Raw genomic sequence first — 171702 nt, 5'->3', positions numbered from 1 at the left:
TCCAGGCGTGGAACGGATCGTCCTGGTCGCCCTTCTCCGACGCCGACCTGGTGCCGTGCACAACTTTGGGCACGCCGATTATGGGTAAGTCTGCAGCTTCGGTTTCGAGCATGGTTTCTTTGTACAACTCTACTGGACATACTTATCCGACTATTTATGCCTCGAAGGGTGCAGCAACTATTAATGACTTTTGCCAGATAGTATTAGAGGAAGCGAATGCTGAAGGTGTTAAGGCGGAAATCCTGTTTGCCCAAGCAATGCACGAAACTGGCTGGCTTCAGTTTGGTGGTAGCGTAAAAGCGGAACAATGCAACTTCGGTGGAATCGGCGCCGTGAATGCCACCGCGGGTGGTGCGTCATTTGGGGATGTGCGATCTGGTCTCCGCGCACAGGTTCAACATTTAAAGGCTTACGCTTCGAAAGAGCCATTAAATAATCTTTGCATCGACCCCCGTTTTGAAAAAGTAGAGCGCGGCGTTGCGCCATGCGTCGAGGATTTAAATGGTCGCTGGGCAGTACCCGGCGAAGGGTATGGGCAGCGTATCGCCCATATCGCAACGCAGAGTATTTAATCAGATTGCTAACGTTGTTGAGGTCTAGTATATGAAGCTGCTGCTCCTATTTTTAATGATGTTTGCCGGGTTATGGTTCTTCGCAGAGCTTGTGATGAAAATGGGGCTTATCTCCAAGTGTAGGGATAAAACCAATCGGTTTTATTGGGCATTGCTATTCCTATGCACAACGCTTGTTGTGCTGTTTGTTTACCGCAAGTTCATTTTTGGCGATATCGTCTATGCATTCAACGACATTGGGAGCGATACCACCCAGCAGTACATCCCGTTGTATCTAGATTTGATTCATGATTTTCAAAGAGGGAACGTATCTGTATGGAACCAGAATTACGGACTTGGATGCAGTAGACTTGTTTACCAGTCTCTATACTTCGACCCTTTTAATTTGATACTAATTCCATCGTGTGTATATTTGGGCGATTGGTTTTTACCATATGCGCTGATTTCTATCCAGATTGCTAAGGTTTATATTGCCTCGATAGGTTTCTATATCTTCCTTAGTTTTTATGGCTTTAAGGAGCCAGCTAAAATTGTATCGTCTCTTGTGTATTCGATTAATGGATACCTAGTTCTTTGGGGAAATCACTATTTTCTTGGTAATGCATGCCTCTTTGTTCTTTTAATTCTGGTTGGCATCGAACTGTATTTCGATAATCGATCTCGTCTTGGACGATTGCTTCTTTCGGCTGGCGTGGCGCTCGTCACCCTTCTCAGTGTATATATTTCGTTTATGACATTGGTGCCCTGTGCAATTTATGCATTATTGCGAGGGGTCTATCTGAATGAAAGCTGGTCAAAGGGCTTCAAATCGTTTTCCGATTTTATATTGCCAGTTGTAGGGGGATTGCTCGTTTCAGCAGTCGTTTCAGTTCCCGTCGCATATTTGTTGCTGTTCGATTCCAGCCGAATATCTGGCGGACCGTCTCTTCAGTCAAAGGTGCTGACCGCACTCTCTTCCAATGTTGGATTGGGAGACTTGCGTTTATTTTTACTTCGAGTAATGGGTAATAATTATGCTGGAACCTGGTCTTCAGACTTTGGTTCTTCGAATTACTATGAGCTTCCTCAGATTGGATGCTCTGGCGTTATTTATTCATTTATATTTCTATATCTCGTTTGGCTGCTCTCTTCCAAAAGATCTAGAACGCGCAACATCGTTCTCGGCATTGCCCTTGTGTTGCCCTGCCTATATCTGATTAATACTTTTTTCCCTGCATTTTTAAATGTATTTTCTGAGGTCAAGTATCGGTCATCCTTTTTCATTCCGGTTTGCTGCTGCTTGGTGATAGCAGTTGTGTTTGATCAGCTCCAGAGTGCTCACTTTTATTCAAAACCGAGTATTCTCGTTGCTTTTTTAATTAGCTTGGTAATTAGCGTTCTATGTTGTATTGGCAACGAGGGCGACGCAAAGGCGCTTTCGTTATTTTTGATGCTTGTCTGTATTGCGCTTATTGCATGTTTGTTGCTATCGGTAAAGTCCCTTGTTCGATTTGTCTTCATCTTGTCAATATCTGCCGTCTCGCTTTCTATGGCTGATGCTTATGTTTCCGTCACTTGTCGCACGCACTTGAAAAAGGACTCATTTCCTACTTATCAACTCGTCGAGTCTGGAATCTCGGCAAATGCTCTTAATTACGTTATGGATAATGATTCAAGTGTTTACAGGATGGACAAGACATTTTCTGAATGGTCAGTCTTTCAAGATGGCTTAATCCAAAATTATGATGGAGTTACTTCCTATAATTCCACCCGGCCAAAAGAGGAGATTTCTCTACTGGATGCTTTTTGGCAGGGCAATACTGATGGGACCCCTTCACATGTTTATTCCGCATTCTTTTTTGATCAAAACGAAGGGGATGCAGCTGGTTTATTTGGAGTCAAGTACGTTTTATCTGGTGATGAATTAAGCTATGACTGGCTTGATTTGGTTGAAGTAATTGATCATATATACATTTACAAAAATCGTCATTACTCGTTTGGAACGTTTTATTCTAATGTGAGAAAGGAAAATGACTGCATCAATGAAAATCATAATTCCTTATGGGATTGTCTGAATAGCGGCGAGGCCATAGTTGATGACGATAGCTATGCCAAGCTCGACCGAACCTTAAACAACGATCATGATTCCAAGGTGTCGTCAGTCAATGTCACTGAGGTTGATGAAGGACGTTACGATGTATCCGTTTCTTCAGACAACGATGGGCTCGTGATGGTGCCGGTGCTCTCCAGCCCTGGTTGGCGTGCATTTGTTGACGGTTCAGAGGCGGAGTGTATAACAGTAAATTACGGGTTTATTTCTACCGCTGTCTCCAAGGGCGAGCATCACGTTGAATTTGTATACATACCGTATGGTTTAATGTTAGGTATCTTCTTAAGTCTCTTAGGTCTGTTTATTGTTTGTGTGGTTGTCGCTACGCCTTTTCGGCGTGGCTAATGTGTAGGTGATTGTAATGAAGCTAGTGGCTGCTGTCCGCGGCTGCGGAACTGTATATTTCGCTCTTGATGGTGAACTTCCTGCCTCTTATGCTGTCGATGTGGTTTCTAAGTCTGGTAATTTGATCCCGTATTCAAGTCACTTAATTGACTCATTGCTTGTAATCGCAATTCCTTTGCTTGAGGGTGAAGATTTCAATCTATCTGTGTTTTCTAGTAATCAAAAATTGAATCGGTTATTTAGTAAGAACTTCGGATGGGATGAAATTAAGTGGATTTCACGATTCAATTATCGATTTAAGTCATCGTTGTCTTATTTAATTCGCGACTCAGATCGTCAGGTATATTCAAATCAAATTCATGTGAGACCCACTATTCTCTTGAAATCAGCAGATGGCTCTGAGTTAATATGCAAAGGAGTTATTTGTTATCCCCATAGTGAGATTTTAGCTCGACTCGACGTTATTGATTCAGATGGCAGGGCGTTAGCGTATAAACCGGATTTTGGAAGAACCAATACCATTGATATGGGTGGGCTTAAGAGGAAAGAGACCTCTTTTAGCCTTCGTTTGTCGGTCGGTCCGAAGAGCTATTGCCTAGTCGCTAATGTTGAATCAAAGTCCGTCCAGACCGGTTTTCTGTGCTTTGATCCTGCATCTGTTGAGTTTTATTCAGATGTCTGTTCTCCACACTTTTATAAGGCGTCTTCGCCGGGTTTGTATTCTGAATTTTGTGCAAAGCGGCATGACTATTTGGCAATGCTTGATTCGTGTGACTTTGATACGAGTTGTTCGCTGAAATTCAGTATCGTTGTGCCACTGTATAAGACCCCTCTTAAGTTTCTTCATGAGATGATTGATTCCGTTCTCAATCAGATTTATCTAAATTGGGAGCTTATTTTGATTAACTCAACACCTGATTGTGTTGAGCTGTGTTCAGCTTTGGATCAATTGAAAGATGAGCGCATTAAGGTCGTTACTCTAGATTCGAATAAGGGTATTTCGGGGAACACTAACTTTGGCATTGCTGAAGCAAAGGGCGATTATGTCGTGTTTTTCGATCACGACGATACACTCGATCCATTTGCTCTTTATAGATACGCAGAGCGAATTCAGGACTGTCCTGATACTGATGCACTGTATTGCGATGAGGACTTCTTAAATGAGGACGGTGAGTATGTGGCCCCTCATTTCAAGTCTGATTTCAATCTGGATTTGCTTCGCGTTCATAACTACATAACTCATCTGCTTTGCGTTCGTGCTTCGTTCGCTAAAGAACTCATGCTACGGAAAAAGTTCGATGGAGCTCAAGACTATGATTTTCTGTTGCGTTTAGTAGAGAGAACTCAGAATATCTATCATGTCCCCGAGGTTCTCTATCATTGGAGAATTAGCGATACGTCAACTGCGAAGAGCGCGGGAAATAAGAACTATGCCGACGATGCTGGCAGAAGGGCACTGCAAGAGCATTTGGATCGTTGCGGTCTGAACGGTACTGCGGAGTTAACTGATTCTGCCTGTTTCTATCACATTGCCTACGCTCTTAATGAAGAACCCTTGGTCAGTATCGTTATCCCCAATAAAGATAGCGTTGAGGTCTTACGCCGCTGCATTGACTCTATTGAGGAAAAAACTGATTACCGCAACTTCGAGATTCTGGTTGTTGAGAATAACAGTACGGAGGACGCGACATTTGAGTATTACCGCACCGTTCCCGAGCAATATGAGAACGTTCGCATTGCAACATGGGATGGTCCGTTTAATTACTCCGCTATCAATAATTATGGCGTTGGACTGACATCCGGCAAATACCTGCTGTTCTTGAATAATGACACTGAGGTTATTGAGGGCTGCTGGCTTTCTTCAATGCTGTCTTTCTGTCAGCGTGAGGACGTTGGGGCCGTCGGTGCAAAATTGCTATATCCGGATGATACGGTACAACATGCGGGCGTAATGATGATTTGCTGTAAAAATGAAGGTGAAATGGGTGGGCCCGTTCACGTATTCAACAACCTTGACCGGGATGATCCAGGTTACATGCGCCGCGCTGTTATTTCACAAGACTTAAGCGCCGTTACTGCTGCCTGCATGATGACAAAGCGCTCTGTATTTGAAGAGCTTAATGGGTTTAATGAAGACTTCGAAGTCGCGTTTAATGACGTTGATTTCTGCCTGAGGGTACGTTCACTCGATAAGTTAGTTGTTTTCGATGCAGATGCGCTTCTGTATCATTATGAATCCTTTAGTCGCGGCTATGAGACCGGTGAGAAGAAAATTCGATTTATGCGCGAGCAGGGTAAATTGCGCACTGCTTGGGCGGAGTACTATGTCAATGGTGACCCGTACCACGGTCCGATGAGCACTATGTAGATTGAAGTAAAGCTCTGGCGACACAATAAGTCGCCAGAGCTTTACTTATGAAATAGTTTTCCGAATATACTGGTCTGCCTTTTATTGATTTGATTGCAGATGCTTATAACATCCAAAAGGTCCAGTTTATTTGCTATGAAGTGGATACTTTTTGCCCCTGATAAGTGATACTGCGGATCGAATGTCAAAAACGTCTCTTGCGCTGTATTTGAGGAAAAACAGTTATTCGAAATGGGCTTGCAATTGCTAATAGTGCACTTGCACGGCTTATTATCGGGATCGAATCTAATGATAATAAGCCCGCTTCTCATTTGCTCTGGGAGGTCTATTTCGACTTCAGTTGAGTACCTATATTTAAACCGATAGCTATTGCACTGCTGGGCTTGTGGGTTGGATTCAGATTCTTTGTCATAAAAGAGCTCGCCTTGGCCAATGCAAGCGTTTTCGTAGCTTGTTGAATAATTCATCGCCTTAAGCCTGTAGAGTTCTTTTGCTTCATCAGAAATTTCATTCTGCACGTGTGGCTTTTTGTCTTTATTAACATTTATAAAGCTCATGACTTGTTCGAATAGATTTTCTAGTTGGAATCTGTTTATGCATAAATCCTTTATCTGGCTTTGCATCCTTTGGGCTTCTGCATAGCTATTGACTAAATCATTTTAGAGTTGTTGCGCTGAGCTCTTTCGTTTCTCTGGTCGTCCAGAAAAATTGAAAAGGGCATTATGTTCGATGTTATTAGGAGTGATATAGCCAGGTCCCCCGAAGTGGTCATAGCAATAGAAGGGTATTCCCATGGGCATACATTCCTGTGCGGTTCTTCCGATGGAAGCTACAGCATCATATTGAGAAAGTAATTCCGGCGTCACTTTGATACTTTGAGATTGATAGCCAAAGACATCGGCCCTTATTCGTCTTTTTTTAATAAATCAAATGCTTCGAGGCATTCTGGAGCGGGATGATTAGATATGCAGCAGATGCTTTTCAGTTCATTATTTCCCTGGTAGTTATAATCGTAAAAAGATTTCGTGCAGTAGTTTGGAAAGACGTGAACGGGGGGCTGAATATTATGCGCCTGAGCACTGTTTTCTATATGACCTTTAACTTCATGGCTGACGGCGATGATTCCGTCTGACAGATTTGTGAAAAAGGGCAAGCCTTCATGTTCATCTGAGAGCCCGAGTACTGAAAAAATGGATGAGAACGTAATTCTTTGAAGTGAATATATGTATTCACTTACTACTCGGTGTTGTGCAATAAATAAATCATACTGATTCTCGAGTTTGGTCTCGTCTCCTAGGGTCAATACTTCGATGCCTTCTTTTTCAAATTCTTTAAGTAAAGGGTAAGCGGCGCATAAGCAAAAGCAGGTGACAACGTAGCCTCTATTTTGCAGTTGTTTGGCGAACTCAAGAGTGTGAAGCTCTGAGCCAGTACGGGAGTTGATGTTCAGGTTGGTAAGCAGAGCCGTTGGCATGTGTTGATCCTCTTCCGAAAGGATTAATGGCAGTCAAATTAATATAGAATTACTTTAGCCTTCTCCACTTTTGTTTTTTCCTTAGAAGGAGTTTTTGATATGAAAGGCATCATCCTCGCCGGCGGGTCCGGCACGCGCCTGTACCCGCTCACGCTCGTGACCTCCAAGCAGCTGCTGCCGGTCTACGACAAGCCCATGATCTACTACCCGCTCAGCACCCTCATGCTGGCGGGCATCCGGGACATCCTGGTCATCTCCACGCCGACGGACCTCCCCAACTTCGAGCGCCTGCTCGGGGACGGCTCTCGCTACGGCGTGAACCTCTCCTACGCCGAGCAGCCGAGCCCCGACGGCCTGGCGCAGGCCTTCACCATCGGCGAGGACTTCATCGCCGGCGAGCCGTGCGCGCTGGTGCTCGGCGACAACATCTTCTACGGCAACGGCCTGTCGCGCCACCTGACGCGCGCCGTGCAGAACGCCGAGTCGGGCCGCGCCACGGTCTTCGGCTACCACGTGGACGACCCCGAGCGCTTCGGCGTCGTCGAGTTCGACCGCGAGGGCAGGGCCGTCTCCATCGAGGAGAAGCCCGCCGAGCCCAAGAGCTCCTACGCCGTCACCGGCCTGTACTTCTACCCGGGCGACGTCGCCGCCAAGGCGCACAGGGTGGAGCCGTCCGCGCGCGGCGAGCTGGAGATCACCACGCTCAACCAGATGTACCTGGAGGAGGGGACGCTGTCCGTGGTGACCCTCGGACGCGGCTACGCGTGGCTGGACACCGGCACCATGGAGAGCCTGCACGAGGCCGCGGAGTTCGTCCGCGCCGTGGAGCACTCGCAGGACCTGCCCGTGTCCGTCCCCGAGGAGATCGCCTGGGAGAACGGCTGGATCACGACCGCCGAGCTGGAGGAGGCCGCGAAGGCCTACGGCAAGTCGGTCTACGGTCAGCACTTGAAGAAGGTCGCCGCCGGCGAGATCGTCAACAGCCCGCGCGAGTATTAGCGCCTTCTTGCTTTCTTTTAGGGGCCACCGTTATTTGGTGGCCCCTTTCGTTATGATTACGGTGACCATATAGCCAAAATGATTGGGGGTGGATGTGTTAAGCGTCTACTTTGGCGATATGCCAGAAGCGATTTACAACACAGCGACATATTTCAAAAACTCTTACCGGTCTTCTTGGATTACGGATCCCTATGCAGTTTCGATAATTAAAGATGTCGATCGATCGGATGTTGTCTCCGAAAACGTCATCGAAAGCCCTGTGCTTGGATCCATCTCCCCACTCCAGCTTTCTGGTGGCGTGAAAACGCTGCTGCTTATGAGATTTGATCGTAAGCATATTTTTAACGCCTCTACCTGTGGTGACAACTGTGTCAAGTGGATTCTTGACATGGCGAAAGACCGCAAGCTCGTTGTGAATCTCTATCATGTGATGGACTTTGGTCGCGAGGATTTTAAAATTAAAGTCGTGAATAGCGGCCGAATCGTTCACAACATGGCCGAATTGATTCACGAGTCAATTCCGTATCTGTAGGTGCTGCTTATGAACGGTTCGCATCTTGTTAAGATTTCCCGCCGCAGGGGAACCAAGTACACATTTACCATCAAGCGAAACATCACTATTGTGCGTGGCGATAGCGGCACGGGCAAGACGACACTGTTTGATATGGTCGCAGACTACATGCGAACGGGTGAGCAGTCGGGTGTTTCCTTGCAATGCGATTGTCCCTGTGTCGCCCTGACCGATTATGATTGGCGAAACCAGCTTTCGTCCGTTCATGACTCGATTGTATTTGTCGATGAGGGCTTAAAAGAGATTCATTCTGATGAGTTTGCCCATCATGTGCTGTATTCCTCGAATTATTTCGTGCTGATCTCAAGGGCTGATTTCCCTAATCTTCCGTATAGCGTGGATGAGATTTACAAGATTAAGACGAGCGGAAAATACCATTCTTTCGTCCCTGTTTATCAAGATCGTGGGAATCATCGTTATGCTATTTCCCGGTCGGCGCCAAAACAGGACTTTTCTATCCTTCTATGCGAGGACAGTAAGTCTGGTTTCCAGTTCTTTGAACGGCATTTCGCTGACAGTGAGCTTTCCTGTGCTTCTGCCATGACGAACAGCGCGATTTTGGGCTGGTTGGATCAGCATCTCGACGATCGCGTGTTTGTTGTTGCGGACGGAGCGGCATTTGGGTGCTATGCGGACCGTGTCCTTAAGCTGCAAGACATTCACCGCGATGCTGTTACGGTTTGTCTTCCCGAGTCGTTTGAGTGGCTTCTGCTGAGCTCCGGCGTAATTTCAGGGTTAGATGCCAAAGCGGTTTTGCAAGAGCCGGAAGCGTTTGCAGACAGTGAGAAGTTTAAAAGCTGGGAGGACTTCTTCTATAAGTACTTACGCGATAAAACTGGGAATTCGGTCTTCCGGTATGACAAAGACAGCATTCCGGAAGCTTTTTGTGGGGGAAGTAATTCTGCGAAGGTTATGGCTCTTATCGCATGCCGAAATGTCCGATAGTTTTGTTGAATAGTGTCGCGGCGTCACTTCCTGCGGCATACTAAAGAAGCTGTACTTGCTTCAGATTGGATTTTCATGTCTGAGATTTTTGAACCTAAGAACATCATCGTCACGGGCGGCTGCGGCTTCATCGGCAGCAACTTCGTGCACTACGTGGTGAAGAACCACCCCGAGGTACACGTCACCGTCCTGGACAAGCTGACCTACGCCGGCAACCCCGAGAACATCGCCGGGCTGCCCGCGGACCGCGTGGAGCTCGTCGTGGGCGACATCTGCGACGCCGAGCTTTTGGACCGCATCGTCCCAGGCCACGACGCCATCGTGCACTACGCCGCGGAGTCCCACAACGACAACTCCATCGCCGACCCCGAGCCGTTCCTGCGCACCAACGTGGAGGGCACCTTCCGCCTGCTGGAGGCCGTGAGGAAGTACGGCATCCGCTACCACCACGTCTCCACCGACGAGGTCTACGGCGACCTCGCGCTCGACGACCCGGCGAAGTTCACCGAGGAGACGCCGTACCACCCGTCCTCGCCGTACTCGAGCACCAAGGCTTCCTCCGACATGCTCGTGCGCGCCTGGGCCCGCACCTACGGGCTTCGCACCACGATCTCCAACTGCTCCAACAACTACGGCCCCTACCAGCACGTGGAGAAGTTCATCCCGCGTCAGATCACCAACATAATCGACGGCGTGCGCCCCAAGCTCTACGGGAAGGGCGAGAACGTCCGCGACTGGATCCACACGGAGGACCACTCCAGCGCCGTCTGGGACATCCTCACGAAGGGCGAGATGGGGGAGACCTACCTCATCGGCGCCGACGGCGAGAAGAACAACATCACGGTCCTGCGCATGATCCTGGAGGCGATGGGACGCGACCCCGAGGACTTCGACTGGGTCGCCGACCGCCCCGGCCACGACCGCCGCTACGCCATCGACTCCACCAAGCTCCAGCGCGAGCTCGGCTGGAGGCCGGCGCACACCGACTTCGCCGAGGGCCTCAAGCAGACCATCGACTGGTACGTGGAGAACGAGTCCTGGTGGCGCCCGGCCAAGGAGGCCACCGAGGCCCGCTACAGGGCGCAGGGGCAGTAGGCCCGGATTCCCGGACGTTTACCTTTTCGAGCGCCCCTCGCGGTGCCGCAGGGCATGGGGATGATCCTGCGGCACCGCGAGGGGCGCCCGCAACACGATTGGAATTAACCACATGGCTGACATCTCATTCGAGAAGGAACTTGCCGTCGCCGAGACCGGCATAGAGGGCCTCAAGGTCGTCGACCTCGCCGTCCACGGCGACTCGCGCGGCTGGTTCAAGGAGAACTGGCAGCGCGCCAAGATGACCGAACTCGGCATCCCGGACCTCCGCGTCGTCCAGAACAACGTCTCCTACAACGACAGCCGCGGCGTCACCCGCGGCATCCACGCGGAGCCCTGGGACAAGTTCATCTCGGTCGCCCGCGGCTCGGTCTTCGGCGCCTGGGTCGACCTGCGCGAGGGCAGCGCCACCTACGGCAAGGTGTTCACCTGCACCCTGGACCCGAGCAAGGCCATCTACGTCCCGCGCGGCGTGGGCAACTCCTTCCAGGCGCTCGAGGACGGCACCGCCTACACCTACCTGGTGGATGCCCATTGGTCCCTTGAATTGAAGAAGACCTACACCTTCGTGAACCTCGCCGACCCGGAACTCGCCATCGAGTGGCCGATCCCGCTGGACCAGGCCACCGTCTCCGAGGCCGACCTCAACCACCCGTACCTCAGGGACGTCGTCCCCATGGCGCCGAAGCGCACCCTCGTAACCGGCTGCGACGGCCAGCTGGGCCATGCGGTGCGCGCGCTCGCCGAGGAGCGCGGCGTGGCGAAGGACTTCGACTTCTGCGACATCGACACCTTCGACATGTCCGACCCGGAGGCCTATTCGCAGTACGACTGGTCGCTCTACGGCACTGTGATCAACTGCGGCGCATACACGGCTGTCGATAAGGCCGAGACCCCCGAGGGCCGCGCCATAGCCTGGAAGGCCAACGCGACGGGGCCGGCGCTGCTCGCCCGCACCTGCGCCGAGCACGGGATAACCCTGGTCCACGTGTCCTCCGACTACGTCTTCGACGGCGCCGCGGAGGTCCACACCGAGGACGAGCCGTTCTCCCCGCTGTCTGTCTACGGCCAGACCAAGGCCGCCGGCGACATCGCCGTGGCCGGGTGCCCGCGCCACTACATCATGCGCTCCAGCTGGGTCATCGGCGAGGGGCACAACTTCGTCAAGACCATGAAGGGCCTCTCCGACCGCGTCGCCGACCCCGAGGACAAGCTGGACAAGGTCACCGTCGTGGACGACCAGCTGGGACGCCTGACCTTCACGCGCGACATGGCCGAGGCGATCTTCCACGTGCTGGACGCGAAGGCCCCCTACGGCACCTACGACTGCACCGGCTCCGGCACCGTGAAGAGCTGGGCCGATATCGCCCGCGCCGTCTTCGAGGCCGCCAACGGCAACGGGGAGAAGGTCGTGCCGGTATCGACCGCCGACTACTACGCGAGCGCCGAAGGCCCCGTCGCCCCGCGTCCGGTCCACTCCGCGCTCGACCTGTCCAAGCTCGAGTCGGTCGGGTTCCACATGCCCGACTGGGAGGAAGAGCTGGGGGAGTACATCAAGACGCTCTAGCCGCTATTAACTTTTCGAGAGTAAAAGCCGCCGCTTGTTAACGGCGGCTTTTCTTATGCCTGGTGAATAGCCCCGCTGCAACAAGGGCGGAGGTCGCCAGACTCACTGCAAGCCCCGCAAGGGCGCCCGGAGTCTTGTAGGTCATCACGATTCTATTCGCGCCTTTCTGCATGTTCAGGGATGACAAGCCCTTATCGGCGGCGGGCGTTAGTTCTGCGGCGGTTCCGTTTACCGTTACGTTCCAGCCCTCATCGTACGGAACGCTCAGCAGCAGGTTGCCGTCGTCCTTGGCGGTATACTCGCCTTCGATTCTTCCGTCCTCAAAAACCGTCGGAATAAACTCGCTCGTCTTAAGCTCGCTAATAATCTGCTCGAAAACGTCCAGATTGAGGGCGTAAAAGACCGGCTCATTGTCTTGGGGCATGTCTGTATAGCCCTCTGCGACTCCGATTGACACCGTATGCTGGCTCGGGGCGTCCGATGCATCCGCAATCTGGCGGATATTATTGTCGAATCTCCAGGCCTCGTTTGTGATCGTTCGCTGGTCGATGGTAAGGGTGACTGGCCAATAACTGCCGGCGGTCGCATCTTTGTTAATGTAGAGGTATCCGATGGAGCTTGCCGGTACAGTAACGCTCCATTGCTTTATGCTATCGCTATTCTCAGTGCTCGTGGCCTCGATCTTGGTATAGAGATTGACCTCGCGGCCTAGGATTTTGCTGTAGAGTTCGTTTTGCTTTTCGAAGGGGTTCTCGCTCTTCAGCGTGCTGTTTTGGATATCGCTTGAGGCTGCGACGCCAATGCTGAGCGCATAGGGGTTCTCGTACACTGCGCTTGTGGAGTCGGCCTGATTCATCTTGGCTAAAACGTATCCCGCAGGCGCGTTCTCGGGAATGGCATACTTGACTCCCAGTAGGGCATCGACGGCGAGAATGGGTTCGGCATAACGGGTCGAGAATTCGCCGACGCTGCTGTATCCAAGGGAGTTGAGCAGTGCGATGGCCTGCGGGTTGTTGGCAGACGAATACGAAGACAACTGGTTGTACCCAAGCGACAGGCCTTCGTTGAGGGAGGCGCTGTCGACGCGTGCGGTCGTGCGGTCAATGCGATAGAACGACGCCGAAGTCTGGTCTTGAATGGCCGTGATCGTGTCGGTTGCGGTGGCGACATAGGTGCTGTTGGCTTCTTCGGAATAGCCTACGTACAGCTGATTCCAAATGACATGGGCGTTGGCAAACAACTCAATGGCGGTTAGTGCCAGGAGTGGCAAGATGACGGCGGGGCGATAGGCTTGGCGCAATTTAGGTTGATCCTTGAGGATCTGCAGGGTATAGCCCGCAGCCCACAGCGCAAAGAAGCTCAGCAAAAAAGCCGTGCGCGAGTAGAAGCCGTTGGGAACGCGCATGCCGCACCAGATGTACTCGAGCGGGCTCAAAACGGAGCTTGCAACCAGGATTATCGTGACGACGAGTGTTGCGATGCGCGTCTTGATTGAAACCGTGCGGTTAACCAGCAGGCTCACCGCAAGCAGCATCATGATGATGCCGCAATAGAACTGCGGTGTGCTTTCGTTGCTTACCCACATGCAGGGAAGAAAGCCCCTGATGACCGACTTGAGGCTGGTTTTAAGTAGGGGGCCGAGTGCTAGAACGGGACCGCCCTTGGACATGGCAAGGATGGTCGGCAAAAAGGTCCAGGCGGACAGAAGCAGTCCAAGCGCGATGGCCCCGGCGAATCGCAGGGCCCGATCGAGCATGAGCTTCCAGCTAAATCCTTTTTCTGCAACATAATCGACAAATTCGATCAATACGAAGATGCAGAGGAACAGGATGCTGATGTAGGCCGTATACCAGCAGAACATGACATTGAGCGCGGTTGCGATGACGAGGCGGATCATGCGCCGCTTGCGGATGAGCTCGTGGCATCCGTAGGCGCAGATGGGCAGCAGGATGAGGCAATCGATCCAGAGAGGGTTGCGCAGGTTGCTGATGGTCCAGCTGCAAAACGTGAACGAGAGGGAAAGCAGGAATGCGGCGGGCTTGGACAGGTCAAAGCGCTTTTGCACATACCAAGCGCTGCTGATGTGGATGCAGCCCAGTTTGAGCGCGGTTATGGCAAATATGAAGAGCGTCAGCTTGTCTGCGGGAAACAGCGCGCAGAGCAGGTTGAAGGGGCTGGCGAGGTAGTAGCTATAGAGCCCCCATGTGTTCATGCCGAGTCCTTGCGAGAAGGAATAGCGAAGGTTTGCCTCTCCTAAAAGGACGCGGCGAAACCACGCGAAGAAGTCGATGTATTGGTATTTGAGATCGTTGGTGAGAAACGAGTTGTCGCCAAAGGGGTAGACATGCCCTGCCGCTGCAAGTGCGACAAAGAGTGCGACGGAAAACGTGAAGCAGGCGGCGTAGAACGCCACATTCTTGAGCGTGCTGTTATTGGGCCGTGTCATCAGATTCCTCGTTGGACTCTCGGATGATATAGATGGGGCGGCGCTTGGCCTCCAAGTAGGCTTTTGCCAGGTACTCGCCAATGATTCCCAGGCACAGGAGCTGCATGCCGCCAAACAGCGTTATGAGGCAGGCGAGCGACGGCCATCCGCCGACGGGGTCGCCCCAAACAAGCGTCTTTACTAGGATGACGACGAATCCCAGAATAGCGATGAGGCAGAAGACGATACCCGTGAGGGCAGCGAGGGAGAGCGGCGCCGTGGAAAACGCGACGATGCCGTCGATGGAATAGAGGAGCAGCGACCAAAAGTTCCATTTGGTCTCGCCGGCCACGCGGTTGACGTTTACGTAGGGGAGCCATTTGGTCTTGAAGCCGACCCAGCCGTAAATGCCCTTGGAGAATCGGTTGTATTCGCCCATGGAGATGATGGCGTTGACCATAGGTCGCTTCATAAGCCTAAAATCGCGTGCTCCGTCAACGATGTCGGCCTTGGAAATGCGGTTGATGATCTTGTAGAACATACGGGCACAGAACGACCTGATGGGAGGCTCGCCTTTGCGGGTGGTCCTGCGTGTGGCGACGTTGTCGTAGTCTTCGGTTTGCAGAATCTCGTACATTTGCGGCAAGAGCGAGGGCGGGTCCTGCATGTCAGCGTCCATGGTGGCAACATAGTCGCCCTTTGCGTGCTGGAGTCCGGCGAGTAGTGCCGCCTCCTTGCCAAAGTTGCGCGAGAAAGAGTGCCAGCGGATGGCGTATGGGTGCGCCGCCTCGGCCTCCGCCTTCATGACAGTGAGCGTTTTGTCCGCCGAGCCATCGTCGATGAGGACGGCTTCAAAGGAGATGCCGGGGTTTTGCTGGGTCATGATGCGAACGACGCCATCGAGCTCTTTGAGAAAGATTGGAAGTGATTCCTGCTCGTTGTAGCACGGCACGACGATGGAGATGAGCGGCATGGTGGTTTACCTCTCGCTTGGCTTGGAAGTAGGGTGGCAGGGCTGGTCGTCGTAGGCGTACTTGCTGTACACGTTGACCTCCCACTGCTTTTTTTCGACCTTTGCCACGGAATCCAGGATGAATCCGGTCGCAAGGCTCAGACCGCACAGGAACATAAACGACGCGGCGAGTATGGCGGTGGGGAAGCGCGGGACCAGACCGGTCTGGAAATACTCGACAACGATGGGCATGCCCAGGGCAAGGCCGATTACCGCAAACAGAAGCGCGACGAGGCTGAAGAACTTCAGCGGGCGGTAGTCCTTGAACAGCGTGCCGATCATCGCGACGACTTTAATGCCGTCGCTCACGGTATTGAGCTTGGACTCGGAGCCTTCCGGACGGTCGCGGTACTCGATGGGCACATCTTTGATGCGCCAACGGTGGTCGACGGCGTGGATCGAGAGCTCGGTTTCGATTTGGAAGCCCTCGGAAAGCACAGGGAAGGTTTTAACGAACGGGCGGCTCATGGCGCGGTAGCCGGTCATGACGTCATCGAAGCTGTAACCATAGATCCACTTGATCATGGCGCGGACCAGATTGTTGCCAAAGCCGTGGAATGCGCGCTTGTTCTCCTCGGCGTAGGTGCCGTTGGAAAGGCGGTCGCCTACGGTCATATCGGCCGTGCCGTTAAGGATGGGCTCGCAGAGGGCTTTGGCCGCCTCGGCGGGGTAGGTGTCGTCTCCGTCGACCATCAGGTAGCAATCGGCGTCGATGTCGCGAAACATCTGGCGGCACACGTTGCCCTTTCCCTGACGGGGTTCAAAGCGGACCGTGGCGCCGTGCTCGGTGGCGATGCGTGAGGTATCGTCCGACGAGTTGTTGTCATAGACATAGACCGTCGCTTGCGGAAGCTCGCGGTGAAAGTCGTCGATGACCTTACCAATCGTGAGCGCTTCGTTGTAGCAAGGGATGATGACGGCGATGGATTTAGAATTCACTCAATGCTCCTTATACAATCAATCCTTGAAAGTATAGCCGTTTGGGCTTGTCATCCTAAGATGTGGGTTAGTTCTCCAGTTTTGTTGCGCGAATCGTTTGCATGGCCGTCGGGTCTATACTGTTCGTTTGTCAACGATTACGAGTAAAGGAGTTGCATCCGTGTCGGATCAGACAAAGCAACAAGAAGCTCGCAGTCTGCCTGCGACGTTTGCTAAGAACGAATTTGAGAAGGACGCGTTTATCCTTCGTCAGCTGGTTACCAAGGATTTTAAGATCAAGTATCGTCGTAGCGTTCTGGGCGTCGCATGGTCGGTGCTCAACCCGCTTCTGATGATGATCGTCATGGCCATCGTGTTCTCGACGATTTTTGCCCAGGGCCGCAATGGCTCGATTACGCCCGAGATGTACCCGCTGTACTTGATCGTGGGTAACGTTACCTTTGCCGTCATGTCCGAGTCTACGAACCAGGCCCTGACGTCGATCGTGGGTGCTGCCCCGCTGCTCAAGAAGGTTAAGGTGCACCGTTGGGTCTTCCCAGTACAGAAGGTGCTCTTCTCGCTGGTTAACTTTGCCTTCTCGCTGGTCGCCGTTGCCATCGTCATGCTGTGGTTCCATGTTATGCCTTCTTGGCACCTGATTCTGCTGCCGGTCTGCCTGCTGCTGCTTATGTGCTTCTGCATGGGCTTGGGCATGATGCTCTCGGCCCTCACGGTCTTTTTCCGCGACGTTATGCATCTGTGGAGTGTTGTCATCACGGCTTGGACCTATATCACGCCTATTTTCTGGACGACCGACTTTGTTGCTCAGATGCCGCATATCGTTCGGATCTTGGTGTATGCGAACCCCATGTACAACTACCTGCAGTTTATGCGTGATATCTTCCTGTTCCAGACTACGCCCTCGCTTTTGACGTTTGGTATGTGCGTCGCTTGGGCGGTCCTTGCGCTTGTTATTGGCTACACCGTGTTCCATAAGTCCGAGCGCAAGTTCATCCTCTACATCTAAGGAGTGCTGTGATGACTGAATCTGTTGTTGATTACAGCGAGCAGCCTCTGGCTGTCGAGGTCGACGACGTCACCATGATCTTTAACATGGCGTCCGAGTCGCTGACCAACCTCAAGGAGTACTTCATCAAGCTTGCCAAGCACGAGCTGTTCTTTGAGGAGTTTAGGGCGCTTAAGCACATCTCGTTCGATATTCATCGTGGCGAGGTCGTGGGTCTGGTCGGCACCAATGGCTCCGGCAAGTCTACGATGCTCAAGATTATCGCTGGCGTGCTTGAGCCTAGCGAGGGCAGTGTTAAGGTGCACGGTAACATCGCGCCGCTGATTGAGCTTGGTGCCGGCTTTGACCCCGAGCTGACTGCCCGCGAGAACATCTATCTGAACGGTGCCCTGCTCGGCTATACCAAGGAGTTCATCGACGCCAACTTTGACGGCATTATCGAGTTCGCTGAGCTGCAGAACTTTGTCGATATGCCGCTTAAGAACTTCTCCTCGGGCATGGTGGCGCGTATCGCCTTTGCAATCGCGACGATTACCGAGCCCGATATTCTAATCGTTGACGAGACGCTGTCCGTCGGTGATGTGTTCTTCCAGCAGAAGTGCGAGGCCCGCATCCAGCACTTTATCCAGAGCGGTGACGTGACGGTTCTGTTCGTTTCGCACTCTATGGAGCAGGTTGAGCGCATCTGCCAGCGTGCCGTTTGGATTGAGAAGGGTGACCTTCGCATGGACGGTCCGGTCGATGAGGTCTGCAAGGCGTACCGCGAGCAGTTCAACTAGGTTATAATTACTTGCGCCTGACAGGCTTGTGCTTGTTTGGGCGTGCGGTTATTTGCTCCATTAGCTCAGTTGGATAGAGCAGGGGACTTCTAATCCCAAGGTCGACGGTTCGAATCCGCCATGGAGCACCATCGTTTATTAAGCCCGGACCGCTAGGTGGTCTGGGCTTTTTTCATCTTGTGTGCTGCGGTTTTGAAGGGTTCGCAATGGGAAGCAAAAGGCTCGACTGGATTGATATTGCAAAGGGGATCGCAATTATTCTGGTCATTGTGGGGCACACCGTTCCAAATCCCTCTCCCTTGCGACACGCGATCTTCTCGTTTCACATGCCGTTGTTCTTTATTCTTGCCGGGTATACGTTTAGGCCGAAGCCGTGGCGTGAGCTGCTGAGTGGTTCGGTGTCACGCCTGCTGGTGCCGTATGTGGTTCTTGCACTGGCGTGGCAGGTGCCGACGTTCTTGATGAGCGGTGTTCCTTTGACGAACGGTACGCTGGTTGCGGGGTTTAAGATGCTTGTGTTTGCTTCGGGCGTTGATGTCCCTGGGCTTGGTGTCGCTGCCGTTGGCATGGCATGGTTTTTGGCGGCGCTGTTTACGTCGCGCCTGCTGTTTAATGCGCTTGTGCGGCTGTTTGATCGCGGCGGGATTGGGGTTGTTTGGCAGGGCGTTGTCTGTGCCTCGATTGCCTTTTGCGGTTTGAGCGTGTCTCGCTATTTTGGTGCTTACCTGCCGCTCGATTTGGATTTGAGCTGCTATATCGTCTTGCTGATGTGGATTGGTTATATGGCGCGCCAAAGGGGGCTGGAGCCGAGCGTGAGCAAGCCTCTGCTGTTTATTGGAGCCGGTGTTGCTTGGCTCGTCCTTGCCGCGCTGAGTGGGCTTGAGCTTTCGAGCCGCCGCGTGGATGGATTTGTTGTTGCGACGGTTGCTGCTGTTGCGGGTAGCTACTGCGTCTGTTGGGTTTCGATGGCGTTGGAGAAGTTGAAAGACGTGCCGGTTTTGGGGTCCTTTGAGCGAGGACTCGTGTTTTGCGGACAAGCCAGTCTGGCAATCTTTGCAATCCACGCGGTCGATTGGTTTATCCCTTGGCAGACGATGCCTCTACTTATGACGCTGCCAACATCGTGGCTCTTTGCATCAATCGTACGTTGCGCCTGCGATATCGGCCTGGCATACGTGATCAGGAAGGCGTAATTAAAAGTGGGGAGGACCAAGTTGGTCCTCCCCACTTTTAATTACGCCTTCAGACACTCGGGCAAGACGCTTGCAACTGCATCCATCGCCTGCGGCTTTAGGTACTGCTCGTTGAGCCGTGCCTTTCTGTAGACGTAGCGAGTGTCTGCCGAGTACTTGATCAATACGTCGGTGAAGAACCGCTCCCAGCTCAGGTAGTCGCGGCTTTCGATATAGCTTGAGGGATCCTCGAGGATTTTTAAGATATCGTTACTGGGAATGAGGCCAGATTGCAGGAGTGTCCACTCGAATGATTCGGGGAGGAACAAGCGTACGTTCTTGTAAACGCGCTGTCCGAGCACTTTTTCGATGTAGGGACCAAACGCTGCGCCGTCTCCTATGGCAAGAACGTTTTGCTCGGGGCATTCGTGAATCGTACGTTTTAGATTCGCAACGCCGGTGGCCGTATAGCAGGGGATTCCGAGCCGTTTGCAAAGAGCGTTGTAAAACTGATAACCAGACTTGCTGTCCTCCACAACCACGGCATCGGGTATTTCGAATCCAACATTTAGGTCCTGATATAGCATGCTTGCCGTGTGGCTGTATATCGGTTTTGTTACCGAGTAGAAGCGTTTATCGCTCTTTCGGCCATTGATTGTTTTACTCGTGGTGTTTACCAGCTTTAGGATTTCGTTGACACTGTAGGGGAGTTCGCTGGCGTCTCGACGAGATATCAGGACAAAATAGTTGGATGAGCCGTTTACGGCTTTGGCGAAGTCCTTTGAGTAGATAAACTCGTTGCCCTCATCTAGAAAGACGATTGAATCTTCGATGATCGACAGCTCGCGCTCCCAGCGTCTGCCGGAAAGCGTTTCGCAAGGCACGTCGGAGCTAAGTGCAACGCCGCTTTCCGGTCCTCGGTCGTTGTAGTCGCGAATCATCGAGATGAGCGTCGTTTTGCCCGTGCCGCTGTTGCCACGGATGAAGGAAATATTGCGTTTAAAGGTGAGCGTGTATTTGACTTTTGCGCGCTCCACGACAACAGTGTGTGTTCCCTTCATTACTCATCAACATCCAAAAAGTCATTCGTGGCGCCGACAAACTCCTGCATGTTTCTAACGATGCGGCCATCGTTATTAATGCGAATCTCAAAATGCTTCCAGGGGAATTTCATGATGTGGTAAAGGGTTACCAGCACATCCTGTTCTTTGCCAATTTTGAGCAGCCAGCGGGCGCAGTTATCTCCGCAAGTGGATGCATTGAACACCATGTTTGGGAGATTGCGCACCAGAAGTAGCGTTTTAACGCCGCCGGAAAGCTCGAGGGGCGTAATCGAACCGAGCTGTTTGCTGATGATGTTGTGGGGGCCGATGAGCTCTGAACCGTCAACGCCTTTAATCATCTGCGCTGCCATAGGGTCCTCGAACCAGGAATCCAGGTATGAGTTCCTAAAATAGGTTTCGGTATCGTAGATGGAACGGGGGTAATCTCCCAGATGGATGCTTAACATGAGCGTCTCCAGACGTTTTGTGACTGCAACGATTATATGCCAGTAATAAAGTGCCGCCAGTAGTGAGGTTGCTGCTGGCGGCACTGGCATTATTGGCGTGCGAATCGCGTTGATGGATTTGCTCGCGAGGCTACTTTTCGAGACGCTCTTTCAGCAGCTCTAACGCGTGAGCGTAGCCTTGGAGGCCTTCGCCGGTGATGGTGGCGAAGCAGGCCAGGCGGGCGTAGCTCACCTGACGGAAGTCCTCGCGGGTCTCGACGGCGCTGATGTGGACCTCGACGGCAGGGATGGCGACGGCCTTGAGGGCGTCGAGGATCGCGACGCTCGTGTGCGTGTATGCCGCCGGGTTGATGACGATGCCGTCGACCTTCCCGTAAGCCTCCTGAATCTTGTCGACGATGCTGCCCTCGTGGTTGGACTGGAAGACCTCGACCTCGTCGAAGCCCTGTGCGGCGCCCGCTTCCTGGCAGATCTGCACTAAACGGTCGTAGTTGTCGCTGCCATAGATGCCCGGCTCGCGAATGCCGAGCATGTTGAGGTTGGGGCCGTTGATGACGAGTGCTTTCATGGTTGCTTCCTTTGCGATTGGAAAACCACCACAAAGTTGCCTGTCCCCTTTGTGGTGGTTTTGATTAGAGAGCGGGTGGGAGGGTGTCGAGGAGGGTTTGGGCGGTGTTGGCGGCGCAGTCGCGCGAGTCGATGATGTAGTCGGCCCAGGCGCGGTAGCGCGGCATGCGCTGCTCGGCCAGCTTGTCGATACCATCGCGGGCGGTGATGGGGCGTCCCTTGTGGGCGAGTTCGTCGAGCTTGCGGTTGAGCATCACGATCTGGCTGTTCTGGTGCAGTAGCGGGTAGTTCTCGTCGCGCGTGACCACGCCGCCGCCCGTGGAAAGCACCAGGCCGCTGCACTTGGAGATGCCGGCCAGCACCGCCGTCTCCTGCTCGCGGAAGGCCGCCTCGCCGCTCTCGACGATAAAGTCGGCGCAGGGCCTGCCCAGGCGCTCCTCGAGGGCGCGGTCCAGGTCGATGTGCTCTCGCCCCGTGAGCAGGGCAATCTGCTCGCCCACACGGGTCTTGCCCGAGCCCGGCATGCCTATCAGCGCGATGTTCTGCTCGCGGCGTGACAGGCGCTCCGTTACGTCCAGAATGCGCTCGCGCGGAGTGACCTGGCCGGTGTAGCGCTCAACGGCTTGCGCCGCCTGGGCCACGAGCATGAGCAGACCGCCGATGTAGGGGATGCCGCGGCGCTCGGCCTCGAGCATGAGTCCCGTGCGAGCGGGGTTGTAGACAATGTCGATGACGCCCTCGAGCGCATCGAGCCCCTCGAGCGTACAAGGCGCGTCGGGGCAATGGGGGAACATGCCGGCGGGCGTGCAGTTGACGAGCAGGGCGGCATCGGACTGCTGCGCGATGTTGTCGTAGTTGACTTCGCTCGTACGGCCGACCGGCACGACGATGGCGCCCAGGTCGCCGAGCACCATGCTGGCAGTGGTGCCGGCGCCACCGGTGGCACCGAGCACGAGGGCCTTCTTGCCGGCAACCTGGGCGCCCAGCTCTTCAACCAAGCACTGGAAACCGAAGTAGTCGGTGTTGTCGCCGCGCAGGCGGCCGTCGGGCAGGCGCGTGATGGTGTTGACGTTTCCCATGCGCTCGGCGAGTGGGCTCAGCTCGTCCAGGTAGTCCATGACGGCGCGCTTGTAGGGGATGGTCACGTTGGTGCCCTCCCATTCGTCGCCTGTCATAAAGGCCTCAAGATCCTCGGGCTCGCGCTCAAATCGTACGTACTCGAGCCCCGCGAGCTCCTTGTAGATGGTCGGGGTGTAGCTGTGGCCCAGCACGCGGCCCAGCACGCCGTAGGGGCGGGTTGCGGCGGTATCGGTCATCTAGAGCACCTCCGTGTAGCTGCCAAAGTAGGTGAAGCTCTCGCACACGTCATCGATGGAGTCGAGCAAGTCGTCGAGGGCCTTGCTACCAAAGGGGCAGTCCAGGTCAAAGTAGAACATAAACTCAAAGTCATGCCCGGGGATGGGACGGCTCTCGAGCTTGATGAGGTTGATATTGAGCGCGTAGAAACGCTCGAGTACGCGATAGAGCGCGCCCGGCTCGTTGGCCGTGGTAATCATAAGCGAGGTGCGGTTGGCACCGGGGTAGACGCGTGGCTCGCGGCTGATGACGACAAAGCGCGTGTAGTTGTTGTCCGAGTCCTGGATGTTGGGCTCCAGCACCTCCAGACCGTAGAGTGCGGCGCAGCTGCGCGATGCGATGGCGGCAACATCGGTGCGCTCGGAGCTGGCGACCATCTCGGCCGACATGGCGGTGTTGGGGTACTTGGTGGCGTGCAGGCCGTGCGCCTCGATAAAGCTAGCGCACTGCGCGATGGCCTGACCGTGGCTGTAGACCTCGCGTATGCCCGCGAGCTTGGTGCCGGGCTTGACGAGCAAGTTGTGGTCGATCTTGAGGCGCAGCGAGCGCACGATGTGGAAGTCGAACTGGGCGAGCAGGTCGTAGACGGCGTTGACTGAGCCGGCGGTGGAGTTCTCGATGGGCAGCACGCCAAACTCGCAGAAGCCGTCGCGCACGGCGCGCATAACGCCCTCGAAGGTCTCGAAAAACGCGATGTCGGGCACGTCGAAGAGTTTGCACGCGGCGATTTGACTGTAAGCGCCCTCAACACCCTGGCAGGCGACGGTGGCCGTTTGAGGGAAGGGCGTGTCGGAGGCTGCAGCCGTGGCATGGGCCTTTTGCGACACCGTGATGCCCTTGAGCTCGTTGATGTAGCGCTGCTGCTCGGCCTTGCTCATGCTCATGAGGAGACGGAACAGGGTGATGGTCTGCGCCTCGTAGCGCTCGGGGGCGCGGCTGGCGAGGTTGTTGAGCTTGGAGCGCTCACGGGCGGGGTCGAAGACGGCCTTGTCCATCTCGATTTTTGACTTGGCGACCTCGGTGGCAATGTCCATGCGCTCGACAAAGCTGTTGAGGAGCGTGGTGTCGATGCCATCGATGGCCTGGCGGATGTCAGCAAGGTCCATGGAGACCCCTTTCACGTGTCGGGGGATGTTGAGGGGTGGGTAGTTAGCGCTGGGCGGCGTCTTCGAGGAGGGCGTCCCAGATGGCAAGGGCGGCGGCTGCCTCGGCTACGGGGACAGCTCGGGGGACGATGCAGGGATCGTGGCGGCCGTGGACCGAGAGCTCGGCATTTTCCATAGCGTCCATGTCCACCGTCTGCTGCTCGCGGCCAATGGAGGGCGTCGGCTTTACGGCCATGCGCCACATGACGGGCGCGCCGGTCGAAATACCGCCCAGGATGCCGCCGGCGTTGTTGGACTCGACCTCGATCTCGCCGGTCTCGGCATCGATGCGATACGGATCATTGTTCTCGCTGCCGCGCATGGCGGCCACGGCAAAGCCCATGCCAAACTCCACGCCCTTTACGGCGGGAATGCCAAACGCGATCTGCGCGATGCGGTTCTCGATGCCGTCGAACATGGGGTCGCCGATGCCTGCGGGAAGCCCGTAAATGCCGCACTCCACGATGCCGCCGATGCTGTCGAGTTCGTCGCGCGCGGCTAGGATCTCCTCACGCATGCGGCCGGCTGTGGCGGCGTCAATGCAAGGAAGATCGTTCGTTAGGATCGCCTTGCGGTCGGCCTCGCGATAGACCATATCGTCCATCGGCAGGTCGGAGATGCCGCCGATCTGCGCGACGTGCGCCATCACGTTAATGCCGCGGGCCTCGAGTGCCTGCAGCGCAATGCCGCCGGCGATACACAGGGGTGCCGTCAGGCGGCCGGAGAAATGCCCGCCACCAGCGACATCGTGCATGTTGTGATACTTCACGCGCGCCGGAAAATCCGCGTGTCCGGGGCGGGGCTTGCGGCGCAGCTCGGAATAGTCCTTTGAACGCGTGTTGGTGTTCTCGATAATCGCGGCGATGGGTGCTCCCGTGGTATGTCCATCGACCACACCGGCGATGATGTGGGCGGCGTCGGCCTCGCGGCGTTTGGTCGCGGTCTCGTCGCGACCGGGGGCACGACGGTCAAGGAAGGCCTGCAGCCGCTCCTGGTCAACAGCGATGCCCGCCGGGATGCCATCGAGGGAGCAGCCGATGGCGGGGGAGTGCGACTGGCCGAAGATGCTTAAGTGCAAGACGTTGCCAAAGGTCGAGGACATGCTATTCCTCCTCGAGTGTGACCTTGCCGCCCAGCAGGCGGTAGTGGTCGAAGAAATCGGGATAGGACTTGTTGACGGCATCGGCACCGTGGATCACGACCTCGCCGGTGGCGCGGCTCGCGGCGATAGCGGCCATCATGGCGATGCGATGGTCGTTGTGCGAATCGACCTCGCCGCCGGTAAAGGCGTCGACGCCCTTGATGATGAGGTCGTCGCCGGCAATGCGCACCTGCGCGCCCAGCGCGGTGAGCTCGCGGGTGGTGGTGACCAAGCGGTCGGATTCCTTGATGCGCAGACGGGCACAATCGCGGATAAAGGTGCGGCCCTGTGCCAGCGAGGCCACGGCCGAGATGACGGGCACCAGGTCCGGAATGTCGTGGGCACTCATCTCAAAGCCGGCGAGCTTGTCGGACTGCACGGTGGCGGCGTTGGTGGAGCGCACGATGCGGGCGCCAAAGCGCGAAAGCGCGGCAAGCACGTTACGGTCGCCCTGTGCGGAGCTTAGCGACACGCCCTCGACGGTGATTGGGTCGGTACCGATGGCGCCGGCGCACAGCCAAAAGGCGGCGTTGGACCAGTCGCCCTCGACGGCCACGCTGCCGGGCGTGCGGTACGAGCCACTGCTCACGCGGAAGTTCGTGACCTCGGGCTGGCCGTCCTTGGCCGGAATGCGCTCGACGTTGACCTCGACGCCAAAGGCCTTCATGGCCTGTATCGTCAGGTTGATGTAGGGGCGGCTCTCGATGAGGCCGGTTACCTGCACGCAGGAGGGCTGGGCCAGCAGCGGGGCTGCCAGCAGCAGGCCCGAGATGTACTGCGAGCTCACGTTGCCCGGAAGCACAAAGGTGCCCGGGCGCATGCGGCCGCTCGTCTTGAGCGGAAAACCGCCCAGACCCTGTAGGTCGCAGCCGGCGGCGATGATCTCGTCCGAGAGCGGGGAGAGCGGGCGGGCGCCCAGGCGGCCCTGGCCTACGAAGGTGGCATCCGCACCCAGCGCGCAGGCGACAGGCAGCATAAAGCGCAGCGTGGAGCCACTTTCACCGCAGTCAAGCGTGCCGCCGGCAAGGGCCTTGAGCAGGCCAAACTCAACACTCTTCATGGTGGGGTGGACCTGGAAGCCGTCCTCGACGGTCTCGATGCGAGCACCCAGTGCCGTAAGGCAGCGCACCGTGGCCTCGATGTCGGCGCAGGTGGTGTTGCAGGTGACGTGCGTCTCGCCGTTGGCAAGCGCAGCGCAGATGATGAGGCGATGCGCCATCGATTTGGACGCGATGGCGGGAACGGTGCCCTTAAGCGGGGACGGGGTGATGCGGGCTAGCATGCGGATGCGTCTCCCTTCTGGCCGAGGCCCTCGGCAATGAGTTCGTGGAAAGTGGAAAGTGGCGTGCGGTCGATGCTGCAGCGGCCAATGCCGTGCGGAATCACCAGGTCGATGGTGTCGCCCGCGCGCTTCTTGTCGTGGAGCGCCTCGGCAAAGACGGCATCGGCATCTAGGTCGCAGCGGGTCTTGAGGCCATGGCGGGCGCAGAGTTCCTCAATACGACCGGGCAGTGCGGCATCGCAAACGCCGTGCAGGGCCGCGGCGCGCGTGATGATGCCCATGCCGATCGACACACAGTTGCCGTGTCCGAGCTCAAAGTGCTCGCAGGCCTCGACGGCGTGTCCGGCGCTGTGTCCAAAGTTGAGGAGCTTGCGCTGGTTGGTTTCGCGCTCGTCGGCGACGACCACGGCGCGCTTGATGTCGATATTGCGGGCGATGATAAGCGCTACGCGGGCCACATCGCGGTTGAGCAGCTCCAGCGTGAGCGGGGTCTTCTCCAGCTCGGCGAAAAGCTCCGGGTCGGCGATCACGGCGTGCTTGACGACCTCGCCGCAGCCGTCGGCGAACTGCTCGGGCGTGAGGGTGGCCAGGCACCCCACGTCGGCAATAACCACGCTCGGCTGCCAAAAGGCGCCGGCCAGGTTCTTGCCGGCAGCCAGGTCTATGGCGGTCTTGCCGCCCACCGACGAATCCACCATGGCGAGCAGGCTCGTGGGGATCTGCACAAACTTGCAGCCGCGCATGTAGGTGGCGGCCACAAAGCCCGCCACGTCGCCCACGACGCCGCCGCCGAGTGCCACGATCACGTCGGAGCGCGAAAGCTCGTGCTCGGCCACAAACTCCAAAATGGCAACGTAGGTCTCGGCGCGCTTATGGGCCTCGCCGGCCTCGAAGGTGCAGATGCTCACCTCGTAGCCTGACGCCTCCAGGCTCTGCTTAACGGGCATCTGGTAGAGCGGGCCCACGTTGGTGTCCGTCACGATGACGGCCTTGGTGCCGCCGGCGGTGGCGCGCACGAGCGGCCCCGCCTGCTCCAGCAAAAACGTGCCAACATGCACCTGGTAGGGGCGTGCAGTGTCGATATCGATGGTAATCGCCATAAGCTTCGGTCCTTTCGACCTGGCGTGATGGGTTGTCTAGTGGGAGGCCTCGTCGTCGAGTGCGCGCTTAATGCGGTCGCCCTCGGCAAGGAGATTCTCTAGATAGCGCTGGTCGCGGTCCTTGAGCGCGCGGCTGTAGGCGCCAAGCGATTCGATCAGATGGTCGATCTCGAAGGCGAGCGCGTCGGCGTCGTCGATCATGAGCTCGGACCACATTTGCGGGTTGAGGTGCGCCACGCGGGTGAGATCGCGGTAGCTACCGGCCGAAAAGCCGTGGTGGACCTGGGCAGTGGGGCTTTTGACGTAGGCGTTGGATACCACGTGCGCAAGCTGGCTCGTGAAGGCGATGACACGGTCGTGCTCGGCGGCGCTGGTCACGCTGAACTTGCCAAAGCCCAAGGGGCGCACCATCTCGCGCACCTGGCCCAAAAGCTCCAGCTTGAGCGCATCGTCCACCGCGGGCGGTACGAGCACCAGCGGGGCGCCCTGGAACAGGTCGGCGCGGGAGTGTGCATAGCCCGAGTACTGCGTGCCCGCCATGGGGTGCGCGCCCACAAAGTAAAAGCCGTGCTCGCGGGCAAGCTCAAAGGCGCGCTCGCACACGATACCCTTGACGCCCACCGTGTCAATTACCACGGGGCCCATGATGGCCTCGGTATCGGTGGCGTCGGCGAGTGCCTGGGCGTGTGCCTCGAGCCACTCGATGCAGGCTTCGGGGTAGCAAGCCAGGACGATGATGTCGCATTCGCCGAGCGTCTCGTCGTTGAGCTCGCCGGCGACAGTGCCCATGCTGGCGGCCGTCATGACATCGTCATCGGGATCCCAGGCCAGCACGCGGACGCCCGCCTGCGCATAGCCGCGGGCAAAGCTGCCGCCGATGAGGCCAAGGCCGACGATGCCGGCGCACTTGGGGCCGCCCTGGTTAACGCGCGCGTTTCTCACTGTACCCATGGGCTACTCCATGGTCTCTTGGCAGACGACCTCGCGGATGGCTCGGATGCGGCGCATGGTGTCGTCGAACTGATCGGGGGTGAGGGCCTGGGCGCCGTCGGACCAGGCGCGGCTCGGCTCGTCGTGGACCTCGATCTCCAGGCCGTTGGCGCCGCAGGCGGTCGCGGCAAGCGCCATGGGCTCAACGTAGCGGGTGTAGCCGGTGGCGTGGCTGGGGTCGGCGACGACGGGCAGGTGCGACAGGTGGTGCAGCACCGGCACGGCGTTGAGGTCGAATGTGTTGCGAGTGCGGGTCTCGAAGGTGCGGATGCCGCGCTCGCACAGGATGACGTTGTCGTTGCCCTCGCTCATGATGTACTCGGCGGCCATGAGCAGCTCATCGATCGTGCCGGACATGCCGCGCTTGAGCAGGACCGGGGTCTTGGTCTTGCCGACCTCTTTGAGCAGAGGGAAGTTCTGGGCGTTGCGGGCGCCAATCTGCATGACGTCGATCTTCTTGTCCAGGAAGACCTGCACGTCGCGCGGGTCCATGATCTCGGTGACGATCGGCATGCCGAGCTCGGCGGATGCCTCGCACAGCAGGTCCAGGCCAGCGGGGCCCATGCCCTGGTAGGCGTACGGGGACGTGCGGGGCTTGTAGGCGCCGCCGCGCAGCATCGTGGCGCCGGCGGCCTTCACGCGGCGGGCGATGCGGATGAGGTTCTCGCCCTCGACGGAGCACGGGCCGGCGATGACCTGGAACTGGTCGCCGCCTACATGTACGCCGTAGCCGCAGTCGATGACGGAGTCCTCGGGGTGGAACTTGCGGTTGGCGCGCTTGAACGGCTCGGAGACGCGCTGCACACGCTCGACGACGTCCATGGACTCGAGCAGGAACGGGTCGATCTTGGTCGTGTCGCCCACCAGGCCGATGATGGTCTCGTTCTCGCCGCGCGAGACGTCGGTCTTGAGTCCCTTTTTCTCGATCCAGCTGACGATGTGGCTGACGGCCTCGTCGCTGGCGCTCTGCTTTAAAATTGCAATCATGGTGTGCCTCTCACCTCGATGGATAGTCCTTGCAAAAACGGCCCGCATCGCGAGCCGTGTATATATGGTGCATGAGAGTTTATACTATCTGATTCGCTTTTGCCTTCTAAAGTGAGCCGTTGTGCCGCGTCTTCCTCGGAATTGCAAAGCTTTTTCTTTTATTTTGATAGCCCGTGGTGCACTTGGGTATAATGCCAAACGTTGGCCCTATTAGCTCAGGGGATTAGAGCGTCTGCCTCCGGAGCAGAAGGCCGTTGGTTCGAATCCAACATGGGGCACCATCGAACGTAAGGCCGTCCGAACCTCGCATGGTCCGGGCGGTTTTTCTTATACCGACGCGACGTGATGGGATGTGGTATGGCAGCAACGGATATCGAGCGCGGACTCTCGACCGCCGAGGTCGAGGAGCGCATCGCCGCCGGTAAGATCAACCGCAACATGGAGCTCAAGACCAAGTCGGTCAAAGAGCTCATCATCGAGAACCTCTGCACGCTGTTCAATTTGATCAACGTGATCTTGGCGTTCCTGGTCATTTTGACCGGTTCGTTTAAGAATCTGACGTTCCTGTTCGTGGTGTTCCTCAATACTGCTATTGGCGTCATTCAATCCATGCGTTCCAAGAAGATGGTCGATAAGCTCACACTGCTGACCTCCAAGAAGGCCATCGCGGTGCGCGACGGCGCCGAGGTGGAGCTCGACCTGGACCAGATCGTGCTCGATGACATCATCCGCTTGGGGCGCGGCGACCAGATCCCCGCTGACGCCGTGGTGGTTTCGGGCGAGGCGCTCGTGAATGAGAGCCTGCTGACGGGCGAGAGCGATCTTATTAAGAAACAGCCCGGTTCCGAGCTCATGAGCGGCAGCTTTATCGACTCGGGCCTGCTGCGCGCCCGCGTGATCCATGTCGGCGCCGACAACTACGTAGCCAAAATTAATAACGAGGCCAAGTACGTCAAAAAGGTCAATTCCGAGATCATGAACGCGCTTAACGCCATCGTGCGGTTTGCGAGCATCATCATGATCCCGCTCGGTTTGGCGTTGTTTTCCTCGAGTGTGAGCGAGCTGTGGGATGCCGCGGGAACCCCGGGCGATAGCGCGCTTTCGTGGTGCTTCTCCGAGCTGCTGGCCGGCCGCGTGCCCTCGTCGGCGCTGCTGTCCACGGTGGGCGCCCTGCTGGGCATGATCCCGCAAGGCCTGGTGCTGCTGACCTCGTCGGTGCTCGCCATCGCCACGGTGCGCCTGGCCCGCCGCAAGGTGCTGGCGCAGCAGCTCTACTGCATCGAGACGCTCGCGCGCGTCGACGTGCTGTGCCTGGACAAGACGGGCACCATCACGTCGGGTCGCATGGAGGTCGAGGGCACGTATCCGCTGCCGGTCGAGGGTATGGGTGCGGGGGAGAGCGACGCCGCCGTCCCCGTCGATACCACGGTGCTCGATTTTGCGCTGGCTAACGTGGCGCGTGCGACTTCGGCCGATGCCAACGAGACCTGCCAGGCGCTGCTCAACTATTACGCCGATCGCCCGGTCGAGGTGTCTGAGCCGCTGTCGGTCATTCCGTTCTCGTCCTCCAAAAAGTGGAGTGGCGCTTCGTTTGCGCAGGGCTCCTATGTGATGGGCGCTGCGCAGTTTGTGCTTTCGGAGCGTGCGTTTTCGCAGGTCGAGAACCGTGTCGCCGAGCTTGCCGATACCTGCCGCGTGCTCGTGGTGGCGCGCGTGGACGGCTTTACGCCCGATGGCGATATGGTGGGCGAGGCCGAGCCCGTGGGCTTTGTGACCATCCGCGACGAGATTCGTACCTCGGCGGCCGAGACCATCGGCTACTTTAACGAGCAGGGCGTGACCCTCAACGTGATCAGTGGTGACGACCCGCGTACGGTGTCGTCGATCGCGCGCGTGGTGGGCGTGCCGGGGGCGGACGCTTATGTGGACGCCACGACGCTCGATACGCCGGCAAAGCTCGATGCCGCAGTGGACCGCTACCATGTCTTTGGTCGTGTGACCCCGCAGCAGAAGCGCGAGCTCGTGCAGGCGCTCAAGCGCCGCCAGCACACCGTGGCCATGACGGGCGACGGCGTCAACGACGTGCTGGCGCTCAAGGAGGCCGACTGCTCCGTCGCCATGGCGGCTGGCTCCGATGCCGCGCGTAACGTGGCCGAGATCGTACTCGTCGACAACGACTTTGCCTCGATGCCCGCCGTGGTGGCCGAGGGCCGTCGCTCCATCAACAACCTGCAGCGGTCGGCCTCGCTGTTCCTGACCAAGACGCTGTTCTCGATGGGCCTGGCGGCGCTGTGCATCGCGCTGCCGCCGTACCCCTTCGAGCCCATCCAGATGACGCTCATTAACTTCTTCTGTATTGGCGCGCCGGGCTTTGTGTTGGGCCTGGAGCCCAACAATGCTCGCGTGAAGGGGTCGTTTTTGACGAACGTGCTCAAGCGGGCACTGCCGGCGTCGATTGCGGTCATTTTGGCTGCGGCGCTCGATATCTTTGTGGCGCGCGTGTTTGGCTTTAGCCAGCTCACGCTGTCTACGATGTGTCTGCTTACGTCGTGCGCGGCGAGCGTCAGCCTGATCTGGCGCATCTCGCAGCCTCTCACGCCCTTACGTGTGGTGCTCTTTGTGTTTGTAGTCGCCGGCATCCTGGTGGGCGTTATCGGATTTCCGGAGCTGCTGTCTATTGCCAACCTGTCGATGGGCCAGATGGTAATCTTGGCTGTCATCGTGGTCTTTACCTGCTCGGTGTTCTTTAAGCTCGCCACGATGATGGATTCGCTCAAGCCGCGTCGTCGTCATGCCGCAACTGGTTTTGGCCGCGGTGTGCGCGTCCACCTGGGTCGCGGTGGCGGCAAGGTGAGCTCGACGGGTTCGACGGCCGAGCGTTTTGCCAAGCGCGTCGCCGCCGACATGGCGCAGCGCCGCGAAGATCGCACCGCTCGCGAGGCCGAGGCCCGCGCACTCGAGGGCGTGGCCCAGGCCCAGCCCAAGAAAAAGAAGGGTAGCGGAGCCAAGCGCTCTCGCGTAACCAAGTCCGCCCAAGGCATCAAAGTCTCGATGCCCAAGAAAAAGAAGTAGTCCGCGGCCTTCAGGGATGATTCTTCTGGGACGGGGATTAAAAGATCATCCCCCAAAAGACTGTCCTGCGATGTTGAATTGGTGCCTTGCTCCAGTGGAGCCGTGGCGATGTTATGCTCTAACCTCGATTGTTTGAATTTCTTCGAAAAGAGGATGCCGTGATCTGCCCGCATTGCCTTAAGACTATCGAGGACGGCGCCTCGTTCTGCCCCTACTGCAACGCCTATGTGGGTCCGGGCGATGGTCCGGAGCACACCGAGTTCGTGTTCTGTGAGGGCTGCGGTGCCCGTCTTTCTCCGCATGATCGTACGTGCCCCAAATGCGGACGCCCCGCTCCGGGTATCCTCTCCGAGGACGCGGCCGCATCCGACCTGGCAGCGGGCCGCACGGCGGGCTTTCCGCGCCTAACGCAAGAGCAGATCGATACCGAGGTGCCGCATGCGCCGGCCTCTGCCGCTGCGGTGCTTTCGGACGCCGCCGACCCCAATGAGACCTGCGTGCTGCCGGCTTTCGATAAGGATTTCGCTATCCCCAAGGTCGATATTCCCACGCCCGTTTCCCTGCATGACGATGCTCAAAAACCCAAGCGCAAAGTGCACCCCGACGAGGATGCCTATCACAAGCACAAGCGTCATATTCCCAAGCCGCTTATCGTCATCGCGGTCCTTGCCGTCGTGTGCGGCGGTGCCTATTGGTTCGTGACGACCGATCCCATGGGTGTCATGCCTGGCTTCTACGACCAGTTTGGCCAGGCCGCGCAGACGACCTTCCCCACGCGCCAAAAGGGCGAGGCCACTGAGGACGATACCAAGCAGGACGATTCTGCCGAGGTGGTCCAGGAAGAAACCGTGCTCACCGATGATCAACTCTATACCAGGCTCGACGGTCTGTATCAGACCATCGTGTCCTACGCTGACGAGGACCAGATCGGCGAGGTCATCGATTCCTTTAACAACGGTTATCTCCGAACGCCGCTGTCCACCCGTCAGGAGCTGTCGCAGAGTGCCTACGCCCTGCGCGACCAGATCAAAAAGACGCAAGATGAGCTCAACAACCTGAAAGTACAGGACGATACGGTCTATGCGGACGACATCGTCCACTTAAAGCAGCTTGCCGAGTGGATGTATGAGCGCGTCGACGTGATCTGCCAGAGCTGGGATATCTCGCTGGCCATTCCCGATGGCGAGTCGATGAGTTCCCACCAAAGCGAGATCCTGGCGCCCATCGCGCAGGGCGGCAACAGCGCGCTGAACCAGTACGATGCCAATGTGGGTTCCTGGAAGCCGCAGCAGCGTTCCTAAAATTAGTTCGCCATAGTCGGCATAACCTACGTGCGCAATTGATGTAAACCCGTGCTTATTGCTACAATTCGTACAAATATGCTTTAAACGCACGAGGAAGGAACCACATGTTTGGTTTTAAGAAAGAGCTCTACACGCCCGAGTATCAGCTTGTCGGCGACGAGTGCGCCGTAATCGAGACGTCGAAGGGTACCATCAAGGTCAAGTTTGACGGCGAGGGCGCTCCCATTCATGTCGCGAACTTCTGCGAGCTTTCCACGATGGGCTTCTATGATGGCCTTAAGTTCCATCGCTATGTGCCCGGTTTTGTTATCCAGGGCGGCGACCCCAATACCCGCGACATGTCCGGCGCCGACGTCGCTGCCGGTCTTGAAGGCCCCGACGGTATGCCCGGTACCGGTGGCCCCGGCTACTGCATCAAGGGCGAGTTTGCCACCAATCCGCGCAACAGCCATGTCGATGGCGCCCTTGCCATGGCACGCTCCATGGACCCCGATTCCGCGGGTTCGCAGTTCTACTTCTGCCTGGGTGCCCAGCATAACCTCGATTCCGGTTACACCGTCTTTGGTACCACGGTCGAGGGTCTCGATGTGATTTCGCAGCTGCGTGCCGGCGACGAGATCGTCCATGTCGAGATCGTTCACGAGTAAAGGGGACTTCCTTGAATAGCCAGCTGATCCAACAGGGCCGCGCCGCTTACCGCGCGGGTGATTTTTCCGCTGCAGCCCAGATGCTTGGGGCGGCAAAGACTCCCGATGAGATTATGGGCGAGGCCGATCACCTTCGTGGCAACGCCTTGATGCACCTGGGCATGTATGCCGAGGCCGCCGAGGCCTATGCCGCCGCCCTCAACGACGGCACCTACGGCAAGCGCGGCGCGCTGCTCACCAACCGCGGCAAGGCGCTTGCCGCCGTGGGCGACTACACGACGGCCGCTCAGGCGTTCTCTGCTGCTACGCAGGATGCTTCCTATGCCACGCCGTTCAAGGCCTATCTGGGCCTGGGCAATGCGCTGTTCCAGTCGGGCGACTATGCCAACGCGGGAACCGCCTTCCGTCAGGCTGCCATCGACGGCGCCAATCCGGCTCCTGCCGCCGCGCTCGGCGAGCTCGGTCGTTGCTTCATTAAGCTCGGCCGTCCGGCGGATGCCGTGGAGACTTACCGCACGGCTATCGACTTTGCCGGCCCCCGCGACGACACGCGTGCGCTCAACGCCGGCATGGGTCAGGCGCTTTCTGCCGCCGGCCGCCCCTCCGACGCACTCGATGCCTTTAACGCCGCTACTGCCGATGGCATCTACCAGCTCACCTCCGAGCAGGCCGATGAGCTTGCCCGCGTGCACGATTCGCTTGCCGCGCTGTCTGCCCAGACGGCTATGGCCACGGCTCCGGCGCCCGCGATGGACGCTCCTGCCGTCGATCCTCTCGATCCTACGGGCGCGACCGGTCAGTTTATGCCCGATCCCTCGGACACCGGCTTCTTTACGCTGTCCGAGTCCGAGATGGTCCAGCAGGACCGTCAGGATCGTAAGCAGGCCAAGGTCCGTCGTCGCCATCGCCATACGGGTCTTAAAGTCTTCATCGTTCTGCTTCTGCTTATTTTGATCGCCGCGGGCGGTCTGGGCTTTGCCTACACGCGCGGCTTTGGCTTCCCGTCTCAGGAGTCTGTCGTTACCGATCTGTTCCAGGCTGCCGGCGACGGTGACGCCGCAAAGGCCGAGTCTTGCCTGGCCTCGAGCCTGTCCGAGGACGCTAAGTCGATGATCATCTCCTCGATTCCGCAGGGTGCCACCGTGTCCGTCGAGGGCATGGATCAGTCCATGACCGAGACGACCGCCAAGGTGAAGGCATCGCTGTCCAAGGGCGGCGAGCAGGAGTACACCGTCAAATTCGTGCGCTCCGACAACCATATCGGCTGGGCCGTTTCTTCGCTTGATATGGATTTCTCGGCTGCTGACAACCAGTAGTGACCTTATGGGATTTAGCTTTGCCCGGCGCTTCACCGCAAGTGAGGCGCCGGGCTTGCGCTAGTATGATGAGCTAGTAGTTTTCCAGCAATCATCCAACACATCAGGAGTTGCGTTGTTTTCTTTGATGGATATGTTCTTCGGTAGCTATGCGGGCGATCTTGCCATCGACCTCGGCACCGCCAATACGCTTGTCTCCGTGCGCGGCAAGGGCATCGTCATTCGCGAGCCCTCTGTTGTCGCCATCGACAAGAACGACGAGCGCATCTTGGCGGTCGGTATCGAGGCAAAGCGCATGCTCGGCCGTACGCCCGGCAACATCGTGGCCGTTCGTCCCCTGAAGGACGGCGTCATCGCCGACTTTGATGTTACCGAGGCCATGCTTCGCTACTTTATCGACAAGGCGTCCGAGAAGCGCTATCCGTGGACTCCGCGTCCGCGTGTTGTCGTCTGCGTTCCCTCCGGTGTCACGTCGGTCGAGAAGCGCGCTGTCTTTGAGGCCACGATCCAGGCCGGTGCCCGCCAGGCCTATCTGATCGAAGAGCCCATGGCGGCTGCCATCGGCGCCGACCTGCCCGTCGAGGAACCCACCGGCTCCATGGTCATCGACATCGGTGGCGGTACCACCGAGGTTGCCGTTATCGCTATGGGCGGCATCGTCGTCTCGCAGTCCATCCGTATTGCCGGCGACGAGTTCGATCAGGCCATCCTCACGCACGTTCGTGATGCCTACAACCTGGCCATCGGCGAGCGTACGGCAGAGGACATCAAGATCAAGGTCGGCTCCGCCGTGCCGCTCAAGGATGAGCTCGACGTCGAGGTCAACGGCCGCGACGTGATCACCGGTCTGCCCAAGACCGTGCGCATCGAGAGCGAGGAGATTCGTCGCGCACTCAACAAGCCGCTCGACGAGATGGCCAAGGCCGTCAAGGACGCACTCGACGCTACGCCTCCCGATCTTGCCTCGGACCTTATGTACTATGGCATTTTGCTGACCGGTGGCGGCGCGCTGCTGCGCGGTCTCGATGTGCGCCTGCGCGATGAGACCGGCGTTTCGGTCAACGTCAGCCCCACGGCGCTCGATAACGTTGTTAACGGCTGTGCCCGCGTGCTCGAGGCCAATGCGTTTGATGGCGGCTTCGTCCAGACCAATGCTTAATTTCCAAAAGGTGGATTCCATTTGGCACGATCTTCGGGTTTCTCCACAAATCTGAATACCAAGCGACAATCAACGGGTATGCGCCCGTTGATTGTTTTCAGCCTGATTTCGGTGTTGCTGCTCACGTTTTACATCCGCGAGGGCGAGGCAGGACCGATTCATGCCGTGCGCTCGGGCGTGACGACGATTACCTCGCCGGTGCGCTTTGTGGGCTCGGCTGTGGCGGCTCCCTTCAATGCGATCGGTAACGTGTTCTCTAACCTTACGGCGTCGCAGGACACGCTTGACGAGCTTAAGAAGCAAAACGAGGAACTGACCTCTAAGGTTGCCGAGCTCTCCGAGGCTCAAAAGACCGCCGAGCGACTGGAGGGGCTGGTCGGCCTGCAGTCGACCTACAACCTCAAATCAACCGCAGCTCGTATCGTCGGCGCTTCGGGCGATGCCTGGACCTCGACCGTCACCATCGATAAGGGTTCTGCCGACGGTCTTACCATCAACATGCCTGTGACGAGTTCTGCCGGTGTCATAGGCCAGATTATCGAGGTCTCGGCCAAGACGTCCACCGTGCGCCTGATTGGCGATGAGAACTCGGGCGTGTCCGCTATGGTGCAGGACACGCGCGCCCAGGGCATGCTGCAGGGTCAGGCTGACGGCACGCTGCGTCTTGAGTACGTGAGCGTCGATTCCGACGTTAAGGTTGGCGACATCATCGTGACCTCGGGCATTGGCGGTGTGTTCCCCAAGGGTCTACCGCTCGGCACCGTCTCGTCTGTTGAGAAATCGGCTAACGACGTGTACTACACCATTGTGGTGCGCGCCCAGACGACGGCCGAGAACAACGAGGAAGTGCTGGTCATTACCTCGCTGACCGACGAACAGTCGGCCTCGGATGAGGACGTGAACACGGCCAACAGCACGCCGCAGGGAACGTCGCGCGATGCTGCGACCAAGACGAAGGACGAGAGCCCGGATGACAGTTCCGACACGTCCGAGACGACCGATTCCGGCTCGAGCGAATAGGGGGCATGTCCATGGATCTACACGAGCAGGGGATGAGCTCCCGCACGTTTGTAATCGCCGCCATTGTGTGCGTGCTGCTGCAGGCAGGCCTGGCACCGCAGATCTCCATTGCGGGCGGTCGCGTCAACTTTATGATTATCCTGGTGTGCCTAAGCGTGTTCTCGGGCGACCCGACCCGTGCCGTCGTGTGCGGTTTTTGCAGCGGCTTGTTCTATGACCTTTCCGCTGCCGTGCCGGTGGGCGTTATGTCGCTCCTGCTGACCGTGGGTTCTTTTGCCCTGGTGCATAGCGCTGCCGGTCAGACGGGCGGTGCCCCGAGTGCGCGCGGCATCACGGTGGGCGCCTTCGCGTTCGTCATTAATGTGATCTACAGCATCATCTTGCTGTTTATGGGTTTGGAGACGAGCTTTGTCGTGGCGATCTTCGGCCATGCGCTGCCGTCTTCGATCCTGACGGGTCTGGTTGCCATTCCGTTTTTGATGTCCGGCGTCGTGCCGCAGTCCGGTTATGGATTCTCCGCACGTGGCGGACGCCAGACGGGCATGCGCTTTAAGCCCAAGACCCGTAAGCTCAAATAGGGGAGGCTCGTAGATGTCTTCCCAGATGACGGTTATTATCGCCGGTATCGTGCTGGTTGTGGCCATCGTGGTCGCACTGGTCATTATGCGTCGCGGCGATTCTCGTTTTACCTACGATACGCAGCATGGGACGGCCCCGCGCGCCACCGAGGGCGAGGGCAATACCGCGGCGACCGCCTTTAAGGGCCGCTTCTCCATCCTCACCACGGGTGTGGGCGCGATGTTCGCGGCGCTTGCCGTCAAGCTGTGGGGCATGCAGATGGTCTCGTCGGACTATTACGAAAAGCAGGCTAATAGCAATCAGACGCGCACCGTTACCACACCCGCTGTGCGCGGCCGCATCCTCGACCGCAATGGCGTGGCGCTTGTCCAGAACCGTCCCTCACTTGCTGTCGTGGCCTACCGCGACCTTGCCGAGGATGAGGTTCTGGTTCGCCATCTTGCCAACGTGCTCGGTATGCCCTACGTGGTGGTGCTGCGCAATATTCAGGACAATTCCGAGGGCGCTCAGAGCCTGCATACCATCGCGACGGACGTCCGTCGCTCCACGGTTGCCTATATTCAGGAGCACGCCGGCGAGTTCCCGGGCGTCAAGATTGCCGAGCGTACCGAGCGCCAGTATCCATATGGCGAGACGGCATGCCATATCTTGGGCTATACCGGCACCATTACCTCCGAGCAGCTCGAGGCCCAGAATAAGAAAACCTCTGGTGATGATGATGCTTCTGCTGGCCGGATTACGTACCAGTCGGGCGATATCGTGGGCCAGGCGGGTGTTGAGAGCTACTACGAAAACCTGCTGCAGGGTATTCGTGGCGAGCAGACCGTCAAGGTCGATGCCTCGGGCAATGTGACCGGTCAGGCCGGCGCCGTGCCCGCCAAGGCCGGCTCCGACATTAAGCTCACGCTCGATCTTAAGATCCAACAGGCCTGTGAGACGGCGCTGGCGAGCGCCATCGAGCTTGCCAAGACCACTGGCTACAGCAATGCCGGCAACGGCGCTGTGGTGTGTCTCGATCCCAACAATGGCGAGATCCTGGGCATGGCGAGCGAGCCCAAGTTCGATCCGTCCGTCTTTATCGGCGGCGTCTCAAATGACGTGTGGACCGAGCTCAATGATGACAAGGGTTCGCACCCGCTGCTCAACCGCGCCATTAGCGGACAGTACATGTCGGCCTCGACCATCAAGCCGCTCTCGGCACTGGCCGGTCTTGAGTTTGGAACCTACACTTCAACGCAGACAACCAACTGCACGGGCTATTGGACGGGCCTGGGCAAGGCTTGGGGCAAGCGCTGCTGGCTGACGTCTGGCCACGGCACCATGACGCTGCAGTCGGGTATCGCCAACTCGTGCGACCCCGTCTTCTACGACATGGGCAAGGCCTTCTTTTATGACGAGCAACATTCCGAGGGCCTGCAGGAGGTCTTTCGTCGCTGGGGGCTAGGCAAGACCTGCGGTATCGATCTGCCGAGTGAGGGCGCGGGCCGTATTCCCGATGCCGAGTGGAAAGAGTCGTACTTTACCGACGCCTCTGCCGAGGACCGCAAGTGGAATGCCGGCGATATGACCAACATTGCCATCGGCCAGGGCGACATCCTGGTGACGCCCCTGCAGATGGCGTGCGCCTATATGGGTCTTGCCAACGGCGGCAAACAGTACGTGCCTCACGTGTTTTTGTCTGCCGTGTCGCGCGATGGCGACGGCGATGCCTATAAGTACAACGGCAAGGGCAAGAAGAAGCGCCTGGAGGCCAAGATCAACAGCGATTCGGATTTGGCTCTTGTTCGCAACGGCATGCACGACGTGATTTACACGGCATCGACGTCCCTGGCGGCTCACTTTGGCACCCTGACGCCGCAGGTATACGGCAAGTCGGGCACGGGCGAGAAAAGCGGCGAGGACGAATACGCGTGGTTTTGCGCCTATGCACCGGCCGATGATCCCAAGTATGTCATCGCTACTGTCCTGGAGCAGGGCGGCGGTGGCTCAGATACCGCGATGCATGTCGTGCGCGACGTGCTCGGCGTGATTTATGACGAGCCCGATACCTCTTCGGCCTCGGGCGATTCTTCGGTTCGATAGGAGGTTGCGATGGATTTTTCTCCGGCGGATCTGTTCCGTTCAACCAAGACCGGCTCTCGCAGCAGCCTGGACCGCGTCAACAAGCAACTTTCGGCCTCGCGCGGCACGTTTCGCCAAAAGGTGCATATCGGTGTGCTCGTGGCTACAGTGGCGCTCGTCGCCTACGGTGCCATCATTATCTGGTCGGCTTCGCAGTTTAAGGCCGATGCCTCGTTCTCACGTCATCTTCTGGGAATTGGCATCGGGGCGGTGCTGGCGGTGCTGGTCTGGCGTACCGACCTGCGCGGTATTTCCAATTTCTCGACGGCGTTGCTCGTCATCGACCTGATCGTTATCTTCTCGCCCAAGATTCCGGGTCTGTCCTATACAGGCGGTCTGGGCATGACGGGCTGGATCAAGATTCCCGGTATCGGCCTGACCTTCCAACCCGTTGAGCTCGCCAAGCTCATCACCATCTTCTTTATCGCCACGCTTGGCTCGCAATACAACGGCCGCATCGATACCGTTCGCGACTACGTCAAGCTCTGCGGTATACTGTCCATCCCGTTTTTGGCCGTCGTCGCCATGGGCGACTTGGGCTCGGGCCTGGTCGTGCTGGTCTCGGGTGCCATTGTCATCTGCATGAGCGGTGCACGCCGCGAATGGGTACTGTCGACCTTGGCCCTGCTGGTTGGTTTGATTGCGCTCATCTTGGCACTCGATTCGGTCTTTGATTCGTTGCTCGGCCACGATGTGCTCATCAAGCAGTATCAGATGAACCGTCTGACGGTCTTCATCGACCCCGACAATGCCAATTCGGATGATGCCTACAACCTTCAGCAGTCGCTCATTGCCGTCGGCTCGGGTGGCTTCTTTGGTAAGGGCCTGGGCCACGCGACGCAGTCGGCCGGCGGCTTTCTACCCGAGTTCCACACCGACTTCGTCTTCGCCTTCCTGTCCGAGACGTTCGGCTTCTGCGGTTCCTTTTTGCTCCTGTGCCTCTACGTGCTGCTGATCTTCTCGACGATCCGCGTTGCCTTTAAGTGCGAGTCGCTGTTCTTGCGCCTATCGTGCGTGGGTATCGTCGGCATGTGGGCGTTCCAGACCTTCGAGAACATTGGCATGTGCATTGGCATGATGCCGATTACCGGTATTCCGCTGCCGTTTATTAGTTTTGGTTCGTCGTCGATGATGATTCAGTTGCTGACGGTGGGTATCGTACAATCCGTATGGCGGCATCGTTCGGGCGCCGCGTAACCGCTGGAGGGGTTTGCCATGAAGATTCCCGTAGATAAGTTGACCAGCGCTTTTAAGATGGGCGCGTCTGTTAAGAAGGATTCCGATACACCGGTGCGTGTCTCGGTTTACCTTGATTCGACTGCGTCTCGCTTTTTGGTCGAGACGGTGCGCGATGCCTTTGTGCCGCAGACGACTTCGGGCATTGTGCGTGTTGATCGCCTGGGGGAGGACCGTATCGTTCCCAAGGCCGATACCGACGTGGTGTTGGTCCTCTCGTGCGGATCCGACCGCCTGGAGGGCGCTGTGCAGGAGCTCGTGATTGCCGGCGCGCCCGTGTGCGTGCTTGCCGAGTCCGCTGTTGAGGTGCCGTTCGTTGAGGAATCTACGCCCATGCACGGCGTGGTGGCGGCGACCGATAAGACCTATCTGCTCGAGACGCTTGCCCGCTGGATTCTCGATCGTACGGACAAGGAGACGGCTTTTGCCGCCAACTTTGCCTTTATGCGCATCGCGGCGGCAAATCGCATCATTACCTCGTGCGCGCTTACTAACATGGCGACGGGCGCCCTGGTGTTTTTGCCGGGTGCCGACTATCCCGTGATGGCGCTGGCGCAGGTGGGTATGCTCTTTGAGCTCGCGGCCATCTTTGGGCGCGGCATAAAGCCCGAGCGCGGCTACGAGGTCGCAGGCGTGCTCGCCGGCGGTCTGGTGATTCGCGCCGTCACCCGCGCATTGGTGAAGCAGACGCCGCACATCGGCTTTGTCGTTAAGGCGCTTACCGCCGCCGCGGGTACCTATGGCATGGGCCGCGCGCTCGTGTCGCTCTACGAGCGCGATGTGGACTACAGCCGTGCCAACGAGGTCGCTGCCGCCACGTTCTCGCGCGTTCGCGACCTGGTGACCACGGTCGCCGGTGCCACCCGTCCTATGGCGTCCTACCAAGATGCATCCGATCTCGCTGCTTAGGGGTTTCTTTTGCGCGTTCCGTACCAAGATTGTTTTCATCTGATTGAGCCGTTGCTCGCCAAGGTCGAAAAGCCGAGTCGCTATATCGACCACGAGTGGGGCACGCTCTCAAAGGCCGATGCCGACTATCGCTGCTGCATGATCTATCCGGACGTGTATGAGGTCGGTCTGCCCAACCAGGGCATCGCCATTCTCTACAACATCCTTAATCAGGCCGAGGGCATTTCCTGCGAGCGAGGCTACGTGCCGTGGCCCGATATGGGCGATGCCATGCGCGAGGCGGGGATTCCGCTGCTGTCGCTCGAGGGTGCAGCGCCCGTGGCCTCGTTCGACATCGTCGGCATGCACGTGCCGCACGAGATGGCCGTGACGAACTTCCTCGAAGCGCTCGATCTCGCTGGCATTCCGCTGTTGGCTGCTGACCGTACCGAGGACGATCCCATCATCGTCGCCGGTGGTCCCTCGGTGTATAACCCCGAGCCGTACGCGGCATTCTTCGATGCCATCCTCATTGGCGAGGGCGAGGAGTCGCTGCTCGAGATCTGCCAGCTGCATCGCCGCTTGCGCGACGAGGGCGTCTCGCGCGCTCAGATTGTCGAGCAGCTCGCGACGGTCGCCGGCACCTATGTGCCATCCCTGTATGAGGTACGTCATGACGAGCCCTGCTCGCCGCATGGCTACACCGTGCCGCGCGAGGGTAAGGACGTCCCGCCGGTAGTCTACAAGCGCGTCGTCGAGGACTTTGGTGCCACCAATCCGCTTTCTCAGTCGTGCGTGCCGTATGCGCAGCTCGTCCACGATCGCCTGTCTATCGAGATCTTGCGTGGCTGCGCCCGCGGCTGTCGTTTTTGCCAGGCAGGCATGACGTATCGTCCGGTACGCGAGCGCTCGGCCGACCAGATCGTGTCATCGGTAATCCAGGGCTTGGAAAAGACTGGCTATGACGAGGTGTCGCTCACCTCGCTTTCGACGACCGACCACTCCTGCATCCGCGATGTGCTCGGTCGCCTTAACCGCCGTCTGGAAGACACGGGCATTCGCGTGTCCATTCCCTCGCAGCGCCTGGATTCGTTTGGCGTGGATATGGCCGAGTCGGTCGCCGGCGAAAAGAAGGGCGGCCTGACGTTCGCGCCCGAGGCGGGCAGCCAGCGTATGCGCGACATCATCAACAAGAACGTGACCGAGGAGGACTTGGATCGCGCGGCCAAGGCAGCCTTCGAGGCCGGCTGGAACCGCATGAAGCTCTACTTCATGATGGGCCTTCCCGGCGAGCGCGACGAGGACATCGTGGCTATCGCCAGCCTGGCCGATCACGTGTTGGAGCTCGGCCGCTCCGTGGTGCCCAAGGCGCGCCGCGGGTCTATCTCGGTGTCTATCTCGGTTTCGGTCTTTATCCCCAAGGCTGCTACGCCGTTCCAGTGGTGCCCGCAGCTCGACTACGACGACGTCAAGCGTCGCCAGAAGCTGCTTATCACGAGCGTTCGCAACCGTGCCGTCCGCGTGCATTACCACGATGCCGAGACCTCGCTCATCGAGGCCGCGCTCTCCCGTGCCGGTCGCGATATGACGCCGGTCATCATCGATGCCTGGCGTGCGGGCTCGCGCTTCGACGCCTGGGTGGAGCACTTCTCGCTCGACAACTGGAAGGAGGCCGCTGCCAAAAACGGCATCGACCTCAACGAGCTGGTGCACCTGCCCTATGAGCTGGACTGGCGTCTGCCCTGGGAGCACGTGAGCCCCGGCTGCTCGCGCGGTTTCCTCGAGCGCGAGTATCGCCGTTCGCTCGAGGGCGTCACGACGCCCGATTGCACCCGCACGTCGTGCACCGGCTGCGGAATCTGTCCCACGCTCCACGCCAAGAATGTATTGATGGGTGATCGCGCATGAGTGAGCGCTTGACCGACAATCCCACGCTCTTTAGGCTGCGCGTTCGCTACGGCAAGCGTGATCGCCTTAAGTACCTGGGCCACCTGGAACTAATTCATACCATTGAGCGCATCGTGCGCCGTGCGGGCCTGCCCTATGCCGTGACGCAGGGTTTCTCGCCGCATATGCGCGTGGGCTTTTCGTCGGCGCTGCCCGTGGGCACGTCGTCGACCTGCGAGTGGTATGACCTGTTTATGACCGAGTTCGTCGCGCTCGACGAGGCCTTTGAACGCCTGGCCGCTGCATCGCCTGCCGATCTGGCGCCCATCGAGGCTGCCTACATCGACGTGCGCACGCCGGCGCTGACGGCTCAGCTTACGCGTCTGTCATACCGCATCGACTTGCATCTGGACCCAGAGGCTCCCGTGAGCGCCGACGAGGTGCGAGCTGCGATCGACACGCTGCGCGCGGGTCATGGCATTGACTATGCACGCGGCAAAAAGAGCAAGCGACTTGATCTGGACCATACGCTCGTTGGCTATGAGCTCACGGCGGGGGAGTGTGAGGACCATCTGGTGCTCATGCTCGACACCCATGCCGACAACGAGGGCTCCATGCGTCCGGAGATTTTGCTTTCTGCTGCTGATGTTTTGTTGCAGGGCTTGACCCCGGGCGTCGATGCACCTATTGTTTCCACCGGTATGCAAGACCTCGTGACCATCTGCTCCTACGATGTCGAGCGTCAGAATCAAGCATGCGAGGACGACGAGGGCCGACTCGTCAGCCCCATACCTGTGCGAACTTGTGGATTTGCTCCACATACTCGTTGACGGGGGTATTATCGCCTGCTACTATATTCGGCTGTTGCACTAACTGATGCATGAAGGGCAAGTAAACATGTACGCAATCGTTAACACGGGCGGCAAGCAGTACAAGGTCGCCACCGACGATGTCATCACCGTCGAGAAGATCGAGGGCAATGAGGGCGACAAGGTCACCCTGCCGGTCATCTTCCTCAACGATGGTAAGAAGATCGTCACCGATCCCGACAAGCTGGCCAAGGCCAAGGTTACCGCTCAGATCGTTGAGCAGTTCAAGGGCGAGAAGCAGCTGGTCTTCAAGTTCCACAAGCGTAAGCGCTATCGTCGTCTGAAGGGTCACCGTCAGCAGCTCACCAAGCTGAAGATCGTGAAGGTCCAGGCTACGTCCCGCGCCAAGAAGGCTGTCAAGGCAGAGGCCGAGGCTGTTGCCGAGGCTCCCGTCGCCGAGTAGATTACACTCGTAACGAAAGAGTAGGTATACACAATGGCACACAAAAAAGGACTCGGTTCCTCCCGTAATGGCCGTGACTCCCGCGGTCAGCGCCTTGGCACGAAGCGCTATGCCGGCCAGACGGTAACCACGGGCACGATTCTCGTCCGTCAGCACGGCACGCACATCCACCCGGGTGAGAACGTTGGCCGTGGCAAGGACGACACGCTGTTCGCGCTGGTCGACGGTACCGTTGAGTTCCACAAGGGTATCAAGCACAGGGTCAGCGTACGCCCGCTCGCGAACGCGTAATTCACCCTTCATAGAGCACATATGTGGGAGGCACTTGAGTTTTAGGATTCAAGGGTCTCCCTCTTTTTGTAGGAGGCGATTCTGTTGTCACAGTTCACCGATATCAGCCGCATTAACGTGTGCGGCGGCGACGGCGGTGCCGGATGCATGTCGTTTAGGCGCGAGGCCTTTGTCCCCAAGGGTGGCCCCGATGGCGGCGACGGCGGTCGTGGCGGCAATGTCGTCATCCAGGCCGATGCTCAGCTGTCTTCACTGATCGATTACCGCTTTAAGCATCATTTTCGTGCCGAGCGCGGAACGCACGGTCAGGGCGCCCGCCGCAACGGAAAGAGCGGCGAGGACCTTATCTTGAAGGTTCCCATGGGCACCGTGGTGCGCGAGCTCGACCCCGAGACGCAGACCCCGATGTTCGAGATTGCCGACTTGGTTCACGACGGTGAGCGCGTCGTCGTAGCACCCGGCGGCGCCGGCGGTCTGGGGAATACGCACTTTGTGACGTCGGTGCGCCGCGCGCCCGCGTTCGCCCAGCTTGGTGAGCCGGCCGAGGAGCACTGGATTGAGCTCGAGATGAAGCTCATGGCCGATGCCGCGCTCGTTGGCTTCCCCTCGGTGGGTAAGTCCTCGCTTATCGCGCGCATGAGTGCCGCTCGACCCAAGATCGCCGACTATCCGTTTACCACGCTCGTGCCCAACCTGGGTATGGTGCGTGCCGGCGAGTACTCCTATGTCGTTGCCGACGTCCCCGGCCTCATTGAGGGTGCGAGCGAAGGCAAGGGTCTGGGCCATCAGTTCCTGCGCCACATCGAGCGCACGGCACTCATCATGCATGTCGTCGATATGACGGGCGGTTTTGAGGATCGCGATCCGGTCGAGGACTATCGCATCATCAACCGCGAGCTCGAGCAGTATGGCGCCGAGCTTTCGGAGCGCCCGCAGATCGTCGTCGCCAACAAGTGCGACGCGCCGGGCACGGCTGACAAGATTGCCGACCTCAAACGCGCTGCGCTCGACGATGGGCATATGTTCTTTGCTGTGTCCGCCGTGACGGGCGCTGGCCTCAACACGCTGATGCTTGCCGTGGGCGAGCAGGTGGCTAAGCTGCGTGCCGAGTTGGCTGTCTCCGATGAGCCGGTTGATCTGCGCGACGATGAGTGGGAGCGCCGTCGCCTGCAGCGTGAGAAGCGTTTCCGCATTGTTCAAGAAGAGCCCCATGCCTTCCGCGTGGTCGGTCGCGCCATCGAGCGCATGGTCATCCAGACTGACTGGGAAAACGAGGAAGCTGTCATCTACCTGCAGCATAAGTTTGCGCGCATGGGTGTTGACGACGCGCTCGAGAAGGCCGGCTGCCGTGCGGGCGACGAGGTCCGCATTTGCCAGCGCGCCTTTGACTTTGAGGGCGCCGAGGACTTCTCGGAGTACGAGGAGGGGCTTGAGGACGAAGGCGAGGGCGTTTCCGTTGAGGTCTTTGACGTAGCCGATGGTGCGGACGAGGGCGTCGAGGTTGTCGATGCGGCGGACGTCGCGGACGATGTCGAGACCCCGGAGGGCGAGTAAGCTATGTCGCTGCGCGGTGGAATTGGTCTGCCTGAGCTGCCTATCAAGGATGGGCAGGAGTTTCGGCTTGGCATTATGGGTGGCACCTTCGACCCGATTCATTACGGGCACTTGGTTACCGCCGAGCAGGCGCGCGAGTCGCTCGACTTGGACGCCGTGCTCTTTATGCCGGCCGGCTCTCCCGCCTTTAAGCTCGACAAACCGGTGACGCCTGCCGAGGATCGTTATGCCATGACGGTCCTCGCCACCGCTGCGAATCCGGCTTTTTTGGCGAGCCGATTCGAGATCGACCGTCCGGGCGTGACCTATACGGCCGATACGCTTCATGCCCTTCGCGACTTTTACCCGCCTCAGGTAAAGCTCTACTTTATTACGGGCGCCGACGCGATTATCGATATTGTGACCTGGCATGATGCCGACCGAATCGCCGAGCTTGCCACGTTTATTGCGGCGACGCGACCGGGCTTTGATATCGATACTGCTCGCGCGCGAATCAAAGAGTCGGGCCTGCCGTTTGACGTGCGTTATATCCAGATTCCGGCGCTGGCGATTAGCTCGACCAACATTCGCAAGCGAGTTGCCCGTGGCATGAGCGTGCGCTATCTTACGAGCGAGTCCGTGCTCGGCTATATTCGCAAACGCGGGCTGTATACCGATCTGGGTCAAGAAGATTTTGAGTGATGGGGGTCTACGTTGTCGGTAGAGGATCAGTTTGAAGGCGATGAGCGCGCGCTGCTCAAGCGCATTCAAGAGCTGCTCGATGTTCGAATGAAGGATAAGCGCAAGCGCTATGTGCATTCGCTGGGTGTTGCCGAGACCGCACTTCATCTGGCCGAGGTCTACGGCGTTGACCGCTTTGATGCCGCTGCTGCCGGTCTGATCCACGACTGGGACAAAGTGCTCTCCGACGACGAGCTGGTTACGCGCGCTCTGCATTACGGCATTAAGATTGCCGGCTCTCCTTCCGCCGCGACGCCGCTTTTGCATGGTCCTGTTGCCGCCTATGAGCTTCCGCAGCTTTTCCCCGAGTTGTCGCCTGCTGTTTTCCAGGCTGTCGACCGTCACACCGTTGGCGCCTGCGACATGACGCCGCTCGATATGGTGGTCTTTGTGGCCGATGCCATCGAGCCCAACCGCCATGGTGATTATGCCATCGCGCTGCGCAAGATGGTGGGGGAGTCGACGCTTGACGAGTTGTTCTTCTCCTGTTTTGCGCAGGGTCTGGTCTACGTGATCCAGTCCGGGCGCTATCTTTATCCCACGGCTATTACGATTTACAACCATTACGCCCAGCTGCGCTAGCTCGGGTGTGTCTAGAAAGAGGTATTCCATGGCCGATGAGACCATGACCGACGAGCAGATTCTTGAAGGTGTGGAGCACAAGAGCTTCGTTGCCACGTCCGACCGCACCGCTGCCTCGCTGTCCGCGAGCGGTGTCGCCGCCGAGGATGTCGCCCGCGCCGCCGCGCAGGCCGCCTACGACAAGAAGGGCGAGGACGTGCAGGTGCTCGATCTGACCGAGCTCTCCGACGTGTGCGATTACTTTGTGATCGCCACCGGTACCAACAACCGTCAGGTCGATTCTATCGTCGACGAGATCGAGGAGAAGGTTGCCGAGGCCTGCGGTGAGCACCCGTTCTCCATCGAGGGCCGCGAGCAGAAGACCTGGATGCTCATGGATTACGGCTCGGTTGTCGTCCACGTCTTCACCCCTGAGGCCCGCGACTACTACCGCCTCGAGAAGCTCTGGGGCGACGCTCCCCAGCTCCCCCTCAATCTCCTTTAGGACCTTATTTGGGCAGGGCTTCTCTAGAGCCACCCTCTACCGTTCGCCGGGCAGTTGCACTACCTGCAGCTGCCCGGCTTTCTTTTTGCCCAAAACGCAAATCATTGGGGGGAGAAGCGGGATTGGCGGCCGAAGGATAGGGCGGTGTCGCCGAATTTGTCCCGGACGGCGTCGATAGCGACGGAGAGGTCGCGGCGGTCGCTGGATTGCGCTCCGCGGTCATCGATCTTGCAGAACAGGTCGGTTTGGATACCGCCTTGGTGGTTGAAATCGCTCATGCCGATACCCGCCAGACGCACGTGCATGCCTTCTTGCCAGATATTGTCGAGCAGCTCGAGCGCTACGGCCACAAAGATATTCTCGTCGTCGGTGGGGTGGGGCAAGCGGCGCTGTGCCGTGCGTCCGCTGCCATAGGAATACTTGAGCTTGAGCGTTACGGTTCCGCCTGTCAGCCCCTGACGGCGCAGGCGCCGCCCAACCGACTCGCCGAGCAGCGCGATCGCCGCCTCGATATCCCCACGCTCAGTCAAATCCTTCGCAAAGGTGCGCTCATTGCTCACTGATTTAACTTCACGTTCCTCTTCCAGGCTGGTGACCTCGGATACTTCGAGCCCCAAAGCACGTTGACGCATGCGCTCGCCATTCACGCCAAAGATTGCAGCCAGGGTGGACTCTGGCGCGCGTGAAAGCTCGCCGAGCGTATAGACGCGCATGCGACGCAGTCGCTCCTCGGCTGAACGCCCGATTCCGCTCATGGCAGATACCGGCAGCGCGGCCAAAAAGCGCTGCTCGGTTCCGGGGCGCACGATGGTCAGCCCAAACGGCTTGTCCCGTTCGCTTGCGATCTTTGCGACCGTCTTGTTGCAGCCCACGCCAATGGAGCAGGTCACTCCCAGCGCTGCCACGCGGTCGCTTATACGCCGCGCAACCAGTAGCGGGTCTTCGGGCGCAAAGCGGCCCGGCGTGATATCGATAAAGGCCTCGTCGATGGATACGCGCTCAACGCGCGGGGTCTCGTCGGCGAGAATCGCCATGACCTGCGCGCTGACCTCGTGGTAGCGATCGAAATGCCCATGCGTCCAAATGGCCTGTGGGCACAGACGCCGCGCCTCGGCCGAGGCCATGGCAGAATGCACACCAAAGCGACGTGCCTCGTACGAGCACGTGGACACGACGCCGCGTGATTCGGCGTCTCCGCCCACGATGAGCGGTTTGCCGCGCCATTCGGGATGATCGAGCATCTCCACGCTCGCAAAAAATGCATCGAGGTCCATCAGGCCCACCGCCGGACCCGTCCAGGGCGGCGGCGTGACGCCCGCAGCATCCTCATAACCGTATGTATGTTCGCGTCTTTCCATGTCATGAGTATACCGCGCAGCTCATGTGGGGTGCGTGTATGTGCTTGCAAATCGCGAATTCTTGTCTAAGATATGGATTTGCCCTCGACTACACCGAAGAAGTTGGTCTCACGGACTTCACCTGCCCGCGTCGATGGCGTATTATGTTCAACTGTTTGTTTGTAGTTGCAGCCTAAAGCTGCTTGGTTGGAGGAGTTTCCTTTGGCAGTCAAGATTCGCCTTGCTCGTCACGGCGCTAAGAAGCGTCCGTACTACCGTGTCGTCGTCGCCGATTCCCGCGCCCCGCGTGACGGTCGTATCATCGAGGAGGTTGGCCGCTACAACCCGATGACCGCCCCCAAGACCATCAACCTCGACCTCGAGAAGATTGCTGACTGGCAGTCCAAGGGCGCTCAGCTCACCGACGCCGTCGCCGCTCTGGTCAAGGCCGCTAACGAGGGCGAGAAGACCGAGACCGTCGTCAAGAAGTCCAAGAAGCAGCTCGCCAAAGAGGCCGAGGCCGCTAAGGCTGCCGCTGAGGCCGCTGAGGGCGCCGAGGAGTAAATCGTGCCTGAGGTTGACGCTGCACAGCTCGAGGGTGAGGCAATGCTCTCAGATCGCATCGCCGATCTCGTCGAATATCTCGTTGTTCAGATCGTCGACGACCCGGATTCCGTGAGCCTCGAGGTCATCGATGGTGACGACGCCTCTACGATTGAGGTTTCGGTTGCCGAGGATGACGTCGCTAAGGTCATCGGCCGTCGTGGCCGTACCATCAAGGCCATTCGCACGCTCGCCCGTGCACTGGCCGCTCGCCTCGACACAGCTGTCGAGGTAGAGGTTCTGGGCTAGGACCTTGAGGTCCCAGTACAAAAACATCGCCCGTGTGGTCAAGCCGCACGGAAGGAAGGGGGAGGTCCTCGCGCAGCCGCTGCGGGGGCTTCCTTCTGTATTGGAGCCGGGTATGCGTGTCGCCTTGACGCCGCCGGCGCTCAAGCGCGACCGTTTTTGCACGGTCGTGTCCGTCACCGATACGGGCGATGGCGATCTGGTCTCGTTTGAGGGCATAGATGACTTGACGGCCGCTGAGGGCATCACCGGATGCTATGTGCTGGCCAATCGTGACGACTTCGAGCTCGATTCGCTCGACGCCGCCTATACCGACCTTATGGGTCGCGAGGTGGTCGATGAGCGCTTTGGCTCGCTCGGTACGATTGTCGAGATCATGTCGACGCCCGCCAACGATGTTTGGGTTGTCGAGGGCGATCGGTACGGCGAGGTGCTGATTCCCGTGATCGAGCAGGTTGTGCTCGATTTTCCCGACACAGGAACAATTTTCGTCCACGTTATGGACGGCTTGATCGATATGGACAAGTAGGGAGGACAGCATGCTGATAGAGACCCTTTCGGTCTTTCCCGAGATGTTTGAGCCCGTCATGTCCACGTCGATTTTGGGCCGCGCCCGCAAGGCCGGCCTTTTTGATTTTAAGGCGTATAACCTGCGTGACTGGACGCACGATCGCCATCGCACTGTCGATGACGAGCCGTATGGCGGCGGGCAGGGCATGCTCATGAAGGTCGAGCCCATTGCCGAGGCAATCGAGGCCATCAGCTCCGAGGGTCCCAAGCCCACCGTGGTGTTCTTCACCCCCTGCGGGGAGCCCTTTACGCAGCATGTGGCCGAGCGCCTGCTCAAAAGCGAGCGCCTGCTGTTTGTGTGCAGCCGTTACGAGGGCGTCGACGAGCGCGCATATGCGTATGCCGATGAGCGTCTGTCGATCGGCGACTACGTGCTCACAGGCGGCGAGCTGCCCGCTATGGTCGTGGCCGATGCCGTCGTACGGCTCATTCCCGGAGCCTTGGGCGACGAGATGAGCAACGTGGACGAGTCTTTCTCGACCGCCGAGGACGGTGGCCTGCTCGAGTACGCGCAGTACACCCGCCCCGCCGAGTTCAATGGCGAGGGCGTGCCTCCAGTGCTCGTAAGCGGCGACCATGCCAAGGTCGATGCCTGGCGTCGCAAAAACGCCATCGAGCGTACCTGTCGTTGGCGTCCCGATCTTATCGAGACGGCACGACTTACGGTAGAGGAGCGCGCGTACGCGCAGGAGATCCTGGACGCTTCGTATTCACAGAGCGAGGAGTGAGAATGGTTCCATCGCAGCATTCCGTGCTAAAGGGTGCGTTTGAGTGGATCGTGGTCGTCGCGATCGCACTGGTCGCCACCTTTTTGATTCGCTCGTTTGTGGTCGAACCCTTTGTGGTGCCTACCGGTTCCATGGAGTCCACGATCGAGATTGGCGACCAGATCCTGGCGCAGAAGGTGACGCTCGAGCTTGGGCAGCCCGTCAAGCAAGGCGATATCGTGGTGTTCCACAACCCCGATGCCACGTCCGAGCATGACGTGCTGGTAAAGCGCGTCATCGCTACGGCCGGTCAGACGGTCGACCTGCAGGACGGCAAGGTTGTCGTCGACGGCCAGGCGCTCGACGAAGACTATACGACCGGCATGAGCTGGCCGCTTTCGGTCCAAGCCCCCGGCGCTCAGGTGAGCTATCCCTACACCGTCCCTGACGACTGTGTGTGGGTGATGGGCGACAACCGCGAGAACTCTGCCGACTCCCGCTACTTTGGCCCGGTCGACCGCTCCGACTTGATAGCCGTTGCACTTGTGCGCTATTGGCCGCTCAACCGTATCGGCGCTATCGACTAAAAACCGCTATAGTACAGTACCTAACCGTGTAATCGTTTCGACGAGGGGATATTAGAGGCATGAACGCTTCATCGCTTTCCTTCCAAGACATCATCCTGCGCCTCCAGCAGTACTGGGGCGAGCAGGGCTGCGTCATTATGCAGCCCTATGACTCCGAGGTCGGTGCCGGTACCTTCCATACCGCGACCACGCTGCGCTCGCTCGGTCCCGCCGAGTGGCGCACCTGCTATGCGCAGCCCTGCCGCCGTCCCGCCGACGGCCGCTACGGCGAGAACCCCAACCGCATGCAGCACTACTATCAGTTCCAGGTGCTCATCAAGCCCTCGCCGGTCAACGCCCAGGAGCTCTACCTGGGTTCGCTGGCCGCCATTGGCCTGGACCCCAACGACCATGACGTCCGCTTTGTCGAGGACGACTGGGAGAGCCCGACGCTCGGTGCCTGGGGCCTTGGCTGGGAGGTCTGGCTCAACGGCATGGAGGTCACGCAGTTTACGTACTTCCAGCAGGTGGGCGGCATCGAGGTCGACCCCGTGCCCGTCGAGATCACCTATGGCCTGGAGCGTATCGCCATGTACGCCCAGGGCGTCAACTCGGTCTACGACCTGGTGTGGAGCTACCTGCCCGACGGCACGCCCATGACCTACGGCGACGTGTTCCTGGAGAACGAGCGCGAGTTCAGCGCTTACAACTTTGAGGTCGCCAACGTCGAGATGATGCGTCAGAAGTTTGACGACTACGAGGCCGAGTGCCACTCCTGCCTTGAGCGCAAGCTGCCGCTGCCCGCATACGACTGCGTCATGAAGTGCAGCCATGCCTTCAATCTGCTCGATGCCCGCGGCGCGCTGTCCGCGGTCGAGCGTGCCAACTACATCCTGCGCGTCCGCGCCGTCGCCAAGGCGTGCTGCGAGGCCTATATGGCCGAGGTCGCCGGAGTCAACGAGAATGCCGACCAGGAAGGCGAGGTGGCGTAAGCCATGGCAGACGCTAAGGATTTCCTGTTTGAAATCGGTACGGAGGAAATGCCCTCCGCACCGCTGAATAATGCCGTCAAGCAGCTCGGCACAATGATTGCCAAGGGCCTCGACGAGGCCGGTCTGGCCCATGGCGAGGTCCGCGTGATCTCGAGCCCGCGTCGTCTGGCTGCGCTCGTGGCCAACGTCGCCACTGCGACCGATGAGGTCCATGAGGTCAAGCGTGGCCCCGCGGCCAACATCGCCTTCGATGCTGACGGTAACGCCACCAAGGCCGCCCAGGGCTTCGCCCACAAGTGCGGTGTGGCTGCCGAGGACCTGGTCCGTCGCGAGGACACCGACGGCCGTGAGTACGTCTTTGCCGAGAAGAACATTCCTTCCGCTCCGGCCACCCCGATCCTGACGGCCCTGTGCGAGAAGACCGTCGCCGGCCTGCAGTGGCCCAACTACCGTTCTCAGCGCTGGGGCCACGAGCACGCCACGTTCGTGCGTCCGGTCCGCTGGATCTGCTGCCTTTTGGGCGAGGACGTCGTGCCCGTGTCGTTTGCCGACGTGACGAGCGGCAACACCACGCGCGGCCATCGCGTCCTGGGCCCCGGTGACCATGTGGTCGCCAGCCCCGCTGTTTACGAGCAGGTGCTCGAGGACGCCGGCGTGCTTTCTGCCGAGCGCCGTCGCGAGGCCATCCTTGCCGGTATTGCCGAGGTCGAGGCTGCGCGCCCCGGCTGCCACGTCGATACGCCCAAGAAGGTCTTTGAGGAGGTCATCAACCTCTGCGAGTGGCCGACGGTGCTCGTCGGTACCTTCGATGAGGAGTTCCTCAAGGTCCCGCACGAGATCATCTGCGAGTCTATGCTCACCAACCAGCGCTACTTCCCGATTTATGACGGCGAGGGCAAGCTGACGCGTGAGTTCGTAATCGTCTCCAACAGCAAGCCCGAGAATGCCGAGCGCGTGATTGACGGCAACGAGCGCGTCGTGCGCGCCCGTCTGGACGACGCCAAGTTCTTCTACGAGGAGGATCTGAAGATTTCCCTCGACGAGTTCCGTGAGCGCCTGGCCAAGGTCGCCTTCCAGGAGAAGCTCGGCAGCGTGCTTGCCAAGTCCGAGCGTATTGAGCAGCTCGCGCTCGCTATTGCCCGCGAGGCTCACCTGGGTGCCCATCTGGCCGCTGATGCCGGCCGCGCCGCACATCTGTGCAAGGCCGACCTGGTGTCCAACGCCGTCGTCGAGTTCACGAGCCAGCAGGGCGTGATGGGCGGTTATTATGCCTCCGCGATGGGGGAGAACGACGAGGTCGCCCACGCCATTCGCGATCACTATCGTCCCCGCTTTGCCGGCGACGAGCTGCCCGAGGGCACCGCTGGCTGCATCGTGGCCTGCGCCGACAAACTCGATACCATTGCCGGTATTTTTTCCATCGGCGAGCCCCCGACCGGCTCTTCCGACCCGTACGCGCTGCGTCGCGCCGCCATCGGCATCATCAACATCCTGCGCGATCGTCTGCCGATCGACCCCACGTCGCTCATCGACTTTGCACTCGAGCTCTACAGCGAGCAGGGCATTGAGTTCGACGCCGCCGCGGTCGCCCAGCAGGTTCGCGACTTCTTCCACGGCCGTCTGGTGAGCATGGCCCGCGACGAGAAGACCCCGGCCGATACCGTCGCCGCCGTATCCGCGGTGCACATCATTGCCCCGTCGGTCTTCTTCGCCCGCTGCGCCGCCCTCGACGAGGCCCGCAAGAACGACGCCGAGACCTTCGACAACCTGGCGACTGCCTACGCCCGAGCCGCGCATATCTCCAAGCCCGAGCTGGGTGTGGAGTACGACCGCAGCCTGATGGGCGAGGTCGAGCTTGCGCTTGCCGACGCCTCCGAGTCCGCTCAGACCGCTGTCGAAGCCGCCCTTGCTGCCGAGGATTACCCTGCCGCGTTTGCCGCTCTGGCCGCCCTGCGTGCCCCCATCGACCGTTTCTTTGACGAGGTTATGGTCATGGACAAGGACGAACAGCTTCGCGATAATCGCCTTAAGCTGCTCAACCGCTTCGAGGCCGTTTTCTCCGGCATTGCCAACATTGGTGAGCTTGCCCGCAAAAAGTAAGCTAGCCTGCGCATAAGCGTAAAAGGAGCCCCGCATGGATTGCCCGGTCACCGCTCGTCCCACCGTTATCGTTATCTCCGACTCGCTCGGTGATACCGCTTGTGAGGTGGTGCTTGCGGCGTCCGGGCAATTTGATGAAGGGGCTTTTCGTGTTTTACGTCTGCCTAAGGTGACCTCGGTGGAGCAGGTCAAGTCGTTTGTGGGCCCGCGAGTCGATGCCGACCATCGCGATGTCGCCGTGTTCCATACCATCGTCGACCCGGGGCTTCGTGCTCGCGTGCTCGACTACTTGGGCATGCTGCATATTCGCTCGGTCGACCTGATCGGGCCGTCGCTCGCGGTGCTGTCGTCCCTCATCGGTATGCCGCCCAAGGGCGTTGCGGGCGTGATTCACAAGACCGACGATCGCTATTTCCACCGTATCGAGGCCATGGAGTACTTTGTCGAGCACGATGACGGACGTGGCTGCGACGATCTGTCGGGTGCCGATATTGTGCTGCTGGGCGTGTCGCGCACATCCAAGACGCCGCTGTCGATGTATTTGGCCTATCAGGGCTATAAGGTCGCCAATGTTCCGCTGGCGCACGGTATGGAGCCGCCCAAGTCGATTTACGAGGTCGATCCGATGCGTCTTTTCGGTCTGATTTCGACCGTCGATGTGATTTCCGAGATTCGCGATAGCCGCCTGGGCGACGACTATGCCCGTGCCGTTGCGGGCTCCTATGCCGAGCCCGAGAGTGTACGCAGTGAGCTCGAGGAGGCTCGCGCCCTCATGAAACGTCTGGGTTGCTTTGTGGTTCGCACCGACGGCAAGGCGATCGAGGAGAGTGCCTCCGAGATCATCGCTCACCTCGAAGAGATTCAAGAGGCAAGAGCCCGCCGTGCCGCCCGCCGCGCTCAACAGCAGTAGTCCTTTCTGGGATGATTTTTCTGGGACGGTGATTAAAATGCCCCGTCTCAAATTGACTGGTTTTGGTAAAGCGATTTAGCAAGAAACCTACATTTGACCTGCTAATTTATTGTAGTGGTATCTTCATAAGGCAACCACCTTTACCTACCGTTTACCGCAGGTTTTAGCACGTTTACCAAACCGCGCATCCTCTGCTCAAGCCCGTTCAAATCCCGCCGTATAGTTCCCTCACGGCCCGCATCCGGCGGGTCGATTCGTTACCACGGTCGTGCGCGAGAGCGCATGGAAGGGGAATTATCGTGAGCGATTGCAAGAGGGTTTACCGTTTTGGAACCGATGCCCAGGGCACTTGTGTCACCGAGGGCGACAAGTCCATGAACTTCGTGCTTGGCGGCAAAGGCGCGAACCTTGCCGAGATGAGCCGTATCGGCCTGCCGGTTCCCGGTGGCTTTACCATTACCTGCCAGACCTGCGTTGAGTACTCTGGTGCCGGCAACGTGTGGCCGGAGGGCGCGCTCGATGAGATCGTTGCCGCCGAGGTCGACCTCGAGGCCCGCTGCGGCAAGAAGCTTGGCGACGCCCGTGACCCACTGCTCGTCTCGGTACGCTCGGGTGCTCCGTTCTCCATGCCCGGCATGATGGACACAGTCCTCAACCTGGGCCTCAACGACGATTCCGTCCAGGGCCTTATCGCCCAGACGCAGAACCCGCACTTTGCCTGGGACAGCTATCGTCGCTTTATCCAGATGTTCTCCAACGTCGTCATGGGTGTTGACGCCGACCTGTTCGAGAACGCCCTGACCCAGGCACGCCTGGTCGCCGGCGTTCGCGTCGACTCCGAGCTTTCGGCCGAGGATCTGCAGGAGCTCGTCGAGACGTTCAAGGGCATTTTCTCCGACAACGTCGAGGCCGCCCTGTACCCCGACCTCGAGGTCGCAGACGGCAAACCCGTCTTCCCACACGATCCGGAGCTCCAGCTGCGCCTCGCTATCCAGGCCGTCTTTGGCAGTTGGATGAACGAGCGCGCCTGCATCTACCGCAGACAGCACGGCATTTCCGATGACCTTGGCACCGCCGTCAACGTCCAGGCTATGGCCTTTGGCAATAAGGGCGAGACCTCGGCGACCGGTGTTGCCTTTACGCGCAATCCGGCCGACGGCACCAAGGAGTTCTACGGTGACTTTCTGGTCAACGCTCAGGGCGAGGACGTCGTCGCCGGTATCCGTAACACCGAGCCCATCGCCGACCTCAAGACCACCCCGGGCCTCGAGTCCGCGGGTGAGGAGCTTGAGCGTGTCTTCCTGACGCTCGAGGATCACTACCGCGACATGTGCGATATCGAGTTCACCATCGAACAGGGTAAGCTCTGGATGCTCCAGACCCGCGTGGGCAAGCGTACCGCAACCGCCGCCCTGCGCATCGCTATCGAGATGGTCGGAGAAGGCCTCATCACCCGTGAGGAGGCCGTGAGCCGCATCGACCCCGCGCAGCTCGACCAGCTCCTGCACCCGCAGTTCGACTCCTCCAAGAAGTACGAGGCGCTCGCATGTGGCCTTAACGCCAGTCCCGGTGCCGCTGTGGGCGAGGTCGTGTTCTCGAGTGACGACGCCGTCGCACGTTCCTCCGAGGGTCACAAGGTCATTCTGGTCCGCTGGGAGACCAACCCCGACGACCTGAAGGGTATGGTCGCCGCCGAGGGTATCTTGACGAGCCACGGTGGTAAGACGAGCCATGCCGCCGTTATCGCCCGTGGCATGGGTACCCCCTGCGTCTGCGGTGTCGAGCGTTTCCATATCGACTCGGCCGAGAAGGTCGTGCGTATCGAGGGCAGCGATCGCGTGCTGCACGAGGGCGACATCATCTCCATCGACGGAACCCAAGGCATTGTCGTTGATGGCGCTGTCGATTTGGTTTCCGCTGAGCTCACCGGCGACCTGGACACCATCCTGTCTTGGGCCGACGAGATCCGCCTGGACGAGACTGACGGCCACGCCAACCACGTGCGCGTCAACGCCGACAACCCCGAGGATGCCGAGCTCGCGCTCGAGTTTGGCGCCGAGGCCATCGGCCTGTGCCGCACCGAGCACATGTTCCTGGGCGATCGCAAGAACATCATCCAGAGCTTTATCCTTTCTGACGATGAGGCCGTGAAGCAGCAGGCCCTGGCCGATCTGCTCAAGGTTCAGACCGAGGACTTCTTGGCGATGTTCAAGACCATGTCCGGTCGCGATGTGGTCGTTCGCCTGCTCGATCCGCCGCTGCACGAGTTCCTGGATAATCCGCGTGAGCTTGAGGTTGCCATCACCAAGAAGGAAGCCGCTGGCGCCAGCGAGGAAGAGCTTGCCGCCCTGCGTGCCCGCCTGCGCCGTATCGACGGCATAGTCGAGTCGAACCCCATGCTCGGCCTGCGCGGTGTGCGCCTGTCCGTCGTCTTTAGCGATCTGCCGCTCATGCAGGTTCGCGCCGTGGCCACGGCTGCTGCTCGACTTATCAAGGAGGGCGTCGACCCGCGCCCCGAGATCATGGTTCCGCTCGTTTCCATTACGGCCGAGCACGTTCAGACTCGTGAAGTCATCGAGCGCGTGATCGCCGAGGTTTCCGCCGAGGAGGGCGTCGAGCTCAATATTCCCGTGGGCACGATGCTCGAGCTGCCGCGTGCCTGCATGGTTGCCGACGAGATCGCGCAGCACGCCGACTTCTTCTGCTTTGGCACCAACGACCTCACGCAGACGACCTTCGGCTTCTCTCGAGACGATGCGGAGGCCAAGTTCATCCCGCTGTACATGCACAAGAAGATTCTGAAGGATAACCCCTTCGAGACCATCGATACGGCGGTGCTGGAGCTCGTGCGCATGGCTGTCGAGAAGGGTCGGGCCACCAACCCCGACATGCACTTTGGCGTGTGCGGCGAGCACGGCGGCGACCCCAAGTCCATCAAGGGCCTGTTTAACGTGGCCGATGTGGACTATGTGTCCTGCTCGCCCTATCGCGTACCCCTCGCGCGCCTGGCTGCCGCTCAGGCCAAGCTCGAGGCGAAGCGTTCCGCTTAACCGAGTCGCGTTCCATTTGCGCCTTTTTCGCCCCCCTTCGCGCCGTCGCGACCCCTGTGGACGCGGCGGCGTTTTACGTTGATTCAATACATTGTCAACTGACGGGAGGACTGCGATGAAAAACCTCACCAGGTATTTGCAACGAGCGCGTCGGGGAGCACAGATGACCCTGTGCTGGGTGGTCGTTGCGGTCACGGCGCTTTGCGGGATGCCGACAGCCGGTTTCGCCCTTCAGGATGATTCGCGCGACGAGCTCTATGGCGATGTGGTCAACCCGCTCACCATTACAGTCAACGATCGCGACTGCACGTTTGTAGATATCGATGACGGCAAGCTCGAGGGCCGTACCTCGATGTACGACAACGTCTCGTTCTACACGGCCGCCGTCAAAAAGGTGCTGCCCAACTGGGCATCGCTAGCCTATAACATCCTTGGCTATGGTGGAGGCGACGACTCCGGGGACTTTTTGTACTGGGACCACGCCGGCAAGGGCTTTGAGAAGGATTTCGGTAAGGGTCACTACATCTATCTCTATGATGCGCTTTCGGGCGGCAACGGTGAGCATTCCGATGGTGCCGACAAATCGAAGCAGAGTGGTCTGACATCTGCAAAAAGCCTCAATGCGGTCTACGAGCGCTTGACCGACGATATCGCCGGCTGTATCGGTCACAAGCTGGAGGGCTCCGATTTCCGTAAATACGTGCCGCTCGACGGACTGTCGAAAGACACGACTGAGCAGGACGTCATCTATGCCACCATCGCGTGCGTGGACAAGCTCGGCGGCACCTACCAGTACGATTTCAATGGCTTTGGCATCGCGTTCTATAACTTTAGAGTTCAGCAGCTCAACAGCGTGAACAAGCTTAACTGTGCGCCCGAGGACGCGCCGGGCTATTCCTTTGTCGATTCTAAGACTGAGCAGGATCTCGTTACCTCGGCTCTTAACGTCGGCTATGAGGACGCCTCGCAGAGCATCACGCTCGCCCGCGGTACCGAGGAGACGGTCGGCACGAGCACTTCTGAATCCGCATCGTATTCCAAAGGCGGCTCGTGGGGCGCATCGGTGAGCCTCAAGGAGTCACTGGGCGTGCCCGCAACAGCGAGCGAGGAGATCGAGACTTCGTTTTCGGCCGAAACCACGATGTCCCAGTTGTGGGAGGCGAGCAAGACCGAGGAACAGTCGATTACCACAACGGACAACCAGTCTGTCACCGTCAATATGACGATCCCGGCGCACACGCAGGTCAATAGCAAGCAAACGAGTTCTACCACGACGCTGTCCGAGGACTATGACCAGCCGGTGGGCGTGACGTTCGACGTGATCATCTTTAATATGAACGGCGAGTGCTACGATGACAACGCCGCCGTGCAGGAGTTCCATACCGCCGGTTATGACCAGCGCTCGTTCTACACCACCTTTGGCGATCAGTCGACCGACGCCGTGCAGAACCTGTTCCTGCGCTCAATCGCCCATCGTGGCGACGACGGGTACGATACCACCGCCGGAAACGTGACGAGTTGGTCGTATCGCACCAACAACCACATGGTGCGCGCCATCGATTGGAATTCGGTCCTGGCCGATCGCGAGGTGCCCTCGCGCAACGGCGGCGCCCCGCGCACGTGCAACGTGCTCAATGACATGGCCGCGACCTATCCCATGTCCATTACGGGTTCCAATCTGTCGTTTGAGTCGGTGACGGTCGATACGCAGTTGGGCACGCCGCAGCCCATTAAGCCCATCTCCAAGATTCTCGTGTCGCTGCAGACCGATAAGACCCGAAGGCTTACGGTTGGAGACGAAGACCCCATCTCTTCCTATCGCGTGCGTGCAAGGGACGAGGACGATGTTGATTACTACGGCTTTGTGAAGTCGTCGGGCGACTGGCGCGTGGTCGATAAAAAGGGCAAGGAATGCAAGTCCGACGTCATCGAGATCCAGACCGACCCTGTCACCCACGAGCAGGTCGTGGTGGGTAAAAAGGCCGGCACCGCCTACGTAAAGTACTTTATCCCCGAGGACGCCTACGTGGATGTGAACGGGCACGTCTCGACCAATGACGAGATCGACGCCGCGGCCTACAAATATAAGGTAAGTGACGTGGCGCCCGAGTCGTTTAACGGCAGCATCAAGCTCGAGGGCTCGGCGCAGACCGTCGTCGGCGTCGAGGAGAACCTTAACGGCATCGAAGGCCTGACGGCTACGGTCTATGACACGACGGGCAAGGAAGTCGATAGAGTCTGCAGCTGGGAGGCTCAGGAGCTCGAGAGCAAGGGCATTTCGGTCGCGACAGACGGCACGATGACCATCTCGCAACCGGACACCTTCCATGTTCGCGCCTTTATTGACGGCGTGTATTCCGATTGGGCCGAGGTCATCGCCGCACCCGCACCGGTCGACCCGATGACGACCGTGGTCGAGACGCCGGTGAGCGTTACGTCCGCCTCCACGGGGGATTCTTCGGCAACGACGGATAGTACGGCTCCTGCCCAGGGAGAGCAGGCCGCTTCTGATACAAACGCGGTTGAGTCTGCTCCCGCGAGCGACAATGCCGCTGCAGCGACTGACGACACCGCGCCCACTGCCGCGAAGGATGCCTCGCCGATTCCTACGGGCCTCGTTACCGTTTTGACCGATATCTGCCGCTACGGCATCGATCACGGCCTCATCAGCACATCAAACAAGGAAGAGATGACCAAGAAGGACTTCGACATCTTAGGCATCCTGTACCTGATGGCGGACAGCCAGGATCTGGTGCCCCAAGACGCCGAGGACGCGATGAATGAATGGGTCCATGACAACTATAATGACGAGGAGCTTGCCACCTGGAAGCAGCATGCGCTTTCAGTGCTGCTCGAATACGGCTACATCGCGCCCGGAACGACCGTGACGACCCCGACGACTGATGCTGCGGACGGCGCATAAGTGCAGAAAGGGTGCGTGTTTTTGTCTTTTTGCGCACGGGCAAAATAGTTCTTGCAGCCAAGGTCGTGGCGTGTATACTCGAATACGTTTGTTCAACTACGTGCCGGCCAAGGTGGTACGGCACCTCTAGAAGAGTAAGGAATTGCACATGGATTACATCCGCGCAATCGAGCGTCAGCAGATCCGCGAGGACATCCCGCAGGTCCGCGTCGCCGACAACGTCAAGGTTCACTACCGCATTAAGGAAGGCGACCGCGAGCGCATCCAGGTCTTCCAGGGTGACGTCATCCGCATGGCCGGCGCCGGTGCCCGTGAGACCTTCACCGTCCGCAAGATTTCCTTCGGTGTCGGTGTTGAGCGTACCTTCCCGCTTCACAGCCCCAAGATCGCCAAGCTCGAGGTCGTCCGTCATGGTCGCGTCCGTCGCGCCAAGCTGTACTACCTCCGCGACAAGGTGGGCAAGGCTGCTCGCATCCCTGAGAAGCGCTAAGAAGATCGCAGCGTCTGTCCACTCGTTTGGACAAAAGGGTCACCTTCGGGTGGCCCTTCTTTTTATTTGATTTGCATACAAGGAGGCCCCGATATGGCCAACATGACGAGCTCGGTTTCGGCATCGCAGGTTGCCGGCGAGCTGGCGAGCGCCACGTTTGAGGAGATCCCCGCCCTCGTGGAGCATTATCGCGAGGATCCGCGCCAGCAAGTGATCAAGGCTTGCGAGCGCGCCCTTAAGCGCCATGCCAAGGAACTTGCCGAGCGCGAGCGCGTCAACGGTATGTACGAGCTGATGCACGAGCTCGGTGGGGATGGCGTGGTCGTGGGTGTCGACGAGGTGGGTCGCGGCTCGGTGGCCGGTCCTTTGACGGTGTGCGCCGTGTGCCTTCCCATGGAGCCGCGCGTCTGGGGCATCAACGATTCCAAAAAGCTCACGCCGGCGCGCCGCGAGCTGCTCTCGGTGAAGATTGCCGAGGTCGCGACGGCGATTGGTTTTTGCCATATCGCGCCTGCCGATATCGACGATATGGGCATGGCCCGCGCCATCCGCGCTGCCGTCGCGGGCGCCGTGGCCGATACGGGGCTCGAGCCCGATTGCGTGCTTATGGACGGTAACCCCTTGGGCGCCGTTCCCAACGAGCGCGACGTGGTGAAGGGCGATGCCAAAATCGCCTGTATCGCTGCGGCGTCCATCATGGCCAAGGTCACGCGTGACGAGATGATGGTCGAGTACGACGCCGAGTACCCCGAGTATCATTTGGCCGAGTCGAAGGGCTACGCAAGTCCCGAGCACATCGAGGCGATTCGCAAACATGGACTTTGTCCGCTGCATCGTGTGAGCTTTTGCGGAAACTTTCTGCAGACTGAGCGCCTTTTCTAGGCCAATTGTGGAGACAGGGACCTCTGGCGTTTTATAAACCTGCTGGTAGCGGGCCGTGTGCAACGTGATAGTTGCGTACGGCCCGTTTTTTGTCGGTATTTGGTCAGCTTTTGGTTTGTTTCCGGTACTTACCCGCATGAAAGGCGCCCTCATCATCGGGGCAATGCAGTGTGCGGGAAAGGAGACCCCATGTGTGCCGCAAGCAAAAAGAGCAAGACGCAGCAACTCAAGGAGCGCTGGGAAGATGGCGAGCTCGACTGCGGGGCGATTACGCCCGAGTTTATCAAGGGGCTCAGTCCCCGCGAGCTCGGCATGCTGGGCGAGCTGATCACCATCGATTACTTTAACGAGCGTGGATACACCTTGTTGGAGCAGGGCTATCGTTGCATTGAGGGCGAAGCCGATCTGGTGCTGCTCGATGAGCTCGATGATGTCGTGGTGATGGCCGAGGTCAAGACGAGACGCGTCGCCCTGGATTGCACCACGCGGGTCTTTCCCGAGGAGGCCGTGGACGCCCAAAAGCAGCGTCGGTATCGCCGTATCGCAAGTTGCTATCTCATGGAGCACTATCCGCTCAGGTCGATTCGCTTCGATGCCGTGGGCGTCACCATCCGCGGCGGGCATATCGCCGAGATTGAGCACCAGTACAATGCGTTCGATTGGCAGGTGTCGTGATGGCGTTTGAGACGTTTGCCGTACACGCGGCCTGTATCCGCGGCGTCGAGGCAATTCCCGTCACCGTCGAGGTTTCGCTTGCCGGTGGCGTTCCGGGCATCCAGATGCTCGGCATTCCGAGTATGGAGGTGATGGAGTCGCGCGGGCGTATCCGGTGCGCTATGCGCTCGGCAGGCTTCGAGATCCCGCGCTCTGGCATTACCGTCAACCTGGCACCCGGCGATATCCGTAAAACTGGCAGCGGTTTTGACCTGCCGATTGCCGTCGCGGTTCTGGCGGCCGATGGGCAGATTCCCCGTGACAACCTCGATCGCTGCCTTATCGCAGGTGAGCTTGGTCTGGATGGCACCGTGCTGCCCGTCAAAGGCGAGGTGGCGTTTCAGCTGTTGGCGCGCGATATGGGGCTTTCCTTTATCGCCGGCAGGTCCGATCAGCATGTCCCGCTTGCGGGCGTTGACTGCGGGTTTATCGACCATCTATCTCAGCTTGCCCACGGCATGGGGGATGCTGCACGGCATTATTTGGATTCTGAAGTGCTCGAGGCGACCTTTGATCCCGAGCTCGATTATGCCGACGTGCTGGGTCAGGAGGTCGCCAAACGTGGCATGGCGCTTGCGGCCGCCGGAGAGCTCGGCCTGCTCATGATCGGCTCGCCCGGTTCGGGCAAGACCATGCTTGCGCGGCGCATGACGGGCATTTTGCCCGAGCTATCTCTCGAGGACCAGCAAGAGGCGCTTTGCATCCATTCGGTCTTGGGCGAGAACATCGATGGACTGCTTGCGGGGCATCGGCCCTTCCGCAGCCCGCATCACAGCATTTCGACCGCGGGACTCATCGGCGGCGGGCGTCCGGTGCATCCGGGCGAAATTAGCCTTGCTCATGGCGGCGTACTCTTTTTGGACGAGCTTGCCGAGTTTCCCACCGGCGTGCTGCAGACGCTGCGCCAGCCCATCGAGCGTGGGTACGTGAGGATCGTGCGTGTTGACGGGGCCTTTACGTTCCCGTCGCGCTTTCAGCTGCTAGCCGCGAGTAATCCCTGCCCCTGCGGGTTTTTGGGCGATCGCGAAGTGCCGTGTCGCTGTTCCGCTTCGATGGTCGAGCGCTATCGGGGCAAGTTGCGCGGTCCTTTGGCTGATCGTATCGACATGATGATCGATGTGACCCGCCCCGATCCTCAGGTGATCATTGAGGGCGCTGAGGGTATGTCATCGGCCGATCTGCGCGATTACGTCGTGCGTGGGCGCGCCTTTCGCGCCTGGCGTGAATCCCGTATGGACGATGCGGACTCCGAGGCCGAGGAAGATGAGTCGCGGTCCATTGACGGTGTCGTTTCGACCTTTGGGCTTGATGAGGCCGCCGAGAAATGCGTGCTTGGCTTGTCGAAGCGCACACATCTCACGGGTCGCGGCATCGTGCGCCTGGTACGCATCGCGCGCACGATCGCCGATGTTGCCGAAAGCGAACGGGTGTCGCAAGATCACGTGCTCGAGGCGGCGATGTACCAGGGAAGGAGGGACCAATGATGGCCGAGGGGACCTTCGAGCTGCATCCAGGTGATGCGTTGTATCCCGAGACCGTTTTGGAGCTTTCTGATGTACCCCAGACGCTCTATGTGCGCGGCAACGCCGAGGTGCTTTCGACGCCTGCGCTATCCATCATCGGTGCACGTAAGGCATCGCCGTATGGTCTCGCTGTGGCGGAGCTTGCGGCCAAGGTAGCGGTTGAGGCGGGAGTGACGGTGGTCTCGGGCGGCGCGGTCGGTTGTGACCAGGCCTCGGGTTGGGCTGCGGTCAACGCCGGGGGCAAACACGTCGTGGTGCTGGGGACGGGCGCCGACGTGGTCTACCCGCGTTCGAGCGCGGGGCTTATTACGCGCACACTCGATACGGGCGGCGCGGTCGTTTCGATTTCGCCGTGGGGTATGGGACCGCGTAAGTTCGCCTTTCCGCGGCGCAATCGCGTTATCGCCGCTTTGTCGCAAGCACTCTTTGTTTCCGAGGCTGGCATGCCCTCGGGTACGTTCTCCACGGCGGAGGCTGCTATGGACTTGGGTCGAGAGCTCCTTGCAGTGCCGGGCTCCATCCTTTCGCCCGAGTCGCGCGGGACCAACTACCTCATCGCTAACGGCGCCTGCTGCATCATCGACGAGGAATCAATCGAGATGGCCATTTCGCGCATCTACGGCACGCTGCGCTACTCGCGTCCCGATTCACCCGGTATTGCCGATCTCGACCCCACGCAGCAGGCCGTGATGCACGCGCTTATCGCCTCGCCGCTCAAGGTCGATGACATTGCCGCGCTCGTCTCGCTTGATGCTGTCGGCGTGCTCAAGCTCTTGGGCTCGCTCGAGCTTGAGGGCCTTATCGAACGCATGATGGATGGAAGGTATGCGCCCTCAAAGTTTGCGCTTCACGCCCAGACGCCCTTCGGTCACAATGGAAAGCGTGTCAATTAGAAAGGTGTTTGCAGATGCAGTTCGATCAGGTGACGGTTATCGGTGGCGGTCTGGCGGGTTCGGAATGCGCGATCCAGCTGGCAGATCGCGGGTTTGCCGTAAAGCTGTGCGAGATGCGCCCCCAGGTGAGCTCTCCGGCCCACCATACCGATCACTTGGCCGAGCTCGTCTGCTCAAATTCGTTTAAGTCAACCCGTCCGGATTCTGCTGCTGGCCTGCTGAAGGCCGAGCTCGAGCGTATGGGTTCGGTGCTGCTCGATTGCGCCCATCGTGCGGCCGTTCCCGCTGGCGGTGCCCTGGCGGTCGACCGCGTCAAGTTTTCCGAGCTTGTCGAGGCCGAGGTTGCCGCCCGACCCAGTATTGAGGTCGTGCACGGCGAGGTCACGCAGATTCCCGAGGGCCACGTGGTCATTGCCGCGGGTCCGCTGTGCTCGCCGGCATTGAGCGAAGAGGTCATGAAGCTCGTCGGTGGCGACGCCATGGCGTTCTTTGACGCTGCCGCGCCAATCGTCGATGCCTCCACGCTCGATATGGACGTGCTGTTCTCGCAGTCGCGCTACGAGGAGCAGGGGAGCGGCGACTATCTCAACGCTCCGCTCAACAAGGAGGAGTACGAGGCCTTTATCGAGGCACTCACCACCGCCGACCGCGTGGTGCTCAAGGACTTTGAGGGCGGCGACCTCTTCCAGGCCTGTCAGCCCGCCGAGGAGGTCGCCCGTACCGGCAAGGACGCTATCCGCTTTGGCGCCATGAAACCTGTCGGCCTCACCGACCCGCGAACCGGTCGTCGTCCCTGGGCGGCGATTCAGCTGCGTGCCGAGAACAAGGAAAAGACCGCCTATAACCTGGTGGGCTTCCAGACTAATCTGACCTTTGGCGAGCAAAAGCGCGTCTTTCATATGGTTCCCGGCTTGGAGAATGCCGAGTTCTTCCGTTATGGCGTCATGCACCGCAATACCTTTGTCGATGCGCCACACGTTCTTGACGGCACCTTTGCCGTGCCTGGCACGGGTGTGCGCCTCGCCGGTCAGATCACCGGCACCGAGGGGTACATGGAAGCGGTGGCGACCGGTCTGCTTGCTGCGCTTAACACCTATGCCGAGGCTATCGGTGCGGCTTCTGTGGAGCTTCCTCGCGTGGGCGCCCTGGGTGCGCTCGTGGGCTATGCGACCGATCCGGCAACCGTGGGCTACCAGCCCATGCATGTCAATTTTGGCCTGGTGCCGCCGCTCGAGGACGGCAAGCGCCGCAGTAAGCGCGACCGCTACCAGGCTTATGCGGATCGCGCCCTCGAGGCTCTCGATGCCTACTTGGCCACACGCTCCGACTTGTTTGGAGGCGACCGGTCATAGCCTTTGACCTGTACGATATCGTCGACTCGTTTATCGCCTACATCGCCCGCGTCGAGGGGCTCTCTCCCAATACGGTGACTGCCTATGGATCGCGGTTGGAGCGCTTTGCTGCCTGGTGCGAGCGTACGGGTGTCGATGCGCGTATGGCCGACGTGCGTACCGTCCGCGCGTATTTGGCCGAGCTTTCGCGCGAGCAGGTGGCGCCTCGCACCCTTGCGGCACATTTGTCGGCTATCCGATCGCTCTATCGATGGATGGCTGCCGAGGGGATCGTGGAGGGTGATGCGGTCTCGGCGATTTCCTCGCCCAAGCTGCCGCGCGACCTGCCCGGTGTGCTGACGACCCAGCAGGTCGAGGCACTGCTCCACGCCCCCGACACCGCAACGCCCGCCGGATTACGCGATGCGACGATGCTCGAGCTTCTTTATGCATCCGGTGCGCGCATCTCAGAGCTTGCGGCGCTCAATGTGGAATCCATCTCATGGTCCGAGCGCACGCTGCGGCTATGGGGCAAGGGGAGCAAGGAGCGTATCGTTCCTCTGTATCGTCGCGCACTCGAGGCGACACGCACCTATGTCGAGGAGGGGAGACCGGCGCTGCTCACGCAGGCAAAGCGCTGCGAAGCCGCAGCCGGCCTGCATCCGCTGTTTATTTCTGCTCGCGGCAATCGCATGAGTGCCGCTATGCTCAGACGACGGTTCCATATGCTGGCGACGCTCGCCGGTATCCCTGCCGACATTGCCCCGCATGCGATGCGCCACACCTTTGCGACCGATCTGCTTGAGGGCGGCGCGGACCTTCGTTCGGTTCAAGAGCTGCTGGGACATGCGAGCTTGTCAACGACGCAGATCTACACGCATCTCACGCCCGACCGGCTTAAGCGCGCCGTGACCCAAGCCCACCCCCGGGGCGAGTAAGCTGTGTGGCTCACGTTGTGCTTAGGTGTGTGGTTTTGATTGCGGGTTGGCAGGAAGAGGTAATCCTGCTATCATTCATCAGGTTGCTTCACGGCAACATGTTTTTATCACGCACGCGCGGCTACTTCATACCGTGGTGCCCGGGCTTTGGTAGCACATGTCCGGGTTGGTTTTGGAGGATGACCCCGCGCGGAGGCAAACCACAGGAGGTTTAACATGGCTACCAAGATTAATATCCGCACCCTGCTCGAGGCCGGCTGCCACTTCGGTCACCAGACCCGTCGCTGGAACCCCAAGATGAAGCCGTTCATCTTCGGTGAGCGCAACGGCATCTACATCCTCGACCTCAAGCAGACCATCCTCGACGCCGATCAGGCCTACACCTTCGTCAAGAACGTCGCCAAGGGTGGCAACGTGCTGTTCGTCGGCACCAAGAAGCAGGCTCAGGAGGCCGTCAAGAACGCTGCTGAGCGCGCCAACATGCCCTACATCAACCAGCGTTGGCTCGGCGGCATGCTGACCAACTTCGTCACCATCCGCTCTCGCATCAACCGCATGGAGGAGCTCGAGGCCATGGTCGAGGACGGCCGCATGGCTGTTCTGCCCAAGAAGGAGCAGGCTGTTCTCGGTAAGGAGCTCACCAAGCTCCAGACCAACCTCGGTGGCGCCCGCGACATGAAGGGCCTGCCTCAGGCTCTCTTCGTCATCGACACCAAGCGCGAGGAGAACGCCATCAAGGAGGCCCAGCGCCTGAACATCCCCGTCGTCGCTCTGATCGACACCAACTCCGATCCCGACGAGGTCGAGTACGGCATCCCCTGCAACGATGACGCTATCTCCGCTGTCACCCTTATGTGCGAGCTCATGGCTGACGCCTGCCTCGCTGGCTCCGGCAAGGAGCAGGTCTCCGAGGCCGAGATGGCCGCTGAGCCCAAGGCCGAGTAAATCAGTCTTAGTTAATTCTTTTTCATCTCTTTGAAAGGAACCACAATGGCCCAGATTACCGCCGCTATGGTCAAGCAGCTCCGCGAGATGACCGACTCCCCGATGATGGAGTGCAAGAAGGCTCTCGTCGAGGCAGACGGCGACATGGACGCTGCTGTCGACGTTCTGCGTAAGAACGGCCTTGCCAAGGCTGCCAAGAAGGCTGGCCGTGAGACCAACGAGGGCGCTGTCGCCGCGTTCGTCTCCGAGGATGGCAAGACCGGCGCTCTGCTCGAGCTTTCCTGCGAGACCGACTTCGTTGGCTCCAACGCCAAGTTCACCGGCTTTGCTTCCATGGTCGCCGAGGTTGTCGCTACCACCGAGCCTGCTGACGTCGACGCCCTGCTCGAGAAGCCGATGGGCGAGGAGACCGTTTCCTCCGAGCTCACCGAGATGATTCACATCATGGGCGAGAACATGAAGATTTCCCGTTTCGCCGCCCGCAAGGCCGAGAACGGCGCGCTCGCTTCTTACATCCACATGGGTGGTAAGATCGGCGTCCTCGTCGAGTTCGCCTTCGAGAAGGCCGAGACCGCTCAGGCTGAGTCCTTCAAGACCTTCGCTCACGACGTTGCCCTTCAGGTTGCCGCCGTTGCCCCGATCTGCGCCACCCGCGATCAGGTTCCGGCCGAGACCGTCGAGCACGAGAAGCAGATCTACATGGCTCAGGCTGCCGAGTCCGGCAAGCCCGAGGCTATCCAGGAGAAGATGGCTGTCGGCCGTCTGGAGAAGTTCTACAAGCAGTCCGTGCTCACCGAGCAGGAGTTCATCAAGGACAGCTCCCTCACCATCAAGAAGTACGCTGAGCAGGTCTCCAAGGAGCTCGGCGACACCATTACCGTCGTTGCCTTTGACCGTCTGGTCCGTGGCGAGTAAATAAGCTCTTGTAGCTGGTAATGAGCAGGCTGTGGGTTTTACTCACAGCCTGCTTTTTCATGGCTCTTCTTAGAGCCTTTGATAGAATGTTGAGAGTTCAATCTAAAGGAGGATCGCTTTGTCCGACATCCGATATAAACGCGTGCTTCTGAAGCTTTCTGGCGAAGCACTGATGGGCGACGGCCACTATGGCATCGACCCCAAGGTTACCGACCATCTTGCCAAACAGGTCAAGGAGCTGCTCGCCGTTGGCCATGAGGTCGGCGTCGTTGTCGGCGGCGGCAATATTTTCCGCGGCATGGCCGGCGCTGCCGGTGGCATGGAGCGTGCTCAGGCCGACTACATGGGCATGCTGGCAACCGTTATGAACGCGCTTGCCCTGCAGGATGCCTTCGAGCATAACGATGTTCCCTGCCGCGTGATGAGCGCTATCCAGATGAACGAGATCTGCGAGCCCTATATTCGTCGCCGCGCTATCAACCATCTGTCCAAGGGCAACGTCGTCATCTTCGCTGCCGGTTCGGGCAATCCGTACTTTACGACCGACACCGCCGCGGCTCTTCGTGCGTGCGAGATTGGCGCCGAGATTCTGATTAAAGCCACCAAGGTTGACGGCATCTACGACAAGGATCCCGTCAAGTGCGCCGATGCCGTCCGTTTTGACAAGATTACCTATCACGAGGTTCTCGTCCGCGGTCTGCAGGTTATGGATTCCACGGCTACGGCACTGTGTCAGGATAACCGTATGCCGATTTTGGTCCTCAACATCGATGGCGAGGACACCGTCAAGCGCGCGCTTTCGGGTGAGCCCGTCGGCACGCTCGTCTATCAGGAGGATTAAGCATGGCAGAGAACATCACCGCCCATATGGACAAGTCGCTCGAGTCCCTCAAGCACAACTTCTCCAAGGTTCGTACCGGCCGCGCCAACGCCAACATTCTGTCCGACATCACCGTTGATTATTACGGTGTCCCCACGCCGGTCACGCAGGTTGCCGCCGTCAAGACCCCCGAGGCTCACATGCTGCTCATCGAGCCGTGGGACAAGGCGCTCATCAACGCTATCGTCAAGGCCATCGGCGCTTCCGATCTGGGCATTACCCCCAACTCCGATGGCACCGTCGTTCGTCTGCCGTTCCCGGCCCCCACTGAGGAGCGCCGTCGCGAGCTCGTCAAGGAGTGCCGCGAGTACGCCGAGCAGGCCAAGGTGTCTATCCGTAACATCCGTCGCGACTTCAACAATAAGCTCGAGCGCGATGAGGAGCTCACCGAGGACGATGTCCGTCGCGAGCAGGCCAAGGTCCAGAAGCACACCGATGAGTATGTCGCCAAGGTGGAGGAGCTTCTGAAGGAAAAAGAAGCCGAGGTCATGGAGATCTAAGGTGCAATACGACGAGCATAAACTGGTCGAGTACTTTGCCGACGCCCCTGCGGGCGTCGGTTTTTCCGACCTTGACCTCAATAAGATTCCGCACCATATCTCGTGCATCATGGACGGCAACGGTCGTTGGGCTACGTCGCGCGGTCTTGCGCGCACCGAGGGTCATAAGGCGGGTATCGTCTCGCTGCGCGAGATCATTACCGCCTGCGTGCGCCTAGGCGTCGACGTGCTTTCTGCCTATGCGTTTTCTACCGAAAACTGGAACCGTCCGCAGCATGAGGTCAACGTTTTGATGCATCTGTTTGCCAAGACGTTTATCGACGAGCTGCCGCTTCTGAAGCGCGAAAACGTGCGTGTTGTCTTTTTGGGTGACATTTCCGCGCTGCCCAAGAAGACCCGCGACGTTTTTGAACGCGGTCTTGCCGAGTGCGCCGATCATACCGGTATGACGCTGGCGCTTGCCGTCAACTACGGCGCGCGTGCCGAGATTACCCGCGCTGTCCGTCAGATTGCACTCGACGCTGCCGCCGGTAAGATCGATCCTGCCGCAATTGATGACGACATGGTGGCTTCCCACCTCTATACCGCCGGTCTTCCCGATCCTGAGCTTGTGATTCGCACCTCTGGTGAGCTGCGCCTTTCGAACTATCTGCTGTGGCAGGTGGCTTATTCCGAGTTCTACGTCACCGATACCTATTGGCCCGACTTTGATCGTTGGGGCCTTGTCGACGCCATTTTGGCCTATCAGGGCCGTGACCGTAGGTTTGGTGGACTGAGCAAGACCGAGGAGGCTTAATCGTGTCCGATCGTCCCAAGGCATCTGCTCCCAAGACGCCTGCGCGCAAAGCTGCCGCTGCGGGAGCGCCTGCAGCGAAGAACGGTACCGGTTCGTGGCTGGCGGGCTTTATTACCCGTGCCGCCGCCGGTATCGTCTACGCCGTTGTCTTTATCCTGTGCTTGGTTTTGGGTATCGTGCCCACGGCCATCTTTGTTTCTGTCATGAGCGGTCTGTGCTGCTATGAGTTTTTCCGTATGACAAGGCTCGATGGCAAGATGGCTAACGAGCGCATGGGTATCGCTGCCGCCGTACTCTTTCCGCTGTCGGCGTTGGGCGATTCGATGTTGCTGAATGCCCTGCTTTTTGCCCTGATGCTCGCTGTGGGCATTTGGTATGTCTGGTCGCCGCGTACCCGCATCTCTGATGTGGCCGTGACGCTCATGGGTCCCATCTACACTGGCTTTATGCTGTCGGCTATCGTGCTGCTGCGCGATGCCGTGCCCGGTTTTGCCGGCGCCCTGCTTTCAGTGGGCGTTTGCGCGTCCCTTTGGGTCTCCGATTCGTTTGCCTACATCGTGGGCAGCCGTATCGGCAAGCACAAGATGGTTCCCAAGATTTCTCCCAAAAAGAGCTGGGAGGGGTTTGTCGGCGGCATCTTGGGCTCGGTTTTGATTTGGCTCATCCTGTGGGCGACGCACTTCTACAAGCTCAGCCTGCCCTATGCGCTGCTGTGCGGCGTGGTGGTGTCCATTCTGGGCGTTATCGGCGACCTTATCGAGTCGCGTATCAAGCGCGGTGTGGGCGTCAAGGATTCCGGCAACCTTATCCCGGGCCACGGCGGCATGCTCGATCGTAGCGATTCGCTTATCTTCGGCTGCATCACCGCGCAGCTGTTGCTGATGATCGGAGGCGTGCTGTAATGTCCTTCCAGACGACGTATGGCTCCGATGGACGTCTCCGTGTTGCCATCCTGGGCTGTACAGGCTCTATCGGCACCCAGGCGCTCGATGTGTGCCGCCAGCATGCCGATCGCCTGCAGGTGACGGCGCTGTCCGTTAACTCCAGTACCTCTGAGCTCGTTGCCGCTGCCCGTGAGTTCTCGGTTCCGGCGGTTGCCGTAGCCGATGTCGATCATGGCGATGACGCCGTGCTGCAGGAGTTGCCCGAGGGAACGAAGCTCGGCGTTGGCGCGCAGGCGGTTTGCGAGCTCGCGCATCGCGACGATGTCGACTGCGTGCTTGTCGCTATTGTGGGCGCCGCCGGTCTCGAGGCGAGCCATGCGGCCTTGACCTCGAATAAGCGCCTTGCCCTTGCCAACAAGGAGTCCCTCGTCGTCGGTGGCGACTTGCTTATGCCGTTGGCACAACCGGGCCAGCTTATTCCGGTCGACTCTGAGCATTCCGCCATCTACCAGTGCTATCTGGGGGAGAACCCGCGCGAGGCCCACTGCATTTGGCTCACCTGCTCGGGCGGTCCGTTCTTTGGCCGCACGCGCGACGAGCTCGATCGCGTGACGCGTGCCGATGCCCTCGCGCATCCCACGTGGGCCATGGGTGCCAAGATTACCATTGACTCCGCCACCCTCATGAACAAGGGCCTGGAGCGCATTGAGGCCATGCATCTGTTTAACTGCGACCTCGATTTCATTAACGTGGTCGTGCAGCGTCAGTCCAAGATTCACTCTATGGTCGAGTTCGCCGACGGCTCCGTGATGGCGCATCTCGGTGCATCCGACATGCGTATTCCCATCCAGTTCGCGTTCTCGTATCCCGAGCGTTGGGATACTCCGGCGCCTCGTATCGATTTCCGCGAGCTGGGGCAGCTCACGTTTGATGCTGCCGACATGGATACCTTCCGCTGTCTGGCACTGGCCGAGCGTGCCGGCAAGACGGGTGGCACCATGCCGTGCGTGCTCAATGCCGCCAACGAGGTCGCCGTCGATGCCTTCCTGCACGATGGCTGCAGCTTTACCGATATCGATCGCATTGTGGAATCCTGCATGTACGCCCACGATATGCAGGTGGTCGATTCGTTTGAGCAGCTTCGCGACACCGATGCGTGGGCGCGTGAAAAGGCTGCGCAGGTGCTCGCCGCAACCCGTTCCTAACCCATAAGGATTGCTTTTTCGTTTTATGGATACTGTTCTGAGCGTTCTCTCATCGGTCTTTTGGGGCCTGCTGATGCTTTCCGTCCTCGTGTTTTTGCACGAGGGCGGCCACTTTTTGGCGGCGCGCGCCTGCGGCGTCCGTGTGACCGAGTTCTTTTTGGGTCTGCCGTGCCGCTTTGACATCCATTACACGTCGCGTCGCATTGGAACCAAGTTTGGCGTGACCCCGCTGCTGCTGGGTGGCTACGCTGCCATCTGCGGTATGGATCCGACCGATGTTTCGTGCGCCGACCGCGTGCTCGCGGCTATCTATCGTCATGGTCGCGTGACCGTGGCCGACCTTGCTGTCGAGCTCGAGCTTTCCGAGGAGGATGTGCTCGAGGCATGCGCCCTTTTGCTGGGCTGGGGCTCCATCGCGCCCTGGTATGAGGAAGGGGAGAAGCCCTCGCCGAGCTACTATCCCACCAAATATCAGACGTTGCCGCGAGACAAGGCAGGCTATACCACCTTTGATGGTCGCCGTTTCGATCGCGAACATGCGACTGCCGAGGGCGATGTGTGGGAGCTGCCGTGCGGCGAGGCCGAGTTCCTTGCGCAAGAGCGCTCGCACACCTATCTTGGCCAAGGCTTTCTCAAGCGCGCCTTTATGCTGCTCGCGGGCATTATCGTCAATATCCTGACGGGTTTTTTGCTCCTTATGAGCATCTATTCCATTGCGGGTGTCACCGTGCCGATGGATACCAACGTGATCGGTCAGGTTGACGAGGGGTCTATTGCCGCCAAGGCGGGTATCGAGGGCGGTGACGCGATCCTTTCGGTTGACGGTGTCTCATGTTCCACTTGGATGGATGTCTACGATGCCATCGGCAAGGCTGCCGGTAAGGACGATATCGCCATCGAGTACGAGCGTGACGGCAAGCAGCATTCGACCACGGTTGCGCTCAAAGAGGACGAGCGCCTAGGTGTGTATGCCTCTACGCAGGTGGTCCGTTTAGACCCCATCACGTCGGCTCGCCTGTCGTTCTCCTATGTCGTGCAGACAGCGGATGGCGTGATGCGCCTGCTCCAGCCGCAGCATACGATGGAGATTCTCGATCAGTCTTCTTCGATCGTGGGTATTAGCGTTATGTCCTCACAGGCCGCTGCTGCCGGCCCTGCCACGTTCCTTTCCTTTGCCGCCCTCATTTCGTTCTCGCTTGGCTTTATGAACCTGCTGCCCATCCCACCTCTCGATGGCGGCAAGCTGGTCATCGAGATCATTCAAAAGATTGCGGGCCGCGAGCTGCCGCTCAAAGTGCAGACAATCGTCAGCTATGTCGGCATCGCGCTCTTTGCACTGCTGTTTGTCTATATGCTTCGTTCCGACATCCTTCGATTTATTCTGTAGGGGAGTGTTTGGATTGTCTTTATCCCATCCTTTGCCTCGCGAGTTGACGCGCCCCGTGCATGTGGGCGGCGTGCAGATCGGTGGTGGCGCTCCGGTCGTGGTTCAGTCTATGACCTGCACCGATACCGCTGATGCCCAGGCAACGCTTGCGCAAGTGTGCGCGTTGGCGCAGGCTGGCTGCGATATCGTGCGCGTGAGCGTGCCTACCGAGGCCGCGCTTGAGGGTTTCCGCACCATCTGTGCCGAGTCTCCGGTGCCGATTGTCGCTGATATCCACTTTAACCATAAGCTCGCCATTGGTGCCGTTGAGGCCGGTGCCGCCAAGCTCCGCATCAATCCCGGCAACATTGGCGATTGGGCCAAGGTCGATGCCGTGATCGATGCCGCGGGCGCTGCTGGGTGCGCGATTCGCATTGGCGTGAACGCGGGCTCGCTTGAGCAGGATATCGCCGAGCGCGAAGACCTCACGCAGCCCGAGAAGCTCGTGATGTCTAGCGAGCGCTTTGTGCGGCACTTTGAGGACCGCGGCTTTAAGAACATTGTGCTTTCGGCCAAGGCCCATAGCGTGCAGACGACGCTCGATACCTATCGAGCCCTGTCGCGTGAGATTCCCCACGTTCCGCTTCACCTGGGCGTAACTGAGGCAGGTACCAAGCTGCAGGGCACCATCAAGAGCTCAGTGGGTCTTGGTATCCTGCTGTCTGAGGGTATCGGTGACACCATGCGCGTCTCGCTCACGGCCGATCCGGTTGAGGAGCCGCCGGTCGCCTGGGGAATTTTGCAGTCGTTGGGCCTGCGTCGCCGCGGCCCCGAGATTGTCTCGTGCCCCACGTGCGCCCGCTGTCAGGTTAACCTGATTCCTATCGCCGAGGAAGTAACCGAGCGGCTTAAGAACTATACCGCGCCGCTCTCGATTGCCGTCATGGGATGTGCCGTTAATGGCCCCGGTGAGGCTTCTGATGCCGACCTGGGCGTTGCTTGCGGACGTGGTCAGGCCTTGCTCTTTTCGCATGGCCAGATCATTGGTAAAGTAGCTGAGGACCAAATTGTCGATGCGCTTATGGCCGAGGTCGACAAGCTTATTGAGGAGAAATAAATGACTCGAGCAATGTATATGTCTAAGCTGTATGCTCCGACGCTCAAAGAGGATCCGGCCGACGCCGAACTTGCGAGCCATCGCCTGCTGCTCCGTGCCGGCATGATCCGCAAGGAGGCCGCCGGTCTCTATTCCTATCTGCCGCTCGCGTGGCGCTCGATTCGCAAGATCGAGAACATCGTGCGCGACGAGATGGACACTGCCGGCGCCCAGGAGCTCATGATGCCCATCATGGTCGATGCCGAGCTGTGGCGTGAGTCCGGCCGTATCGATGCCTATGGCAAGGAGCTTGTGCGCTTTGATGACCGCCACGGCCGCGAGTTTGTGCTCGGACCCACGCATGAGGAAACCGTCACGGCCCTGGTGCGCAATGAGTTGCGTTCCTACAAGCAGCTGCCAGTGAACCTCTATCACATCCAGGATAAGTTCCGCGACGAGTTCCGTCCCCGTTTTGGCCTGATGCGCGGTCGCGAGTTCATCATGAAGGACGCCTACAGCTTCTCCGCCACGCAGGAGAGCCTGCAGGAGGAGTACGACAAGATGAAGCAGGCCTACGCTAACATTTGCGAGCGCTGCTACATCAAGGCTCTGCCCGTCGTCGCCGATTCCGGCGAGATCGGTGGCGACACCTCCGTCGAGTACATGGCGCTGGCCGAGGCCGGCGAGGCTTCGCTGGTCTACTGTGATGATTGCGGCTTTGCTGCCGATGACGAGGCGGCAAGCACCAAGGTCGTCGTGACCGAGGGCCCCGGCGACGGTACGCTCACCAAGGTCGAGACTCCGGGTATGGGCACCATCGAGGCTGTTGCCAAGTTCTTTGGGTTCCCCGAGAACGGCACGCGCAAGTCCCTGGCGCTCATCGATGCCGAGGGTAAGCCTGTTGTGGCTATCGTTCCGGGCGATCACGAGCTCAACGACTGCAAGGCCGAGCACGTCTTTGGCAAGGGCTATCGCATGATGACCGACGAGGAGCTCCAGACCTACGGTCTGCATAAGGGCTTTATCGGACCGGTTAACCTGCCCGTGGGTATTCGTCTGGTCTGCGATGAGAGCCTGCGTGAGTCCAAGCAGTGGGCCTGCGGTGCCAACGAGGTCGACTATCACTTTACCGGTGCCTGCCCCGAGCGCGATTTTTCCGTCGACGAGTGGGCCGACCTTGTCACTGTCGTTGCCGGCGACCCCTGCCCGCACTGCGGCAAGCCGCTTTCCGCTGCCCGCGGTATCGAGGTCTCTCAGGTCTTCCAGTTGGGCACCAAGTACTCCGAGGCCATGGGTGCCACTTTTATGGACGAGGATGGCAAGGAGAAGCCGCTCATCATGGGTTGCTACGGCGTGGGCGTGTCTCGCTCGCTCGCTGCCGTCGTGGAGCAGCATAACGACGAGCACGGTATCGTCTGGCCGGTCTCCGTTGCCCCGTACGAGGTCGCGGTGATTCCGCTCGACCCCAAGAAGGAGGAGTGCGCTTCTGTCTGCGACCAAATCGTCGAGGGTCTGTGCGCCGAGGGTATCGAGGTCGTCGTCGACGATCGCGATGAGCGTCCTGGCTTTAAGTTTGCCGACAACGACCTTATGGGCTTCCCGTATCAGGTGATTCTGGGTAAGCGCGGCCTTAAGAACGGTACCGTTGAGCTCAAGGACCGTGCTACGGGCGAGCGCGAGGATGTGGCGATTGATGAGGTCGTCGCCAAGGTCGCCGAGCTTGTGAAGGCAGCACGCCGTTAATCGACATTTCTGCTAGTAGATGTAATTGCGGGACTGCCCCGTATCTCTCTTAGGATGAGATGCGGGGCAGTCCTTTTTGTTGCGTGAATTAGCTCGACGGGTAAAAGAAAACCCCACAGCCCATATTGAACTGCGCCCCAATTCTTGGACGGGCTAATAAGCGGCCTACGCCGCACATAGGGACTGATTCCGGAATTCCTCCGGGGTCAGTCCCTTCAGTTTAACCTGCCTCCTTCTCGTGTTCCAATGGATGATGTATTCGTCCAGGTCTCTCTTGAAGTCTTCGAAGCAAGGCCATTTTCTTCCGCGAAAGAACTCGTCCTTCATATGGCCGAACACCTGCTCCGTCGCGCCGTTGTCGATGCAGTTGCCCTTCCGGGACATGCTCTGCACCACGCCGGCCTCCTCCAACCGCTTGCACCACCCGGCCTGCTGGTACTGCCAGCCCATGTCCGAGTGCAGGACCGGCCTGGAGCCCTCGGGCATCTTGGACACGAGCTGGTCGAGCAGCTCGTGCTGCTGGGCCATGTTGGGATGCAGCGACGTGGACCAGGCGACGATCTCCTTGCTGCCGAAATCGTAGACCGGCGCGAAGTAGGCCTTGCCCCAGGGCTGCTTGAACTCGGTGACGTCGGTGCCCATCTTTTCCCACGGCCCGTCGGCGGCGAAGTCCCTGCCGATGACGTTCTCGAAGGTCTTTCCGACCTTGCCCCTGTACGAGTTGTACCTGTGGTAGTCGGTCTCGCGGCGGATCCCGCAGCTGATGCCCATCTCGCGCATCATCTTCAGCGTCGTCTTGTCGGCTATGCGCACGCCCCGCTCGGCGCGCAGGCACATGGCGATCTGCCTGTGGCCGCACCCGTTGGCGGTGCGCGAGAATATCTCGGCGGCGGCCTCCCAGAGCTCGGGCCTGGTGGGAGCCTTCGGGTGCGACAGCGCGTAGTAGTAGCTCGACCTCGCCAGGCCGGCGAGGGGGTATTGCCCTGAAAGCCCGCTCACGACCGCGGCCTTCTCGCCGTTCGAGAGCGTTTCTCCGCCTTCAGGGCGATCGATTTTTTTAGGTAGGCGTTCTCCGCCTCGAGCCTCTTGATCCTGCGCTCGAGCTCTTGCTCGCGCGTCGTCTCCCCGGACGGGGAGCCGGACCCCCTCGGCCTCCCCCTGGGCTTTGGCCTGAGCGCCTCCGGGCCCTCCTCCCTGTAGGCCTTCAGCCATTTCTTGAAAGGGCTTGGCGAGGCTATCCCGAACTTCTCCATGGCCTCGGGCTTCGTCATGCCCTCGTCGACGACCGCCCTGACGGCGGCCAGCTTCGTCTCGAACGAATAGGCGGTGTGTTTCTTTCCCATCATGGCCAGAACCTCGATACCAGCAGACCTGTAGGTGCACAGCCATTCTCTCACGGTTTCCTCCGGCATCCCGAGAAGGGCCGCGATCGCCGCGCGGCCGTGCCCCTCGTCGTGCAGCTCTGCCGCTCGCAGCCTCATCCCGACGTCGTACAAAGCGTTTCCAGCCATAAAAAAGCCTCCCATTTCTTGTGTCCAAGAAATGGGAGGCAGTTCATAATGAGCTGCGGGGTTTTCTTGTGCCTCCGATGCGAAATAAATCGCTCAGATATTACTGATAATCGACGACGTCGATCCAGTTCTTCAGGAACTCATCGTTCACGTTGCGCTTACGAGCGAGCTCGGAAGCGGCGACGATGCTCGTCCACTGACGCACGACCTGCATGGGCATGTCAGCGCGGTCGCAGTAGAGCTCCAGGTAGGCCTCAGCCTGATCCTTGCTGTTGAGGGCGAAGAGCAGGTAGGTGGTGGCAACGTCGGCAGCAGGGGAGCCCTGGGTGGCGTGTGCCCAGTCGCACACATAGAGCTGGCCGTCGTCGCCGACGATGACGTTGGAGGGGTTGAAGTCGCCGTGGCAGACCTTGAACTCCTTGGTCATGCCGTCCAGACGCTCCTGAAGGTTGTAGCGCGTGGTGGCATTGAGCTGATCAAGGCTGTCGATCATGCGGGCGAACTTGTCGCGCTGACGGTTGAGCAGCGGGGAGGTGTAGCCGTGGATCTCGATCTGGAGGTCGACGAACATCTCGAGATACTCACCAAAGCGCTGGGGCTCGGCAGTCATCTTCTCGGCAAGGGTGGTGCCCGGAACCTTCTCGGTCACGAGCGCCCAGCCGTTGGCGTTCTCGAGCTGGGAAACCTCGAGAGCCTTGGGGCTGCGGATGCCGCACTCATTGATGCGGGCAAGATTCAAAGCCTCGTTGAACACGTCGGAGACAGGCTTGGTCTCGTTAAAGACCTTGACGATCTTGTCGCCCAGGTCGTAAACGACCTTGTTGCCACGGCGGACGAGCTCGGTCTTGGAATCGGGTAGCAGCATGGTTGCATCCTTTCAACGATGCGATAGAAGCGACGGCGGGGGTGTGTGAAACACCCGTGCACCCCCGCCGTTAAAAACCGTGCTAAAACTAGCAGACGGCGTAGTCCTGAGGCTCGCGGCCGTAGTAGGCGTCCAGGTAGAGCTCCTTGATCTCGCTCATGAGCGGGTAGCGCGGGTTGGCGCCGGTGCACTGGTCGTTGAATGCCTGCTCTGTCATCTCGTCGAGGGTGTCGAGGAAGTACTGCTCGTCAACACCGTAGTCGGCGATGGTCTTCTTGACGCCGATGAAGTCCTTGAGCTCCTCGAGCTTCGTGATGAAGTTCTCGAAGACCTCCTTGTCGTCCTTGCCCTCGATGCCGCAGTACTTGGCCATCTCGGCGTAGTTGTGCAGCGCGTTGGGGTAAGGATACTGGGAGAAGGTACCCATCTTGACGGGAGCCTCGGCGGCGTTGTAGCGCATAACGCGGGTCAGGATGACGGCGTTGGCGAGGCCGTGGGGCAGGTGATGGAAGGCGCCGAGCTTGTGAGCCATGGAGTGGTTGAGGCCCAGGAAGGCGTTGGCGAAGGCCATACCGGCCATGCAAGAGGCGTTGTGCATCTCCTCGCGGGCATGCAGGTCCTTGGCGCCGTTCGTGAAGCTGGAGGGCAGGTTCTCGAAGACGAGCTTAGCAGCGCGCTCGGAGAGGCCCTTGGTGTAGTCGGAAGCCATGATGGAGACGTAGGACTCGATGGCGTGGGTCATGACGTCGATGCCGGAGGCAGCGGTCAGGCCGCGCGGGGCGGTCATGCAGTTGTCGGCGTCGACGATAGCCATGTTGGGGAGCAGCGCGTAGTCGGCGAGCGGCCACTTGATGCCGGTCTCCTTGTCGGTGATGATGGCGAACGGCGTGCACTCGGAGCCGGTACCCGAAGAGGTCGGGACGGCGACGAAGTAGGCCTTCTTGCCCATCTCGGGGAAAGTGAAGATACGCTTGCGGATGTCCATGAAGTCCATGGCCATGTCCTCAAACTTGCACTCGGGGTGCTCGTACATCATCCACATGATCTTGCCGGCGTCCATAGCGGAGCCACCGCCGACGGCGATGATCACGTCAGGCTCAAAGAGAGCCATCTGCTTGGCGCCGCGACGTGCGCACTGCAGCGACGGATCGGGCTCGACGTCGTAGAAGCAGTCGTGGGCGATGCCCATCTCGTCGAGCTTGGCCTCGATGGCGCGGGTGTTGCCATTCTTGAAGAGGAACTGGTCGGTGACGATGAAGGCGCGCTTCTTGCCCATGACGGTACCGAGCTCGTCGAGGGCGACGGGCGTGGAACCCTTCTTGAAGTAGACCTTCTCGGGAGCGCGGAACCACAGCATGTTCTCACGGCGCTCGGCCACAGTCTTAACGTTGATCAAGTGCTTCACCCCAACGTTCTCGGAGACGGAGTTGCCGCCCCAGGAGCCGCAGCCCAGGGTCAGAGACGGCTTCATGCCAAAGTTGTACAGGTCACCGATGCCGCCGTGCGAGGACGGGGTATTGATGACGATACGACAGGCCTTCATGACGTGCTCGAACAGGCTGATCTTCTCGGCCTGAGCGGGGTGCACGTACAGAGAGGCGGTGTGGCCCGGGCCACCGGCGAGCACCAGGTGCTCGGCCTTGTCGACTGCCTCCTGGAAGTCCTTGGCGTGATACATGGCCAGGACCGGGGAAAGCTTCTCGTGGGAGAACTCTTCCTTGGCGGGGTCGGTGGAGGTGACCTCGGCGATCAGGATCTTGGTCTTGGCGGGAACCTCGATGCCGGCGAGCTCGGCGATCTTGGCGGCAGCCATGCCGGGAATGCGGTGATCGAGGGCGCCGTTCTTGAACATGGCGGCACGCAGGGCCTCCATCTCGGCACCCTGCTTGACGAAGTAGCAGCCGCGCTTCTGGAACTCGGCCTTAACCTGGTCATAGATGGTGTCGATGACGGTCACGGACTGCTCGGAAGCGCAGATCATGCCGTTGTCGAAGGTCTTGGAGTGGATGATGGAGTTGACGGCGAGCAGCACGTCGGCGGTGTCGTCGATGACGACCGGGGTGTTACCGGCGCCAACGCCCAAGGCGGGCTTGCCCGAGGAGTAGGCGGCCTTGACCATGCCCGGGCCACCGGTGGCGAGGATGATGTCGACGTCGCGCATGACCATGTTGGTCAGCTCGATGGAGGGGACATCGACCCAGCCGATGATGCCCTCGGGGGCACCGGCCTTGACGGCGGCGTCAAGCACGAGCTTAGCGGCGGCGATGGTGCACTTGGCGGCAGCCGGGTGCGGGGAGATGATGATGGCGTTGCGGGTCTTCAGGCTGATCAGCGTCTTGAAGATCGCAGTGGAGGTGGGGTTGGTCGTCGGGATGACGGCGCCCACGATGCCGATGGGCTCGGCGATCTTGGTGATGCCGTAGGCCTCGTCGCGCTCCAGGACACCACAGGTCTTGGTGTTCTTGTAAGCGTTGTAGATGTACTCTGCGGCGTAGTGGTTCTTGATGACCTTGTCCTCAAGAACGCCGCGGCCGGTCTCCTCGATGGCCATCTTCGCCAACGGGATACGAGCCTTGTTGGCGGCCATGGCGGCCTCATAGAAGATCTTGTCGACCTGCTCCTGCGTGTACGTAGCAAAAAGCGCCTGGGCCTCTCGCATCTGAGCGAGCTTAGCCTCAAGCGCCTCTACGTTGTCCACAATTGCGGGAGTAGTGTTTTCCGGTGACTTTTTCACCATTTGTGTCTCCTTGCGATCGGAGATTTACCCTACGTCTTGCATGATAGCAATAAATAATTCGGTGAGTGGTAAGATTCCTGTAAAAGGCACACTAAAACGCTTCAATAAACTGAAGCGTTTTAACTATTTAACTAAAAGCCGAACGTCTTCTCCGGGCGAATTCCTAGTTTCCCCATGGCTATGGTGTGGAGTTTGTTCATTGTTTGTTCATTAGGTCTTAGGAAATTAATGCACATCGATCAATTCTGGCTGGTCGTGACACTAATTTTTGGTCGTTTCTATTTCATGGCAATAAACGCGTTCTCTTGTCAGACAAAACACTGGTATTAAACTAAAACCAATGTGCCAGACAGTACATTCAGTAAGAGTGAAATATATGCCTTTGCCTCTGGGTATTTTGTCGCCCTTTACCGGTTCATGTCAGTTGAGTAGAAAGGGCGGTTTGTGAGATTGCCACGCTGCAGGCGAGCTCTCGTTTGGCTCGTCTCTTTTTTGTTCGTGTTTAATACGATTCCTACGAGCGTATTTGCTGACGTAATAGTGAATAATGACCCTCAGCAAAACACGACTTCGGAGAATCTGTCTAATGAATCTGCTGATAGTGATTCTGGGTCAAGGGGGGGGGCGGTCGAGGCTTCGTCTAACGACAATACGGTTTCAAGTGATGATCAAAAACCTGAATCTGATGTCTCGGATAAGCAGTCAAACGATGTGAATGTGAATGAAACATCTGATGAATCGAATTCTGATGCAGCAGAATCTGGTGTTTATCAAGTTAATGATCAATCAACATTTGAGGATGCGCTGAATAAAATCGCCTCCGATAATTTATCGGAGATCAGACTTGTCCTAAAAGGCGGCTCGTCTTTTGTGGTGCCGACCCAAGATTACGTTTCGACTTTCGGCGTTGCTAACAAGAAGATTACCGTGACGAGTGACGGTGATAATCGCGCAACCTTGCACTTCTCCAACCGTGCCATGCTTTCCGGATCTTGTACTTTTGACAACGTCGAAGTGGTTGGTTCAGGAAAATTCTATTGCAATGGTTTCGATACCGTTTTCACTCGTAACTGCGAGCTCAACCTCTCTGAAACACTTTATGGCGGTGGCTATAGGTCGACTGTCGATCACACACATGTGGTGATAGCCGCGTCTGGATATATCAATCCTGGTAGTGGCGCTGGCCTTCATGACGTCATCGGTGGTTCATATCAAGGGTCCGTCGAGCATGACACCTATCTTGAGATCAGCGGTAACCTTCGCATGGCTAGCGGTAATCACGTTAATCCCGGTTGCATGCGCGGCGATGGGTCGAGCGGCGATGGAAACGGCTTTCCTGCTGTTTATGTAGGTGGTAACGCCACGCTTGTTTACGACAATGCCAACTCCGAAGTTTCTCCTGCTATCGAAGGCACTTACGGTTGCGAGATGCGCGGCAACGTGACGCTTGATGTTCGCTCGGGTCGGGTAAATGAAATTTGCGGTCATTTTGGTGACCCTGCGCCTATTAAAGGCAACATTCATATTATTGCGGGCAGCAGTACTTATGAAAACACCGACAAAATGCTTCGTCTTAATAGCAATTGGCCAATAATTGGCGCAGGACAAATGCTCCCAGATGGAGTTTATGAGGTCGATGGCGATGTCGTTATCGATGCTTACGAGAATGTTTGGGGCTGGGATAAAGGTGGATCGATACCCAATGATGTCCCTTTTATTGAAGGTTCGAAGAAAGCGAACGTTGGCGGATCTATTACCGTTAATGTCCACGGCTCCCATGTTGGCTCTATTTATGGAGCAGAGTGGAGTGCTGTAAACGGTGATATCGCCGTGAACGCTTCTGGTGTTGAGCTGAGGGATGAAGCGGGCGATTCTCATGGGTATGTTTTCTGCGAGAACGACCTGACCAATTCGTCGGATGAGGGATCGAGCGTAAAGGCTAGAGGAAAGCTATCTATCAGTCTGAATAGCGGCAGTGTTGGCTACGTTTCGTTGACTTCGAACAAGAATGTATCGATTTCTGACGGTTCCTTCATTAATATTGCTGGACGACCGGAAATAGCTACGGGCGTTACGGGTGTGTACTATGGGCTTCCCAAGGGGTCTTCTTCTCCCACAATCAATATTGCAGGGACTGTGGCTGAGATTCCTTATATTAAGTACGCATCTGCATTGAATGTTACTGATAACTCCGAAATTACGGCCGGTACGATTTCTTCTGTAAATAAGATCGCTATTACTGGTCAATCGAATACAAATGTAACGACCAAATTTGGTTGCAACAATGCTTCTAGCTATGAATTAATTGAAGACAATGGCCTTCGGGTAGATGAGGGCAGCGTTTTGACGACAGCTGGCTCTCAAGCCTACGTATATGGTTATGTCGATATCAATGGTACTTGGGAGCAACAATACAATACTGCGAAAAACTATAACGATATTTTCGTTAAGGGAACCACCTCTATTGGCAGTAAGGGCATTCTCATCGATCACGGTTCAAGTAATTTGAAAGGTGCCGTTATTAATAAGGGCACACTTGCCTTAATGGCACCCGCATTATTCCAAGGAAATTACCGTGGCGATGACGCTGAAATTAGACTGCCAGCTGTCACTAATAACTATGATGGCACGGATGATGGCGGCGACATTCCCCTTATTGTAAAAGGGGAATCGTCAGGGAAGACTACTGTTAATACGGTGGATCCGAACAATTGGCAGAATTTGAAACTGCCGTCACTCGGAGATAACTACGTACTCTCCAAAGCTAGTGGTGATGCACCTAAGCAAAGCACTTTTATTCTTGGCAACGAGGATGCGGTTGGTGAGGGCTATTACCTTAAGCGCTTCAGGGATGCCGACGGTACTGATGATTTTCACATGTGGCAGGTCGCAGCAAAGTTATCGCTGACTTTTGATGATAATGGCGCATACGATCCTGCTTATCCTCAAAAGTTTTTGCAAGATAAGACTGCAGATAAGGACAGTTACACCTTCGCGCTGCCCAAGACCGCCCCGACCCGCAAGGGCTGGGCGTTCGACGGCTGGAACACCGAGAGGGACGGCTCGGGCGATCAGTTCACCGACAAGACCGAGGTCTCCAGGTCCACGACCGTCTACGCCCAGTGGAAGTGGGTGCCCCGCGACGTCACCGTGACCTTCGACGAGAACGGCGGCGAGACCAAGGCCGACCCCGCCTCCCAGACCAAGACCACCGAGCCGGGCAAGACCTCGTTCACCTTCGCGCTGCCCAAGACCGCCCCGACCCGCAAGGGCTGGGCGTTCGACGGCTGGAACACCGAGAGGGACGGCTCGGGCGATCAGTTCACCGACAAGACCGAGGTCTCCAGGTCCACGACCGTCTACGCCCAGTGGAAGTGGGTGCCCCGCGACGTCACCGTGACCTTCGACGAGAACGGCGGCGAGACCAAGGCCGACCCCGCCTCCCAGACCAAGACCACCGAGCCGGGCAAGACCTCGTTCACCTTCGCGCTGCCCAAGACCGCCCCGACCCGCAAGGGCTGGGCGTTCGACGGCTGGAACACCGAGAGGGACGGCTCGGGCGATCAGTTCACCGACAAGACCGAGGTCTCCAGGTCCACGACCGTCTACGCCCAGTGGAAGTGGGTGCCCCGCGACGTCACCGTGACCTTCGACGAGAACGGCGGCGAGACCAAGGCCGACCCCGCCTCCCAGACCAAGACCACCGAGCCGGGCAAGACCTCGTTCACCTTCGCGCTGCCCAAGACCGCCCCGACCCGCAAGGGCTGGGCGTTCGACGGCTGGAACACCGAGAGGGACGGCTCGGGCGATCAGTTCACCGACAAGACCGAGGTCTCCAGGTCCACGACCGTCTACGCCCAGTGGAAGTGGGTGCCCCGCGACGTCACCGTGACCTTCGACGAGAACGGCGGCGAGACCAAGGCCGACCCCGCCTCCCAGACCAAGACCACCGAGCCGGGTGCCCTGGCTTCGACAGGGGAGAGACTGCTGCCGGTTCTTCCGCTGGCAGTTGCCGGATCTGCTTTGACTTCTTTAGGTTTGCTGCTCGAATACAACCGCAAGAAGAGGCGGAACGATAAATAAGTAATGGCCTGCCATGGCTTTGAATGAACTGCCTCCCATTTCTTGGACATGAGAAATGGGAGGCTTTCTTTATGCGCGTTGATTTGAGAGTGAAGCATGATATCGAGGCCAGGAAGTCGGCCATAGGGCTCTTCGAGCTCGGGCACGGGTATAAATCTGCCGCGATCGCCCTTTCGCTTCCCGCGGAAGCCGTGAGAAGATGGCAGGAGATATACCGCGCATTCGGGAGCGAGGTGCTGCTGCGCATGGACGGATAGCAGGGCAGGTACACATACGAGCAGAAGGCCGCCGGCGGTCGCCGAGATCTTCTCGCGCACTGCCAACGGCTGCGGGCACCGGCAGATAGCGATGTGCCTCAGGGCGGAAGAGGGGGCCGTGATAGCCGACAAGACCGTGCTCGAGATGATGCGCGAGATGTGGATTCGCTGCGGTATCAGACGCGAGACGGCCTACCACAGGTACAACTCGTACAGGGGCGTCGTCGGCAGGACGTTCGAGAACGTGATCGCAAGGGATTTCGACGCCGGGGCCCCGTGGCGGAAGCTGGGAACGGACGTCACCGAGTTCAAGGTGGCGGGCGGCAAGGCCTACTGGGCCCCGACGCTGGACTTCTGCACCAAGGAGATTGTGGCGAGCGACATATCGACCACGCCCGACATGGCCCAGCAGGTCAGGATGCTCGACGAGCTGCTGTCCAAGATCCCCGAGGGCGCCGCCCCGACCATGCACTCGGACCGGGGCTGGCAGTACCAGCACGCCTCGTACACATCCAGGCTCGAGGCCGCAGGCATCGTCCAGAGCATGTCCAGGAAGGCGAACTGCATCGACAACGCCGCCACCGAGCAGCTCTTCGGCCACGTCAAGGACGAGTTCTACCGGGGCCGCGAGTGGGAGACGTTCGAGGATTTCAAACGCGACCTGGAGGAATACATAGTCCACTGGAACACGAGCCGGAGGCAGGTAAGATTGAAGGGCCTGACCCCGGAGGAGTTCCGGAATCAGGCCCTCGCGGCCTAGTCGCTATTTAGGGCGTCCAAGATTTGGGACGCATTTCATTTTTCGCTCTGGTTTTGCATTCCTGGATAGATAGAAAAAGAAACCGCCTCCTCAAAAGAAAGCGGTTTCTTATAGTTCTATGTGAACGCGAGGTCTTTGACCCGGAGAGTCCGAGGTACTTGTTGGTAAGACCTTATTTAGGAGCGCGCAACCTTGCCGGACTTGAGGCAGGTGGAGCAAACGTTCATCTTGCGACGGTGACCATCGACGACGACGTAGACGCGCTGGATGTTGGGGCGGAACTTACGGTTGGTGACGCGGTGAGAGTGGCTGATGGAGCGACCGGCAACGGGGTGCTTACCGCAAACTTCGCAAACTTTGGACATAACTGACCCTCCTTGGGCGACAAACGAACATGTCGCGTTAACAAACAAGCCTGAACTATAGCACAGAAGTCGCTCCCTGTGCGCAATCTACACAGAGATATTCCTCTTTTGGCGATAGTGCTCACGCTACGGCCCTGGACGTAGATCCGATTTGCGTGCAGCAGAGGGGATTATGCCAGCTCGTGCGTGCGTTTTCAAGCTCGTCCCACAAATATATATAGGTTTATGGAGCGCCTGCGCCCGTTTACGGATTGCTCTGTATTTATGCTCGCAATTAAGCTCGAGGTTGGCTACACTATCCCTTGACCATTAAAGGGGTACGAGATACCCACATGGAATTACATTGCTGCCAAAGAGCAGCCCTTCCTGTGGGTGTCTGGTCCGCTTTGAGCGGTCGGGCATCTATTTTTTTGACTGTGTCAGCAGTCAAGACATGTGAGGAAGGAGATCGATGGGCACGACTTCCCCCAAGGCGGTCATCATGGACGAGACCGCCGTCAACCGAGCGATGACCCGCATCGCGCACGAGATCCTCGAGCGCAACGAGGGCTGTGAAGACCTCGCTCTGGTCGGTATCGTCACGCGCGGCGACCTTCTGGCAAAGAAGCTCGCCGAGGAGATCAAGGAGATCGAGGGCGTCGACGTTCCGCTCGGCAGCCTCGACATCAGCTTCTACCGCGATGACTATGCGACCAATTTCGCTCCCGCGATCCACGCTACCAACATTCCCTTCAGCGTCGACGGCAAGCGCGTCGTGCTGGTGGACGACATCCTGTACACGGGTCGCACCATCCGCGCCGCTCTGGACGCCGTTATGGACCTGGGCCGTCCGAGCCGAGTCGAGCTGGCAGTTCTCGTTGACCGCGGTCACCGCGAGCTCCCTATCTCGCCGGACTTTGTCGGCAAGAACGTTCCCTCGTCGCACGAGGAGAACGTGCACCTATATATGAAGGAAGTCGACGGCCGTACCGCTGTCGAGATCAACGACGTCGCGCCGGGTTCCCACGTGGGCTCCGCGCCGCTGGGAGGTGAGTAGTACCGTGGCGTTCAATCATAAGCACCTGATCGACATTACCGAGTACTCCGAAGAGGACATCAAGCTCATCCTCGAGACCGCCAAGGCGTTCTCCGAGGTCAACGAGCGTGCCATCAAGAAGGTCCCCACGCTCAAGGGTAAGACCATCGTCAACATGTTCAACGAGCCCTCGACGCGTACCCGCAGCTCCTTCGAGCTCGCCGAGAAGCGTCTTTCGGCCGACAGCCTCAACTTCGGCGGCTCCTCGACCTCCACGGTCAAGGGCGAGAGCCTCGTCGATACCGTCGAGACCCTCAACGCCTATAAGATCGACTGCATTGTCGTGCGCGATAAGCACGCCGGCGCTCCCTACATCGTCACGCAGAACTCGCCCGCGAGCGTCATCTGCGCCGGTGACGGTAAGCATAACCACCCCACGCAGGCCCTGCTCGACCTGTACACCATCTGGGAGCACAAGGGTGACTTCCACGGTCTGAAGGTCGCCGTCGTCGGCGATATCGCGCACTCCCGCGTCTGCGGCTCGCTGATCCCCGCTCTTAAGATCATGGGCTGCGAGACCTACGCTGTCGCCCCCGGCACGCTGCTGCCGCCGGCGCCCGAGGTCTTGGGCTGCGACCACGTGACGAGCGACCTCGATTCCGTCCTGCCCGAGCTGGACGTCGTCTACATGCTTCGCGTGCAGCAGGAGCGCCTCGAGGGTGCACCGTTCCCGACCATTCGCGAGTACCACAAGCTCTTCGGTCTGACCAAGGACCGCGAGAAGCTCATGAAGCCCGATGCGATCATCTGTCACCCGGGCCCCATCAACCGCGGCGTCGAGTTCGACTCCTATATGGCCGACCACCCGCAACGCTCCGTCATCCTGGAGCAGGTCTACGCCGGTATCTGCGTGCGTATGGCTATCCTGTATCTGCTGCTTGGAGGTGCCGATAATGGCCTTGCTTCTTAAGAATGCCCACGTCGTCGACCCGTCCGTCGAGCTTGACGGTGTCGTTGACGTCCTGATTGACGGCGACAAGATCGCCGAGGTCGGCGAGAATCTCGCCGTCGAGGGAGCCGAGGTCCGCGACCTTTCCGGCAAGTACCTCGTCCCCGGCCTGGTTGATATGCACGTTCACCTTCGCGAGCCCGGCTACGAGGTCAAAGAGGACATCGAGAGCGGTACCCGCGCAGCTGCCAAGGGCGGCTTTACCGGCGTGTGCTCCATGCCCAACACCGATCCCGTCACCGATAACGGCACCGTCGTGGAGTTCGTCAAGTCCCGTGCTGCCGAGGTCGGTCACTGCCGCGTCTATCCGTCGGGCGCCATGACCCGCGGTCTTAAGGGCGAGGCTATGTCCGAGATGGGCGATATGGTCGCCCACGGCGCCGTCGCCTTCACCGACGACGGTCGCGGCGTGCAGGGCGCGGGCATGCTCCGTCGCTGCATGGACTACGGCAAGATATTCGGCAAGGTCTTCATGAGCCATTGCCAGGACGAGGACCTGGTCGGTCACGGCCAGATCAACGAGGGCAGGGTCTCGACCCGTCTGGCCCTCGAGGGTTGGCCGGCTGCCGGCGAGGAGCTTCAGATCGCCCGCGACATCGAGATCGCCAAGCTGACCGGCGCCAAACTACACATCCAGCATATCTCCACCGCCCATGGCCTGGAGCTCGTGCGTGCCGGCAAGGCCGCTGGCGTTCAGGTTACCTGCGAGGCCACGCCGCATCACATGTTCCTGACCGAGAACGACCTGGACGAGACCTACAACACCTCGCTCAAGGTCAACCCGCCGCTGCGTACCGAGGCGGACGCCGAGGCCATTCGCCAGGGCGTCATCGACGGTACCGTCGACGCTATCGTCACCGATCACGCTCCCCACACCCCGTGGGAGAAGGCCCGCGAGTTCGAGCTTGCGCCCTTCGGCATGATCGGCCTCGAGACTTCGCTGTCGCTCGTGCTCACCGAGCTGGTCAACACGGGCAAGATGAGCATGGGTCGCATGGTCGAGCTCATGGCCATCAAGCCTCGTGAGATCCTGGGCCTCGACCAGGTTCAGGTCAAGGCGGGCTCCGTTGCCGACCTGACCGTGTTCGATCCCGCTGCTACCTGGACGGTCGGCGAGGACGGTTACGAGTCGCGTGCCGAGAACTCCGGTTTTGCCGGCCGCACGCTCACCGGTCGTGCCACCGATGTGTTTGTCGGCGGCAAGCAGACGCTCGCCGACGGCTGCATCTGCTAGCATAGCCTTATCGCTTTTGTGCGCGGTGCCCTTGCGGTGCCGCGCTTTCTGTTCGCCTGAACCATGCAACCGCATGGGGGATTGGAGCGTCTATGCCCACACCTTCCACTGCACGCATGCACGACTTCGAGGTCGTCTCGAACCAGGAGATCGCCGACGGTATCTTCTCGCTCGTTATCTCGGCCCCCAAGCTTGCAAGTGCGCTCAAGCCCGGCCAGTTTGTGAACATTGCCGTGCCCGGCGATGCGTCCTCGCTGCTTCGCGTGCCCCTGAGCTTCTATCGCGCCGACGCCCAGACCGGCACCGTCGAGCTGTGGTACGCCGTCGTGGGCGATGACACCCGTCGTCTGTCGCAGATGGCCCCCGGTTCCACCTCTAATCTGCTGGGCCCTGGCGGCCGCGGCTGGCTTGTGCCCGAGGGCACCAGGAAGGCGCTGCTCGTTGCGGGCGGCATCGGTGTTCCGCCCGTGCTGTGCCTTGCCGGCATGCTCGTCGAGCAGGGTGTGGCCGTCGACGTGTGCCTGGGTTTTGGCACCGCGTCCAAGGCCGTGGGAGTCGATGAGTTCCGCGCGCTGTGCGATACGGTCAACGTGTGCACCGACGACGGCTCGCTCGGCACGCACGGTTTTTGCACCGATCCTGCCGCTGAGCTGCTTGGCGAGGGCGGCTACGACTACGTCGCCAGCTGCGGCCCCGCTGTCATGATGAAGAAAGTCGCCGCCGCTGCCGCCGAGGCCGGTGCGTACTGCGAGGTGTCCCTCGAGCGCATGATGAGCTGTGGCTTTGGCGCCTGCAACACCTGCAATGTCGAGACGGTCGACGGTATGAAGGGTGCTTGCATGTGCGGCCCCGTGTTCGATGCTTCCAAGGTGGTGGTCTTCTAGTGGGTACCGTTAACATGGCCGTCGATTTCGGCGGCGTCAAGATGCAGAACCCCATCAACACCGCAGCCGGTACCTTTGGCTACGGTTGGCAGTTCCAGAACTTCTTTGATGTTTCCCAGCTGGGCGCCATCACCACCAAGGGTTGCGCTGCCGAGCCCTGGCCCGGCAACCCCGCGCCCCGCATGGCCGAAATTCCCGGCGGTATGATCAACTCCGTGGGCCTTCAGAACCCCGGCGTGGCCGCCTTTGCCCGCGAGTCCGGTCCGTGGCTCGAACAGCTGTCCAAGGACGGCTGCCAGGTCATCTGTCAGGTTGCCGGCCACTCCGTTGACGAGTTTGTCCGCGCGCTCGAGATGTATGTCGAGCTGTGCCCCTGGGCTGCCGGCTACGAGATCAACGTGAGCTGCCCTAATATCGCCGCCGGCGGTGCCGCCATGGGCTCCACGCCCGAGGGCGCCTCTTCCGTTATGGCTGCCTGCCGCAAGGTGACCGATAAGCCGCTGTTCGTAAAGATGGCTCCGGTTAATGTCGCCGAGATTGCCAAGGCTCTCGAGGCTGCCGGCGCCGACGGCCTTTCGGTCATCAATTCCATCCAGGGCATGGCCATTGACGTGCACACCCGCAAGTCCCGTGTTGCCAAGCCCAAGGGCGGCCTTTCGGGCCCGCTGTGCCACCACATCGCCGTTCGCATGGTCTGGGAGGTCGCTCAGGCCGTCGATATCCCCATCAACGGCGTCGGCGGTGTCATGACCGGCGAGGATGCTGCCGAGTTTATCCTGGCCGGCGCCACCTGCGTGTCGGTCGGTATGGCCAACTTTGTCGATCCGTGCGCTTCGATTAAGATCGCGCGCGAGCTCGAGGCTTGGGCAGAGTCCCAGGGCGTGAAGGATATCAACGAGCTGGTAGGTGCTTTCGAATGCTAGAGAATGATGCCCGCGACCGTGTTATCGTCGCCCTCGACTGCGATCGTGAGCGTGCGCTCGAGCTCGCCCATGAGCTTTCGGGCCACGCCGTCTGGCTCAAGGTGGGCATGACGCTCTATTACGCCGAGGGTCCCGAGATCGTCAAGACGTTCAAGGACTTGGGCTTCAAGGTCTTCCTCGACCTTAAGTTCCATGACATTCCGCATCAGGTGCGCGGTGCCGCCCGTTCGGCCTCGCTTGCCGGTGCCGACCTGCTCTCGGTCCACGGCTTGGGTTCGGGCGCTATGCTCGCCGCGTGCCGTGAGGGTGCCGAGGAGGCGCGCGAGGACCGCGCCAAGCTCGTCGCCATTACCGTGCTCACGAGTATGAATCAGGATGCCTTGAGCGAGATCGGCGTCGAGTCTCCCGTGGCCGAGGAAGCCGCCCGTCTGGCAAAGCTTGCCCAGACCAACGGCATCGACGGCATCGTGTGCTCGCCGATGGAGGCTCACGACATGCGTGAGCTGCTGGGTCCTGATGCCCTGATCGTGACTCCGGGTGTGCGTCCGGTGGGTGCCGCCCTTGGTGACCAGTCCCGCGTGGCGACGCCTTCCCAGGCTATCGAGCGTGGCGCAAGCCACATTGTGGTGGGCCGTCCCATCACCGGTGCCGACGATCCGGTTGCCGCCTTTGACGCCATCGTCGCCGAGCTGGTCGAAAACGTCGCGTAAAAGATTCCCCTAAGTCACCACTTTTGGGTCTCATTAGCACAAAATAGCCCCTGTGCCTGCGTAAACTTTCCCATCCTTTGTGTGGAATCGCAGGTCAGGGGCTTAACTTTGGGCGCAGTATATTGCACTTTTTGCGGGTATCGTCTAACCTATGGAGCCGCGATTGGGCATTTTGTACGTTCTACGTGCTAAAATGCTAATTATTGAATCAGATATAACCCAACTATTTGGAGGTACGAATGGCACTCCCTCAGCTTACCGACGAGCAGCGCAAGCAGGCTCTTGAGAAGGCTGCTGCCGCACGTCACGCCCGCGCTGAGCTTCGCGAGCAGATCAAGAAGGGCGAGAAGTCCCTCGAGTCCGTGCTCAACTCCGATGACCCCATCGCTTCCCGCATGAAGGTTTCCACTCTCATCGAGTCTCTCCCTGGTTATGGCAAGGCCAAGGCCGCCAAGATCATGGAGGAGCTCGGTATCTCCGCTACTCGTCGCGTCCAGGGCCTCGGCGTCCGTCAGCGCGAGCAGCTCCTCGAGCAGCTGACCAAATAAGTGAGCGCTCAGGATTCCAAGCTCTTTGTGATTTCTGGACCGTCAGGCGCAGGCAAGGGTACGCTCGTCACTCGTGTGCGCGAGCGCCGCTCGAACCTGGGTTTGACGGTTTCGGCTACCACGCGAGCACCACGCAAAGGTGAGGTCGACGGCGTCAACTACTTTTTTCTGACGCGCGAGGAGTTCGACCGCCGCGTGGCAAACGGTGAGTTTGTTGAGTGGGCCGAGGTCCACGGTAACTGCTACGGCACGTTGGTGAGCGAGGTCACATCCAAGCTCGCCTCGGGCTCGTCTCTGATTTTGGAGATCGATGTCCAGGGCGCCCTGCAGGTGAAGGAGCGTTTCCCCGAGGCCGTGCTGATCTTTATCAAGCCGCCTTCGCTTGAGGTGCTCCGCGAGCGTCTAGTCGGTCGCGGTACCGAGACGCCCGAGACGATTGAGCTGCGTATGGCAAACGCCGCCGATGAGCTTGCCCTTGCCGACCGCTACGACGACGTCGTGGTGAATGACGATCTCGACCGCGCGACCGATGAACTCGTTCGCGTTCTCGATATGCATGAAAGGATCTGAGGTCCGTGTCCGTTGTAAAGCCTTGCATTGACGATCTTCTGGAGAAGACCGATCACAACCGCTTCCTGCTCGCTTCGCTTGCCTCCAAGCGCGCCTGCGACATCAATAGCATGCTGCGTGGCCAGCACAACCGCGTGCTTGCCGTCCAGGATGTCGATGACATCACCATCGGGCTTTCCGGTGCCGATACCATCTCGATGGCTATGGACGAGATTGTCGACGGTGACATCTCTTACGACGAGGCTCGTTACGAGAAGGCGCTCGGCCACAAGGTTGCTGAAGCCTAAATGGCGGCTCGCGTCTGCCTGGTCCACTATCACGAGGTTGGACTGAAGGGCAAGAACCGCGCACATTTTGAGCATATCCTCATGGATAACATCAAGGCGGCCTTGGCCGCCTTTTCCGTGAATGCCGTGTCTCGAATTTCCGGTTATATCCTCGTGACCTTTAATGAGCATCAGGCCGACGAGGCGGCGCGCGTCATTCGCACCGTACCCGGCGTTGCCCGCGTGTCCCTGGCATATCACACGAACCGCGACCCGCAGGAGTACTGCGCCGCCGCCGTGAAGGCGCTGCGCGAGTTTGGTCCCTTTGAGTCGTTTAAGGTGCATGCCAAGCGCTCTAACACCGACTACGAGCTCACCTCGATTGATATCAATCGACAGGTGGGCGAGGTACTGTGTGAGGCCTTCCCCGATAAAAAGGTTCAAATGCACGACCCCGACGCGATGGTGCACGTACTGGTGGTCCAGGGTAGCGTTTACGTGTACGCACGCTCCGAGCGCGGCGTGGGCGGTCTGCCGGTGGGTTCTGCCGGCAAGGTCGTGACGCTGCTGTCGTCGGGTATTGATTCTCCGGTGGCGACCTGGATGCTCGCGCGTCGTGGCGCGGTGTGCGTGCCGGTGCATTTCTCAGGTCGTCCGCAGACGCCCGACACGAGCGAGTATTTGGTGCAGGACATCATCCGTGCGCTTGAGCCGGGTGTCCAGATCGGCCGCCTGTACGTGGTGCCGTTTGGCGACTGCCAGCGTGAGATTTCGGTCACCTGTCCCAGCAACCTGCGCGTGATCATGTATCGCCGCATTATGTATTCGGTTGCCGAGCGCATTGCACACATCGAGGGCGCCAAGGCCATCGTGACGGGCGAATCGCTTGGACAGGTTGCCTCCCAAACGCTTGAGAATATCATGGCCGTTAACGAGGCCGTGAAGATCCCCGTGTTCCGTCCGCTCATCGGTTCGGACAAGCAGGAGATTATCGCGCGCGCCGAGGAGATTGGTACGTTCGATATCTCGACTGAGGCCGCTCCCGACTGCTGCACGCTGTTTATGCCGCGTCGTCCCGAGACGCACGCTAAACTCGATGCCGTGCATGAGGCCTGGGAGTTGTTCGATCACGAGGAGATGATCGAGCGCCTACTCAAGCAGACCGAGTACATCGACTTCGAAAGCAACACGTATAAGGCCCCTAAGACCTTAAAATGCAAACATTCGGAGCTTGCTCCGCGTGAGATTTACCAAGATCACGAGTAAATTTGTGCATAGACCGACGATGCTCTTGCATCGTCGGTCTTTTGCTATCTGGGCATTTTGCGGCTAAGTGTTCATTTGCTGACGTGTGCCTGAATAAATGGACAGATTTGTGCAAGGTTTTGGTCGGCTTTTGGTTTGACCGCGAAAACCGGTTTTGAAGCATGGCCGTTGCAGGGCTCTTTTCCTGACACGATGTTGTTGGGAGGTTTTGTTATGGCGCAGCGCGAACAACACGAACGGGTCAAAAAGATGGACCGCTGGGCAGGCAAGCTGCTCGGTCATAAGGCTGTGGTGGTGGCGATGCTGGGCGTCATTGCGATGGCGAGCGGCTTGGCGATGGCGAACCTTGGCGGCGGTGCCGGCGCCGTGTCGTTTGAGCGCACTGACGGTTCGGGCTCGTTGGTGGAGCCGGGATCCGGTGATGCCTCGAGCGGAAAGACATCCGAAGGTTCTTCGACTAAGGCTTCTGCCGCGGCAGAGGTCTATGTCGATGTCGATGGCGCCGTTGTGTCGCCCGGTGTATATCGTCTCAAGGACGGCGCGCGGGTGGCTCAGGCGATTGATGCCGCCGGCGGGCTGGCGCCCGAGGCAGACGTTACGGGGCTCAATCGGGCATCTAAGGTCACTGATGGACAAAAAATCCACGTTCCAACGGTAGGGGAGCAGCAGGCGTCTATTGCGGAAGCCGGTGTTGATGGTGGGGCTTCCGCATCATCGGGCGTGAGCGGCGCAACAGGCCTGGTAAACATCAATACGGCAAGCGCGGCAGAGCTGCAGACGCTCTCGGGCATCGGTCCCTCCATGGCCCAGTCGATTATCGATGAGCGGACAAAGAACGGTGCTTTTGCCTCGGTTGACGACCTGATGCGTGTGTCGGGAATCGGCGAGAAGAAGCTTGCCAAAATCAAAGATTGCATCTGCGTATGAGTGCGACCGAGCGCGAGCGTGTTATGCCTCCGCGGCCCCTGCTTCCGTGGACGATGACCCTGTGTGCCGGCATGTGCATGAGCTGCGTCTTGGTGCTCAACATGGCCGCTGATGCGCTGTTGAGGGAGCGGGCGCCAGCGGTCGGGCCGCTATGGACCATTCCCGTTGCGGCGGCGGTATTTGTTATGCTGGCTCAATCATGTGCGCGGCTTGCCCCTTTGAAGCGGTGGCTGTATGCCGCGTCCGTCGGTCTCGTGGCGGGAGCGGTCGTCTCGGCCTGGTGGGCTGTGGGTGCGCTAAGCGCCTCGAAGGCGCTCGACGGTCGAGCGGCAAGCAGCCTCGAGTTTGTCGTGCAGGGCGATCCATCAATAAACGACGACGTGTATTCCTATACCTGCGAGGCACGCGCGGACGGTAAGAACTTGGCAACGGTTCGCCTATCGTGCGACCGCGAGCTCAAGGTCGGGGCGCACGTGCGTGTTATCGGTCGCGTTTCGCGTTTTGAGAACGATGCGTATGGACGATCGCGCGTGCTCCGAGGCGAGGTATGCAAGGTAAAAGCCGTTCGGATTGTGTCGGTCGATGAGGGCTCTCCGGGGCCGCTGCTTCGGCTACGAAATGGGCTGCTTGCGTCCATCGCGCCTGCGACCGACCCGGCGCGTGCACTCATAGCCGGTGTCGTCTGCGGTCGTTCGGCCGAGCTGCGCGCCCAGTCGGCGGGCGACTGGTTTTCGGTGACGGGTACGGCGCATCTTATCGCCGTCTCCGGCAGCCATTTGTCTATCGTGGGGTTTGTAATTGAGGGCGTATTGCAAAAGACTCGGTGTTCACGTGGTCTTCGGCGGGTGATATTGGCGATAACGCTTGTGGGCTACGCTGCCTTTACGGGCGCGTCTCCCTCGGCCGTGCGCGCGTGCTGCATGGTGTTCGCGACGCTTGTCGTAAACGGCGCAGGGCGTCGCCGGCACGGCGCATCGGCGCTCTTCGTAACCATGTCCATCTTTGTGCTACTGCGGCCGACGGTGCTGTTCGAGATGGGCTTTCAGCTTTCATGTGCCAGCGTCTTAGCCATTCTGTGCTTTTGCCCCTATGCGACCTACGCTTTGGGTGAGTTGGGTGTGCCGTCGGGCGTTGCCAGCATGCTTTCCGTCACGCTGTGCTCGCAGTTGGCGACGCTCCCCATTACCATTCCTGCCTTCGGTACGTTCTCGCTCATTGCTCCGCTGGCAAATGCGGTCATCGGTCCGGTGGTGAGCGTACTGCTCGCTGTGTCGATCGTACTGGTTCCCTATTCGCTCGTGGCACCATTGCGGATTTGGGCGCTCATTGTGCCCATGGTTGCCGCCCGTTGCGCGTTGTTCTTCGAGCAGCTGTTTGCCGCCGTGCCGGGTGCATCCGTGAGTGTGCCGCCCGATAGCATGTGGATTTACCTAGTGCCGTGTTTGCTGGCGGTTCTGCTGGTCTGGTGGCCGCGTCCCCGTGCACGTCCTATGGCGGTGGGGCTTACGTGCCTGGTGTTCTTGGCTGCGATTCCGTACGCCTACTGGGATCGGTTCGCTCCGCCTTCGGTGACGGTGCTCGATGTGGGCCAGGCCGATGCGATTCTTATCCGCCAGGGCGGCACAGTAGCGCTCGTCGACTGCGGGCTCGACGAGCGCGTGGTGGCGGCGTTGGTTCGCAATAACGTGCACCATATCGATGCCGTCTTTGTGACGCATTGGGATGAGGATCACTGGGGTGGTCTGCCTGCCGTGCTCGAACAGTTTTCGGTCGGAACGATTGCCGTGGCGGCAGATGCGCTGGAGGATGCTCCTGCCGAGGTATTGAACCGACCTGGCGTGGAGTATCGGCAGGTGCGCCATGGGGATACGGTCGACATCGGCTCATTTTGCGCCCGCGTGATGTGGCCATTCGAGTCCGTGGATGGCGAGGGCAATGAGGACTCGCTTGTCCTGCTGCTCTCTTATGTTCAGGAAGACAAGGGCCTGCGCATGCTCCTCACCGGTGATGCCGAGCTCGACCAGGAACGGGAATTCGTGCAGGAGGTGGGGGATATCGATGTCCTTAAACTCGGGCATCACGGCTCCAAGGTTTCGGTCGATGCCGCGCTGCTGGAGATTCTGAGACCCGAGCTTTCCCTCGCGAGCGCGGGCGAGGGGAATCGATACGGTCATCCGTCCGATGCCTGCATCGATGCCGTGAAGGAAGCGGGTGGCATGTTCGCGTGCACCATCGAACACGGCGACATTACCGTCACGCCGACTGAGAATGGCTTTGCGATGCGATGCCAGCGACCGTGACGACGTCGTTGGCGTGTGGTGGGCCCCTGGGCTAGAATGGCACGGAACGAATACGAAGGCCTGCGGGAGGGGAGCGCAATGTCCGAAACCGGTCTGCTGCCGGCATATCTGATCGTCGGTACCGACGGAGTCAAGCGCGATCACGCCGTCTCGCGTATGAAAGCGCGTCTGGAAAAGTCGGGTATGGTCGAGTTTAACCTCGACGAGCGCGACATGACTAAGGACCCCGATATCGAGTCCATTATCGGATCGCTTAACACCTTTCCGATGGGCAGCGAGTTTCGCCTGGTAATCCTTGATGGCTGCTCAAAGCTCGCTAAGGCTGTCTCGGAGCCGCTCGTCGAGTACCTCGCAAGTCCCAGCCCCACAACGGTCTGCCTCATCATCGCCGACTCGCTTGCCAAGAACACGCGCCTGTATAAGGCGATCGCCAAGATCGACAAGAAGGCCGTGATCGATTGCTCCGGCACCAAGCGCTGGGAGCTACCGCGCCGCGTTCAGCAGATGGCGACGCAGCATGGCAAGTCGATCTCGACGGCGGCCGCCGAGGAACTCGTCTCGCGTTCGGGTGAAAACACTCGCATGCTCGATAACGATTTGGCTAAGCTTGCCCAGATGGTCGAGGCGCCCCAGATTGAGCTTGCCGACGTTGAGCGCTGGATTGTACGTACGGCCGAGGTTCAGCCCTGGGACTTTCTCAATGCGGTCTCGGCCCGTGACATGCGCCGCTCGCTCGAGCTCTTCAATCTACTGCCCGCCAAGAGCTACGTGTGGACTTACACATTGCTGTGCGGCCGTATTCGCGAGCTTATCGTTGCCAAGGCGCTCGATGCGCGCGGACAGGGTCGTGAGCTGGCCGCAACGCTTAAGCTCCAGTCCTGGCAGGTCAAGAATCACCTGACCTGGGCTCGCCGCTTTTCGATGACAGAGCTCGTCGCAGCGCTCGAGGGAGCGGTCGATGTGGAGCTCGCGCTCAAGGGTTCGGCCGATTCTGAGACCGCGCTTTTGCTCTGGATTACGAACATCTTGAGAAAATCGTGATGATACCTGCCTATTTGGCAAATTCGTTCTATCCCTTTGAGGGGGAGCGTGCTATAGTAGGCGCTTGCATGACCTCACCGTGTCTCAGAGGTGTCATACATTTTTTGCAAGGAACTCGAAAGGAACTCCAGAAGTGGCAAACATCAAGTCTCAGAAGAAGCGTATCCGCACCAATGAGGCAGCTCGCATGCGTAACAAGGCTGTCAAGTCCGAGCTCAAGACGCTGACCAAGCACGTCCAGTCCGCCGTCGCCGAGGGCGACGCCGAGAAGGCCCAGGCCGCCCTCAAGACCGTCACCAAGCGTCTCGACATGGCTGCCGCCAAGCATGTTATCCACAAGAACCAGGCTTCCAACCGCAAGTCCGGTCTTGCCAAGCTCGTGAACAGCATCAACGCCTAAGTTGTAAATTTCACACCACACAGTTTACGCGCATAAATGGAGCCTGTTTTATGGAACAGGCTCCATTTTTTGTATCGCTCGGGTAAGATAGTCCGCATGAATACTTCAAATGACATTTCCCACATCCGCAACTTCTCGATTGTTGCGCACATCGACCATGGCAAGTCAACGATCAGTGACCGCATCCTCGAGCTCACCCATACCGTCGACGAGCGCGACATGGAGTCGCAGCTGCTCGACACCATGGATATCGAGCGCGAGCGCGGCATTACGATCAAGTCCAATGCCGTTCGCGTGTCCTATGACGCCGACGATGGCGAGACGTATCAGTTCAACCTGATCGATACGCCGGGCCACGTGGACTTTACCTATGAGGTCTCGCGCTCGCTGGCAGCCTGCGAGGGCGCGGTGCTCGTTGTCGACGCCACGCAGGGCGTCGAGGCGCAGACCGTCTCCAACGCGACGCTCGCCATGAACGCCAATCTGGACATTGTGCCGGCCATCAACAAGATCGACCTGCCCTCGGCACACCCCGACGAGGTTAAGACCGAGATCGAGGATGACCTGGCGATCCCTGCCGATGATGCCGTGTGTGTCTCGGGCAAGACCGGCGAGGGCATCCACGATCTGCTGGAGTCCATTGTCTTTTTGATCTCTCCGCCCAAGGGCGATGCGAACGCGCCGCTCAAGGCACTCATTCTGGATTCGTACTTCGACGAGTATCGTGGCGTCGTCGCCACGGTGCGCGTCTTTGACGGCTCCATCAAAAAAGGCGATACCTTGCGCATGATGCAGGCAAAGGGCGACTTTTTGGTCGATGGCGTGGGTGTCAAGCGTCCTGCCGAGACCCCGGTTGACGCGCTGACGGTTGGCGAGGTCGGCTACGTGGTCACGGGCCTGAAGGACCCCGAGGCCGTGCGCGTGGGCGATACCCTCACGTGGGCGTCGAATCCCTGCCCCGAGCCGCTTCCCGGCTACCGCGAGGCTAAACCCATGGTCTATACGGGTCTGTTCCCGATCGATAACAAGGACTACGAGAACCTGCGTGACGCGCTCGATAAGTTGCACGTCAACGACCCGTCGTTGGTGTGGGAGCCCGAGACCTCGGTGGCGCTCGGCTTTGGCTTCCGCGTGGGCTTCCTGGGCCTGCTGCACATGGAGGTCGTCAAGGAACGCCTGGAGCGCGAGTTCAACTTGGACCTCATTGCCACGAGCCCCTCGGTGGACTATCACGTCTACAAGACTGACGGCGAGATGATTGATGTCCGTAGCCCGCAGGATCTTCCCGAGGCCACGCGCATCGAGCGTATCGAGGAACCCTACCTCAAGGCTAAGATCATCTGCCCGCCCGAGTATACGGGTGCCGTCATGCAGCTCGCTATCGAGCACCGTGGCATTACAACCGACATGATCCATCTCACGAGCAAATCGGTCGAGATGCGCTTTGACATGCCGCTCGCCGAGCTCATCTTGGACTTCTTTGATCAGCTCAAGAGCCGTACCAAGGGCTACGCCTCCCTGGACTACGAGTTCAACGAGTACCGTCCCTCCGAGCTCGTTAAGCTCGATATTTTGCTTTCGGGCGACGAGGTGGACGCGCTGTCGTTTATCGTCCACAAGGACAAGGCCTACGGTCTTGCCCGCGGCCTATGCGACAAGCTCAAGGAGATTATTCCGCGTCAGCTGTTCGAGGTGCCCATCCAGGGTGCTATCGGCAACAAGATCATTGCCCGCTCCACCGTCAAGGCGCGCCGCAAGGACGTGCTTGCCAAGTGCTACGGCGGCGATATTTCTCGTAAGCGCAAACTGCTCGAGAAGCAGAAAGAGGGCAAGAAGCGCATGAAGGCCATCGGCTCGGTAGAGGTCCCGCAGGAGGCCTTTATGGCGATCCTCAAGGTGGACGAGTAGGTCTATGGCGCTTTCCGAATATAGTCTGCGGCTGCTGGGCGCCTATGCCGAGCAGCCGTTCCTTATGGCTCCCATGGCGGGCGTGACCGACCCTGCCTACCGCATCATGTGCCGCCGTCGCGGTGCCAACCTTGCCTACAGCGAGATGGTGAGCGTGGCGGGCCTTGCCTATGCCAGCAACAAGACCTGGCGCCTGGTGCTACCGGCCGACGAGGAGCAGCAGATTTGCGTGCAACTCTTTGGCTCCAAGCCCGATCAGTTTGCGAGCGCCGTCGCTGCCGTCGAGGAGCGCGTTGGCGATCGCCTGTCGCTCATCGATATCAATATGGCATGCCCCGCCCGCAAGGTCGTTACCAAGGGCGAGGGCTCGGCGCTCATGCGCACGCCCGACCTGGCGGAGAAGATCGTCGAGGCCACGGTGGGCGCGGCGCACGTGCCCGTGACCGTCAAGATTCGCAAAGGTTTTTATGCCGAGGACCGCAATGCCGCGACATTTGCCCAGATGCTTGAGGGCGCAGGGGCTGCCGCAGTCGCCGTGCATGGTCGTTGCGCCACGCAGCTCTATACGGGCCAGGCCGATTGGTCGGTCGTCGATGAGGTTGCCGACGCCGTTGAGATTCCCGTGATTGGTTCGGGCGATGTGTTCTCGGCCGAGGATGCCGCGGAGCATCTGCGCAACTCGGGTGCCAGCGCGGTGTTTATCGCGCGCGGTATCTACGGTAATCCCTGGGTCTTTGGTGATGCTCGCGCTCTTGCGCTCGATGGCATACCGGTGCCGCCGCGCAGCTCGGTCGAGCGCCTGGACGCCCTGCGTGAGCACCTAACGCTGACGCATGAGCTCCTGCCGCTCATGTCGCGTGCCCGCACGTATGCAAGCTGGTACTTAAAAGGCATGCCCCATGCCGCCGCTTGGCGTGCCCATGTGGTGCGCTGTTCCACTTACGAGGAGTTTATGGCACTGGTCGATGAGATCGAGCGCGATGTGGTGGCCTGCGAGGCCGCCCTTGCCGCCGGCGAATCGGTGCCCCCTCATCCTCTGGAGGCTTAAGGGTGGCCGTTACCGCACTGTACGTGCACGTGCCGTTTTGCGCCCAAAAGTGCCGGTACTGCGACTTTGACTCGCGCAGTTTTGCTCCGTGCGACCTGAGCGCTGCGCTCGATGCCTATTTTGAGCAGTTGTTCGCGCGTCTCGATGCTTTTGGCAAGGCTGATGCCCTTGACCAGATCCGCACCGTCTATGTTGGCGGCGGTACGCCGTCGCTGGCGGGGGAGCGCCTGGTGGAGCTGGCGCGGCGTATTCGTGCGTGGTGTGCCCCCGTTGAGTTTACCTGCGAGGCCAATCCCGAGTCGCTGACCGCCGAGCTTGCCACTGCACTTGTCAAGGTTGGTGTCACACGCGTCTCTCTGGGCGTGCAAACGCTCGATAACGCCGAACTTACTGCCATCGGCCGTATTCACGATGCCGATCGGGCGCTCGCCGCCATCGCGACGGTCAAGAACGCTGGGCTTGATGTGTCGTGCGACCTTATGTGCGGACTTCCCGGGCAGACCGCAGCGAGTTGGAAGCGCACGCTCGATGGCGTGCTGGTGGCGGCCCCGCATCATGTGTCGGTCTACCCGCTCACGCTTGAGGAGGGGACGCCCCTTTATCGCATGGCGCGCCGCGACGAGTCGCTCGAGCCCGACGAGGATTTTCAGGCTTCGTGCATGGACTTGGCACGCGAGCTCCTGGGTGCCGCCGGCTATCACCCGTATGAGGTGGCGAGCTACGCGCTCGACGGCCATGAGTGCGCCCATAACATTGCCTACTGGACCGGACGGGGCTATCTGGGCCTGGGTCGTTCTGCCGCGGGCATGCTCGACGCCGAGGATTTCGACCGTCTCGCAGGTTTGTTCCCCGGCGTGTCTTCTCGAGGCGATGCGTACCGCGTGCGTCTGGTGCAACGTGACGATGACGCGATGGCGTTCGAGACCGAATATCTGTCGCAGCGCGAGGCTGCGGCTGAAGACCTGATGCTCGCTTGTCGCATGACGCGCGGTGTCGCGTCCGACCTGTTGGTTCGTGCAGCTTTCGTCATCCCAACGGGCGAGTTGGCAGCTGCCTGCGATCACGCGCTCGAATTGGGACTTGCCACGTGGGTGCCCGAGGCGCTCGGGGCCCATGAGGGATCCTTCACTTCGGCAGATGTCGTCGCAGGCCGCGCCCGCGCCCGTTTAGCGCCGACACACCTAGGTTGGCTCGATGGAAATGTTCTGTTCGAGCTGTTTTGGGGTCTAGCATAGACCGCTCGGGTAGAATTACCGCAATATATACGCTGCTTTGAGCAGGAGGTTGCCGCGCATGGCGACGATGAACGAAAAAGATTACTACGAGATTCTGGGTGTCTCCAAGGACGCCACCTCGCGTGATATTCAAAAGGCCTTCCAGCAAAAGGCCCGCAAGCTCCATCCGGACGTCAACAAAGAGCCGGATGCCGAGGAAAAGTTTAAAGAGGTTTCCGAGGCCTACGCCGTGCTTTCGGACGAGCAGAAGCGTTCGCGCTACGACGCCATGCGTTCGGGCAACCCCTTCGCCGGCGCTCCTACGGCTTCGCCCTATGGCGGCGGCTACGCCGGCAGCGCGGGCTATGGCAATCCCTTTGAGGGCGGTTTTCCCTTTGGTGGAGCCTGGGGCCAGCCGCGTCGCGGGCAGGCTGCCTACAATCCCGAGAACGGCGCCAACGTGGTCGTCGATATCAAACTCGACGCCAAGGAGGCAAAGGGCGGTGCCCGCAAGACCGTCCGCTACACGCGCTTCGATACCTGTAACAACTGCGGCGGTTCGGGCTCTGTCTCCTCCGAGCATGCCCATACCTGCCCAAGCTGTGGCGGCCGCGGCCATATCGACGTCGACCTGTCCTTCCTGTTTGGTGCGGGCACGTTCCAGTCGGTCTGCCCCGAGTGCGGCGGTTCCGGTAAGGTCGTGGCCGACCCCTGCCCTGATTGCGGCGGCAGCGGTCGTACTCGCGTAACCTCCGAGCAGACGATTGAGTTTCCTGCCGGCACGCACGATGGCGACGAGGTCCGCATTGGCGGCATGGGTCATGCTGGCACCAACGGTGCCGCGGGCGGCGATCTGGTCGGCCGCGCCCATGTTGAGGCCGAGCGCTTGGAAGGCAAAGCTCGTACCGGTTTTTACCTGATGGGCATCGTGGCGCCGTTTTTGGTACTCTCGGCCATCTCGGGCGTGTTCTCGGCCTTTGCCGTGATGTGCTTTATTCCGTTTGCCATGGGCCTGTTCATGGTGCTTTCGGACGGCGTGCTTCATCGCAGCCTGCTGTGGTGGAAGCGCGGCGCGATGCAGTTTGCCAACGGTTTTGCCAACGGCTTCATGTTCGCGCTCGTGTCGGTTTGGTTCGCGAGCTGCTCGCAACGGGCCATGCTTTCGCCGTACCAAATGCAATAACATCAAACCCTCTGTTTGCGGTCGGCCCTGCTTGGGTATAGGACGCACTGTGACAATAATGAAAGTCGGAAGGATTCGGTCGTGTCGGAAAATAGGGATTACTACGAGGTGCTTGGCGTCGACAGGGATGCCGACGCGCGGACGATTAAGCGTGCGTTTCTAAAGAAGGCCCGTACCGTACATCCGGATGTTTCGGACGACCCCGAGGCCGAGGCCAAGTTCAAGGAGCTCAACGAGGCCTATTCCGTTCTTTCCGATGAGCAGAAGCGTGCTAACTACGACCGTTACGGCACTGCCGACGGCCCTGGTGGTTCGGGCTACGTCGATATCAACGATATCTTTGGTGGCATGGGCATGGACGACTTGTTCTCGTCGTTCTTTGGCGGCGGTGCCGGCGGTGGCGCCCGCAGCCGTCGTGAGCGTCGTCGCGGACGAGACATGGCCATCTCGCTTTCGGTGACGCTCGAGGAGGCGGCGCTCGGCTGCAAAAAGACAATCAGCTATGACCGCCTTGCTCCTTGCGAGGACTGCAATGGCACCGGTAGGGCAGAGGGCGCACAGGAAAAGCAGTGCGGCCGCTGCCACGGTACGGGCTACGTCACGACGGTTCAGCGTTCGTTTTTGGGCCAGGTTCAGTCTTCCTCGCCTTGCCCTGACTGCCATGGCGAGGGCACGGTTATCGACCATCCCTGCGAGACCTGCGACGGTCAGGGCCGCACGCCTTCGCATGAAAAGATTGACATCGATATTCCCGCCGGCGTTTCGACCGGTCGCCAGCTGCGTGTGAGCGGCTTTGGCGAGGCCGGCCTTCGCGGCGAGCCTTCGGGCGACCTGATTGTCAACGTGCGCGTTGCCGACCACGAGCGCTTTAAGCGCAACGGTGACGACCTGTACCTGGTGAGCGATATCTCGATTGCGCAGGCTGCGCTCGGCTGCGAGATCGAGGTCGGGGGCATTATGCCCGACGAGGTCGTTAAGGTGACGGTTCCCGCCGGCGCCCAGTACGGTGATACCGTGAGCGTCAATAATTACGGCATGCCTCGCATTGGCGGTGGCGGTTCGCGTGGCCGCCTGATCGTGCAACTGCGCGTGGTCGTTCCCACCAATCTTTCCAATAAGCAGCGCGAGCTGCTCCGTGCTTTTGCCGATGATATGGGCGATGACGTCGCTTCCGGTAAGAAGTCGGTGACCGACCGCATCAAGAGCGCCCTCGACGATATCCTCGATTAAGGAGCCCGCGTGCTCGCACCCCATATTTCCGTCGTCAACCTCGGCTGCCGTGTCAACCGGGTTGAGTCCGACCGTATCACTGCCGATCTTATGCGCCTGGGCTTCGCTATTGTGGAGCCCCAGGATGCCGATCTGATCGTCATTAACACTTGCGCCGTTACGGGCGAGGCCGAGGCCAAGACCCGTAAGGCCGTCCGTCATGCGCTGGCCCATCCAAACGAGCCCTATGTGGTCGTGACCGGATGCGTGGTCAATTTGCATCCCGAGGAGCTGTCGGAGCTTTCGGATCGCGTGATTGCCGAGCCGTCCAAGATAGATGTCGCCGAACGTGTATGCGAGGTGCTGGGTGTTGAGTCCGATAGCGTTCCCGCCTGCAGCGATGGCGAGGTGGTCGATGCGCTCGGTCGCTCTCGCCTGGGCGTGAAGATTCAGGATGGCTGCAACCATCGCTGCACCTATTGCATTGTGTGGAAGGCGCGCGGCCCCGAGCGCTCCGTGCCCGTCGAGTCCGTGCTCGAGCAAGTTCGCGAGGCCCAGGAGGCCGGCGTGCCCGAGGTGGTGCTGACCGGTGTGAACCTGGGTGCCTACGATGGCAAGAGCGCGACCGACGAGCACGTCGAAATCGATGAGCTGCTCGAGGCCATCATGGAGCGCACGACTATTGCGCATGTGCGCATTTCCTCGGTCGAGCCCATGGATATCTCCGAGCGCCTGCTTAAGGTTATGGCGCGCTTTCCGCAGCGTATCGCCCCGTTTTTGCACCTGCCCGTGCAGTCCGGCTGCACGGCGACCCTGCATCGCATGGGCCGTCCCTATAGTGCGGAGGCCTTTGAGGACACGGTGCGTATGATTCGCGCCAATCTGCCGCAGGCGTCCCTTTCGTGCGACGTCATCGTCGGTTTTCCCGGTGAGACGGACGAGGAGTTCGAGGAGTCGCTGGCGCTGTGCCGCCGTGTGGGTTTCTCGCGTATGCACGTGTTCCGCTACAGCAAGCGTCCCGGTACCCTTGCTGCCGACATGCCCGACCAGGTTCCGCCCGAGGTTATGGCCGAGCGCAGCCGCCGTATGCGGGCCGCTGCACAGGAGCTCGCTATTGCCGACGCTCGCCGTCGCGTGGGCACGGTCGAGCGTGCCGTGCTCGAGTATGGCGACAACCTGACGCTCGGCTCGTTCCATCATGCCCGTCTTGACGATACCTGTGGACTTACAGCCCCGTGCCTGCTCGATGTTGCTATCATCGGAGTCGATGATTCCGGCTTGGTCCATGCACGCAGGGAGGTTCATGGAAGCCTCGAAGATTAGACTTACCGTTCCCGAGGGGATTGATCCCTCGCGCGTTTTGGGCGCCGGCGACGGCGTCCTTCGTGCGCTCGAGAGCTTGGTTCGCGCTCATGTGGTCGCCCGTGGCGATAGCATCTCCGTGAGCGGCGACCCGGACGAGGTCGAACTCGTGGCGCGCTTTTTCGAGCACGCTTTTTGCGAGGCGGCCGCCGGGCGCACGCTGTCTGCCGACGATGTCTCTCGCTGCCTGGCCGTCTTGCGCGACGGTGAGCACGAGGCTACGTCGCTTCGCGATGACGTGCTGCTTTCGTATCGCGGCCGCGTCATTCGCCCCAAGACGCTCGGCCAAAAGCGCTATGTGGATGCCATCCGCACGCATACCATCACGTTTGGCCTGGGTCCTGCCGGCACCGGTAAGACCTATCTGGCCATGGCGCTCGCCGTTGCCGCGCTCAAGCGTCACGAGGTGGGCCGTCTGATCTTGACGCGTCCGGTTGTCGAGGCGGGGGAGAATCTGGGCTTTTTGCCCGGCACCCTCGAGGAAAAGATCGATCCCTACATGCGTCCGCTTTACGACGCCCTTTTTGACATGATGGATCGCGAGCGCACCGATGAGCTTATGGAGCGCGGCGTGATCGAGATCGCCCCGCTTGCCTACATGCGCGGCCGCACGCTGAGTGATGCCTTCGTGGTGCTCGACGAGGCACAAAATACCACGCCCGAGCAGATGAAGATGTTCCTGACGCGCCTGGGCTTCAACTCCAAGTTCGTGATTACCGGCGACCTGAGCCAGCGTGACCTGGTGGGTCGTCGTGGTGGCTTGGCGGATGTCGAGAAGATTTTGGGCCGTGTCGATGATGTCGCATTTTCGCACCTCGAGCGTGCCGACGTGGTGCGCCATGCCTTGGTGGGACGTATCGTCGAGGCATACGATACTTATGATGATGTGCGCGAGAAGCGCGTACGTGACCGAAAGGAGTCCCGTTGAGTGTATTGATCAGCAACGATGCCGAGCTCGATACGCTGCTCGACGCGCAGGAGGTGGAGCACATCTGCGAGGTTGTGCTTGCCGCCGAGGGCGTTGAGCGTGAAGTCGAGATTTCCCTTTCGTATGTCGACGAGGACGAGATGCACGAGCTCAACCACGAGTGGCGCGGTATCGACCGCACCACCGATGTGCTCTCGTTTGAATGCGACTCGGCCTTTGACGAGGATATTCCCGCCGACGAGACGCTCGAGCTCGGCGATATCATCTTGGCCCCGCAGGTTATTGCCCGTCAGGCCCCCGGTTTTGGCAATAGCCCCGCTGACGAGTGTCGTCTGATGCTCGTACACGGCATGCTGCACCTGCTGGGCTATGACCATATCGAGGACGACGAGGCCGAGGTCATGGAGGCCCGCGAGGACGCCATCCTGCGCGATCTGGCGCTCGAGCGCGGCGAGGACCCCAAGCTAGTCAACGTCGGCCCCATCACCAACCACGCCCACGACTAGGAGCCGTCTATGATTCCCGGATCGAACAAGGACCATCCGTCCTTCTTAAAGTCGTTTTCTTACGCTATGGAGGGCTTCGTCACCGCCGTCAAGACCGAGCGCAACATTAAGGTCATGCTCGTGGCGGGCGTGTGCACCGTCATTGCAGGCTGCATCGTGGGGCTCGACATTGCCGAGTGGGCCACGATTATCATCTGTTGCGGCCTGGTGATCCACGGCGAGCTTTGCAATACCGCCATGGAGGCCATCGTCGACCTGGCGACCCAGGAGCTCCATCCGCTGGCCAAGCGTGCGAAGGACATCGCTGCCGCCTCCGTATACGTTCTTTCCATCACCGCCGCGATTGTGGGCTTGCTGGTATTTGCCCACGCGCTCGGCTTTATTTAGAAAGGGATTCCCATGTCCGACAATATGCAGTCTACCGATGAGATTTTGGACGACGAGTCCCCGGATGCTAAGGCGACCGAGGCCTATGAGGAAGTCGAGGAGTTCGACCCGTTTGAGGGCATGAGCGACGAGGAGCTCGACGCCCTGTGCGATGAGGACGACAGCCTCGCGGGCTTTGGCGACGTTGAGCCCGGTTTCCGCAGTGGCTTCGTGGCCTTGGTCGGCCGCCCCAACGCCGGTAAGTCAACGCTGCTCAACGCCTGCTATGGCAAAAAGGTCGCCATCACCTCGCCGGTGGCCCAGACGACCCGCCGCCGCATGCGCGCCGTCGTCAACCGACCCGGCTACCAGCTGGTCTTTGTCGATACCCCGGGTATCCACAAGCCCAAGGACGGTCTAGGGTCCGAGCTGAACAAGAGCGCGCTGTTCGAGCTGAACGATGTCGATGTTGTCGCGTTTTTGATTGATGCCACCAAACCGATCGGCAGGGGAGACGCCTGGGTTGCCGAGCGTGTCAAGAATGCCCGTTCCAAGAAGGTCCTGGTGCTCACCAAGGCCGATGAAGCCGACCCCGCACAGGTCATGGAGCAGCTTAAGGCCGCCCACGAGCTTATGGAATATGACGACGAGATCGTGACGTCGTCGGTCAAGAACTTTAACGTCGATGCCTTCATCGAGACCGTTGCGCACTTTTTGCCCGAGGGTCCGCGTTGGTTCCCCGAGGACATGGGTACCGACGCTTCCGACGAGACGCTCGTTGCCGAGTTTGTGCGCGAAAAGGTCTTGCGCCGCACCCGTGATGAGATTCCGCACTCCGTTGGCGTTATTTGCGATGCGCTCGAGCAGACCAAGAAGGTGCTGCGTGTGCACGCCACCATTTATGTCGAGCGTGAGGGCCAAAAGGGCATCATCATCGGCAAGGGCGGCGAGATGATCAAGCATATCGGTATCGACGCCCGTCGCGATCTTGAGCGCATCTTTGGCACGCAGGTCTTTTTGGAGTTGGACGTGAAGGTCAAGGCCGGTTGGCGCGACGACGAGGCTCAGATTCGCCGTTTTGGCTACAACGCCGAGGACTAAGGACGCGCAGCGCGCATGGCAGGCTCCCGGACATATCGCACGAAGGTGCTCGTGCTCGACAAGACCAAGCTCAAAGAGACCGACCTGATCTTGACGATGCTTGACGAGCGGGGGCGGCAGGTTCGTGCCGTGGCAAAGGGCGCCCGCAAACCCGGCGGACGCCTGGCTGCGCGCTGCGATCTGTTCTGTACGGTAGATATGCTGCTCGCACATGGACGGTCACTCGACGTGGTTTCCCAGGCCGAGCTTATGGAGGCGCCGCTCGGCGTTGCGCCCGATTACGAGACGACCTGCGCCGCAAGCGCGATCGCCGAGGTCGCGCGCGTGTGCTCGTTCGAGGACGCCGAGGACCCGTTTACCTTTGCTATAACGCAGCGAGCGCTTGCCCTGGTGGGCAGCGGGCTCGACACGGCGCATATGGATCTACTTGTGGCGGCATATGTCTTTAAGCTGCTGTCGCACGTTGGCTATCGACCCGATTTTTCGGCCTGCGTGCTGTGCGGAGACCCCATGCTGTCGTATTTTTCGCCCCAGGCGGGCGGCCTCATGTGCGGGTCGTGCGCGTCGAGCGTTCCAGGTGCCGAACTGGTGTCGACCGGTGAGGCCGCATGGCTGCGCGCCCTCATGTCCATGACCTTCGATGCGCTTTTGGCCGAGCGAATCGACCCGCATACCGCAGCCTTTTTGCTGGGGCTTTCGCATGTTTGGGCTGCGACGCACACCGATCAGCGCCTCCGTGCGATGGAATTCATGTTGGGTCGGTGATGATGCGCAGGCGCGGGCTGCTTGTGGTAACATACCGACCTGTTGGTACCTCGACCTTGGTTGCTCGCTCCACCGGCGGCTTCCCAGTCCGAGGCGAATCGAGTCGCCCGATGGCGACGCAAAAAGAAAGGTGAAACAATGACTGTTTCCAAAGAGCGCAAGGCGGAGCTGACTGCCCAGTTCGGTAACACCCCGGTCGACACCGGCAACCCCAAGGTTCAGGTCGCCATCCTGTCCGAGCGCATCAAGGAGCTGACCGAGCATATGAAGTCCCATCAGAAGGACTTCCACACCCGTCGTGGTCTGCTCATGCTCGTCGGTCGTCGTCGTCGTCTTCTCTCCTACATCAAGAAGAACGACATCGTCGAGTACCGTGAGCTCATCAAGGCTCTGGGCATCCGCGACAACATCCAGTAGGATTTGTACATGCTAAGAGCGTCCTGCGCAGCGGGGCGCTCTTTTTGTGTAAGGGCGCGAACAATCACGCTCTGAAGCGTGGCGGGGGCAGGGGGTCCGCGTCACATGAGAAGCCCGCAGGCAAGGGGCCTGTGGGGTAAAGGAGAACAATGACACTCGTATCCAAGACCTTTGAGCTGTACGGCAAGACCTACACCTTTGAGTCGGGCGAGCTTGCCAAGCAGGCCACCGGCGCCTGCCTGGTCAAGCAGGGCGACACCACGATGCTCGATACCGTGGTCGTCTCCAAGGAGCGCAAGAACTATGACTTCTTCCCGCTGACCGTCGACTTCAACGAGAAGATGTACGCTGCCGGCCGCATCCCGGGTGGCTACCTCAAGCGTGAGGGCCGTCCCAGCGAGAAGGCCACGCTCACCGCGCGCATGATCGACCGTCCGATTCGCCCGAGCTTCCCGGACGGCTTCCGCAACGAGGTGCACATCGTCGCTACCTCGCTTGTCGCCGACCAGGTCAACCCCTTTGACGTCATCAACGTCATGGGTGCTTCCCTGGCCATGACGCTCGGCGGCGTGCCCTTCGAGGGTCCGCTTGCCTGTGTACGCATCGGCCGCAACGTGGAGACCGGCGAGTTTATCGTCAACCCCACTTATGAGGAGCGCGAGAACTCCGACCTGGACCTGGAGCTGGGCGGCTCTGCCGACTTCATCTCGATGGTCGAGGCCGGCGCCGAGGAGATCTCCGAGGACGACATGCTCGCCGCTATGAAGTTTGGCCAGGAGGCCCTCGCTGCTTTCTGCCAGGCTCAGGATGAGTTCGTCGCCGAGTGGGAGCAGGTCAACGGCCCCATCGTCAAGAAGGAGTACCCGCTCGACCAGCCCGTCGAGGAGGTCCAGGAGCGCATCTTCGCCCACTACGACGAGATGGCAGCCGCCTTGCGCGACGCCGACAAGCTCTCCCGTATCGGCAAGGTCGAGGCTCTGAAGGAGTCCATCCGCGCCGAGTTCACCGAGGAGGAGCAGGCTGCTTGGGAGCGCGAGATCCCCGTGGCGCTCAAGAAGCTCGAGAAGAAGGCCATGCGCACTATGGTCGTCGAGACCGGCGAGCGCGTCGACGGCCGTGCCGCCGACGAGATCCGTCCCATCATGGTGAAGGACAACTACCTGCCGCTCGTTCACGGCTCCGGTCTGTTCCAGCGCGGCCAGACCCAGGTGCTCTCCGTCCTGTCGCTCGGCATGCTCAACGAGGGCCAGCGTCTGGATACCATCGAGCCCACCGAGGGTAAGCGCTACATGCACCACTACAACTTCCCGCCGTTCTGCACCGGCGAGACCGGCCGCATGGGCAGCCCCAAGCGTCGCGAGATCGGTCACGGCAATCTGGCAGAGCGCGCTCTGCTTCCGGTGCTTCCCGACGAGAACGAGTTCCCCTACGCCATCCGCGTCGTCTCCGAGGTCATGGAGTCCAACGGCTCCTCTTCGATGGCTTCGACCTGCGGCTCCACGCTCGCCCTTATGGACGGCGGCGTGCCCATTAAGCGCCCGGTCTCCGGTATCGCCATGGGCCTGATCCAGGAGGAGGGTAAGACCGTGGTCCTGTCCGACATCCAGGGTCTCGAGGACTTCCTGGGCGACATGGACTTTAAGGTCACCGGCACCACCGAGGGCATCACCGCCCTGCAGATGGACAACAAGGCCACCGGCCTCACCTTCGACATCCTGGCCCGCGCCCTGCAGCAGGCCAAGGAGGGTCGCGCCTTCATCCTGCAGAAGATGCTCGATGTGATCCCCGAGCCGCGCCACACCACACGCAGCACCGCTCCGCGCATCGTCTCCATCCAGGTCCCGACCGACAAGATCCGCGACGTCATCGGTTCCGGCGGTAAGGTCATCCGCGGTATTCAGGACGAGACCGGCGCTTCGGTCGACATCCAGGAGGACGGCACCGTCTTTGTCGGCGGCACCGGCGAGTCCGTGGACCAGGCCGTCGAGCGCATCAAGCTCATCATCAAGGTTCCCGAGCCGGGCGAGGAGTACACCGGTCGCGTGGTCTCCATCCAGCCCTTCGGCGCCTTCGTCAACCTGCTGCCCGGTAAGGACGGCCTGCTGCACATCTCCCGCGTCGCCAAGGGCCGCGTGGAGAAGGTCGAGGACGTCCTCAATGTGGGCGACGAGGTCAAGGTCGTCGTCATCGAAGTCGATGACCGCGGCAAGATTTCGCTCGATCGTCTGGATAAGCCCGAGGCCCCGGCTCGCGCCGAGGGTTCCTCCGAGGGCGACGGCGAGCACTTCCAGCGCCGTGAGCGTCCGCGTCGCGAGCGTTCCGAGCGCAGCGACCGTCCGCGCCGTCCCGGTGACAACGGAGGCCGCAAGCCCCGCCGTCACCACGACGCCGAGTAACAGCCGTACATAAGCAGCTCATGCAAGGGCGACTCCTAAGGGGTCGCCCTTTTGTTTGCGCCCGGGAGGGCCGCATATGAAGTTTCCTGCTCTACAGTCCTGCGCAAGACGGAAAGCACATTAAGTGCTTTCCTTTGCGTGCGGAACTCGCGATAAACTTCATCAGCGCCCGCCCCACGGGAAACCGGCGGGATAGACCAGTTCAGATGGGGCTTTGATGCATGGGTGGTCTGTTGTTGTGCAAATGGGTATCATACTGTGGTTATTGCATCGACTCTGCGATGCATATTTGTACGTTCCCGACGGTCGGTTTGCCAGAAGCGCCCCGTCGGTTGTTTCAGACCCGTTTCGAAGAAAGGAAACAACACTAACCTATGGCAGCTAAAAAATCATCTCCCTTGAAGATCATCCCGCTCGGCGGCCTTGACGGCATCGGCAAGAACATGACGGTCTTCGAGTGCGGCGACGACATGGTGCTCGTCGACGCCGGCCTCATGTTCCCGGATGACTCCCAGCCCGGTATCGACCTGGTGCTTCCCGACTACACCTATGTTTTGGAGAACGAGGAAAAGCTCCGCGGTATCGTCGTCACCCACGGCCACGAGGACCACACCGGTTCGCTTCCGTATCTGCTGCAGGACCTCAACAACAAGGTGCCCATCTTTTCGAGCAAGCTGACGCTTGGCTTTATCGAGGGTAAGCTTTCTGAGTTCCGCATCCGCGCACCCAAGTTCCGCGAGGTCAAGGGCGGCAGCCATGTCAACCTCGGCGGCATCTCGCTCGACTTCTTCTCGATGACGCACTCCATCCCCGGCGCTCTGGGCGTGTTCATCCGCACCAATCAGGGCACCGTTATGCACACCGGCGACTTTAAGCTCGACCAGACGCCCATCGACGGCGTCACGCCCGACTATGCCGCTATCAGCCGCTTTGCCAAGCAGGGCATCGACCTGTTGCTGTCCGACTCCACCAATGCCACGGTTCCCGGCTTTACCAAGTCCGAGGCCGAGGTTGGTCCCAACCTGCTACATGCCATCAAGAACGCCCTGGGTCGCGTGTTCGTCGCTTCGTTCTCGAGCCATATCCATCGTTTGCAGCAGATCTGCGATGCCGCCCGCAAGTGCGGTCGTAAGGTCGTTGTGACCGGTCGTTCCATGCTCACCAACACCCGCGTCGCGCGCGAGCTGGGCTACCTCAACATCGACGATGCCGATATCATCGATGCCTTCGATATCGATAACCTGCCCGACGACAAGATCGTCGTCATGTGCACCGGTTCGCAGGGCGAGCCGCTGTCGGCCCTGTCCCGCATGGCCAATGGCGAGCACAAGACGCTCTCTATCCACGAGGGCGATACCGTCATCCTCTCGGCAACTCCCGTTCCCGGCAACGAGAAAGCCGTCCAGCAGGTCGTCAACAGCCTGGCCAAGCTCGGCTGCGACGTGTGGGATAAGAACCGCGCTCTTGTCCACGTCTCGGGCCACGGTAGCCAGGAGGAGCTCAAGCTCCTGATGGCCATGGCCAAGCCCACGTACTTTATGCCGGTTCACGGTGAGGCCGTGCATCTGCGCGCCCATGCCCAGCTTGCCCGCAAGATGGGCATCAAGGACGATCATATCTTTATCCTCGATAACGGCGACACGCTCGAGATGCGCGGCGGTATCGTCAAGCGCGGTACGCCCGTCGAGTCCGGCGTCGTCTACGTCGACGGCCTTCGTATCGGCGATACCGACCCCATCGTCTTGCGCGATCGTCAGAAGCTCGCCAATGACGGTATGGTTACCGCTGTTGCCATCGTCTCGCTTAAACACAAGAAGATCGAGGCCATCGAGTTCTCGGGCCGCGGCGTCTCGTTTGCCATCGACGACCAGTTCTCTGAGGATGCCTCCGCGTCCATCATGAAGACGATCGAGAAGGGCAAGTTCAGCTTTACGAGCAGCGGTTCCGATGCCATTCGCAAGGCCGTGCGCGACTCACTCTCTAACTTTATCTGGAGCCGTACGCGCACTCGTCCGATGATCATCCCGGTCGTCATGGAGGTTTAGTTTGGCGCGCGGATCTGCACAAAACGCCAAAGGCAATAAAGCCAACAACCAACCGGCATCTGCTAAGGGTGCCGGTTCCCATCTTCGTGCCAATAAAGGTCACGAGGCCGACTTCGACGATTTTGAGCCCCTGGTCGAGCCTTCGGCCAACCGCGATATCGCCGGCGTGGTCATTGCCGTTTTGGCGATTGCGTCCTTCATTGCCGTGATTTCGCCGGCGACCGCACCCGTTACGGCTGCGGTTGCCGGTTTCTACCACCTGGGCTTTGGTCTGGGCGCCTACGTGCTGCCGATTGTCATTTTGCTGTTTGCCGCCACGCTCTTTTTAGGCGAGGATTCGCCGCTCAACGTGCGCTCTGTTGCGGGCGGTGCCGTGGTCTTTATCGCCGTCGTCTCCATTCTTTCGCTGATGGTGCCGGGTACGAGCGACTCGTGCGACCTTATGTTCACGCTGCAAAACCTGTCCGCCTCGGGTGGCTACATCGGTGCGTTTATTGCGAGTGCATTGCAGAATGCCCTGGGTAAGCCTATCGCAATGGTGGTCCTATTGGGTCTGGCCGTCGTTGGCTTTGTCATCATCGGCTTTTCGGTGGGCGGCGTTTTGCGCTCTGCCCGCGACCGTGCGGCCGATTTTGCCGAGCGCCGTCGTGCCGACGTCAACGCGAGTCCGTGGGGTGACGACGAAGCCCTGTCGGTGCCCGGCGTTGCCCGTCCGCACCTGAGCATTCTTCGTCAAAAGGGCTCCGATATGGCCGTGACCACGGTGATGGGCAACGATGATGACCTGGTTTTGGACGATGACGACGAGGACGAGGATCCGTTTGTCGACGTGTCCGATGCCGTGGAGGCCGAGCGCGCCAAGACGACGCTGCTGCCGCGCCGTCATGCCAAGAAGAGCAAGACGGCTCCCAAGCTCAATACGAGTGAACCCGACCCGTCTTGGTCCGAGAGCGAGATTGAGCTTACCGAGGGCGATGACGAGGACGACGAGGCTCCGATCGAGACTGCCAAGACGACCTTGCTGCCGCGTCGCCATGCCAGGCGCGGCCAGGTGACCGGCCAGCTTTCGATGGAGGACGATCCGGACAAGGTCGACGAGTCCGAGCCGCCGTTTGCCGTGAATCCCGTCTCGGCCGCCCCTCAAATTCCTGATTTCCTCAAGCATCCCAAGGTTGCCGATGCGTCTGTTGCGAGCGCTGCCGAGGCGTCTACTTCGAGCGATGGGGGAGCGGACAATGCCCCCGCGGATAACGAGGGCGAAGAAGAGGACGGCCTTAAGCTTCCGCCGCTCGAAATCCTGCATGCAAACCCTCAGTCCGCTTCTGCCGCATCTTCGGACAAGGAGCTGGAACAGACCGCCGAGTCGCTGCAGTCCACGCTGCTTGAGTTTGGCCGTAGCGCTCGCGTTGTCGGCTGGATTGCCGGCCCCACGGTGACGACTTTTAAGCTGCAGCCCGGCGAGGGTGAGCGCGTGAGCAAGATTTCGAGCCTTGAGGACGACATCGCGCTGTCGCTTGCTGCTCAGTCCGTGCGTATCTTTGCCCCGATTCCCGGCACCTCGCTCGTGGGTATCGAGATCCCCAATCGCAAGCGTCAGAACGTCAACTTGGGCGACGTGCTGCCCTATGTTAAGGGCGGTCCGCTTGAGCTTGCCATCGGCCGCGACGCCGAGGGCACGCCGGTCGTCGCCGACCTCGCCAAGATGCCCCACCTGCTGATCGCCGGTACCACGGGTTCCGGTAAGTCGGTCATGATCAACTCCATCATCACGACCCTGCTCATGCGCGCCCTTCCCGAGGACGTTCGCTTGATCATGGTCGACCCCAAGCGCGTCGAGCTCGCAGGCTATAACGGCCTGCCGCATCTTTACGTGCCCGTAGTGACCGAGCCCAAGCAGGCCGCGAGCGCCTTGCAGTGGGCGGTGTCCGAAATGGAGCGCCGCCTGAAGGTCTTCGAGCGCCTCAACGTGCGCAAGATCTCGACCTATAACGAAAAGCAGGCCGCCGGCGAGTTTGAGCATTACGATAACCCGCCGCAAAAGATGCCCTACCTGGTCATCATCATCGACGAGCTTTCGGACCTGATGATGGTCGCCGGCAAGGACGTCGAGGCCTCGATTGTGCGTATCGCCCAGCTGGGCCGTGCCGCCGGTATCCACCTTATCGTGGCGACCCAGCGTCCGAGCTCTAACGTGGTGACGGGCCTCATCAAGGCAAACATTACCAACCGTATCGCCTTCAACGTCGCAACGGGCATCGACTCCCGCGTCATCATTGACCAGATGGGTGCCGAAAAGCTCACCGGCTTGGGTGACATGCTGTTCTCAAAGGTCGACTGGGGCAAGCCCCGCCGCATCCAGGGCTGCTTTGTTTCGGATGACGAGATCAACGAGATTGTCGAGTTCGTTAAGTCGCAAAGCGAGCCCGACTACCATGAGGAGATCCTGTCGGCTGTGGCACCTGCCTCCATGTCCATGGCAGGTGGCGGCGGCATCGTGCGAACCGGCGTTGCCGAGCCTCAGGACGACGATCCGCTTATCTGGGAAGCCGCTCATATTGTGGTGGAATCGCAGCTGGGCTCCACATCTGGCCTGCAACGCCGCCTGAAGGTTGGCTATGCGCGCGCCGGGCGTATTATGGACATGCTGGAAGAAAAGGGTGTCGTCGGACCGCCCGACGGTTCCAAGCCGCGCGAGGTTCTGCTGGATGAAGAAGGCCTTGCCACGCTGGAATCCGTCGACGCCGAGATGGCACGTGAAGATCGTGAGTTTGGAGGATTCTGATGGCTGCACGCTTTGGTGACATGCTGCTCGAGCAGCGTCGCCGAATGGGCCTTTCCATTCAGCAGGTCGCCAACACCATCAAAATCAGGCCGCAGATCATCGAGTTTTTCGAGAATGGCAATTTTGCATCGATGCCTCCGCGCGGCTATGCGCAGGGCATGATTTCGAGCTATGCGCGCTTTTTGGGCCTCAATCCGCGGGAGGTCGTCAACGCTTATTTTGACGATCTGATGGCATATGAGCGCGAGACGTCGCAGCAGGGCGGTCGTTTTCAGGACGCCGCCGGCTACGTCAATTCGCGTTCCTCGGTCGACAACGGCCGCTTCCTGATGGTTCAGGGCGGGCGTTCGACGCGTTATGGCCAGCGCCCTCAGCAGGCTGGCTATGTTACCGAAACGGGCTCGAGCGAGGAGATTCGTTCCCAGCGCGATCGTTTTCGCAGCACGCCGGCGCCCGAGGAGCGCGCACTCCCCGCTGCCCGCGGTGTCGCACGTGACCCTCGTGCCGGCTACGGCGATGGTGGTTATTCCGATCGCGGTTGCCGTGGTGTCTCTACCGGACGCTCTCGCGGTGGCTATGCGGACGCCGATGCCACGCAGGTGACGCCGCGTCTTCGCTCTCAATCACAGCCGTATGACCAGCGCTCTTCGGCTCCGCGTTCGGGCCAGCGTGGCTATCAAGGCCGCGGTGAACTTGCGCCCCGCTCGGGTCAGCGCAGCCTTCAGGGCCAGGGCGGCTATCGCGGCCGTTCCGATAGCAATCGCGGTCGTATGCCTCAGGGAGGCGGCCGCAGCAGTTCCGGTCGTGGACGCGGCGGATCCCGTACTCCTCAAAACAACGGGCTCGATCCGCGTATCGTCTACGCCGGCATCGGCGCCGTGGCATTGCTGCTGATTGTGCTCATCGTGGTGCTTCTGCGCGGCTGCGCATCTTCGACGCCCGAGACCACGCCCGAGACGCCCGCTGCCACCAAGACGACGACTAAGAAGTCTTCTAAGAAGACCGAAACGGTCGACGAGGACGAAGACACCGATGAGGCGACGGATGAGTCGACTGATTCGGACGCTACCAAGACGACGGCCAAGAAGGAAGAGAGCGAGGTCACGAAGGTCAAGGTCTCCGTTGCCAAGGGAAAGACCGCGTGGATTGAGGTCAAGGTCGACGGCAAGTCGGTCTATGGCGCCCAGGCGACTGGCCCCTTTGAGCAGGAGTATACGCCCGAGTCCTCGATCGAGATCACCACGTCCAAGCCTTCCGATGTCACCGTTACCAAGAACGGTGAAAAGGTCCGTTACGATACCAAGACCTCGGGCGTGGCGCGCGTGACGATCACCGTTCCCAAGAAGGAGACGTCTGATTCCGAGAATGGTGAAAGTTCTGATGGTACCGACACCACCGATGGTACCGATACCACCGACGGTACCGATGCCCAGTCCACGGATGGCGCCGATACCGCAACTGACGGTCAGACACCCACCGATTCTACCGACAATTCGTACGATAGCTACTAGGCCGCTCGTACGCGAAAGGAAACATCATGGCTAAAGATTCAAGCTTCGACGTCGTGTCCGAGGTCAATATGCAGGAGGTCGACAATGCCTTCCAGCAGACCACGCGCGAGATTTCCCAGCGCTATGACCTCAAGGACTCCGGCGCCACCATCGAGCTTTCGAAGGGCGACAAACTCTTTACGATCAACGCCCCGGCCGACTTTGTCTCCAAGCAGATCATCGATGTCCTGAGCTCCAAGCTCATCAAGCGTGGCATCGATCTTAAGGCTGTGTCCTGGGATGCGCCTCAGGCTGCCTCGGGCGGCACCGTGCGCGTGCTCGGTCACATCGTCGAGGGTATCGACCAGACGACTGCCAAGAAGATCAATAAGGACATTAAGGATCAGAAGCTCAAGGTCAAGGTGACGATTGAGGCCGACAAACTGCGTGTTTCCTCTGCTTCCAAGGATGCGCTGCAGGCCGTGATCCAGTTCCTGCGCGACCAGGACTACGGTCAGCCGCTGCAGTTCACCAACTACCGCTAATTCATTCGAAAGGACTGCTCTCCAACATGGATACACCGTTGGGCTCCGTGCTCTACATCACCCTCGGGTGCGCTAAGAACGAGGTTGACACCGACCGCATGCGTTCTCTTTTGACCGCCGCGGGCTACGAGGAGGCATTCGACCCGCAGGATGCCGATATCGCCATCGTCAATACATGCTCGTTCCTCGCCTCCGCAACGTCCGAGAGCATCGAGACCACGCTCGAGCTCGCCAACGAGGTTCAGGACGGCGTTCGTTCTTGCCCCATCGTCATGTGCGGCTGTGTGCCGTCGCGCTATGGCGACGATCTGCCCGATGAGCTGCCCGAGGTCGCTGCCTTTGTGAAGGCCGACGAGGAGGATGGCATCGTGGCGGTCATCGATGGCGTGCTGGGCGTCGAGCGCGAGATTGCCGTCTATATTCCGCAGGTCAAGCGCACCGTCGAGGGCGCTGTCGCCTACGTCAAGATCTCCGATGGCTGCAACCGCTTCTGTAGCTTCTGCATGATCCCGTATATTCGCGGTCGCTATCATTCGCGCAATGCCGAGAGCATTATCTCCGAGGTGCGCGACCTGGTTGCCGGCGGTGTGCGCGAGATCGTGCTGATCGGCCAGGACACGGGTATTTGGGGCACCGACTTTGCTGACGAGGATGTCGCCGAGGGCTCGCCGCGCAATCTGGCGCAGCTGCTGCGTGCCGTCGCCGAGGCCGTGCGTCCGCACAACGTCTGGGTCCGTGTGCTCTACCTGCAGCCCGAGGGCATGACTGACGAGCTCATTGAGACCATTCGTGATACGCCCGAGGTGCTGCCCTATATCGATATCCCCGTGCAGCACTGCGACGCGCGCATCCTCAAGGCTATGCGCCGTTCTGGTTCGCGCCAGGAGCTCGAGGACCTGTTCCGCGATCTGCGTGAGCGCATCCCCGGCATCGTGATCCGTTCCACGGCCATGGTCGGCTTCCCGACCGAGACCGACGACGAGTTCCGCGACCTTATCGACTTTATGGACACCGTCGGCTTCGACTACACGAGCGTCTTTGCCTACTCGCAGGAGGAGGGCAGCCTGGCCGCCAAGATGGAGGGCCAGGTCGACGAAGAGGTCAAGCTCGAGCGCGCCCAGGAGGCCATGGACCTGGCCGAGTCGCTCGGTTTTGCTGCAACTGCCGCACATGTGGGCGAGCGCGCCCAGGTGATTGTCGACGGTATCGAAGAGACCGAAGACGGCGCCGAGCTGATCGGACATGCCTGGTTCCAGGCGCCTGATTCCGATGGCGCGGTGCATCTGGATGCCAGCGAGGCATCTGTGGGCGATATTCTGACGGTCGAGTTTACCGATAGCTTCTGCTATGAGCTTATCGGCCATGTTGTGGAGTAGGAGAGCGTCGTGGCAAACGAGAGCAATAAGGAACTGACGAGTGTTTGGACGCCCGCCAACATCGTGACGTGCGTTCGCATCGTCTTTATCCCGGTGTTCATGATCGTGTCGGCGCTTTCTCACACGAGTGTTGCCGGTACAGATTGGAGCACCTTCGACGGCCCGCTCGCCGCCGCTGCCTTCATTCTGTACGTCATCCTGTCGTGCACCGATAAGGTTGACGGCTACCTGGCGCGCTCGCGCAACGAGATTACCGACTTCGGTAAATTCTTGGACCCCATCGCCGACAAGCTGCTCGTATTCTCGGCCCTGCTGCTATTCTTGGACTTTGGTGCCGTGTCGGTTTGGTCCGTGTTCATCATCTTGTTCCGCGAGCTGCTGGTAAGCGCCCTGCGCATGGTCGCTAGTGCCGCCGGCGTTGTCGTTGCGGCCGATAAGCTCGGCAAGTACAAGACGGCGACCACGATGGTCTCCATCTGCGGTTACCTGTGCGTCTTTGCGATGGCCGGCTTGCACCTTGGCCCGCTGGCGCTGACGCTCGGCATCTACTCGGTGTCGCGTTTCCTGTACGCCGTTGCCGTTGTCCTGACCGTTATCTCGGGCGCCCAGTACTTCTGGAACTGCCGCAAGATCGTCTTTTCGGTCTAGGTCCTAGTGGGTATGACGGACTCTTTTGAGCAGATTTCCGCACATAACGAGGGGCTGGCGCGCGATATTGTCGAGCGCGCGAGCGCTCGGGGCGTGACGGTTTCGACGGCTGAGTCGCTGACAGCAGGTATGATCTCCTCGACGATTGCCGATATCCCGGGCGCCTCGGCGGTGCTGCGTGGCGGTGCGGTGACCTACTGCGATGAGATCAAGCATCGCGTTTTGGGTGTTGATCAGGAGACGCTCGACCGCTATACCGCGGTGTCGCATCAGACCGCGCGCGAGATGGCGGCGGGTTCGCTGGAGCTGTACCAGAGCGATATTGCAGTGAGCGCAACGGGTTATGCCGGCCCCGGCGGTGGCACTGAGGACGATCCGGCTGGCACTTTCTATATTGGCTGGGCGTATCGCGCGGCTGATGGGGAAGTGCCGGTCGTGGACTCTGTGCGCTGCCACTATGAGGGCGACCGTTCGTGTGTTCGTGCCCATGCGGTCGCGGAGGCATTGGGACGCATTGCCCTTGTGCTCAACTCTATGGAATAGACGTGTTTTAAGGGGCCTTAGGGCCCCTTAATTGTGGAGATAGGGACCTCTGACAAATTCAGCGTTTTTGCTGGTCATAGGTTTATTTTCGCCTTCCTTGCTTATATTTGGCCCTATGTGGTCAAGCATTTGGTCAGTATTTGGTCGGCGTTTGGTTGGGTTTTGGAAAGACTGCCTGCATATGATTTATCTGAACGGTTGACCACGAACAGCCGTTCGTTTATTATCGATGCAGGTTGTTAAGAGGAGGGCTTTTCATGGCCAAGAATTCAGGTCCCGTACGTACCGTTCATGCTCGCACGACGGGTAAAGAGCGCGATGAGATGATCGCCACCACCAAGGCCGAGATCGAGAAGAAGTTCGGTCAAGGCTCCATCATGAGGTACGGCGACGGTGGCCCCGAGCTCGAGGTCGAGGCCATCCCTACGGGCGCTCTGGCACTCGATGCCGCTCTGGGTATCGGCGGTGTGCCGCGCGGCCGCATCGTCGAGATTTACGGTCCTGAGTCCTCCGGTAAGACGACGCTTTCGCTTGAGATCCTGGCCGAGGCCCAGGCAATGGGTGGCGTGGTGGCATTTATCGATGCCGAGCACGCGCTCGATCCCACGTATGCCGCGCGCATTGGCGTGGATATCGACGAGGTACTGATTTCCCAGCCTGATACGGGTGAGCAGGCGCTCGAGATTGTTGACATGCTCGTGCGTTCCGGCGCCATCGATGCCATCGTCGTCGACTCCGTCGCCGCGCTGACCCCGCGTGCCGAGATCGAGGGAGAGATCGGCGATACCACGGTCGGTTTGCAAGCTCGCCTGATGAGTCAGGCGCTCCGCAAGCTCGCCGGCTCGCTGTCCAAGTCCAACACGACATGCATCTTCATTAACCAGCTGCGAGAGAAGATCGGCGTCATGTTCGGCAACCCCGAGACCACGACGGGCGGCCGCGCCCTTAAGTTCTTCTCTTCGGTGCGTATCGACATTCGCCGCATCGACAGCATTAAGCTTAAGGATGAGGTTATCGGTAACCGCGTGCGCGCCAAGGTCGTTAAGAACAAGGTGGCAGCTCCGTTCCGTTCTGCTGAGTTCGACATCATGTACGGTACGGGCATCTCTAAGGAGGGCTCGATTCTGGACATGGCTGTCGAGTGCGGCATCTGCAAGAAGATGGGCTCCTGGTTTGCCTATGGCGAGGACAAGCTCGGCAACGGTCGCGAGGCCGCCAAGGCGTTCCTGCGCGAACACCCTGATTGCGCCGACGAGATTGAGCATAAGGTCCGCCTTGCCTGCGGGCTTGAGTTTGACGACGATGCTCCATCCGAGGTCGAGCTGACCGATCAGCCTGCGCCTGAGGAGTTTGACGAGCTTTACGCCATCGATGGTTCCGCCATGCTCGATGATGACGACGAGTAGCGGTTACGCTCATGTCGTATACGGTGACCGAGGCCACGGTCGTCTTTCCCGATAAGAAGGCGGCCTCCTCGTTCTCGAACGGGTATGCGTCCAAAAAGCCTTGCGCACATATCGATTGTGAGCTTGAGGGCGGTTTTGAGCGGTCCATTTGGATTCCCGTGCGGGTCGCGCGCCTGTATGTCAAAAACCGCCCCGATCTTCCCTGTGATTGGGACAACTTTCGTGAGGCGGTGCAGCTCGTCGAGCGTAAATGTGCACTTACCATGGTGACCGAGATGTTATCGCGCCGCGACCATGCGACGGGCGAGGTCCGTGACAAGCTGGCTCGCTACGGCTTTCACCAGACCGCGATCGATTTCGCCGTCGAGCGCGCCACCGAGTATCGCTTTTTAGACGAGAACCGCTTTTGCTCGTACTTTATCGAGGAGCGCAAGCGGCGCGGTTGGGGACAGCGCAAAATCGAGACCGAGCTCAAGCGCCGTCATGTCGTGCTCGATGACATTCCCGGTTATCCCGAGGATTATTTTGCCGTCGAAGACGATTTGGCGCGTGCGTCAGCCCTGCTCGCCAAGCGGCGTGTCCCAGAGACGCGCGGATTCGAAAAACTGGTTCGGTTTTTGATGGGCAAGGGCTTCTCGTATCATATCGCCGCCGATGCCGTTAAGGCACGTCTCGATGCCGAACGTGAGGAATGTGCGGTTTAGGCGTATGCGTTTTGTGGCCCTGCCGTTCACCGCGTTTTAGCCGCCGTGCTGGGGCCATTTATTTGACAGTTGTTGTGGTTCAACGTACGATAAACAATGTCATTTGCTTTGTGATATGTGCTCATCTGTAATGAGTTTGTTTATATGTTTATCTGTATCCGACCCGCATAAGCTGCGCCCATATTACTCAAATGTCGCGAGCCGTTCGTAAGGACGGTTCGCTTTGTTGTGTAACGAATCCATAAAAAGGAGTGAGCATGCCTATCATCGCAGCGCTCGTTGGCATCATTTTGGGTGCCATCGCCGCCATTGCCTACATGCGCACCGCCAAGCAGGGTAGTCTTCACGAGGCCGACGAAAAAATCCAGTCGGCACACGCACAGGCTGAGTCCCTGATCGGTGATGCTAAGCGTCAGGCCGAGACCCTCAAAAAAGAGGCTCTGCTCGAGGCTAAAGAGGAGATCATCAAGAACAAGCAGGCCGCTGAGGCCGAGGACAAGCAGCGTAAGAACGAGATTCGTACGCTCGAGAACCGCGTGATGCAGCGCGAGGAATCCCTCGATCGCCGCAACGACGCTCTCGACAAGCGCGAGCATCAGCTGTCCAGCCAGGCCGGTCAGGTCGAGAAGCGCTCCCGTGAGCTCGAGGAGCTCTGCGCAAAGCAGACCTCCGAGCTCGAGCGTATCGCCGACCTTACCCGCGAGGACGCCCACAAGGAGCTCCTCGATAAGGTTCGCGGCGAGGTCACCCACGAGGCCGCCACGATCATTCGCGAGTCCGAGCAGCAGGTTCGCGCCGAGTGCCACAAGACCGCCCAGGAGATTCTGTCTCTGGCGATTCAGCGCTGCGCTGCCGATCACACTGCCGAGGTCACCGTTACCTCCGTGCACATTCCCTCTGATGACCTCAAGGGCCGTATCATCGGTCGCGAGGGTCGCAACATCCGGACCTTCGAGCAGGTTTCCGGCGTCAACCTCGTGATCGACGACACGCCCGAGACCGTCGTTCTTTCGAGCTTCGACCCGGTCCGTCGTGAGACCGCCCGTGTCGCCCTCGAGAACCTCATCGCCGACGGCCGCATTCACCCTGCCCGTATCGAGGAGATGTATCACAAGGCTGCCGACCTGGTTCAGCAGCGCGTGCGCGAGGCTGGCGAGCAGGCTGCCTTCGATACCGGCATCCACGATCTGCACCCCGAGATCGTCAAGACCCTTGGTGCCCTGCGCTACCGTACCTCGTTTGGTCAGAACGTGCTTCAGCATTCCCTCGAGGTCTCTGATCTGTGCGGCGTGATGGCTTCCGAGCTTGGCCTGGACGTTGTGACCGCCAAGCGCGCCGGCCTGCTTCATGACCTGGGCAAGGCAATCGACCACGACGTCGAGGGCCCGCATGCCGTCATCGGCGCCGCGCTTGCCCGCCGTTATGGCGAGAAGCCCGTTATCGTCCACGCTATTGAGGCTCACCATGCCGATGTCGACCCCAACACGGTGCTCGATGTCCTGGTGCAGGCCGCCGATGCTGTCTCTGCCTCTCGCCCCGGTGCCCGTCGCGAGTCTGCCGAGAACTACATCAAGCGTCTTGAGAAGCTCGAGGAGATCGCCAACTCCCATGACGGCGTCGAACGTACCTATGCCATGCAGGCCGGTCGCGAGGTCCACGTCATGGTCCAGCCGGACAAGATCTCCGATGCCCAGTCCACGGTCCTGGCTCACGATATCGCCCATCAGATCGAGGAAGAGATGGAGTATCCCGGTCAGGTGCGCGTCGTCGTGATTCGCGAGAGCCGCGCTGTCGATATCGCTAAATAACATGAGCGACGCGAACGAGCTCATCTCATTTATCGCGTCGATGTCGGGGGAGGGCAACCTTCGCGTCGAGGAGAACCTTGGCGAGGGGTATGTCCGCCTCCGCGTTTCGGAGGCCGAGCGGCGCCAGGCTAAGCACGACATTCAGCATGTCGAGGACATCGTCATCGAAATGCTCCGTAATGCTCGCGATGCCGGCGCCGACAAGGTCTATCTCGCCACGACCAAGGAAGATGGCGTCCGCACGCTTGTCTTTCTGGATAACGGTTCTGGCGTTCCGCAGGATATGCAAGAGCGAATCTTTGATGCCCGCGTTACCTCCAAGCTCGAGAGCATGAAGATGGACCGTTGGGGCGTTCACGGTCGTGGCATGGCATTGTTTTCGATCAAGCAGAACACCGACGAGGCCCGTGTGGTCACGTCCGGCGTCGATCTTGGTTCAGCCTTCAAGGTGAGCGTTGCGGCCGACCGCCTCAGTGAGCGTGCCGATCAGTCCAGCTGGCCCCAGGCCGTCAAGGATGAGGACGGACGTTATGTCTGCGCTCGCGGTCCACATAATATTATTCGCGCTGCTTGTGAGTTTGCGCTCGAGGAGTTGCGTGGTTGCGATGTCTATCTCGGTTCTCCGTCTGAGATTGCCGCGACCCTTTATGCTCAAGCGTCAAGTCGGCTCGATACGTCTCGTCTCCTGTTCATTGATGACGAGAGCGAGCTTCCGGTTGTCGATCGTTTAGGCCTTGCTTCTGATGCCGAGGACTTTATCCGTATTTGTTCGGGTTTGGGTCTTGAGATGTCCGAGCGCACGGCCCATCGCATTTTGGCAGGGCAGATTAAGCCCGTTCGCGGTGTGACCGCGCGTCTGCTGCGCGAGCGTGATTCGTCCTCGCATGCGCCGGCTCCTGTCGATCTCGCGAAGGATCGTCGCGGGCTACGTATTGCCAAGGATGACATGGCACAGTTTTCGCGCGCTGTGGAACGCGACTTTAATGACCTTGCCACCCGGTACTATCTCAACCTTTGCGGCGACCCAAAGATCCGTGTTTCGCGTGATCGAATCACCGTGACCTTTGATCTTGCCAAAGAGGAATAGTGCCTTTACCGAGTCCACTCGGTACGATACAGTTATTGCAGTTAAAACGTACTTTTAAATGCAGGAGTTTCTTCATGGATTGCCTGAAGGTATCAAGCAAATCATCGCCCGCGTCCGTTGCCGGCGCCATCGCCGGCATGGTCAAGGATGGTGTACCCGTCAACATCCAGTGTGTCGGCGCCGGTGCCGTCAACCAGGCTATTAAGGCCGTTGCTATCGCGCGCGGTTTTTTGATTCCAACCGGTTTTGATATTTCCTGCGCGCCCGTGTTCTCCGACATCCTCATTAACGGGGAGTCGCGCACGGCCATCCGCCTTTCTATCTACGTTCACCAGATCAATCGAGCTGCTATGGATAACGTCGTCATGGATGATGTTAAGCCTGTGGCATAGCTTCTGCTTGCCTTGTTTCGCTCCCCATCGTTAGGACTTATGCACATGGACCAGCGTTCCGTACGCGATATTCTTGCCGGTAAAACCTACTTTATCCGCACCTTTGGCTGCCAGATGAATCAGCACGACTCCGAGCGTGTGAGCGGTCTGCTTGATTCGTATGGCTGCCTCATGGCGTTCGATCCCGCGCATGCCGATATCGTTGTCTTCATGACGTGCTGCGTGCGCGAGGCCGCCGATACTCGCCTGTACGGTCAGTGCAATTCCTGCAAAAGCCTGCCGCCTTCGCCTTCGGGCAAGCGCGTGGTTGCCGTTGGCGGTTGCATCGCGCAGCGCGATGGCGAGGGCCTGCTCACCAACGTCGATAACGTCAATGTCATCTTTGGCACGCATTCCATTGCACATGTGGCCGAGCTCATTGCCGAGGCGTTCCTTGATGGTAAGCGTCATATCCGCACCAATGAGCATGAGGATACGGACGCCATGAGCATGCCGTGGCATCGCGAGACCCAGTATCACGCCTGGGTGCCCATCATGACAGGCTGCAATAATTTCTGCACCTATTGCATCGTGCCGTACGTACGCGGTCGCGAAAAGAGCCGCCCCTTCGAGGAGATTGTCGACGAGGTGACCGGTCTGGTGCGCCAGGGCGTGCGTGAGATTACGCTGCTGGGCCAAAACGTTAACTCATATGGTCGCGATCTGTTTGGCAAGCCGCGTTTTGCCGATTTGCTGCGTGCCGTGGGCGATACGGGCGTGGAGCGCATCTTCTTTACGTCTTCGCATCCTAAGGACCTGCTGCCCGAGACCATCGACGCCATGGCCGAGACACCTGCCGTAATGCCGCAACTGCACCTGGCCGTCCAGTCAGGTTCGACGCGGATCCTCAAAGAGATGAATCGCCGTTATACACGCGAGGACTATCTGGGCCTGGTCGATCGCATTCGCAACCGCATGCCCGATATCGCGCTCTCGACCGACATTATCGTTGGCTTCCCGGGCGAGACTGAAGAAGACTTTGAGCAGACGCTCTCACTTGCCGAGACGGTCCGCTATGCTCAGGCCTATACCTTCATCTATTCCAAGCGCGCCGGTACCCCGGCCGCCGAGATTGACGATCCTACGCCGCATGAGGTTATTCTCGAGCGTTTCAATCGCCTGGTTAAGGTTATCGAGACCACGGCACACGAGTATAACCAGGGTGAGCTTCATACTGTGGTTCCCGCGCTCATTGAGGGAACGAGTAAAAAGAACGATGCGGTCCTGCTGGGCAAGAGTCCCAAGAATCAGACCGTGCATGCGCCTATCCCCGAGGGTTACAGCATCGATCAGCTTGTTGGCAAGATCGTTGATGTTAACGTTGACGTTGCCAAGACCTGGTATTTGTCCGGTTCCGTTGTGGGCGAGCCGCGCTAATGGTTTCTCCCGGGGCAGGCCTTTCCGCCGTTGCGATCGTCGGTCCGACAGCGGTTGGTAAGAGTGATGTTGCCGACCGTTTGGCAGCTCGTCTTTCGTCCGAAGTGCTGTCGTGCGATGCGATGCAAATCTATCGCGGCATGGACATCGGTACCGCAAAGATGGCGCCCGATGAGTGTACGGCGCCGCTGCGTCTCGTCGACATTGTAGAGCCGGGTGTAGCATATTCTGCTGCGCTTTATCAGGCTGACGCTCGCGCGCATGTTGAACGTCTCCTTGGTTCGGGTTGCCTGCCGGTTTTTTGCGGAGGTACGGGGCTGTATCTCAAGGCTGCCCTTGATGAGATGGACTTTCCCTCGGGTGAACTTGAGGACGATCGCCGTGCGGGCTATCAGGAGCTTGCCGAGCGTATTGGCGAGGAAGAACTGCATGCCCTGCTTGCCGAGCGCGATCCAGAATCGGCTGCTGTTATTCATCCCCATAACGTGCGCCGTGTGATTCGTGCGCTCGAGATGCATGATGATGGTATCTCCTATGCACAACAAAAAAGTCAGTTTAGTGTTCCGCGCGAGCATTATCATGCCCTATGGTTTGGTCTGACGCGTAATCGCGAGGTGCTCTACGAGCGCATTAATCTGCGCGTCGATCTGATGTTTGAGCAGGGTCTTGTCGATGAGGTCCGCGGTCTTATGGCCCAGGGTCTGGGAGATGCCCTGACGTCGATGCAGGCAATTGGCTATAAAGAGATCATTGATGCTTTCAATGGCGTGATGAGCATGGATGAGGCCCGCGAACTCATTAAGATGCGTTCGCGTCGTTATGCCAAGCGTCAGCTTTCGTGGTTTAAGCGCGATGACCGTATCGTGTGGTTTGATATGGATGAATGTACGATCGATGAGGTCGTTGAGGATATCCTGCATCGTATTGAGGCTGCCTAATGGCCCGTTTCCCCCTTGTTCCCACGGCACCCGAGCCCGAGCGTGCCATTTTAGTTGGTGTTGAGTGGCGCGACAATGCATGGCCGCTCGATCGCTCGCTTGATGAGCTGGAGCGTCTTGCTCACACAGCTGGTGCCCGGTGCGTGGCACGCTTGTCGCAGCGTTTGGTAAAGCCGTATCCTAAATCGTTTATCGGTTCCGGTAAGGTTGAAGAGCTGTGCGGCCTGGTGCATCGCATGGATGCCGATGTCGTTATTTTTGACGACGACCTGACCCCCTCGCAGCAATCCTATTTGGAGAAAGCCGTGGGCGAGCCGGTAAAGATTATCGATCGTACAGCACTGATCCTGGATATCTTTGGCCTGCATGCTCAGACGCGTGAGGGACGCCTGCAGGTACAGCTGGCACAGCTTCAATATTTGTTGCCTCGCCTGCGTGGCATGTGGAGCCATCTCGCCAAGGAGCAGACGCGCGGCGGCATCGGCTCACGTTTTGGTCAGGGCGAAAGTCAGCTCGAGGTCGACCGTCGCCTCATTCGTAATAAGATCACTGCGCTTCGTCGTGAGCTCAAGCAGGTTGAACAGCGTCGCGATGTCCAATCCAAGAGTCGCATTGAGTCACCGGCGTTTCGCGTCGCGTTAGCCGGTTATACCAATGCCGGTAAATCGACGTTACTCAATCGTCTGACCGGCTCTACGGTACTTTCGCAGGACAAGCTGTTTGCTACGCTCGACCCGACGACGCGTTCGTATCGTCTGCCCGGCGGTCGCGGCATGACGATTACCGATACCGTCGGCTTTATTCAAAAGCTGCCCCATGGTCTGGTCGATGCCTTTAAATCGACGCTGTCCGAGGTTTTGGGTGCCGATCTAATTCTCAAAGTCGTAGATGCGTCTGACGAGGACTATGAGCGGCAGCTGGAGGCTGTCGACCGCGTGCTTGATGAGATCGGCGCCGGAGAGCGTTTAACGCTGACCGTATTCAATAAAATCGATCTTCTCGATAGCGTCGATCGATTGAGTTTCCGTCGTCGCTATCCGGAGGCCGTTCTGTTCTCGGCCCAAACGGGCGAGGGCCTCGACGATCTCGTCGACCGGATTGCTCGCGAGGCAGCTGCCACCGATGTGTTGCTCTCCGCTGATATCCCGTATCGTGAGGGCGCTCTCATCACGCTGGTGCATGAGCAGGGAACCCTTCTGCATGAGGAATATCTCGAGGACGGCGTTCGCATTGTGGCGAAGTTGCCGGCTCGTATTGCACCGCGGCTCGAGCGTTATCGCACCGAGTAGACGAGCTCCAAAATGCCCAGAATGATGGGCTGATGCAGCAGATAAAAGGGGAGAGCGTGACGTCCAAGGCTGGCGAGCGCCGGCAGGGGGTTGGCGTAGGCCCAGCTAGGGACGGTCTTATCGATTCCCTGCGCTATGTGTGCGGCGAAGTATCCTGCAAGATACATAAAGATAAACGGGATGATGGGGTAGTAATCACCTGAGATAAACCCAGGGCTCGGAAATCCCAGCCACGCTAGGTAGGGGACAGGGTAGATCGTTTTGGGGATGCTCCAGGTGATTGCGAACAACATAAGGCATAGGGGCATGCCCCATCTCGCCGCTATCTTCTTAAGGACGGGATCGGTCAACGCTACGATGCCGGTGCATGCGGCCATGCAGTAGATGATGCCAAAATTAACCGAATCGTCGACTGAGACAAGTGTTGTTGCCAACCAGACAACGAGTGCTGCTAAGGCGTATTTGGCGGCACGTTTGATATTGTTGCGCGAAAGGGTGCACATCCAACCGGCGATAAACAAAAATACCCAGCTGATGCTGGCGCGCCAGATGTCTTGAAAGACTGACTGGGTAAACCAGGGTATATCCCAGCCGTACAGGTAGGCGAGATCATAGCAAGCGTGAAAACCTGCCATAGAAATCATCGTAAACCCGCGGACGGTATCAAATATGGTTATGCGTTTTTGCATTACGAGAACCGGCGCATCAAGCCGACGACTTTGCCCAGGATAACGGGATTCGTTGCATAAATAGGTTCCATGGTGTCGTTCTCGGGCTGCAAGCGCACACGCCCCTGCTCCTTGTAGAACGTCTTGACGGTCGCCGAACCATCAATCATGGCCACGACAATTTCGCCGTTCATGGCACTCTTTTGTTCACGGACGATGATGTAATCGCCATTGAAGATGCCGACATTGATCATTGAGCTCCCATGCACCTCAAGGATAAAGGAACCCTGATCAGTGGCGATTTCGGTCGGGATAGTAAACGTGTCTTCGATATTCTGCTCGGCCAGAATGGGAATCCCAGCCGCGACGCGACCAACGAGCGGTAGCGAGACCGTTCCGCGAGGTGCGGTGGGCTCGTCAGATTTAGAAATTGAGACAGAGGAACCATCCTCGTTAAAGAGTTCCAGGGCGCGCGGTTTGGTGGCATCGCGCTTGAGTAGCCCGCGCGCCTCCAGGGCAGAGAGATGGGCGTGCACGGTGCTGGGGGAGGAAAGGCCCACGGCAGAAGCCATCTCGCGCACGCTGGGCGGATAACCCTTCTCCTGCTGATATTCCTTGATGAAGTCGTAAATTTGCTGCTGACGCTTGGTAATTTTGCGAGCCATCAGGGCATCCTCTCTACCCATGTCAAACAAATGTTCGAATTTTGCTTGACAGGAACAACTGTTCGAAGATAATAATAACCGAACATTCGTTCTCGCGCTAGACATTTTTGTCCGCGCGGCTTGATAAAACTGTTCTCAGCAAAACACGCGAGAGGAGAACATGATGAACGTAACGAATATGGTCCAGGGAAACCTCGCCCTTAAGCTCGAGACGCCTGCAGAACCCACTTTTACGGTTGTTCAGGGTGGCCGCTCCGGCTTTCAGCCTTTGACCGTAAAGCCTGCGCGCAATCAGCAGGCTGTAGTCGCGCCGGCCCGCGTTGCCCCGAAGGTTCCGACGATTGTCGCCGTCGCCGTTGCGCTTACGCTCTTCTTTGTCCTCGCTATGTCGGTCTTTAGCGCTCGTCACGCCGCGTATGCCGAGTCCGTTTCCAACATTACCTACGAGACCATTCGCGTTCAGCCTGGCGATTCTCTTTGGTCGCTTGCCGAGGAATATCCAATCGAAGGCCTTTCCACGCAAGAGACTTCCGACATGATCCGTAGCGTCAATCATCTGGAGCATGGTTCGCTCGCCGCCGGTGCGCATCTTAAGGTTCCTGATCGTTCGTAATCATTATCGCGCTGCGCATGGTACCCTTGTTATCGTTTAAGAGGAGGTACCATGCGCTGTCCCAAATGCGGCAAGGCACATACCCGCGTCGTTGATTCCCGTATGCAGGAGTCAAATAACACCATTAAGCGTCGCCGCGAATGTTGCTCGTGTAACTACCGCTTTACAACGTTCGAGCGATGCGAGGACCCTATCGAGGTCATTAAGTCAGACGGAACCAAGCAGCGGTTCGATCGCAATAAGCTGCTCGTCGGCTTGATGCGAGCCACCATCAAGCGCGATATCGACACTAAGAAGCTCAATGAGATTATCGATGACATCGAGGTCGAGCTGCGCTCTCGCACGCTGACGGCCGTCACGTCCCATGAGTTGGGTGACATGGTGCTCAAGCGCTTGGCCAAGATCGACAAGGTTGCGTACATCCGCTTTGCCTCGGTCTACCGCGATTTCAAAGACGTCGATGAGTTTCTGCAAGAGCTCGACAAGCTAAGGTGATTCCATGTCCAACATTACCGTCAACATAAAGCGTCTCGATCCCACCGTCGAGCTTCCCAAATACGCCCATCCCACTGATGCCGGCTTGGATTTGCGCTCCAACGAGGACTGCGTCCTGAAGCCCTTCGAACGCCGTCTGGTCTCTACGGGGCTGGCCATCGCCCTGCCCGATGGCTACGCCGGCTTCGTCCAGCCCCGCAGCGGCTTGGCCATCAAGCAGGGCCTGTCTATAGTCAATACGCCGGGCCTCATCGACGCCCACTACCGAGGAGAACTCAAGGTTATCCTCATCAATCTGAATCCCTCCATTAACATTCAAATCAATAAAGGCGACCGCATAGCCCAACTCGTCATCCAAGAAGTCCCCACGGTCAACCTTATAGAAGTAGAAGAACTAGACGAAACCGACCGAGGCAAAGGAGGCTTCGGCTCCAGCGGCATCGCCTAGGGCGCTCGTATCCCTCCCGCCCGGGGCTTACCTATATCATTCCATGCTCAAACATTCTCGCGTCGCTTCGCTCGCTGCGAAACTGCGCGTGGAACGATATGTGTGAGAGGCAGGCGGGCGGTTACTCGCTTGAAACAATATTTACTTTTCTAGTAAGTCGATGCGATAAAGGGACGCCTCCTTTGTCGCATCGACTTACTGTATTTATATTTTCTGGTTCCCCTTTGCAGATTCTACTGGAGGGGAATCTGGTATAGCTGCTAGTACGTAAACGCAGCTTACCTGCGGGAGGCCCCTATATATCGTCCCACGCGCAGTTTCGCAGCGAAGCGAGAATGTTTGAGCATGGGATGATATATAGGGGCCTCCCGCAGGTAAGCGGACATTAAGACGCTACCTGATATGCGCAGGTTTTTCGCCCCAGTAGAAGCGGCAGAAGGCTCGTTTGCGCTTTTGGGGTTTGCCTACGAGCTCCATGGCGGCGATGGCTATGTCTTCGGCTGCGTGGGGGCGGCGTAGTACTTCGCCGTTGATGAGTAGGGCTTTGAGTGATTCGGGATGATCGTGCAAGTGACGTAGGGTAACGATGAGCTCTCGTGCGGTGGTGACATGCATGCTGGCGCCCATGCCGGTGAGCATGGTGGTGTTGGCCTTTTCCTGGCCATAGGACTTGCCCAGCAGGATCATCGGCAGGTGTGCGCACAGGCATTCGGTGACGGTGAGTCCGCCCGATTTGAGAATTGCCAGGTCGCAGCCGTGCATAAGCGCTGCCATATCATCGACATAGTCCAGAACCGTGACGTTTTCGAGCTTCATGGCGTCGAAGAGCGTTTTGAGGCGGGTGGCATATTCGGTGTCTTTGCCCGGCAAAAAGACAAAGTGCATGTCTTCGAAGCTGCGTAGGAAGGGGAGGGTGCGGTCCATCTCCGCGCGAAAGCGAACGTACGGTTGAGGCAAGCTGGCACCGGCCATTACCAGCACGACGGTCTTGTCGGTGGGGAGGTTGAACTTAGCTAGCTCTTCCTCGCGATCGTAATCCGTGTCGAATCCGGCGCGAATAGGAATGCCGGTAATGCGAATCTTTGTCTCGAGCACCTTGCGCGGACGCAGCGTTTCGGCCATAAATTCGTTGGCAACACAGAATAAATCGGTGTCCTTGTGGGGCCACCATCCCTCGACTTCGTAGTCGGTCGGTACGCAGATGACCGGATAATCGATACCCGTAATTACGCGGGCGCCCACGGCAACATTGGCTGCTGTGATGTGCGTTGCGACCACGGCTATGGGCCTGCGGCTACGAATATAATCGTTGAAGGCGGGGAACATAATTCTCGACCATGCCGTGCCACCACCCCAGAGCAGATGTCCCGTAAGCGTATATCGCCAGGTCAGGTCGTAAATGGGGCGCGTGGCTCCCGTAAAAGAAGCCGCGGTCTTATTGCCGTCGAATTTAATACGTCCAAAATCAAGGATATCGAGCACTTCAATCTCAACATCCTCGGGGATACCATTGGTGCCGCGGATGAGGTCGAATGCCTGCGCAATCGCATTTGCGGCGGCCTTGTGGCCCGAGCCAACCGAGGCGTGCACGATGGTCACGAGAGGTTTTTGCTGATCCAGGAGCGTGGTTTGCTCCGATTGGGGAGTGCTAAGCGTGAGCAGGGGAGCGTCGTCGCTCGTCTGCGTCTGATCCATCGATAACTCCCCTTCGACGTTGTAACACGGATTTATCATTGTAGTGCATGAGTGTCACGTTCACGTAAATTTGGGTATGAGCGCAAAGAACGACAACGTTTCGACGAGAGGACTCTTCATGATTACCGATCAGACAATCGATGTTGCGATTATCGGCGGCGGTCCCGCGGGTTATGCTGCCGCCATTTATGCGGCGCGCGCCAATCTTACGACAACCGTTCTTGAGCAGGGCATGTCCGGCGGACAGATTGCCACGAGCAACGAGATTGAGAATTATCCTGGCATTCCGCTGCTGAGCGGTGCCGAACTTGGTGAGCGGTTTCAACAGCATGCTGAAGGCCTGGGGGCTCAGGTTGAATGGAGTATGGTAACAGGCGTCGACTACGATGCCGATGCGGCTCAATTTACCATCCATCATGATATGGGTGACACAACGGCCAAGAGCGTCATTGCGTGCATGGGCGCCACACCGCGTCCTGCGGGTTTTGTTGGCGAGGACACGTATCGCGGTCGTGGCGTTTCGTATTGCGCAACATGTGACGGTATGTTCTTCCGCGGCAAGCAGGTCTTTGTTATCGGAGGCGGCAATTCAGCATGCGAGGAGGCGCTGTTCCTTTCCGACATTGCCAGCAGCGTGACCATCGTGCTGCGTCGCGATCAGTTCCGTGCACCCGAGGGCGTTGTGAATAAGGTGCTTGCAAAGGACAACATTTCAGTTAGGTACCAAACTAGTATTGTTAAGCTTTCTGGTGAAGCGATGCCCACAACCATTACGTTCAAGGACAATGCGACTGGTGAAATGCACACTGAGTCCTTTGAACCTGGCTCATTTGGCATCTTTGTCTTTACGGGGACGCAGCCGCATACCGAGCTGGTTGAGCATCTCGTCGATCTGGCTCCCGACGGCGGCATTGTCACCGACGATTCGATGGCTACCCGTACGCCCGGCTTATTCGCAGCCGGCGATATCCGTTCCAAGCGTTTACGCCAGGTTGTGACCGCCGTTTCGGACGGAGCCATAGCGGCAACCAGCTCATACGCTTTCCTACGCGGATAAGTACGATAATATATCTTATGTAAGGTTGCTATCTTTACACAAAGTGGTTGGACGGTGCATCAATGTGCTGTCCAACCACTTTTACTTGGCGACTATGTGGTATGCAAAACTAGATAACCTAGAATACAATATAGAAAACGAACGGAGGCCTCTTATGAACCACGCTAAACATGTTATCCCGATGTCCGATACGTCGGTCAGCATTAAGCCTGAGGATATTCAGCCGACGGTTCTGCCGGATGCATTTATTCAGTCCGATATGGTGGGTAAACTCAACGCGTTGAGCCTGCCACGCTATGACCAGCTGCCCAACGTAACGCTCTATCGCGATCAGGTCATTGAGTATGTTGCACTGTGGATGGAGCCGCTTTCCATTTGCGTAGAGCAGCCCGTTATAACGCCGTCGATGATCAATAACTATGTGAAGGTCGGGCTCGTTCCTGCTCCCGTTAAAAAGCAGTATGGCCGTGAGCAGATTGCGCGTCTCATCGCCATTTGTATCTTTAAGCAGGTGCTGCCCATCGCAGCGGTTCAGGCGCTCTTTAATATTCAGCGCTTGAGCTACGACGCTCCGACGGCTTTCGATTATGTTGTCGATCAGCTCGAGGCATCGATTCGTGCGGCGTTTTCTGTTGAGCAGACTCCCGTGCCCGATACCGCACATCAGGTTACGCGCGAATCGCTGCTCGTGCGCAGTGCGGTATCGTCCTTCGTTTCGAAGGCGTATCTGATGAGCTATCTCAAGTTCAATGGGTTTAATAGCTAACCGAGGTATAAGACGGGCGGGATAAAGAGCCAATGGCTCCTTATCCCGCCCGTACGTTTGTCTAGTTGGATATTATCGGCCCGACGCCACGCCCATACCGTAGCCGATAATGAGGCCGTGCATCTCGGCATAGTATGAATCTAGCCCGTTACAGGGCATGATAATCGTCTTGGAGCCGGGCCAATGCTCCGCAATGCGGCTGGCAAGCGCCTGAGCGCCCGCCTCATTCTCGACATGGTCGATAACGACCTCGCCGCCGGTAAAGCCTTCGGCCTCCATGGTGTCGACAATCTTGGTGAGCATCTTCTTTTCGCCGCGGGTGTGCCCAACGAGTTCAATTTTGCCCGCTTCGCTCGCCGTGCCCAAAATGCGGATATTGAGCTTGTTGGCAATGACGCCGGCTGCCTTAGGGATACGTCCGGCTTTGGCCAGGTTTTCGTAATTGCACAAGCTGAAGAGGATTTTGCTGTTCTGCTCAAGGCTATCGAAGTATGCGCAAGCGTCCTCGAATGAGACATCCGGATTGCTTGCAAGATAGCGGTCGAACAGCAAGAAAATGAGGTCCATTTTGCCGCCAGCTGCGCGCGAATTGACAAGATGAATATTGCGGTCCGGTTCCTCGGCAAGAACCATATCGCGAGCCGTGGCTGCTGCGTTGTAGCTGCCCGACACGCCCTCAGAGATTGGCATGCAGATGGTCTTGTCTGCCAATTTGAAGAGCTCGGCCCACTCCCCTACGCTGGGACAAGCGCTCGAAGAAGCGTTCGTCTCCGCCTGAACAGCGCAGTTGAGCTCATGAACATCGAGCGAAAGGTCATCGATGAATTCACGCTCCCCCACTCGAATTTTGAGGGGTGCGAATGCAAAGGTGGTACGGGGTGCAGTCGGTTGCCAATCGCGAAGATTGCAGCTCGAATCGGAGATAAGTGCCCAGCTCATTGAGGGTCCTTTCTAATTGTTCCTCAACAATTATAGCCGTCTTTCTCATAAATTGAACGGCTATCTAGTTTTGAATACTAGATAGCCGTTCTGTTCATAAGGCAAACGGTAGGCGCAAAAAGAATGGGCCTCGTGACTCAAGATCGCGAGGCCCACGTTCGTTCGCTGTAGTAATAAATTAGTAGCGTACGAAGATGTAGTTGTTGTTCATACCGGCTGCAACGGAGCTGATGATAACGCCGGTTTTGTAGTCGGAAGCATGGATCATCTGACCATTACCGATATAGATGCCGGTATGGTAGGAGTTAACCACAACATCGCCGGGTTGCGGATCGGACACACGGGTCCAACCCATGAAGGTGCCGGTGGTGCCCAGGCGGCAGTAGCGGCCCGTGAGGCAATAGCTTACAAAACCGGAGCAGTCAAAGCTGTTCGGTCCAATGCCGCCCCAGGAATAAGCGTATCCGAGCTTGCTGTAGGCGCGCGAAACAACGGTACCGCCGTCAACGGACTGGCTCGGTGCGGAAGGCGTCGGAGTCGGAGCGGGCGTCACGGGCTGCGGCGTGGGAGCAGGAGCCGGAGCGGGCGCGGGCGTGTTGCCGCCGTTGTTGGTCGTTCCGCCACCATTGTTGGTGTTCTCGGTCGTAACGGCGGTATCGTTGCTCACCGTGGCCTTTTCGGCAGTACTGGCATTTATGCCAGCCTGCAGCGCGGCGTTGGCCTCGGCCTCGGCGGCAAGCTCGGCTTGCAGCTGAGAATCCAGGGAGTTCACGACGCTCTGGGCCTCAGCCTGCTGGGCATTGAGCTCGTCGACCTTCTTCTGCGTCGCGGCTACGTTCTTCTCCTGCTCGGTCTGCTTATCGGTGAGCTGCTGCTTAAGGTCCTTGACATCCTGAATGGTCTGGGCCTGCTTGTCGGACACCTTGCCGTAGTAGAAGAGACGGTTGAGCATGTCGCCCAGATCGTCGACGCCCGTCAAAACCTGAAGCAGGCTCAGACCGCCGGTCTTGTACTCACCGGCAACGTAGTTAGAGAGCTTGGCCTGGCCTTCGGCGATCTCTTGCTGCTTTTGCGTGATCTCGCCTGCAGTCTGATCAAGCTCCTGCGTCTGTGCGGAGAGTTCTTCATGAATTTGCTGGGTTTGCGTGCCGATCTGCTCGAGCTTGGTACGAGCAGCGGCAAGGTCGGATGCGGTATCGGCGTAGGCCGGAGCCACGAGGCCCAGGCCCAAAACACAAGCGAGGGTTGCCGTAGCAGCGCAGCGTGCCATGTTTCTGTGCGTGTTTGCTGTGCGCATGGAGCTTCCTTTCCGGTATCTAAGGGTAGCGGCTAGTCCACCGTTACCAGGCTAAAGAGCTCAATGTCCTCGTTAGAAGGCGTGAGCTTCTTGCGCGGGTTGAGAAACGCAAGCTCAAGGATACAACCGTAACCCACAAGCTTCGCGCCCATATCTCGCACCAGTTTACCTGTTGCCTCGACGGTTCCGCCCGTCGCGACCAAGTCGTCCAGAATCAACACGGTATCTTTAGAGCTGATAGCATCGGCGTGAATCTCGATAGAATCCGTTCCATACTCGAGCTCGTAGCTCTCGCTGACCGTCTTGCGCGGCAGTTTACCCGGCTTACGTGCGGGAACAAAGCCGGCACCCAGGGCGACGGCCACGGGAACGCCGACCATAAAGCCGCGGGCCTCGGGTCCTACGACCTTGGTAATGCCCATGTCGGCAAAATGCTCGGCCAGGGCATCCACCATGGCCTTCAGGGCCTCGGGATTGCCAAAGAGCGGCGTGATGTCCTTAAAGACGACTCCGGGCTCGGGATAGTCGGGGATATCGACGATATGAGATTCGAAGTCGTACATGGCGTGACCTTTCATGGATTGCCGGGTGGACGGCGGTTATTTACCCGTGTTAGCAGACGAGCTATGCGAGGGGACGACGACCTTGGACGGCTGCACGAGCGACTCCTCGTGCGCGGCAACCGCGGGGACGCTTGCCCCATCGCTTTTGGCCTTGGTGGATTCGGAACGCGCGATCTCCTCATCGAGAGCATCGATATCGGCATCCTCGACCACGGCGTTGAGCGACTCAAAGACACGGTTCTTAAGGAGCGCGGTGTGCACACCCTCGGTCAGGTCGTGAAGCTTCTTAAACGCACGCTCGAGCTTGGCGTCGCGCTCGTCATCGGAGGTATCCATGCCGAGCATGCTCACGAGCACCTGCTCAAACATCGAGGACTCGCGGTTGGCGGAAGACACGTACTGACGCAGGTTGCGGGGCTCGATATGGAAGCGTGACAGCTCGGAGCAGTAGCGGATGATTGGAAAATCGCGACCATCGACGAGCTCACGATTCTGCGGACTCTTGATGATGCGAATGAGGTCGTTCTCGGCGAGCGAGCGGATAAACGAAATCTCGACGCCCAGCATATCGGGAATGGTCTCGATGGGATGCAGCTTTTGCTTAGTCTCCTTGGGCTCCGTCTTGAGCGGAACATCGGACAGCAAGCCCACCTCGTAGGCGAGCGTTGACAGGTCCGTGGCGTTTTCCAAGCGCTGCTTAATCACGTTGAGCGGCATGTAGCGGGTCTTCTGCAAGTGCAGAATGACCTCCAGGCGATCAACGTCCTCCTTAGAGTACTGACGGTATCCCTTAGGCGTACGATGAGGGGTAATGAGCCCCTCATCTTCTAGAAATCTAATTTTTGAGTTCGAAAGATCGGGGTATGCGCCTCGAAGAAGGTTGACGACTTGGCCGATACTCAGATAGTTGCGTTCGGCCATGCCCTACTCACCGGTTTCGATGCGCTCCGGCGTGCTCTCGTGGTAGATGAGCGTAAACGTACCGATCTGGACGGAAGAACCATCGTGCAGCGGGGCCGCGTTGACAATGGCGCCGTCGACCCAGGTGCCATTGAGCGAGCCCAGGTCCTCAATGCGAGCGCCGAGGCCCTCGCGAATAATGCGCGCGTGGCTACGCGAAACGGTCATGTCATTGAGGAAGATGCCGTTCGCAGGATCGCGGCCGATGGTGGTCACGTTGTCCTCGAGCTCAAAGGCGGCACCAGTCTGCGGACCCTTGACGATGGACAGAACGGGTGCGGTGATGCGCACGTTGGCCATGAGGTCGGGAACGGTGACGTCGCTTGAAGGCACGCGGAATACGCAGGTAGCGTCAGCAGCCTTATCATTCTGAGGCATATTGTTAACCATGTTGTCCATGACAACCCCTAACTTATCGCGGACGTGCCGCAAATAATGAACCGTACGTAATCATACCCCAACGAATCAGTCTTCGATTTCAGGGTTCAGAAAGTCGATGTCCTCGTCCTCGGGATGCGCGAGAGCCTGTTTAATGGCCACTCCGCCCTTAATGGAATAGATGACAGCCGTGAGCATGGAGAAGATCACGCCGCCGTACACAAAGAAGATGCCGAGGGGCACCGAGCTTCCGTTGAGGCCCGGGAAGGCCGTAAGGGTTGAAGGTAAAAGATGCAGGCCGTCAATAACGGGGAACCCGAGCAGCATGAGCGAGAAGCCGGTCATGAGCAGTGCAGTGGCAATCTTTCCGGGAAAGACGACATCGATGGGGCGACGGTGATAATGACGCACGATAAGCGTGCCGATGCCCAGATAGATGTCGCGGCCAATAATGAGCACGCAGACCCAGATTGGCAACTCTCCGCGAACCACCAGCCCAAGTACGCCGGTGAACAGCAGCGCACGGTCGCAGATGGGATCCATGACCTTGCCGAGCCACGAGACCGTCTTGGTCATGCGGGCGATCTGACCGTCCATCCAGTCGGTAGAGGCGGCAACGGCGTAGATAACGATGGCGATGACGCGGTTGTTATCCGTCACAAACAGGTACAGAAATACCAGGGTGAGGATCAGGCGCGTAAAGGTGATGAAATTGGAGATCGTAAAGATCTTATTCGACGGGTAATCGGAAGTGCCGATAAGCTCCTTTTTGATCTTCTTTTTGATGCCCACAGGACTCCCCCGCTGGTTAACGACAAAACTTTCGATACTATACCCGTTCCGGCGATGTCTATCCAGCGTATGCATAGAGAGTCCAGACATATGGAGGATGCTACTGGGTTGTGCGGGATTCTGCATTTGTGTACATCAGCCTCCAAATATGACATTTTTCGGCATCTTTGATGGCTGATGTACACGTTTTGATTCGGTGATTACATCGATCGGGAAAGTTGTTGCCTTAAGCAAATTAATCATGATGTGCGGGTCGAGAAGGGTTGGCGCCAAAAGAGCCCAACGGCCGTTACGGCTTCGTTAGAAACGCGCCCCACCATGGATGGTGAACCCGAAAGGTAAGGCGCGCGGGCACGGTGACTCGGCCCGCGCTCCCGGAAGAGAAAGGATAAACCCATGGGTTACATGCTCGAGACGCGTGGGCTCACCAAGCGCTTCGGCCGCGGCGACCAGGCGCAGGACGCCGTGGCCGATGTGAGCCTTCATATCCGCGAGGGCGAGGTGTACGGGCTGCTCGGTCCCAACGGCGCCGGCAAGTCGACAACGCTCAAGATGATCTGCGGGATGCTGCGGCCGACGGCCGGGGAGATCCTCTTTGCCGGGCACGCCTGGCGCCGCGAGGACCTCTACGCAATCGGCAGCCTCATCGAGGAGGCGCCGCTCTACCCCAACCTCACCGCGCGAGAGAACCTGCGCGTGCGCACCACGCTGCTGGGCCTTCCCGAGAGCCGCATAGATGAGGTGCTCGCCGCCGTGGACCTCGCGGACACCGGGAAGAAGCGCGCCGGGCGCTTCTCGATGGGCATGCGGCAGCGCCTGGGGCTCGCACTGGCGCTGATCGCCCGGCCACGCCTGCTCGTGCTCGACGAGCCCACCAACGGCCTCGACCCCATCGGCATCGAGGAGCTGCGCGACCAGATCCGCGGCTTCGCGGCGGCGGGTACGACGGTGATCGTCTCGAGCCACATCCTCTCCGAGGTGCAGCAGATGGCGGACACCATCGGCATCATCTGCGGGGGGCGCCTCGCCTACGAGGATGCGCTTCGTCCCGGACAGGACTTCGAGGAACTCTTCATGAGCTTCTGCCGGGAAGGGCGACGAGCGCGCGGGGAGGTGGCGGCATGACGGGTGAGAAAGGCGGCCTGCTCGCGGGCCTGCGCGCCGAGGCCCTGAAGTCGCGCCACGCGGCACCGGTTCGCCTGACCGTGCTCATGGCGCTGCCGATGCCGCTGCTCGGCGCGATGCCCTACCGGGGCGTGCAGATCTTTAGCGCGTGGAACTACTGGTACGCGCTCTTCCTGCCCGTGTCTCTCTCGCTCGTGGTGGCGTGCGTCGCGCGGGCGGACGCTCGCACGCGGATGCGGGGGCTTCTGGGCCTGGGCTTCCCGCTCGGGCGAGCCTGGTGGGCTAAGGCGCTCTGGTGCCTCGCTCTTTGCACGCTCTCGAACCTCGTGGTCTTCGGCATCTACCTCGCGGGATCGGCGTTCTCCTCGCAGGGTCTCACGGCCGCGGGCACGCTCACGATGCTCCTCTGCGCGCTCGCCAACACGGTGACCGCGGCGTGGATGATCCCCGCAGGGCTCTTCCTCACGGCGCGGCTCGGCATGCTCGCGGGCATCTTCTGCCCGCTCGCCGCGCAACTCGTAGGTGGGTTCGCCTGGTCGTTGGTGCCGCTGCCGCAGCTCTTTCCGCCGTCGGCGAACATGGTCATCCCCACGAGCTTCATCCCCGTGCTGCCGAGCGGCGAGCCGCTCGCGGCGGACATGGCGCTCGGCGGGGCGCTCATGGCGGACGGCATGCTCACGCTGGCGGGCCTTGCGGTCTGCGCGCTCGCGTTCGCCGCGCTCACGGCGGCGGGCGCGGCCTGGTTCGCGCGCTCCGAGGAGAGGTGATGGCCATGACACGACTCTCCGACCCGACGCCGCGCATGACTCTCCCGCGGGCCCTGCTCTCCGAGGCCCTGCGCCTGGCGCGCTCCCCGCTCGCGGCGGTGCACCTCGCCTGCGGCCTGGCGGCCGGTCTTGCCTGCGGCGAGTACTTCTCCGTAACCCGATGGGACCCGGCGCTGGGCGCGGACGCCTACGCCCAGTTCCTCGGCGCCCTCATGCCGCTCATGTCCGCCATCGTCTGCGGGCTCGCCGTGGACGAGGAGCGCGCTGCCGGGCGCCTCACCAACCTCACGGCGGTCCCCTCGCGAGGGCGCGCCGTCGCGGCGAAGCTGCTCGCCCTTGCGGCGCTCGGCGCGGGCGCGCTGGCCGTGGCGCTCAGCGTGTTCGGGGGCGCGCTCGCCGTCGCCGGACGCCTGCCGCTCGGGCCCGCTCCGCTTGCGGCCGCCTGGGCGGGCATCGTGCTGGGCAGCTTGCCCCTCTACGCGCTGGGGCTCGGCGTGGCCCTGCGCCTCGGCCGCAACGCCGCCATCGGCGGCGGCGCGGCGGGGACGCTCCTCGCGTTCTTCTCGGTGGGCGGACTTGCACACGGCCTCATGACCGGCGAGCTCACCGGTGCCCTGGCGACGCCCCTGGGCTGGGTGCCGCTCGCCTGGCCCGCGCGCCTGGGGTCGCTCGGGGTGGAGGCCTTCATCGACGCCGCACGCGCGGCGGGCCCTCTCCTCACGACTGCGCTCGCTGGCCTCGCGCTCACCCTGGCAGCCGCCGCCGTCCTTCTCGCCTGGTTCTGCCGCTTCGAGGACGGGAGGGCAGATGCGTAGGAAGGCGCTCGCCGCCATGCTCGTCCTCCTCTCCGCAGCGCTCGTCCTGGGCGGGAATGCCCTGCTCGACGCTGCGGACGACAGGGGCAATGTCCGAGAGCTCCAGCTCATCTTCTTCGGGCGGGAGTCGGACGGCGAGGGCTGGCTCGAGATCGAGGCGCGCGGCGGCTCGGGCGTGCGCTACCACGCGTGCGACGCGGCCGAGGCGCCCGCGGCTGCGCGCAGGGCTCTGGACCGCTGAGTGCGGCGCTAGTACAATTCCGACGAGAGTTTCAGGAGGTCGAACATGGCGAGGATACTGGCAGTGGATGATGAACGGGCGATCCTCGACGCGCTCGCGCGCGTCCTCGGCCGCGACGGCCATGAGGTCGTCAGGGCGGCCGACCCGACGACAGTCCCGGGGATGGACCTCTCGCGCTTCGACCTCGTGCTCTGCGACGTCATGATGCCGGGGCTCGACGGCTTCGAGCTCGTGCGGCAGATCCGCCCGGACTTCGACGGCCCCATCGTCTTCCTGACCGCGCGCGTGGCCGAGGAGGACGCCGTGGCCGCCTACGGCCTGGGCGCCGACGACTACGTCCGCAAGCCCTTCGGGGCCGCGGAACTGCGCGCCAAGGTCGCGGCCCATCTACGCCGTGAGCGCCGGCCGCGCTCGCACGCCCTCTCCTTCGGGGAGGTGCGGATCGACCTCGGGGCGCGCGGCCTCTCCGTGGGCGGCGAGGCCGTGCCGCTCACGCCCACCGAGTACGCCATCTGCGAGTACCTCGCGCGCCACCCCGGGCAGGTCATGAGCCGCGCGCAGATACGCGAGGCTGTGCTCGGCTGGGAGAGCGACGCCGACGACGCGGCCATATCCATGCAGGTCAGCCGCGCCCGGAGGAAACTCTCCGAGGCCGGCGCCGATCCGATCGCGACCGTCTGGGGGATGGGGTACAAGTGGCAGCTCTGAGGATCGGGGCGCGAGGTCGCGGGGGCATGCCGCTCTCCTTCGTCATCGCGCGCTACTTCGCCTACGCGTTCGCGGCGGTCGCCACGGCGTGGCTCGCCTCGTTCATGGCGCTCTCCGCGGCGATCAATGTGGGCTTCGTCTACGAGGCAAGCTGGGGGCCGGCCAATGCACGCGAGGTCGCGGAGGGCCTGGCACGCGACGGCGTCTGCGGGCAGCAGGACGTGCCGACGGCGTACCGCTACCTCATCCTGAACAAGGACGGATACGTGCTGATGACAGACCTCGAGGGCACGCGGCTCGAGGACGCGACGGAAATGGCCCGTACGGCACTCGCCGCTGATCCGGGCACAGTGGAGATCGAGGGCGGGGGCTCGGGCCTCACCTACGCCGCGTTCCCGCTCAAGGACGGCGGGGCATGCGCACTTGTCAGCGAGTACCTGCCGCAGTGGGTCTCGCGCGATCTCGCCGGCCTGCTTCCCAACCCGCAGAGCCTCATGCTCGTCGGCGCCGCTGTGGGAAGCGCGCTCGCGCTCGCGCTCGTGGCGCGTCGTGCGAGCCGCGTGATCTCGCGCAAGATGGCGCCGCTCGCGGAGGCGGCGGGGCGCGTTGGCGCGGGGGAGCTCGACTTCGCGGTCGGCAGCACCAACGTGCGTGAGGTGAACGACGTCCTCGCCGCGATGGACGCCATGCGGGCCTCCCTCGCCGAGTCGCTCGAGGCCCGCTGGGCCGCGGAGCGGGGGCAGCGCGAGCAGATGGCGTCGCTCGCCCACGATCTCAAGACGCCGCTTACCGTGCTGCGCGCCAACGCCGACTTCGTGGCGGAGGAGCTGGAAGACGAGAATGACAGCGACCTCTCGGCCGCCGCGCGCGACATAGCCGGCGGTGTCGAAAGGCTCGACGGCTACGTGCGCCTGCTCATCGAGGCCTCGCGCGGGTCCGGCGGGGCGGAGAGGGCCCCCATGCGGCCGGCCGAGCTCTGCGAACAGGTCCTCGCCGAGGCCGCCCAGATCGCCCGGGCGCGAGGCGTGACGCTCGACGCGGCCACGGGCCCCGCTGTCGCGGACGCGCCCGAGGCCCCGCTCGACCGAACCGCCCTGGCGCGAGCCGCCGCGAACCTCGTGGCCAACGCCGCCGAGCACGCACGCTCGCGCGTGGCGGTCTCCTGCGACGTCGCGGGCGGACACCTCGTCATCGAGGTGGCCGACGACGGACCGGGCTTCTCTCCCGCCGCCCTCGAACGCGGCTGCGAGCGCCTCTTCACAGACGACTCGTCCCGCTCCTCGCGCGACGGAGGCCGCCACTACGGGCTCGGCCTCCACGTCGCCTCCGAGGCCGCGAGCGCCCACGGGGGCTCCGTCTTGCTCGCCAACAGCCCCTCGGGCGGCGCGGTGGTCACCATCGCGGTCCCCCTGTGCGGGATCTGACGACTTCCTCGTTGTCTACCTCGACTGCGATATGTCGCTCGCCGAGGCCGCGACGAGATGGTGTTGCGTCTGCTCCGCTTGGTGCTTCTAGCTCAAATTTGATCTGATGTAAGGCCCGTGCAATCCTGCATGGGCCGTTCTTTTGGCAATTGCTCGACCGATTCGTGGCTTGAATCACAAATTATCGAGTTAAGGAGACATGGGATCACACAGCGGCTCTCAGAGCGTCTGCCGCACTCCCCCGCCATTACCCTGCGGCGTCCTCGTATAGAGCCCATCCCGCTTGGCGTTTCGTTGCAACAGCCCACTTGTCCACCGATCAAGTGAACTACTGGAATAAATACAGCGACATGCTTGTCCGTTATAGTCGCTATATCTGTGTTAATCGCCGCGATAAATACAGCCTGTACTCGGCTGCATACCAGCTACGCGTATGTAGATTCATATCGCGTTAATAAATCGGCTCAAGCGCGTGCAAAACGCGCAAGTAGCCGCAAAAGGCGATTATCGCGTAGGTAGATTTTTGGCACCCTGTTGCTTAATCAAAATTAAGCAATTGCTTAAAACAAAAAAGGTCAGGCACTAGGTGCCTGACCTGCAAACTTCTGGTCGGGACGACTGGATTCGAACCAGCGACCCCTTGACCCCCAGTCAAGTGCGCTACCAAGCTGCGCCACGTCCCGAAGCTTTTGTTTGTTGCTCTGCTCTCGCTCGCAACAGGGAGTATATTAACCCGAAACTTTAGACTTGTGCAAGAACTTTTTTATAAATTTTGAAGCAAGTCCAAAATTGTATCTGCGAGCTGGGGTTTTGTTAGAACGGGAAGTTCTTTCGTACCTGTTGTGCTCACAATCCAGGCCTTGTTAGTGTCGGTTCCAAAGCCTGAATCGGCGCGCGAGACATCGTTGGCGATAATTACATCGCAACCCTTGCGGGCAAGTTTGCGCTGCGCGTACTCCACGACGTTATCGGTCTCGGCCGCAAATCCGATCACGCATCGCTCTCCCTTTTGGCACGAAAGCTCGGCCAAAATATCAACCGTCTCGACTAGTTCGATGCGATCCAGGCGCTCGTTGGCCTTTTTGAGCTTGTGGTTGGCAGGGGCCGCGGGGGTGTAGTCGGCGACGGCCGCAGCGCAAATGGCAGCGTCGGCCGTCTGGAAGGCGTTTAACGCCGCCTGCAGCATCTCTGCGGCGGTCTGCACGCGCACGCACTTTACGCCGCGAGGAATATCGAGCGATGTCGGTCCCAGCACGAGCGTGACGGCGGCACCGCGACGTGCGGCCTCCCCCGCCAGGGCGATACCCATCTTGCCCGAAGAACGGTTGCCAATGAAGCGCACCGGGTCGATCGGCTCGTGCGTGGGGCCGGCGGTGATGACGATGCGCTTGCCCGTCAGGTCTTGCGGCACGGGGTTGAGCACCTCACAGACAGCCTCGACGACGTCCTCGGGCTCGCTCATGCGTCCCGTGTCCACGTCGCCGCAGGCAAGGTAACCGCTACCCGGACCCACAACATTGACACCGCGCTCGCGCAGCGTGGCCATGTTGGCCTGCGTGGCCGGTGCCTTCCACATGCCATTGTTCATGGCCGGTGCGATCACGATGGGGCGCGGCGTGGCAAGCAGCGTGGTGGAGATGAGGTCGTCGGCGATGCCGTTGGCCATCTTAGCGATGATGTTGGCCGTCGCGGGCGCCACGACCACCACGTCGGGCTCCTGCGCCAGCGAGATATGGTGGATGGGGTCGGAGGGGTCGTCGAATAGGCCCACGGCAACGGGCTCATTGGTGAGTGCGCGGAAGGTGAGCGGCCCCACAAACTCAGTGGCATGCTCGCTCATGACGACCTTGACGTGCGCGCCGCGCTTTTGGAGCAGGCGCACGATATTGCACGACTTATAGGCGGCGATCCCGCCGGTAATGCCCAGCAGGATCGTTTTTCCCTCAAGTTGCATTGAATTGTTGGGTGCCGCCATCGTTTAAGCTTCCTTGCTCGGGAGCACCAGCAGGCGGTGGCAGTACGGGCAGTGCGTAATCTCACTACCGTCGTGGTTGAGGTCGCTCATGGATGACGCCTGCAGCGCGGTGTGGCAGACCGTGGGGATGTTGCCCTGGATGGTCTCGACGGCCAAGCCGCGGAACTGCTTGAGCAGACGCTCGTAGTCGGTGAGCACGTCGGCCGGCAGCGTGGCGGCCAGCGCGGTGCGCTCCTTAGTGGCGGCTTCGATCTGAGCCTGCAGGTCGGCAGCCTTGGCGCGGGCGGCCTTGGTATCGGCCTTCACGCCCTCTTCGAACTTGGCGATGATTGCCTGCGCGCGGGTCTCGCGGTCGAGCGCCTCTTTGTGGGCGACAACGACGTCCTTGCGGGTGTGCTCAATCTTGTCCAGACGCTTGGCCAGGGTGGCGAGCTCGTTCTCCAGGTCCTGAACCTCGCGATAGTCAGAGCCGTCGACATGGCGCTTCTTGGCGGCCTCGATGGCGTTATTGGTCTGAATCTCGGTGGTGTTGAGATCGTCGAGCTCAATATCCAGGTCCTTGCGTTGGGCGTAGAGCCTGGTCATTTCGGCCTTGAGCTTAACGTAGGTCTTGCGCTTGGAAGCGAGCTCCTTGAGCTCCGGCATATTGGCAAGTTCGCTCTTGTTGCGGGCGAGCTCCAAATCGATCTGTTGCAGCTTGAGTAGCGTAGCGCCGGCGCTCATAAGTTCTCTCCTTTTGTCACAGTCCACCATTGGCAAGGGTTCAGTATTTTAATCGCATGACGGGGGTCGGCCCCGGCGTCAACTGCAGAGTTCATCAATATATCAACGAACGGCTCCTCGGAGCGGTCGTGGCCGAGCAAGATCACCGGCAGCCCGCGCAAGGCAAGGTCTTGCGCCACGTGGTAGCCCGCCTCGCCCGTCACGACAACATCTGCGCCCGCGGCGATGGCGAGCTCTCCGAAGTCGCCCAGGGAGCCGCCCAAAATGGCGACGGTGCGGCACGGGCGATCAGCTTTGCCCCACACACGCGGGTCGCTGCCAAAGGCCGTGGCAGCACGGGTGGCAAGATCGCGCAGCGTGCACGGGTCGTTGAGCGTTGCAAGTGCGCCCAGGCCGGTGGCCTCGGGGTCGTCCACGTGCTCCAGTGAGCTCACGGGTGCGGCACCCAGCAGCTTGCTCAGGCAGACACGGGCTTCGTGCGAGCGGTCCAGGTTGGTGTGGAGCGAGATAATGCTCACCCCGCAGCGGGCAGCCTCGTAGAGGGCCGCACTGCACTGGGGTCGTGTGGCATCCGCCGGACAAAAGGCCTCGGGTGCCTTGATGTATATGGGATGATGCGTCAGCAGCACGTTGGCGCTTGCTTCTTGGGCGCGGCGAACATTAGCCTCAGTCGCATCGAGTGCGCAGGCAACGCCGGTGATCTCCGCGGCCGGATCGCCAACGGAGAGTCCTACGTGGTCCCAGGGCTCGGTGTCCGTCTTGGGATAGCGTGCCAGTAGCGCGCGCTCGAGCTCGGCGACGATCATGCGGCACCTGCGATCGAGAGCAGCGTCTGGGCAAACTCGTCCAGATCGTCCGGATTCACGCGGTCGTCAAAGGAAATGCGCAGTGCACCTAGTGCCTGCTCGCGACCAATGCCCATGGCGCTGAGCACATGGCTCGGGTCCATGCTGCCGCTCGAGCACGCCGAGCCGGCCGAAACCTCAAAGCCGGCGGCATCGAGCTTGACGATGAGCTCCTCGGAGTCCATGCCATCAACGTAGATCGACACCATGCCCGGCAGGCGATCGGCCTGTGCGTAGTCGCCCATGGTGGCATGAATACGCGGATGAGCCGTAAGCGTGGCGTAGAGCTTGTCGGAAAGGGCTTGCAGCTTCGCGCGCTCCTGAGCCACATGGGGCGTCAGAGATGAGGCGGCAGCGGCAAAGGCGAGCTGCGTTCGCAGGTCTTGCGTGCCGGCACGACGACCGGCCTCCTGTCCGCCGCCAAAGATGCGCGGGCGCAGCGGCGTGCGGCTCTTAAGGTAGAGTGCGCCAGATGCCACGGGACCGCCAATCTTGTGGGCTGCGACGGACATGGCGTCGACGCCCAGCTCGGTGACATCGAGCGGAATATGCAGATACCCCTGGATGGCATCGGTGTGGAACAGGGCGCCAACGGTATGCGTGGCCGCGGCAAGCTCGCGGATGGGCTGCACCACGCCGGTCTCGTTGTTGGCAACCATGATGCTCACGAGCGCCACGTCGTCGCCTAGCAGCTCGACAAGCGTGGCAGGCTTAATGTAGCCCATGCGGCAGGGCTTCACCAGGTCGACGGTAAAGCCGGCGGCACGCAGCAACGGCAGGTTGTCCAGAATCGAATCGTGCTCGATGGCCGAAACGATTACACGATTGCGCTTGCGATCGCGCTGACGAGCGCCCTCGGCAAGACCGAGCAGCGCCAGCTGGTTGGCTTCGGTGCCGCCGTTGGTCAGTACAATCTCGGACGGGCGGACGCGCGCGCCAAAGCTGCGGGCGATCTCGCGACGTGCAACCTCCAGACGCGTGGCAGCCTTGCGGCCGAGCGAATGCAGCGAGTTGGGGTTGACGCCGGCAAGCTCGCTGTCGTCGTATTCGCGCTGCGCAAGGAGCGCCTCGGCGCGCATGGGCGTCGAGGCGGCATAGTCAAGATTCACGGGTATGCGGTTTTGACCTGCGGTCATAAGGGTTTATGCCTCCTGTGCGGCCTCGTTGCCCAGCTTCTGCAGCAGCGCAACCTCGGCAGCGGGATCTTCGGACTTAAATACGGCAGAACCGGCCACGAGCACGTTGGCGCCGGCCTTGACGACCTCGACAATGTTCTTGGAAGAAATGCCACCGTCGACCTCGATGAGGGGCGAAACGCCGTGACGCTCGCACATGGCCCTGAGCTCGTGGAGCTTAGCGATGGTGCCCGGGATAAAGCTCTGACCGCCAAAGCCCGGGTTCACGCTCATGAGCAGCACCATATCGACGACGTCGATGATGCTCTCCAGCACGCACACGGGGGTGGCGGGGTTGAGCACCACGCCGGCCTTAACGCCGCGCTGCTGCAGATGGGTGAGCGTGCGGTGCAGGTGCGTGGAGGCCTCGTAGTGTACGGTGATCATATCGGCGCCGGCGTCTGCGTACCAATCGACCGTCTCGTCGGGGTTCGACACCATGAGGTGCGCGTCGACCGGTACATTGGTGGAGCGCTTGACGGCCTTGAGGATGTCAACGCCAAAGGTGAGGTTGCCGGTAAAGTGGCCGTCCATGACGTCGAAGTGCACGTAGTCGGCACCGGCGATCTTGTCGAGTTCGCCCTTGAGGTTGGCCATGTCGGCCGAGAGGACGGACGGAGCGATTTTAATGGAACCCATGGTAGTAGCCTTTCTGCGCTAGTCGGTGAGTCCGTAGAACTCTTGAGAAGGGACGCGGTCGGTGAGAATCTCGAGCGCCCTATCCAAAGTAACACCGTTGTAGAGCGTTTTCTCCACGGCAAAGGTGAGCGGAATGTCTACGCCCAGTGAACGGGCGAGTTCGCTCACGCTGCGGGCTGCGACGGCGCCCTCGACCACCATATGCGTACGCGTCTGGTACTCGTCGAGCGACACGCCGTGGGCAAACTCGTAGCCAAAGGTGCGGTTGCGCGAATGCTCCGAGGTACAGGTGGCAATGAGGTCGCCCATGCCGGCAAGTCCCATGCAGGTCATGGCCTGGCCGCCGCGGGCGTGCACCAGACGGCTGATCTCGGCCAGGCCGCGCGTCATGATGAGGGCGAGCGTGTTGTCGCCCGCACCAGAACCGGCGGAAATGCCGCACACGATGGCGATGACGTTTTTCATAGCGCCGCAAACCTCGACACCGGTCATATCCTGCGACAGGTAGATGCGGAAGGCCGTGGACAGCAGCAGCTCCTTAAAGGTCTCCCCCACCTGCTGGTCCTCGCTGGCGATGACGGCGGCAGAGAGCCCGCCGCGGCAAATCTCCTCGGCATGGTTGGGGCCCGAGAGGGCCGCCACACGCCGCTCGTTGCCGATCTCGCTGGCAATGACCTCGCTCATGAGCAGGCCAGACTCGGGCTCAATGCCCTTGGTAAGGCAGAGCACCGGGGTGTTGGCGGCGATGAAAGGCGCTGCCTGATGACATACGCTGCGCAGGTGTGTGGAGGGCACGGCAAAGATGATGGCGTCGGCGGCATCGAGCGCTTGCGCCAGGTCCGTCGTGGCGACGACGTTGCCGGGCAGCTCGTAGTCCACCAGATACCGGGGGTTGCAGTGCTCGCCATTGATGCCGGCGGCCGTCTGCTCGCTGTGGGCCCACATGGTCACGCGCTCGGCTCGCGCGGCGGCAAGGCCGGCGACGGCGGTTCCCCAGGAGCCGGAGCCAATCAGCGCAACATTCATGATTCTCTCCTACTTATCGTCGGGCTCGGTGACGCGCTTGGTAAACGAGAGCTTGGACTCCTTACCGGCCATGAGCTTTTGGATATTCGCGCGATGGGCCCACACAACGGTGATGCCGATTATCGCCATGCAAAACTTAAGTCCCAGGCTGCTGTACGGAAAGACCGCGCAAGCAGCGATGGGAAGACCGATGGCAGCGGCAAGCGAGCCCACCGACACATACTTGGTGATGGCGACGGCCACGATAAACATGCCGAGCAGCGACAGGCCAATAGGCCAGTACCAGGCGAGGATGACGCCCAGGCCAACCGCGATACCCTTGCCGCCGTGGAAGTTAAGGTAGGGCGAGAAGATATGGCCCCACACCGCTGCCAGGCAAATGACGCCGAGCATCCAATCGCCGGGGGCTCCGGGCGCCATGATGCTTACGGGGAAGCCATAGCCCAAGTCGGCAATGAGCGGACGCGCGATAAGGACGCAGATGGCGCCCTTAAGGCAGTCGAGCAACAACGTGAGCGCGGCCACCTTAGGGCCGGCCACGCGCAGCGCATTGGTTGTGCCGATGTTGCCGGAACCCGCCTTGCGAATGTCGGTGTGGTTGAACACGCGGCCCAGGATCAGGCCAAACGGAATCGCTCCGATAAAGAACGAGACCACGGCGCAGATGGCGGTCAGCAGAATCGGATTATGCATCCTTTTGTTCCTTCTTCCTAAAGAAGAGTCGAATGGGCGTGCCGGCAAAATCGAAGGTCGAGCGCATGCGGTTCTCCACGTAGCGCTGGTAGGTGTCGTTGACCAGATCGCTGTGGTTGACGAAGAACGTGAACGTCGGCGGATTGACGCCCGTCTGAGTCACGTAGTGCATGCGCAGGCGGCGCTTGCCGTCCACCACGGTGTGGCCGAACTCACGTAGGTCGGTGAGGAACGTGTTGAGGCGCGAGGTGCTGATCTTTTGCGAACGCGTCTTCTCGGCTGCGTCGACCATCGCCCAGATCTTCTCGACGCTGCGGCCAGTGAGGGCAGAGATGCGCAGGTACTGGGCCCAGGGAGCCATGACGCCCAGACGGCGGTCGATGGTCTCCATGCAGGCCTCGCGCTTGCGGTCGTCGTCGAGCAGGTCCCACTTGTTGAGCAGCACAACGATGGCACAGCCGCGCTCGATGGCAAGACCCATGACCTTCTGGTCCTGTTCGGTAACGCCCACGGAGGCGTCGACGACGAGCAGCGCCACGTCGGCGCGGTCGATGGCGCGCAGGCCGCGGACCATCGAGTAGTACTCGATATTCTCGTACACGGTGCTCTTCTTGCGGATGCCCGCGGTGTCGACCATGCGGTAGTGCTTGCCGTTGCGCTCCACGACGGTGTCGATGGCGTCGCGCGTCGTGCCGGCAATGTTGGACACGATAGAGCGGTCGGCGCCTAGGATGCGGTTGAACAGCGAGGACTTGCCGGCGTTGGGGCGGCCGATGATGGCCACGTTCAGCGCATCGGGGAACTCGTCGGCGACCTCGTCCTCTTCCTCCGGAAGCAGGGCCACGATATCGTCGAGCAGGTCGCCCGTGCCATGACCATGCAGGGCCGAGAGCGGCGTGGGCTCACCGATGCCGAGCGAATAGAACTCCCAGATGCTGTCGTTCTCGCGATCGGGGTTGTCGAGCTTGTTTACCAGCAGAAAGACCGGCTTGTCGCAGCGCTTGAGCATGCGAGCGACCGACTCGTCCTCCTCGGTGACGCCGGTGCGGCCGTCGACCACAAACAGGATGACGGCGGCTTCCTCGGCGGCGGCGAGTGCCTGGTCGCGGATGGACGTGGCAAAGACATCGTCGCTCTTGAGTGGCTCGATACCGCCCGTGTCGACGATGGTGAACTCACGACCGTTCCAATCGGCCGTGTGATACGAGCGGTCGCGCGTGACGCCGCGGGACTCGTGGACGATGGCGTCCGAGGTCTGGGCCAGGCGGTTAACGAGCGTGGACTTGCCCACGTTGGGGCGTCCGACGACGGCGACGATAGGTTTCATCTGCTCTCCTTTAATGGGTAGGGTCAGTGGAATTAGTAGAGTCGGCAGGCACAATGCCAAGGATGTGCTCCAGGGTATCGAGCAGCTCATGCGGCATGGTCGATACCACATGAACCTCGGCGCCGCGACTGGTAAGGCTTGCGAGTAAATCGTCACGATGATACTCGTCAAGCGTCATGCCGTCAGCGTTGAACATGAGCTTAGGCACAAAGAGCATAACCCCCGACAGGTCTTGGGGCAGCTGCTCCAGAATGTCGCACGCGACGATGAGGCCGGTCACGTCCACGTTGCCGCCAAAGTAGCGGTTCTTGATGGCCGTGACGGTGCCGTCGAGACCATGCGGCGACTCCACAAAGCGTGCCACGGTGTCGCGCGCGCTGGCGCCCGAAAGACACAGCAGGTGCTGGCTGCGTGCGGCGATGGCCTCGCGGACGCGGGCCAGTCGCTCGGTATCGGCGGCAAGCACGTCGTCGGTCTCGTCTAGATACGAGCGGATCATGCCGATGCCGTCGTAGTACTGCGGGTAACCGTCGTAAAAGTCCGCCTCGGGAGGATCGATGCCGGCGTCCAGATAGAACTCGTCGCTCATCTGGAAGGTGTGGCGGCCAAAGCGCTCGAAGGCACGGTCCTGGTAGGGACGGATCATGGCAATGGTCTCGCGCGCTAGCTCGGGCTTGTCGCTGTAGGACCAGCTAAAACGGTTCTGATGCTTGGTAAAGCCGAGCGGCACGATGCCCAGGCTTGTGATTTGCTCGTGCTCCTCGCAAAAGCGCAGGGTCTTTTCCAGCTCCTCGCCGTCGTTCATGCCGGGGCACAACACGATCTGCGCGTGAATCTCGATGCCGGCGGCCATGATGGTCTCGAGTACGTCCATGCCTCGCTGGGCGTTACGGCCCATCATACGACGGCGGACGTCGGGGCTCACAGCGTGGACCGACACGTTCATGGGGCTCATGTTGCGCTGGATGACGTTTTGCACGTCCTCGTCGGTGAGGTTCGTAAGCGTGACAAAGTTGCCTTGCAAAAAGCTTAGGCGATAGTCGTCGTCGCGAATATAGAGCGTGGAGCGGCCGCCCTTGGGGAGCATGGTCATAAAGCAGAACACGCAGGCGTTGACGCAGGTACGCATGCCGTCGAAGATGGGGCCATCGAACTCCAAACCCCAATCCTCGCCGGGAAAGCGGTCGAGCTCGACGGGGGTGACGGTGCCGTCGCGCGGGTCGAAAACCTCGAGGTCGACGGTATCATCGTCGGCCTCCCAGAGCCACACGATCATATCGGTAAGCTGCTCGCCGTTGACCGTAAGTACGCGCATGCCCGGCTCGATACCCACATCCCACGCGGGCGATTCGGGACGCACGTTCTTTACGAGCGCGCCCTCACCCGGCTCGGGGTCGCGGCTGCGCCCGTAATCGGCCACCTCGGCGGCGTATGCGGGTACGGTCTGGTCCATGATTAGCGGCAAAGCTCCTTGATGCGCGTTACGGCGCGCTCGATGTGTTCTTGCGGGGTTGAGGCTCCGGCGGTGATGCCGATGTGGTGAGCGTCGGTAAACCACGCGGCCAGAAGCTCGGAAGCTTCCTCGATGTGATGCGTGTGCTCGCAGGCGTCTGCGCAAATCTGAGCCAGGCGGCGCGTGTTGCCCGAGTTCTTGCCACCCACGACGACCATGCAATCACAGCGTTTGGCAAGTGATGCGGCTGCCTGCTGGCGCTCGCTCGTGGCGGCGCAGATGGTGTTGATCACGCGCAGCTCCTGCACGCGCGGGGTGATGGCAGCCACGACCTCGGCGAGGTTCTGCGCGGTCTGGGTGGTCTGCACAACCAGGCCCACCTTGCCCTTGAGCGACAAGGCGTTGGCGTCGGCGGCACAGCTCACGACCTGCGCGTCATCGCCGGCGTGACCCAGAATGCCCTCGACCTCGGGATGGCCCGGCTCGCCCACGACGAGTACGCGGTAGCCCTCGCGCACCAGCCGCTCGGCGGCCACGTGGACCTTCTTGACGTAAGGGCAGGTGGCGTCGACGACGTTAAGGCTACGCTTGCGGGCAGCATCGATGACCTGCGGCACCACGCCGTGGGCGCGGATGATTACGGTGCCCGACGCTGCGTCGTCCAGGGTTTCTGCTAGACCGACGCCTGCCTCGGCGAGCTCGCGTACCACGATGGGGTTATGAATGAGCGGGCCTAGGGTATGGACCGTAGCGGTCTCCCCCGCCTGCGGGGCGGCCGCCAGGGCCATATCGAGCGCGCGCTGTACGCCGTAGCAGGTGCCGGCGTGAGCTGCAATCTCGATGGTGGGCGCGCCGTCCTGGTCGGACGCAGTCGCGGCGGTGTTCGTCACGTTCTCGCTCATGGCTAGAACCTGCCCGGATGCTCGGCGCACAGTTCGTCGCGCATGGCGTATACGCGGCTCATGGCCTCGGACTCAAACCAAGCCAAGCGCTCCTTGCGCTTGAGCTCGGCCGGTGCATCGGAAAGCGAGACGGCCTTGCCGGCACGAATCCAACACTTCTTGGGACGCATGAGCCTTTTGCCCGCGGGCGTGATGTCGGACCAGCCGCAGATGGCGAGCGGGTTGACGGGCGCCTTGCCCATCTGAGCGATGAGCGCAAAGCCGCCGTGGACCTCGGGCTTGATCTCGCGCGAGCGGATGCGCGTGCCCTCGGGGAAGATCAGGACGTCCTCGCCGCGCAGCAGCGCATGCTGGGCGGCGCGCAGGCACTTCATATCGGCAGTGCCGCGCTCCACGGGGATGCCGCCAACGCGGCTAAAAGCCCAGCGCACAATCTTGCTCTTGGCGAACTCGGACTTAAAGATGGGGCGAATGCGGCGGCCGCCAAAGAATAGCGCCGTCTCCACGGCCAAGAGCTCAGCCATCGAGGTGTGGTTGCAGATGACCACGCTGCCGCGGCCTTCCTGGCGCTCAAACAGCAGGTCAGCGTCCTCGACCTTCCAACGCCACATGAGTTTGGAGAAGGCCCAAAGGATGGCCATGACCACGACGACGGTGCCGCGGATGAGCGCCGGGAACTCGTCATAAGGAGCGTTGTAATAATCCTCGGGCGTCTGTTTAAACAGGCGCATGGGCTACCTCCTTTGGTTGATGAGGTCCTCGATAATGCGGACGACCTCATCGATGGTGTGGGCGGTGGAGTCGACGTGCACGGCGTCCTCGGCGGGCACGAGCGGTGCGACCTCGCGGCTGCTGTCGAGTTTGTCGCGCTGCTTGAGGGCGTCGAGGGTTTCGTCGACCTCGGTCTCGAGCTGCTCCGTGCTGAGCGGCTGGACGTCGTTTTGGTGGCGCTGCAGCACGCGGCGGCGGGCGCGCTCGCGCGGATCGGCAGTCAGGAAGACCTTGACCTGCGCGTTGGGGAACACGACGGTTCCGATGTCGCGACCCTCGGCCACGATATCGCGGTCCTCGGCGGCGCGGCGCTGGTGAATGAGCATGGCGGCGCGCACGCCCGGGTAGGCCGAGACCTTGGATACGTTGGCGTCGACCTGCGGGGTACGAATGGCGGCCGAAGCGTCCTGGCCGTCAATAGTCAGGCGCGTATCCTCGCCGGGGCCGTTGGTAAAGCGAATCTCGATCTGCTCGGCGAGGGCGTCGATGGCCGCCTCGTCGTCCAGATCGATGCCGCGGTCGAGCGCGGCGAAGGTGACGGCGCGATACATGGCGCCCGTGTCGAGCTTGTTAAAGCCCAGCTGGCGGGCGATCTCCTTGGCGATGGTGGACTTGCCGGAACCGGCGGGGCCGTCGATAGCGACGATCATGCAGTGCTTCCTTTCGATGGTTGACGTGCTGGTATGGTTCGCGGGCGCTGGGGCGCGGCGGGTTGCCTAGCCTGTGTAGCGCTCGCGGTAGGTGTTGCGCTTGGGTGCGGAGCCGTGGCTGCCGTGGTGACGCGTGCGGGTGGCGGTAGTGTCCCGAGACGCGTGGCCGTCGCGCTTGGCGCCGGCCTGCTTGGGCGGGATGCCGCCGGACTTGAGGATCTGCACCTCGCGGTCGGTGAGCTCGCGCCACGACCCCTTGGCCACGTCCTTGAGTTCCAGGCCAGCAAAGTTGCAGCGATGCAGGCGAATCACCGGGTGGTGGATCTTGCCCAGCATGCGCTTGACCTGGTTCTTGCGCCCCTCGCGGATAATGACCTCCACGGCGGTGGTACCGGGCTTTACGCCTTGCGGAGCCACAGCCTCTGCCTCGCGCGCGGTGATGACGCGACAGATCGCCGGCTGGCACAGACCGTCGTCGAGCTCAATTCCACTGCGGAGCGGGTCTAGATCGCGGTCGGTCAGCTGCCCGTCCACGAGTGCCTGGTAGGTCTTGTAGACGTGTTTGCTCGGGTGCAGCAGATCCTGTGACAGGTCGCCATCGGTGGTAAAGAGCAAGAGGCCCGTGGTGTCGCGGTCCAGACGACCCACCGGAAAGAGTCCCGGAAAGCGGTCGCGGGGGACCAGGTCGGCCACGCAAGGGCGCTCCTGCGGGTCACTCATGGTGGTGAGGTAGCCAGTTGGCTTGTAGAGCATCAGGTATACGGCGCCCTGGTTGAGCTTGACGGGCATGCCGTCGACCTCGATATGGTCGCGGTCGACGTCGACCTTGGTGCCCAGCTCGGTCGCGACTTCGCCGTTGACGGTCACGCGGCCGGCGGTCATCAGGTCCTCCGAGCCGCGGCGGCTCGCCACGCCCGCGCGCGCCAAAAAGCGCTGCAGGCGCATGGTGTGCGGATAGACGGGCTGGGCGTCGGTGGCGGGCACTGCGCTGCCCATGGCACGCGTCTCCCCTACTTCGTTAGTCCTCGTCATGTAAATCCTCCGAGGTCTCGCCGACGACCAGGGATTCCAAGTCCTCGACTGCCTCAACATCTTCAACATCGGTATCGAGCAGTTCGCGCTCTTCGTCCAGGTCCTCGGCCTGCTCCTCGAGCGTGGACTGAATGCTGCGGCCGCTCAGGCGCTCGCGGATAAACTGGCGCGATTGCTCGTCGGGGGCAAACTGCTCCAGATCGGGCAGGTCGCGGGTGGAGCGTAGACCAAACTTTTCCAAGAAGGCGTTGGTCGTGCCATAGATGATCGCCTGACCGCGCTGGGGGTCGCGGCCGAGCTCGCGCACCAGACCCTTGTCCACGAGCGACGCGATGACGCCGTCGGAATTGACGCCGCGTATGCCTTTGACCACCTCGCGCGTCACGGGCTGGTGGTATGCGATGACGGCCAGGGTTTCAAGCGCCGCCTGCGACAGCTTTTGCGTGTCCCAGCTCAACACATAGGCCTCGACCACATCGTGGTAGGCGGGATGCGTAAACAGGCGCCAGCCGCCGGCGACCTCGCGCAGCTGAAAGCCGCGGTTGGCCTCCTCGTACTCAACCTTGAGCTCGGCGAGCAGCGATGCGCATTCGCCAGGGGCGATATCTAGCGCACCTGCCAGCGCAGGCGCGCTCACCGGGTCGATCGACACCAGCAGCAGCGCCTCGAGGGCGCCTTTGAGGCTGTTTACCTCCAGCGTGGAAAGGGTTGACATGGTTGCGGCTCCTATTCGGTGAGCTCGGGGCCCTCGCCGGGCACGTATGCCTCGGCGCCCTCGACGCGGTTGATTTGAATGGTTCCAAAGATCTCGTCCTGGCTCAGCGTGAGCGAGCCGCGCTTGGCGAGCTCGAGCATGGCCAGGAAGGTGACGACGAGCTGCTCGGTGGTGGCGTCGCCGTCCAACAGCTCGCGGAAGGTGCAAGTTTGGTGCGCCATGGTAAAGCGGTCGACCGAGGCTACGGTCAGATCGAGCGGCACGCGATGCGGCGCCACGTGCTCGGCCTCCAGCAGGAAGGTCTGGCGCTTGCCGTCCAGGTCGGCACAGATGACGGCGAGGCCGCGCAGGGTGATGCCGGCCAGGTAGTCGGGCATGAGCCCCAGGAACTCGGGGTCGGGGCCGGCCACACGCGGGTGCATGCGGCTTTCGGCCTGCATGCGGGCACCGAGGGCCGCAGCCGCGCCTTTAAACTGCTTGTAGGCGATCAGGCGCTGGATCAGGACCTCGCGTAGGGCGTCCCCGTCGAGCGCGCTAAGTTCTTCGAGGTCATCGTCGATCTCGTCATCGTCATCGGCTTTGCGCGGGGCCTTTTGCGGCACCAACGAGGCGGCCTTGATGTCCAAAAGGGTTGCTGCGACCAGCAAAAAATCGCTCGCCACGTCCAGGTCCAGCGCCTCGATGCGCTCGGCCTCGGCAAGGTACTGCTCGGCCACCTCGCTGATCGAGATAGCGCCGATATCGACTTTTTGGCGGGTAACCAGCTGCAGCAGCAGGTCGAACGGTCCGCTGTAGACCTGCGTCGACACGCGATACGACATCTTCGACCTCCTTTGACGGCGCCTTCGCGGCGCGGTTTGGGTGCATGTTGCGACCGATTTGCACGGTCGATTTGTAAGTTTACCCTAGATACCGGCGATTGCGAAGGTGAGCAGCTGCTCTGCCAGCGGATACACGGTAACGTCGAAATACCGGCCGATCACGTCGATGCCGGTCCACATGGGCAGCAGGTACAACACCAAGATGAGGATGGGCATGGCGTATTGCTGCAGGCGGTAGTAGCTGGCGAGCGCCTTGCCTTTGAGGAACGGCACGATGATCGACGAGCCGTCGAGCGGCGGGATCGGGATGAGATTGAAGAACGCGAGTGACAGGTTGACCACGATGAACGTGGCGCCGAAGTTCATGATCTGTGACGCCACGGCAAAGGACATGCTGGTGTAGAGGTTGCCGTACGCTGCGTGCATGAGGGCGGCCGCGAGGCACGCGAGTGCGATGTTCGACGCGGGGCCGGCTGCGCTCACCAGGACCTCGTCGCGCTTGGGGTGTTTGAGGTTGTTGAGGTAGACGGGTACGGGTTTGGCGAAGGCGAACACCGGGCCGCCGGCGGCAAGCATGAGCAGCGGCAGGATGATGGTGCCAAACGGGTCGATATGGTTGAGCGGGTTGAGTGAGACGCGTCCGCGCGAACGGGCCGTCTTATCGCCGAGTGCCCAGGCCGCGGCGGCGTGCGCGCTCTCGTGGATCACGATGCCCACGATGACGGCGACGGCGCTGGCGAGTAGGTTCATGAGGTAGCTGCTGGACATGGCGCCCCACTAGCGGACGCGGCGCGAGGCGCGCGTGAGCAGATAGTCGATCGCAAACAGGATCACGGCGACGATGGCGTAATCCAGGCGGAACACGCCGCCAAAAGGCGACGTGATGACGCCGTAGCCGGCGATGACGCTCGGCAGCGCGCGCGAAAGCTCGACGACAAAGCCGACGATCTGCAGCTTGGCGGTGAGGCCGCTAAAGCACAGCAGCACGGTCATCGCGCTCATAAAGATGCCGCAGATGCGACAGGCGATGGCGATGATGCTCATCGCCACGGCGGCGGCTTTACGAGAGTTCACGCGCGGTCTCCTCTTCGATCTGGGTGGAAAGCTCCAGCCATTCGTCCTCGAGCTTGGGCAGCTCTTGCTTAAGGCCGTTATATTCCCCCAGCGCGGCGTTGAACTTGTCTTGATCGGCATAAAGCTCTTCGCTTGCCATCAATTCCATAAGCTCGTCATAGCGGGCGCGCTTTTTGTCGAGCTCCGTCTCGATCTTCTTGAGCTGGTTACGCACGCCCTTGAGCTTTTTGTTGAGCGCAGCGCGGGCTTGGGCCTCGGCGCGCTTTTGCTCCTTGGTCTTTTTGCCCTCGGCAGGCTTGGGGGCGGCGACGGGGGTGTCGGCCTGGGCGGCGCTGGCCTTGGTGGACTTGGTCGTGGCCGGCGCGCTCTCCGTGGACGCCTCGGCGGCGGCGCGGGCCGCGAGGTCCTCACGCTTGTAGAGGTAGTAGTCGTAGTCGCCGTCGTAGACCGTGACCTTGCCGTCGCGAATGTCGATGATGCGGTTGGCCACGGCGCGCACCAGGTGCTCGTCGTGGCTGATCAGCACGATGGTGCCGGGGAAATTTTGCAGGGCGTTCTCGAGCATATCCACCGAGTCGATGTCTAGGTGGTTGGTGGGCTCGTCCAGGCACAGGAGCGCCTCGGGGGCCACGAGCATCTTGGCCAGGGCCAGACGCGCTTTTTCGCCGCCGGAGAGGACGCGAACCTGCTTCTCGATGGAATCGTTGTCGCTAAACAGGAAGGCGCCCAGTAGGCTGCGCTGCTGTGGCACGGTCCACTTGGGCGTGACGGTGTCGATCTCTTGCAGGACGGTGTTGGACTCGGTCATGCCCTCGAGTGCGTGCTGGGCGTAGTAGGCCACGCCCACGTTGGTGCCCAGGTCCCGGGTGCCGGTGGTGGGCGGCTCCAGGCCGGCGAGGATCTTCATGAGTGTGGACTTGCCAGCGCCGTTGGGGCCGACGAGCGCCACGTGCTCGCCGCGGTAGAGCTTGAGGTCGATGTCGCTGTAGATGTGCTTGTTGCCGTAGGACTTGGAGACGCCCTCCAGGCCCACGACCATATCGCCGGAGCGCGGTGGGTCAGGGAACTTAAAGTCGATGTGCTTGTGGCCCTCGGGTAGGATGACAAGCTCCTTTTTGATCTGCTCGATCTTGCGGATGCGCTCCTGGGCCTGGGCTGCCTTGGTGGGCTTGTAGCGGAACTTGTCGACGAAGACCTGCATGTGGGCGATGTCGCGCTCCTGGGCGGCGCGCTTGGCGCGCATCTGCTCAAGGTTGTCCTCGCGCTGCTTGAGGTAGCTGCTGTAGTTGCCGGTGTAAGTGGTCACGCGACGGTTTTCGAGCGCGGCGACGTGGTCGACGCAGGCGTCCATAAAGGCGCGGTCGTGGCTGACGATGAGGACGGCGCCGTCGTAGTTGGCGATAAAGCCGCGCAGCCACTGGACACTTTCGAGATCCAGGTGGTTGGTGGGCTCGTCCAGCAGCAGTAGATCGGGGTGGCGCAGGAAGAGCTTGGCGAGCGCGATGCGCATCTGCCAGCCGCCCGAGAACTCGGAGCACGGGCGCTCAAAGTCGGTGACCTTAAAGCCCAGGCCGGACAGGATCTTGCGGGCGTTGCTCTCGAGTTCGTAGCCGCCCAGGTGCTCAAAGCGGTCCTGGACCTGGCCGTACTCGTTAAGGAGCGCGTCGACGTCCTTGCCCTGCTCGGAGAGCTCGGTGATTTGGGCCTGCAGTTCGTTGGCGCGCTCGCCCATGCGGCGGATTTCCTTGGCGGCGGCCATGACCTCGGCAAGGATGGTGGTGTCCTTGTGCTCTAGGTTGGTTTCCTGCTCTAGGTAGCCCACCTGGCAGTCTTTGGCATACTGGACCTGGCCGGCGTCGGGGCTGTCGATGCCCATGATGATTTTGAGCATGGTGGTTTTGCCGGCGCCGTTGGGCCCAACGAGCGCAAAGCGCTCGCCGGGGTTGATCTGGAAGGACGCGCCGCTAAAGAGGACGCGCGCGCCGAAGCTTTTTTCGATCTTGTCGACCAGGAGGATCATGGTGCCGCCTTTGACCTTGTGTGCCTATATGAAAAAAGGCCCCAACTTGCGTTGGAGCCTCATTCAATGCTCTGGTGGAGACGAGGGGGATCGAACCCCTGACCTCTTGACTGCCAGTCAAGCGCTCTCCCAGCTGAGCTACGCCCCCGTGCGAAAAAGTACTATACGGGAACTCCCCCGCCGATGCAAGGACAATTTCGGAAAAACTTTCCGGGGGCGCGGGCGCCGG

At 59.8% G+C, this 171702-nt stretch carries 158 protein-coding genes, 4 tRNA genes and 1 pseudogene; 114 read left to right on the top strand and 49 right to left on the bottom strand.

Features of this window, described 5'->3' with window-relative positions:
- The 3 genes from DXB53_RS03175 to DXB53_RS03165 form a co-directional block, all read left to right on the top strand.
- Positions 1-572, top strand: a 572-nt coding sequence (locus tag DXB53_RS03175; protein WP_233503788.1) for a glucosaminidase domain-containing protein, incomplete at its 5' end; no start/stop codon positions are given.
- Between the two features lie 31 nt (positions 573-603).
- On the top strand, positions 604-3006 hold the full coding sequence (locus DXB53_RS03170; protein WP_117583272.1) for a YfhO family protein: 2403 nt from the start codon (positions 604-606) through the stop codon (positions 3004-3006).
- Between the two features lie 16 nt (positions 3007-3022).
- Positions 3023-5374, top strand: a complete 2352-nt coding sequence (locus DXB53_RS03165) for a glycosyltransferase family 2 protein (protein ID WP_117583271.1) — start codon at positions 3023-3025, stop codon at positions 5372-5374.
- A 904-nt stretch (positions 5375-6278) separates the two neighbouring features.
- Here DXB53_RS03165 and DXB53_RS09870 read toward each other — a convergent pair.
- Positions 6279-6848: a glycosyltransferase gene (locus DXB53_RS09870; protein WP_147330893.1), complete on the bottom strand. Its 570-nt coding sequence runs from the start codon at positions 6846-6848 to the stop codon at positions 6279-6281.
- A gap of 99 nt (positions 6849-6947) precedes the next feature.
- Here DXB53_RS09870 and rfbA point away from each other — a divergent pair, with 99 nt between their 5' ends.
- The 5 genes from rfbA (at position 6948) to DXB53_RS03135 (ending at position 12025) form a co-directional block, all read left to right on the top strand.
- Complete coding sequence (gene rfbA / locus DXB53_RS03155) at positions 6948-7847, top strand: glucose-1-phosphate thymidylyltransferase RfbA (RefSeq protein ID WP_117583269.1); 900 nt, start codon at positions 6948-6950, stop codon at positions 7845-7847.
- Positions 7848-7941: 94 nt separating this feature from the next.
- Entirely contained in the window at positions 7942-8379 is a 438-nt protein-coding gene (locus DXB53_RS03150; protein ID WP_117583286.1) for a DUF4869 domain-containing protein, read from the top strand.
- Positions 8380-8388: 9 nt separating this feature from the next.
- Positions 8389-9363, top strand: coding sequence for a hypothetical protein (locus DXB53_RS03145; RefSeq protein WP_117583268.1), 975 nt, complete (start codon positions 8389-8391; stop codon positions 9361-9363).
- A gap of 75 nt (positions 9364-9438) precedes the next feature.
- Positions 9439-10458, top strand: a complete 1020-nt coding sequence (gene rfbB / locus DXB53_RS03140; protein WP_117583267.1) for a dTDP-glucose 4,6-dehydratase — start codon at positions 9439-9441, stop codon at positions 10456-10458.
- Between the two features lie 112 nt (positions 10459-10570).
- Positions 10571-12025, top strand: coding sequence for a sugar nucleotide-binding protein (locus DXB53_RS03135; protein ID WP_117583266.1), 1455 nt, complete (start codon positions 10571-10573; stop codon positions 12023-12025).
- A gap of 37 nt (positions 12026-12062) precedes the next feature.
- On the opposite strand, the gene DXB53_RS03130 is transcribed toward DXB53_RS03135, so the two are convergent.
- The 3 genes from DXB53_RS03130 to DXB53_RS03120 are packed head-to-tail and all read right to left on the bottom strand — an operon-like array spanning position 12063 to position 16401.
- Complete coding sequence (locus DXB53_RS03130; protein ID WP_117583265.1) at positions 12063-14471, bottom strand: YfhO family protein; 2409 nt, start codon at positions 14469-14471, stop codon at positions 12063-12065.
- Entirely contained in the window at positions 14455-15423 is a 969-nt protein-coding gene (locus tag DXB53_RS03125) for a glycosyltransferase family 2 protein (protein ID WP_117583264.1), read from the bottom strand. The genes DXB53_RS03130 and DXB53_RS03125 overlap by 17 nt, the downstream gene beginning before the upstream one ends.
- 6 nt (positions 15424-15429) lie before the next feature.
- The gene (locus DXB53_RS03120; RefSeq protein ID WP_117583263.1) at positions 15430-16401 is read right to left on the bottom strand and encodes a glycosyltransferase family 2 protein; all 972 of its coding nucleotides are present in this window, start codon (positions 16399-16401) and stop codon (positions 15430-15432) included.
- Positions 16402-16561: 160 nt separating this feature from the next.
- Between DXB53_RS03120 and DXB53_RS03115 the strand changes: the two genes are divergently transcribed.
- The 4 genes from DXB53_RS03115 (at position 16562) to DXB53_RS03100 (ending at position 19379) form a co-directional block, all read left to right on the top strand.
- The gene (locus tag DXB53_RS03115; RefSeq protein ID WP_233503787.1) at positions 16562-17407 is read left to right on the top strand and encodes an ABC transporter permease; all 846 of its coding nucleotides are present in this window, start codon (positions 16562-16564) and stop codon (positions 17405-17407) included.
- Positions 17408-17418: 11 nt separating this feature from the next.
- Positions 17419-18186 carry an ABC transporter ATP-binding protein gene (locus tag DXB53_RS03110; RefSeq protein WP_006236046.1) on the top strand — a complete coding sequence of 256 codons (768 nt, stop codon included), beginning with the start codon at positions 17419-17421 and terminating at the stop codon, positions 18184-18186.
- Between the two features lie 54 nt (positions 18187-18240).
- Positions 18241-18317 (top strand) — tRNA-Arg (locus tag DXB53_RS03105).
- Positions 18318-18392: 75 nt separating this feature from the next.
- Positions 18393-19379, top strand: a complete 987-nt coding sequence (locus tag DXB53_RS03100; RefSeq protein WP_117583262.1) for an acyltransferase family protein — start codon at positions 18393-18395, stop codon at positions 19377-19379.
- A gap of 41 nt (positions 19380-19420) precedes the next feature.
- On the opposite strand, the gene DXB53_RS03095 is transcribed toward DXB53_RS03100, so the two are convergent.
- The 10 genes from DXB53_RS03095 to aroF form a co-directional block, all read right to left on the bottom strand.
- Complete coding sequence (locus DXB53_RS03095) at positions 19421-20419, bottom strand: hypothetical protein (protein WP_117583261.1); 999 nt, start codon at positions 20417-20419, stop codon at positions 19421-19423.
- On the bottom strand, positions 20419-20868 hold the full coding sequence (locus DXB53_RS03090; RefSeq protein ID WP_117583260.1) for a DUF4869 domain-containing protein: 450 nt from the start codon (positions 20866-20868) through the stop codon (positions 20419-20421). Before DXB53_RS03090 ends, DXB53_RS03095 begins: the two co-directional genes overlap by 1 nt.
- Positions 20869-20998: 130 nt before the next feature.
- Positions 20999-21436, bottom strand: a complete 438-nt coding sequence (gene aroQ, locus DXB53_RS03085) for a type II 3-dehydroquinate dehydratase (protein WP_117583259.1) — start codon at positions 21434-21436, stop codon at positions 20999-21001.
- 64 nt (positions 21437-21500) lie between these two features.
- Positions 21501-22751 carry a shikimate kinase gene (locus DXB53_RS03080; protein WP_117583258.1) on the bottom strand — a complete coding sequence of 417 codons (1251 nt, stop codon included), beginning with the start codon at positions 22749-22751 and terminating at the stop codon, positions 21501-21503.
- On the bottom strand, positions 22752-23897 hold the full coding sequence (gene pheA, locus DXB53_RS03075) for a prephenate dehydratase (protein ID WP_117583257.1): 1146 nt from the start codon (positions 23895-23897) through the stop codon (positions 22752-22754).
- Positions 23898-23940: 43 nt separating this feature from the next.
- Positions 23941-25038, bottom strand: coding sequence for a chorismate synthase (gene aroC / locus DXB53_RS03070; RefSeq protein ID WP_117583256.1), 1098 nt, complete (start codon positions 25036-25038; stop codon positions 23941-23943).
- Position 25039: 1 nt separating this feature from the next.
- Positions 25040-26359 (bottom strand): 3-phosphoshikimate 1-carboxyvinyltransferase, encoded by a 1320-nt coding sequence (aroA, locus tag DXB53_RS03065; protein ID WP_117583255.1) that lies wholly within the window; start codon positions 26357-26359, stop codon positions 25040-25042.
- Positions 26353-27459: a 3-dehydroquinate synthase gene (gene aroB / locus DXB53_RS03060; RefSeq protein ID WP_117583254.1), complete on the bottom strand. Its 1107-nt coding sequence runs from the start codon at positions 27457-27459 to the stop codon at positions 26353-26355. The genes aroA and aroB overlap by 7 nt, the downstream gene beginning before the upstream one ends.
- A 36-nt stretch (positions 27460-27495) precedes the next feature.
- On the bottom strand, positions 27496-28410 hold the full coding sequence (locus tag DXB53_RS03055; RefSeq protein ID WP_117583253.1) for a prephenate dehydrogenase/arogenate dehydrogenase family protein: 915 nt from the start codon (positions 28408-28410) through the stop codon (positions 27496-27498).
- Positions 28411-28413: 3 nt separating this feature from the next.
- Entirely contained in the window at positions 28414-29436 is a 1023-nt protein-coding gene (gene aroF / locus DXB53_RS03050) for a 3-deoxy-7-phosphoheptulonate synthase (RefSeq protein WP_117583252.1), read from the bottom strand.
- Between the two features lie 204 nt (positions 29437-29640).
- On the opposite strand from aroF, the gene DXB53_RS03045 reads away from it, so the two are divergent.
- The 19 genes from DXB53_RS03045 to rsfS all read left to right on the top strand — a co-directional run bounded on the left by DXB53_RS03045 (position 29641) and on the right by rsfS (position 49568).
- Positions 29641-29717, top strand: a tRNA-Arg gene (locus DXB53_RS03045).
- 76 nt (positions 29718-29793) lie between these two features.
- Positions 29794-32508 carry an HAD-IC family P-type ATPase gene (locus DXB53_RS03040; protein ID WP_117583251.1) on the top strand — a complete coding sequence of 905 codons (2715 nt, stop codon included), beginning with the start codon at positions 29794-29796 and terminating at the stop codon, positions 32506-32508.
- Between the two features lie 158 nt (positions 32509-32666).
- Positions 32667-33809 carry a zinc ribbon domain-containing protein gene (locus DXB53_RS03035; protein WP_158556481.1) on the top strand — a complete coding sequence of 381 codons (1143 nt, stop codon included), beginning with the start codon at positions 32667-32669 and terminating at the stop codon, positions 33807-33809.
- A 107-nt stretch (positions 33810-33916) separates the two neighbouring features.
- Entirely contained in the window at positions 33917-34459 is a 543-nt protein-coding gene (locus DXB53_RS03030; RefSeq protein ID WP_055249980.1) for a peptidylprolyl isomerase, read from the top strand.
- Between the two features lie 11 nt (positions 34460-34470).
- Positions 34471-35775, top strand: coding sequence for a tetratricopeptide repeat protein (locus DXB53_RS03025; RefSeq protein ID WP_231500813.1), 1305 nt, complete (start codon positions 34471-34473; stop codon positions 35773-35775).
- 127 nt (positions 35776-35902) lie between these two features.
- Complete coding sequence (locus DXB53_RS03020; protein ID WP_006236061.1) at positions 35903-36934, top strand: rod shape-determining protein; 1032 nt, start codon at positions 35903-35905, stop codon at positions 36932-36934.
- A gap of 78 nt (positions 36935-37012) precedes the next feature.
- Positions 37013-37954 carry a rod shape-determining protein MreC gene (gene mreC, locus DXB53_RS03015; RefSeq protein WP_117564242.1) on the top strand — a complete coding sequence of 314 codons (942 nt, stop codon included), beginning with the start codon at positions 37013-37015 and terminating at the stop codon, positions 37952-37954.
- Positions 37955-37965: 11 nt separating this feature from the next.
- Positions 37966-38532: a hypothetical protein gene (locus DXB53_RS03010; protein ID WP_117583249.1), complete on the top strand. Its 567-nt coding sequence runs from the start codon at positions 37966-37968 to the stop codon at positions 38530-38532.
- Between the two features lie 13 nt (positions 38533-38545).
- A complete protein-coding gene (gene mrdA / locus DXB53_RS03005; protein ID WP_117583248.1) occupies positions 38546-40615 on the top strand; it encodes a penicillin-binding protein 2 in 2070 nt (689 codons plus the stop codon).
- A 9-nt stretch (positions 40616-40624) separates the two neighbouring features.
- Positions 40625-41851 carry an FtsW/RodA/SpoVE family cell cycle protein gene (locus DXB53_RS03000; protein WP_117583247.1) on the top strand — a complete coding sequence of 409 codons (1227 nt, stop codon included), beginning with the start codon at positions 40625-40627 and terminating at the stop codon, positions 41849-41851.
- Between the two features lie 18 nt (positions 41852-41869).
- A complete protein-coding gene (locus tag DXB53_RS02995) occupies positions 41870-42799 on the top strand; it encodes a YcjF family protein (protein WP_117583246.1) in 930 nt (309 codons plus the stop codon).
- Positions 42800-42808: 9 nt separating this feature from the next.
- Positions 42809-44686 (top strand): TIGR03960 family B12-binding radical SAM protein, encoded by a 1878-nt coding sequence (locus DXB53_RS02990; protein WP_117583245.1) that lies wholly within the window; start codon positions 42809-42811, stop codon positions 44684-44686.
- Positions 44683-45495 (top strand): TIGR03936 family radical SAM-associated protein, encoded by an 813-nt coding sequence (locus DXB53_RS02985; protein ID WP_117583244.1) that lies wholly within the window; start codon positions 44683-44685, stop codon positions 45493-45495. The genes DXB53_RS02990 and DXB53_RS02985 overlap by 4 nt, the downstream gene beginning before the upstream one ends.
- Positions 45496-45562: 67 nt before the next feature.
- On the top strand, positions 45563-45937 hold the full coding sequence (rplU, locus tag DXB53_RS02980; protein ID WP_035138585.1) for a 50S ribosomal protein L21: 375 nt from the start codon (positions 45563-45565) through the stop codon (positions 45935-45937).
- A 33-nt stretch (positions 45938-45970) separates the two neighbouring features.
- Positions 45971-46228 carry a 50S ribosomal protein L27 gene (rpmA, locus tag DXB53_RS02975; RefSeq protein ID WP_006236075.1) on the top strand — a complete coding sequence of 86 codons (258 nt, stop codon included), beginning with the start codon at positions 45971-45973 and terminating at the stop codon, positions 46226-46228.
- 84 nt (positions 46229-46312) lie between these two features.
- Positions 46313-47782 carry a GTPase ObgE gene (gene obgE / locus DXB53_RS02970; RefSeq protein WP_199409669.1) on the top strand — a complete coding sequence of 490 codons (1470 nt, stop codon included), beginning with the start codon at positions 46313-46315 and terminating at the stop codon, positions 47780-47782.
- Between the two features lie 3 nt (positions 47783-47785).
- Entirely contained in the window at positions 47786-48463 is a 678-nt protein-coding gene (nadD, locus tag DXB53_RS02965; protein ID WP_117583242.1) for a nicotinate-nucleotide adenylyltransferase, read from the top strand.
- Positions 48464-48550: 87 nt separating this feature from the next.
- Positions 48551-49084, top strand: a complete 534-nt coding sequence (gene yqeK, locus DXB53_RS02960; protein WP_199409670.1) for a bis(5'-nucleosyl)-tetraphosphatase (symmetrical) YqeK — start codon at positions 48551-48553, stop codon at positions 49082-49084.
- Positions 49085-49112: 28 nt separating this feature from the next.
- A complete protein-coding gene (gene rsfS, locus DXB53_RS02955) occupies positions 49113-49568 on the top strand; it encodes a ribosome silencing factor (protein ID WP_117583240.1) in 456 nt (151 codons plus the stop codon).
- A gap of 101 nt (positions 49569-49669) precedes the next feature.
- Here the strand turns inward: rsfS and dinB are convergent, their stop codons facing one another.
- Positions 49670-50926 (bottom strand): DNA polymerase IV, encoded by a 1257-nt coding sequence (dinB, locus tag DXB53_RS02950; RefSeq protein WP_117583239.1) that lies wholly within the window; start codon positions 50924-50926, stop codon positions 49670-49672.
- A 201-nt stretch (positions 50927-51127) separates the two neighbouring features.
- Between dinB and rpsP the strand changes: the two genes are divergently transcribed.
- The 27 genes from rpsP (at position 51128) to DXB53_RS02815 (ending at position 80673) form a co-directional block, all read left to right on the top strand.
- Entirely contained in the window at positions 51128-51469 is a 342-nt protein-coding gene (gene rpsP / locus DXB53_RS02945; RefSeq protein ID WP_022094749.1) for a 30S ribosomal protein S16, read from the top strand.
- A gap of 42 nt (positions 51470-51511) precedes the next feature.
- Positions 51512-51757 carry a KH domain-containing protein gene (locus DXB53_RS02940; protein ID WP_171021534.1) on the top strand — a complete coding sequence of 82 codons (246 nt, stop codon included), beginning with the start codon at positions 51512-51514 and terminating at the stop codon, positions 51755-51757.
- Between the two features lie 34 nt (positions 51758-51791).
- A complete protein-coding gene (gene rimM / locus DXB53_RS02935) occupies positions 51792-52283 on the top strand; it encodes a ribosome maturation factor RimM (RefSeq protein ID WP_233503789.1) in 492 nt (163 codons plus the stop codon).
- Between the two features lie 10 nt (positions 52284-52293).
- A complete protein-coding gene (gene trmD / locus DXB53_RS02930; protein ID WP_117583237.1) occupies positions 52294-53052 on the top strand; it encodes a tRNA (guanosine(37)-N1)-methyltransferase TrmD in 759 nt (252 codons plus the stop codon).
- A gap of 2 nt (positions 53053-53054) precedes the next feature.
- Positions 53055-53618, top strand: a complete 564-nt coding sequence (gene lepB, locus DXB53_RS02925) for a signal peptidase I (RefSeq protein ID WP_117583236.1) — start codon at positions 53055-53057, stop codon at positions 53616-53618.
- A 59-nt stretch (positions 53619-53677) separates the two neighbouring features.
- The gene (locus tag DXB53_RS02920) at positions 53678-54589 is read left to right on the top strand and encodes a glycine--tRNA ligase subunit alpha (RefSeq protein WP_006236091.1); all 912 of its coding nucleotides are present in this window, start codon (positions 53678-53680) and stop codon (positions 54587-54589) included.
- A 3-nt stretch (positions 54590-54592) separates the two neighbouring features.
- Positions 54593-56689: a glycine--tRNA ligase subunit beta gene (gene glyS, locus DXB53_RS02915; RefSeq protein WP_117583235.1), complete on the top strand. Its 2097-nt coding sequence runs from the start codon at positions 54593-54595 to the stop codon at positions 56687-56689.
- A gap of 34 nt (positions 56690-56723) precedes the next feature.
- Positions 56724-57599 (top strand): pyruvate, water dikinase regulatory protein, encoded by an 876-nt coding sequence (locus DXB53_RS02910; RefSeq protein WP_117583234.1) that lies wholly within the window; start codon positions 56724-56726, stop codon positions 57597-57599.
- A gap of 299 nt (positions 57600-57898) precedes the next feature.
- Positions 57899-60649: a pyruvate, phosphate dikinase gene (gene ppdK, locus DXB53_RS02905; protein ID WP_117583233.1), complete on the top strand. Its 2751-nt coding sequence runs from the start codon at positions 57899-57901 to the stop codon at positions 60647-60649.
- Between the two features lie 163 nt (positions 60650-60812).
- Entirely contained in the window at positions 60813-63572 is a 2760-nt protein-coding gene (locus tag DXB53_RS02900) for a hypothetical protein (protein WP_117583232.1), read from the top strand.
- 148 nt (positions 63573-63720) lie between these two features.
- The gene (gene rplS, locus DXB53_RS02895) at positions 63721-64062 is read left to right on the top strand and encodes a 50S ribosomal protein L19 (protein WP_117583231.1); all 342 of its coding nucleotides are present in this window, start codon (positions 63721-63723) and stop codon (positions 64060-64062) included.
- Positions 64063-64155: 93 nt separating this feature from the next.
- The gene (locus tag DXB53_RS02890) at positions 64156-64944 is read left to right on the top strand and encodes a ribonuclease HII (RefSeq protein WP_117583230.1); all 789 of its coding nucleotides are present in this window, start codon (positions 64156-64158) and stop codon (positions 64942-64944) included.
- Positions 64945-65133: 189 nt separating this feature from the next.
- Positions 65134-65619 (top strand): YraN family protein, encoded by a 486-nt coding sequence (locus tag DXB53_RS02885; protein WP_117583229.1) that lies wholly within the window; start codon positions 65134-65136, stop codon positions 65617-65619.
- The gene (locus tag DXB53_RS02880; protein WP_117583228.1) at positions 65619-67142 is read left to right on the top strand and encodes a YifB family Mg chelatase-like AAA ATPase; all 1524 of its coding nucleotides are present in this window, start codon (positions 65619-65621) and stop codon (positions 67140-67142) included. The genes DXB53_RS02885 and DXB53_RS02880 overlap by 1 nt, the downstream gene beginning before the upstream one ends.
- On the top strand, positions 67139-68074 hold the full coding sequence (locus DXB53_RS02875; protein ID WP_369831533.1) for a DNA-processing protein DprA: 936 nt from the start codon (positions 67139-67141) through the stop codon (positions 68072-68074). Before DXB53_RS02880 ends, DXB53_RS02875 begins: the two co-directional genes overlap by 4 nt.
- A gap of 14 nt (positions 68075-68088) precedes the next feature.
- Positions 68089-69426, top strand: a complete 1338-nt coding sequence (gene trmFO / locus DXB53_RS02870; protein WP_117583227.1) for a methylenetetrahydrofolate--tRNA-(uracil(54)-C(5))-methyltransferase (FADH(2)-oxidizing) TrmFO — start codon at positions 68089-68091, stop codon at positions 69424-69426.
- Positions 69423-70343, top strand: coding sequence for a tyrosine recombinase (locus tag DXB53_RS02865; RefSeq protein ID WP_117583226.1), 921 nt, complete (start codon positions 69423-69425; stop codon positions 70341-70343). Before trmFO ends, DXB53_RS02865 begins: the two co-directional genes overlap by 4 nt.
- A 216-nt stretch (positions 70344-70559) precedes the next feature.
- Entirely contained in the window at positions 70560-71288 is a 729-nt protein-coding gene (rpsB, locus tag DXB53_RS02860; RefSeq protein ID WP_006236109.1) for a 30S ribosomal protein S2, read from the top strand.
- 45 nt (positions 71289-71333) lie between these two features.
- On the top strand, positions 71334-72203 hold the full coding sequence (tsf, locus tag DXB53_RS02855; protein WP_117583225.1) for a translation elongation factor Ts: 870 nt from the start codon (positions 71334-71336) through the stop codon (positions 72201-72203).
- Between the two features lie 118 nt (positions 72204-72321).
- Positions 72322-73044 (top strand): UMP kinase, encoded by a 723-nt coding sequence (pyrH, locus tag DXB53_RS02850; protein ID WP_117583224.1) that lies wholly within the window; start codon positions 72322-72324, stop codon positions 73042-73044.
- Positions 73045-73046: 2 nt separating this feature from the next.
- Complete coding sequence (gene frr, locus DXB53_RS02845) at positions 73047-73583, top strand: ribosome recycling factor (protein WP_006236112.1); 537 nt, start codon at positions 73047-73049, stop codon at positions 73581-73583.
- A 1-nt stretch (position 73584) separates the two neighbouring features.
- Positions 73585-74379, top strand: a complete 795-nt coding sequence (locus tag DXB53_RS02840; RefSeq protein WP_117583223.1) for an isoprenyl transferase — start codon at positions 73585-73587, stop codon at positions 74377-74379.
- A 2-nt stretch (positions 74380-74381) separates the two neighbouring features.
- Positions 74382-75281: a phosphatidate cytidylyltransferase gene (locus tag DXB53_RS02835; RefSeq protein WP_233503786.1), complete on the top strand. Its 900-nt coding sequence runs from the start codon at positions 74382-74384 to the stop codon at positions 75279-75281.
- Entirely contained in the window at positions 75281-76468 is a 1188-nt protein-coding gene (dxr, locus tag DXB53_RS02830) for a 1-deoxy-D-xylulose-5-phosphate reductoisomerase (RefSeq protein ID WP_117583222.1), read from the top strand. The genes DXB53_RS02835 and dxr overlap by 1 nt, the downstream gene beginning before the upstream one ends.
- Positions 76469-76493: 25 nt before the next feature.
- Positions 76494-77855: an RIP metalloprotease gene (locus tag DXB53_RS02825; RefSeq protein ID WP_117564266.1), complete on the top strand. Its 1362-nt coding sequence runs from the start codon at positions 76494-76496 to the stop codon at positions 77853-77855.
- A gap of 13 nt (positions 77856-77868) precedes the next feature.
- On the top strand, positions 77869-78951 hold the full coding sequence (gene ispG, locus DXB53_RS02820) for a flavodoxin-dependent (E)-4-hydroxy-3-methylbut-2-enyl-diphosphate synthase (RefSeq protein WP_117583221.1): 1083 nt from the start codon (positions 77869-77871) through the stop codon (positions 78949-78951).
- Positions 78952-78963: 12 nt separating this feature from the next.
- Positions 78964-80673, top strand: a complete 1710-nt coding sequence (locus tag DXB53_RS02815; RefSeq protein WP_117583282.1) for a proline--tRNA ligase — start codon at positions 78964-78966, stop codon at positions 80671-80673.
- 165 nt (positions 80674-80838) lie between these two features.
- On the opposite strand, the gene DXB53_RS02810 is transcribed toward DXB53_RS02815, so the two are convergent.
- From DXB53_RS02810 to adhE, 4 genes are all read right to left on the bottom strand, one after another.
- Positions 80839-81672: an IS3 family transposase gene (locus DXB53_RS02810; protein WP_117583220.1), complete on the bottom strand. Its 834-nt coding sequence runs from the start codon at positions 81670-81672 to the stop codon at positions 80839-80841.
- Entirely contained in the window at positions 81669-82184 is a 516-nt protein-coding gene (locus tag DXB53_RS02805; protein WP_117583281.1) for a helix-turn-helix domain-containing protein, read from the bottom strand. Before DXB53_RS02805 ends, DXB53_RS02810 begins: the two co-directional genes overlap by 4 nt.
- A gap of 100 nt (positions 82185-82284) precedes the next feature.
- On the bottom strand, positions 82285-83049 hold the full coding sequence (locus tag DXB53_RS02800) for an aminoglycoside phosphotransferase family protein (protein WP_006236119.1): 765 nt from the start codon (positions 83047-83049) through the stop codon (positions 82285-82287).
- 88 nt (positions 83050-83137) lie between these two features.
- On the bottom strand, positions 83138-85786 hold the full coding sequence (gene adhE / locus DXB53_RS02795) for a bifunctional acetaldehyde-CoA/alcohol dehydrogenase (protein ID WP_117583219.1): 2649 nt from the start codon (positions 85784-85786) through the stop codon (positions 83138-83140).
- A 717-nt stretch (positions 85787-86503) separates the two neighbouring features.
- Between adhE and DXB53_RS02790 the strand changes: the two genes are divergently transcribed.
- The 3 genes and pseudogenes from DXB53_RS02790 to DXB53_RS02780 form a co-directional block, all read left to right on the top strand.
- Positions 86504-89869 carry an InlB B-repeat-containing protein gene (locus DXB53_RS02790; protein ID WP_158556480.1) on the top strand — a complete coding sequence of 1122 codons (3366 nt, stop codon included), beginning with the start codon at positions 86504-86506 and terminating at the stop codon, positions 89867-89869.
- Between the two features lie 71 nt (positions 89870-89940).
- Complete coding sequence (locus DXB53_RS02785) at positions 89941-90126, top strand: hypothetical protein (RefSeq protein ID WP_147330891.1); 186 nt, start codon at positions 89941-89943, stop codon at positions 90124-90126.
- A gap of 28 nt (positions 90127-90154) precedes the next feature.
- Positions 90155-90886 (top strand): annotated as a pseudogene (locus DXB53_RS02780) (IS3 family transposase); the annotation flags it as partial.
- Between the two features lie 176 nt (positions 90887-91062).
- Here DXB53_RS02780 and rpmB read toward each other — a convergent pair.
- Entirely contained in the window at positions 91063-91251 is a 189-nt protein-coding gene (gene rpmB, locus DXB53_RS02775; RefSeq protein ID WP_022094725.1) for a 50S ribosomal protein L28, read from the bottom strand.
- Between the two features lie 451 nt (positions 91252-91702).
- Here rpmB and pyrR point away from each other — a divergent pair, with 451 nt between their 5' ends.
- From pyrR to hflX, 42 genes are all read left to right on the top strand, one after another.
- Positions 91703-92287, top strand: a complete 585-nt coding sequence (gene pyrR, locus DXB53_RS02770) for a bifunctional pyr operon transcriptional regulator/uracil phosphoribosyltransferase PyrR (protein ID WP_117583216.1) — start codon at positions 91703-91705, stop codon at positions 92285-92287.
- Positions 92288-92291: 4 nt separating this feature from the next.
- The gene (locus DXB53_RS02765; RefSeq protein WP_035138537.1) at positions 92292-93236 is read left to right on the top strand and encodes an aspartate carbamoyltransferase catalytic subunit; all 945 of its coding nucleotides are present in this window, start codon (positions 92292-92294) and stop codon (positions 93234-93236) included.
- Positions 93220-94509: a dihydroorotase gene (locus DXB53_RS02760; protein ID WP_117583215.1), complete on the top strand. Its 1290-nt coding sequence runs from the start codon at positions 93220-93222 to the stop codon at positions 94507-94509. Before DXB53_RS02765 ends, DXB53_RS02760 begins: the two co-directional genes overlap by 17 nt.
- A 116-nt stretch (positions 94510-94625) precedes the next feature.
- Positions 94626-95393 carry a dihydroorotate dehydrogenase electron transfer subunit gene (locus DXB53_RS02755; RefSeq protein WP_117583280.1) on the top strand — a complete coding sequence of 256 codons (768 nt, stop codon included), beginning with the start codon at positions 94626-94628 and terminating at the stop codon, positions 95391-95393.
- Positions 95394-95407: 14 nt separating this feature from the next.
- Positions 95408-96316: a dihydroorotate dehydrogenase gene (locus DXB53_RS02750; protein WP_199408852.1), complete on the top strand. Its 909-nt coding sequence runs from the start codon at positions 95408-95410 to the stop codon at positions 96314-96316.
- Complete coding sequence (pyrF, locus tag DXB53_RS02745) at positions 96310-97026, top strand: orotidine-5'-phosphate decarboxylase (RefSeq protein ID WP_117583213.1); 717 nt, start codon at positions 96310-96312, stop codon at positions 97024-97026. The genes DXB53_RS02750 and pyrF overlap by 7 nt, the downstream gene beginning before the upstream one ends.
- A gap of 239 nt (positions 97027-97265) precedes the next feature.
- Positions 97266-97574, top strand: a complete 309-nt coding sequence (gene mihF, locus DXB53_RS02740) for an integration host factor, actinobacterial type (RefSeq protein ID WP_006236130.1) — start codon at positions 97266-97268, stop codon at positions 97572-97574.
- Complete coding sequence (gmk, locus tag DXB53_RS02735; protein ID WP_099431806.1) at positions 97575-98144, top strand: guanylate kinase; 570 nt, start codon at positions 97575-97577, stop codon at positions 98142-98144.
- Positions 98145-98149: 5 nt separating this feature from the next.
- A complete protein-coding gene (locus tag DXB53_RS02730; RefSeq protein ID WP_035138532.1) occupies positions 98150-98431 on the top strand; it encodes a DNA-directed RNA polymerase subunit omega in 282 nt (93 codons plus the stop codon).
- Positions 98432-99676 (top strand): tRNA uracil 4-sulfurtransferase ThiI, encoded by a 1245-nt coding sequence (gene thiI, locus DXB53_RS02725; protein WP_117583212.1) that lies wholly within the window; start codon positions 98432-98434, stop codon positions 99674-99676.
- Positions 99677-99889: 213 nt separating this feature from the next.
- Positions 99890-100603 (top strand): ComEA family DNA-binding protein, encoded by a 714-nt coding sequence (locus DXB53_RS02720; protein ID WP_117583211.1) that lies wholly within the window; start codon positions 99890-99892, stop codon positions 100601-100603.
- Complete coding sequence (locus DXB53_RS02715) at positions 100600-102903, top strand: DNA internalization-related competence protein ComEC/Rec2 (RefSeq protein WP_117583210.1); 2304 nt, start codon at positions 100600-100602, stop codon at positions 102901-102903. The genes DXB53_RS02720 and DXB53_RS02715 overlap by 4 nt, the downstream gene beginning before the upstream one ends.
- 78 nt (positions 102904-102981) lie before the next feature.
- Positions 102982-103944 carry a DNA polymerase III subunit delta gene (gene holA, locus DXB53_RS02710; protein ID WP_117583209.1) on the top strand — a complete coding sequence of 321 codons (963 nt, stop codon included), beginning with the start codon at positions 102982-102984 and terminating at the stop codon, positions 103942-103944.
- Between the two features lie 133 nt (positions 103945-104077).
- Positions 104078-104344, top strand: coding sequence for a 30S ribosomal protein S20 (gene rpsT / locus DXB53_RS02705; protein WP_022094714.1), 267 nt, complete (start codon positions 104078-104080; stop codon positions 104342-104344).
- 96 nt (positions 104345-104440) lie between these two features.
- Complete coding sequence (gene lepA, locus DXB53_RS02700) at positions 104441-106252, top strand: translation elongation factor 4 (RefSeq protein ID WP_117583208.1); 1812 nt, start codon at positions 104441-104443, stop codon at positions 106250-106252.
- 4 nt (positions 106253-106256) lie between these two features.
- Positions 106257-107300, top strand: coding sequence for a tRNA dihydrouridine synthase DusB (gene dusB / locus DXB53_RS02695; RefSeq protein ID WP_117583207.1), 1044 nt, complete (start codon positions 106257-106259; stop codon positions 107298-107300).
- A 2-nt stretch (positions 107301-107302) separates the two neighbouring features.
- Positions 107303-108535, top strand: coding sequence for a radical SAM family heme chaperone HemW (gene hemW / locus DXB53_RS02690; protein ID WP_117583206.1), 1233 nt, complete (start codon positions 107303-107305; stop codon positions 108533-108535).
- Positions 108536-108593: 58 nt separating this feature from the next.
- Entirely contained in the window at positions 108594-109697 is a 1104-nt protein-coding gene (locus tag DXB53_RS02685; RefSeq protein ID WP_195239268.1) for a DnaJ domain-containing protein, read from the top strand.
- An 81-nt stretch (positions 109698-109778) separates the two neighbouring features.
- Entirely contained in the window at positions 109779-110927 is a 1149-nt protein-coding gene (gene dnaJ, locus DXB53_RS02680; protein ID WP_117583205.1) for a molecular chaperone DnaJ, read from the top strand.
- A gap of 9 nt (positions 110928-110936) precedes the next feature.
- Positions 110937-112229, top strand: a complete 1293-nt coding sequence (locus DXB53_RS02675) for a MiaB/RimO family radical SAM methylthiotransferase (RefSeq protein ID WP_117583204.1) — start codon at positions 110937-110939, stop codon at positions 112227-112229.
- On the top strand, positions 112210-113196 hold the full coding sequence (locus tag DXB53_RS02670; protein ID WP_117583203.1) for a PhoH family protein: 987 nt from the start codon (positions 112210-112212) through the stop codon (positions 113194-113196). The genes DXB53_RS02675 and DXB53_RS02670 overlap by 20 nt, the downstream gene beginning before the upstream one ends.
- The gene (gene ybeY / locus DXB53_RS02665) at positions 113193-113702 is read left to right on the top strand and encodes an rRNA maturation RNase YbeY (RefSeq protein ID WP_117583202.1); all 510 of its coding nucleotides are present in this window, start codon (positions 113193-113195) and stop codon (positions 113700-113702) included. The genes DXB53_RS02670 and ybeY overlap by 4 nt, the downstream gene beginning before the upstream one ends.
- Before the next feature lie 9 nt (positions 113703-113711).
- Positions 113712-114089: a diacylglycerol kinase family protein gene (locus DXB53_RS02660; RefSeq protein ID WP_099431794.1), complete on the top strand. Its 378-nt coding sequence runs from the start codon at positions 113712-113714 to the stop codon at positions 114087-114089.
- 12 nt (positions 114090-114101) lie between these two features.
- On the top strand, positions 114102-115169 hold the full coding sequence (gene era, locus DXB53_RS02655; protein ID WP_187362360.1) for a GTPase Era: 1068 nt from the start codon (positions 114102-114104) through the stop codon (positions 115167-115169).
- Positions 115170-115184: 15 nt separating this feature from the next.
- On the top strand, positions 115185-115934 hold the full coding sequence (recO, locus tag DXB53_RS02650) for a DNA repair protein RecO (protein ID WP_117583201.1): 750 nt from the start codon (positions 115185-115187) through the stop codon (positions 115932-115934).
- Between the two features lie 138 nt (positions 115935-116072).
- A complete protein-coding gene (gene rpsO / locus DXB53_RS02645; protein WP_035138510.1) occupies positions 116073-116351 on the top strand; it encodes a 30S ribosomal protein S15 in 279 nt (92 codons plus the stop codon).
- Positions 116352-116500: 149 nt separating this feature from the next.
- Complete coding sequence (locus DXB53_RS02640; RefSeq protein WP_117583200.1) at positions 116501-118747, top strand: polyribonucleotide nucleotidyltransferase; 2247 nt, start codon at positions 116501-116503, stop codon at positions 118745-118747.
- 374 nt (positions 118748-119121) lie between these two features.
- Entirely contained in the window at positions 119122-120792 is a 1671-nt protein-coding gene (locus DXB53_RS02635; RefSeq protein WP_117583199.1) for a ribonuclease J, read from the top strand.
- A gap of 1 nt (position 120793) precedes the next feature.
- Complete coding sequence (locus DXB53_RS02630; protein WP_233503785.1) at positions 120794-123574, top strand: DNA translocase FtsK; 2781 nt, start codon at positions 120794-120796, stop codon at positions 123572-123574.
- Positions 123574-125085: a helix-turn-helix transcriptional regulator gene (locus DXB53_RS02625; protein WP_117583198.1), complete on the top strand. Its 1512-nt coding sequence runs from the start codon at positions 123574-123576 to the stop codon at positions 125083-125085. The genes DXB53_RS02630 and DXB53_RS02625 overlap by 1 nt, the downstream gene beginning before the upstream one ends.
- Positions 125086-125111: 26 nt before the next feature.
- Positions 125112-125609 carry a YajQ family cyclic di-GMP-binding protein gene (locus DXB53_RS02620; RefSeq protein ID WP_117583197.1) on the top strand — a complete coding sequence of 166 codons (498 nt, stop codon included), beginning with the start codon at positions 125112-125114 and terminating at the stop codon, positions 125607-125609.
- Positions 125610-125635: 26 nt separating this feature from the next.
- Positions 125636-126985: a 30S ribosomal protein S12 methylthiotransferase RimO gene (gene rimO / locus DXB53_RS02615; RefSeq protein WP_117583196.1), complete on the top strand. Its 1350-nt coding sequence runs from the start codon at positions 125636-125638 to the stop codon at positions 126983-126985.
- Between the two features lie 99 nt (positions 126986-127084).
- Positions 127085-127633 carry a CDP-diacylglycerol--glycerol-3-phosphate 3-phosphatidyltransferase gene (pgsA, locus tag DXB53_RS02610; RefSeq protein WP_229071689.1) on the top strand — a complete coding sequence of 183 codons (549 nt, stop codon included), beginning with the start codon at positions 127085-127087 and terminating at the stop codon, positions 127631-127633.
- 12 nt (positions 127634-127645) lie between these two features.
- The gene (locus DXB53_RS02605) at positions 127646-128176 is read left to right on the top strand and encodes a CinA family protein (RefSeq protein ID WP_117583194.1); all 531 of its coding nucleotides are present in this window, start codon (positions 127646-127648) and stop codon (positions 128174-128176) included.
- Between the two features lie 257 nt (positions 128177-128433).
- Entirely contained in the window at positions 128434-129582 is a 1149-nt protein-coding gene (recA, locus tag DXB53_RS02600) for a recombinase RecA (RefSeq protein ID WP_022094695.1), read from the top strand.
- 11 nt (positions 129583-129593) lie between these two features.
- Complete coding sequence (locus tag DXB53_RS02595; protein WP_117583193.1) at positions 129594-130286, top strand: regulatory protein RecX; 693 nt, start codon at positions 129594-129596, stop codon at positions 130284-130286.
- Positions 130287-130543: 257 nt separating this feature from the next.
- The gene (gene rny / locus DXB53_RS02590; protein ID WP_117583192.1) at positions 130544-132094 is read left to right on the top strand and encodes a ribonuclease Y; all 1551 of its coding nucleotides are present in this window, start codon (positions 130544-130546) and stop codon (positions 132092-132094) included.
- Position 132095: 1 nt separating this feature from the next.
- Positions 132096-133181, top strand: coding sequence for an ATP-binding protein (locus tag DXB53_RS02585; protein WP_117583191.1), 1086 nt, complete (start codon positions 132096-132098; stop codon positions 133179-133181).
- Positions 133182-133255: 74 nt separating this feature from the next.
- Positions 133256-133573 (top strand): stage V sporulation protein S, encoded by a 318-nt coding sequence (locus DXB53_RS02580; protein WP_006235982.1) that lies wholly within the window; start codon positions 133256-133258, stop codon positions 133571-133573.
- 45 nt (positions 133574-133618) lie between these two features.
- A complete protein-coding gene (gene miaB, locus DXB53_RS02575) occupies positions 133619-134989 on the top strand; it encodes a tRNA (N6-isopentenyl adenosine(37)-C2)-methylthiotransferase MiaB (protein ID WP_117583190.1) in 1371 nt (456 codons plus the stop codon).
- Positions 134989-135927: a tRNA (adenosine(37)-N6)-dimethylallyltransferase MiaA gene (gene miaA, locus DXB53_RS02570; RefSeq protein ID WP_117583189.1), complete on the top strand. Its 939-nt coding sequence runs from the start codon at positions 134989-134991 to the stop codon at positions 135925-135927. The genes miaB and miaA overlap by 1 nt, the downstream gene beginning before the upstream one ends.
- Complete coding sequence (gene hflX / locus DXB53_RS02565; RefSeq protein WP_117583188.1) at positions 135927-137216, top strand: GTPase HflX; 1290 nt, start codon at positions 135927-135929, stop codon at positions 137214-137216. Before miaA ends, hflX begins: the two co-directional genes overlap by 1 nt.
- Here the strand turns inward: hflX and DXB53_RS02560 are convergent.
- Together DXB53_RS02560 and lexA are read right to left on the bottom strand one after the other, a co-directional pair.
- Entirely contained in the window at positions 137201-137851 is a 651-nt protein-coding gene (locus DXB53_RS02560) for a heparan-alpha-glucosaminide N-acetyltransferase (RefSeq protein WP_233503784.1), read from the bottom strand. The two genes, hflX and DXB53_RS02560, sit on opposite strands and share 16 nt — an antisense overlap.
- A 53-nt stretch (positions 137852-137904) precedes the next feature.
- On the bottom strand, positions 137905-138549 hold the full coding sequence (gene lexA / locus DXB53_RS02555) for a transcriptional repressor LexA (RefSeq protein WP_040359862.1): 645 nt from the start codon (positions 138547-138549) through the stop codon (positions 137905-137907).
- Between the two features lie 163 nt (positions 138550-138712).
- On the opposite strand from lexA, the gene DXB53_RS02550 reads away from it, so the two are divergent.
- From DXB53_RS02550 to dut, 3 genes are read left to right on the top strand one after another with little or no spacing between them, the layout of a single operon-like run.
- Positions 138713-139162: a LysM peptidoglycan-binding domain-containing protein gene (locus tag DXB53_RS02550; RefSeq protein ID WP_158551612.1), complete on the top strand. Its 450-nt coding sequence runs from the start codon at positions 138713-138715 to the stop codon at positions 139160-139162.
- A gap of 51 nt (positions 139163-139213) precedes the next feature.
- Positions 139214-139657, top strand: coding sequence for a transcriptional regulator NrdR (gene nrdR / locus DXB53_RS02545; protein WP_022093781.1), 444 nt, complete (start codon positions 139214-139216; stop codon positions 139655-139657).
- 4 nt (positions 139658-139661) lie between these two features.
- Complete coding sequence (dut, locus tag DXB53_RS02540) at positions 139662-140105, top strand: dUTP diphosphatase (RefSeq protein ID WP_117583185.1); 444 nt, start codon at positions 139662-139664, stop codon at positions 140103-140105.
- A 393-nt stretch (positions 140106-140498) separates the two neighbouring features.
- Here the strand turns inward: dut and DXB53_RS02535 are convergent, their stop codons facing one another.
- The gene (locus tag DXB53_RS02535; protein WP_117583184.1) at positions 140499-141800 is read right to left on the bottom strand and encodes a glycosyltransferase; all 1302 of its coding nucleotides are present in this window, start codon (positions 141798-141800) and stop codon (positions 140499-140501) included.
- Between the two features lie 118 nt (positions 141801-141918).
- On the opposite strand from DXB53_RS02535, the gene DXB53_RS02530 reads away from it, so the two are divergent.
- Positions 141919-142857: an NAD(P)/FAD-dependent oxidoreductase gene (locus DXB53_RS02530; RefSeq protein WP_199408846.1), complete on the top strand. Its 939-nt coding sequence runs from the start codon at positions 141919-141921 to the stop codon at positions 142855-142857.
- Positions 142858-143011: 154 nt separating this feature from the next.
- Positions 143012-143623, top strand: a complete 612-nt coding sequence (locus tag DXB53_RS02525; protein WP_187361898.1) for a DUF1836 domain-containing protein — start codon at positions 143012-143014, stop codon at positions 143621-143623.
- 72 nt (positions 143624-143695) lie between these two features.
- Here the strand turns inward: DXB53_RS02525 and DXB53_RS02520 are convergent, their stop codons facing one another.
- The 6 genes from DXB53_RS02520 to DXB53_RS02495 all read right to left on the bottom strand — a co-directional run bounded on the left by DXB53_RS02520 (position 143696) and on the right by DXB53_RS02495 (position 148552).
- Complete coding sequence (locus DXB53_RS02520) at positions 143696-144562, bottom strand: DegV family protein (RefSeq protein ID WP_117583182.1); 867 nt, start codon at positions 144560-144562, stop codon at positions 143696-143698.
- A gap of 178 nt (positions 144563-144740) precedes the next feature.
- Entirely contained in the window at positions 144741-145859 is a 1119-nt protein-coding gene (locus DXB53_RS02515; RefSeq protein WP_117583181.1) for an NlpC/P60 family protein, read from the bottom strand.
- Positions 145860-145891: 32 nt separating this feature from the next.
- Complete coding sequence (locus DXB53_RS02510; protein ID WP_199408847.1) at positions 145892-146422, bottom strand: adenine phosphoribosyltransferase; 531 nt, start codon at positions 146420-146422, stop codon at positions 145892-145894.
- Between the two features lie 36 nt (positions 146423-146458).
- Positions 146459-147343, bottom strand: a complete 885-nt coding sequence (locus DXB53_RS02505) for a MerR family transcriptional regulator (RefSeq protein ID WP_117583179.1) — start codon at positions 147341-147343, stop codon at positions 146459-146461.
- Between the two features lie 3 nt (positions 147344-147346).
- A complete protein-coding gene (locus DXB53_RS02500) occupies positions 147347-147781 on the bottom strand; it encodes an FHA domain-containing protein (RefSeq protein ID WP_199409668.1) in 435 nt (144 codons plus the stop codon).
- A gap of 66 nt (positions 147782-147847) precedes the next feature.
- The gene (locus DXB53_RS02495) at positions 147848-148552 is read right to left on the bottom strand and encodes a CDP-alcohol phosphatidyltransferase family protein (RefSeq protein ID WP_089573364.1); all 705 of its coding nucleotides are present in this window, start codon (positions 148550-148552) and stop codon (positions 147848-147850) included.
- 396 nt (positions 148553-148948) lie between these two features.
- On the opposite strand from DXB53_RS02495, the gene DXB53_RS02490 reads away from it, so the two are divergent.
- From DXB53_RS02490 to DXB53_RS02465, 6 genes are read left to right on the top strand one after another with little or no spacing between them, the layout of a single operon-like run.
- Positions 148949-149677 (top strand): lantibiotic protection ABC transporter ATP-binding protein, encoded by a 729-nt coding sequence (locus DXB53_RS02490; RefSeq protein ID WP_117583178.1) that lies wholly within the window; start codon positions 148949-148951, stop codon positions 149675-149677.
- Positions 149674-150444, top strand: a complete 771-nt coding sequence (locus DXB53_RS02485; protein ID WP_117583177.1) for a hypothetical protein — start codon at positions 149674-149676, stop codon at positions 150442-150444. Before DXB53_RS02490 ends, DXB53_RS02485 begins: the two co-directional genes overlap by 4 nt.
- Complete coding sequence (locus tag DXB53_RS02480) at positions 150444-151259, top strand: lantibiotic ABC transporter permease (protein WP_117583176.1); 816 nt, start codon at positions 150444-150446, stop codon at positions 151257-151259. Before DXB53_RS02485 ends, DXB53_RS02480 begins: the two co-directional genes overlap by 1 nt.
- On the top strand, positions 151252-151500 hold the full coding sequence (locus tag DXB53_RS02475; RefSeq protein ID WP_117583175.1) for a hypothetical protein: 249 nt from the start codon (positions 151252-151254) through the stop codon (positions 151498-151500). Before DXB53_RS02480 ends, DXB53_RS02475 begins: the two co-directional genes overlap by 8 nt.
- Positions 151501-151545: 45 nt before the next feature.
- Positions 151546-152208, top strand: coding sequence for a response regulator transcription factor (locus DXB53_RS02470; RefSeq protein ID WP_117583174.1), 663 nt, complete (start codon positions 151546-151548; stop codon positions 152206-152208).
- A gap of 26 nt (positions 152209-152234) precedes the next feature.
- On the top strand, positions 152235-153632 hold the full coding sequence (locus DXB53_RS02465) for a sensor histidine kinase KdpD (protein WP_117583173.1): 1398 nt from the start codon (positions 152235-152237) through the stop codon (positions 153630-153632).
- Positions 153633-154238: 606 nt separating this feature from the next.
- Here DXB53_RS02465 and DXB53_RS02460 read toward each other — a convergent pair.
- The 20 genes from DXB53_RS02460 to DXB53_RS02365 all read right to left on the bottom strand — a co-directional run bounded on the left by DXB53_RS02460 (position 154239) and on the right by DXB53_RS02365 (position 171621).
- A tRNA-Pro gene (locus DXB53_RS02460) sits at positions 154239-154315 on the bottom strand.
- Positions 154316-154395: 80 nt separating this feature from the next.
- The gene (gene coaBC, locus DXB53_RS02455) at positions 154396-155607 is read right to left on the bottom strand and encodes a bifunctional phosphopantothenoylcysteine decarboxylase/phosphopantothenate--cysteine ligase CoaBC (RefSeq protein ID WP_233503783.1); all 1212 of its coding nucleotides are present in this window, start codon (positions 155605-155607) and stop codon (positions 154396-154398) included.
- A 3-nt stretch (positions 155608-155610) separates the two neighbouring features.
- Entirely contained in the window at positions 155611-156330 is a 720-nt protein-coding gene (locus DXB53_RS02450) for a zinc ribbon domain-containing protein (RefSeq protein ID WP_117583172.1), read from the bottom strand.
- Positions 156327-157136, bottom strand: coding sequence for a Nif3-like dinuclear metal center hexameric protein (locus tag DXB53_RS02445; RefSeq protein WP_117583171.1), 810 nt, complete (start codon positions 157134-157136; stop codon positions 156327-156329). Before DXB53_RS02445 ends, DXB53_RS02450 begins: the two co-directional genes overlap by 4 nt.
- Positions 157133-158311: a cysteine desulfurase family protein gene (locus DXB53_RS02440; RefSeq protein WP_117583170.1), complete on the bottom strand. Its 1179-nt coding sequence runs from the start codon at positions 158309-158311 to the stop codon at positions 157133-157135. Before DXB53_RS02440 ends, DXB53_RS02445 begins: the two co-directional genes overlap by 4 nt.
- 6 nt (positions 158312-158317) lie before the next feature.
- Positions 158318-158989 (bottom strand): ribulose-phosphate 3-epimerase, encoded by a 672-nt coding sequence (gene rpe / locus DXB53_RS02435; protein ID WP_117583169.1) that lies wholly within the window; start codon positions 158987-158989, stop codon positions 158318-158320.
- An 18-nt stretch (positions 158990-159007) separates the two neighbouring features.
- Complete coding sequence (locus DXB53_RS02430) at positions 159008-160015, bottom strand: NAD(P)H-dependent glycerol-3-phosphate dehydrogenase (protein ID WP_117583168.1); 1008 nt, start codon at positions 160013-160015, stop codon at positions 159008-159010.
- A 9-nt stretch (positions 160016-160024) separates the two neighbouring features.
- On the bottom strand, positions 160025-160708 hold the full coding sequence (plsY, locus tag DXB53_RS02425; RefSeq protein ID WP_117583167.1) for a glycerol-3-phosphate 1-O-acyltransferase PlsY: 684 nt from the start codon (positions 160706-160708) through the stop codon (positions 160025-160027).
- Complete coding sequence (gene der, locus DXB53_RS02420) at positions 160701-162035, bottom strand: ribosome biogenesis GTPase Der (RefSeq protein ID WP_006236029.1); 1335 nt, start codon at positions 162033-162035, stop codon at positions 160701-160703. The genes plsY and der overlap by 8 nt, the downstream gene beginning before the upstream one ends.
- A 10-nt stretch (positions 162036-162045) precedes the next feature.
- On the bottom strand, positions 162046-163488 hold the full coding sequence (locus DXB53_RS02415; protein ID WP_117583166.1) for a DUF512 domain-containing protein: 1443 nt from the start codon (positions 163486-163488) through the stop codon (positions 162046-162048).
- Between the two features lie 2 nt (positions 163489-163490).
- The gene (gene ispH / locus DXB53_RS02410; protein WP_117583165.1) at positions 163491-164390 is read right to left on the bottom strand and encodes a 4-hydroxy-3-methylbut-2-enyl diphosphate reductase; all 900 of its coding nucleotides are present in this window, start codon (positions 164388-164390) and stop codon (positions 163491-163493) included.
- Between the two features lie 2 nt (positions 164391-164392).
- Complete coding sequence (locus tag DXB53_RS02405; RefSeq protein ID WP_117583164.1) at positions 164393-165121, bottom strand: lysophospholipid acyltransferase family protein; 729 nt, start codon at positions 165119-165121, stop codon at positions 164393-164395.
- 3 nt (positions 165122-165124) lie between these two features.
- A complete protein-coding gene (cmk, locus tag DXB53_RS02400) occupies positions 165125-165811 on the bottom strand; it encodes a (d)CMP kinase (protein ID WP_117583163.1) in 687 nt (228 codons plus the stop codon).
- A 66-nt stretch (positions 165812-165877) separates the two neighbouring features.
- Positions 165878-166843, bottom strand: a complete 966-nt coding sequence (locus DXB53_RS02395; protein ID WP_369831532.1) for a pseudouridine synthase — start codon at positions 166841-166843, stop codon at positions 165878-165880.
- Positions 166830-167558 carry an SMC-Scp complex subunit ScpB gene (scpB, locus tag DXB53_RS02390; protein WP_117583161.1) on the bottom strand — a complete coding sequence of 243 codons (729 nt, stop codon included), beginning with the start codon at positions 167556-167558 and terminating at the stop codon, positions 166830-166832. Before scpB ends, DXB53_RS02395 begins: the two co-directional genes overlap by 14 nt.
- 11 nt (positions 167559-167569) lie before the next feature.
- Positions 167570-168379 carry a ScpA family protein gene (locus DXB53_RS02385; protein ID WP_117583160.1) on the bottom strand — a complete coding sequence of 270 codons (810 nt, stop codon included), beginning with the start codon at positions 168377-168379 and terminating at the stop codon, positions 167570-167572.
- Positions 168380-168463: 84 nt separating this feature from the next.
- Positions 168464-169147, bottom strand: coding sequence for a site-2 protease family protein (locus tag DXB53_RS02380; protein ID WP_117583159.1), 684 nt, complete (start codon positions 169145-169147; stop codon positions 168464-168466).
- A gap of 9 nt (positions 169148-169156) precedes the next feature.
- Entirely contained in the window at positions 169157-169453 is a 297-nt protein-coding gene (locus tag DXB53_RS02375; protein ID WP_233503782.1) for a hypothetical protein, read from the bottom strand.
- Positions 169440-171473 carry an ABC-F family ATP-binding cassette domain-containing protein gene (locus tag DXB53_RS02370; protein WP_117583158.1) on the bottom strand — a complete coding sequence of 678 codons (2034 nt, stop codon included), beginning with the start codon at positions 171471-171473 and terminating at the stop codon, positions 169440-169442. Before DXB53_RS02370 ends, DXB53_RS02375 begins: the two co-directional genes overlap by 14 nt.
- A 72-nt stretch (positions 171474-171545) precedes the next feature.
- A tRNA-Ala gene (locus DXB53_RS02365) sits at positions 171546-171621 on the bottom strand.
- Positions 171622-171702: the final 81 nt, after the last annotated feature.

The sequence above is a fragment of the Collinsella sp. OM04-5 genome, assembly GCF_003439125.1.
Classification (GTDB): Bacteria; Actinomycetota; Coriobacteriia; order Coriobacteriales; family Coriobacteriaceae; genus Collinsella.
The sequence above is the reverse complement of the archived record's forward strand: the minus strand, read 5'-3'. Positions and strand labels throughout refer to the sequence as shown.

Excerpts from the sequence above, each read along its gene's own strand:
- DXB53_RS03125 (WP_117583264.1), bottom strand. The coding sequence starts at position 15,423 with ATGCCGCTCATCTCCATCGTCGTGCCGTGCTACAACGAGCAGGAATCA.
- DXB53_RS03055 (WP_117583253.1), bottom strand. The coding sequence starts at position 28,410 with ATGGGTACAGTGAGAAACGCGCGCGTTAACCAGGGCGGCCCCAAGTGC.
- DXB53_RS02370 (WP_117583158.1), bottom strand. The coding sequence starts at position 171,473 with ATGATCCTCCTGGTCGACAAGATCGAAAAAAGCTTCGGCGCGCGCGTC.
- DXB53_RS03040 (WP_117583251.1), top strand. The coding sequence starts at position 29,794 with ATGGCAGCAACGGATATCGAGCGCGGACTCTCGACCGCCGAGGTCGAG.
- DXB53_RS02625 (WP_117583198.1), top strand. The coding sequence starts at position 123,574 with ATGGCTGCACGCTTTGGTGACATGCTGCTCGAGCAGCGTCGCCGAATG.
- cmk (WP_117583163.1), bottom strand. The coding sequence starts at position 165,811 with ATGATCGTCGCTATCGACGGCCCCGCCGGTTCCGGCAAGTCCACCATC.
- era (WP_187362360.1), top strand. The coding sequence starts at position 114,102 with ATGTCCGACAATATGCAGTCTACCGATGAGATTTTGGACGACGAGTCC.
- miaB (WP_117583190.1), top strand. The coding sequence starts at position 133,619 with ATGGACCAGCGTTCCGTACGCGATATTCTTGCCGGTAAAACCTACTTT.
- DXB53_RS02890 (WP_117583230.1), top strand. The coding sequence starts at position 64,156 with ATGGCCAACATGACGAGCTCGGTTTCGGCATCGCAGGTTGCCGGCGAG.
- pyrF (WP_117583213.1), top strand. The coding sequence starts at position 96,310 with ATGCTAGAGAATGATGCCCGCGACCGTGTTATCGTCGCCCTCGACTGC.
- tsf (WP_117583225.1), top strand. The coding sequence starts at position 71,334 with ATGGCCCAGATTACCGCCGCTATGGTCAAGCAGCTCCGCGAGATGACC.
- DXB53_RS02880 (WP_117583228.1), top strand. The coding sequence starts at position 65,619 with ATGGCGTTTGAGACGTTTGCCGTACACGCGGCCTGTATCCGCGGCGTC.
- DXB53_RS02995 (WP_117583246.1), top strand. The coding sequence starts at position 41,870 with ATGAAGATTCCCGTAGATAAGTTGACCAGCGCTTTTAAGATGGGCGCG.
- nadD (WP_117583242.1), top strand. The coding sequence starts at position 47,786 with ATGTCGCTGCGCGGTGGAATTGGTCTGCCTGAGCTGCCTATCAAGGAT.
- lepB (WP_117583236.1), top strand. The coding sequence starts at position 53,055 with ATGGTTCCATCGCAGCATTCCGTGCTAAAGGGTGCGTTTGAGTGGATC.
- DXB53_RS02805 (WP_117583281.1), bottom strand. The coding sequence starts at position 82,184 with ATGGCTGGAAACGCTTTGTACGACGTCGGGATGAGGCTGCGAGCGGCA.
- DXB53_RS02985 (WP_117583244.1), top strand. The coding sequence starts at position 44,683 with ATGAGTGAGCGCTTGACCGACAATCCCACGCTCTTTAGGCTGCGCGTT.
- rfbB (WP_117583267.1), top strand. The coding sequence starts at position 9,439 with ATGTCTGAGATTTTTGAACCTAAGAACATCATCGTCACGGGCGGCTGC.
- rny (WP_117583192.1), top strand. The coding sequence starts at position 130,544 with ATGCCTATCATCGCAGCGCTCGTTGGCATCATTTTGGGTGCCATCGCC.
- recO (WP_117583201.1), top strand. The coding sequence starts at position 115,185 with ATGGCAGGCTCCCGGACATATCGCACGAAGGTGCTCGTGCTCGACAAG.
- DXB53_RS02825 (WP_117564266.1), top strand. The coding sequence starts at position 76,494 with ATGGATACTGTTCTGAGCGTTCTCTCATCGGTCTTTTGGGGCCTGCTG.
- DXB53_RS02535 (WP_117583184.1), bottom strand. The coding sequence starts at position 141,800 with ATGGATCAGACGCAGACGAGCGACGACGCTCCCCTGCTCACGCTTAGC.
- rpe (WP_117583169.1), bottom strand. The coding sequence starts at position 158,989 with ATGGGTTCCATTAAAATCGCTCCGTCCGTCCTCTCGGCCGACATGGCC.
- rplS (WP_117583231.1), top strand. The coding sequence starts at position 63,721 with ATGGATTACATCCGCGCAATCGAGCGTCAGCAGATCCGCGAGGACATC.
- DXB53_RS03080 (WP_117583258.1), bottom strand. The coding sequence starts at position 22,751 with ATGACCGATACCGCCGCAACCCGCCCCTACGGCGTGCTGGGCCGCGTG.
- rfbA (WP_117583269.1), top strand. The coding sequence starts at position 6,948 with ATGAAAGGCATCATCCTCGCCGGCGGGTCCGGCACGCGCCTGTACCCG.
- DXB53_RS02885 (WP_117583229.1), top strand. The coding sequence starts at position 65,134 with ATGTGTGCCGCAAGCAAAAAGAGCAAGACGCAGCAACTCAAGGAGCGC.
- DXB53_RS02580 (WP_006235982.1), top strand. The coding sequence starts at position 133,256 with ATGGATTGCCTGAAGGTATCAAGCAAATCATCGCCCGCGTCCGTTGCC.
- DXB53_RS03010 (WP_117583249.1), top strand. The coding sequence starts at position 37,966 with ATGGATCTACACGAGCAGGGGATGAGCTCCCGCACGTTTGTAATCGCC.
- DXB53_RS03095 (WP_117583261.1), bottom strand. The coding sequence starts at position 20,419 with ATGAAGGGAACACACACTGTTGTCGTGGAGCGCGCAAAAGTCAAATAC.
- DXB53_RS03145 (WP_117583268.1), top strand. The coding sequence starts at position 8,389 with ATGAACGGTTCGCATCTTGTTAAGATTTCCCGCCGCAGGGGAACCAAG.
- DXB53_RS02785 (WP_147330891.1), top strand. The coding sequence starts at position 89,941 with ATGCGCGTTGATTTGAGAGTGAAGCATGATATCGAGGCCAGGAAGTCG.
- DXB53_RS02560 (WP_233503784.1), bottom strand. The coding sequence starts at position 137,851 with ATGGCAGGTTTTCACGCTTGCTATGATCTCGCCTACCTGTACGGCTGG.
- DXB53_RS02755 (WP_117583280.1), top strand. The coding sequence starts at position 94,626 with ATGCACGACTTCGAGGTCGTCTCGAACCAGGAGATCGCCGACGGTATC.
- DXB53_RS02685 (WP_195239268.1), top strand. The coding sequence starts at position 108,594 with ATGGCGACGATGAACGAAAAAGATTACTACGAGATTCTGGGTGTCTCC.
- DXB53_RS02405 (WP_117583164.1), bottom strand. The coding sequence starts at position 165,121 with ATGCGCCTGTTTAAACAGACGCCCGAGGATTATTACAACGCTCCTTAT.
- DXB53_RS02440 (WP_117583170.1), bottom strand. The coding sequence starts at position 158,311 with ATGACCGCAGGTCAAAACCGCATACCCGTGAATCTTGACTATGCCGCC.
- DXB53_RS03020 (WP_006236061.1), top strand. The coding sequence starts at position 35,903 with ATGGATATGTTCTTCGGTAGCTATGCGGGCGATCTTGCCATCGACCTC.
- DXB53_RS02465 (WP_117583173.1), top strand. The coding sequence starts at position 152,235 with ATGCCGCTCTCCTTCGTCATCGCGCGCTACTTCGCCTACGCGTTCGCG.
- mihF (WP_006236130.1), top strand. The coding sequence starts at position 97,266 with ATGGCACTCCCTCAGCTTACCGACGAGCAGCGCAAGCAGGCTCTTGAG.
- mreC (WP_117564242.1), top strand. The coding sequence starts at position 37,013 with ATGCGCCCGTTGATTGTTTTCAGCCTGATTTCGGTGTTGCTGCTCACG.
- DXB53_RS02595 (WP_117583193.1), top strand. The coding sequence starts at position 129,594 with ATGTCGTATACGGTGACCGAGGCCACGGTCGTCTTTCCCGATAAGAAG.
- DXB53_RS09870 (WP_147330893.1), bottom strand. The coding sequence starts at position 6,848 with ATGCCAACGGCTCTGCTTACCAACCTGAACATCAACTCCCGTACTGGC.
- lexA (WP_040359862.1), bottom strand. The coding sequence starts at position 138,549 with ATGGCTCGCAAAATTACCAAGCGTCAGCAGCAAATTTACGACTTCATC.
- DXB53_RS02910 (WP_117583234.1), top strand. The coding sequence starts at position 56,724 with ATGGATTGCCCGGTCACCGCTCGTCCCACCGTTATCGTTATCTCCGAC.
- nrdR (WP_022093781.1), top strand. The coding sequence starts at position 139,214 with ATGCGCTGTCCCAAATGCGGCAAGGCACATACCCGCGTCGTTGATTCC.
- dusB (WP_117583207.1), top strand. The coding sequence starts at position 106,257 with ATGGCGCTTTCCGAATATAGTCTGCGGCTGCTGGGCGCCTATGCCGAG.
- DXB53_RS03100 (WP_117583262.1), top strand. The coding sequence starts at position 18,393 with ATGGGAAGCAAAAGGCTCGACTGGATTGATATTGCAAAGGGGATCGCA.
- rpmB (WP_022094725.1), bottom strand. The coding sequence starts at position 91,251 with ATGTCCAAAGTTTGCGAAGTTTGCGGTAAGCACCCCGTTGCCGGTCGC.
- trmD (WP_117583237.1), top strand. The coding sequence starts at position 52,294 with ATGCTGATAGAGACCCTTTCGGTCTTTCCCGAGATGTTTGAGCCCGTC.
- DXB53_RS02395 (WP_369831532.1), bottom strand. The coding sequence starts at position 166,843 with ATGACGAGGACTAACGAAGTAGGGGAGACGCGTGCCATGGGCAGCGCA.
- trmFO (WP_117583227.1), top strand. The coding sequence starts at position 68,089 with ATGCAGTTCGATCAGGTGACGGTTATCGGTGGCGGTCTGGCGGGTTCG.
- frr (WP_006236112.1), top strand. The coding sequence starts at position 73,047 with ATGGCAGAGAACATCACCGCCCATATGGACAAGTCGCTCGAGTCCCTC.
- DXB53_RS02715 (WP_117583210.1), top strand. The coding sequence starts at position 100,600 with ATGAGTGCGACCGAGCGCGAGCGTGTTATGCCTCCGCGGCCCCTGCTT.
- scpB (WP_117583161.1), bottom strand. The coding sequence starts at position 167,558 with ATGTCAACCCTTTCCACGCTGGAGGTAAACAGCCTCAAAGGCGCCCTC.
- DXB53_RS02670 (WP_117583203.1), top strand. The coding sequence starts at position 112,210 with ATGGAAGCCTCGAAGATTAGACTTACCGTTCCCGAGGGGATTGATCCC.
- DXB53_RS02550 (WP_158551612.1), top strand. The coding sequence starts at position 138,713 with ATGAACGTAACGAATATGGTCCAGGGAAACCTCGCCCTTAAGCTCGAG.
- rsfS (WP_117583240.1), top strand. The coding sequence starts at position 49,113 with ATGGCCGATGAGACCATGACCGACGAGCAGATTCTTGAAGGTGTGGAG.
- DXB53_RS02640 (WP_117583200.1), top strand. The coding sequence starts at position 116,501 with ATGACACTCGTATCCAAGACCTTTGAGCTGTACGGCAAGACCTACACC.
- DXB53_RS02605 (WP_117583194.1), top strand. The coding sequence starts at position 127,646 with ATGACGGACTCTTTTGAGCAGATTTCCGCACATAACGAGGGGCTGGCG.
- DXB53_RS02515 (WP_117583181.1), bottom strand. The coding sequence starts at position 145,859 with ATGCGCACAGCAAACACGCACAGAAACATGGCACGCTGCGCTGCTACG.
- adhE (WP_117583219.1), bottom strand. The coding sequence starts at position 85,786 with ATGGTGAAAAAGTCACCGGAAAACACTACTCCCGCAATTGTGGACAAC.
- rpmA (WP_006236075.1), top strand. The coding sequence starts at position 45,971 with ATGGCACACAAAAAAGGACTCGGTTCCTCCCGTAATGGCCGTGACTCC.
- DXB53_RS03130 (WP_117583265.1), bottom strand. The coding sequence starts at position 14,471 with ATGACACGGCCCAATAACAGCACGCTCAAGAATGTGGCGTTCTACGCC.
- DXB53_RS02875 (WP_369831533.1), top strand. The coding sequence starts at position 67,139 with ATGATGGCCGAGGGGACCTTCGAGCTGCATCCAGGTGATGCGTTGTAT.
- dut (WP_117583185.1), top strand. The coding sequence starts at position 139,662 with ATGTCCAACATTACCGTCAACATAAAGCGTCTCGATCCCACCGTCGAG.
- DXB53_RS02500 (WP_199409668.1), bottom strand. The coding sequence starts at position 147,781 with ATGGACAACATGGTTAACAATATGCCTCAGAATGATAAGGCTGCTGAC.
- aroC (WP_117583256.1), bottom strand. The coding sequence starts at position 25,038 with ATGTCCTCGACCTTTGGCAACGTCTTGCACTTAAGCATCTTCGGCCAG.
- ispH (WP_117583165.1), bottom strand. The coding sequence starts at position 164,390 with ATGAGCGAGAACGTGACGAACACCGCCGCGACTGCGTCCGACCAGGAC.
- DXB53_RS02660 (WP_099431794.1), top strand. The coding sequence starts at position 113,712 with ATGATTCCCGGATCGAACAAGGACCATCCGTCCTTCTTAAAGTCGTTT.
- DXB53_RS02470 (WP_117583174.1), top strand. The coding sequence starts at position 151,546 with ATGGCGAGGATACTGGCAGTGGATGATGAACGGGCGATCCTCGACGCG.
- lepA (WP_117583208.1), top strand. The coding sequence starts at position 104,441 with ATGAATACTTCAAATGACATTTCCCACATCCGCAACTTCTCGATTGTT.
- rplU (WP_035138585.1), top strand. The coding sequence starts at position 45,563 with ATGTACGCAATCGTTAACACGGGCGGCAAGCAGTACAAGGTCGCCACC.
- DXB53_RS03000 (WP_117583247.1), top strand. The coding sequence starts at position 40,625 with ATGGATTTTTCTCCGGCGGATCTGTTCCGTTCAACCAAGACCGGCTCT.
- DXB53_RS02760 (WP_117583215.1), top strand. The coding sequence starts at position 93,220 with ATGGCCTTGCTTCTTAAGAATGCCCACGTCGTCGACCCGTCCGTCGAG.
- coaBC (WP_233503783.1), bottom strand. The coding sequence starts at position 155,607 with ATGGCGGCACCCAACAATTCAATGCAACTTGAGGGAAAAACGATCCTG.
- hflX (WP_117583188.1), top strand. The coding sequence starts at position 135,927 with ATGGCCCGTTTCCCCCTTGTTCCCACGGCACCCGAGCCCGAGCGTGCC.
- plsY (WP_117583167.1), bottom strand. The coding sequence starts at position 160,708 with ATGCATAATCCGATTCTGCTGACCGCCATCTGCGCCGTGGTCTCGTTC.
- DXB53_RS02475 (WP_117583175.1), top strand. The coding sequence starts at position 151,252 with ATGCGTAGGAAGGCGCTCGCCGCCATGCTCGTCCTCCTCTCCGCAGCG.
- DXB53_RS02430 (WP_117583168.1), bottom strand. The coding sequence starts at position 160,015 with ATGAATGTTGCGCTGATTGGCTCCGGCTCCTGGGGAACCGCCGTCGCC.
- DXB53_RS02585 (WP_117583191.1), top strand. The coding sequence starts at position 132,096 with ATGAGCGACGCGAACGAGCTCATCTCATTTATCGCGTCGATGTCGGGG.
- pyrR (WP_117583216.1), top strand. The coding sequence starts at position 91,703 with ATGGGCACGACTTCCCCCAAGGCGGTCATCATGGACGAGACCGCCGTC.
- holA (WP_117583209.1), top strand. The coding sequence starts at position 102,982 with ATGTCCGAAACCGGTCTGCTGCCGGCATATCTGATCGTCGGTACCGAC.
- DXB53_RS02490 (WP_117583178.1), top strand. The coding sequence starts at position 148,949 with ATGGGTTACATGCTCGAGACGCGTGGGCTCACCAAGCGCTTCGGCCGC.
- pgsA (WP_229071689.1), top strand. The coding sequence starts at position 127,085 with ATGATCGTGTCGGCGCTTTCTCACACGAGTGTTGCCGGTACAGATTGG.
- DXB53_RS02750 (WP_199408852.1), top strand. The coding sequence starts at position 95,408 with ATGGCCGTCGATTTCGGCGGCGTCAAGATGCAGAACCCCATCAACACC.
- DXB53_RS02920 (WP_006236091.1), top strand. The coding sequence starts at position 53,678 with ATGAACGCTTCATCGCTTTCCTTCCAAGACATCATCCTGCGCCTCCAG.
- DXB53_RS02505 (WP_117583179.1), bottom strand. The coding sequence starts at position 147,343 with ATGGCCGAACGCAACTATCTGAGTATCGGCCAAGTCGTCAACCTTCTT.
- dxr (WP_117583222.1), top strand. The coding sequence starts at position 75,281 with ATGTCCTTCCAGACGACGTATGGCTCCGATGGACGTCTCCGTGTTGCC.
- DXB53_RS03170 (WP_117583272.1), top strand. The coding sequence starts at position 604 with ATGAAGCTGCTGCTCCTATTTTTAATGATGTTTGCCGGGTTATGGTTC.
- mrdA (WP_117583248.1), top strand. The coding sequence starts at position 38,546 with ATGTCTTCCCAGATGACGGTTATTATCGCCGGTATCGTGCTGGTTGTG.
- DXB53_RS02800 (WP_006236119.1), bottom strand. The coding sequence starts at position 83,049 with ATGCTGCTACCCGATTCCAAGACCGAGCTCGTCCGCCGTGGCAACAAG.
- DXB53_RS02450 (WP_117583172.1), bottom strand. The coding sequence starts at position 156,330 with ATGAGCGCCGGCGCTACGCTACTCAAGCTGCAACAGATCGATTTGGAG.
- DXB53_RS03135 (WP_117583266.1), top strand. The coding sequence starts at position 10,571 with ATGGCTGACATCTCATTCGAGAAGGAACTTGCCGTCGCCGAGACCGGC.
- DXB53_RS02520 (WP_117583182.1), bottom strand. The coding sequence starts at position 144,562 with ATGAGCTGGGCACTTATCTCCGATTCGAGCTGCAATCTTCGCGATTGG.
- DXB53_RS03030 (WP_055249980.1), top strand. The coding sequence starts at position 33,917 with ATGTTTGGTTTTAAGAAAGAGCTCTACACGCCCGAGTATCAGCTTGTC.
- DXB53_RS02900 (WP_117583232.1), top strand. The coding sequence starts at position 60,813 with ATGACCCTGTGCTGGGTGGTCGTTGCGGTCACGGCGCTTTGCGGGATG.
- DXB53_RS03110 (WP_006236046.1), top strand. The coding sequence starts at position 17,419 with ATGACTGAATCTGTTGTTGATTACAGCGAGCAGCCTCTGGCTGTCGAG.
- thiI (WP_117583212.1), top strand. The coding sequence starts at position 98,432 with ATGGCGGCTCGCGTCTGCCTGGTCCACTATCACGAGGTTGGACTGAAG.
- DXB53_RS02530 (WP_199408846.1), top strand. The coding sequence starts at position 141,919 with ATGATTACCGATCAGACAATCGATGTTGCGATTATCGGCGGCGGTCCC.
- DXB53_RS02940 (WP_171021534.1), top strand. The coding sequence starts at position 51,512 with ATGCTCTCAGATCGCATCGCCGATCTCGTCGAATATCTCGTTGTTCAG.
- DXB53_RS02480 (WP_117583176.1), top strand. The coding sequence starts at position 150,444 with ATGGCCATGACACGACTCTCCGACCCGACGCCGCGCATGACTCTCCCG.
- aroF (WP_117583252.1), bottom strand. The coding sequence starts at position 29,436 with ATGATTGCAATTTTAAAGCAGAGCGCCAGCGACGAGGCCGTCAGCCAC.
- DXB53_RS02510 (WP_199408847.1), bottom strand. The coding sequence starts at position 146,422 with ATGTACGACTTCGAATCTCATATCGTCGATATCCCCGACTATCCCGAG.
- dinB (WP_117583239.1), bottom strand. The coding sequence starts at position 50,926 with ATGGAAAGACGCGAACATACATACGGTTATGAGGATGCTGCGGGCGTC.
- DXB53_RS02815 (WP_117583282.1), top strand. The coding sequence starts at position 78,964 with ATGTATATGTCTAAGCTGTATGCTCCGACGCTCAAAGAGGATCCGGCC.
- aroA (WP_117583255.1), bottom strand. The coding sequence starts at position 26,359 with ATGCTAGCCCGCATCACCCCGTCCCCGCTTAAGGGCACCGTTCCCGCC.
- DXB53_RS02385 (WP_117583160.1), bottom strand. The coding sequence starts at position 168,379 with ATGTCGTATCGCGTGTCGACGCAGGTCTACAGCGGACCGTTCGACCTG.
- aroQ (WP_117583259.1), bottom strand. The coding sequence starts at position 21,436 with ATGAAAGCACTCGTCATCAACGGCCCCAACCTCAACATGCTCGGCATT.
- DXB53_RS02380 (WP_117583159.1), bottom strand. The coding sequence starts at position 169,147 with ATGTCCAGCAGCTACCTCATGAACCTACTCGCCAGCGCCGTCGCCGTC.
- aroB (WP_117583254.1), bottom strand. The coding sequence starts at position 27,459 with ATGGCGATTACCATCGATATCGACACTGCACGCCCCTACCAGGTGCAT.
- glyS (WP_117583235.1), top strand. The coding sequence starts at position 54,593 with ATGGCAGACGCTAAGGATTTCCTGTTTGAAATCGGTACGGAGGAAATG.
- der (WP_006236029.1), bottom strand. The coding sequence starts at position 162,035 with ATGAAACCTATCGTCGCCGTCGTCGGACGCCCCAACGTGGGCAAGTCC.
- rimO (WP_117583196.1), top strand. The coding sequence starts at position 125,636 with ATGGATACACCGTTGGGCTCCGTGCTCTACATCACCCTCGGGTGCGCT.
- DXB53_RS02415 (WP_117583166.1), bottom strand. The coding sequence starts at position 163,488 with ATGGACCAGACCGTACCCGCATACGCCGCCGAGGTGGCCGATTACGGG.
- pheA (WP_117583257.1), bottom strand. The coding sequence starts at position 23,897 with ATGGACCTTGCTGACATCCGCCAGGCCATCGATGGCATCGACACCACG.
- DXB53_RS03165 (WP_117583271.1), top strand. The coding sequence starts at position 3,023 with ATGAAGCTAGTGGCTGCTGTCCGCGGCTGCGGAACTGTATATTTCGCT.
- miaA (WP_117583189.1), top strand. The coding sequence starts at position 134,989 with ATGGTTTCTCCCGGGGCAGGCCTTTCCGCCGTTGCGATCGTCGGTCCG.
- DXB53_RS02635 (WP_117583199.1), top strand. The coding sequence starts at position 119,122 with ATGGCAGCTAAAAAATCATCTCCCTTGAAGATCATCCCGCTCGGCGGC.
- rpsO (WP_035138510.1), top strand. The coding sequence starts at position 116,073 with ATGACTGTTTCCAAAGAGCGCAAGGCGGAGCTGACTGCCCAGTTCGGT.
- DXB53_RS02525 (WP_187361898.1), top strand. The coding sequence starts at position 143,012 with ATGAACCACGCTAAACATGTTATCCCGATGTCCGATACGTCGGTCAGC.
- yqeK (WP_199409670.1), top strand. The coding sequence starts at position 48,551 with ATGAAGGATAAGCGCAAGCGCTATGTGCATTCGCTGGGTGTTGCCGAG.
- rpsB (WP_006236109.1), top strand. The coding sequence starts at position 70,560 with ATGGCTACCAAGATTAATATCCGCACCCTGCTCGAGGCCGGCTGCCAC.
- DXB53_RS02720 (WP_117583211.1), top strand. The coding sequence starts at position 99,890 with ATGGCGCAGCGCGAACAACACGAACGGGTCAAAAAGATGGACCGCTGG.
- recA (WP_022094695.1), top strand. The coding sequence starts at position 128,434 with ATGGCCAAGAATTCAGGTCCCGTACGTACCGTTCATGCTCGCACGACG.
- DXB53_RS02445 (WP_117583171.1), bottom strand. The coding sequence starts at position 157,136 with ATGATCGTCGCCGAGCTCGAGCGCGCGCTACTGGCACGCTATCCCAAG.
- DXB53_RS02485 (WP_117583177.1), top strand. The coding sequence starts at position 149,674 with ATGACGGGTGAGAAAGGCGGCCTGCTCGCGGGCCTGCGCGCCGAGGCC.
- DXB53_RS02620 (WP_117583197.1), top strand. The coding sequence starts at position 125,112 with ATGGCTAAAGATTCAAGCTTCGACGTCGTGTCCGAGGTCAATATGCAG.
- DXB53_RS03090 (WP_117583260.1), bottom strand. The coding sequence starts at position 20,868 with ATGTTAAGCATCCATCTGGGAGATTACCCCCGTTCCATCTACGATACC.